The following is a 224,446-nucleotide window of genomic DNA, read 5'->3' as shown; positions in this document are numbered from 1 at the left end:
GAGCAGCAGCGAGGCGAACAGTTACTGCGGCCGCAGGCTTGCCGAATGTTCGGGACGTTGAAGGCCGGAGTTCAGCTATGATCCGCACCATATCGTTTGGAGCAATGGTCCTTACTGTATTGCTCGCGTTGGGAATGCCGGCTTCGGCTCAGGACCTCTCAATGTGCACGGCGAACTTTCCAGTTGCTTGCTGCAAAGAATCCTACGCGAAGCACGGGGCCTTTGGCACAGCGACAGGAGCCGCCAGGGACGCCCGCAACTTCGACATGCGGGTTTGCGTAGACCGACTCGCGAAAAAGAAGTCGCGCTAACCTCGACCGTCCACGAACCTAGCCCAGACGCGGCGTCACTCGCTCCCAGATCGCCGCGTCCTCTCCCGTCTCTCCTAGCGTCCCCCAGCCATGCTCATCGGCTGACCTGACGCAGATTTCCGTACGCCGCAAGGGTCGAGCCCTCGCGCAGGCGCGCCCTTCGGGTGCGGCGCCCGTCTCTCCGCGTCTCTCCGGTCGCCGGCACGGCCGGATGGCCGCAAACAAGGAGAGACGAGATGAGCAAGGAACGCTTCGATATTCATCAGCATCTGACCGACTGCATTGTCGCGGCGATTGAGGCCGGTGCAGGACAATGGCAGATGCCGTGGCATCGCGGCAGCGGCGGGCGCCATCCCGTCAACATAGCCTCGGGCAACAGGTACCGTGGCGTCAACGTCCTCGGTCTTTGGGTCGAAGCCCAGGTCAACGGCTACGGCTCGCACCTGTGGGGCACCTACCGCCAGTGGGCCGAGAAGGGGGCAGCCGTCCGTAAGGGCCAGAAGGCTTCCTACGTCGTTTTCTACAAGGAGATCGAGGTTGCGTCCGTCGAGGACGGTGAAAACGAACGTAAGAGCCGTCTGTTCGCGCGGGCAACACCCGTCTTCAATGGCGATCAGGTCGACGGCCTGAACGAGGCTCCGGTCGCTGCTCCGGTTCAGGAGCTGCAAGGCGTCGATGGCTTCATTGCCCGCGCGGAAGCGAAGATCATTCACGGCGGACACCGTGCCTGCTTCGTCCCCCAGCTGGACGAGATCCATATGCCACCGCGTGAACTCTTCACCGGGTCGGCGACGTCAAGTGCGACCGAGGCTTACTACTCCACGCTGCTCCATGAGCTGACCCACTGGACTGCCATGCCTCATCGTTGTGACCGCGACCTGTCCGGGCGCTTTGGTACCGAAGCCTACGCGATGGAGGAGCTGGTGGCCGAGCTGGGCGCCGCGTTCCTTTGCGCGGAGATGGGGATTGCGGTTGATCCGCGTGCTGATCATGCGCAGTATCTTGCGCATTGGCTGAACGTGCTGAAGGCCGACAAGCGCGCCATCCTCACTGCCGCGTCAAAGGCGGCCGAGGCGACGGCATTCCTCCGCGACAGGAGTCGCATAACCCGCCGCCTCATCGCCGCTCCTGTCCTTAATTAACTCCCTCAAACGTGCCCCAACTTTCCAATAGCCGCATTTTTCTCTTTCGAGTCGCAGCCAGATGAGTATCATGACGGTGTACTCAACGTGTAGCTGCGAGCGCAGCCCACGCTTCTTTTGCGCTTTGCCGCTATAGCAGTTTCTTGCAACATTTGATTTTTGAGAGAGGGGCATCATGAGAGCTTTTATCGCGCTTTGCACCTTGGCGACCATTGCTTCCCAATCCTCTGCCCGGGCCGATGACGGGCTGCCCATACAGGTCGGCTGCGACGTGTCAAACCGAGGGATGACCTACATGGCCGTAGGCTATGCCGCGGTGATCGCGAACGGTACAAACGGGCAGATCACCGTCAAATTCAAAAACCTGAACTTGGATCACGCAAACGCCGTTGTCGTACCAACCGGTTCCGCTTCCTTCGGCCTTCAAATCAGCTCGCTTACCGTCGACCCCATCGCGCGCGAGGGAGGCGATACAGATGTTGTCACCGTACGTTTCACCCCGTCCCAGGCCGTGGACGGAGCGCCCACCTTCGCTCAGGTCGCCTACACGATGGTTCTCACCAACAAATCGTCGGACTGCAAACCGACGGGTTAGCCCCCAGCAAGCGCGACCATATTCAATATTTTCTTGATAACCCGTGACAGGGACTTCGCGGCGACCAAACAAAGAGAGCGAAGATCATGGGAGTGACGCCATCGGTACTGTTGCTTATCGCAGCGGATATTCTTTTACCGCTTTGTCTGCCCTTCCTTGTTTGGACGCTGCGAAAGACTCACGCGCACGAAATCTATGTAACTTGGTACGCATTTTCATTTTCTTTCATCCTGTTCTCACTGTTGTACAGCTTTGCCGCAGCATCGGGAATCAAGGTTGAGGAAGTATTCGGGCCATCGAGGAAGGATCTCGTTCTTTCCATCCTCGGCTACATGCAGGATGCGAAGGCCGAATTGCTGATGGTCCTCGCAATCGTCGGCTTAGTTATCTTGCCTCAGTGGCTCACCTACATCCTTAGTGGCCTGACCGGATCGGCCTCGCAGCCCGTCTTCGTCTCGCAAATCAGCCGCTTTGCCATGTGGAGTCTAGTGAAGTTCACAGCTGCCTTGGCCGGGCTCCTGCTAGCGCAGCCGACCTCCGCATGGATCACCGGAGGGGATGTCGAGACCTTCGCCGCACTGTTTGCATTCGTCTTGTTAGCCATCGCGTTCTTGATCATATGGACGGATAAAATTGCGAGGAAAGGCATAGATCTGCTTCATCGGCAGCGATACCTGTCGTTCCTCGGGGCTATCGATAGCTTTTTCCTGAGACACAGCTGTCCGCTTTCGACACCGATACCAAAGGTCCCCTTGCGCCCGGGTGGCGTCGATCCTAAGCCGAATCCTGAAAGAGAAGTCTTTGCACCGTGACGACAGGATGAGCGGATCGCGGCTTGCCCGCACCGATGCGTACAGCGAGCGCCTTCCTAAGGCTGGCATGGAAGGGGCTTGAACTCGCGTTCAGCTTCACCATCAGGCTCTAGGAAAAGGAAAGGCCCCATTCGCGTGGGGCCCTCCTAGCTAACCAAGCTCGTGCGTTAGCGAGCAGGTCATTGATACCTCAAAGTCTACAAAACTTCAAGTTGTAGTTTATATTGATGTCTGTCTTAGACTTGTGAAGCTTGGCATCGCTGGTTTGTGCGCTTACCTCACGCCGCGTTTCTCCACCACGTTGCTATAGTGAACGACTTGGATAAGCTCGACCTGTTTCTCCGGTTTCCTGATAACGCGTACGTAGCTTAATATCTGTCTCTTTGAGATTGATCGCGAAGATTATTTTGGAGATATCAATGAACGGTACTAACGATCCAGAGAACGCATGGCGCCCCGGTATGCCGGACTATTTTGAGAATGTCTGGCGCTCATACCGAAGCGCGATTGATGCGGAGCAGTACTCGGTCGCAATCGATCGGGTGTTAGCCCTGTTTGAGAGCTATCGCTCTGCATCTCCGACAACATTCTCTGGAGAACATAAGGGAAGTCCCATGTACGTGCTGGGATATGCCGCTTATGCTTCTCATGATTACTCATCCGCAAGCTTGTTTTTTGATGCGGCCGTTGCCGAGGATCTTCGTGCGTTTGGAGCGAACGCCGACAAGCCTGCCTTGCTCTTCATGCGCCTTGAGAACAAAGATCAAGATGCTCTCGCGTCCAGGATACTTCGTGACCTGATTCAGGTGACTGAAGAACTCATCGCAAACTACGAGACGCGCCCCGGTCACGTAGCCATTGATCTTGACAGGGTGCGGACGCATTTTCTCAAACCGTTGATTGCTTCATCTGACGCACATAAACGCGCGCTTATCACAGCCTTCATTTCTTTCGTGGCGGAGTGGAAGTACCGGGGTCGGTTGATTGACTTAATCGAGAATGGCTCTCGCGAGCCGTTTTTCTTGCATCTCTTTCGTGGATGCCTGCTCTTTGAGAGTCTTCTCAAGGAATGCGGAAAGAGAACCAATCCGAACCTGCCCGTGTTGAGCCGGATGTTGAGACTTTATGAGGTCGAGCTTGGGATAAGTGGGAGTCCTATTGATCAGTCGTCAGTAGATATCGATAGGAAAATCGGGGCGGCCACTTCTGGAGCTGGCATACTTCAGGCTATCGAGATCACCGCTCAACTCCGTAATACGTTCGGCCACAACATCGTGTGGGAAGTACCTACTCTTAACGCAGGTACTTACAATGTGGTCGTTGAGAATATTGCCTCCGCCTGCCTGCATGCAATCTCCACCCTTTACCGTTAGCGGAGCGGTTGCTGGCTTGGTCGGAGGACTACGCTAGCGCCAGATTTCACCGCCCTTGACCTTGAAGCTGATAGCTGCCGCATAAGGTTGGATGACCTCGCTAGGGATGGCGTAGGTAATTGGCATCGATTGGCCCGCAGTCTCAAGCCCGCTCGTCACCATTCCTAGAACGGCGCCCGATGCTGGATCGCAAACTACACCGCCGCTTATTCCGCCCATCGAAATCGTGCTGAGCTGGATGAGGCGGGTCTCGGTTTCCTTGGTGGCCGGGATAATTGCGCTGACAATGCCGTCATAGAAGGTCGGTTGGACGATGCCTCGATTGGTCGAGAGAGCCAGGAACATATCCCTCCCCAACGGATAGCCGCCTATAAGCACCCGGTCGCCGACGCCCAGTTGCGTGGAGTCTCCCCAGGTCACGGGAGGCACGTCATAGGGGATCGCGTCATCGCCGACCGCCGTACTGATCAAGATTCCGATATCGACGTCAGGATTTCCCCTTTGAATACGGGGATCGATAAAACTGAACTGACTTTCAACGGGCCAATAGCCCTTGACCCATACGCCGTCCGCGCGCTGATACGTCGTTTGGATGTACGCGTGGCCCTCTTTTACGTTGAGAGCCTCACAGACGTGCCAGCACGTCACCAGTTTTCCGAGCCCAACCTGGAAAGCCGTGCCCTGAATGTCCATCAGGTACTTTTCGTAGTCTGGCTCGCCGAGGGCAACCAGGATTCCGGCGTCTCGCGATGGCAGCCGCCCCGGGAAATTGCCCACAGGCAGAATGGAACGGGCAAGAGTAGCCACAGGGTTCTGGCGCCCGAATGAGGACCAGGGGATCTTTGAAAATTGTTCTCGCAAAGTGGCCGTCATGCTGCAACCGCTGGCCCAGTATAGAGACGAGGAAACCAACGGTCGACGACAGCGAGCGGAAAGCCCAGCCGAACAGTTGAGCGTGAGGTCGGAGAAACCAGGAAGCCTTTTTCAATGAGAGAGTTGAGGACCGTTCTCGCCTGGCGTTCCTGATATCCGGTCAGTTCGGGCGCCTTGCCGCGAGAAAACTCGCCTGCAAGCAAGGCTTCGCGAAGCAGCGCCCAACTTCCCTTCGGAAGGCGCTCTGCACGGGTTTCCTCTTCGCACCAGATTTCCATGCGCCGTTGTAGCTCGGCGGGCTCGAACAGGGATTCCATAAAGACCACTTGATCGACGCAGCTCGACAGGAAGAACGTGCAGAATTCAACCAGACCGGCTAGAGAAAGGTTGCCTCGGCCGTCGAGGTCTCCACGACGAGGCTCATCGGCCGCTTGTAAAGCCGCCTTATACTTATCGACGGCTCGGGCAAGGCCGCGCGAGATCGACCAAAGACTTGAGCCAATCCCGAGTTCCTTGAGAAATGCGTGCGAATAAAGGCGCGTCACCCGACCATTGCCATCGGCAAACGGGTGAATCCACAGCAAGCGATGATGCGATGCTGCCACGCCGATAATGCGTTGGATCTTGGGCAGCTTCTCATTGCCGTAGGCGGAGGCGAAGCGGTTAAGCAAGGGCCCGAGATCATCGGGATCGGGGGCGATGTGGTGCCCGACTTTGACGTGTATCTTTCGCAACTCGCCTGGAAGGACGTTTTCTTCCTTCCCTGACTTCGGGTCTTTGACGATAAGAAGCTCGGGAGGCAGTTGTTGGCAGAACTCCTTATGGACCCAAAGGACGAACTCCTTCGATGTCGAGGGGGAGGGCGCTTGTCCAAGGTCGATCTTCCGCTGCACATCAATGTGCGCGCGGGCTTCAAGCTGAAGATTGCGCTTCTCAGGCTCGGTGCTGTAGTCCCCTGCCAAAGCGCGGTCGATGTCGATCGGGTGAGTATGATGCCCCTCGATGAGGTTGCTGTAGTAGCAGTTCATTGAACGGACGAGGTCGCCGATTCCCTGCTGGATGACGGGGTGCAGGCGGCCAGCCAGAGCGTTGCTCTTGGCAACCAGGTCGGTTGCAAGGTCCGAAAGAGCCTTGTGTTCTTCTGGGAAGAGAGGCTCCATAGTGGTAGGGGACGTCAATTTTGCCGCTTTCTTTGCCGGTTTTAATGCATAAAAATCAATAGCTTATGAAAAAATAAGTTCTTGAAATTGCCGGTTATTTTGCCGGTTATTTTGCTGGTTGGCAAGCTGAGGTGAAAATAAGGGGCGGGGATGTGACGTCTTTGCCCGACCATCGTCGCTGACGCCATGCTGTTGATCGAAGATGAATGAAATGGACACGTTCTCTCTGCTTTCCGCGGCAAACCTTAAGACGCTTGAGATTACGCCGATGCAGCACGTGAAATGAGCGTTGGCGAGCCCTCGGGGGGAGACGGGGCGCAAAATGCGATCGAATTGCTCGCGGCTGACCGAGAACTCAAAGGATAACGGTTTGAAGTGGCGTATAACGCGCAGCAGGCCACGTAGCTTCTCGTCTCTCGCTTGTGGTGTCCAGCCATCGAACTGCCCAACGAGGGCATTCGCTTCAGACATCTTGAGACATTGAATGGAAGGCGAGGCGGCTAGTTCCTCTTCCCAGGCTTTGTAGAAAAGCGTCCAGAGGTCGGTTCGATTAAGATAGCCAGCGAGAAAAAGCCTTCTATCCCCTTTTTCGGCAGCGGAGTCGTCGATGAACGCCTGGAGCAGCATTAGTATGTCGATACTATGGGACGAGAAGTTGGCTGAATAGGCCTCTCAACGCTGCATCATCGAAATGGTCAACACGTTCCATAGCTCTCAGCTTGGGCGCTGACTGAGAAACCTCTGAAGCTTTCTCACTAACTTCACCAATTCGATCGCTGACAGCGGAGACGGCCTTTCCTATCTGCGCTGCACTTAAAGAGGCTCTCTTACCAAGTTTCTCAATCGACGAAATGTAATCATCAAGCGTCGATTTCGAATCGATGTCAGAAATAGTCTGATCTATCGTGTTGATCTGCGCTCTTATCACTTCATCTAGCGCCGTGGTAATGCCGGTGCCGAAGGTTCTAGGCCAGTCGTCTACGACGTCCGCAAGTTTCTCAAGCTCATCAAGTGTCGGAAAGTCCTCGATCATCGAGATTGCTGCGACCTCTATGCGGTCCGCCAACTTCTCTGCGTCGTGGAGATTGTCGTAGTATCCACCATCTCGGAGCTTCCCGATCAGCTCTAGAGCTTTCTCTCCATCCCGCCAGGAATCCAAGCCGTCGACAGGACTCTCCGCCAGGTTCATTGCCGTGTTGAGAAATCGTTGGTCGGCGGTTTCGCTCCACCAATCCAGAAGAAGCGTAAGCCGTTCTGTGTTTGAGAGATCAACGGGGCGTCGGTACCTAATGTTGTTCTCAATGGTGTAGGCCCAGACAGGCATGTCCTTGAATGCGGCGCCAACGTCGAGAAATTGAAGCACAAGGTGCTTTCGCTCGCTCTCGGAGAGGTCCATCGCTTGAATGTGCTCCCACACGTTCATTGCCCACCTGGTCTGGTGCGACGCTTTTGCGCAAATTGCGATAATCAAAGCGTCTTGGAGATAGTTCGTCAGGTAGTCGCGAAGAGAAGGATTGACGAAGCTTACGCTCTGGTCAGAGATATGAACAAAGCCTCCCTCAAGTATCTTAAGCGATTCGTCGAAGTCTTTCGCGTCCCTCGTATCCCCGAAGGCAGAGCAGAGAAGGGGATGCAGAACTTCGTAAGCGCTTCTTAAGCTCGCTATCGAAACTCCATACTCTGAGCTGAAAAAAAGAGCATAAAGCAAGTGCTGGCAGGCCTTTGAAATATGGGTTCGGAACGCGATGTCCCATAGGCCCGATGGATTTGCCAACGCGGCCAAGAATGCTGCTGGATAGGATGCGGGATCACGATCCGCTAAGTGACTAGCATCGGTCATCCACTCGATGACCCGAGGGTTATAGTTTTTGTGATCCACGATCGCCTTCAGGTCCTCGCTGCTGACCAAGGCTGTGATGAACGGTTGTGGCGTCCCTGCGCCAAGTAAATGATTATAGAGGATTCGAGCTCTTATTCGCCGCGTATAGATTCCGACATCAAGCACATATTTGCTGACGTCCAAACGCTGGTCAGCGAGATGCTCTGATACACGTCGAGCTTCTTCGAAAATATATGGTGTCGTCAAAATGAATCGCGCATTCGACGATTTTCTCACGCGCTTCAAGAACAGAGCGAGATCGGAATCCTTATGTGCAAGCGCCTGGCGGTCGAGTGCAACCCGACCAAGAAAATCATCGAAGAAGAATACCTGCTTCTTGGTGTCGTCAATGAGCTTGAACCCATCCTCCAGGCTACGAATAGCGACGAGATCCCAGCCGTCCGCCATGTATGCGTAGGCCAATATTTCGGCGAGTGTGGTTTTGCCTACACCGGGAGGGCCGGACACAATGAGCACGTGAGTTGATTCTAGAATACGAAGGGCTTCGTCGAAACTCGGATTAGGCGCGAAAATGCGGATTTTTGTTTCGATCTCTGCCTTGCTCATCGCATTGAAGGTGTGGGCCGATGCATTGAGTATCCTCTCAAGCATCGCCGTGCCCGAAAGCCAAAGCTTGATATGGGACTTGGCAATTTCCGGAAAGTCACGGAGTAGCGCATTCAGATCGCCCGGACCTTTGATGTCTGAATCGGTCCTTAGCGACGGGCCGATGATGGTTCCGAGCTCCCTCTTGTTCGCGCTCGTAACTGGACAGGACGTCGCCAGAAGATATCTCGACGGCGCCAGCTTATCGATTGAAGTGCGTTCCTTGACCATCTGCTTCTTCAAGGCAGAGAACTGTGAGCGCGCATAGTGTTTGGCTTGGAGGACGATGGAATGGCCATCACTCGTGTGACGTCCGTCGGCCCCGCCGTCGGGGCCAGGGGCGAAGACTTCAAATCGTATACCTAGTTCTCGTCCCAGCAAATCCGCGGACAGCTCTTCGAAATCGGCAGGCGAGAGATTAAAGAACTCGTATGTCATAGCTTAAGGTAGCGTAGTGTTACGGAGGTTGCAGTACCTAAAGTAGTTTGAGCTCAGCGGGGTAGCCGGAGGCAGGGCTCGATTCTCACGGTGCGCCCTGCGCTCGGCGATCTCAGTCGCGGTGACTGGCTGCACTATGAGCCATAGGCCTCCGAATCATATATTCTCATTAGAATGAGCCAATGGAGCGCAGCTTCGTGCGGGTGACCACTGGTGATTTCGCGATTTCGAATAGTCCGATGCCGCCGTGGGCGTCTTACCCGGCCGTTGATCCCGGTTGGCTGTATATTCTCCGAAATGCGAGCCTTTTGAAGATAGGCAAGACCACAAGCCCGGAGAGGAGGCGGCGGGAGGCGAGAACCTGGCTGCCAACGGGCGAGGTGGTTGGAATCAAGCCATTCTGGTGCGTGCACGAGTTCGAAAGGACCCTACTCTGCGGAATTGCCAACTTCTGGTTTGAGGGTGAATGGCACGAATTCCCCGACGATAGTCGGGCCAGCTTTCTAACCGATGGTTTCAGGCAGTTCGACAACCACGACCGCAATCGAAACACAGTAGACTTTTCTTATTGGATCGGCGGCTCCGGCATGGGCGAGGTCATCCTGGAGCAGAATCGCAGGCGGGTATCGCTCCGTCGTTTCCAGCGCGAAGGATAAGCTGTCAGTCTCTAACGGACTTAAATTGTCGTGATCGGCGGCTTCTGGGAGGGCAGATAGGTCGCATGGACACTCTGCGAGGCAGCTCATGACCGATTTGAACCCGGAAATTCAACTTGAGAAGACGTCTCCAGCGATTTCAGACGAAGCTCTAGCTACCCTTGTCGCGGTCGGTGTGCTGGTGTTTGCCGTGGGAAGATCGTTGATCGCTTGGGCTGAAGGTCTAGATCGCCGATATCGCCGGGGGCAGCTTCTGGCGGCGTATCGCCGCCGGCATTCCTGGAAGAAGGCAGACATCCAGCGGCTCGATGCGTTGGACGTGAATCGCTATGCGAGGATACGGATGCAGCGGCTGACGGGCCGCGGCCGGCCGGTGGTGGCGGTACAAAAGCCGCTCGAAGAGGTCGTGGTTGAGAGGTGTAAAGCATGGGCCGTTCTTGCAGGACCGGAAGGGTCCCCTCAGGACCGCAAGCGAAGGTTCAAAGACTGGCCTTGGTGGAAACATCATGTCGAGGCGTACTACCGTGGTGAGCACGACCTCGCCAAGCGGCAGGGCATTAGGAGTCCTGCCATGGAGGCCGAACTCCGCGTCGGCGGCGCGTTGGGAATGTCTTCGTCTGCCGTGCATAACGTCTGTGCTGAGATCCGGCGTATGCGGCAAGAAGACGAGCTATCGGCCAACTTTCCTGCGGCGACGCTCGCCGACCACGAGCGCTGGATGATGCATGGCGCTCACGTATTCTTCTCCGATCGGAAAGGAGACTAGCGCCGCCGATTAGCGGGGCTGTTTCGCGGGGATTCGAAGAGGACGCGGGTCCAGCGGATAAGCTCGGTAGCGAGGCGATACCAGAGCTTCTCTCCCAGCTGGGGCGTGTTCAAGCAAGTTGCCTAATTGTGTGATGTATGTCACGTTTGGGTGGAGCAGATCGCTGATTTTAGCACAATTTCTAGCACAAAAATATTTCTAGAGATGAATTACTAAGTAATATCAGTCACTTGATTCTATTGCGCGGCGGCTCATAACCTGAAGGTCATAGGTTCAAATCCTATCCCCGCAACCAAGACAAAGCCCGGCTTCCCCGAGGGGATTGCCGGGCTTTTTCTTTTCCGCCGCGATCGTTTATCAAAGAGCCCAGACCACTCATCCTTCGATTGCCCCAAGGAAGCGGTGTCCTGATGTTGTTGCGATCAGTCATTTTCAGCACGCTTGCAATCGCGTTTCTCGGCATTGGCCCCGCATCGGCGGTGGATCCGAGCAAGCTGGAGCCGCCACGCCTGCTGGAGCAGCGGGAGTCGCTCTACAACAACATCTTCGTCTACAAGCGATCGCCCTATGTGATCCTGACGTTCGGGCACAACAAGCAGATCTACACCGAGAGCGTGTTCAACCCCGACGATGATCGCGATCTGCTGGTGCTCTACACCCAGTTCATGACCGTCGGGCTGATGTATCCTGCGAACGTGAAGTCGATCCTCGAGATCGGGACCGGCGGCGGACGCACCGCCTGGTATCTGCACCGTTTCCTGCCCGATGTTCGCGTGACCTCGGTCGAGCTCGACCCCGCGGTCGTCGAGCTCTCGCGGAAATATTTCGGGCTCAGGGACGAGCCGAACTTCCTTGTCGAGGCCAAGGACGGCCGCCTGTTCCTGGCGCAATCCAGGGATCGCTACGACATCATCATGATCGACGCCTATCGCGGGCCGTTCGTGCCGTTCCACTTGTTGACGAGGGAATTCTATCAGATCGTCAAGGAGCATCTCGCCGAGGGCGGCGTCGTGGTGCAGAACGTTGCATCCGATACCATGCTGTTCGACGCCGCCATGAAGACGATCGGATCGGTGTTTCCGCAGCTCGAGTTCTACAAGTCCGAAGACAATTTCGTCACCGTCGCCTATGACGGCCCGGCACGGAAGGCGGAAGACATCGCTGCGGTCGCAGCCGCGCGCGACAAGGCGCACGGGCTGCGCTACCCGCTCGCCGGCATGCTGGCGCTGCGCAAGCCCGTCGATCTCAACGACGTCCAGATGATCAGCCCCAAGGCCACGGTGCTGACCGACGATTTCGCGCCGGTCGAGGCGCTGAAAGGCATCGAGCGGCATAACAGGAAGCTGCCTTGACGCAGGCCCGCTCGCTCGCGCCGACCGTCTACGCCATCGCTTTCGTCTCCGGCGGCGTCCTGATGGGCTTCGAGATGCTGGGCAGCCGCTATCTCTTTCCCTATTTCGGCGGTGGCATCGGCACCTGGGCCAGCCTGATCTCGATCGTGCTCTGCGCGCTCGCCATCGGCTATTTCGCCGGCAGCGCCGTCGTCGACCGCTATCCGTCGCCGCGCGCCATCGGTGTGGCCATCCTGGTGGCTGCGTGCTGGCTCGCGCTGGTGCCGGCAACCGCCGACGCCGTCATGCGGGCCATCCTGGACCATATCGGCGTTGGGCCCGCCGCGACGCTGTCAGCCTCGACCGCTCTGCTGCTGGTGCCGCTGTCGCTGCTCGGCACGTTCTCGCCGATCGCCGTCAGCTTGCTGACCCGATCGGCCAAGGAGGCCGGCCGTGTGGCGGGACGCGTCTACGGCGTCTCCACCATCGGCAATGTCGCGGGCACCCTGCTGACGACGTTCATCCTGATTCCGTCGATCGGCTCACGGAACATCACGTATATTTTTGCGGTGATGCTTGCGGCCTGCGCCGCGTTGCTGTTCATGACGCCTGCACGGCAGCCAACCGAGTCCTGAACGATGTCGCAAAATTTCCGATCCCGGCTCCTCTTCGTCGCCGCACTGCTGGTTTTCCCGGCCGGGCTGCTTTTTGCCCAGGAGCTTTTTGCCCAAGAGAAGCCCGACCAGGTCAGGATCGAGTCCTGGGACGGTCAGCGTGCGCTCGCCGTCATCGTGGACCTGATGCGCTTCACGCCGCGTTCGATGGAGACGGCCGGACACCAGAAGACCATCGATTACCTCACGGCCGAGCTGAAGAAGACGAAGTTCGACACCATCGTGCTCCAGCGCTGGATCGCGCGCGAGGCCGGCCGCACCATGGCGATGACCAACATCATCGCCCGTTTCAACCCGGCCAATCCGCGCCGCGTCATCGTCGCCACGCATTACGACAGCATCATCAAGGCCTATCGCGATTCCAAGACTCCGGACGCGCCGATGCCGGGCGCCAACAATTCCGCCTCGGGCGTGGCCGTGTTGCTGGAGACCGCGCGCGTGCTGTCGGAATTGCCCGACGCGCCGCCGGTCGGGATCGACATGATCTTCTTCGACGGCGAGGAGGGCCCGCTCTCGCTGGGCGCGGGCGATCCGAACTTCCACTCGATCGGCTCGCCGCACTTCACCCAGCGCCTCGCCGAATTCTATCCGAACGCCAGGCCTGAGAAGATGCTCGACTTCGACATGGTCTGCGACCGCGACCTGCACCTGAAGGCCGAGCAATCCGGGCTCCGCTCGGCGGCGGTGGAAGTGAAGAAGTTCTGGGACATCGGGATGCAGATCGCGCCCGGCGCCTTCGAGCCGGTGCCGGCGCCCTATGCCATTCAGGACGACCACACCGCATTCCAGCTCGCGGGCATTCCGAGCTTCGTCGTGATCGATTTCGAATACGAGCCGTTCTACAACACCACCGAGGACACGCCCGACAAGTGTTCGGCGCAAAGCCTGGAAGCGGTGGGGCGGACGCTGGTGAGGTATCTGTACCTGCCGTGAGGCGACCGGATGGAGTGCGCCCGCCGTCAGTCCGGATAGCTCAGGATCATCTTGAGCAGCTTCGGAAACCGCGCGTTGATGTCGTCTTCCCGCAGGACGTTGCGGTGCTGCACGCCCTGCTTCGACGTCCGGATCAGGCCGGCTTCCCGCAGGATCCGAAAATGGTTCGACAGGGTCGACTTCGCCATCTCAGGGCAAGGCGCCGCCTCGGTGCATGACATGCAATCGTTCTGCGCGGCCAGGCTCTTGACGATGCGCAGCCGCATGGGATCCGCGAGCGCTCCAAGCACTCCGGCCAGCGTAATTTCGTCCCGCTGCGGGTGAACGAACTGCACCATGCCCAAAATATAGCCCGTCTCTTGAACTCATTCAATAGTTCACTAGTATTGAACTAGTGAATATCGGCGTCCTGCCGGTTCGTGGAGTTAAGCGATGACGAAGAGACTCGAAGGAAAAGTAGCGCTCGTGACCGGCGCATCCAAAGGCATCGGTGCCGAGATTGCCGTCCGGCTGGCGGCTGATGGCGCGGCGGTCGCCGTCAACTACAGCTCCAGCAAGGAAGCCGCCGACCGCGTCGTCGCCGCCATCACCGCCAAGGGCGGCAAGGCCGTCGCCGTTCACGGCAATCTGGCCGATGCCAAGCAAGTGAAGAGCGTGGTCGCAGACACCGTCAAGGCGTTCGGTCCGATCGACATCCTCGTCAACAACGCGGGCGTTTACGGGTTCGCGCCGCTCGAGGACATCACGCCCGAGCATTTCCACCGGCATTTCGACCTCAACGTGCTCGGCCTTCTCCTGATCTCGGGGGAAGCGGTGCGGCACTTCAACGCCAAGGGCGGCAGCATCATCAACATCTCTTCCGGTGTCTCGACCATCGCGCCGGCCAACACCGCCGTCTACACCGCGACGAAGGCCTCGGTGGATGCGATCTCCTCCGTGCTGTCGAAGGAGCTGGCGCCGCGCAAGATCCGCGTCAACGCCGTCAATCCGGGCATGATCGCCACCGAGGGCGTGGTGTCCGCCGGCCTGCACGAAGGCGACATGCGCAACTGGATCGAATCCACCACCCCGCTCGGCCGCATCGGCAAGGTCGAGGAGATCGCGGCCGCGGTCGCCTTCTTCGCGTCTGACGAGGCGTCCTACGTCACCGGCGAGACGCTCCACGTCACCGGCGGTCTGCGCTGACGGAGGGCGCGCTTCGGTGGGACGACGGCACCGAACGCCGTCGTCCCGGCAAGTGCCTCTCATCGTTCGTGTAGCGCCGACGCCGAGACCTCGACCAGGGGAGACAGGACATATTCGAGGACGCTTCGGGTCCCGGTCTTGATCTCCGCCGTCACGGCCATGCCCGACATCAAGCGCACGGCTCGGCCGTCCGCATCTACAGTCTGTTGATTCAGGCGCAGCGTGATTGGATAGACCAGATTCTGGACACGCTGTTCGCCTGCGGCCACGCCGGTCGATCGCATCATGCGCGGCTGTCCGCCTTCGGCAGCCTGTGCGTCGGGTAACGGCATTGCGTCGCTCGCAATATGGGTCACGGTGGCGGAGACGGTGCCGTAGCGGCTGAACGGCAATGTCTCGATCTTGATCGCCGCTTCCTGGTCGATTGTCAGGAAGCCTATGTCCTTGTTCTGGACATAGGCTTCGACCTCCAGCCGGGCGAGATCCGGCACCACGCGGGCGACCTCCTGACTGATCGTCACGACCTGTCCTACCGTCGTCACGGCCACGCCCTGGACGATCCCGTCGATCGGGCTCCGCAGGGTGAAGTTCTCCAGTCTGGCCGAGAGCTCGGATACCTTGTGCTCGAGCTCGTCGGCCTGCCGCTCGCGCTCGGCGAGCTTGCGGAGATTGTCGGCACGAAACTGCTCGATGGTCTGTGCGATCTGACTTTGAACGACCGAGATCTCCCCCTCCGTGCTGCCGAGCTGACCCGTCTGCGCCACGAGCGATGCCTGTTGCGTCTGCAGGGTCTCGGTGGCATCGATCAACGCGGCCTTGGAGCCGGTGTGGTTCGTGTAGAGCGTGGTCTTCATCGATACGCGCTCCGAGAGCGTCTCGACGAGAGCGGTTTGAGCCGCGACGCTGCCGCGGACACGCTCCAGATCCGCCGTTTTCTGTCGAACCTGGGCGCGCAAGTTTTCGATCGTCGCGTTCAACGCGGTCAGATCTCCCTCCGCATTGCGTTGCTCCCTTGCGAGAAGAACGCCGGGAATGTCGGCCGGCGAGGTGAGCGCCGGCGCCTGGTAGGCTGAATCCGCGCGCACCGCAACGACGCGGTCGGTCATGATGCGGCGCTCGATTTCGGCCCGTGCTGCTGCAAGTGAGCCGGAGGATGAGGCCAGCTCGGCCCGGATCTCCCTGGAATCCAGCGCCACGAGCACCTCTCCCCGGGACACGTGCTGTCCGTCGCGGACATTGATTTCGGAGGTCTTGCCGTTCTCCATCGATTGGATGGTCTTGACCTGGCCCTGCGGTCGGATCTTACCCTGCGCAGAAGCGATGATCTCGACCCGGCCAAAATGAGCCAGCAACAGGCCGAACACGGCCAGCCCGCAGATCGTCCACAGCAGCGCCAGGGCGACCGGCGAGGCCGGACGTTCCAGAATCTCCAGTGCCGCCGGCAGGAACTCGCGGTCTCTCCCGCCGTGTTTTCCGCGCTCCCTTCGCATCGCCAGGATCGGAACGCTCATGCCGCAACCTCTGCGCCGGACTGCATCGCCCACAGGCCCGCATAAAGTCCGCGGTCCCGCTTCAGCAGTTCCCGGTGCGTGCCGCTTTCCACGATCTTTCCATGCGACAGCCCGATGATGCGATCGCAGTCGCGAACCGCAGCCAGCCGATGCGCGATGATGATGACGGTCCGTCCCTTCGCGATCAGCCTCATGTTGCGTTGGATGAGCTGCTCGCTCTCGTAGTCGAGAGCACTGGTGGCCTCGTCGAAGATCAGGATGCGTGGGTTCGTCACGAGTGCGCGGGCAATCGCGATTCGTTGCCGCTGTCCGCCCGAGAGATTGGCGCCTCGCTCCTCGATGACGGTGTCGTACCCTTGCGGCAACGCCCGTATGAATTCGTCGGCACCTGCCAGCCTCGCTGCCTCGACGACGCGGCTGTGCGGAATCGCCGGATTGGCGAACGCTATATTGTCGTGGACGCTGCGGTTGAAGAGGACGTTCTCCTGGAGCACGACGCCGACGTTCCGCCTGACCCAGGATGGCGCGACCTGGGCGATGTCGTGTCCGTCCAGCAAGACATGGCCGTGCGTCGGTGCGTAGAGGCGCTGGATCAATTTCGCGATCGTCGACTTGCCGGAGCCGGAAGCGCCGATGATGCCCAGGGTCTCGCCGGGCCGTATCCTCAGCGAAAAAGCGTCGAGAATTCGGGCGCCGCCGGGCCGATAGGCGAATGACACGTCCCTAAGCTCGATGTCGCCCTGCGGCGGCGCCGGCACGTTCTGGGAATGACCGGCGGTTTCCATCGGCGTCTGGAGAATGTCGCCGATGCGTTCGATCGACACCTGCACCTGCTGAAAATCCTGCCAGAGCTGCGACAGGCGGAGAATCGGCTGCGCCACCTGTCCCGCGATCATGTTGAAGGCGACGAGCGCACCGACGGTCAAGCTGCCGTCCACGACGGCAACGGCGCCGAAATAGAGGATGAGGACCGTCGTCAGTTTGCTCACATACTGAATCGCGTTTTGTCCGGCGGCGCCGGCCAGGGTGGTCGTGAATGCTGCACGAATGTACGCGGCCAGGCGCTCCTCCCACTGGGCCTGCACGGATGGCTCGACTGCGGCGGCCTTGATCGTCTGGACACCGACCACCGTCTCGACGAGAAATTGCTGGGTTTCGGCGCCGCGGGTAAATTTCTCCTTCAGGCGCCTGCGAAGAATCGGACGAACGATCGCGACGATCAGGACATAGACTGGGATGCTTCCGAGAACGATGCATGCGAGCAGGGTGGAATAAGCGAACAGCACCGCGAACATCACGACGGTGAGGACGAGATCGATGGCGGCAAACAGGCCTTGCCCGGTCAGGAACGCCCGGATCGTGTCGAGCTCGCGCACCCTGGCGACGGTCTGGCCGACCGGCCTGCTCTCGAAATAGGACAGCGGCAGCCGCACCAGATGATGCATCAGCCGCTGGCCGAGCTCGACATCGATGCGGCTCGTTGTGTGAGCGAGCGCATATGTCCGCAGAAACTGCAACAGAACGTCGAAGATGCCCATGCCGGCCAGGGCGACGGCGACGACGAGCAGGGTAGCGAACCCCTTGTGAACCAGGACCTTGTCCATCACCACTTGAAAGCCGAGCGGCGTGACCAGCGCGAACAGCTGAATGAACAGCGATGCCACGAGCGCATGCGTCAGCGGCGACCGGTACCGCTTCACCGATCCGAAGAACCAGAGAAAGCCGGATGCCGTTGGATCGGATCCGGCGCCGAGCGGCCGACGCTGAATCAGGATCAGCAGGGGATCGAGCAGAGCGCGGATCTCGTCTTCGTCGGCGTCGAAGGCCGCGCCGGACCCGGGTTCGATCAACCGGTAGCGTGCGCCCCTGACCATGCCGGTATAGAGCCGATAGGCGCCCGATCGAAGCCGGACGATGGCCGGCACCGGGGCTCCCCTCAACCGGTTCGGACCGGGATCGCGCACGATGCGGGCGCGCAGTCCAAGTTTCTGCGCCGCCCGGGCCAGATCGGCCTCGTTGGCATCCGCCGCAATCGAGAGCTCGTTGCGGAGCACCTCGGGGTTTGACGGAATTCGATAGAACGTGGCGATGCGACAAAGTGCGGCCAGTCCGCCGTCGAAATCGTCAGTGCACTGCTCTGTCATCGCCATCCGGCTCCCGTTCGTGCCGAACGGGGAGGCCGACGGCGCTTACCGGCCGGCGACTTGCGCCGAGAACAGTGTCGCTGCCATTGCCGATGTATTCCGCGTTCGAGCGTCCTGTGCGTACTCGACGTCACCGCCGTACATATTGAGCATCTGCTGGATGCGCTGGTTGGCCAGCGATGGTCCATGCCCGTCCACCGCGAGGTCATTCGGCAAGGCCTCGCCGTTGGGCGTTACCATCAACCCGCTCTTGTAAAAGGTGGCGATGGTCTTGCCGTCCTTCTGTATGGTCGCATAGAGGTTCGATGGGTCGTTGTCGGCCGGCGTGGTGCTGGTGTCGGGCGACGCGGTTTCCGTGGGCCATGGTTCGCTTGCCTTCGTGACGGTCAGCTTGCTGAGATCGATGGCGGCGAGAGGCGTTGCGGCTGCACTTACGTTCATGGGTTCCTCCTTGTGAGGAGGGAATACGCAATCGCCGTGCCAAATAAACTTCTAGTTGCAGCAACGACTTATGCAGTTCCGCGACAGACTCACGCGGCAAATCATGCCGCTCGCTGGAAGAAATTGCCGAAAGCGGGTGGGTCGGTGCCGCGCGCTGGCACCGACCCGGGTCTTCAGACGATGCTCGACAGATCGAGCTGGTAGTTGTCAGCCGTGACGATGTACTCGATGCGGCTGTTGGTATTCGAGAAGAAGTTCTGCACCTGCACGCCGTCGCTGATGATGCCGTCGGCGGCATCGGCGACCGTTGTGACCCACAGCGTGTTCCCGGACTGGTACAGGCCGATATCGGCGGCGTTCGCGCCGTAGTACAGCGTATCGGTTCCGGAACCGAAACCCGGCGTGCCCGCCTCGTTCAGATCTTCTGCGATGGTGTCGACGCCGCTGCCCGCGGTGTGAACGTAGGAATCATTGCCGGCGTTTCCCGACATCACGTCGTTGCCGAGATCGCCCCAGATCGTGTCGTTTCCGGCGTCTCCGGTCAGATTGTCGTTGCCGTCGCCGCCGTGGATCTGATCAGCTCCGTTTCCTCCGATCAGGATGTCGCCACCCCCGTATCCGTAGAGCACGTCGTCGCCATCGCCTCCCGTGACGATGTCGGTGTAGGAGCTGCCGTAGAACGTGTCGTTTCCGCCCAGCAGCGATACCGAGTTTCCGGTTTCGCCGGGTCCGAGCGGAACTCCGATCAGGTTGATCGTATTCGCGTTGTTGTCACCAGTGTAGATGCCCATCACTAGCTCTCCTTGGTTCGACGGCTGCTGCACACGCAGGCCGTTCTGCTCTGCACGGATCTGACGATCCGCAGGCGCATCGTGACGTCGACCATGCACGTCGATCAATCCGTGAAGTTAGAGAGATTGACGAGAGCTGAAAGCTGTGAGTTCGTGCGTAATGCGCGGCATTCTAGCAAAATCGCTCGCACGGTCACAAAACGATCGTCTCATCCTCGACGAGCCTCGCGATCATTTGCGCGGTCGTCGCGCAACGCAATTTACGGCGCGCGGATTGAATGTAGAGACGAACGGTACTCTCGGTGATGCCGAGTTCGAGCGCCACGTTCTTTGGCTGGATGCCGCGAGCAAGCCGTGCGACGCAGTCCAGCTCGCGGCGCGAGAGCGTGGTTTTTTCCGGGACGGGACGAAACCCTGCAAGCTGGACGCTGCGATTGTGGAAATGGTAGGCGACAGCGAGCAGCTCGTGACCGAGATGCCGCTTCAGGCCCGGCCACTCGTCGTCGTTGGCGCTCGAGGCGAAGGACAGCAGCGCCCGTTCGCCGCCGTAGCCGCGGATCGGGATGGTCAGTCCGTGTCGGCGAACGTTGCCCTCGTCGGAAAAGAGAATTCCGCAAGACGGGCCGAACTCCGACAAATCCGTCCAATCGAAGGGTTCCGCTGCGATTCGCGCGTTGACGAATGCCCGGCCGATGTCCGGGCCTTCGCGACTGTCACGTTGCTGCTGTTGCTGCGGATCACAGGTGACGTAGGCAAGCTGTCGACTGACCGCCGCAGGACAGCCCGGAATCCGGACCGCGCAATAGACGAGATGGACGAACCCATACAGGTCCCGCAGCGAGGCAAGAGTATTTGGAAGGGTGTCGATTGTCGTGGCGCTGGTGATCAGATCGATCGCGCGCTCGAAGCGACCAGGTATTGCCATTGCGATGCATGCTCAGTGGGATGTGCCCGTCCGACGGCGCGGGGCCGAGGTTTTCCGGTGAGGGTTCCTGCTCCGTCCGTCTGTTGCGAGGGGGCTGCACGACTCCAGCCACGTCCATGTTGGCCGGCTTCGCAAGCCATTCTGGCATGTACGATCGATGCGGGCGCATGGAGGACGCTGGAGGCGCGATGATGGCGCCGGACATTTCATTTCTTGATCTTGCTGCACGGCTTCAGTTCCGCCGCGGAACTACCCTAGATTGTTATTGCGAGTATTGCATGCATAGGTAAAATGGCCAACGGAAAAATCGAGCGGTGCGGTGCGGGGAGTTGCAGAGGATTTTAAGAGACATCGCCGCTGTGCGCGGGAGTTGCGGAAGACCGTTCGCGGTCGCCATGTGCACCTTGTGCGGCAAGCGGCGAATCGGCCGCTGACGGCACCGCCGATGTCGGGCGCAAGTCGGCATGATGGCGGTGTCGCTTGATCCGGATCGTCGAATGCGCTGGCCGAAGGTCAGGACGACCTTCATGCGACAGCCTCATGACGCAGACCGAACATGCTGGCTGCGGGAGCCCGCATGACGCCGGCAGCCGAATTGGTGCGGGGATCGCGCAAACGACGGGCGTGCTGCCGGCGGGAGCGCAACAGCTGGCCCTCACCTGTGCGTGCGCGAAGCGAGCGCGCGGCGTCATCGGGGTTTTCGGGACCAGCGCGGGAGCCCCGCGCTGGTCCGGCTAAGCTCAGTCCCTGTGCGGGCAGACCATCGTCAGATTGAGCAGTGTCGGCGTCTTGTCCTCGCCTTTGCCGTACTCCCACTCCAGCCGGATCTCGTGCCGGTGGGCGTAGGCATCGCTCGGCGCGTGGACGATGATGTTGGTCTTCATCGGGATCGGCGGCTCGGAATTGAAGCACTTGCGGACGCAGGCATCGAGCAGGTCGCATCGCGTCAGCGGGATCACACCGGGCTCATCCTTGGACAGGGGGACGGTGTTCGGCTGCGTGCTGAGATCGACGCGAGCCCGGCCCTTCTCCTTGTGCCAGTGCTTGGCGCTTCCCTGCGGCCACTTCGAGGCCGGCGTCAGGATCAAATGGTACTGGCCGTATTCCAGAGTCGGAAGGTCGATGTTGTCCGACGCCTTGAGCTTTGCCACGCTCTTTTTCATATTCTCCAGAGGAAAGTAGTTGCTGTTCATCAAATCTCTGAAGGCTTTGCCGTTATATGTCCTTCCGCCCATCGCTTTGTCCTTTACGATCCAACCAATCAGGGAAACGTGCCGCCCAGCAAAGCTCGTTGGCCAGAACGAAAGCCTCAGCGCCCTCTAGAACGCGCGGCCCCATTTTTTCGCGCGACGATGACGCTACCACCCGAAAATGCATTTCGTCCAGAGAGCCACCTTTGTCGACACAGCTATGTTTCACTGCAAGTTCGATTGCCATGCAGGTCCTGATAGGTATTCTTGCGCCAAGCTCCCCGCGTGCATCGGCCTGCAGACAACGCCGTTGCGACTTTTGAAGGCACAGGAATGCATTGTGTCGCGTGTCAATCGACGATCGATCCAAGCGCTAGCTGGTGCCCGAAATGCGGGCTGGCGGTGCGACGATCCGATCCCGACAGCGAACGCCGGTTCGTCACGATCCTGCGCGCCGATGTCGTCGATTCGACCGGGCTGATAGCCGAGCTGGAGCCCGAGGAGGCCGTCTCGCGGCTGGAGCCGGCCCTGGCTGCGATGCGCGGCGCGGTGCGTCAGTTCGGGGGCATCGTCAGCAAGGAGCTGGGCGACGGAATCGCGGCGGTGTTCGGCGCTCCGATCGCGGATGACAACCATGCGCCGCTGGCCTGCCATGCCGCGCTTGAACTGGTCCGGCGGGTTGCAGGCCTCGGCGATTCCGGGCTTCAGGTTCGGGTCGGCCTCCATTCCGGCCACGTCATCGCCTACATGGTCGCCAGCGAGTTTTCCAAGGTCTACGAGATCGGTGGGGCCGCCCAGCACCTGGCCGCACGGCTGGAGTCGGCGGCGGAGGCGAATCAGATCTACGTGTCTGAAGCCTGTCAGGAGCTCGCCGAAGGGCACGTCCGATTCGAGTTTCTGGGCGGCAAGCCGCTGCGAGGCTTCAATCAGCCTGTGCCGGTCTATCGGATTGTCGGCGCGAGCGACCTGTCGAGCTGGCGGGTGCGACGGGCGCGCAGCGTCTCCCGGTTCGTCGATCGCACCACCGAGCGGGCGCTGCTCGGCCGCGCCGCGGAGGCCGTTGGTGCCGGCCGTCAGACCGTCTTGCTGCTCGGCGACGCCGGCATCGGAAAGTCGCGTCTGGCGCACGAGTTTGCCCAGGAGCTCAAGGCCGCCGGCTGGCGCCTGATCGACGCAGAGTGCAGCCCGAACCTGCAGGGCGCGCCGTTCAGCACGCTCAAGCGCTTGCTGCTCTCGCTGCTGGAGGCGACCGCGAAGGATTCCGACAGCCTCGGAGACCTGCGAAAGGATCGACCGCTGATCCAGCAATGTGCCCTCGACGCCGTGCTGGATCTGCCGATATCTGAGCCGCAGTGGAACGAATTGGAGCCTCACGCGCGGGGGCGGGCGATTTCCGACGCGTGCTGTGCAATCGTCGAGAGCGCGGCGCGGCGCCACCACACCATCCTGTTGCTCGAAGATCTGCACTGGATCGACCGTGCCAGCGATACGGTCATGGCCGCCATCGCTGCGCTTCAGGCGCCGGATCTTCTCGTGCTCCTGACCTCCAGGCCCAACGGCATGCCGGTCTGGATCGCGCGCTGCCACGCCGAGGTCGTCGCGATGCGGCCTCTCGACGACGATTCCGGGCTGGCCATGCTGGCCGACATGCTCGGTCCCTCCGCGGCGAACGACGATCTCAAGACCAGAATCATCTCGCATACCGCGAATGTGCCCTTGTTTATCGAGGAGGTGTGCCGCGGACTGAGGGACAGCGGAACGCTTCGCGGCCAGTGGGGCGATCTCTCGCTGATGCGCCCGATCGATGAGCTCGGCATTCCCAGCAGCATCCAGGGCGTGATCGCCTCGCGCCTCGATCGCGTGTCGCGGCAGGAACGCTCCGTCTTGCAGATCGCCGCGGCGCTTGGGCCGAGATCGAGCGTCGCCATGCTGCGCAAGCTCGTCGAGCTGCCCGAGAATGCCCTCCAGGATTGTCTTGCGGCGCTTGACCGCGCCGAGCTGCTCGTCAGGATCGACAGCGAGCTGGACGACGCGCTCGAGTTTCGGCACGAGATGGTCCGCCAGGTGACCTACGACGCGATGGTCGAAAAGGTGCGTGAGGACATCCATGCGCGCATTCTGGCGATCTTCGAGGGCGACGAAACGAGCGCCGATGAGCCCGATACGCTGTGCTATCACGCGCTGCGTGCGAAGAACTGGCTCAAGGCGTTCGCCCACGGCAGAAGCGCGGGACGCAAATGTCTGAGCCGGTCGGCCTTTGCGGACGCGGCCAATTATTTCGAGCTGGCGATGGGCTCGCTCGACAAGACGCCGCCGACGCCGTTGCGCGAGGCGGATGCCATCGATCTCCGAATGGAAGCACGGGCGGCGTTCATCGCCTCCGGTCAGCTCGCCGAATGGCTGGATCTGGGAAAAGAGGCCGAACGGCGAGCCGACGCGATCGACGATATCGGACGCAAGGTCGCCGCCATGACCGTCAGGTCGGGCGCACAGAATTTCTACGGTGCGCCGGTCGAGGCGGTCGCGATCGGCGAGGAAGTCGTTCGCCTCGCGGTGGAGTGGGGCAACAGGGGTTGGCTCAATCTCGCGCGATATGGACTGGGCCAGGCCTATTTCCTGGCCGGCCGCTACCGCGAAGCCGAGCGGACCGTGGCATTGGCACATGCTCAATTGGCAGGTCCGGATGCCAGTGCCCCGATTGGCACGACGCCGCGATACCTGCTCCTGCTCTGCTGCATGATGAAGAGCTTCACCCACACCGTCATGGGTGAGCTCGATCTTGCCGAGCAGCTGCAGCGGCAGGCTGACGCCATTGCCGAGGAGACAAACCGTCCCTACGACCGTGTCGCCGCCGCCTATAGCGGCGGCTGGCTGAAGCTCGGCCGAAACGATCCGGCGGCGGCCGCTTCCATTCTCGAAGATGGTTTTGTCCGCGCGCAGAAGCAGGGCGTCCGGCTGTTCGTGCCGGTGCTGGCCTGTCACCTCGGCATCGCCTATCTGGAGCAGGGGCTGTTCGAGCGGGCGCGCGGCATGCTGGCCGAGGCGCGCGAGGAGGCGAAGGCGGTCGGCTATACCTCGGCGGTGCTGCGCAGCTCGATCTACCTGGCATTGGCCACGCACCGGCTCGGCGATGTCGAGGCCGCGCAGAACATGCTGCGCGAGTCGCGCAACACCGCCCGCCAGCAGGGGTTTTCAGGCCTCGAGGCCGAGGCCCTGTTCGGCGAAGCCGTCGTCACGCCGGCCTCCAGCGACGAGAACAAGGCCGCGATCCTTGCCGCCTTGCGCGGGACGATCGCGATCGCCTCCGACAGCGGTGCGCTGCCGCTGAAGCAGAAGGCCGAGGCGATGCTGAACGAGGTGCTCGCCCGGGGCGGCGAGCTGACCTGATGTCTGCTGTTCGTTGGTTCGGCGTGCGATGGTCCCGTGGCGTCGATTTTCTCGCCCGACGGGTCGTTTTTATTTCGTAGATATTACAATGACTTAGCGTGTCGCCTCTACTGTGCATGGGGTTGTTTTCGCGGTTTTTGTGTTGGAGGCCGCCGCCTGGCGCTGGTCTCCGCCGTCGTGACGACGAAAGTCACTTGCGCGAACACAGAGGTCGGCTACCGTTGGCGGGCAGCTGGCCGCAGGGCCAGGTGACCTTTTGATTCACATTTTTTAGCATTCGATTTTGCCGGCGCCGCCATGGCGCGACGCCCACCGGAAGAGGCGGGGGCCATGATCACACGGGACCAGTCAGCACTCCTGGCGCCGGTCGAGCGCGACCTGCGGCTCGATCTGTTTCGCGGCATTGGGTTGTGGATGATCTTCCTCGACCACATCCCGCACGACGTCGTGGCCTGGCTGACGCTGCGCAATTACGGCTTCAGCGACGCCGCCGAGTTCTTCGTCTTCATCTCCGGCTATCTGGTCGGCTGGATCTATGGGCCGATCGTCGCGGGCGGCTGGTTCCTTGCCGCGCTGAAGCGGCTGTGGCGGCGCGCGGCGGAAATGTACGTCGCCCACATCATGCTGTTCCTTTTGTTCACGGCGCAGATCGCCCGCACCGCGCGCCGCTTCGACAATCCGATGTACGAGCACGAGTTCAACGTGTTCAACTTCCTGTCGCATCCGGACGAGCTGATCGGGCAGGCGATCCTGCTGAAATACAAGCCGGTCAATCTCGACGTGCTGCCGCTCTACATCACGCTGGTGTTCGCCTCGCCCTTCATCGTCTGGTGCCTGGTGCGGCGGCCGAACCTGACGCTGGCCACCTCCGTCGTGATCTATGTGCTGTCGCGCTGGTTCGACTGGAACATCGCCTCCTATCCGCCCGGCACGACCTGGTACTTCAACCCGTTCTGCTGGCAGCTGATGTTCGTGTTCGCCGCCTGGTGCGGCATCGGCCAGATCGAGAAGATCGCGAGATGGGTGTGGTCGAAGGCCGCCATGACGCTGGCGGCGGCGTGGCTGGCGTTCGCGCTGCTGATCGTGATGACATGGCATCTCCCTGCGCTCGAGGCCCTGATCCCGAAATGGATGATCAAGGCGATCTACCCGATCGACAAGACCGATCTCGATATGCTGCGCTTCACGCATTTCCTGGCGCTGGCGATCTGGGTCACCCATTTCATCTCGCGCAAATGGCGGTCGCTGCATACGGCGTGGCTGCGTCCGGTCATCCTCTGCGGCCAGCATTCGCTGCCGATCTTCTGCCTCGGGGTGTTCCTGTCGTTCTCCGCGCATTGGATCCTGACCCAGTACACCAAGGGCGTCTGGGAGCAGCTCGCGGTCTCTGCCGTCGGCATCGCCATCATGATCGGCGCCGCCTGGCTGCTCGATCGCGCCGAGCGCGTGCCGAACCTGTTCGTGAAGGTGACGGAGGTCGAGGAGGCCGACACCGCCCTGGACGGCAGGCCGGCAACGACCGGCGCCGCGGCGCCGGCCGGTCGTTGAGCAACGCCGGCCCGTATTTCACGGAGAGGTCCAACGGAGAGGCTTATGTCCAGACGCTTGTTGACGATCGCCGGCGCCCTCCTGTTCCTCATCTGCGGTGCCTCCGCACAAACACCGTCGCCGGAGGCGATGAGTGCGGCGCGCAAGCTGGTGGTCACCTTGAAGATCGCCGATCAGTACCGCGCATTGCTGCCGCAGCTTCTGCTCAAGCTTCGGCCGGTGGTCGCGCAGGACCGGCCGGAAATCGAGCGCGACTATGATTCAATGACGGCACCCGGCGCCGAGATCTACGCCCCGTACCTCGCGTCGATGACCGATCAGATCGCCGCGCTCTATGCCCAAAGCTTCACCGTCGATGAGCTGCGCCAGATCGAGGCGTTCTACGCCGGGACTGCGGGCCGAAAATTCCTGGAGAAATCGGATGCGCTGACGCAAGCGAGCGTGCAGATCGGCCAGGACGTTAGCCAGAAGGCCGCCGACGAGCTGAAGCAGCGCCTGATCGAGGCGCTCAGGCAGAAAGGGCACAAGCTCTGAGCATCCGGCCGCCGTCCATCGGCACTAATTGGTCACGCGAACGGGCGAGGCCTTGGTGAACAGTGTGGTGAACGCCGACTGGATCACCGCGGGGTCCGAGCTGCGGATGAAATAGGTGCCGGCGCATGCCGACAGCGCGATCGGAATGTCGTCGACCCGGGTCGCTCCGCCGAGGCTGCCCGGTTGGCCGAGCGTCGCGTTGTAGCCCCAGTCCCAGGTCATCGGATAGTAGGGCGTGTTGAGGATCGCGACGGTGACGTTCTTGTTCTTGAGCGTTGTGCAGAAGCTCGTGTTGAACACTTTCACCTGCGAGCGCAGCGAGGTCTGGCTGACCCATGCGCGCGTGGGATCGTTGACGCCGTCGGTTGCCAGGATCACCAGCTTCTGCGGACTGGAGAGCGAGCTTCCGTCGCCGCCATTGCCGACGATCGAGACGAAATTGTCGATCAGGCTGTCGAACGGCGTCGCGGCGGCCGCGTCGTTGCTCGCGAGTCCCGGCGCCGGGAAATTGTAGGACACCGAGGTGAAGTTTGAGGTCAAGGCGGACATCTGCGTCAGCGAGCTGTCGAATGACCACAGGCCGACCCGTACGTAGTTATTGAAGGTGGACTTGCTGTTCAAATAAGTCAGCAGGTTCTGCACGCCCTGGTTCACGACCTGGTAGCGAAGCTGGATGCCCTTGTTCAGGGCCCAACCGTAGGAGTCCGAGCCGTTGGTCTGATCATGGCAGGCGAGTGCGCAGCCGGTGCCGTTGATCATCTGCGTAATGCCGGCCTGCGTAGAGGGCAGAAGCATCGACGAGGAGATGTCGACCAGGAGATACACGTTCTGATAGGGCTGCGTCGAGGACGTGGTGTTCGATGCCACCGACAGCTGGAGGTTCGGGTATCCCATCAACCCGAGGAAGTTCGTGGTGATGGCCGTGCTCGCGCTGCCGGTCCCCGACAGCGTCAGCCCGTTCACGGTGAAGTTCGTGACGACCTGGGCGATGATGCCGGACGTGTTGCCGGTGAACAGATTGCTCGCGGCGGTGTTTGCCGCACTGATCGCCGTGCTTTGGCTTGCACCGGAATCGAGCGCCTGCTTGCCCGCGGCTGCACCGGCGAGCATCGCGAGGTCCAGCGCCTGCTGAAGCTTGGTGCGCTGCTTGTTGGCAAGCGCGTAGTCGGTCGCGGCGCCGATGAACCCGATGATCGGGACCAGCGCCAGCGCAAAGATGACGGCGATGTTGGCGCGATTGTCGCGACCGAAGGTACTTCGGACTCTGGAACGCAACGGCAATACTCACAGCGACATGAAAATGGCGCAGCGCTTGCGAGCAGAACGCACGTCAGCGGCAGCAGCTCAGATCTAGAGCTGTTGGGTTATCAGGTTCCGAACATGGAACTCCGTAGTACTCCGGTATGCGGAACGTTACCCGCAATGAGCGGGAATGGTGGCCGACGCCGTCAGCGATGATGTCCCTGACTGCGTCGATCGTCCGCACCTTACTTCACCAATGGACAACCGCCGTCCTTCAGGGGCCGAAACGCCTGGTCGGCAGGCACTTCGGCGAGCAGCTTGTAATAGTCCCACGGGCCCTTGGATTCTTCGGGCTTCTTCACCTGGAACAGGAACATGCTGTGCACCATGCGGCCGTCCTCGCGGAGTGTGCCGTTGTCGGTGAAGGCGTCCTTCACCGGCAGCTCGCGCATCTTCGCCATCACCGTCTTGGTGTCCCTTGTGCCCGCGGCATGCACCGCTTTGAGGTAATGCAGCGTCGCGCTGTAGGTCGCGGCCTGGTTCATCGTCGGCATGCGCTTGACGCGCTCCATGAAGCGCTTGCCGAAGGCGCGGGTCTTGTCGTTGAGGTCCCAGTAATAGGCCTCGGTGATGATCAGACCCTGCGCGAGCTTCAGCCCCAGGCTGTGCACGTCGGAGATGAACATCACGATCGCAGCCAGATTCTGTCCGCCGGCGACGATGCCGAACTCACCGGCCTGCTTGATCGCGTCGATGGTGTCGCCGCCGCCGTTCGCAAGCCCGATGATCTTGGCCTTGGAGGCCTGGGCTTGCAGCAGGAATGAGGAGAAGTCCGCGGTGTTGAGCGGATGCTTGACGCTGCCGAGCACTTTGCCACCGGCTGCCTTCACCACGTCGCCGGTGTCGCGCTCGACCGAATGGCCGAACACGTAGTCGGCGGTGAGGAAGAACCAGCTGTCGCCGCCGTTCTTGACGATGGCGCCGCCGACCGTGTGGGCGTTGGCATAGGTGTCGTAGGTCCAGTGCGCGGTGTAGGGCGAGCAGGATTTGCCGGTGATGTCGGAGCTCGCCGCGTCCGTCACGATCATGATCTTCTCATATTGCTTCGACAGCTCCATCACCGCGAGCGCGGTGGCCGAGGTCGGCAGGTCGATGATCATGTCGATGCCCTCGGTCTCCCACCATTTGCGGGCGATGGTGGAGGCGACGTCGGGCTTGTTGAGCACGTCGGCCGAAACCATGTCGATCGGCTTGCCGAACATCTGCCCGCCAAAGTCCTCGATGGCCATCTTGGTGGCTTCGACATTGCCCTGGCCGCCGATGTCGGAATAGACCGAGGAGAAGTCGGAGAGCACGCCGATCTTGAGCGGGGCTTGCTGGGCGGACGATGGATTGATGAAAGACGCAGACAGCAGCCCGGCCGCAAAGGCGGCACGCGCGATCCCATGCATGGCATTTCCCCCGATATTTATTGTTGGTGCACCAATCAAACTTGCTCCGGCGAAGCGGCAATTCTTGCGTCACGACGCCGCCGCGCAGGCAATTTGACGCGGCCGGCAGCGCCGACTACGCTTCGCGCAAATTGCAAATCCTGGGGAGTGGAAATGTCGAGCGATACTGCAGCCACCATCGCGAAAGCGCGCGAGCATTCCATCGGCGATCTCCTGCGCCGATCGGCCGGCCGCGAGCCGAACAAGCTCGCGGTGAGCTGCGGTAATGTCAGCTGGACCTTCGCCGAGATGGACGCCATCTGCAACCGGCTCGGCCGCGGCCTGCTCGGCCTCGGCGTCAGGAAAGGCGACCGCATCGCCGTGCTCTCGCGCAATTCGCATGCCTTCGCCGCGCTGCGCTTCGCCATCGCCCGGATCGGCGCCGTGCTGGTGCCGATCAACTTCATGCTCAACCCGGACGAGATCAATTTCATCCTGAAGAGTTCCGGCGCCAAGCTGCTCGCGACCGGTCCTGATTTCGTCGAGCCGGCGCGGGCGGCCAGCGCGAAGGACTGTGCGGTCGAGAAGATGATCTGGCTGCCGGGCGAGGATCCGGCATCCGCACCTGCGGGCCTCACCACCTTCGACGATCTCCTTCATCCGGACCGCTCGTTCCTGGAGGCCTCCGTCGACAGCCGCGATCTCGCGCAGATCGTCTACACCAGCGGCACTGAATCGCTGCCCAAGGGCGCGATGCTCACCCATGAAGCCGTGATGTGGCAATATGTCAGCTGCATCATCGATGGCGGGATGAGTGCGGACGACAAATTCCTGCACGCGCTGCCGCTCTATCACTGCGCCCAGCTCGACGTCTTTCTCGGGCCGCAGATCTATCTCGGCGCTTCCGGCGTGATCACGGGCAAGCCGGCCGCCGATAACATTCTGGCGCTCATCCAGGCGCACAAGATCACGTCGTTCTTCGCGCCGCCGACGATCTGGATCGCGATGTTGCGCTCGCCGAATTTCGACAAGACCGATCTCTCGACGCTGCAGAAGGGCTATTACGGCGCCTCGATCATGCCGGTGGAAGTCCTGCTCGAACTTCAGCGCCGCCTGCCCGCCGTAAAATTCTGGAATTTCTACGGCCAGACCGAGATCGCGCCGCTCGCGACCGTGCTGCGGCCGGAGGATCAGCTGCGCAAGGCCGGCTCGGCCGGCAAGCCCGTGGTCAATGTCGAGACCCGCGTGGTCAACACGGCGATGGAAGACGTGAAAGTCGGCGAGGTCGGCGAGATCGTGCATCGCTCGCCGCATCTGCTCTCCGGCTACTACAACGATCCCGTCAAGACTGCGGCGGCGTTCACCGGCGGCTGGTTTCACTCCGGCGATCTCGCCACGGTCGATGACGAGGGCCACATCACCGTGGTCGACCGCGTCAAGGACATGATCAAGACCGGCGGCGAGAATGTCGCGAGCCGTGAGGTCGAGGAGATGGTCTATCGCATTGCTGCGGTTTCCGAAGTTGCCGTCGTCGGCCTGCCCGATCCGCGCTGGATCGAGGCGGTGACTGCCATCGTCGTGGTCAAAACCGGGGAAACGCTCGACGAAGAATCCGTCATCAAGCACTGCGCCGGCCAGATGGCGCATTTCAAGGTGCCCAAGCGCGTCATCTTCGTCGATGCCCTGCCCAAGAACCCGAGCGGCAAACTGCTCAAGCGCGAGCTGCGCCAGCGCTTCGTCGGCGGCGAGACGCTCGACAAGGCGGTCCAGAAGAGCTTTGGGACGTGAGAGAATACGGTTATGACCCTCTGGACCTGCGAAACCTGCGGCGCGCAATTCCCGGATAGCGACAAGCCACCCGCATCCTGCCCGATCTGCGAGGACGAGCGGCAGTTCGTGAACTGGAAAGGGCAAGCCTTCCTCACGCGCGAGGCGTTGGCAGAACGTCACCGTGTGGTCTGGCGCGACGATCTCGGCCTGACCGGCATCGGGCTCGAGCCGGGCTTTGCCATCGGCCAGCGCGCCCTCCTGGTCCCGCTGGCGGAGGGCTGCGTGATGTGGGACTGCGTGCCGTTGGCGACGCCGGAGGGGATCGCGTATGTCCGCTCGCTCGGCGGGCTGAAGGCGATCGCGATCTCGCATCCGCATTTCTATGGCGCGCTCGCCGACTGGAGCGAGGCGTTCGGCGGTGTGCCGGTCTATCTGCATGCCGATGACCGCCAGTGGGTGATGCGGCCGCACTCTTCAATCGTGCACTGGACCGGCGATCACCATCGCATCGCCGACGATTTGCAGTTGCTGCGTACCGGCGGTCACTTCCCCGGGGCCACGATGCTGCATTGGTCACGCGGTGCTGGCGGCAGGGGCGCGCTGCTCACCGGCGATATCGCACAGGTGACGATGGACCGCTGCTTCGTCAGCTTCATGTATTCCTACCCGAACTACATGCCGCTCAATGCCGCCGCGGTGCGGCGGATCGCGGCTGCCGTCGAGCCGCTCGCGTTCGACCGCATCTACGGCGCCTGGTGGGGTCGCAACATCGCCGCAGGGGCCAAGGCTGCGTTCGCGGCGTCAGTGGAGCGATACATCGCGGCGATCGCCTGAGCGGATACGGACAGAATCCCGTTGCCCTGGTCGAATAAATGTACTACTAGTACAGTTATTAGGCGCGGCGCAACGTGGCGTTTGCCGGTCCGGCACGATCAATGCATCGTCGTTTCGGCGGGCGCGCTCTGCGGCCGCGTGAGCGGGAATTGGGTCCATGGCGGCGCAACGTGACCACGAGATCTTCGAGGCTGGTGACGTCACGCTTCAGTCCGGCACCGTCTTCCCGGCGATGAAGCTCGCTTACCAGACCTACGGTACGCTGAGCCCCGCCAAAGACAACGTCATTCTCTATCCGACCTCCTTCAGCGCCCAGCATGTCGACACCGAATGGCTGATCGGGCCCGACGGCGTGCTCGATCCCACGCGCTACTTCATCATCATCCCGAACCTGTTCGGCAACGGCCTGTCGTCCTCGCCGTCGAACACGGCCGGGCCGTTCCCTGAATTGACCTATCACGACGCCATCGCTGTCCAGCACCGGCTGCTCACCGAGCGCCTGGGCATCTCAAAGCTCGCGCTGGTTTATGGCTGGTCGATGGGCGGCGCGCAGGCCTATCACTGGGCGGCGCTGCACCCCGGTATGGTCGAGCGCGCAGCGGTCGTCTGCGGCAGCGCGCGCTGCGCGCCCTATAATTACGTCTTCCTCGAGAGCGTGAAGGCAGCTCTCACCGGCGACCCCGCCTTCCGCAACGGCCGTTTTGTCGAAAGGCCCGTTGCGGGCTATCGCGCCATGGGGCGCGTCTACGCCGGTTGGGCGATGTCGCACGGCTTCTATCGCGACGAACTCTGGCGCGAGGGTGGATTCACGTCGCTCGAAGATTACCTCGTCCGCGCCTGGGACGCGGCGTTTGCCCGACGCGACGCCAACGATCTCTTGACGCAGGTCGGCATCTGGCAGAACGGCGATATCAGCCGCTGCGCCGCGTTCGGCGGCGATCTCGATCGGGCGCTCGCCGCGATCAGGGCGCATATGCTGCTGATGCCCGGCGCGACCGATCGCTATTTCGACGTCCGCGACAACGAGGACGAGCTTCCCAAGCTGGTCAACGCGAAATCCGCCGTGCTGCATCCGATCCCGTCGCTGCACGGCCATCGCGCCGGCAATCCCGTCAGCATTCCGCGCGACCAGGCCTTCATCAAGGCCGAGATCGCAGAGCTCCTTCGCAAGTAAGACAGGCATCTGATCATGACTGACGCGACCGTTTCCGAGCCCGGCCACCGTCTGAAGCCGCTCACGCCGGCGATGCTGCGTGAATTGTCGGTGCGTTCCAATGTCCAGGGCGCCGCGCGCAGCCTGTGCCATTACGGCCTGGTCGTGCTGGTCGGCGCGCTGATCTGGAAGGTGACCGCGACCTACGGCGTGCTCTGGGCGCTGCCGCTGGTGGTGGTGCAAGGCTATTTCGTCGCCTTCCTGTTCATGGCGCTGCACGAGACCGCGCACAAGACCGCGTTCAAAAGCCGTCGTCTCAACCTCGCGGTCGGCTATCTCTCGGGCTTCATCATCGGATCGCCCTACGAATATTACTGCCTGTTCCACTGGGATCATCACCGCTACACCCAGGATCCGGAGAAAGACCCCGAGCTGGTCGTCGGCGTCAGGCCCCAGTCGGATGCGCAGCTCGCGCTCGCCTATAGCGGCCTGCTCCAGGTCGCCGGCCGCCTCCGGTTCATGCTCCGCCATGCTATCACCGGCAAGGTTGTCGTGCCCTGGATTCCCGAGAACAAGCGCGCCATCATCGTGACCGAGGCGCGCACCTATGCCACGCTCTATGCGCTGCTGCTCGGGCTCTCGCTGTGGTTCTCGTCAGCCCTGCTGCTCTGGGTCTGGATCGTGCCGCTGATGATCGGGCAATTCTTCCTGCGGCCCTATCTTTATGCGGAGCACATCGGCTGCGAGCGTACCCGCAGCGCGTTCCAAAACACCCGCACGACCTATACCAGTGCGATCGTCAAATGGTTCGCCTGGAACATGCCCTACCACGTCGAGCATCACGCTTATCCCTCGATCCCCTTTCACGCGCTGCCGAAGCTGAACGCAATCGTCGACGGCGAGATCGTGTATCGCGGCCGCGGCTACATCAGAACGACGCGCGAGACCTGGGCGTGGTTTCGCCAGCAGCGAACAGGCAGCTAGCGAGAGGTGCGCAAGTAGCGGCGCTTTCGAAGCCGGTGGTCGATTTGCCGGCTTCCGATAGGAAGCTTTACTGCGTGTTCATCCCACGTGCGGATCGGGTGGGCCACTCCGATACCGTCTCGCCGCCCGACTCCCGAGAGCGTAGAAACATCAATTGAAATCAATCGCTTGGTAGATGTCGAAACGTGACTAACGAATCCTTCCGGATCGGGAAAGTTTTAACGGTCTTGTATTCACGGCAAGGTGAGCCAGCTGCTCTAGCGTCAAAGGCATCAACGCCACAGACGTCAGGAGAGATTGGCAATGAGCGTGACGAGAAGCCGTCTTCTGGTGGTCGATGACGATCTGGTGCAGCGGGTTCTGATCGGAAAGATCGGGGCGAAGCTCGGCTACGACACCGTCGTCGCCCCATCCTTCGAGGCTGCAACCGAGCTTCTGGCGCGAGAAACCTTCGAAATCATGGCGCTGGACCTGTCGCTCGGCGAGCGGGACGGTGTGGAGCTGCTGCGTTACGTCGCCGAGCGAAACCTCCGCGCGATGTCGATCGTGATCATCAGTGGCTGCGACGATCGCATCATGAAGGCAACGCGACGGCTCGCGGGCGGATTGAAGCTGACGCTCGGTGGCTGCCTGACCAAGCCGCTCGATCTCAACCGTTTGCGCATCGCGCTCGAATTGCCGCGGCGGTCGCCGCTGGCCGCGACATCCGCATCGCCGTCGCTCCTGATCACGCCGGAGAGAATCGCACGCGGCCTCGCCGACGGCGAGTTCTTCGTCGAATTCCAGCCGAAGATCGCGCTTCAGACCGGAAGGGTCGTCGGCGCCGAGGCCCTCGCACGCTGGCGTACCGCCGAGTTCGGCATGGTCTCGCCGCTGGTCTTCATTCCGGTCGCCGAGAAAGCCGGTCTCATGCGCGAGGCGACCGACTGCATCCTGTCGTCGGCGATGTCGCAGGGGCGCAAGCTGATCGAGCGCAATCCCGGCTTCACCATCGCCGTCAATATCTCGGGTTCGCTGATGTCGGACCTGACATTGCCCGAGCGGATCGAGGAGACCCTGCGCCGCGAAGACGTCCCTCCATCGTCGCTGACGGTGGAGATCACCGAGACCACGGCGATGGCCGACGTCGATCGCGCCAACGACATTCTGGTACGGCTGCGGATCAAGAAGATCGGTACGGCCATCGATGATTTCGGCACCGGCTATTCGTCACTCGCGGCGCTGGTGCGACTACCCTTCAGTGAACTGAAGATCGATCAGTCGTTCATCAAGGGCTGTGAATCCGACGACGACATGATGAAGATCGTCGATGCCTCCGTTGCCTTGGCCAAAGCATTCAACATGAAGGTCGTAGCGGAGGGCGTCGAAAGTCAGGAAGCGCTCGATATCATCCGCCGGATCGGCTGCGACGTTGCGCAGGGCTTCTTTTTTGCCCCCTCGCTGCGGCGCTCGCGCGCCGAACGATGGATCTCGCAGCGCAATTCCCTCGCCGACGAGCAGGCCGCGTCGCCGCAACGCAACGTGGCAGGGGTGACGGCTCTGGCGAGCTGAGATGACGAACCCCGGTCGCGAGGCGACCGGGGTTGCGCCAGCCGATGCAGGCTGTTCAGTAGATCCCGTAGGCGCAGACATTCACGACGCGGACGCGCAGGCCGTGGCGGGTCTGGACGACGCGCTCCTGGTAGCAGTTGTTGACGCCGGTGTTGACGTAGATGCCGCCAAAGCCCCAGCCGGGACCCCAGTGATGGTGGAAGCCGTGGGCCGAAGCCGCGGTGGGCGCGAGAGCGGCAACGCCGAGCGAACCGGCAGCGATCAGACCAAGGGCAAGCTTACGAAACATTTTCATTCTCCAGTGTGGCGCGGGGGCCGTTGTTGTGTCCCTGCATCTCGGTCGAGCCGAAACGCGAATGCGTTCACACGGGATGAGGAGAATCGTGTTTCAGGATTGTTTCGTGGGCCGCGGTGAGATGCGCCGATATCAGGCCTGCCGCGCCGCGGCGCGATATCGCGCAGCCATCGCCTGCGTCATCTCGGCCATCTTCTCGCGGAGATCGGCGGGCTCCAGCACTTCGGCCTCGGAGCCAAGCCGCAGCAATTCGGACGCGGCGTGCCATGAGGTCTTGCCGGTCGGCACCCTGGCGATGCGCCAGCCGTCGGCGTCGGCCACGTCTTCGATCTGCGTGCGCGCCTTGACGTAAGGCTGGCTCAGCGCGTCCAGCAGTTTCACGCCGAACGGCGACAGCCGCACGACCGCGACATGGGGATGCATCTCGGCTTCGAGGCGAAACGTCGCGGCCTGCCAATAGGCGGCGAGATCGAAATCGGCGGGACGATCGAAGCCGTCGTCCAGCGCGGTGCAGTCGAGCACGCGCGCGATACGATAGGTGCGCACGCTGCCGTCGACTTGCCCGGCGAGATACCAGCTGCCGCCCTTCAGCACGAGGCCGAGCGGCGCGACGCGGCGCTGCTTCTCGGCGCGCCAGCTCTGGTAGCGGATCTTGATCAAGGTCCCACGCAAGGCCGCGCCGGCAATGGCGCGCAGATGTTTTGGCTCTTCCGCCTCGCCGAACCAGCCGGGGGCGTCGAGGTGAAAGCGCTCCTGCATCCGCCCGGCGTCTTCGCGCAAATTGGCGGGCAGCGCCGCCATCAGCTTGTTCTGCGCGGCAATCATCGCCGCATCGAGTCCGAGCGCGGCAGCGGGGCCGGGGAGGCCGGCGAGAAACAGCGCCTCCGCCTCGCTCTGCGACAGGCCGTTCAGCCGCACGCGATAGCCGTCGAGCAGGCGGTAGCCGCCCTCCGCGCCGCGATCCGCATAAACGGGAACGCCGGAGGCCGCGAGCGCGTCGATGTCGCGATAGATCGTGCGCACCGACACCTCGCAGGCTTCCGCCAGCTCGGGCGCTGTGACCTGCCCCCTGGCCTGGAGAGTGGTGAGGATCGACATCATCCGGCTCGCGCGCATGATCCCTTAAACCATACCTGACACAGGATGTCAGGTATGGTCCCGTACAAGACCGCCATCGCCAGCCGGCCAGATGGAGACCTGCCATGACCGATTCCCACCGCGTCACCCTGTATTATTCGCCGCAAAGCCGCGCCACCGGCACGCGGGTGCTGCTGGAGGAGCTCGGGGCTCCCTACGATCTCCAAATTCTCAACATGAAGGCGGGCGAGCAGCGCAAGCCCGCCTATCTCGCCATCAACCCGCTGGGCAAGGTGCCGGCGATCCGCCACGGCGAGGCGCTGGTGACCGAGCAGGTCGCGATCACCATTTATCTCGCCGATCTGTTTCCGCAGGCCCGGCTGACGCCCGCGCTGAATGATCCGCTGCGCGGCCCGTATCTGCGCTGGATCGCCTATTACGGCTCGTCGTTCGAGCCCGCGCTGATCGACAAGTTCATGCAGCGCGAGCCCGCGCCGATCACGCAATCGCCCTATGCCGATTACGACACCATGCTGGGGGCGCTGGAGACGCAATTGTCGAAGGGGCCGTATCTGCTCGGCGAGCGCATGACGGCCGCCGATGTGTTGTGGGGCGTTGCGTTCAGCTGGACCATGATGTTCGGCATCGTGCCGAAAAAGGATGTCTTTGTTCGTTATGCCGAGCGGATGACGTCGCGGCCGGCATTCCAGCGCATCAATGCAGCGGATGACGAGATGGCCGCAATGCATGCGGCCGCTGTTGGCAGCTAGGTCGGCGCCCTAAACCCAGCTGTCGTCCCGGGGCGCGCAAGGCGCGAACCCGGGACGACAGGGGAGTGTGGGGTGCGTCCTCGTATTCCCTGACGACGCCCTCAAAACCGCGGCGCCCTCTTCTCCCCAAAGGCCTTGATGCCTTCCTTGATCTCGTCACCGCGCATGCTGTCGCGGTGGCGCTGGTCGGCGGCCGCTTCGTCGAGCTCGCCGCGGGCGAATTCGTTGATGGCGCGCTTCATGCCGCGCATCGCCTGCGGCGCGTTGCCGGCGAGGATGCCAGCGAGCTTGTCGACTTCCTCATCGAGGAATTCCACCGCCACCATGGCGGTGAGATAGCCGATCCGCAGCATCTCCGGCGCGCTGATCTTCTGCGCGGTCAAAAACAGCTTTTTCGCATTGTCGACGCCAAGCCGCGTCACGTAGCGTTTGATGCCGCTGCGGTAATAATGCAGCCCGAGCCGGGCCGCCGGCATGAACATCTCGGCGGTGTCGACGCCGATGCGGAAATCGCAGGCGAGCGCGAGATCTGTCGAGCCGCCATAGACGCCGCCATTGAGCCGGCAGATCGTCGGCACGCCCAGATCCTCCAGCCGGTTGACGACGACCTCGAAGGCGGAGCCTGCGCTCTGTTGCTCGCTCGCGCTCACCGCGCGCTCGGCGACCGAGTTGAGGTCATAGCCTGCGGAGAAGGCGCGTCCGGTGCCGGTCAGCACCAGCACGCGGATGGCTGGATCAGCCTCGATCCGGTCGAACAGTTTTATCAGTTCGCCGAGATCTTCGGCCTGGAGCCGGTTGAGATGTTTGGGACGGTTGAGGCGAATGGTGGCGCGTGCGCCGGTGATTTCGAGCACGGGGCTGGATGCGGCGTCGGTGATGTCCGACATTCTTGTCTCCTGCTATTTGTTTTCGAGCGTGCGCCGTTTCGCCTCGGCGTCTATGGTCTCGGCGAGATCCGGGTGCCGCGCCATCAGCACGCGGAAATCGACGAGGTCGAGCACCAGCAGCCGCGACACTTTCGTGGTCGAGACATTGGCGCCGCGCATGTTGTTGCCGAGCAGCGCCATCTCGCCGAAGAAGGCGCCTTCGCCCAGCTGCACCTTCTTGCCGGGCAGGTCGACCTCGACCGCGCCGGCGGCGATGAAATACATGCAGTCGCCCTGGGCGCCCTTGCGGATGATCATGGTGCGCGCCGGCAACTCCATGGTGCGCAGCATGTGGGTGACGTCGGCGATGGCGGCAGGCCCGAGGGCTGCGAAGAACGGAACCTTGCTGACGGATTCCCAGGTCTTGAGGAAATTGTCGCGCCTTGTCTCCGCGGCAAAGCCGGTCGCCAAAATGCCGGTCCAGAGGCCGAACACGCCGAGGCCGGAGATCATCACCAGCGCCGCGACCATGCGGCCCACCGGCGTGACCGGCACGACGTCGCCATAGCCCGTCGTCGTCAGCGTGACGACGGCCCACCACAGCGCGGCGGGGACGCTGCCAAAGGTCTGCGGCTGCACGTCCCGCTCCAGAAAATATTCGGCGACGGAGGCGAGGAAGACCACCATCAGGAAGATCACGAGCACGCTGACCAGCGGCCCGGATTCCAGCACCAGCACCCGGCGGAGCTGGCGCAGGCCCGGAATGCCCGGCACCACCTTCAGCACCCAGAGCACGCTGAGCAGCCAGGCGGTCTTGGGCTCGATGCCAAGAACAAGCGCGACCGGTACGGCGAGGGCGCCGAGCGCATCGACGATGCCGGCGGAGGAGGACATGTAGAGCGCAAGCCGCCCGGTTCGCACCATGTGGCGCAGCCGGACCACCCATTCGAACACGAAGTAGAGGAGGCAGGCCCACAGCAGGGCATCGACCCAGCGATGCGCCGCCTCGTAGGCCGGGCCAATCGTCAGCAGCACCATGCTGAGCACGCCGACGCTGACCGCCACATAGGCCGCCTTGGTCATGTTGCGGCCGGCCGTGGCGGCCACGAACTGGGCCAGAGCGGAGATCAGCGGCTTGGACATGCGGGAAGGCGGCTCGGTGTTGGCTTTTGCGGTCCCGGCTGGAACCCCAATGCCAAAGTGCCCGGCCGGGCAAGGGCCGTCAACGACACGTGCCGGCCTTCGGTGCGGGTGGCTAATTCTGCCCCGGGCTGAGCTGCTATTTGAAGTGGGGCGGCTCGTCGTAGCCCCGACGGCTGCTCAAAAACAGTAGCATCATCAAGCCGATGCCGACGACCACGGAGAACCCCGCCCCCAGCGCCAGCGCCACATAACCTTCTGTCGGGAGCGGGTCGTCCTCGATCGACATGGCCGAGTAGGCGAAGTAACCAACCGCAACCAGCATTCCCAGCAAGACGATGAGAAGGAGCATACGCATGGCGCGTCCTCCGGTTGAGCTGAGGAAACCAACGGTTGCTGACGGGAAACGGTTCCGCACGTCGGGGGCGCGATTCGCCTAAAAGGAGAGCGCGCCCAGTCCTGAGGCAGGGATCGATAGGTCAGGCACTCTGAGCTGTCTTCACCACCACGACGTTGCTTTCGTCGGGCGCGGGGAGCGCTGCCGGGGCGGCGGCCTTTTCAAGCTCGCCGGCGTGGCGCTTGAGATAGTCCCGACGCATGCCGATCTCGTCGCGGACGAATTCGTAGCCGAGCTTGAACGTGTCGAGCCCGTCGGTACTGATCGTGCCGTCCCTGAGGCCGATGACCGCGCCGCGCAAGATGCCCTCCAGCTCGTCCTGGAGACATTCGAGCTGATCCAGCGAGTGGGCGTGCTCGATGCGCTCGCCGATGTCGAGGATGGCGGTGGAGAGCTCGCTGGCCTTCTCCGGTGCAATCCGGGTGATCTTGGCGTAGATCGCGGCGAAGATCGAGCCGATGACGCTGAGCGCGGCGGCGCCCAGATACATCAGGTCGCTGTACTTATCCATGAACGACTTGGTGTCGTCGTTGATGTAGTCGGCGGCCCCCTGATGCGCCATCACGTAGGCGTCCTTCTCCACCGAGGCCGGCTCGATTCTGGTGGCGAAGCCGCTATCGAGCCCGAGCGCGGATTTGTTCTCGTAGACGATGCGCGCCAGCTCGCCCGCCGTGGTCGCCGACATCCTGGATTGCGCGACCAGCAGCCATTCGAGCCCGATCGTTTCGAGATCGTCGTCGGGAATTTCAGGTGAGGCCGACAGCGTGCCTGCCGTCAGCGTCTCGTCGGAAATGCCGGGGAATTTGCGCGCCAGCGCCTTGGTCTCGTCGATCGCGTTCAAGGTGAAGCCGCCGCGTTTGGCGACCTGCTCATAGGCCTTGTCGCGCACCGCCTTCGAGGCATGGACGATGGCGATCACCGCGCCAAAGCCGTTCGTCGGCGCGAACAGCTTGTCGAGCGTTGCGCCCTGCGGCGCCATCTGGATCTTCGCGGTATCAGGACCGTCGGGGATGTCGAGGATGCTGCGGACGAAGGCGAGCGAGGAATCGTTCTCGGCGAGGACGGCGACCTTCTTCTTCTTGAGTTCGGCGAGCGACTTGATCTTCTTGTTGCCGGGACCGAGCAGCAGCACGAGATCGTGCTCGAGGATCGCAAGCGTGCGCGCCCGCAGCGGCACCTTGGCGTCGGTGCGCAGCACGGCGAGATCGGCCTGCTTGCGGTCGAATTGGGCAAGCGCCTTGGCATTGTCAGGGTTGTTGACGATCTTGATCCGGAAGCGCGAGGCGTTGTTCTTCAGGACGGTGGCGAGCTTGGCCGCGAACAGCGCCTCGTCGCTGTTGGCGCCGCCGACGGCAAAGGTCAGCGTCTCGGAATTGTGCACCAGCGTACGTCCGGCCCAGACGGTGGCAAGCGACAACAGCAAGGTCAGCACGACGTACAGAAAGACCTGTTGCTGATTGGTCTTGATCACTTTTTGGCGCCGGGGCGGCGGCTCGATCGGCGATGCGGCAGGGCCTTCAGTACTCATGTCAGTACTCATGGCAGCACTCTGGCCTTATTCTTGGGTGCGGGCGGCTCGCGGATGTGATCGCGGCAAGCGCCCTGCAATTCCTAAACGTCTGAAAAAAGAACGATATTCTCTGTCGTCAATGATAGCGCGAAGGTCACGGAATGCAAATTTCGAGCCGAGGGTAACCTTACTCAACGCGACCGCGGCGATTGGTCATCCTATCACCAGTTAGCCACAGTTGGCGATTTTCCGGTTCCCCCCGGCTGCATTCCGCCGCGGGAGATGTCATAAATCAGAAGCCCGGCGATTTGACCGGTCCAAGAAGAAGTTGCGCTGAACGCTCCAGTTTTTCTTGTCATGTCAATGAGGGCGTCAGCTTTGTCGTTTCCACCCATGTCATCGGCGGTTCCGGTCGAAGCGCTTATTGGCTGGATGTTGTTGCTTACGTTCAAGCACATCATCGCTGATTTCGTTCTCCAGACCGCCTGGATGGCGCATGGCAAGGACCAGAAGCACGGCTGGGCCCTGCCGCTCCTGGTGCATTGCCTGGTTCACCTTGCGGTTGCGCTGCCGCTGATCCTGATTGTCGCGCCCAAATTCTGGTTCGTGGCGCTGATCGATTTCATGATCCACATCACGGTCGACCGCGCCAAGGGGCTCGTCTCGGCCAATCTCGGCGTCAACCAGGAGCACCCCTGGTTCTGGACCCTGATCGGTGTCGACCAGGCCCTGCATCATCTCACCGGCTTCGGCCTCTCCATCTTCATGGCGGCGAACTAGGGCTGGCGATTGCTTCCCTGGCCCGGATGGAGCGCAGCGCAATCCGGGATTCGCTCCACGCGGGCGGCCGAGCGATGCGGTCGGTCCGGCCCCCCGGATGACGCTTGCGCTCCATCAGGGCTATGCTGTCGGGCCTGCATGGTTCGAGACGGCGCTTCGCGCCTCCTGAGCCAGGCCTCATCCTGAGGGCCCGCCGAAGGCGGGCGCCGCGAAGGCTGGCCACCGCGAAATCCCCTCCCGGCCCCTCCGATTCGCGGAATCCGTGCGACTACCCCCGGTGACTACCGGACACCGTGGTTAACCTTTCGTTAGAGAATTGCGCTGCATCTTCCCCGCACGAGGGAGAACTACAATGTTTTCAAGCCGCGACGCCTTTGAAAGCGATTTCTGCCCGGTCCGCGACGAGCTCCTTGGCGAGATGTATCGCGCCAGCGAGAGTGGCCTGCCGAGGCTGGTTGAGAGTGTTTCCCCTGACGTCCGCGCAATGCTGGCGTTGTTCTGCTATCGCCGCAGCCATCTGCATTCGCTGGCAGTCGCGATCGCAGGCAGCTGCAACGAACGTGATTTGATCGAGAGCGGGGGCCGTGTCGGCTCGACGCTCTACGCGCTGTCGCGCGAAGGCGCGGCCAAATCGTCGCCGTCGCTGTCGGGGGGCCGCAAGCCGATTACGCTGTCGACCAAGCCGCTCTCGGTGCTCGCACCGCTTGACGACGAGCTCGACGACGAGATCAGCGAAGCCGTTCCAGCCTAAACGGCCTCTATAATCGGCAGCCCAAACTTCCGCCGCGCCATCGCGCATTCGGCGTCGCCCGGCATGCAGGTGCGGCACACCTCCGGCCGCACGTCATAGATGCCGCAGGCGGTCTCTTTCCCGATCTCTCCACGCAACGCCGAACAGCGATCGCCTTCGCAGCGCATGCCGGATTGGCGCGCGTTGACGAGCGCTTCCGGGATCGCCGCAAGCTCCTCGTCGCTCTCGATCGAGAAGCGCGGCCAGTTCTCCGAATAGCCGCAGCAGGCACCGCAGCTTTGGCAAAGGCTCGACAGGTCGATGGGGGAGGTCTCGTCCATCGTCGTCACGTATCCTTCACGTATCCGTCACGTATCCTTGGGCGGGCCCCAGACCAGGCTCTGCCGCCATCGTGCGCGCAGCACGTCGCGCCTTTCAGGGTATTTCTCGTCGAGATAGGTCGCGTCCACCACGCGGTCAGTGCGGAAGCTGCGGAAGTCGCTGCGCAGCTCGCACCAGGCCGCGAGCAGGCGCACGGCTTCGAGATAGCCGACCGAGATCGGCCAGATCATGCGCTCGCTGGGGCGACCCTGCTCGTCGCGATAGCGTAGCATGATCTTCTTGCCTTCGTGGATCTGGGTACGCGTGCGCGCCATGTCGAGGCGGTCGGGCTCCCTGTTCCAGCTTGGCCGGGCACGGCTCGCGGGCTCCAGCACGAAGGGCCGCAGGCGTTCAGGCACCGTGTCGGCGATCTTGGCCATCAGATCTTCGGCGGCGCGCGCCAGCGTGGAGTCGGCATGGCCCGCGACCCATTGCGCGCCCAGCACCGCCGCCTCGATCTCGTCGGGTGTCAGCATTAGGGGCGGCAGGTCAAAACCCTTTTCCAGGATGTAGCCCATGCCGGCTTCGCCGCGGATCGGCACGCGCTGGCCGATCAGCGTTGCGATGTCGCGATAGATGGTGCGCTTCGAGGTCTCGAGCTCGGCCGCGATGGCGTCCGCCGTCAACGGCTTCCGCGTGCGCCGGAGCACCTGGATGATCTGAAACAGCCGGTCGGCGCGTCTCATGACAATTCTCTTTCCAAATTCCTGACCGCAGCCCGCTCAAGATCCGGCGCGTCGATGCTGACAGGATGTTGGCAGCAGGGGGGTTCTATACCGGGACAACACTTCGACTGAAGAGGATTTGTCCATGATCATCCCGACCCATTTCGGCCCGGCCGGTCCGCTGTGGCGGGCGCAGGCCACGCTGCACGCTTTGGCCTTCAGCCGCCTGATGTTTTTCGATTCCACTGCCGTCGATCTCCGCGTTGCGCTCGCGACCATGGTGACACGCTCGCTGATCCAGACCGCGGACGCGCTGGTCCGCCACATCATGGGCCGCGCCTGGCGAGGGGCCCGTTTCGCAGAAGATATCACGGCTGCTGCCACCATGGTGGCAGCAGCCCGTCGTTAGGTTCCGTCAACTTTCGCAGGTTCAGGAGAGCTCGCATGATCACGCTTTACGGCTTTGGCACCGGCTTCGGCCTGCCGGAAATCAGCCCCTTCGTCACCAAGACGGAGGTGCAGCTCAAGATGGCAGGATTGCCCTACCGGAAGGAGCGCGCGATGCCGCCGGCGTCGCCCAAGGGACAGCTGCCGTTCATCGACGATGGCGGCGAGGCGGTGGCCGATTCCACCTTCATCCGCGCCCATATCGAGCGCCGCTATGGCTTCGATTTCGACGCCGGCCTGTCATTGCAGGAGCGGGCGCAGGCCTGGGCCTTCGAGCGCATGATCGAGCATCATGTCTATTGGGCGCTGGTCGGCGCGCGCTGGGTCGAGCCGGTCAACTTCGCCAAGGGGCCGTCGCATTTCTTCGACGGCGCGCCAGAGCACAATCGCGAGAAGCTGCGCGAAGATGCGCAATTCCGCGTCGCCGAGAACTATCTGCTCTCCGGTCTCGGCCGCCACGCGCCTGATGACGACGTTGATCTCGCCGTGCGCTCGCTGTTCGCGCTCTCGGTGCAGCTTGGCGACAAGACGTATCTGATGGGCAACAAGCCCTGCGGCGTCGATGCCACGGCCTTCGGTGCGCTCGCCGGGATCCTGACGCCGTTCTTCGAATCCGGATTGCGGCAGCGGGCCGAGGGATTTGGCAATCTCACGGCGTATGTCGACCGCATGATGGACAATTACTATCCGGAGTTCGCCTGGACTCCGCTGCGGCAGGCGGCGTAGCGCCGGGCAACCGCGGGCTCGGTGTAACCTCTCCCGCTTGCGGGAGAGGTCGGCGCGAAGCGCCGGGTGAGGGTTTTCTCCTCTGGGGCGCCTTCTCGACAATGCGGAAGTCTATCCCACTGCGGAGATACCCTCTCCCCAACCCTCTCCCGCAAGCGGGAGAGGGAGCGCAGCGACACCAGAGCCGCAATCGGCTCTCATCGTCTCAGAACTGTCGCCGCGTCTACCTTACCAGCGTGTACTTGCCGTCCTTCACGGTGAGCAGGATGCGCGAGCGCTCGTCGAGGCCGTAGCGGTCCTTTTCGGTGAAGTTGTAGACGCCCTGGCTCGCGGCAAGCTCCTTCTCCGACAGCAGCGCCTGGCGGATCGCTTCGCGGAATTCCGGCGTACCGGGTTTTGCGGTTTTCAGCGCCGCCGGAATGATGCGCTTCAGGATCTCGAACGCATCGTAGGAATGGCCGGCGAACTGGCTGCGGCTGTTCGGGCCGTATTTGGCTTCATAGGCCGAGTTCAGTGCGAGGCCCGGCTTCTTGGTGGCGGCTTCGTCCGGCTGGTCCTCGGGGTCCATCACCGGGCCCGACGCCATCAGCACGCCTTCCGCCGCTTTGCCGGCGATGCGGATGAAGTCCATGCTGGCCGCGCCATGGGTCTGGTAGATCAGGCCCTGGTAGCCGCGCTCGCGCAGCTCGGTCTGCGGCAGCGCGGCCGCGGTGCCGGAGGCGCCGACCAGGATCGCATCGGGATTGGCGGCGACGAGCTTCAGCACCTGTCCGGTCACCGACGTGTCGGGACGGGCGAAGCGCTCCTCATCGGCGATGGTCATGCCCATCGGCACGCCCTGGGCCTTCAAATCGTTGAACCAGAGGTCGCCATAGGAGTCGGAATAGCCGATATAGCCGACGGTCTTCACGCCTTTCGACTTCATGTGATCGTACAGCACCTTGCCCACGATCGGGATCGGCTGCGGCATCGCCACCGACCACTTCATGCGTTCCGGCGTGATCGGGAACGGCGCGAGGCCGAAATGCGGAATGCCGGCTTCGTTGGCGACGTTCGAGACCGCGATGGTCGGCGGCGTCAGCGCCGAGCCCATGATGATGTCGGCCTTCGACTCCGTCACGAAGCGGCGGGCGTTGGTGGTCGCGGTGGTGGGATCGCCGCCGTCGTCGAGCACGATCACCTTCAGCGGCACGCCGCCGATCTCCTTTGGCACGAACTCCAGCGCGTTACGCTCGGGAATGCCGAGCGCGGCACCGGGGCCGGTCGTGGTGGTGGTGATGCCGATGGTGATTTCGGCGGTCTGGGCCAGTGCGGGCAGCGCCGGCAAAGCAAGCGTCGCCGCGGCAATGGCGGCGGTCAGGTAAAAGCGTTTCATCAATTATTCCTCCCTTGACGTGTTTTCTTTGAAAGCAGAAATCGGACGTGAATTCAGCCCCGTCTTTTGGCGATGCGGCGATTTAGCTACAGGCCTAGCTCCCCGTGAATTTGGCGACCATTTCCGCCGGAAACGGTGCCGATTTCAGCTTGTCGGGGTTGTCAGGGTCGCGGCCGACCAGGACGCGGGTCTCAAAACCTTCGATTGCCAGCGCCTCGCCCTTGTAGACGTTGTGCTTCACCTCGAAGCTCGAGCGCTTGATGCTCTCGATCCTGGTTTCGATGGTGATCCAGTCGCCATAGGTCGAGGGGATGTAGAACCTGGACCGCGTATCGACCATGGGGATGCCCACCAAGCCGTATTTGCGGACCAAATCCTGTTTGGAGAAGCCGGCGACCTCGAACAGGGTCGAGGTCGAATCGTCGAACATCGCGAAATAGCGCGGGTAATAGACGATGTTGGCGGGGTCGCAATCACCCCACTGGATCTGGACGTCGCGCCGGTTCACGAACATGCGCTGTGTGTCCTTACTTCGGCGCCATGCGCAGCGAGCCGTCGAGGCGCACCACTTCGCCGTTGAGATAGGAATTCTCGACCATGTGCAGCGCGAGCGCGGCGAATTCGTCGGCGTTTCCGAGCCGGCGCGGGAAGGGGATCGCGGCTGCGAGCGAGTCCTGGGCTTCCTGCGGCAGGTTGGCGAGCAGCGGGGTGAGGAACAGGCCGGGCGCAATCGTCAGCACGCGGACGCCGAACTGCGCCAGCTCGCGCGCGATCGGCAGTGTCATGCCGACGATGCCGCCCTTGGAGGCCGAATAGGCCGACTGGCCGATCTGGCCGTCATAGGCGGCAACCGAGGCGGTGTTGATGATGACACCGCGCTCGCCGGTCGCCTGCGGCTCGAGCTTGGACATCTCGGTCGCGGCGAGGCGCAGCATGTTGAAGGTGCCGATCAGATTGACCTTGATCACCTTGTCGAAATCGGCGAGCGCCATCGGGCCGTCGCGGCCGACGACGCGCTTGGCAACGCCGATGCCGGCGCAATTGACCAGCACGCGCGCGGGGCCATGGGCCTTGGTCGCCTGCGCGATCGCAGCTTCAGCGGAAGCGGCATCGGACACGTCGCAGGTCACGGCCACGCCCTTGATCTCGGCGGCAACGGTTTCAGCGAGCTTGGCATTGAGATCGCACACCGCGACCCTGGCGCCCTGTGCCGCCAGTTTTCGCGCGGTCGCCGCGCCAAGTCCCGATGCGCCGCCGGTGACGATGGCTGCCTGATCTTTCAACAACATGGCGTTCTCCTGATGCGATGGTTTCTTAGCCGACCGATATCACACGGTCCGATGGATTGGCAGCGTAGAGCTCCTCGATCAGCGCGCTGCGATGCTCCAGCACCGCGCGCTGGTTGATCGAGCCCTTGTCGGTGACCTCGCCCTTGTCGATCGAGAGCGGCGCATCCATCAGGATCGCGCGCGTGATCCGCGTCGAGGATCCGGTGGCCGAACCGAGGAAGTGCGTCAGGCGTTCACGAAACGCTTCGCGCACCAGCCGGTCGCGCGCGGTGACGGTGAGATTATCGGCCGGCAGCGTGGGATTGATCAGGCGGCAACCGTCGAGATCGAGCAGCACCAGCGCGGAGATTTCGTCGCGATTGATGCCGGCGATGACGACGTCGCGCACCAGCGGTGCGCAGGCCGCGACGAAGCGCGCGCGCAGGGGACCCACGCTGACCCAGGTGCCGCTGCCAAGCTTGAAATCCTCACCGATGCGGCCGTCGAAATCGAAGCCGGCGTTGAGATCATGGGGATCCGCAGGCTTGAGCGCATCGCCGAGCTTGTAAAATCCTTCCTCGTCGAAGGATTTTGCTGACATCTCGGGCTGGCGCCAGTAGCCGGGCATCACGTTCGGGCCCTTGGCGCGCACTTCCAGCTTGCCGTTGTTCGGCACCAGCTTGGCGTCATTGCCGGAAACCGGAAGCCCGACATGGCCGGAGCGGCTGGTGCGCGGATTGACCGACATGAAGAACGGCGCGGTCTCGGTGGCCCCCAAGCCCGTGAGCATCGGAACGCGATAGCCCTTCTCCTTCACCGCGAGCTCGTCGAGGCTGTTCCAGACAAAGGGCGAGAGCGCCGCTCCGGAGAAGAACATCGCGTGCAGCTTGTCGAAGAACTTTGCGCGCAGGCCCTGGTCGTCGCGCAAATAGGGCAGCAGCGATTCATAGCCCTTGGGTACGTTGAAATAGACCGTCGGCGAAATCTCCTGGAGATTGCGCACAGTCTCCTCGATACCACCCGGCATCGGCTTGCCGGCGTCCAGATACATCGAGCCGCCATTATAGAGCGTCAGCCCGATATTGTGGTTGCCGCCAAAGGTGTGGTTCCAGGGCAGCCAGTCGATGATCACAGGCGGCTCGTCCTTGAGGAAGGCGAGCGTCTCGCGCAGCATCACCTGATTGGCGCAGATCATGCGCTGGGTGTTGATGACGGCCTTGGGATTGCCTGTCGAGCCCGACGTCAGCAGGAATTTTGCGATCGTGTCGGGGCCGATCTTGCCGTGCACCGCGTCGAGATCGTCGCGAACCGGCGTCGCCATGAGGTCGGCGAGCAGCGTGATGTCGCGTCCGGGCACGTGGCCATAGGACGCCGCGATCTCGGTGCCGAGCGAGACATTGGCGGCGAGCGCATCCGCAAATTTGTCGGCATCCTCGGCAAAGACGAGGCCGGGGGTCAGCAGCTTCATCAGATAAGAGAGCTTGCCGTAGTCCTTCGACACCAGCGAATAGGCCGGCGACACCGGACAGAACGGCACGCCGGCATAGAACGCGCCGAACGCGAGCAATGCGTGGTCGATCGAATTGCCGGAGAGGATCACGACCGGCCGCTCAGCCGACAGGCCGCGCGCAATCAAAGCGGAGGCAATATGCCGGCTCGCGGTGAGCAACTCGGCATAGGTGATCTTGCGCCAGCCACGGCCGCCTTCGCGCTCGGCCATGAAGACGCGATCCGCCGTCGTCGTTGCCCAGTGATGCAGACGGTCGGTGATGCGAACGGGATAGTCGCCGAGCGGCTGCTTCGGCCGCAGGTAAATCGTACCGTCGTCGCGACGATCGATGTCGATGACGGGATCGCCGAACGAAATGGGTCGCAGCGGGGAAGTGCTCGCGCCGCGCTCCATGCTGGAAGAGGACGGCTGCGCGCTCATGATTTCGGCTTTACCTTCGCGGTCTTGTGCTCGAGGAACTCCCTGATGCGGCGTTTTGCTTCCTTGTCGCTCTGCGCAACGGTTGCCATCAGCGATTCCATCAGCAGGCCAGTCTGCGGATTGGCCTCCGCGATCATCGGCAGTGCCTGGAGCACGGCAAAATTCGTCAGCGGTGCGTTGGAGGCGATCTTGGTCGCAAGCTCCAGCGCCTTGCCGAGCCCGTTGTTGGTCTCGGTCAGATATTGCGCGAAGCCGTAGGAGGCGCCTTCGGTCGCGGTATAGACGCGGCCGGTCAGCATCATGTCCATCATCCTGGCAACGCCGATCAGGCGCGGCAGCCGCACCGAGCCGCCGCCACCGACGAAGATGCCGCGCTGCCCCTCCGGCAGCGCGAAATAGGTCGAGGGCTCGGCGACGCGGATATGCGCGGCGCAGGCAAGCTCGAGCCCGCCGCCGATCACGGCGCCCCTCAGCGCGGCGATCACGGGCACGTGGCTGTACTGGATGCGGTCGAACACCCGGTGCCACATCTGGGAATGGAGCAGGCCGCCGGTGGCGTCGTGATCCTGCAGTTCGGAGAGGTCGAGGCCGCTGGAGAAGTGGTCGCCGACGCCATGGATGACGACCGCGCCGATATCCTCGGGCAGGGACGCAAAACACTCACCGATCTCAAGGATGATGCCGTCATTGAGCGCATTGCGCTTGGCCGGCCGGTTCAGACCCACGGTCAGAACCCGGTCCGCCCTCTCGATCCGGAGCAGCCCGGAGGCACCCGCGTCAGCGGTTTCGGCGTTTCCCTGTGTCATTTGCGTCCTTATCAGAATAGTTATGTTGTATAACGAATTCTGGGGGAGTCAAGAAGGGGGATGATATCACCGGGGCGAGGATTGGGCTGCTTGGCGTCCGATTCGGTGGCCAGGGGCTTTGGGGGCGTTTTGATACGCTGTCGTTGCCACACCCTCCGTCATTGCGAGCGCAGCGAAGCAATCCAGAATCTTTCCGTGGAGGGACTCTGGATTGCTTCGCTGCGCTCGCAATGACGCGGTGAGAGGCTTTGTCACACCACCGGATGCACGTCGATCACGACGCGATCCGCATGTCGCGCGGCGGAGCCAACAAAGATGTGCTGCATCAGCCAGCGATACTTCTCATGCCCGGTCTCGAACCGCGGCACGGTGCGGAAGTAGATCAGCTTGGGATCGACAGGCTCGCCGCGCTTGAGCTTTTGCAGCAGCTCGACCGGGCCGAAGCGCATGCCCTTGTTCTCGACATAGACGGTGGCGCCGTCGTCGGTCTCGAAGGCGTATTTGGCTTCGAGATCGATCAGCTCGTTGGGCCGGATGGTCTGGAAGTCGGCGCCGAACGGCAGCACCTTGCCTGATATCGCGCCCTTCACCTCGCCGCCGAGGATCGGGATGATGCGGCGAACGCCGATGCCGGTCTCACCGGCGGTGACGACGTCGCCGATCTTCGCGGTGATGGTGAAGACGTATCTGGTTTCGAGGATCGGTGTCATCGCTTCACCTCGTCAATGCGCCATCATCCGTGTCGGCAGCCAGGTCGCCAGCAGTGGGAAGGCGATCAAAATGACCAGGCGCACGAGATCCGTCGCGACGAACGGGATCACGCCCTTGAAGATCGTGGAGAAGGACACATCCTTGACCACGCTCTTGATGACAAAGACGTTCATGCCGACAGGCGGATGGATCAGGCCGAGCTCGACCGTCATCACGATGATGACGCCGAACCAGATCGGGTCGAAGCCGAGATGGATGATGACCGGGAAGATGATCGGCACGGTGAGGATGATCATCGCCATGGCGTCCATCAGGCAGCCGAGCACCAGATACATGACCATGATCAGCGCCAGCACGCCGTAGGGACCGAGGCCGAGGCCGGTGAGGAATTCCGTCACCTTCTGCGGCGTCTGCGTCACCGTGAGGAAATAGCCGAAGATCAGCGCGCCGATCAGCACGGTGAAGACGGCCGCCGCGGTGCGCGTCGCCTGCAGCAGCGAAGCCAAAATCTTCTCGCGGTCGAGCCGCCCGGTGACAACGCCGATGATGAAGGCACCGGCGGCGCCGACACCGCCGGCTTCGGTCGGTGTGAAGCGCGGCAGGAAGGGCAGGCCGTAGAGGCCGCCGATGACGAACACGAACAGCAGCACCGGCGCCCAGATATCCTTCAAGCCGGCAAAGCGCTCGCGCCACGGCAGCACCTTGCCCTTGGGCAGGAAGTCGGGCCGGAAATAGCCGATCAGGAAGATCGTGATCATGTACATCGTCATCGCCAAGAGGCCCGGGATGATGCCGGCGATGAAGAGTTTTCCGATGTCCTGCTCGGTGATGATGCCGTAGACCGCGAGCACCGTGGAGGGCGGCAGCATCGCGCCCAGCGTGCCGCCCGCCGCGATCACCCCGGTGGCAAAGGACTGCGGATAGCCGAACCGGCGCATCTCGGGATAGGCGACGGCGGAGAAGGTCGCTGCGGTCGCGACCGACGAGCCGCAGATCGCGGCAAAGCCGCCGCAGGCGCCGACGGTGGCGATGCCGAGCCCGCCGCGCAGATGCCCGACGAAGCCGTTGGCGGCGCGGAACAGCTCGCGGCTCATGCCGGAATTGCTGACGAAGGAGCCCATCAGCAGGAACATCGGGATGACGCCAAAGGTGTAGTCGGTGACCGTGCGCATCGAGGTCTGGCCGACCAGCTTCAGCGCCGGCGTAGCGCCGACCAGATAGGAGAAGCCGGAGACGCCGACGAGCCCCATGGCCATGCCGACGGGCACGCGCAGCAGCATCAACGCGAACAGGGAAACGAAGCCGAGGACGGCGACGGCATCGGTGCTCATGATTACTCCGTCGCCTTCAGCTTGGGGTCGTGCATCTCTTCAGGATGGAAGATCAGCCGGTAAGTGCGGATCGCGATCAGCAGCACCGCGGAGACGTCGCCGATCCAGGCGATCGCAAAGAACGGCCAGGTCGGCATGTGCATATCAAAAGTCTGGACGTTGTCGTTGTAGGTGCCACGCACCTTGTCGAACAGCGTCCAGGTCTGCACGGTGACGACGAACAGCAGCACCAGCGTTGCGAACACGTCGATCCAGCGCTGATAGCGCGGCCCGACATTGCCCCAGACCAGGTCAACGGTGATGTGGGTGCCGCGATAGGAGGTCGCGGCGATGCCCCAGAAAATCAGGATACCGAGCAGCATGCGACCGATGTCGAAACTATCGGGGATCGAATAGTTCAGCGTGTTGCGCAGCAGCACCGACAGGAAGATGTCGAGCGCGACGATGCCGACAAAGCCGGCCGCGATCCATTCGATCGTGTCGATGACGCGGTCCATCCAGGAGCGCTTCATGGGTGTGTCCTGCATGATGTCATTAATCGGTCCTGATCCCCGCTGCGCCCTTCGCCTCTCCCCGCCTGCGGGGAGAGGCCGGAATTCGCGCGCAAGCGCGGATTCCGGGTGAGGGGGACTCTCCGCGAGTCCAACTGCCACCGCCCCCGCGGAGACTCCCCCTCACCCCAACCCTCTCCCCGCAGGCGGGGAGAGGGGGAGGAAACGTCGTGCGCTCCTCACATCTCCAACCCGCTTGCAGAGCAACGGCGGCGAGATGCCCCTCGCCGCCGTGCTCCGTTCGACGCGAGCTACTCCGCCAGCGCGTTGTACTTCTTCAGCGACGCCTTCAGCTCGCTAAGCGCCGCATCCGGATCGGCACCGGCCTTCTTGGCGCCATCACCCCAGGTCTTGACCAGCGGCTCGGCCGCCTTCTTCCAGGCGGCGGTCTGGTCGGGCGTCAGCTTGTAGACCTCGTGGTCCGACTCGGCCTTCACCTTGTCGACGCCGGCATCCTCGAACTTGCCCCAGTATTCGCCGACCACGCCCGCCATCTCGACCGAGCAGTTCTTGTCGATCGCGGCCTTCTGCTTGTCGGACATCGCGTTGTATTTGTCCTTGTTGATCACGAACACGAAGGTCGTGGTGTAGAGCGGCGCCTCCATGTCGTACTTGGTCACCTTGTCGATGCCGAACAGCACGAGGGAGCCCCAGGGGAAGGTGACGCCGTCGGCGACGCCGCGCTCGATGATGTCGCGGACCTCAGGCGCGGAGGACTGCACGTTGGTGCCGCCGAGCGAGGTGACGAAATTCGCCATGGTGGCGTGGGCGGGGCGGATCTTCAGGCCCTTCACGTCCTCCGGCATCACGATCTTCTTGGTCTTGGAGTGGAAGGAGGAGGGCGAGTGAACGAAGGCGAGGCAGTATTTGACGTCCTTCATCTCCTTCTCGGCATATTTGCGATACCAGGCGTCCAGCCCCATCGAGCCGCCCTTGGCATCCGAGATCAGGAACGGCAATTCGCCGGCGCCGATGATCGGGAAACGGCCGGGCTGGTAGCCGGGATTGACATAGGTGACGTCGGCGATGCCGTCGCGGGCCATGTCGTAATGGTCGAACGCCTTGCCGAGCTGCTGGGCCGGAAACACCTTGCCCGTGATGGTGCCACCGGAATCCTTGTTCACCGCGGCGACCCAGTCCTCCAGTGATTTTTGCAGCGGATGCGACGCCGGCACCCAGTGCGAGACCTTCAGGTCGAAAGTCTTGTCCTGCGCCAACGCAGGCGTCACGCTTGCTGCGAGCAGCAAAGCCAGACAGGCTCTTCTCATCACGCGTCTCTCCCTCTTTTGACGGCGGGCTTCGTTGGCCCGGTCTCATTAATTAACATGTTATCTAATTGGCCGGCGCGTTCAAGCCGGAACTGGCGCGACATCTACGTCAGCGATGTTGCATGGATTTGTCGCGCTGCAGCGACGCGCACTCCCTTTTGCCAGACCGTTATATGGTATAATTATCCTGCGCGACTTCGGGCGACGAGCGAGCCGCGACCAAAGCCTACAGGATCGGGAGGAGCAAGTATTGCGGACAAAAGTCGCAATCATCGGGGCCGGGCCGGCCGGATTGTTGCTTGGGCAACTGCTGCATCAATACGGCATCGACAACATCATCCTGGAGCGGCAGAGCCCTGATTACGTGCTTGGGCGCATCCGCGCCGGCCTCCTGGAGGAAGGAACCGTCGCGCTGCTCGACCAGATCGGCGCGGGCGGACGGGCACATGCCGAAGGCCTCGTGCACGAGGGCATCGAGCTTGCCTTTTCCGGCCGCCGTCACCGCATCGACATGAAGGCCGCGACCGGCAAGACGGTCATGATCTACGGCCAGACCGAGGTCACGCTCGACCTGATGAATGCGCGGAAAGCCGCCGGCCTGACCACCGTCTACGAGGCCAGGGACGTGCAGCCGCATGATTTCGACGGCAGTCACCCGCGCGTAACCTATGCGAAAGACGGTGTCACCCACACGCTCGATTGCGACTTCATCGCCGGCTGCGACGGCTTTCACGGCGTCAGCCGCGCCAGCGTCCCGGCCTCGGCGATCGAGGAGTTCGAGCGGGTCTATCCGTTCGGCTGGCTCGGCATTCTCTCGGAGACGCCGCCGGTCAGCCACGAGCTGATCTATTCCAACCACGCCAGAGGCTTTGCGCTCTGCACCATGCGCTCGATGAAGCGCAGCCGGCACTACGTGCAGTGTTCGCTCGACGACCATGTCGACCAATGGCCGGACGATCGCTTCTGGGACGAGCTGAAAAGCCGGCTCGACCAGGAGGCGGCCGACAGCCTGATCACGGGTCCGTCGATCGAGAAGAGCATCGCCCCCTTGCGCAGCTTCGTCGCCGAGCCGATGCGCTTCGGCAAGCTGTTCCTGTGCGGCGATGCCGCCCACATCGTGCCGCCGACCGGCGCCAAGGGGCTGAACCTCGCCGCCAGCGACGCGCATTATCTGTCGAGCGCGCTGCGTGAATTTTACGACGAGAAATCCAGCGCCGGGATCGACGCCTATTCCGCCAGGGCGCTCGCCCGCGTCTGGAAAGCCGTGCGCTTCTCCTGGTGGATGACTTCGATGCTGCACAAATTCCCCGACACCGGCACCATCGGCGCGCGCATCCAGCTTGCCGAGCTCGACTACGTCACGCAGTCGCAAGCCGCGATGACGTCGCTGTCGGAGAATTACGTAGGGCTGCCGTTTTAGGCACCGACCCCTACGGCATCGCGCTCTCTCCACACGTCATTGCGAGCGCAGCGAAGCAATCCAGACTGTCTCGGCGGAGGCAGTCTGGATTGCTTCGTCGCTTCGCTCCTCGCAATGACGGCGGAGCCCGTTTCAAACGCCCGCGCAAATCTCGTTTAAAACTTTGTAGGCGGTGAAACCGTCGTCCACATCGCGTTCAATGGCGGCGAGCCCACCAGCGACGCGAGATTGCCATGACCCGTACCGACATTCCCGAAGGCTTCGAGCCGCATTTCCGCGAGAGCCCGCTCACCGAGCCGTGGAAGCCGCTCTATGCGAAGAAGATCGACAAGGCCGTCATCATCGGCCTGCGGCTGGCAAAGCCGCACACCAACGGCCGTGGCCTGATCCACGGCGGCCTCATCGCCGCGCTCGCCGACAATGCCATGGGCTATAGCTGCGCGCAGGCGACGGGCTGGACCACGTCGTTCGTGACGATCTCGCTGTCGGTCGATTTCGTCGGCTCCGCCGAGATCGGCCAGTGGCTCGCAATCGAGAGCGACGTCATCAAGACCGGCAGCACGATCTGCTTTGCGCAGTGCCTGGCGAAGGCCGACGATGCCGTGATCGCGCGGGCAAGCGGTACGTTCCGGGTGGTGCCGAAAAGGGGGTAGCTGGTCTCGTGCCCCGGATGCAGCGCAGCAACGCTGCGCGTTGCAGCGCGTCCGGGACAGGACCTACCCAAAGCTCCACTCCGCCGTCCCCACCACGAGATCGATGAACGCGCGCACCTTGGCCGAGAGCAGGCGCGAGGTCGGGTAGACGATGTGGATCGGCAGCGCCGGCTGCTCGTATTTCGCCAGCACGATTTTCAAGTGCCCGCGCTTCAGTCCCTCGGCGGCCTGATAGGCCAGCACGCGCGTCACACCGCCGCCGGCCTCGGCATATTGCAGAGCGGCGTCGGCACTGTTGCTGGTGAAGCGCGGGTTCGGCGTCAACTCGATCTCCTGGCCGTCGCGCAGGAAGCGCCACGCGATCGAAGGCCCGAACAGAATAGTCTGATGGTCGAGCAGCGCCTCCGGCGTCTTCGGCTCGCCATGGCGTTTCAGATAACCCGGCGTTGCCACCGTGATGCGTCGCATCTCACCGACCTGGCGCGCGACGAGCGTGGAGTCGGCGAGATGGCCGATCCGCACCGCGACGTCGACGGCGTCTTCGACGAGATTGACGAGGTTGTCCGACAGCCTGAGCTCGCAGGCGACTTCAGGATAGCGCTTGAGATAGTCGGTCATGATCGGCCCGACATGCAGCCGGCCGAAGCCGACCGGCGCCGACACCACCAGACGTCCGCTCGGCCGGTTGCGCTCCTCCCGCGCCGAGCCGTCGGCCTCCTCGACATCGGCAAGGATTCGCCGCGCGCGCTCCAGATAGCGCGTGCCGACGTCGGTCAATCTCACCTGCCGCGTGGTCCGCTGCAATAGGCGCGCGCCGAGATGTTCTTCCAGCGCCGCGATCAGCCGCGTCACCGCCGAGGGCGACAGGTGCAGCTTGCGCGCCGCCGGTGCAAAACCGCGCAGATCGGCGACGGTGACGAAGACGTGCATGGCTTCCAGGCGGTCCATGTCTATTATTGCATATACCGCAATGATGAAGTGTCAAGTCGGCCGATTGTTTCGGCAGCCGAAAGGTCCATCTTAGACGGCGAGAGACGCAGGGATGCGCCGGGATTTTCAGGAGATGTTCCGATGACCGCAGTTCACACTTATGCCAGCGACGTGGCCTTCACGCCGGCGGTGAAGTCAATCCAGGCCCGCAAGGGTTCGCGCGAGGCGTATGCCCGTGCCGAGCAGCATGGCTGGCGGACCGAAGTCGACGAGAAGTTGGCCGGATTCCTCGCCGAGGCCAACAGCTTCTATTTCGCCACCGCCTCCGCAGAAGGCCGGCCTTACATCCAGCACCGCGGCGGGCCGAAAGGCTTCCTCAAGGTGCTGGACAAGCAGACGCTCGCCTTTGCCGATTACGCCGGCAATCAGCAGTTCATCACGCAAGGCAATCTGACGGAGAATCCCAACGCCTACATCTTCATCATGGACTACGCCCATCGCCGCCGGGTGAAGATCTGGGGCGAGGCGCGCGTGGTCGAGGATGACGAGGCGCTGACGACCTCGCTGATGCCGAAGGGCTACCGCGCGCGTCCGGAGCAGGTGATCCTGTTCAAGATCGCGGCGTGGGATACCAACTGCCCGCAGCACATTCCGCAGAAGTTTGACGCTGTGGATGTGGCGCAAGCGCTGGCGGTGAGGGATCAGCGGATCGCAGAGCTGGAGGCGGAAGTGGCAGCGTTGAAGGGGCAGGCTGCGACGAGCTAAACCGCAGCCACGATTGCGAACTGGCTGTCATCGTTCAGGCGGGTCAGCTCCATTTGCGAAGGAGCGTGCAGGCCGGCCAGGCGGCCGGCCTCGAGGCGATAGACGCGCTGTCCGCGGACTTCGGTGATGCGGCGTCCGGTGAGGCGCCGCAGCTTCTCTTCGATTTCCTCGATCGCGAAATGCCGAACATGGAACCGGAACGCGGCCTTGTTGAGGACAAAGGGCAGTCCGCTCTCGAGCGGAAACGACAGCAGGATCGGCCCCGTGGTGGCCGTGCCGACCTGCCGCAGGAATTCATCGCAATCGGCGACGTGCTCGATCGATTCGAAGCAGATGGCAAAGTCGGCGGCGGCCGTGGCGAGCTCGAACGGAAAGTAGGCCTGCGTGAAGACGACGCGATGATCGCCATAGGATGTTTCGGCCAGGGCGATCGCCGGCGCAGAGCCGTCAACGCCGATGATTCTTGCACCGCAGCGATCGGCGACGATTCTGGCCCCGTAGCCGTTGCCGCAGAACAGGTCCAAGCCGGTAACCGCATGGGCCGGGGTGACGTGCTGGCCGAGCCAGCGCGCGGCAAATTCGTAGCGGGCCGTGTGGTCCCGTCTGACGGCGTCCACGACAGGAGCGGTCTGGCGCTCACCGCTCTCGAGCGAGAGATCGTGGTCTTCGCGTTGGGCCGTCGGGTTCCGTACGAAGCGATCTCCAAGCGCGGCTCGAACCCCGGTCGCGCCGGGGTCCACGACGAGTGCGCGCCACAGGTCCGCCTCGGCCTCCTGCGTCAGCCCGATATTCGCCCTGGCGATCGAGCGCAGCAGCAGCGCCTCGATATTGGTCGGCTGGGCGCGCAGGGTCGCATCGAGGTGAGCGACCACATCCGTAAAGCGCTGTTCTTCCAAAAGCGACAGGACCGAGGCCCAGCTCCCGTGCATCACGCCACGACCTTGTCGATTGCGCCAAATCCCCAATCCGCATTGAGCGCGCGCCGCAGGCGATCCTTCTCCAGTCGGTGCGACGATTTGGGCAGGCTGTGGCCTTCATCCAGCAGAGAGCACCACGTCTGCGGCGCGTACCAGCCGGCATTCTGCGGGACCGCATCGCCGAAGCCGCCGGCCTCGCCGGGGGCGCCGGTGCCGAAGCAGTAGAGCGGCTGCTTCAGCGCGATCGTGTGCTTGCCGAACAGCTGTGCCTCGACGAGGCCGCTCGAATTCAGTGCGCAGACGGTCTCGATCTCCGGCTGCGCGAGGAGCTGGTAGAGGTTGAGGTCGGTCCAGCCGACCGAGCCCAGACTCTTGATGGCCTGGTGCGTCGCCGAGCGCGGCTGGTCATAGGGGTGTGGTTTGAACAGGACTGCCGAAGAGCGGACCGACAGCTCGATCAGGTCCGGGAGGTAGTCGCCCAGCTGAGCGAAGCCTCCGGTCTCGAGATCAAGCGACGCGCGGTCGTCCGCAACCTGCCCCAGGATGAGCGCGGTCCCGGGCCTGAGGTCCAACGGCTTCATGAAGCTCGCCTTGCTTCTGACGAAGCCGGCGCGGAGTGCGGCGTCGCGGAGATCGAGCATGTTGTGCAGCAGGATCCGATGGATCGAGGCCCGGTTGGTGCGCGCCGCGAAGACGACATCGTCGAGAAAGCGCACCGGATAGAGGATCAGGTCGATGACGGCAATTCCGGCCTGGTCCAGCAGCCTGCACATCAGATCCGGCAGTTCGTAGCCGACCACGGTGGTGCCGCGAAACGGTTCGGTCACGGCATGCGCGATCCCGGCGGGCAGCGTCTTGAGCGACAGGAGCTTGCCCCATCCTTCTGTTGTCAGCGGCAAGCCCGCCAGCTCGTACAGGTCGGGCGTATGAAAATAGTGATGGTCCCCGCGCAGCCGCGGATCCCAGGAGGCCGTGGTGACCTGCCATCCGCCGAGCCTCGCCGCGGTGCCGACAATGCCGTCGAGCCAGCGGACGTGCTTCCAGGTCCCGCTCTCCCAGGTCGTCCCGACCAGATAGGGCCGGAATAGATCGGCGGTCAGCGTCAATCGTGGAGTCGTCATCGAGCCTCGCATCCCCGAATAAACGTGCGAGGGACCTGATTCAGGCGCGATAGTTCGCGTGTGGGCGCATGAACGCGGCGGACACCGGCCCGGCGTGTCGCGTCGCCTCGAGCCTGCGGCCTAGATCACACTCGCGCCTTCGTGCTGGAAGCCGAGATAACTCGCCGCCACCCGCTCATTCGCCGCGATATCGCTCGCCTTGCCGCTCAGCACGAACTCGCCGAGTTCCATGACATAGGCGTGGTCCGCGATCTTCAGCGCCGCCTGCGCGTTCTGCTCGACCAGCAGCACCGAGACGCCGCTGGCACGCAGTTCGGTGACGATCCGGAAGATGTCCGCGACGATGATCGGGGCAAGGCCGAGGCTCGGCTCGTCCAGCATCAGCAGTTTTGGCTCGCCCATCAGCGCGCGGCCCATCGCGAGCATCTGCTGCTCGCCGCCGGAGAGCGTGCCGGCGAGCTGCTTGCGGCGCTCCTTCAGGCGCGGAAACAACGTGTAGACACGCTCCATCGAGGCCCTGGCCCTGTTCCGCTCGATGCGGAAAGCGCCCAGCTCGAGATTGTCCTCGACATTCATGGTCACGAACAATTCGCGGTGTTCGGGGACGAGGCCGAGCCCCATCGCGACGCGGTCCTCGATGTCGAGCCGGGCGAGGTCTTGCCCTGCAAAGGCGACGCGGCCCTTCAGCGGAAAAATGCCCATGATGGCAGACAGGAGCGTGGTCTTGCCGGCGCCGTTGGCGCCGACGATGGTGACGATCTGGTTCTGGCCGACTTCAAGCGAGACCGAACGCACCGCCTCGACTTTGCCATAGGCGACATGCGCGTCGGTGACGGACAACAGCACGCTCATGCCGCCACTCCGAGATAGGCCTTGATCACTTCGGGATTGGTCTTGATCGTGGCGGGCGTGCCTTCCGCGATCTTGGTGCCGAAATCGAGCACCACGATGCGGTCGGCGAGGTTCATCACAAAGCCCATGTCGTGCTCGACCAGCAGCACGCTCATGCCGCCGTCGCGCAGCTCACGCAGCAGCGCTGCAAGCCGCTGCTTCTCCATGTGGCGCAGGCCCGCGGCCGGCTCGTCGAGCAGCAGCAGCATCGGATCGACGCAGAGCGCGCGGGCGATCTCGACGATACGCTGCTGGCCCAGCGACAGCGAGCCTGCGAGCTGATGCATCTGCTCGGCAAGTCCGACGCGCTCGATCTGGCGGGCGGCTTCCGCGAGCAGCTTGGCCTCGTCGGCGCGGTCGAGCCGCAGCATCGAGGAGATCGGGCCGGAATGGCCGCGCAGATGCGCGCCGATCGCGACGTTCTCCAGAACGGTCATGTCGGGCACCAGCTTCACATGCTGGAAGGTCCTGCTGATGCCGAGCTTGACGATCTCCTGTGGCGGCGCGTTGTCGACTTTCTTGCCGAGCACGGAGATCGACCCTGATGTCGCCGACAGCACGCCGGTGATCAGGTTGAACGTCGTGCTCTTGCCGGCGCCGTTCGGCCCGATCAGCGCGACGATCTCGCGGGCCTGGACGTCAAAGGAGACGTTGTTGACCGCGATCACGCCGCCGAATTGTTTGCGCGCCTTCTCGACCTGGAGCAGGACGCTGGCCTCGCCGCGCGAGCGGATGCGCTGCTCCAGCTTCAATGAGGTATCAGGCTTCTTGCCACTGCTGCGCTCCGGCAGGAACGACATCAGCCACGGCCAGAGGCCGCCGGGCGCGAGCTGAAGCAGCGCCACCAGCATGATGCCGAACACGATGGTCTCGACCTGGCCGGAGCCGGGCAGGATCAGCGGCAGATAGCTTTGCAGCACCTCTTTCAGCACCACGACGATCGCCGCGCCCAGCACGCCGCCCCAGACATAGCCGGCGCCGCCGACCACGGCGATGAAGAGATATTCGATGCCGGCCTGCGCACCGAACGGCGTCGGGTTCACCGCGCGCTGCAGATGCGCGTAGAGCCAGCCGGACAGGCCGGCGAGCACCGCGGCGTGGATGAACACCAGTAGCTTGGCGCGCGGCGTGTGCACGCCGAACGCTTCGGCCGCAACGTGGCCGCGGCGGAGCGCGCGGATGGCGCGGCCGGTGCGGGAGTCCAGCAGGTTCATCGTGAGCAGGGCCGAGAGTATCACGGCGACCCAGATCGCGTAGTAGATCGAGCCCGGCGAGAGCATCTTGAACGCGCCGATCGACAGCGGCGGGATCGCCGAGATGCCGTCGTTTCTCCCCAAAAATTCCAGCTTGCTGAAGAGATAGAACAGGCCGAGCCCCCAGGCGAGCGTGCCGAGCGGCAGATAGTGGCCGGAGAGACGGACCGTGACCAGGCCGAGCAGCACCGCGAGCAGGCCGCTGACCAGCAGCGACAGCGGCAGCGTCAGCCACGGCGACAGGCCGTAGGCCGTCGACAGCACCGCGGTGGTGTAGGCGCCGAAGCCGACGAAAGCTGCTTGACCAAAAGAGGTCAGGCCGCCGACGCCGGTGAGCAGCACGAGGCCCATCGCAACCAGGGCGGTCAGGCCGATATTGTCGAGCAGCACGATCCAGAACGGCGGCATGCCCGGAACGAACGGGATCGCCGCCATCACGAGCGCGAAAATGAGGATGGGAAGCCGGCTCTGCATGCGCCTCAGTCCTTCTCTTCCTCGACCGCGGGCGCGGCGAGCGAGCGCAGCAGCAGCACGGGGATCAGCAGCATGAAGACGATCACTTCCTTGTAGTTGGAGGCATAGAAGGACGAGAACGCCTCGACGATGCCGACGACCAGCGCCGCGACAGCGGTGAGAGGATAGCTGACGAGACCGCCGATGATCGCGGCGACAAAGCCCTTCAGGCCGATCAGGAAGCCCGAGTCGTAATAGAGCGTCGTGATCGGCACGATCATGATGCCCGACAGCGCGCCGATGACGGAGGCCAGCAGGAAGGCGATCTGCCCCGAGAGGGTGGTGCGGATGCCGGCAAGCCGCGCGCCGAGCCGGTTCACGGCGGTTGCGCGCAGCGCCTTGCCGTAGAGCGTCAGGCCGAAGAACAGCCAGAGCCCGACGATGAAGGCGACGGTGATGGCATAGACGGTGATGCTCTGCCCGGTGAAGCGCAGCGCGCCGGCGGTGAAAGAGCCTGACAGCACGGCAGGTCCGCGCTGGCCCTCGGCGCCGAAGAACAAGAGGCCAAGCCCCTGCAGCGCCAGATGCACGCCCACCGATGCGATCAGCAGCACCAGCACGGAGGTGTGCGCCAGCGGCTGGAACGCGATGCGATAGAGATACAGGCCGATCATCGCCACGATCACCAGCGACAGCGCGATGCAGACCGCGACCGGCGGCTTCTGGGCGGCGAAGGTGATTGTCAGCGCCAGCACGATGGCCGGTAGCACGATGTTGGTGACGAAGCTGCGCGCGACCAGGCGGCCATGCAGCGCCTTGCGGGCCACGAACAGGTCGAAGCCGAAGGCGCCGATGCCGAGGGCCAGCGCGAGCTTTGCCGTGCCCGGCATCTGGCCCGCGGCCAGCGAGGCATAGGTCAGCGCGCCATAGGTGACGAATTCGCCCTGGGGAATCAGGATGACGCGGGTGACGGCGAACACCAGCACCAGCGCCAGGCCGAGCAGCGCATAGATCGCGCCATTGGTGATGCCGTCCTGCAGCAGGAACAGCATGATGGTGGTGTTCAAGACCGGACGCTCCCCCTTAGATCAAGGGCCGGTCTCCGCAATTGCGGTGGACGGTCCCCTCACAGCCATTGAAATACGCTGACGATATTTGATATGGTCCATAACAATTATCAAATATAACTTCAAGGGTGGTGGGCGACCCGTCCCGAATTTAGCGGGATTACGAGCACGAGGCGATGACCGTTTCCAAAACCGCTGAAAAACCCGCTGACGCGGCCAAGGGCCGCAAGGACGCGTCCGAGCCGCAGGCCGAGGCGCTCCAGCTCGGCGAGCTCTCCGAGCAGCTCGGCTACGTCCTGAAACGGGCGCAGCTCAAGGTGTTCGAGAATTTCCTGCGCTGCATGGCCTCGCTCCAGCTCACGCCGGCGCAGTTCTCCGTGCTGCTGCTGGTCGAGAAGAACCCGGGCCGTAACCAGACCGAGATCGCCTCCACCCTCGGCATCCTGCGTCCGAATTTCGTGGCCTTGCTCGACAATCTCGAGAGCCGCGACCTCTGCGCGCGGATCCGCTCCACCAACGACCGCCGCTCGCACATCCTGGTGCTGACCGACAAGGGCAAGGCGGTGCTGGCCCGCGCCAAAAAGCTCGTCGCCACCAAGCACGAATCGCGGCTGAACGAACTGTTGGGGCAAGCCAACCGCGAAGCGCTGCTTCAGATGCTCGCGAAGATCGCCAACGAGTTTTAAGGCCCGGCCGCCACCGTTGGAGGAACTGGCAGGCCTCTCAATCCACCAAAATCACCCGGATATCATTCACGTTGGTCAGCGTCGGGCCGGGCTGCAGCAGGTCGCCGGTGGCCTCGAAGAACGTGGTCGCGTCGTTGTTGTCGAGATAGGCCTGCGGCTGAAGTCCCTGCGCCTTCATCTTGGCGAAGGTCGCAGCATCAATCAGGGCGCCGGCGGGGTCGGTGGGGTGACCGGCGCCGCCGTCGGCGCCGTCGGTGTCGCCGGCGAGCGCCGAGATGTCAGGCGTGTCCTTCAACAGCGCAGCCAGCGCCAGCGCGTATTCCTGGTTCGGGCCGCCGCGGCCATTGCCGCGCACGGTGACGGTGAGCTCGCCGCCGGACAGGATCGCGATGCGCTTGCCCTGGCTACGTGCCTGCAGCGCGAGCTTCGCGTGGTCAGCGGCAACCTCGCGCGCCTCGCCTTCGAGATCGGCACCGAGATCGATGGTCTCGTAGCCGGCGTCTTTTGCGAGCTTCACTGCGGCGTCGAGCGATTGCTTGGGCCGTGCGATCAATTCGAAATGCGCGCGGGCAAAGGCGGTATCGCCGGGCTTGGCGCTCTCATTGGCGGGATCGTCGAGCGCGCGGCGGACGGCGTCGTCGATGGCGAGCTTGTATCTGGCGACGATCGCGCGTGCGTCTGCAAGCGTGGTCGGATCGGGCACAGTGGGGCCGGAGGCGATCGCGGACGGATCGTCATGCGGCACGTCGGAGATCGCGAGCGTGACGATCTCGGCGGCGTTCCCGCCAGCACGTGCGAGCCGGCCGCCCTTGATGCGCGACAGGTGCTTGCGCACGACGTTCATCTCGCCGATCGGCGCGCCCGAGCGCAGCAGCGCCTTGTTGACCGCCTGCTTCTGCGCAAAGCTGATGCCGTCCACCGGCGCGATCCAGTTGGCCGAGCCGCCGCCGGTGAGCAGCACCAGCAGCAGATCGTCAGGACCAGCCTCGCCTGCGAGCGCGAGCGTGTCGGCCGCCCCCCTCAAGCCGGCTTCGTCAGGTACGGGATGACCGGCCTCGACCACGCGGATGCGGCGCGTCGGCACGCCGTAGCCATGGCGGGTGGTGGCGATGCCGGCGAGGCGCTCCGGCGCAAGCCCCAGCGTGTCGAGATAATGCCGCTCGGCGGCGGCAGCCATTGCGCCGGCGCCCTTGCCGGCGGCAAGGCAGATCACGCGTCCCCTGGGCGCGGGGCGCAGATGCGGCGCCAGAATCGTGCTCGGATGGGCGGCGGCAACGGCGGCGTCGTAGAGCGCGCGGAGCAGGGGACGTCGGTCGGTCATGACGAAAAGCCTTCGGCGGACTATAGCAACGACATGCCTACCGCATCGGGCGCGAAAGCGTAAGCGGGCTTTACCATCATTCGATTGTGCAATCGCGTCATCATAATCAGGTCAGCAAAAACTCCCTGCGATCATCTCGCAGGGAGTTTGTCGTTATCGCATATTCGGCAAAAGCGTTTTCGAGCGAAGTGGATACCGGTTCGCGTAAAGAAAACGCGCCCAAATAAGAATCTAGCCGCCGACGTCGGCGCTGATCACGTCTCCGAACAGCTCGAATTTCTCGCCCTTGAATTTCTCGAGTTGAAGCTGGCTGATCGGCGCGAAATCGGTCGGCGAGGTGTTGACCTTCACGCCGGGCAGCAGCGCCTCGGTGCGGAAGTCCTTCAGGTTCGCCGCTTGCTTCATGACGTTTTCGCGCGTGAGATCGTCACCACACTGCTTCAAGACCTGGACCAGCGTCTGGGCCACCGCATAGCCGACGATGGTGCCCTTATCGAGCTTGTCGCCCTCGGGGAAGTATTTGGTCATGAACGCCAAAAACTCCTTCATGCCGGGATCGTTGGTCCATGCGGGATCCGACACGTCCTTGAGGTAGTCGGCCGAGATGATGTCCTGGCCGTTCTCGAAGCCGGCGGGCTTCATCACGCTGCCGACGGAGGCCGACACGTTGTTGAGGAAGTGCAGCGGCTTCCAGCCGATCTCGGCATTCTTCTTGATCGCTTGCGCGGCGAATTTCGGCGTCGTGATGTTCATGAAGACATCGGCGCCGGTCGACTTCAGCTTGACGATGTGGTTGTCAATGGTCGGCTCGGAGGTCTCATAGCTCTCCTCCATCACGATCATCGCGGCGGCCTTGGCACCGAGCCCGTCCTTGAGGCCTTTCAGATAGTCCTTGCCGTAATCGTCGTTCTGGTAGAGCACCGCGATCTTGGCGTCCGGCTTGTTCTTCAAGAGCCACTTCGCATAGATCTGCGTCTCGCTCTGGTAGTTGGGCTGCCACCCCATGGTCCAGGGGAAGTTCTGCGGATCGTTCCACTTGGTGGCGCCGGTCGCGACGAACAGTTGCGGCACCTTCTTCGAGTTCATGTATTTCTGGATCGCCGAGTTCGGCGGTGTGCCGAGCGAGTTGAAGATGAACAGCACCTCGTCGCTCTCGACCAGCTTGCGCGCCTGCTCCACCGTCTTCGGCGGCGAATAGGCGTCGTCATAGCTGATGTAGTTGATCTTGCGGCCGTTGATGCCGCCCTCGTCGTTGATCTTCTTGAAATAGGCGGCTTCGGTCCGCCCGATGATGCCGTAGGCGGAGGCCGGTCCGCTGTAGGGCATGATGTTGCCGATCTTGATCTCGGTGTCGGTCGCGCCGGTATCGTATTTCTTCTGGGCCGATGCGGTGGAGGTCGCGGCTGCAATGAGCGCGAGCGCCAGTGACGCAGCGGCAAGCTTGCCGGTGACAGCGGGCATTCCTATCTCCCTATTTTCTTGGTGTGTGCGCGTCCCTTTTCTTGTGTTGCTTGTTTTTGGCGACGCGGCCGCAATTCAATACGATTTGCCTGATGCCTTCAACAGAAAGCCCCTGCGATGAGGTCGCAGGGGCTGCTTCTTTAGTAGTCAAAGGCGGGCGCGGCGTCGTGTGCGCTGCGAGAGGTCGCGACGTCCGCTAGTTGTTTACTTTCAAAACAGCGATTTTGAGTTGATGGACCTCAGTGGCCCATATCGCTCGAGATGATCTCGCCGAACAGCTCCCATTTCCTGCCCTTGAACCGCATCATCTGGAGCTGCTCGATCGGGGCGAAATTGTCGGCTGCGGTGTTGATCTTGATGCCGGGCAAGAGCGTGTCCGGCTCGAAATCCTTCAGGCTTGCGGCCTGCTTCATGACGTTCTCGCGGGTGAGGTCGTCGCCGCACATGTGCAGCACCTTCACCATGGTCTGGGCTGCGGCATAGCCGAACACCACGCCGGCATCGAGCTTGTTGGCCTTGGGATCGTATTGCGCGAGGAAGTTATAGAACTTCTTCATGCCGTCATCGGCATTCCATTGCGGGTCCGAGCCGTCCTTGGTGTAGCTCGCCGACAGGATGCCTTGCGAGATCTCGATGCCTGCCGGCTCCAGCACGCCGCCGACCGAGGCCGAGACGTTGGAGATGATGTGGATCGGATGCCAGTTGATCTCGGCCGCCTTCTTGATCGCCTGGGCTGCGAACTTCGGCGTGGTGATGCTGATGAAGACGTTGGCGCCGGAGGCCTTCAATTTCACGACGTGCTCGTCGATGGCGGGCTCCGAGGTGTCGTAGCCGTCTTCCATTGCGATCATCGAGGCCTTGGCCCCGAGACCATCCTTCAGCCCCTTCAGATAGTCCTTGCCGAAATCGTCGTTCTGGAAGAGCACGCCGATCTTCGCGTCCGGCTTCTCCTTCATGATGTATTTGGCGTAGATCCGCGCCTCGCTGGCGTAGCTCGGCTGCCAGCCCATGGTCCACGGATATTGCTTGGGGTCGTTCCACTTCGAGGCGCCGCTCGCCACGAACAATTGCGGCACCATCTTTTCGTTCATGTATTTGCGGATGGCGCCGTTGGTGGAGGTGCCGAGCGAGCCGAAGATCAAGAGCACCCCGTCGCTCTCGACCAGCTTGCGCGCCTGCTCCACCGTCTTCGGCGGCGAATAGCCGTCGTCATAGGAGATGAACTTGATCTTGCGGCCGTTGATGCCGCCCTCGGCGTTGACCTTGTTGAAATAGGCCTCCTCGGTCCTGCCGATCGCGGCATAGGCGGAGGCCGGCCCGCTATAGGGCATGATGTTGCCGATTCTGATCTCGGTATCGGACGCGCCGCTGTCGTATTTCTTCTGCGCCAGGGCCGGGCTGCTCATCGCAGTGCACAAAGCGAGCGCGGCCGAAAGGCTCGCAACCTGAAATCGAACGGCAGTCATCATTCTCCCACCCCGGCTGGATCGGAGCTGCATTGAACAAGAATGAAGCCCGACGTCAACAAAAAGCCCCCGCGGTTGCCCGCGGGGACTTTGTCGGTTTGAACCCGGACTTGGACTATGGCGTCAGCGTCACTCGGAGGCGACGTCGCCGCTGATGATCTCGCCGAACAGTTCCCACTTCTCGCCCTTGAAGCGCTGCATCTGAAGCTGCGAGATCGGGGCGAAGTCGGTGGCGCTGGTGTTGATCTTGACGCCGGGCAGCAGGGTGTCCGGAGCAAAATCCTTCAGGGAAGCGGCCTGCTTCATCAGGTTGGCGCGGGTGAGGTCGTCACCGCACATTTCCAGCGTCTTGACCAGGGTCGACGCCGCGCCATAGCCGTAGACCATGCCGGTGTCGGTCTTGTCGGCGCCGGGCATGTACTTGTCGACGAACTCGTTCCACTTCTTCATGCCGGGGTCGTTGTTCCACTGCGGATCGGTGGAGTCCTTGGCATAGGCCGCCGACAGCACGTCCTGCGAGGCCTCGAAGCCGGCCGGCTTCATCACGCTGCCGACCGAGATCGACACGTTGGTGAGGATCTGGAGCGGTTTCCAGCTCAGCTCGGCGGTCTTCTTGATGGTCTGGGCCGCGAACTTCGGCGTCGCGTAGATCAGCAGCACGTCGGGATTGGCGGCCTTGATCTTGACGATGTGGCCGTCGATCGACGGCTCGGAGACTTCATAGCTCTCTTCCATGACGATCATGGACGCGCCCTTGGCGCCGAGACCGTCCTTGGTGCCCTTGAGGTAGTCTTTGCCGAAATCGTCGTTCTGGTAGAGGATCGCGACCTTGGCGTTCGGCTTTTCCTTCATCAGCCATTTCGCGTAGATCTGCGCTTCGCTCTGGTAGGAGGGCTGCCAGCCGATGGTCCAGGGGAAGTTCTTCGGATCGTTCCACTTGGTGGCGCCGGTGGCGACGAAGAGCTGCGGAATCTTCTTGGCGTTCAGGTACTTCTGGATCGCCGTGTTCGAGGGCGTGCCGAGCGGATTGTACACGGCCAGGACCTCGTCGCTCTCGACGAGCTTGCGGACCTGCTCGACGGCCTTCGGCGGCGAATAGGCGTCGTCATAGCTGACGAAGGTGATCTTGCGGCCGTTGATGCCGCCCTTGTCGTTGATCATCTTGAAATAGGCCTCTTCGGTCTTGCCGATGATGCCATAGGCCGACGCCGGACCGCTGTACGGCATGATGTTGCCGATCTTGATCTCGGTATCGGACGCGCCGGTGTCGTACTTCTTCTGGGCAAGTGCTGCGCCGGAGGTGAGGGTCGCGACCGCCGTTACGAGTGCGGTGGTTCGCAGTATTCTTTCGAGAAACAAATGAAGTCTCCTTCCTTGGTGATATTTTTCAGTTTTTCCTGAGCTTACCGGCGAGTTGTTGGCCCAGGATTGCGACTTGCCTTGCGCCGTGCGGCACGAGGTAGATGACGGCGAACAGGAGCACGCCGAACACGGCGCCGGAGAGGCCCTTGGAGATGCCCTCCGCGATGTTCGGCACGAAGATGATGAAGGCGGCACCGACGATCGAGCCGGGCAGCCAGCCGACGCCGCCGACGACCATGCCGAGGAACAGCGAGATCGCGAGCGTGATGGTGTAGCTGTCGGGCGCGACGAACTGCACCGCAATGGCGCCGAGCGATCCGGCGATGCCGGTGATGGCGGCCGAGACGCCGAACGCCAGCGTCTTGTACAGCGCGACATCGACGCCCATGGCGGACGCCGCGATCTCGTTGTCGCGGATCGCCATGAAGGCGCGGCCCGAACGGGAGCGCAGCAGGTTCACCGACAAGATGTAGATCGCGAGCACGACGGCGAGCGAGAAGTAGTAGAGCCACATGTCCTGCGACATCGGCAGGCCGAACGGCGCGTCCGGCTTGGTGACGACGAGGCCCTGCACGCCGCCGGTCCAGTGCTCGAGGAAATTCAGCTTCAAGAGCTGCGGCATGGCGGTGGCGAGCGCGAAGGTCGCGAGCGCGAGGTAAACGCCGGAGAGCCGCAGCGCCGGCTGCCCGAACAGGAAGCCGAAGCCGAAACAGACGATGCCTGCGATCGGCAACGTCAGCGCGTAGTTGACGTTGAAATGCTCCATCAGCACCGCGGTCGTGTAGGCACCGACGGCGTAGAAGGCGCTCTGGCCGAGCGAGAACTGGCCCGAGCCGCCGGTCAGGATGTTCAGCGCCAGCACCGCGAGCCCGTAGATCAAGAGCATCGTCATCTGGAAGATGATGAAGTTCTTGACGAAGACGGGCATGATGATCAGCGCGGCGAGCACCACCAGCGAGGTGCCGGTGCCCAGCGTCATGGCCCGCTTCGGAACCGCCTCGACCGCCTCGTGGCCCTCTGCAACGACTTCTTCTGCAGCGCTCATGATCAAACTCGCTTGACGATGTGCCGGCCGAACAGGCCAGCGGGTTTGACGACCAGGACGGAGATGATCAGCGCGAGCGCGATCGGGAGCTTCAGCTCGTTGCCGACGCCGGGAATGTAGGTGCCGGCGAGGTTCTCGAAGATGCCGACCAGGAAGCCGCCGACCACGGCGCCGAACGGGCTGGTCAGCCCGCCGAGGACCGCGGCGGCGAAGCCGTAGATCAGCACGCCGCCCATCATGTTGGGCTCGAGGAACACGACCGGGGCGATCAGCATGCCGGCGATCGAGCCGATCGCAGTGGCCATGCCCCAGCCGAGCGCGATCATCCAGCTCGTGTTGATGCCGACGAGGCGAGCCGATTCAGGCACGGACGCGGCCGCGCGCATGGCAAGGCCAATGCGGGTGTACTGGAAGAAGAAGTAGAGGCCGAGCAGCAGCAGCACGGTGACGCCGATCATGCCGGCCTGGTGGGTGGAGATCAGCTGGCTGCCCAGGAACGGCGAGGAGCCGAACGGGGTCGGATACTGCTTGATGGTGAAGTCCCAGAGCAGGCCGGCCGAGGAGTTGATGATCGCGTACAGCGCGATGAAGCCGGCGACATTGGTCAGCACCGGCGCCTTCGTCAGCGGCTTGAACAGGATGCGCTCGATTGCGATGCCGGCGATGAAGGAGAAGATCAGCGTGATGACGAAGGCGGCCCAGTAGGGCACGCCCCATTGCATCAGCTGCCAGGAGATGAAGGTCGAGAACATCGCCATCTCGCCCTGCGCGAAGTTGAGATGGTCGATGGCCTGGTAGATCATGACCACGGCGAGCGCCATGCAGGCATAGATCGCGCCCGTGGCGATGCCGGCCAGCACTTGATTGGTGAAAAGCTCCATCGTGCCGGCTCCTCAGTAACCCAGATAGGATTTGCGGATTTCTTCGTTGTTCGCGATGTCCTTGGCATTGCCCGACATCACGATGCGGCCGGTCTCGATCACATAGGCCTGGTCGGCGAGCTCGAGCGCGAGCTGGGCGTTCTGCTCGACCACCAGGATCGACACCTTGTCCTCGCGGTTGATCTTGCCGAGGATGCCGAACAGGTCGCGCACCACCAGCGGCGCGAGGCCAAAGGACGGCTCGTCCAGCAGCATCAGGCGCGGCCGCAGCATCAGGGCGCGCGCGACCGCGAGCATCTGCTGCTCGCCGCCGGACAGCGTGCCGGCCTGCTGGGTGTGCCGCTGCTTCAAGACCGGGAAATGCGCATACATGCGCTCGATGTCGGAGACGATGCCGGCGCTGTCCTTGCGGGTGATGGCCCCTAGCTGGAGGTTCTCCTCCACCGTCATGGTGGTGAAGGTGCCGCGGCCCTGCGGTACATGGGCGATGCCGAACCGGACGATGCTTTCGGTCGAGCGGTTGTTCAGCGCCTTGCCGTCGAACTCGATGCCGCCGGTGGAGCGCACCATGTTGCAGATCGCGCGCAGCGTCGTGGTCTTGCCGGCGCCGTTGGCGCCCAGCAGCGTCGTCAGCGATCCCTCGTTGAGCGAGAAGGACAGGCCATGGAGCGCCTGGACCTGGCCGTAATAGGCGCGCAGGTCCTTGACGTTGAGCAGAACAGTCATTGGTCCTTGCTCCCGAGATAGGCCTTGATGACGTCGGGGTCCACCTGCACCTGGGCGGGGGTGCCTTCGGCGAGCTTCTTGCCGAAATTGAGCGCAACGACGTGATCGGCGATCGACATCACGAGGCCCATGTGATGCTCGACCAGCAGCACGGTCATGTGGCGTTCGTCGCGGATGCGGCGGATGAGGTCGCCGAGCAAATAGACTTCCTCATGGTTGAGGCCGCCGGCGGGCTCGTCGAGCAGCAGGATCTTCGGATCGGCCGCGAGCGCGCGCGCCAGCTCGACGCGCTTCTGCGTACCGAAGGGCAGGCCGGACACCACGGTGTGGGCGACGTCCTCGAGGTCGAGATAGGCGAGGATCTCGTGCACCTTCTTGTTGACGTCGGTCTCGCTGCGGCGAATCCAGGCGAGGCGCAGCGAGTCGCTGATGATGTCGCTGGAGGTGCGGGCATGGGTGCCGACGCGGACATTGTCCATCACCGACAGGTTCGGAAACAGCGCCACGTTCTGGAAGGTGCGGCCGATACCGATCTCGGCGATCCGGTGCGGCGGCCGCGACAGGATGCTCGCGCCTTCCATCAGGATGTCGCCGGAAGACGGCTGGTAGAGGCGGGAGAGGCAGTTGAAGAGCGTGGTCTTGCCGGCGCCGTTGGGGCCGATCAATCCAAGGATCTGGCCCTTGTGCATGTCGAACGACACGCCGTTGAGCGCGACGATGCCGCCGAACACGACGCTGACGTCGCGAACCGCGAGCAGGGGCGATGTTCCCTGCGCGAGCTGTGCCTGCGTCATCTCGTCTCGCCCACAAATTTCAGCGGGCGACGGGGCGATGCGAACCGCACCCGATCATGACAAAGGCTATCTGAACCCCTCGGCCACACGCGCAACTTTTCCTCCTGATTTCAGCTTTTTGCTGACGTCTTTTTTGGATTGCGGCATCAGTCCCCCGAGTGCCGCTTCGATGTTCCTTACCATCGCAAGCAGACGCGGTCCAATGTCGTTGATCAAACGCTCTTCCGTGAAGCGGAATGCGGGCGCGCCGCAATTGAATGCGTAAGGTCCGGTTCCGTCGTTGAGCTTGAGTGCGACGCCGGCGGCGCCGATGTCGTCGTGCCAGTCGCCGACGGAAATTGCAAAGCCGTATTTCGCGACGGTCTCGCCGGAACGTTCCAGTCCATCGCGCATCTTGGGCCAGCGGCTGCCGTAATGTTCGCGCAGGATGCGGGACAGTTCAGCGCGATTGTCTTCGTCGAGTGCCCAGAAATAGGCACGGCCCATCGCGCTGGTTGCAATCGGCACGCGGGAGCCGACGTCCAGTTGAACGCCAACGGTCTCGCTGCCACGGCTTTGCCCGAAATAGATCATGCTGTGGCGGTCGCGGCCGCCGATGGCGACGGCTCCTCCCGTCGCGCGCATCATGTCCTCGCGAAACGGTTCGGACAAATGCCGAACACCGAGATTGGCCAGCGCCGCGTAGCCGAGCGCCATTGCGGCGGGGGCGAGCTGATATTTCTCGAAGCGGGGAACCGGTGTCAGATAACCGAGCTTGGTCAACGTGTAGGTCAGGCGCGAAACCGTCGGCTTGGGCAGATTGGTGCGGGCCGCGATTTCCTGGTTGCCGAGAAGGCCGTCGTTGGGGTGGAATGCGCGCAATACATCAAGTCCGCGGGAAAGCGCGACGACGAAATTCCGATCGGTCGCAGTCTTCTTTCCTGTACGCTTCATCCCTGATCTGCTTCTTGCGCGGAGTCGTTGACAACGTCCGTGCTTCAAAATAACCCTGCCGTCAAGATGCGGAATTAAATTCCGCACTGCGAAATCGAACAAAAGTAAATCCCCACCAAGGAGGGACACCGTGAGCGAAGTGGTCAAGCTTGAGCGTCATGACGAAGTCGGGATCGTCACGGTCAACAGCCCTCCGGTCAATGCGCTGAGTGCCGCGGTCCGCGGCGGCATCTTGGAATGCATCAAGGCTGCGATCGCCGATCCCGCGATCAAGGGCATCGTGCTGACCTGCGCCGGCCGTACCTTCATCGCCGGCGCCGACATCACCGAATTCGGCAAGCCGCCGAAGCCGCCCGGCCTCAACGAAGTGCTGGCCGAGATGGAGAATTCGCCGAAGCCGATCGTGGCCGCGATCCACGGCACTGCGCTTGGCGGCGGCCTCGAGGTCGCGCTCGCCTGTCATTATCGCGTGGCTGTGAAAGAGGCAAAGCTCGGCCTGCCCGAGGTGAAGCTCGGCCTGCTGCCGGGCGCCGGCGGCACCCAGCGGCTGCCGCGCGCGGTCGGCCCCGAGCTCGCAGTCAAGATGATCGTCGGCGGTGATCCGATCGGTGCGGCCGAAGCGCTGAAGAACGGCCTGATCGAGGAGATTGTCGAGGGTCCGGCTTCCGGCGGCGAGGCTTTCGTCCGCAAGCTGATCGCCGAGAAGCGTCCGCTGCGCCGCCTGCGCGATGACGATTCCAAGATTGCGGCGGCCAAGGCCGACCGCTCGATCTTCACCAATGCCGTTGCTGCCATGACCAAGAAGTCCAGGGGGCTGGAAGCGCCGTTCGCGGCCGCCGACGCGGTCGGCTATGCCATCGATTTTCCGTTTGACGAGGGTTTGAAGAAGGAGCGCGAGGGCTTCCTCAAGCTCGTCGCCAGCGACCAGTCCAAGGCGCAGCGCTACGCTTTCTTCGCCGAGCGCGAGGCCGCCAAGATCGCCGGCGTGCCCGAGGGCACCAAGTCGCGCCCCGTTAACCGTGTCGCCATTCTCGGCGCCGGCACCATGGGCGGCGGCATCGCGATGTCGTTTGCAAACGCCGGCGTTCCCGTCACCCTGATCGAGACCGGCGAGGAGCAGCTCAAGCGCGGCATGGGCATCATGCAGAAGAACTGGGAAGCGACCGCCGCGCGCGGCGGCATTCCCGCTGACGCGCCGGCCAAGCGCATGGCGCTGATCAACGGCGTCGTCGGCATCGAGAATGTCGGTGATGCTGACCTGGTGATCGAAGCCGTGTTCGAGACCATGGCGGTGAAGAAGGAAGTGTTCGGCAAGCTCGACCAGTACGTCAAGCCGGGCGCGGTGCTCGCCTCCAACACCTCGTATCTGAACATCGACGAGATCGCGAAATCGACCAAGCGTCCGCAGGACGTGCTCGGCATGCACTTCTTCTCGCCGGCCAACGTCATGAAGCTGTGCGAGATCGTCCGCGCCGACAAGACCGCGCCGGATGCGCTGGTGACAGCCGTCACGATCGCGCGCAAGATCGCGAAGGTGCCGGCCGTGGTCGGTGTCTGCGACGGCTTCGTCGGCAACCGCATGCTGGCCCAGCGCGGCAAGCAGTCGGAGAAGCTGCTGTTCGAAGGCGCCTTGCCGCAGCAGGTCGACGCTGTCGTCACCAAGTTCGGCATGCCGATGGGGCCATTCGCGATGGGCGACCTCGCTGGCCTCGACATCGGCTGGCGTTCGCGCAAGGACCGCGGCATCAAGTCGGAGATTGCGGATGCGCTCTGCGAAGCCGGCCGCTTCGGCCAGAAGACCGGCAAGGGGTACTACAAGTACGAAGCCGGCTCGCGCTCGGCGCTGCCCGATCCTGATGTCGAGAAGCTGATCGACGAGACGCTGCTGCGCCTCGGCCGCAAGAAGCGCGTCGTCAGCGACGATGAGATCCTCGAGCGCATGATGTACCCGATGATCAACGAGGGCGCGAAGATCCTCGAAGAGGGCATCGCCGCGCGTCCCTCCGACATCGACGTGGTCTGGCTCTACGGCTATGGCTGGCCGATCTATCGCGGTGGCCCGATGTTCTGGGCCGACAGCGTCGGCCTCAAGCACATCGCCGATCGCCTGGCCTTCTACGCCAAGGAGACCAACGATCCCAGCCTCGAGCCCGCGCCCTTGCTGAAGAAGCTCGCAGCGGAAGGCAAGACGTTCGCCTCGCTGGCCGCGGCGTCGAAAGCGGCTTGATGGAGCTTTGCGCTCCAACTCTCAGTCATTCCGGGGCGCCCGCAGGGCGAACTATGGTGCGCAATTGCGCGCCTGAGAATCTCGAGATTCCGGGTTCGGCTCTTCGAGCCGCCCCGGAATGACGGTCTGTGTGGTTTAAGGAAGCAATGACCCATCCCGGCGAACAGTTTTATCCCGAGGGCGTGCGCTGGGACGACACCATCGTCCAGGGCTCGCTGCCTGACCTCTTGTCGAACGCCGCCGCGAATTATGGCCCGCGCACCGCGCTGGAGTTCCGCGATCGTCCGATCAGCTACACCGAGCTCGCAGCTCAGGCCGAGCGGGCGGCGGCGGCGTTCCTGCGCGCCGGGTGCGGCAAGAACAGCTCCGTCGCGCTGTTCCTCGGCAACACGCCCGATCACCCCGTCAATTTCTTCGGCGCGCTGAAGGCAGGTGCCCGCGTCGCGCACCTCTCCCCACTCGACGGCGAGATCGCGCTGACGCACAAGGTGTCCGATTCAGGCTCGCGCTTGCTCGTCACCTCGAATCTCCAGGCATTGCTGCCGACCGCGCTGAAATTTCTGGAGAAGGGCTTGATCGACCGCCTCGTCGTCTGCGAGGACGACAATTGGGGCAAGGTCGGCACGCCGCAGGCCGCGATTCCCGATGATCCCCGCATCGTCACCTTCAAGGCCTTTGTCGAAGGCGCCACCGCGCCGGCAATTTGGCCGGTGGTCACAGCCGATGACGTCGCGCTGCTGCAATATACCGGCGGCACCACCGGCCTGCCCAAGGGGGCGATGCTCACGCACGGCAACCTCACTTCCGCCGTGTCGATCTACGACGTCTGGGGCAAGCCGTCGCGGGCTGCGCGCGGCGACGTGGTCGAGCGCGTGATCTGCGTGCTGCCGCTATTCCACATCTATGCGCTGACCGTCGTGCTGCTGTCCTCGCTCAGCCGCGGCTATCTGATCTCCATCCATCAGCGCTTCGACGTCGAAGCGGTGATGCGCGACATCGAGGTCAGGCGCGCGACGTACTTCCCGGGCGTGCCGACGATGTGGATCGCCATCGCGGCACTTCCCGATCTCGACAAGCGCGACTTCTCCTCGCTCGCCACCATCGGCTCCGGCGGCGCGCCGCTGCCTGTCGAGATCGCGAACTTCTTCGAGCGCAAGGTCGGCAAGAAGCTGCGCAGCGGCTGGGGCATGACCGAGACCTGCTCGCCCGGCACCGGCCATCCGCCCGTCGGCCCCGACAAGCCCGGCTCGATCGGCCTGATGCTGCCCGGCATCGAGCTGGATGTGGTGTCGCTGGAGAATCCGACCAAGGTGCTGCCGCCAGGCGAAGTCGGCGAGATCCGCATCAAGGGCCCGAACGTCACCAGGGGCTACTGGAACAAGCCGGAGGGATCCGCGGAGGCCTTCGTCGACGGCCGCTTCCTCACCGGCGACATCGGCTATGTCGACACCGACGGCTATTTCTTCCTGGTCGATCGCAAGAAGGACATGATCATCTCCGGCGGCTTCAACGTCTATCCGCAGATGATCGAGCAGGCGATCTACACCATCCCAGGCGTGCACGAGGTGATCGTGCTTGGCATTCCCGACCAGTATCGCGGCGAGGCCGCCAAGGCCTTCATCAAGCTGAGGCCCGACGCCAAGCCGTTCACGCTCGATGAGCTGCGCGCGCGGCTCGCCGGCAAGGTCGGCAAGCACGAATTGCCTGTCGAGGTCGAGTTCGTCGACGATCTGCCGCGCACGCCGGTCGGAAAACTGTCGCGCCACGAATTGCGCCAGCAGCAGAAACCGGCACAATCCACGAAACTCGTATCGACGATAAGATAGGAACAGGTTCACAGGAGGATCCGATGGATCTCGCATTCACGAAAGAAGAGCAGGCGTTTCGCGAGGAAGTGCGATCATTCTTCCGCGACAACGTGCCGCCGGATACGCGGCGCAAGCTGGTCGAGGGCCGCCACCTCTCGAAGGACGAGATGGTGAACTGGTGGCGCATCCTCAACAAGAAGGGCTGGGGCGTCAGCCATTGGCCGAAGCAATATGGCGGCACCGGCTGGACCTCCGTGCAGCACTACATCTTCAACGAGGAGCTGCAGTCCTATCCGGCGCCGCAGCCACTCGCCTTCGGCGTCAGCATGGTCGGCCCCGTCATCTACACCTTCGGCAATGAAGAGCAGAAGAAGCAGTATCTGCCGCGCATCGCCAATGTCGACGACTGGTGGTGCCAGGGTTTCTCCGAGCCCGGCTCCGGCTCCGACCTCGCCTCGCTCAAGACCAAGGCCGAGCGCAAGGGCGACAAGTGGATCATCAACGGCCAGAAGACCTGGACCACGCTGGCCCAGCACGCCGACATGATCTTCTGCCTCTGCCGCACCGACGCGACCGCCAAGAAGCAGATGGGCATCTCCTTCATCGTGTTCTCGATGAAGTCGAAGGGCGTCACCGTGCGCCCGATCCAGACCATCGACGGCGGCGTCGAGGTCAACGAAGTGTTCTTCGACGACGTCGAGGTGCCCTACGAGAACCTGATCGGCGAGGAGAACAAGGGCTGGGATTACGCAAAATTCCTGCTCGGCAATGAGCGCACCGGCATCGCGCGGGTCGGCGTCTCCAAGGAGCGGCTGCGCCGCATCCGCGATCTCGCTTCCAAGGTTGAATCAGGCGGCAAGCCGATCATTCAGGACGCCGCCTTCCGCGAGAAGCTGGCGGCCTGCGAGATCGAGCTGAAGGCGCTCGAGCTCACGCAGCTCCGCGTCGTCGCGGATGAGGGCAAGCACGGCAAGGGCAAACCCAATCCGGCGTCCTCGGTGCTGAAGATCAAGGGCTCCGAGATCCAGCAGACCACCACCGAGCTCTTGATGGAAGTGATCGGCCCGTTCGCAGCGCCCTACGACGTGCACGGCGACGACGGCTCCAACGAAGCCATGGAGTGGACCGCCCAGATCGCGCCGAGCTATTTCAACAACCGCAAGGTCTCGATCTACGGCGGCTCCAACGAGATCCAGCGCAACATCATCGCCAAGGCGGTGCTGGGGCTGTGATTCTTTCTTCTCCCTCGCCCCGCTCTTGCGGGGAGAGGGCGGGGTGAGGGGCTTCTCTCCGAGCAAAGATCGTCGAGAGAGCGGTACCCCCTCACCCGGATCGCAAGTGCGATCCGACCTCTCCCCGCAGGCGGGGAGAGGTGAAGAGGGAGCCCCGCGCAACGCACACACTGGTTACTTGAGGAAACAGACATGGATTTTGACCTGAACGAGGAGCAGCGGCTCCTGAAGGACAGCATCGACGGCCTGCTGACCGATTCCTACGATTTCGAGAGCCGCAAGAAATACATGAAGGAGAAGGGCGGCTGGAGCAAAGCCGTCTGGGCCAAGCTCGCCGAGCAGGGCCTGCTCGGCCTGCCCTTCAGCGAGGCCGATGGCGGCTTCGGCGGCGGCGGCGTCGAGACCATGATCGTGATGGAGGCGCTCGGCAAGGCGCTGGTGCTCGAGCCTTATCTGGCAACGGTCGTGATCGGCGGCGGCTTCCTGCGCCACGCCGGCTCCGATGCGCAGAAGGCGGCGCATGTGCCTGGGATCATCGACGGCAGCAAGACGCTCGCGTTCGCCCAGCTCGAGAAGAACTCGCGCTACGATCTGTTCGACGTCGCGACGACGGCGAAGAAGAAGGGCGAGGCTTACGTCATCGACGGCGAAAAATTCGTCGTGCTCAACGGCGAGAATGCCGACACGCTGATCGTGACGGCACGGACCAAGGGCGACCGCCGCGACAAGAGCGGCATCGGTGTGTTCCTGGTGCCGGCGAGCGCCAAGGGCGTGACGAAGAAGTCATACCCGACGCAGGACGGCCTGCACGCCGCCGACATCACCTTCACGGGTGTTGAAGTCGGTGCGGATGCCGCGATCGGGAATCCCGACGACGCACTCGCGTTGATCGAGCGGGTGGTCGACGAAGCCCGCGTCGCGCTCTGCGCCGAAGCGGTCGGCTTGATGGATGAATCGCTGAAGACGACCGTCGAGTACATCAAGACGCGAAAGCAGTTCGGCGTCGCGATCGGCTCGTTCCAGTCGCTCCAGCACCGCGCCTCCGACATGTTCGTCGCCGCCGAGCAGGCCCGCTCGATGTCGATGTTCGCGACCATGGCGGGTGATTTCGAGGACGCCAAGGAGCGCGCCAACGCGATCGCCGCCGCCAAGGTCCAGATCGGCAAGTCGCTGAAGTTCGTGGGCCAGCAGGCGATCCAGCTCCACGGCGGCATCGGCATGACCATGGAGGCCAAGATCGGCCACTACTTCAAGCGTCTCACCATGATCGAGAACTCGTTCGGCGACACCGACTACCATCAGCGCCGCGTCGCGGATGGTGGTGGGTTGATCTAGGTCTCTCCTTCGTCATTGCGAGCGAAGCGAAGCAATCCAGTGTCTTTCCGTTGAGACACTCTGGATTGCTTCGTCGCTTCGCTCCTCGCAATGACGGAGGTCGTTGAATCAGCGGAGCAACAACAATGAAGAACACCCCGTTCGATCTCACCGGCAAGGTCGCAATCGTGACCGGCTCCAGCCGCGGCATCGGCCGTTCCTCCGCCGAACTGCTTGCAAAGCTCGGCGCCAAGGTCGTGGTCTCATCGCGGAAAGCGGAAGCCTGCAAGGACGTCGCCGCCGGCATCATCGCTGCCGGCGGTGACGCCACCGTCATCCCCTGCAACATCGCGCGCAAGGCCGAGGTCGAGGCGCTGATCTCCGGCACGATCAAGCATTACGGCAAGATCGACATCCTCGTCTGCAACGCCGCGGTGAACCCGTATTACGGCCCGCTGCTCGACATCACCGATGAAGCCTTCGACAAGATCATGGGCTCGAACGTCAAGAGCAATATCTGGCTGTCCGCGCTCGCGATCCCTGGGATGGCCGCGCGCGGCAACGGCTCCGTGATCATCATCTCCTCGATCGGCGGCCTGCGCGGCTCCACCGTGATCGGCGCCTACGGTATCTCCAAGGCCGCCGACTTCGCGCTGTGCCGCTCGCTCGCCGGCGAATGGGGCCCGAAAGGCGTCCGCGTCAACTGTATCGCCCCCGGCCTCGTCAAGACCGACTTCGCCCGCGCGCTGTGGGAGGACGAAGCCAACCTCAAGCGCCGCACCGCCACCACGCCGCTCCGCCGCATCGGCGAGCCCGACGAAATCGCGGGCGCGGTCGCGTATCTCGCCTCGGACGCCTCGAGCTTCATGACGGGGCAGACGATCGTGATCGACGGCGGCGTGACCACGGCGGCGGTGTAGGCGGTCTACTCCCTCGCCCCGCTCTTGCGGGGAGAGGGTTGGGGTGAGGGGCTGTCTCCACGCATACGGCTGGCGATGAGTTCGCGGAGAGTCCCCCTCACCCGGAATTCAAGCTGCGCTTGAATTCCGACCTCTCCCCGCAAGCGGGGCGAGGTGAACGGAGGCGGCTCCGCCAGCCTTGACCTTCCGCCTCCAATCCGCTCCCTTTGGCGCGACGTAACGACCCGTCACCGGGATAACGCCAGGGCAAGTTTCCATGTCTTTCATCCTCGCCATCGACCAGGGCACCACCTCATCGCGCGCGATCGTGTTCCGCAGCGACATCTCGATCGCCGCAAAAGCGCAGCAGGAGTTTCCGCAGCATTTTCCGGCTTCGGGCTGGGTCGAGCACGAGCCGGAAGACATCTGGACCTCGACGGTGATGGTCTGCCGCGACGCGATCGAGCAGGCCGGCATCACCGCAAAGGACATCGCGGCAATCGGCATCACCAACCAGCGCGAGACCACCGTGGTGTGGGACCGCGCCACCGGGCAGGCCGTGCACCGTGCCATCGTCTGGCAGGACCGCCGCACCGCCGACATCTGCGCGAAACTGAAAGCGGACGGCCGCGAGGGCGTGATCTCGCAGAAGACCGGCCTGATCATCGATCCCTATTTCTCCGGCACCAAGGTCGCCTGGATACTCGATCACGTCCCCGGCGCGCGAGGCCGTGCCGCGCGCGGCGAGCTGATGTTCGGCACCATCGATTGCTATCTGCTCTGGCGCCTCACCGGCGGCAAGGTCCACGCCACCGACGCCACCAACGCCTCGCGCACGCTCCTGTTCAACATCCACACCGGACAGTGGGATGACGAGCTGCTGGAGATCATCGGCGTGCCGCGCTCGATGCTGCCCGAGGTGAGGGATTCCTCCGCCCGTTTCGGCGAGAGCGTGCCCGAGCTGTTCGGCGGCGCCATCGCGATATCAGGCATCGCCGGCGACCAGCAGGCCGCGACCATCGGCCAGGCCTGCTTCCGCCCGGGCATGATGAAATCCACCTACGGCACCGGCTGTTTTGCGCTGCTCAACACCGGCACGACGCCGGTGGTGTCGAAGAACAAGCTGCTCACCACCGTCGCCTACCAGCTCGACGGCAAACGCACCTACGCGCTCGAAGGCTCGATCTTCGTCGCAGGCAGCGCGGTGCAATGGCTGCGCGACGGCCTCGGTATCATCAAGCACGCCGCCGAGACCGGACCGCTCGCTGATCAGTCCGACTCCATGCAGAGCGTCTATCTGGTGCCGGCCTTCGTCGGCATGGGCGCACCCTACTGGAATCCGCGCGTGCGCGGCGCGCTGTTCGGCCTCACCCGCAACACCGGCCCGGCCGAGCTTGCCCACGCCGCGCTCGAAAGCGTCTGCTATCAGACTTTTGATCTCTGGGCCGCGATGCGCGCGGACTGGCCGAGCTCGGAAACCGCCAGCGTCGTGCTCCGCGTCGACGGCGGCATGACCGCGTCGGACTGGACCATGCAGCGCCTCGCCGACCTGCTCGACGCGCCGGTCGATCGTCCCGTGATCCAGGAGACCACGGCGCTGGGTGCGGCCTATCTCGCCGGCCTTGCGGCCGGCGTCTATCCCGAGCCGACGAAGTTCGCCGACAATTGGCGCCTCGAGCACCGCTTCAAGCCGAACATGAGCCAAGCGACGCGCGAGCGGAAGCTCGCAGGATGGGCGCGCGCGGTGAAGGGCGTGCTCGCGAGCGACGAAGGCGAGGGGTAGGGAATTTTTGTAGCCCGGATGGAGCGCAGCGTAATCCGGGATTGGTGCCACAAGCGACAGTGGCCCCGGATTACGCTGCGCTCCATCCGGGCTACCCCGGCTGTCTCTCCACCGTCATTGCGAGGAGCGCAGCGACGAAGCAATCCAGACTGCGTCCGCGGAAAGACTCTGGATTGCTTCGCTACGCTCGCAATGACGGGGTCAAAGTCTCGCATGAAACGGAGCAACAAAGAATGATCCTCTCCGACGGCTATTCCGATGTGCCCAACGGCAAGATCGCCGCCGTCGTCACCCATCTCGAGATGACCGCGCCTCCCGCGCGCCGTGACGATCCGCCCGGAGCGTGGGCCCTGCGCAAGGCCGACGCGCCCGCGCTTGATTGGTATCGCGATCTTCATCGTCGCGTCGGCGAGGAATGGCTGTGGTTTTCGCGGCCGCGCATGGACGACGCGGAGCTCGCCGCAATCATCCACGCGCCTGATGTCGAGGTCTATGCCCTGGTCGTGGACGGCCGCGACGAAGGCCTGCTGGAACTGGATTTCCGCGAGGCCGGCCAGTGCGAGCTGGTCTATTTCGGCGTCATCGCCGGATTGATCGGGACGGGCGCCGCCCGCTTCCTGATGAACCGCGCGCTCGAGCGTGCATGGTCACGCGAGCTGCGCCGTGTCTGGGTGCACACCTGCACTTTCGACCATCCCTCCGCCGTCGCATTCTACCAGCGCTCCGGCTTCCGCCCGTTCCGCCGCCAGATCGAGGTGGCCGACGATCCGCGCCTCGACGGAACGGCGCCGCGGACGGCGGCGAGACACATACCGATTATCGAATAGTACGCGGTTGTCTCCACACCGTCATTGCGAGCGCAGCGAAGCAATCCAGGCTGCCTCCGCGGAGGGATACTGGATTGCTTCGCTGTGCTCGCAATGACAGGAGCGTGGGTGGCTTTGTTGCGCTTCATGGAGGCTACGTCCACATCCACTCAAAACACCCTCTGCTCCGCCCTTGCCAGCGAGAACCCGCGCTGCATCGCATTGAAGCAGGTCAGCCCCGTCTGCTCCGACCGGCAGGTGAATCCTGCGCGCTGCCACACTTCGCCGTAGGGCAATACCGGCAATGACGGATCCATGATGGTGTCGCCGGCGCAGATGCGCCCCGCGGCTCCCTTTGCGCTCATCTCGAAGGCGTTGCCCCATTCCAACTCGCAATCGGCGGGCCGGCGCGGGCGTGTCTCCATGTTCATGATGTCGCAGCGGAGCACGCCCTGGCCGTTGTCGGTGAAGAACTGGCAGGCGATGTTCTTCGACGGCGTCTGGAATCCGATCGGGCGGTCCTGCGCGTGGGCGGGGCTTGCGGCGGCGAGCAGGGCAAGCACGGTGAACGAGCGCAGATACATGGCAAGACTCCCGGCTGGTCGGCTGCACATTGATTCCGTTTTGTTGCGGAAAGCGCAATGCTCTCCTTCCAAGATAATTGTTGCGGCGGGCTCGCGTTGGCGATGAAGTAAATGGCCCCCGCCGCGTCCAACGACCGGAGAGCGAGCAAAAGCCATGTTCCTGATCGGCCAATACGACTCCCCCTTCGTTCGCCGCGTCGCGATTGCGCTGCGGCTTTACGGGCTCGCCTTCGAGCACAGGCCGTGGTCGACCTTCGGCGACGCCGACAAGATTGTGCCCTATAATCCGCTGCGTCGCGTGCCGACGCTGGTGCTCGACGACGGCCAGGCGCTGATCGAGAGCACGATCATCCTCGATTATCTCGATGAGCTTGTCGGGCCTGAGAAGGCGATGCTGCCGCGTAGCGGCGCCGAGCGGCGGCGGCATTTGCGCATCTGCGCGCTCGCCTCCGGCCTCGGCGACAAGGCGGTGAGCCTGCTCTATGAACGCGTGCTGCGGAAGGAGCAGCTCGCGCTGTGGGTCGAGCGCTGCCAGGCCCAGATCGGCGACGTGTTGAAGGTGCTTGAAGCCGAGCGCGCCAGGGTGACGACGCCGTACTGGCTGGGGAACCGCATCGGCCATGCCGACATCGTGGTGGCCTGCGTCGTCCGCTTCACCCGCGAGGCGCATCCGCAATTGTTCGACACGGTGCGCTATCCGGTGCTCAGCGCACATGCCGAGCGCTGCGAGGCGCTCGCGCCGTTCCCGGAGATCGTGCAGCCGCTGGCGCCGCCGAAAGGGTGAGGTGCCGTAGCCCGGATGGAGCGGAAGCGAAATCCGGGGGCGGTGTTCCCGCATTCTGCTTCCGCCTTCGCTCTGCGAGCTTCGGCGGACAAGGCGCTCGATGCCGGCTACGAACCCGGCTCTATTTCCGCGCACACGGCTTGATCTCGCCCGTCGCGGTCTTCAGGACGATCGGATTTGGCGACAGCCTGATGCCGAAGAACAATTGAGAGCCCGACACCTTGTCGTCGCCGCCCTGGTGCGCCTCCAGGTCGAGCTTTGCCGCGATCTCGGATGTCAGCTTGGCCTTCTCCTCCATCGAAATCTTGTCGTGATATTTGATCTCGTAGACGACATCGGCCTCGAGCACGGACCGCGTCTGGCACACGACACCGCCGCTCGAAATGTTCTGGGTGACCGCATCCTCGCATTCGGCCTTGAGCAATGCGTTCCGGGTCGAGATCAGCGACTCGTCGGAAATCAGCAGGATGTTGGCGTTTTCGAGCTTGAGGTGGATCGAGTCGACCTGCTGCATCCCGGCGACGGCTGACAGCTTGTCCCTGACCTGCGCGGACACGTCGAGATTCTTCTCGAGCGACTGCTTCAGGTCGCGGTCCACGGTCGGCGATTTCTGGATCTTGCCGGTCAGGATCGCAGGATCGACATCGCAGGTCGGATGCAATTCCAGCCGGCCGTTGCTTAAGTATTCGATCGTGTTGATCGTGCCGGGACCGCCGAACGTGCTGGGCGGGACAACTTCGAAATACCCTGTTTCAGAGAGGATGGCCGTGATCGTCTGCTTCTTGCGCGGGAATCCGATCCAGGCGGCAACCATCACCAGGCCGATCGCGACGAACACCCCACTGCCAAGCCAAAGCCATTTGCGGCTGGCTACCTGCCTGGGCAGCACAACTGATTTCGCTCGCCGCATGGCACGTAGCCTTTCGGACAGTCCGCCGCGGCAATCGCAGGCAGCACGACGAGCGTGATCGCGGCGACGAACAGTGCAATGAACTGCTTCATAGGCTCGATCCCAAGCAAACCGTCGGTTCGATGGTAGTAGGCCGAGAGAGTAACGAACGAAGGTTGAGGGGACAAGTGATCGAGTTCACAAGTGGCGAGTTCCCGCGAGAGAAAAGCTGCGCGGTGAGTGGTGAGACGGTTTCGCTTCCGCGGCGGTTGTACGTCTGATCTGCTGTGGCCCCGACAAGTTGCTCATGCGGGCCTACAGCTGAAACCGCTCTCGTGCCCCGGACGCAGCGCAGCGCTTCTTAGCGGTGCGCTGCAGAGCCGGGGCCCATGTCACCGCATCCTCGGCTGTTGTCTGCTGGGTCCCGGCTCTGCGGAGCGGCACTTCGCGCCGCACCGCGTCCGGGACACGAGATTGGAGCATGCAGCATCGGACGACGTGCCAAACCCGCACAGCAGGCGATGATGGAATATTACAGGTGTTTTGCCCGACGGAGCAAGCCGATTTCGGCAAGACCGAAATTACCCAAGCTTTTCAACCCCATCTCTACTGTGCATGGGGTTGTTTTCTTATTTTTGTCTGGAGGCCGGTCTACCCCGCCCCGGCGCGCTTCTTCTGCCAGACCAGATGGACCGCGCAGGTGCAGCCGGGCGGATGCGAGGCGAGATCCGCTGGGGTCTCGTCGTTCGCCGGCGTCGCCGCGAAAGCCTTGTCGGTCTGCTGCGACGGGATGTAGTTCAGCACCGGTGCCAGCCAGCGCTCGGTCTCGGCCACACTCATGCCCTTGCGTGCCGCATAGTCCTCGACCTGGTCGCGCTCGATCTTGCCGACGCCGAAATAATAGCTCTCGGGGTTCGCGAAATAGAGCCCCGATACGGAGGAGCCCGGCCACATCGCAAAGCTCTCGGTCAGCTTCACGCCGGCGGAGGCTTCCGCATCGAGCAGCTCGAACAGCGTCGCCTTCTCGGTGTGATCGGGCTGCGCGGGATAGCCGGGCGCGGGGCGGATCCCAACGTACTTCTCCAGGATCAGATCGTCGGTCGACAGCGCCTCGTCCGGCGCATAGGCCCAGAACTCGCGGCGCACGCGGGCATGCATCCGCTCGGCGAAGGCTTCGGCAAGACGATCGGCCAGCGCCTTGCACAGGATCGATGAGTAGTCGTCATTGGCCATCTTGAAGCGGTCGGCGATCACGTCCTCGCCGATGCCGGCGGTGACGACGAAGCCGCCGATATAGTCGGGCACGCCAGTGCCCGCAGGCGCGATGAAGTCGGCGAGCGCCGCGTTGAAGCGGCCTTCGCGCTTCTCGAGCTGCTGACGCAGCGTGTGCAGCGTCGCGATGCTCTTGGTTCGGCTCTCGTCGGCATAGAGCACGATGTCGTCGCCTTGCGCATTGGCCGGCCAGAAGCCGACCGTGGCGCGCGCCCGGAACCATTTTTCCTTGACGATCAGGTCCAGCATTTTTCGCGCGTCATCGTAGAGCGAGCGCGCGACCTCGCCGACCTTGGCGTCGTCGAGGATGGCGGGGAAGCGTCCCGCGAGCTCCCAGGTCTGGAAGAACGGCGTCCAGTCGATATAGGGCACGAGCTCGGCAAGGTCGTATTCGTCAAAGCTGCGGGTGCCGAGGAAGGTCGGCTTCACCGGCTTGTTCGCGGCAAAGTCGACCGGCACGCGGTTCTTGCGGGCCACATCCAGCTTCAGCCGCTTCTTGTCGGCCTGCGCGCGGAGATGCGCATCGGAGATCTTGGCGTATTCGGCGCGCACGTCGGCGGCGTAGGCCACGCGCTTCTCCGGAGACAGCAGCGACGAGGCGACGCCAACGGCGCGGCTGGCATCGTTGACGTGCACGACGGGGCCGGCGCGATAGTTCGGGTCGATCTTGACGGCGGTATGCACGCGGCTCGTCGTCGCGCCGCCGATCAGCAGCGGCAGCTTGAGGCCTTCGCGCTGCAATTCGCCGGCGAAGAACGCCATCTCGTCGAGCGAGGGCGTGATCAGGCCGGAGAGACCGACGATGTCTGCCTTCTCCGCCTTCACGGTCTCGACGATCTTGGCCGCCGGCACCATCACGCCGAGGTCGATGACCTCGAAGTTGTTGCACTGGAGCACGATGCCGACGATGTTCTTGCCGATGTCGTGGACGTCACCCTTCACCGTCGCGAGCACGATCTTGCCGGCGGACGAGGAGCCCTCCGTGCCGATGCCGTTGGCGAGGTTGCGCGCCTTCTCTTCCTCCATGAACGGCATCAGCCAGGCCACGGCCTGCTTCATCACGCGGGCGGATTTCACCACCTGGGGCAAAAACATTTTGCCGTCGCCGAAGAGGTCGCCGACCACGTTCATGCCGGCCATCAGCGGCCCCTCGATGACGTCGAGCGGGCGCTTCGACTCCTTGCGGGCCTCTTCGGTGTCCACTTCGATGAACTCGGTGATCCCGTGCACCAGCGAATGCGACAGACGCTTTGCCACCGGCCATTCGCGCCAGGCGAGATCGGCTTCCTTGGTCTGGGTCTTGTTGCCGCGGAATTTTTCGGCGAGCGCCAGCAGGCGTTCGGAGGCGCCGGGATCGCGATTGAGGATGACGTCCTCGCACACCTGGCGCAATTCGGCATCGATGTCGTCGTAGACGATCATCTGCCCGGCATTGACGATGCCCATGTCCATGCCGGCCTTGATGGCGTGATACAGGAACACCGAGTGCATGGCCTCGCGCACCGGCTCGTTGCCGCGGAACGAGAACGAGAGGTTGGACACACCACCCGAGATGTGCGCGCCCGGCAGGTTTTTGCGGATCCAGCGCGTCGCCTCGATGAAGTCGACGCCGTAATTGTTGTGCTCCTCGATGCCGGTCGCGATCGCAAAAATATTGGGATCGAAGATGATGTCCTCAGGCGGGAAACCGACGCGGTCCACCAGGATGTCGTAGGCGCGCTTGCAGATCTCGGTCTTGCGCGCGAACGTATCGGCCTGGCCGGCCTCGTCGAACGCCATCACCACCACGGCGGCACCATGGCGTCGCGCGATGTTGGCCTCGTGGATGAACTTCTCCTCGCCCTCTTTCATCGAGATCGAGTTGACGACCGGCTTGCCCTGCACGCATTTCAGGCCGGCCTCGATCACCGAGAATTTCGAGCTGTCGACCATCACGGGGACGCGGGCGATGTCGGGCTCGGCGGCGACGAGGTTGAGGAAGGTCACCATTGCCGCTTCGGAATCGAGCAGGCCTTCGTCCATGTTGACGTCGATGATCTGCGCGCCGTTCTCGACCTGGTCGCGCGCGACTTGCAGCGCGGCGGTGTAGTCGCCGGCGGTGATCAGCTTGCGGAAGCGGGCCGAGCCGGTGACGTTGGTGCGCTCGCCGACGTTCACGAAGGGGATCGCGTCCGTCAGGATGAACGGCTCAAGGCCGGAGAGCCGCAGGCGAGGCTCGATCTCCGGGACGATGCGCGGCTTGTGCGGGGCAACGGCGGCGGCAATCGCTGCGATATGCTCCGGCGTGGTGCCGCAGCAGCCACCGACGATGTTGACGAGGCCGGACGCCGCGAATTCGCCGACCAGGCGTGCCATGTATTCCGGCGTCTCGTCATACTGGCCGAATTCGTTGGGCAGACCGGCATTCGGGTAAGCACAAACGAGAGTGTCGGCGACGCGGCCGATGTCGGCGATATGTGCGCGCAGGTCCTCGGCGCCGAGCGCGCAGTTGAAGCCGATGGTGACGGGTTTCGCGTGCCGTATCGAATTCCAGAACGCTTCCGGCATCTGGCCGGAAAGGAGACGGCCGGACTTGTCGGTGATGGTGCCCGACACCATCACGGGCACGTCGATGCCGCGCGCTTCCGTGATCTCGGCGATCGCGTAGAGCGCCGCCTTGGCGTTCAGTGTGTCGAAGATGGTCTCGACCAGCAGCAGGTCGACGCCGCCGTCGAGCATGCCGTTGATCTGCTCGCCATAGGATTTGCGTAAGTCGTCGAAGGTGACGGCGCGGTAGCCGGGGTTGGAGACGTCGGGCGAGATCGAGGCGGTGCGGTTGGTCGGACCGATGGCGCCGGCGACGAAGCGCGGCTTGCCGTCTTCGGCCTCGACGCGGCGGGCGGCATTGCCAGCGAGGCGGGCGCCTTCGCGCGCCATCTCGTAGACGATGTCGGTGAGGTCGTAATCGGCCTGCGCGATCGAGGTGGTAGAGAACGTGTTGGTCGCGACGATGTCGGCGCCGGCGCGCAAATACGCGGCGTGGATGTCCTCGATCGCCTGCGGCTGGGTCAGGATCAACAGGTCGTTGTTGCCGCGCAGGTCGCGGTGGAAATCCTTGAAGCGCTCGCCGCGGAAGGCGGCCTCGTCGAACTGGAGGTTCTGGATCATCGTGCCCATGGCGCCGTCGAGCACCAGGATGCGCTCGCGCGCGGCATTGAGCAGGGCAGTTCGCTTGGGAGAGGGAGTTACGGTCATTGTGTCTTAAGCCGCCTTCTGCGCGCTCTTGGCGCGGATGCCGAGCAAATGGCTGATCGCGAACACGAGATCGGCGCGGTTCATGGTGTAGAAATGGAAGGTGTCGACGCCGCGCTTGGCGAGCTTCTGCACCTGGCCGGCGGCAACGGTCGCGGCCACCAGCTTGCGGGTCTCGGCGTCGTCGTCGAGGCCGTCGAATTTCACCGCAAGCCAGTCCGGCACGGATGTGCCGGCGCGCGTGACGAAATTGCGGGCCTGCTTGAAATTGTGCATGGGCATGATGCCCGGCACGATCGGGATGTTGATCCCACGCGCGCGGACGCGGTCGAGATAGCGGAAGTAGAGGTCGTTATCGAAGAACACCTGCGTGATCGCGCGGGTCGCGCCGGCATCGACCTTGGCCTTCAGCGTATCGATGTCGGCGTCGAAGTCGCGCGCTTCGGGGTGCTTCTCGGGGTAAGCCGAGACCGAGACCTCGATATCGCCGTGTCGCTTCTTGATCCCCGCGACGAGGTCAGCAGAGCTCTGGTAACCGTCGGGATGGCTGGAATAGGGCGTCCCGATGCCGCCGACGGGATCCCCGCGCAAGGCCACGATGTGGCGGACGCCGACCTCGTGATAGCGGTCGACGATCTCGTCGATCTCGCCGCGCGAAGCACCGACGCAGGTCAGATGCGCGGCCGGCAGCAGCGCGGTCTCTTTCAGGATGCGGGCGATCGTGGAATGGGTGCGCTCGCGGGTCGAGCCGCCGGCGCCGTAGGTCACCGAGACGAATTTCGGGTCGAGCGGCGCCAGCCGGTTGATGGTCTCCCAGAGGTTCCGCTCCATATCTTCCGTCTTGGGCGGAAAGAACTCGAACGAGATCGCAGGCCGCTTCAGGTGCCCGTCTTGCCCGTCGGCTTGGGCAGGCGTCGTAAACTCGGTCATGGCACCACTCATTCCAGATAGATTTTGGCGGCCGGCGGTCAGGTCTAGATTGGAAGAGGCTAAGATAGGGCAAAGACAGGTTTCTCGACAGCCCATCGATCGTGGGAAATAGCCCACTAAACGATTAAAATGGCTAAATATTGCGCCGTTTCGGCTTGTAGTGGGAATTTGTTGAATTGATCTTTAAGTTATAAAATTCAGTTAGTTATATAAATTAAGGTGATTAGAGATGGCGAAAAGCGACGGTGGGCAAAATGAATCTCGTATCATGATAGAATTCTTGTCCCAACGCTCTGACACCGCCGGGCAAGCCGGCTCGCGGCCCGCACACGCCAGACCTGCGCTGTCGGCCCATTGCCGGCGCGCAGCCCTCCACTACGTTAGCCCGCCATGATCCCGCTCTCAGTCCTCGACCTCTCCGTCGTCACCACAGGCACGAAGCCCGCCGCGGCGCTGCGCAACAGCATCGATCTGGCGCGCCATGTCGATGGGCTCGGCTATGTCCGCTACTGGCTCGCCGAACATCACAACCTCGCCTCGGTCGCGAGCCCCGCGCCCGACGTCATGATCGGGCAGATCGCGGCGGTGACGAAACACATCCGCGTCGGCTCTGGCGGCGTGATGCTGCCCAACCACGCCCCGCTGGTCGTGGCTGAACGCTTCAAGATGCTGGAGGCGCTGTTTCCCGGCCGCATTGATCTCGGCCTCGGCCGCGCGCCCGGCACCGACGGCGCTACCGCTTACGCGCTGCGCAGCCGGCTCGACCGCCGCGAGGGCGACGATTTTCTGGAGCGGCTGCACGAACTGATCCTGTGGCAGACTCGCGAATTTCCATCTGGGCACCCCTACAACAACGTCGTCGCGATGCCCGACGATACGCCGCTGCCGCCGATCTGGCTGCTCGGCTCCAGCGACTATTCCTCGGAATTGGCTGCGCAAGTGGGCATGGGCTTCGCCTTCGCCCATCATTTTGCGTCCCATGACGCGATCGATGCGATGGTGCATTACCGCAACCGCTTCCAGCCCTCGGCCTGGAGCGCGAGCCCGCGCGCGATCCTCGCAGTCGCCGCTATCGCTGCCGACACCGATGAAGAGGCAGAAAGGCTCGCGAGTTCTTTCGACCTCAACCGCCTGCGCCGTGACCGCGGCCAGTATCTGCCGCTGCCGAGTGTCGAGGAAGCGCTGGCCTATCCCTATACGGACTCCGAGCGGACCTCGATTGTCCGCAACCGCTCGCGCCTGTTCGTCGGCAATCCGGCGACGGTGCAGAAAAAACTTCAGCCGCTGATCGACGCGAGCAAGCCGGACGAACTGATGGTGATTACCGCGGTCTATGACCACGACGCGCGGAAAAAGTCGTATTCGCTGCTGGCGGATGCGTTCGGGCTGAGAGCAGCCGCGTAAACACTCTCATGCCCCGGACGCAGCGCCACTTGGCGGTGCGCTGCTGAGCCGGGGCCCATGTCACTGCGCCTTCCCGTGCTGCTTTCTGTGTCCCGGCTCGCGCTTCGCGCGTCCGGGACACGAGATCAATCCTGCTGCGTCTCGCTGAACGTCGCTCGGAACGGATGGCCCGGATACACGCCGACGATGCGGAATTCGCGCGAGAAGAATTTAAGCTCCTCGATCGCGAAGGCGAGGCCCTTGTCTTCGGGATGGCCGTCGACGTCGGCATAAAACTGCGTGGCGAAGAAATTGCCGTCGACCATGTAGCTCTCGAGCTTGGTCATGTTGACGCCGTTGGTGGCAAAGCCGCCGAGCGCCTTGTAGAGCGCGGCCGGCAAATTGCGTACCCGGAATACAAAAGTCGTGACCAGCGGACCCGAGCCCTGCGCTGCCCATTTCGGCTCGCGCGCCAGCACCACGAAGCGGGTGGTGTTGTGCGCTTCGTCCTCGATATCCTCGGCGAGGATGTCGAGACCGTAGATCTTTGCGGCGAGGCGCGAGGCGATCGCGGCAACGGTCTTGTCCTTGCGCTCGGAGATGTCGCGGGCGCTGCCGGCGGTGTCGGCGTGCACGATCGGCTTGATGCCGAGCTTGCGGATGATGCGCCGGCACTGGCCGAGCGCGTGGACATGGCTCTCGACGCTCTTGATGTCCTCGAGCTTGGTGCCCTTCACCGCCATCAACTGATGCCGGACCGGCAGAAACCATTCGCCGATGATGAAGAGGCCGGAGGCCGGCAGCAGATGATGGATATCGGCGACACGGCCGGCGACCGAATTCTCGATCGGGATCATGCCAAGGTCGGCCTCGCCCGACGAGATCGCGGATAGCGCGTCTTCAAAGGTGGCGCAGGGCATCGGCTCGGCGTCGGGATAGGCCTCGACGATGGCGATGTGGGAATTGGCTCCGGGTTCGCCCTGGAATGCGATCTTCATCTTGCTCATGACGGGCCTTGTAACAGCGGCTCAGGATTTGGAAAGGATGCTGCGGGCGGTTTCGAGGTCGGGCGGCGTGTCGACGCCGCGGGGCACGCTGTCGACGATCATGATGTCGATGCGCATGCCGGCCTCCATGGCGCGCAGCTGCTCCAGACTCTCCTGGCGCTCCAACGGCGAGGGCGGCAGGGACACGAACCGCTCCAACGCGGCGCGGCGGTAAGCGTACACGCCGATATGGTGGTAGCGCGGTCCGTTGCCATAAGGGGCGGTGGCGCGGGTGAAATAGAGCGCCCGCAGCCGCCTGGGGCCGATGTGGGTGCCGACGGCCTTCACGACGCTGGGAGCGAGGTCTTCCTCCTCGGTGTGGATCTGCGAGGCCAGCGTCACGATGTCGACCTCGGGATCGACGAAGGGCGGAAGCACCTCGCGCAGGCTCTCGGGCGCAATCGTCGGGAAATCGCCCTGGAGATTGACCACAATCTCGGCCTTCCCATCGGGATCGAGCTTCTGCATGGCCTCGTGGATGCGGTCCGAACCGGAGGGGTGCTCGGCGCGCGTCATCACGGCCTCGCCGCCATGGGCAGTCACGACGGACGCAATCTCGGCTGTATCGGTTGCCACCGCGACCCGGCCAATGCCGGCGGCCTCGGCGCGCCGCATCACATGCACGATCATCGGCAGGCCCGCGATATCGGCGAGCGGCTTGCCGGGCAGACGGGTGGCGGCCATGCGGGCCGGGATCAGCACCAGGATGCGGGGATCGGTCATTGGTTCAAGGAGCTTGGGTTCAAGGAGCTGGGGTTCAAGGGCCTGGAAACGGCGCGTTTTCCGCGCCGAGAAATGGGGTGGGGACGGGTTCGAAGCCGGGTCGCTTATACGGGTTGCCAGACCCCGGGCAAACCGATATCTCAATGGCAAAACTCGGGGAAACAACAAGGAACGTTTTGATTCTCCCGAGGCTCGTCCTGGCGGCCCCCCGGCCGCTATTTCCTTACTGTGGTGTGGGGCCTGGCCGGAAATGGACTCGTTTGAACTGAACAAGATTCTCGGTGCCGTGCTCGGCACCTGCCTCATTCTGCTGGTGACGAGCTTCACCGCCCAGGCGTTGTTCTCGCCCAAGATGCCGGAAAAGCCGGGCTTCGAGATCGCCGTGAAGGAAGATGCCGGCCACGGCAAGGAAGGTGGCGCTGCCGCCGCGGCCTCCGAGCCGATCGAGAAGCTGCTTCAGACGGCCTCCGTCGAGAAAGGCGCTTCCGCCGCCAAGAAGTGCGGCGCCTGCCACACCTTCGAGAAGGGCGGCCCGAATCGCGTCGGCCCGAACCTCTTTGGCGTCGTCGGCGACCATGTCGGCGAAGGCCGTGGCGGCTTCAATTTCTCGGCCGCGATGAAGGGCAAGGGCGGTACCTGGGACTTCGAGGCGCTCAACAAGTTCATTGCCAATCCCAAGGCGGCTGTCCCCGGCACCGCGATGGGCTTTGCCGGCATCCCGAAGGATAGCGAGCGCGCCGACGTCATCGCCTATCTGAACAGCCTCTCCGACAGCCCGAAGCCGCTGCCGACCGCGTCGAAGTAAGGGCGTCAAAAACCTGTCTTGGACTATGCGGCCAGGCTGAAAAGCCTGGCCGTTTCGTTATCCGGGCCTCGCGGCGTTGTTATCGGGGCGTTTGGCCGCATCCGACAGGCCATCCGGCCTTCCAAGATGAGGAAAAAGCAACATATTCGGTCGAAACCTCGCCTATATTGAGCACTTAAAGGGGTAACCTCCTTCAAGACCAGGAATGTTGATTTGGCCATTACCCGACGCGATCTCCTGCTCACCGGCACCGCTGCTGTAGCGCTGCCCGCCCTTGGTTCCGCTGGGGGTGTTCCCGTCATCGGCGCGGCGGCGGCGCAATCCGCCGGTGACCAGCTGCCCTGGCGGCATGCCTTGTCGCTATTCGGCGACATCAAGTACCCCGCCGACTTCAAGCGCTTCGATTACGTCAATCCGGACGCGCCAAAGGGCGGTGTTGCGCGCCTGATCTCGATCGGCACCTTCGACAATTTCAACCTCGCGGTCGCCGGCATCAAGGGCTCGCTCGCGCCGGCCGCGGCGATGGTCTACGAACAGCTGATGACACGCGCCCAGGACGAGGTCGCCACCGAATACGGCGAACTCGCCGAATCGGCCCAGCATCCGGACGATTTTTCCTGGGTGGTCTATCGTCTGCGCAGGGAAGCGCGCTGGCACGATGGCAAGCCGGTGACGCCGGAGGACGTGATCTTCTCTCTGGAGACGCTGAAGAAGCAGTCGCCAATGTACGCGTCCTACTACCGTCACGTCGTCAAGGCCGAGAAGAGCGGCGAGCGCGATGTCAAGTTCACTTTCGACGCACCGGGCAATCGCGAATTGCCGACCATCGTTGGAGAGCTCACGGTGCTGCCGAAGCATTGGTGGGAAGGCACCGATGCGCAGGGCCGCAAGCGCGACGTCGGCGCCACCACGCTGGAGCCGCCGCTCGGCTCCGGTGCCTACAAGATCAAGGAATTCCAGGCCGGCCGCTCGATCAAGCTGGAGCGCGTGAAGGACTATTGGGCCGCCAACGTCCCGAGCCAGATCGGCACCAACAATTTCGACGAGCTGCGCTTCGAATTCTTCCGTGACAACCTGGTTGCACTGGAGGCGTTCAAGGCCGATCAGGCCGACTGGATCGCGGAAAACTCCGCCAAGCAATGGGCGACCGCCTACGACTTCCCGGCGGTGGCCGAGAAGCGTGTGATCAAGGAAGAGTTTCCGATCAACGATTCCGGCCGCATGCAGGCCTTCATCTTCAACATCCGACGCGATCAGTTCAAGGACGCCCGGCTTCGCCGCGCCTTCAACTACGCCTTCGATTTCGAGGAGATGAACAAGCAGCTCTTCTACGGGCAGTACAAGCGCATCAATAGCTATTTCGAAGGGACCGATCTTGCATCCTCCGGCCTACCGCAGGGCGAGGAATTGCAGATCCTGGAGACCGTGAGGGACAAGGTGCCTCCGGAGGTCTTCACCACGGCGTACCAGAATCCGGTCGGCGGCAATCCGGAAGCCGTGCGCGCCAATCTCCGCGAGGCGGCGAAGCTGCTCAAGGAGGCCGGCTTCGAGGTCAAGGACCACAAGCTGGTCGACAGCTCCGGCAAGCCGCTCACGGTCGAGATCCTGGTGCAGGATCCGTCGTCCGAGCGTATCGCGCTGTTCTACAAGCCGTCGCTGGAGCGCATCGGCGTCAGCACCTCGATCCGCGTCGTCGACGATGCGCAATACCAGAACCGGCTGCGCAGCTTCGACTTCGACGTGATCATCGACCAATGGGGCGAGTCGCTCTCGCCCGGCAACGAGCAGCGCGAGTTCTGGGGCTCGCAGGCCGCCGACACTTCCGGCGCACGCAACACCATCGGGATCAAGAACCCCGCGGTCGATACGCTGATCGAGAAGTTGATCTACGCCAAGAACCGCGGCGAGCTGGTCGCGGCGACACACGCGCTCGACCGCGTGCTGTTGTGGAATTTCTATCTCGTGCCGCAATTCACCTACGGCTTTGCGCGCTATGCCCGCTGGGACCGCTTTGGCCATGCCGAGCCGATGCCGAAATACGGCCGGTCCGGTCTGCCGACATTGTGGTGGTACGACGCGGACAAGGCCGCGCGCATTGGAAAACGCTCTTGAGGAAGCAATTGCGCATGGCGCAGCTTTCACGCCGGCATGTGCTGGCCTTAGGGGCCGGCGGCGCACTCAGCGCCGCCCTGTCGCGCGGCGCGGCGGCGTCGGAACTGCAGGCCGAGGTGCACGGCATCTCGGCGTTCGGCGATCTCAAATATCCCGCCGACTTCCACCATTTCGATTACGTCAATCTGGACGCGCCGAAGGGAGGAACATTCTCTCTCATCCCGTCGGTGCGCGCCTACAACCAGTCCTACCAGACCTTCAACTCGCTCAACGCCTTCATCATGAAGGGTGACGGTGCGCAAGGCATGGACATGACGTTCGCGCCGCTGATGGTGCGCGCCAATGACGAACCGGACGCGATGTACGGGCTTGCCGCCAAATCCGTTCAGATATCGCCGGACAGACTGGTGTACCGCTTCACGATGCGGCCGGAGGCGAAATTCCATGACGGCACGAAGCTCACGGCGCATGATGCCGCGTTTTCGCTGACGGCGCTGAAGTCCAAGGGGCATCCGCTGATCGTCGTGCAGATGCGTGACATGGTCAGCGCTGAAGCTCTCGACGATGCGACATTGGTCGTCACCTTCGCGAAGGGGCGGGCGCGCGACGTGCCGCTTTATGTCGCGAGCCTGCCGATCTTCTCGAAAACGTTCTATGCGTCTCGCGCCTTCGATGAAACGTCGCTCGATATTCCGCTCGGCTCTGGCCCGTACAAGGTCGGCAAGTTCGAGGTCAACCGCTATATCGAATATGAGCGCATCAAGGACTGGTGGGCTGCCGACCTGCCGGTTTGCCGCGGTAGCTACAATTTCGATGTCGTGCGCTATGAATTCTATCGCGACCGCGATGTCGCGTTCGAGGGTTTCACCGGCAAGAACTATCTCTATCGGGAGGAATTCACCTCGCGCATTTGGGCGACGCGCTACGACTTTCCCGCAGTCAAAGACGGGCGCGTCAAGATGGAAGTCGTTCCAGACGACACGCCGTCCGGCGCGCAAGGCTGGTTCATCAACACGCGGCGCGACAAGTTCAGGGATCCGCGCGTGCGCGAGGCCTTGATCAATGCCTTCGACTTCGAATGGACCAACAAGACCATCATGTACGGCGCCTATGCTCGCACGGTGTCGCCGTTCCAGAACTCGGACCTCATGGCAAGCAATGGGCCGCCGTCGCCGGAGGAGCTGAAGCTGCTGGAGCCGTTTCGCGGCCAGGTTCCCGACGACGTGTTCGCCGTACCGTTTACGCCTCCGACGTCGGACGGCTCCGGGCAGGACCGCAACCTGTTGCGCAAGGCGCAGCAATTGTTGACCGAGGCCGGCGTGCCCATCAAGGACGGCAAGCGGGTGCTGCCGAATGGCGACGTCTTCAGGATCGAGTTCCTGCTGGACGAGCCTTCGTTTCAGCCGCACCACGCGCCCTACATCAAGAACCTGGGCACGCTCGGCATCGAAGCGAGCGTGCGTCTCGTCGACGCCGTGCAATACAAGGCGCGCCAGGAAGATTTCGACTTCGACATGACGATCCAGCGGTTCAGCATGTCGGCGACGCCAGGCGATGCCATGCGCTCGTTCTTCTCCTCGCAGGTCGCGGCAACCAAGGGTTCGTACAATCTTGCGGGCGTCGCCAGCCCGGCGATCGATGCCATGATCGAGAAGATCATGGCGGCCGACAACCGCGAAGATTTGACCTTCGCCTGCCGCGCCTTCGACCGGCTGTTCCGCGCCGGCCGTTACTGGGTGCCGCAATGGTACAACAAGACGCATCGGCTTGCTTATTGGGACCAGTTCGCTCATCTGCAGAAGCTGCCACGTTATGCCAACGGCGTCGGCGCTCCCGAAATCTGGTGGCATGATAGCGCCAAGGCGGCCAAGCTCGAGCAGGCGAAATAAACATGAGCGCCTATATCGCCCGCCGCATTCTCTTGATGATCCCGACCTTGCTCGGAATCCTCTTCGTCTCCTTCGTCGTCGTGCAGTTCGCGCCGGGCGGTCCGGTCGAGCGCGTCATCGCACAGCTTTCGGGTGCCGACACCGGTGGCAGCTCGCGAATTTCCGGCGGCGGTGACTTTGCACAGCGCGCGCCCGGTCAGCTGGGTGCCGGTGGCGACGCCATCAACTCGAAATATCGCGGCGCGCAGGGGCTGGACCCCGATTTCATCAAGAAGCTGGAGGTGCAGTTCGGCTTCGACAAGCCGGCGCCGGAACGCTTCGCGCTGATGGTCTGGAACTTCGCCCGCTTCGATTTCGGCAAGAGCTACTTTCGCGATGTCAGCGTGCTGCAGCTGGTCAAGGAGAAGCTGCCGGTCTCGATCTCGCTGGGCATCTGGCTGACGCTCCTGACCTACCTGATCTCGATTCCGCTCGGTATCCGCAAGGCGGTCAAGGACGGATCGCGCCTCGACACCTGGACGTCGACCGTGCTCGTGCTCGGTTACGCCATACCCGGCTTCCTGTTCGCGATCCTCCTGATCATCCTGTTTGCGGGCGGCTCGTTCTTCAACTGGTTTCCGCTGCGCGGGCTGACGTCAGACGGCTGGTCGCAGTTTCCCTGGTATTGGAAGATCATCGATTACTTCTGGCATTTGACGCTGCCGCTGATCGCGATGGGGCTCGGCGCGTTCACCACCATGACGTTCCTGACCAAGAACTCGTTTCTGGACGAAATCCGCAAGCAGTACGTGATGACTGCCCGCGCGAAGGGCTGCAGCGAAAACCGGGTGCTCTATGGCCACGTCTTTCGCAACGCGATGTTGATCGTCATCGCGGGCTTTCCCAGCACCTTCATTCACGCGTTCTTCTCGGGCTCGCTTCTGATCGAGACCATCTTCTCGCTGGACGGGCTCGGACTTCTCAGTTTCGAGAGCGTTCTCAATCGCGACTACCCCGTGGTGTTCGGCACGCTCTTCATCTTTTCGCTCGTCGGCCTCGTGGTCAACCTCATCTCCGACCTGACCTATATGTGGATCGATCCGCGGATCGATTTCGAGGCGCGAGAGGTCTGATGACGCTGGCCGCCCCAACCCCGATCGAAACCACCGCAAAGTCGCCGCTCGGCGATGCCGTGCCGATCACGCGCAAGCCGTTTGTGCCATCGCCGCTCAACAGGCGGCGTTGGCAGAATTTTAGGGCCAACCGGCGTGGTTACTGGTCGCTCTGGATCTTCCTGGTCCTTTTCGTGCTGTCGCTGTTCGCCGAGCTGATCGCCAACGACCGGCCATTCCTGGTCAAGTTTGACGGTCATCTCTACTGGCCGGCCTTCGTCACCTATTCCGAGACGACTTTCGGCGGTGATTTCGAAACCGCAGCCGACTATCGCGATCCCTATTTGCAGAAGCTGATCAAGGACAAGGGCGGCAGCATCGTCTGGCCGCTGATCCGCTACTCCTACGACACCCATAACCTCGATCTGCCGACGCCGGCCCCGTCGCCGCCGACCTGGATGCTGACGGAAGCGCAATGCAAATCCGTCGTCGAGAAGAAGGGGCTGAAGAGCTGCCGCGATCTCGAATACAACTGGCTCGGCACCGACGATCAGGGCCGCGACGTGGTGGCGCGGATGATCTACGGTTTCCGCATCTCGGTGCTGTTCGGCCTCTGCCTGACCATCGTCTCCTCGCTCATCGGCATCGCAGCCGGCGCGGTGCAGGGCTATTTCGGCGGTTGGGTCGACCTGTTGTTCCAGCGCTTCATCGAGATATGGACGGCGATTCCAGCGCTCTATCTGCTCCTGATCCTCTCGTCGGTGCTGGTTCCCGGCTTCTTCGTGCTGCTCGGCATCCTGCTGCTGTTTTCCTGGGTGTCGCTGGTCGGACTCGTGCGCGCGGAGTTCCTGCGCGGGCGCAATTTCGAGTACATCCAGGCGGCACGGGCGCTTGGGGTGTCGAACGCCGTGATCATGTTCAAGCATTTGCTGCCGAATGCGATGGTCGCGACCATGACGTTCCTGCCGTTCATCGTTTCCTCGTCGGTGATGACGCTCACGGCCCTGGACTTCCTCGGCTTCGGGCTGCCACCCGGCTCGCCGTCGCTCGGCGAGCTGCTGTCGCAGGGCAAGTCCAACGTGCAGGCGCCTTGGCTCGGTTTCTCCGGCTTCTTCTCGGTCGCGATCATGCTGTCGCTGCTGATCTTCATCGGCGAAGCCGTGCGCGACGCCTTCGATCCGCGCAAGACGTTCAAGTGAGGGCGTGATGGACGCGATCAACCAGCCCCTGCTTGCCGTGCGCGACCTTTCGGTGGCTTTCCACCAGGGCGGTGCCACCACGCTCGCGGTCGACAAGGTGTCGTTCCAGATCAAGCGCGGCGAATGCGTGGCGCTGGTCGGCGAGTCCGGGTCCGGCAAGTCGGTCAGCGCGCTCTCGATCCTCAAGCTGCTGCCGTACCCGAACGCTTCGCATCCCTCGGGCAGCATCCGGTTCAAGGGGCAGGAGCTGATCGACCAGTCGGAGCAGCAGATGCGGGCGATTCGCGGCAGCGACATCTCCATCATCTTCCAGGAGCCGATGACCTCGCTCAATCCGCTGCACACGATCGAGGCGCAGATCGGCGAGATCATCCAGCTGCACAATCCGACCAGCAATGCCGAGGCCCGCAAGCGGACGCTGGAATTGTTGACCCAGGTCGGCATTCCCGAGCCCGAAACACGGCTGAACAGCTATCCGCACCAGCTCTCCGGCGGCCAGCGCCAGCGCGTGATGATCGCGATGGCGCTCGCCAACGAGCCGGATCTGTTGATCGCGGACGAGCCGACCACGGCGCTCGACGTCACCGTGCAGGCGCAGATCCTGGCGCTGCTTGCCGAGATTCGTTCTCGGCTCGGCATGAGCCTGCTTTTCATCACCCACGATCTCGGCATCGTGCGCCGCATCGCCGACACCGTCTGTGTCATGAAGGGCGGCCTGATCGTCGAGCAGGGTCCGGTCGAGCAGGTCTTCAAGACCCCGAAGCATCCCTATACGCGCGACCTGCTCGCGGCCGAACCGAAACCGGATCCGGCGCCGCCGCAGCCGGATGCGCAGATCGTGATGTCGGCCAATGATCTGAAGGTGTGGTTTCCGATCAAGCGCGGCCTGATGCGCAAGACGGTCGGCCACATCAAGGCGGTCGACGGCGTCAGCATCGCCGTGCGCAAAGGCGAAACGCTCGGTGTCGTCGGCGAGTCCGGCTCGGGCAAGACCACGCTGGGGCTCGCGCTGCTGCGGCTGATCTCCTCGAACGGGCGCATCGTGTTTTTGGGCAAGGACATCCAGGGTCTGCGCTTCAAGGAGATGCGGCCGTTCCGGCGTGACATGCAGATCGTGTTCCAGGATCCATTCGGCTCGCTCAGCCCGCGCATGTCGGTTGCCGACATCATCGCCGAGGGCCTCACCGTGCATCAGCCGAAGCTGTCGCGCGAGGAGCGCGAGGAGCGCGTCGTCAAGGCGCTGGAGGACGTCGGGTTGAAGCCGGACACGCGTTATCGCTATCCGCATGAATTCTCCGGCGGCCAGCGTCAGCGCATCAGCATCGCGCGTGCGGTGGTGCTGGAGCCGGATTTCGTCGTGCTGGACGAGCCGACCAGCGCGCTCGACATGCTGATCCAGGCGCAGATGGTCGACCTCTTGCGTGAACTCCAGCGCAGGCGCGACCTTACCTACATGTTCATCTCGCACGATCTGCGCGTCGTTGCCTCGCTCGCCAGCCACCTCATCGTGATGCGCGGCGGCAAGGTGGTCGAGGAAGGCCAGGCCGCCGAGCTGTTCAAGAATCCGAAGACGGATTACACACGGGCGCTATTCGCGGCTGCGTTCCGGCTCGAGACGGCAGGCAATGGGTCGGTGGCGACGTAGGTCGCGTCAGAGCCGCTTGATCGCGACGATCTCGCTGCCCGCCTGCCTGATCCGCGCGAGCGCCGGCTCGATCGGCTCGATCACCGTCGCCATATGGTGCGCGTTGGCATGAACCATGGTGCCGGCGTCGCGGACGATGGCGACATGGCCCTTCCAGAAGATCAGATCGCCGCGCCGCAAGCTGCCTCGCTCATGCGTCTCCAGCGCGCGGCCGAGGCCCGCCTGCTGCATGTCGCTGTCGCGCGGACAACCGATGCCGGCGGCGGTCAGCGACACCTGGACGAGGCCCGAACAGTCGATGCCAAGGCTGCTCTTGCCGCCCCAGAGATAGGGCGTGCCGACGAAACGCTCGGCGACGGCGACGAAATCCGGCTCGTGATGATCGAGCGAGGCGAGATGCGCCTTCGGCAGGAAGGTTCCTTCGCGCGTCGCGGCGAAGCTGCCGTCCTCGCGCGACACCGCGATCTTCGAGCCCAGCACGAGCGTGTCGGCCGGCGGCAGCTTGATCGAAGGACCGGGGAAGGCAAAGGTTCGGAGCGCGCTCACCTTATGTGTCGGCGCAGAAGCCGGCTTCATCAGCGCCGCATCGGGCAGCCAGCCGACATAGCCATCGCCATTGAGCTGTCCCCAGGCCCAGCCTTCGCCGTTGCGATCGTAGACCGTGACGCGCTCGCCGCGCAGCGCTTCCGTCATCAGCATCGCGTTCGATGAGGGTTGCTCGCGCACGGCCGCGATCGGCGCGACCACCTCGAATTCCTCGCCGGTGACGAAGCGATCCGCCTCGACCTTGCCTTCGAGATATTTCGCGGCGAGGTCGCCCCGCGCCGGCGTCAGCCGTGGATCGTGTCTTGGATCACGCATAACGCTCGCTCAGCAATGCGTAGATGGCGCGCGCGGCCTGGCATTCGCCGCCTTCGGGGCGTGCGGGTTTTGCCGAGGGCGTCCAGCCATAGATGTCGACATGCAGCCAGCTCTTGGCCTGCTCGACGAAGCGCTGCAAAAACAGCGCGCAGGTGATCGAGCCGGCAAAGCCGCCTGATGGTGCGTTGGTGATGGTCGCCGTCTTGGAGTCCAGCCACGCATCATAAGGCGGCCACAGCGGCATGCGCCACAACGGATCGTTCTCCTTCGCCGCGCAGCGCGCGACGTCGGCGGCAAGTGTCTCATCATTGGTGTAAAAGGGCGGTAAATCCGGTCCCAGTGCGACGCGTGCGGCACCGGTCAATGTGCCGAGGTCGATCAGCAGGTCGGGCTTCTCCTCGTCGGCGAGCGCCAGCGCGTCGGCGAGCACCAGGCGCCCTTCCGCATCGGTGTTGCCGATCTCGACCGTGATGCCCTTGCGCGAGGTGAAAATGTCGAGAGGCCGGAAGGCATTGCCGGCGACCGCATTCTCGGCGGCCGGGATCAGTACGCGCAGCCGGACCTTCAGCTTCGCGTCCATCACCATGCGCGCCAGCGCCAGCACATTGGCAGCGCCGCCCATGTCCTTCTTCATGATCAGCATGCCGCTCGATGGCTTGAGGTCGAGCCCGCCGGTGTCGAAGCAGACGCCCTTGCCGACCAGTGTCACCTTGGGATGAGCGGGATCGCCCCAGGCGATGTCGATCAGCCGCGGCGCGCGGTCCGAGGCCATGCCGACGGCGTGGATCAGCGGAAAATTCTTCTCCAGGTCTTCGCCGACGGTGCAGGCGAAGCTTGCACCGAATTCGGCGGCGAGCTCTTGCGCGGCCGCGGCGAGCTCCTCCGGACCCATGTCGTTGGACGGCGTGTTGATGAGGTCGCGCGCCAGCATCGCGGCGTCCGCAATGCGATTGATCTCGGCGGCATCGACGCTGTCAGGCGGTACCAGGCGGACATCGGGCCGGTCGGCCCTGCGGTAACGGGCGAAGCGATAGCACCCCAGTGCAAAGGCCAGCGCCGCCAGTCGTGCATCGTGCGGTGCATTGGCAAAGCGATAAATGCCCGGCGGCAGCAGGCCGGGCAGGGCGCCCGGCCGGAACAGGTCGCGCGATCTTGCGTCTTCGTCCTCGATACCGAACAGCACGTGTGCGATCGCGCCGTCGGGCGCGGGCAGCGCCAGATAGCCGCCGGGCTTGGCAGCAAAGCCGTTCGCGGTGGCGAACTGGCGTTGCGGCGGCAGCAGCGTCTCGGCGACCTGATCCCAGCTCGACTTGGTGACGAAGGTGATCGGGATGGCGTTGGGCGAGGTCTCGAAGACAGAAGGCATTGGCGGGTCCGGGTCGTCAGATCAAGCAGGTTAAGCGAATGGACCAGACTTCGCAGAGTTTTGCCGTGCCCGCAATCGGCTTTGCTGTCACCGTTCAGCGAGCCGCTACTCGCAGCAAGGGGGCCATGCTAGGTTCCGGCAACGGCCGCCGGATCGATACCGGGAAAAGTGCACAGAGATCGCCGACGGCCGAAGGCGAAGCGTGCCGGGAGGAAATGCAATGGAATTTGTGTGGAGCGTGGTCACATTCATTGGCCAGGCCGTCGAGGCGATTTTCGGCTATGTCGAGCATCACCATTGGATCTTCGCGTTCCTCGCCGGTGGTTACGTCTTCTATCTCCACGACCGCTCAGTCCACGCGCGCTTCGATGCGCTCGACAGACGCATCGACGAAATCCGCAAGCGGCTCGCCATCGAATATTGATCGGCCTCGAACTCGGTCTTGGCGGGGAGGTGCCGCCGCAGACGCGGCCGTGAGGCACCCCGCGTTAACCGACCATTAGGGTTAACAGTCTATTGCTGGCGCGTTCGGCTCGATCCATCCGCTCGAGAGTTAAGGCGTCATGCGTCAACGGTTCAGTCCTGCCCGGCTTCTCGCGTCCGCCTCGCTCATCGCGCTGGTGGCCACGAGCCTCGGCGGCTGCACGGCCATGTCAAAGCTCTCCGACGTCACCGGCTCGATCGGCTCGAAGGCGGAGGCCGCCCCCACTGCTCCCACCGACCCCGCGCGCGCCGTCGAAGTCTATGGCGAGCGCTACCGTGCCAATCCCAAGGACGCCGAGGCCGCGCTTGGCTATGGCCAGGCCCTGCGCGCCAACGGCCAGCGCGCCCAGGCCGCCGCCGTGCTCGAGCAGGCGACCATCGCCAATCCCGGCAACAAGGCGCTGCTCGCCCAATACGGCCGTGCGCTCGCCGACAACGGCAATTTCCAGCAGGCTTTCGACGTATTGTCGAAAGCGCATTCGCCCGACAATCCGGATTGGCGCCTGCTCTCTGTGCAGGGCACGGCGCTCGATCAGATGGGTCGCCACGAGGAGGCGCGCTCCTATTATGCAAGCGCGCTGAAGATCGCGCCGGGCGATCCCGGTGTGCTCTCCAATCTCGGCCTGTCCTACATGCTCTCGAAGGATCTGCCCAAAGCCGAAGAGGCGCTGCGGCAGGCCTACGCTTCGCCGCGCGCGAGCAGCCGGGTGCGGCAGAATCTCGGTCTCGTCGTCGGTCTCCAAGGCCGCTTCGCCGAAGCCGAGACCATTGTGAAGGCGGACCTGCCGCCGGACCAGGCCGCGGCCAATGTCGCGTATCTCAAGGAGATGTTGAGCCGCAGCGACGCTCCGCGCGGCGCACCGAAGCGGACGCCGGTCGCCGCGCTCAGCCAGCCCGACTGATCAGACCTGATCTTGCAATCGCGCAGCCGCCCGTGGACCGCGCGCGGTTCACGTCCGGTTTTTCGTTCAGTGCAGCTCGGTGATCTTGATGCCGGTCGGCCCGAGAATGACGACGAACAGCACCGGCAGGAAGAACAGGATCATCGGCACCGTCAGCTTCGGCGGCAGCGCGGCGGCCTTTTTCTCGGCCTCGTTCATGCGCATGTCGCGGTTTTCCTGCGCCATGACGCGCAGGGAATGCCCGAGCGGGGTGCCGTAGCGTTCCGCCTGCTGAAGCGCAAGGCACACCGACTTGACGCCCTCGAGCCCGGTGCGCTTTGCCAGGTTCTCATAGGCGACCTTGCGGTCCTGCAAATAGGACAGCTCGGCCGTGGTCAGCGTGAACTCCTCCGATAGTGCGATCGACTGGCCGACGATTTCGGTGGCGACCTTCCGGAATGCCATTTCCACCGACATGCCGGATTCGATACAGATCAGCAGAAGGTCGAGCGCATCGGGAAAGGCGCGCTTGATCGAGAGCTGGCGCTTCGAGATCGCATTCCTGAGGAACAGCATCGGTGCCTGAAGGCCGAGATAGGCGGCACCGACGCAGATGCCGATCTTGATTGGCATCGACTGTTCCATACGCGCGATCAGGAAAACGTAGATGACCGAGCCGATGAACAGCACGATCGGAGCGACCATGCGTGCAAACAGGAAGGTGATGTAGGGCGCCTGGCCGCGATAGCCGGCCATGATCAGCTTGTCCCGCGCAGCCTCCTGCGCGAGCCATTTGGTGAGATTGAAATCCTCGACCACCTTGGAGACGAGCTGCTTCGGGGTCTGACGCAGCGAGACCTTCTCGCTCTTGTGGAGGCGGTCCCGCTCGCGCTGCCGGATGCGCTCACGCTCGCTCGCCACCGCCTTCATGCGCTTGGAGAGTCCCTCGCCGGCGAACAGCGGCATCACCAGCGTATAGACGGTGGCACTGGCGGCAATGGCCGCCAGCAGCATGGTCATGAAGTGGACGTCATGTAGTTTTGTGACGAGAAACTCGACCATACGGCACCATCAGAAATCGAAATTGATCATCTTCTTCATCACCATGATGCCGACCGACATCCAGATGACGCAGGCGACCAGCATGAGCTGGCCGGTAGGATGGGTCCACAGCAGCGAGATGTAGCCGGGCGTGGTGAGATAGACGAGGAACATCACGATCGGAGGCAGCGAGCCGATGATGCCGGCCGAGGCCTTGGCTTCCATCGACATCGCCTGGATCTTTTCCTTCATCTTCTTGCGGTCGCGGAGCACCTTGGAGAGGTTGCCGAGCGCTTCGGAGAGGTTACCGCCCGACTTCTGCTGGATCGACACTACGATGCCGAAGAAATTGGCTTCCGGCAGCGGCATGCGTTCGTAGAGGCGCGAGCAGGCTTCGCCGAGCGGCATGCCGATCGCCTGCGTCTCGATGATGGCCAGGAACTCGCTGCGCAGCGGCTCGGACGAGTCGGCGGCGACCACCTTGATCGATTCGAACAGCGGCAGGCCGGCCTTGATGCCGCGGACGATCACGTCGACGGCGTCCGGCAGTGCGGCCAGGAACTTGTTTTCGCGACGCTTCTTCAGAAAACCCAGGGCCCAGCGCGGCAGGCCGAAACCGCCGGCAAAGGCAAGGCCCGTAGCGCCGAGCAGGCCGCCGCCGGCCAACAGGGCGCCCGCGAAAAATACACCCGCCACGACGGCGGACACGATCCAGAATTTCTGCGTCGTCCAGTCGAGGCCCGCTTGCGACAGGCGGACGGAGAGCGGAGCGCTCCTTTCCTGCAAGCGGCGCGCCTCGAGATCCTTGAGCGTGGTCTCGACCTGCTCGCGGCGCGAGCGCTGGGTCTTCTCGGCCGCACGGGCCGTCGGCGCCTCGGCGCGCGCGATCGAGGCGCGGCGGCTTTCCGCCTTCCGCTCCCCGGACAGCAGTGGGTAGACGAAAACCCAGGCGATGCCGCCGACGGCGGCGGTGGCGAGGAAGGCGAGGGCGAGGACCTGTATGTTCATGGCGCTGTCCTGCTCACGTCTGCGGCGCCACTTCCGCGGCGTCGAGCGCGGCGGCAAGGCGCTTCTCGTCGCCGTAGTAGCGCGCACGTTCCCAGAACCTCGGACGGCCGATGCCGGTCGAGCGATGCCGGCCGATGATCTTGCCGTTGGCGTCCTCGCCGACCATGTCGTAGAGGAAGATGTCCTGGGTGATGATGGTGTCGCCTTCCATGCCCATCACCTCGGTGATGTGCGTGATGCGGCGCGAGCCGTCGCGCAGGCGCGCGGCCTGGACGATGACGTCGATCGAGGCGCAGATCATCTCGCGAATTGTTCGCGACGGAAGCGAAAAGCCGCCCATCGTGATCATGGATTCGCAGCGTGACAGGGCCTCGCGCGGGTTGTTGGCATGCAGCGTGCCCATCGAGCCGTCATGGCCGGTATTCATGGCCTGGAGGAGGTCGAACGCCTCGGGTCCGCGGACCTCGCCGACGATGATGCGCTCGGGGCGCATACGCAGGCAGTTGCGCACCAATTCGCGCATGGTGACCTGGCCCTCGCCCTCGATGTTGGGCGGGCGGGTTTCCAGCCGGACCACGTGGGGCTGCTGGAGCTGGAGCTCGGCGGCGTCTTCGCAGGTGATGACGCGTTCGTCGTGCTCGATGTAGTTGGTGAGGCAGTTGAGCAGCGTGGTCTTGCCCGAGCCGGTACCGCCGGAGATCAGCACGTTGCAGCGGACGCGGCCGATGATCTGGAGGATCTCGGCGCCCTCGGGCGAGATCGCCCCGAACTTGACCAGCTGATCCAGCGTCAGCTTGTCCTTCTTGAATTTGCGGATGGTGAGCGCGGGTCCGTCGATCGACAACGGCGGCACGATGGCGTTGACGCGGGAGCCGTCGGCGAGGCGGGCGTCGCAGATCGGCGAGGATTCGTCGACGCGCCGGCCGACCTGGCTGACGATGCGCTGGCAGATGTTGAGGAGCTGCTGGTTGTCGCGGAAGCGGATGCCGGTGCGCTGGATCTTGCCGTTGACTTCGATAAAGACCGTGTTGGCGCCGTTGACCATGATGTCGGCGATGTCGTCGCGCGACAGCAGCGGCTCCAGCGGACCGTAACCGAGCACGTCGTTGCAGATGTCGTCGAGCAGTTCCTCCTGCTCGGCGATCGACATCACGATGTTCTTGATCGCGATGATCTCGTTGACGATGTCGCGGATTTCCTCGCGGGCCGATTCCGAATCGAGCTTGGCAAGCTGGGCGAGGTCGATGGCCTCGATCAGCGCGCCGAAGATCGTCGCCTTGACCTCGTAATAATTGTCGGAGCGGCGGGCCTCCATGGTCGGCGCAGGCTTCGCCGGGGCGAGCGGCGGCGAGGCGACGGCCGGCGGGGGCGGTGCGCGCGACACCGTCGGCGCCGGAGCCGGGGCAGGCTCTGGCGACACGGCGCCGGGCTTGGGAGCCCGAGTATCGGTGTCTGTTCCGCTACGCTTACCGAACACTTAACAACTCCATGCGGCGGCTTATTTTCCCCGTAACTTCTCAATCAGGGGTGAAAGCAAGGACGACTTTTGTTTCTTCGTCTCGCTGCGGCCGGTCAGGCGCTGGGCGATCTGGAGGAACATCTCGATCGATTTGTGGTTGGCGGAGATCTCCGCGATCATCTGACCGTTGTTGGCCGCCGAGCCGAAGATCTGCGGCTCGAACGGGATCGAGACGACAGGCTGGCTCTCGATCGCCTTGGCGAACTCCGTGGCGGCGATTTCAGGGCGTTTCGGGATGCCGACCTGGTTCAGGCAGTAGAGCGGCGGCCGGTCGTTGGGCCGAGCGGCCTTCAGCAGGTCGAACAGGTTCTTGGTATTGCGCAAATTGGCGAGATCGGGCGCGGCCACGATCAGGATGTCGTCCGCGCCGATCAGGGCCCGCTTGGTCCAGCCCGACCATTGGTGCGGGACGTCGAGCACGATGCAGGGCATGGTGGAGCGCAGCGTGTCGAACACGGCATCGAAGGCATCGGTGCCGAAATCATAGACCCGGTCGAGCGTCGCCGGCGCCGCCAGCAGGCTGAGATGATCGGTGCATTTCGACAGCAGGCGGTCGATGAAGGCGGTATCGACGCGATCGGGCGAGAACACGGCGTCGGCAATGCCCTGTGGCGGGTCCTGGTTGTAGTCGAGCCCGGCAGTGCCGAAGGCGAGGTCGAGATCGGCGACGACCGCGTCCATTGCGAGATCGCGCGCAATCGCCCAGGCGACGTTGTGGGAGATGGTGGACGCGCCGACGCCGCCCTTGGCGCCGACCACGGCGATGATGCGGCCGACCGCCTTGGCTTCCGGCGCCGAGAACAGGTTGCAGATCGAACGCACGACGTCGATCGCGCCGACCGGCGCAAGCACGTAGTCGCTGACGCCGCGGCGCACCAGCTCGCGATAGAGTGTGACGTCGTTGATGCGGCCGATCACGACCACGCGGGTCCCGGCGTCGCACACCGTGGCGAGCTGGTCGAGCCCGCCCAGGATGTCGCTGCGGCCGTCGCTCTCGAGCACGATCACGTTCGGCGTCGGAGCCGAACGATAGGCTTCGATCGCGGCCGCCATGCCGCCCATCTGGATCTTCAGATGGGCCTTGCCGAGACGGCGATCCTCGCCAGCCGATTGCACGGCGGCGGCGGTCTCCACCGTCTCGCAGAAGGCCTGGACGGAAACGCGCGGCGCGGGGGCGATATGCTCCTCGACCGGCGGGACAAGGGCCTCCGGCTGCTCTTCGTGTGTCTGGCGAGCGTAGCTGATCATTTGCCGGTGTCGCTGAGTTTGGCCTTGTCGGCCTCAGGATAGGTAACCGCGGTCGGACTTCCCTTGCGATATTTCTCGAAGGCGGCGGTGCGCCGGGTCGTGTAGGCCGGCGTTTCGGAGCGGGGTTGCTCGAGGTCCGCCGGATTGTCGATCATGGCCGCCATGTTGCGCTGATAGGCGCAGCCGTAATTGTAGTAGTCCTTGTTCTCGAACCAGCTCTTGTTCTTCATCGAGGGGCCGAGGTCCTCCGGCCACAGGCCGCATGGACCGGCGACAGCGGCGATCTTGGAATAAGTCAGCCGGATCGGCGGCAGGAAGCGCTTGTCTTCCGGCTGGTACGGGCGAGCGATGACGCCGCGCGGCGGAATGCCGGCGGCTGACAGCATCGCCTGGATTTCACGCATCGTTTCCGCGACCGGGCGCGCGTTGGGCGTGCCGGACGGCGCATCGATATGAATCGCGCCGGTGCCCTCATGCAGCCACGTCGATGCCAGGCCCATCACGTCGGCGCGTTGGGCGGCGGTCAATCCGCCACGGGCGTGGCCCACGAAGACGACGATCGAGCGGTTTTGCTCCTCGATTGCGATCGGATGACGCTGCTTGTAGTCGTCGGGAATGGAGGCGGTCGCCACCTCGTCGTGCTGGCAGCCGCCGAGCGCAAGCGCGATGCCGACGAGCGCGCCACCGAGGCCGATGGCGCGTTTGCGAAGCTGGGGTGGTTTGATGGTCATAACGAAGTCCCCGTTCCGCTTCAGTCGGTGATGAAACCGTAGGTGCCGCGGTAGTTGCGAGCCGGCTCGGTCTTACCGGGCACGCCGTAGATGCGGTTGATGTTGCCGATCAGCTCGGCCTGCGGATCGGCGGGGGCGGAGAAGCCGTCATCCGGCCGCGACAGGTCCTTCGGCGCCGCTGCGCGCACGATATAGGGCGTCACGATCACGACCAGCTCGGTCGCGTTGTTGACGAAATCGCGGCTGCGGAACAGTGAGCCGAGCACCGGGAGCTGCATCAGTCCCGGCAAACCGCTCACCGCCTGCTTGGTCTGCTGCTGGATCAGGCCGGCCATCGCCATCGCGCCGCCGGAGGGAATCTCCAGCGACGTCTCGGCGCGACGGGTCCTGATCGAGGGCACCGTCAGCGAGTTCACCGAGGTCGACGTCACGGCCTGAGACAGGGTGATCGCATTTTCGTTCGACAGTTCCGAGACCTCGGTCATCACCCGCAGGCTGATCTTGCCTTCGGTCAGGACGACGGGGGTGAAGTTGAGCGAGATGCCGAACTTCTTGAAGCTGATCTGGGTGGTACAGACATGCGTGGTCGGGTCGCACGCGTAGCCTGCCGGCACCGGGAATTCGCCGCCTGCGATGAAGGTCGCGGACTCACCGGAGATCGCGGTCAGATTCGGCTCGGCGAGCGTCCGGATCACGCCTGCGCTTTCCATCGCACGCAAAGTGGCCTGCACCGATGGGGTCGCGCCGAACTTCGTGGTCAAATTGTTGCCGTCGACGAGGTTGCGGCCGAGAGCAGTGAACGGGTTGGAGTTGGTGAAGCTCACCACCGAGGTGCCGTAGTTCAGGTTCGCCGACAGGTCGATGCCGAGCTGCTTGACGATGTTGCGCTGGACCTCGGCCACCGTCACCTTCAGCATGACCTGGTCGCGGCCGCGGACCACGATCGAGTTCACCACCTTGTCGGCGCCGCCGGTGAGGCGCGCGGCGAGCTCGTTGGCTTGCTGCGCCTCCATCGGGTTCGCTGCCGTGCCGGTCAGGATGATGCCGTCGCCGAGCCCGTCGATCTGGATGTCGGAATTGGGCAGGATCTGCTTCAGCGCAGCCCGCGCGCCGTTGAGGTCGCGCTTGACTGCGATGTCATAGGCCGCGATTTGCTGGCCGGCGGAATCGAAGAACACGATGTTGGTCTGGCCGACCGATGCGCCGATGATGTAGGCACGCTGCGACGAGCGCACCACCGCATTGGCGATCTTGGGATCGGCGACGAGCACGTCCTTGATGTCGCGCGGCAGGTCGATCACGATCGACTTGCCGATGCCGAGCGAGAGGAAGCGCGCGTTCATCTGGCCGTCCGCCGCGACCGGTGCCGCGGGGCGGTAGTCCGCAGCGAGCACGGGGGTGAGCACGGGGTCAAGCGTCAGCGCGAAGGCGGCCGAAAACGACAGGGCGCGGACCACAGAGGTGCGCATCGTCGCCAAATTCGCCCTGCATTTCATATCGACAGTCCTCATCGTGCCTTCGCCGTCGAGCTTGGGATGCCGTAGCGAATGATCGAAATGCCATCGCGCTTCTGCGCGGAGTCTTCGAGCGTGATCTCGCTCAGCTTGACGTCGACGATGCTGCGCAACGCCAGCGAGAGCGTGCCGCTCTGACGGGCGGCGGACAGCGTCGCCGTCTGCGTGGGATTGAGTTCGAGGGTGACGGTCTTGCCGACCACCGCGTTCTGGCCGTCCTTCTCCTTCGGCGCCTGGTCGATCGCCAGCACGCGGACATTGGCCAGGATGATTTCGGACGAGACGACGTCCTGGGCACCGGTGCTCTGGTCCTGGTTCTTGAGCCGGCGCGTCAGAAGCACGTCGACGCGGTCGTTGGGCAGGATGAAGCCGCCCGCGCCGGTCTCCGGCGAGATTTCGGTCGAGATCGCGCGCATGCCGGTGGGCAGGATCGCGGCCATGAAGCCGGAGCCTTCGGCCTTGACCAGCTTCTGGTCGCGGATCGGCTCACCCTGGATGAAGGGGGCGCGCGCGATCGAACCGGTCACCTGGGTTGCGCCCTCGGGACGTTCGTTGCGGCGGATGAAGGTGGCGCTGGCGGTCGCGGCCGGCCAGGTCTGCCATTGCACGTCTTCCGGCTTGACGGTCTGGCCGAGGCCGATGTCGTTCTTGGCCACCAGCACATCGACGGTCGGAAGCGCGACCGGAGTCGCCGGAGGCGGCGCAGAATTGTCCGAGCCGCTCGCCAGGTACGCGGCGACGCCGCCGGCGCAGATGGCGACCGTCAGGACGACTATGCGTGCCCTATTCATACGCTTCACTTTCCACAAAACGCCGCGACGCAGCCGCCGCCGTAATCGGCAGTTGACCAGCTATTCGTCAAAGCATGGTTAATGAGGCGTATCTAAATCGCCTTAACGCCGGGTTTACCCGGTGTGTTCAGCGCAGTGCGAGGTGAGCGAGGTCGATCGCCTTCACCCATTCGGTCTCCGGGTAGATCATCAGCGCGCCAAGCGTGAGCGCGATGCCATACGGGATGCCGCTCTCCTTGTCGTGCAGCCGTGCCAGCCAAGCCTGGCCTGCCAGCCCGTAAGGCAACGGCCATTGCCGGAACTGGAGCAGGAGCAGCGTCAGCGCTCCGCCGAACAGCGAGGCGTAGAGCAGGAAATCCATCAATTGTGCGAAACCGAACCAGAGCGCGACCGAAGCCGCGACCTTGGCGTCGCCACCGCCCATCCAGCCCATCGCAAAGCAGCCGAAGGTGACGACCAGGAGCAGCGCGCCGGCGCCGACATGGCTCAGCATCTCGTAAGGTGCCATGCCACCGGCGAGGGCGAGTGCGAAGAAGCCGGCGACCAGCGCCAGCGACACGCGGTTGGAGATCGTCATCGTGAAGAGATCGCTCGCGGCGGCGAACGCCATCAGGGCCGGGAACAGCAGAAGGCGCGCAAGGTCGAGGATCATGGGCTGCGTCTTGAGGCCTGGGTTCGTCGCGGGATCTGGCGCCGGCATGCTAGCCGCCAGTGCTAAATAAACCGACAACGGCGGCAGCGGTCGCAACAGGCGGTCCTCGCCGCCGGCGTGCTCACCAGAGGCTGGCAATCCGCGCGGCGAGCGCAACCGTCGCAAGCAGCAGGGCAAGGCAGACCCAATAGGCCGGCGAGCCGGTCGGCATCGCCTCGGTTCTTCTCGCCGCAACCGCGGCCTCGGTTCTGTACTCGCGCAACGCCACTGGGATTCGCCGTACTCGGAAAAACAAAGGCCCCGGATGTCCGGGGCTTTTGCCGTCGCTATGCGGTTGCTTACTTCAGCGAGGAGCTGATCGAGCCGAACTTGGTGTTCAGCGTGCCGCCGAGCTGATTGACGACAGTGATGATGGCCAGCGCGATGCCAGCGGCGATCAGACCGTATTCGATGGCGGTGGCGCCGGATTCATCTTTGGCGAAACGCGCAATCAGGTTCTTCATGAACAAAACTCCATCTGGGTTGGATCGCCTCGTTCGGCGCTGTCCTTGACGCGGTGACCATGAGAGCCGAGCTCTTTCGGCACAGTTAATTCGATCGTGAAAACCCGATTCCTGCGCGATGCTTGTGGCCAGAGTGAATTTCGCCTTAAGGCGCCCGCTGTAACTCGTTGCGGTTCCGGATGTGCCGCAAGCCGGTCACCGGCTTCATCCTCCCTTAAATTTCAAGGAGTAGGCCTAAGACGAACCAGCTATCCGGAAGAGAGGCGACAATGTCGAGCCTGCCCATGGAAGTCGCCCTGATGCTCGGCGAGACCATCGCGAAGGTGGTCCCCGTGACCTTCGTGCTCGCGCTGATCTTCACGGTGCTCGAGCATTTCTGGGCCTGCAATCCCGGCGTGCCGTGGTGGCGCAAGCGGGAGATCATCACCGACATCTGTTACTGGTTCTTCGTTCCGGTGTTTGCCCGCACCATGCGGATCGGGCTCCTGATCGTCGGCGCGAGCCTTCTCTTCAACATCCATGACGCCGACGGTCTCATCGCCTTCTACGACAACGGCCATGGCCCGCTGGCGCAATTGCCGCTGTGGGCCCAGGCCGCGCTGTTCCTGGTCCTGTCCGATTTCATGCTGTACTGGCTGCATCGGCTGTTCCATGGCGGTGAGTTCTGGAAGTATCACGCCATCCATCATTCCTCGGAGGAGATCAGCTGGATCTCGGCGGCCCGCTTCCATCCCGTCAATCTCGTGCTCGGTACGATCGGGGTCGACGTCGTGCTGCTGATGGCCGGCATCTCGCCGAACGCCATGGTCTGGCTTGCCCCGTTCACGACCTTTCATTCGGCCTTCGTGCACGCCAACCTGAACTGGACCTTCGGGCCGTTCAAATATGTGCTGGCGTCGCCGGTGTTCCACCGCTGGCACCACACCGCGCTCGAAGAAGGCGGTGACACCAATTTCGCCGGCACGTTCCCGATCTGGGATGTGCTGTTCGGCACCTTCCGTATGCCGGAGGGGATGCTCCCGCAGGATTACGGCAAGGACGAAGCGACCATGCCGAAGGAGATCGGCGGCCAGCTCGCCTATCCGTTCCGCCGCTAGAGAATGATCCCGAAAACGCCAGTCCATTCAAACAATAGTCGGCGAATTTGCGGAACGTTCACGAATTGAGGGCAGGTTAGCGGGGTCGGGCACCGGCTCCGCTGTATCTCATCGCTTCTGCCGGTTTGTGACGTCCCGGGGGTAAGAGTATGCGTAAAGAATTGCTGCGCCGTCATGTGCGCGTCTGTCTTCTGGTCGCGGCTGCGGTGCTGGCATCGCCGGCGGCCGGCCTTGCCGAGTCCACCGCCGATACCATCGCGGTCAATGTCGACCAGGCCAAGCTGGTGCGGTTGCCGGGCAAGGTGGCGACCATCGTGGTCGGCAATCCCCTGATCGCCGACGTCACGCTTCAGCCCGGCGGCATGCTCGTCGTGACCGGGAAGGGCTACGGCGCCACCAATTTCATCGCGCTCGACCGGGGCGGCGAGATCCTGGTGGACCGCCAGATCCAGGTCGAAGGCCCGAGCGACCGGCTCGTCACCGTCTATCGCGGGGTTGAGCGCGAGTCCTATAGCTGCGTGCCGCAGTGCCAGCGCCGCGTGACGCTGGGCGACAGCGACAATTTCTTCAACACCACGATGAGCCAGGCCGGGTCTCTGAGCGGCACTGCCAGCGGTAACGCGGGCGCGGGCGCCAAATCCAACTAGCCGGACTGATCGGCGCGAATTGCCCGGCTGGAGCGCATGCTCCGGTCCGGGTTCGCGCATGTGCGGGAGAGGCTTCCCTTCTGCGCGCCTTGCTCCGTTGGCTCCCGGGTCGCTCGTGGTTAACGCATCCTTGACGGCGCGGTCCGCGGGGTGCCGATCGCCTGAAACACTTAAACAATCAGTTTCCGCTATTGAACGGGGCAGATGATTGCCGCTGCCGGGGGAATTTGACGCGATGCCATCGCCCGCACCTACGAGATTCACGCTCCGGACCGCGCTGCGCCGGTTTCGCGGCAATCGCCGCGGCTCCGCAGCCGTCGAGTTCGCGCTGGTCGCCCCGGTCTTCTTCGCGCTGCTGTTCGCCATCATCGAGACGGCGATCATGTTCTTCGCGAGCCAGGTGCTCGAGACCATCACGCAGACGTCCGCACGCGTGGTGCTGACCGGCCAGGCGCAATCGGGATCGGTGACGGCCTGCGCAGTGTCCGGCGTGAGCACGCCCTGCACGCAGACGACGTTCAAGACCTACGTCTGCAACCAGATCCCGGCGCTGTTCGACTGCAACAGTCTCTATGTCGACGTCACGAGCTTCTCGTCCTTCTCGGCGCTGACGCTGCCGAGCCACATCAATGCCTCCGGAAATTTCGACACGACCATGAGCTACAGCCCCGGCAATGCGGGCGACATCGTGGTGGTGCGGCTGTTCTACCAGTGGCCGCTGTTCGTCACCGGGCTCGGCTACAACATCTCCAATCTCACGGGCAACAAGCGGCTGCTGGTGGCTACGGCCGCGTTCAAGAACGAGCCTTACTAGAGCCTGATCCGGAAAAGTGCATAGCGGTTTTCCGAATAGATCATGCTCAGACAATAGGACAAGGGATCGGGCAGAGCGATGCAGGCGATTGCGAAATTCCGGCGGGCCACGCGTCTCACCGCGTGTGAATTCCTTGCCGACCGTAAAGGTCTGGCGGCCACCGAATTCGCGGTGATCGTGCCGCTGATGCTGGTGATGTTCTTCGGCACGGTCGAGTTCTCGTCGGCGGTGGCGATCGACCGCAAGGTGACGCTGATGGCGCGGACGTTGTCTGACCTCACCTCGCAGTCGACCTCGGTCAGCGACACCGACATGACCAATTTCTTCGCAGCCTCCACCGGCATCATGACGCCCTATGCCACCACGACGGTGTCGGCGACGATCACCGAGCTCTATGTCGATCCCTCGACCTCGCAGGCGCACGTGCAATGGAGCAAGGGCTCGGTGCCGCGAACGCAGAAATCCGCAGTCACGATTCCCACGACGCTTGCGATCGGCGGTACCTATCTGATCCTCAGCGAGGTCAGCTACACCTACACGCCGTCGGTCGGCTACGTGCTGAAGAACGCGATCACGCTGAGCGACGTCGCCTATACCCGTCCGCGCCAGTCCAGCTGCGTCTATTACAGCCCGGATACGGCCTGCACGACCTACTGAGCGCCGCTTCTTCGCGCATGAAAAAAGGCCGTGCGTTGCGCACGGCCTTTTCTGTTTCCTTGGCTAGCTCGATCGCGCCGATCCGGGCCAATGCCCGGGCAGGCTCAACCGGCGGAGCGCAGATTGTCCGCAGCCGACTTGCCGGAACGGCGGTCAGCCACGATCTCGTAGGAGAGCTTCTGGCCTTCACGCAGCGTGCCGAGGCCGGCGCGCTCGACGGCGCTGATGTGGACGAACACGTCCTGTCCGCCGTCGTCGGGCTGGATGAAGCCAAAGCCCTTGGTCGCGTTAAACCACTTCACGGTTCCCATGCTCACGGGGTAGTTCCTTCTCAGATCACACAATGTAAGAGCCCGCTCGCGCAGGCAGGTTAGATCGAATTTCTGGAAGGGTCGTCAGCGTGTCTGAACCGGCTGTACCGGTGGATGCCAATGTCGTCCGGCCGAAAATCGATTAGCTTATTTTATTGGAAATAGAGTCCCGAAACAATCCTGACATGCACGATTTTTTGATCCGCCGCGCCGTGCGCGGCGGATCAGCATACAGGTCGGAATTTTAATTCCGCAACTGACGGTGCCGAACGCGGATCAACGGCGGCGGAACTGGCCGCCACGCTGTCCGGGACGGGGAGGTCCACCGACGCCACTGGGACGTTCGTCCTTGTGGCGGAAAATCAACCGGCCCTTCTCGAGATCGTAGGGCGACATCTCCACCGTCACGCGGTCGCCCGCGAGCGTCTTGATGCGGTTCTTCTTCATCTTGCCGGCGGTGTAGGCAACGATCTCGTGTCCGGCGTCGAGCTGCACGCGGTAGCGTGCATCGGGGAGGATTTCGGTGACCAGTCCTTCGAACTGGATCAGCTCTTCCTTAGCCATGAATTTCTCCAGGTCGTGGACGGCTAGTGCGAATGGGGTTTGCGGTTCGGTTGGCCGTTCGGCCGACTCTCACGGCGCAAAAAGGCAACGCCTTGTATCCCATCAGGCGCCCCTGCGCTATGCGCGGAACGCTGTTCCGGACGGTCGGTTGGCGAAGAATGCATCTTGCCACCGGAGCGGCGGCGACGAGCGCCCTTCGAGGCCTTGGGGCCGTTGCCGGGCCTTCCTTCAACATGCCTTCCGTCACCATGGCGCGGGTCGCCATGCCGGCCTTCGCCGGGCCGTCCATCGCCCTGCTTGCCAGCGCTATGGTGGCGTCCGTCGGCATGCCTTTCGTCGGCGCGCCGTCCATCACCGTGGCGTCCCTCACCATGCCTTGCGCCTTGCGGACGCTGGCCCGGGCGGCCCGGCCGGCCCTGTCGTTGCTGCGGCGGGGGAGGACCTGCATCGCGGCGACCGGCATCGGTGCGGAGGTCTTCGCGCGGCAGCGCCACCTTGATCAGCCGCTCGATGTCGCGGAGATAGGCGAGCTCCTCGCCGCCTGCGACCAGCGAGATCGCGGTGCCTTCGGCGCCGGCGCGCGCGGTGCGGCCGATGCGGTGCACATAGGTCTCGGGCACGTTGGGCAGGTCGAAATTGATGACGTGGGTGATGCCGTCGACATCGATGCCGCGGGCGGCGATGTCGGTGGCGACCAGCGTGCGGATATCACCGGAGCGGAACTGCGCCAGCGTGCGCTCGCGATGGTTCTGCGACTTGTTGCCGTGGATGGCGCTGGCGGCAATGCCGGCCTTCTCAAGCGTTTTCACCACCTTGTCGGCGCCGTGCTTGGTGCGGGTAAAGACCAGCGCGCGGTTGACCGGCTCCTGCTTCAACAGCTGGGCGAGGAACGCCGGCTTGGCGGAGAAGTCGACCTGGATGATGCGCTGCTGGATCCGCTCCACGGTCGAGGAGACCGGGGTCACCGCGACGCGGGCGGGGTCACGCAGCATGGAGTCGGCGAGCTCGGCGATGTCCTTCGGCATGGTGGCCGAGAAGAACAGTGTCTGCCGCTTGATCGGCAGCTTGGCGACGATTTTGCGGATGTCGTTGATGAAGCCCATGTCGAGCATCCGGTCGGCCTCGTCGAGCACGAGGAATTCGACGCTTCCAAGCTTCAGCCCGTTGCTCTGCACGAGGTCGAGCAGGCGGCCGGGCGTGGCGACCAGCACGTCGACGCCCTGCATCAGCGAGCGGACCTGACGACCCATCGGCACGCCGCCAATGGCGAGCGTCGAGGACAGGCGGATGTGGCGGCCATAGGCGTTGAAGCTGTCGAGGATCTGGCCGGACAGTTCGCGGGTGGGCGACAGCACCAGGACGCGGCAGGTCTTCGGCTGCGGCTTGATGCGGTTCTCGAGCAGGCGGTGCAGGATCGGCAGCGCAAAGGACGCGGTCTTGCCGGTTCCCGTCTGGGCGATGCCGACGACGTCGCGGCCGGTCAGTGCCGTGGGAATGGTCTGGGCCTGGATGGGGGTGGGGGTGACGTAGTTCTCTTCGGAGAGAGCGCGTGCGATCGGTTCGGCGAGGCCGAAGTCCTGAAACGAAGTCAAAAGATGGGTTCTTTCCATGTCAAAAGCGGGCGCCCGGCGCATTCGGCGCGGCGCGCGCAAAAGGGTGTCTAGAAGACACCTGCGTGTTTGGGGTGTCGGATGGCTTGGGAGATATGGGGCAAGCCAGACGCCCGGAGGGGCTTAAGAACACGCGGCTCGCAACGACCCCTTGATTCGCAAGAGGTCTCGGGTGGTCATATGGAACATCGAGCGGGCGCTTTCAAGGCAAGTCCGCACCAAATCGCGATTGCGGTGCAGAAATAGTTGTGCCGGAAATTTAGACAGAGGCACAATTTTGCTCAAAAAATAAACTGTCTGCCGCATTAGCATACATTTTATTCGCCCAAGTTTTGAGCAAATAGACTGCGGCGAAACTTTGATTTCTGCCGAATTTTCAAGTGAAACCAATGACTTGTTACATGCCGCGTCCATGGCATGGTTCTTGCGATTCCGTTAATCGCAGGCGGCCGTGGGGCCGTTTCGCAGCGTCTATTTCACGTCTGCGTCAGGGAGATGATACACAAATGGTTACCAAATCCACTCACGATATAGCGGCGTCATTTAGCCGCCGCGGCGTGCTCGCCGCGACCGCCGGACTGATGCTCGGTCTGGCCTCATTGACCAGCGCCAAGGCCGCGGACGACACCATCAAGGTCGGCGTCCTTCATTCTCTCTCCGGCACCATGGCCATCAGCGAAACCACGCTGAAGGACACCATCCTCTTCCTGATCGACGAGCAGAACAAGAAGGGCGGCGTGCTCGGCAAGAAGCTCGAGGCCGTCGTCGTCGATCCCGCTTCGGACTGGCCGTTGTTCGCCGAAAAGGCGCGCGAGCTGATCACCAAGAACAAGGTCTCGGTCGTGTTCGGCTGCTGGACCTCGGTGTCGCGCAAGTCGGTGCTCCCGGTGTTCAAGGAGCTCAACAACATCCTGTTCTACCCCGTGCAGTACGAGGGCGAAGAGTCCGAGCGCAACGTGTTCTACACGGGTGCGGCCCCGAACCAGCAGGCGATCCCCGCCGTCGACTATCTGATGAAGGACGAGAAGGTGAAGCGCTGGGTGCTTGCGGGCACCGACTACGTCTATCCGCGCACCACCAACAAGATCCTGGAAGCCTATCTGAAGTCGAAGGGTGTCGCCCAGGAAGACATCATGATCAACTACACGCCGTTCGGACATTCCGACTGGCAGACGATCGTGGCCGATATCAAGAAGTTCGGCTCGGCCGGCAAGAAGACCGCGGTGGTCTCGACCATCAACGGCGATGCCAACGTCCCCTTCTACAAGGAGCTCGGCAACCAGGGTATCAAGGCGAAGGACATCCCGGTCGTCGCGTTCTCGGTGGGTGAGGAAGAGCTCGCCGGCATCGACACCAAGCCGCTGCTCGGCCATCTCGCCGCCTGGAACTACTTCCAGTCGATCAAGTCGCCGGAGAACGAGAAGTTCATCAAGGCGTGGCAGGCCTACACCAAGAATCCGAAGCGCGTGACCAACGATCCGATGGAAGCGCATGTGATCGGCTTCGACATGTGGGTCAAGGCGGTCGAGAAGGTGAAGTCGACCGATCCGGACAAGGTGATCGACGCTCTCCCGGGCATCGAAGCCAAGAACCTGACCGGCGGCACCTCCAAGATGCTTCCGAACCACCACATCACCAAGCCGGTGTTCATCGGCGAGATCAAGGCGAACGGTCAGTTCGACGTGGTCTGGAAGACGCCTGGCCTCGTTGCTGGCGACGCCTGGTCGAAGGAGCTCGACGGCTCCAAGGACCTGATCGGCGACTGGGTCGGCAAGAAGTGCGGCAACTTCAACACCAAGACCAACAAGTGCCTCGGCTCGGGCTCCTGATCCCGATCTGAAAGCTCATTGAACGACGGGAGGAGGCGGCTATTCCGCCGCCTTCTCCCCACTTCTGCCGGGGTGATTCACAGTGCCAGCCAATTTGTCCGCCCGTCTCTGTTCGTTCGTTCTCTCGCTTTTCCTGATCGCGTTCGCGCTGCCGGCCTTCGCCGGTCCGTTCGAGGATGCGGTCGCCAAATTCGCCAATGATGATTATTCCGATACGGAAGAAGCGATCGGCGTGGTCGCGAGCAGCGGCAACAAGCTGGCTTTCCCGATCATCAGCGCGCTCCAGGACGGCCGCCTCATGGCCGATCCTGACAGCAAGAAGGTTTACGTCACCGGTGCCGACGGCAAGTCGATCGATGCCGCGACCGGCGAGCCCGTCGCCAGCGTGCCCGACAGTGCGAGCGCGGTCCGTCTCAACAACCGCCTGCGCCGCAGTGTCGATGCCGCGATCGGCAGTCTGACACTGCAGTCGCCGGATATCGGGACGCGCCTCCAGGCCGCGCAATCCGTCTTCAAGTCGCATGAGGAGACCGCGCTCGAGGCGGTCGATGGCGCGCTCGCCAAGGAAACCAACAAATCCGTCAAGGCCGCACTGGGCGATGCGCGTGCGGCCATCCTGCTGTTCAAGTCCGATGCCACCGAAGTCGAGAAGCTTGAGGCCGTCGCCACCCTCAAGGCGCGCGGCGACCAGGAGGCGCTGGCGCTGTTCACCGGCATGGGTGACCAGCCGGCTTCGGTGACCAAGGCCGCCGCGAGTGCGATCGGCTCGATCCAGAGCTCGCTTGCGGTCTGGTCCACGGTGCAGAATGCCTGGTACGGCCTCTCGCTTGGCTCGGTGCTGCTGCTCGCCGCGATCGGGCTCGCCATCACCTTCGGCGTGATGGGCGTCATCAACATGGCCCATGGCGAGATGGTGATGATCGGCGCCTACACCACCTTCGTGGTGCAGGAGGTGATCCGCACCCGCTATCCCGCCCTGTTCGACTATTCACTGCTGATCGCCGTGCCGCTCGCCTTCCTCGTCGCGGGCGCTATCGGCGTGCTGATCGAGCGCAGCATCATCCGCTTCCTCTATGGCCGCCCGCTGGAAACGCTGCTCGCGACCTGGGGCCTGTCGCTGGTGCTCCAGCAGGCGGTGCGCACCATGTTCGGCCCGACCAACCGCGAGGTCGGCAATCCCTCCTGGATGAGCGGCGCCTTCGAGCTCGGCCAGATCACCATCACCTATAACCGGCTCTGGATCCTCGTCTTCACGTTCGCGGTGTTCGCGATCCTGCTTGCGATGCTGCGCTACACCGCGCTCGGGCTCGAGATGCGCGCGGTGACTCAGAACCGGCGCATGGCGGCCTCGATGGGCATTGCCACCTCGCGCGTCGACGCGCTCACCTTCGGGCTCGGTTCGGGCATTGCCGGCATCGCCGGTGTGGCGCTGTCGCAGATCGACAATGTCAGCCCCAATCTCGGCCAAAGCTACATCATCGACAGCTTCATGGTCGTGGTGTTCGGCGGCGTCGGCAATCTCTGGGGCACGCTGGTCGGCGCCTTCACGCTCGGCATCGCCAACAAGTTTCTGGAGCCGGTCGCCGGCGCCGTGCTCGGCAAGATCGCGATCCTCGTTCTCATCATCCTGTTCATTCAAAAACGGCCGCGCGGCCTGTTCGCGCTCAAGGGCCGTGCGGTGGAAGCATGACCCCTCACATGCTGACGCGATCGCTGGACCGCGGCGCGACGATCTTCCTGTTGGTCGTCGCCGCGCTGGGTGTGCTGATCCCGCTGTCCAACCTGCTGCTGCCCGCCGGCTCGTTCCTGCATGTGCCGACTTATCTCGTCGCGCTCTGGGGCAAATATGTCTGCTACGCCATCCTGGCCCTCTCGATCGACCTGATCTGGGGCTATTGCGGCATCCTCTCGCTCGGTCACGGCGCCTTCTTCGCGCTCGGCGGCTACGCCATGGGCATGTACCTGATGCGGCAGATCGGCACTCGCGGCGTCTACGGCAATCCGATCCTGCCGGACTTCATGGTGTTCCTGAATTATTCGAAGCTGCCCTGGTACTGGTACGGCTTCGACATGTTCTGGTTCGCGGCGTTGATGGTGCTGGTCGTGCCGGGCCTGCTCGCCTTCTGCTTCGGCTGGCTCGCGTTCCGCTCCCGCGTCACCGGCGTCTATCTGTCGATCATCACGCAGGCGATGACCTATGCGCTGCTGCTCGCCTTCTTCCGCAATGACTTTGGCTTCGGCGGCAATAACGGCCTGACCGACTTCAAGGACCTCCTCGGCTTCAACGTGCAGGCCGAGGGCACCCGCGCCGCGCTGTTTGCGCTGAGCTGCCTGGCGCTGATTGTCGCCTTCCTGATCTGCCGCTCCGTCGTGTCCTCCAAGCTCGGCAAGGTGCTGATCGCGATCCGCGATGCGGAATCGCGCAGCCGCTTCCTCGGCTATCGCGTCGAATCCTACAAGCTGTTCGTGTTCACGCTCTCGGCCTGCATGGCCGGTGTGGCCGGCGCGCTCTACGTGCCGCAGGTCGGCATCATCAATCCATCCGAATTCGCGCCGGGTAATTCGATCGACGCGGTGATCTGGGTCGCGGTCGGTGGCCGCGGTACGCTGGTCGGCGCGGCACTCGGCGCCGTCGTGGTCAGCTATGCAAAAACGTTCTTCACCTCGGGCGTGCTGGCGCCGTACTGGCTCTTCATGCTGGGCGCGCTGTTCATCCTGGTGACGCTGCTGCTGCCGAAGGGCATCGTCGGCACATTCAACGCCTGGTGGGACCAGTCGAAGGAAAAGCGCTCCGCTGCGACCGTTGTGAGCGCGGCGGCGGAAGATGGCGTCACCGAACCCAAGATGGCGGAGTAGCGGTCATGAATGTCATGGACACCCGCGCAACCTCCGCAATGCTCTATCTCGACGGCGTGCACGTCTCCTTCGACGGCTTCCACGCCATCAACAATCTGTCGTTGACGCTCGCGCCCGGCGAGATGCGCGCCATCATCGGCCCGAATGGCGCCGGCAAGACCACCATGATGGACATCATCACCGGCAAGACCAAGCCGGATGAGGGCACGGTGCTGTTCGACGGCGTCACCGATTTGACGCGGCTCGACGAGACCCGCATTGCCGAGCTCGGCATCGGCCGCAAGTTCCAGAAGCCGACCGTGTTCGAGAGCCAGACCGTGCAGGATAATCTGCTGCTGGCGCTCAATGTCGATCACAGTGTCAGGGGCACGCTGTTCTGGCGCGGCAGCAAGCCGGAATCGGAGCGCATCGACAAGGTGCTGGAGACGATCCGTCTCACCGACGCCCGCAATCGCCTCGCCGGCAGCCTCAGCCACGGCCAGAAGCAGTGGCTGGAGATCGGCATGTTGCTGGCGCAGGATCCGAAACTGCTGCTGGTGGACGAGCCCGTCGCCGGGATGACCGACGTCGAGACGCATCTCACCGCCGAGCTGCTTAAGGAAATCAACAAGACCCACACCGTGATGGTGGTCGAGCACGACATGACGTTCGTGCGCGAGCTCGGCGTCAAGGTGACCTGTCTGCACGAAGGCACGGTGCTCGCGGAAGGGACCATCGACCAGGTCTCGTCCAACGAGCGGGTCATCGAAGTCTATCTGGGGCGCTGAGCCATGCTTGAGGTCAAGGACATCAACCTGTTCTACGGCGCGGCGCAGGCACTGCGTGGCGTCTCCATCGCCGCAGAGCCCGGCAAGGTCACCTGCGTGCTCGGACGCAACGGGGTCGGCAAGACCTCGCTGCTCCGCGCCATGGTCGGGCAGTATCCGATCTCCTCGGGTGCGATCGTGTTCGACGGCAGCGACATCACGGGCCTCAAGCCCTATGAGCGGGCCCGCAAGGGCATCGGCTTCGTGCCGCAGGGCCGCGAGATTTTCCCGCTCTTGACGGTCGAGGAGAATCTCAAGACCGGCTTCGGCCCGCTCAAGCGCGAGGACAGGAATATCCCGGACGACGTGTTCTCGCTGTTTCCGGTGCTGCAATCCATGCTCGGCCGGCGCGGCGGCGACCTCTCCGGCGGTCAGCAGCAGCAGCTCGCGATCGGCCGCGCGCTGGTGATGCGGCCGAAGCTTCTCCTGCTCGACGAGCCGACCGAGGGCATCCAGCCTTCGATCATCAAGGACATCGGCCGCGCCATCTCGTACCTGCGCAACCTCGGCAACATCGCCATCGTGCTGGTCGAACAATATCTCGACTTTGCCTGCGAACTCGGCGACAGTTTCGCGGTGATGGATCGTGGCGCGGTGAAGTTCTCCTGCGACCGCACCAATCTCGACCCGGCCGAAATCAGCCGCCAGATGGCGCTGTAAGTCATTCTGCCGCGACCGGCTGGGGAGACGGATGCGCAGCGACGCTTTGGCGACATCTTCGGTGTTCGAGGCCAACCGTGCCCGCGGCGCTGTCAGGTTCGATGTGCACGCCCGCGACGGCGTGACGCGGCGCGGCGTCTCGCATGAATCCGGTTCGCTCCGTGTCCGCTTTCCCTCGCCGGAAGACGAGGGCCTCTCCGGCGTCTTCGTCAATACGGCCGGGGGCGTTGCCGGCGGCGATCGCTTCGATATCGAAATCTCGGCGACGGACAGCTCGCGGCTGACACTGACGACGGCGGCCGCGGAGAAAGTCTATCGCGCGCCGGGCGCGGCGGCGGAACTCAACATTGCCTTGAAGGTGGGCGCGGGCTCGCATCTGTCCTGGCTGCCGCAGGAGACGATCCTGTTCGATCGCGCCCGGGTCCATCGTCGCTTCGACATCGATCTCGATGATGCGGCCTCGCTCCTGCTCTGCGAGATCGTCGTGTTCGGCCGGACCGCCATGGGCGAGCGAATGGAGCAGGGCGAGTTCGTCGACCGCTGGCGCCTGCGCCGCGGCGGCCGGCTGGTGTTCGCCGAGACCGTCCGGCTCGACGGCAATATCGGCGCAAAGCTCGCGCGATCGGCCGTCGCCAAAGGCGGCGCGGCGATCGGCACGGCCCTGATCGTGCCCGGCGACGAGGCACTGGTCGAGCGCATCCGCGAGGCCTCGGAGTCCTTCTCCGGCGAGGTCGGGATATCCGCCTGGAATGGCTTTGCAATGGCGCGGTTCTGTGCCCAAGATGCGGCGCGCTTGCGCGCCGACATGATGGCCGTGCTGGCGCGCACCGGGGCGGCGCTGCCGCGACTCTGGCTGAACTGATGACTGGCTGAATTGACGTGTTGAACGGAAGAGATTTCGCATGAACCTGTCTCCTCGCGAAAAGGACAAGCTTCTGATCTCGATGGCGGCCATCGTGGCGCGCCGCAGGCTGGACCGCGGCGTCAAGCTCAACCACCCCGAGGCGATCGCGATCATCTCCGACTTCATCCTCGAAGGCGCACGCGACGGCCGCACCGTGGCCGAGCTGATGCAATCCGGTGCGCAGGTGCTGACCCGCGACCAGGTGATGCCGGGGATTCCCGAGATGATCCATGACATCCAGGTCGAGGCGACCTTTCCGGACGGCACCAAGCTCGTCACCGTGCACGAGCCGATCAGGTAGGAGCGCAAACATGATCCCCGGCGAACTCTTCATCCAGGACGGCGAGATCGAGCTCAATGCCGGCCGCAAGACCGTGACGCTGACGGTGGCCAACACCGGCGACCGCCCGATCCAGGTCGGCTCGCACTACCATTTCTTCGAGACCAACCCCGCGCTGAAATTCGACCGCAAGAAAGCCCGTGGCATGCGCCTCGACATCGCCGCCGGCACCGCCGTCCGTTTCGAACCCGGCCAAACCCGCGACATCCAGCTCGTCGCACTCGCCGGCAAGAAGACGATCTACGGCTTCCGTGGCGACGTGATGGGGAAGCTGTGAGGCATGCTGCCTGCCATCCGCCTCATCTCCGAAGCTGCCGAGCTGGCCGCGCGCCGGCATAATGGTATGGCGCGCAAGGGGCGGGGGAACGAGCCTTACGTCAACCACCTTGCCGAGGTCGCGAATCTGCTTGCAGTCGCGACTGACGGCGCCGACGCCGAGTTGGTCGCGGCCGGCTGGCTGCATGATGTGATCGAAGACACCGATACCACGCGTGAAGAGCTCGCACAAAAGTTCTCCGACCGCGTTGCCTCCCTCGTCGTCGAATGCACCGACGACATGAGCCTGCCGAAGGCCGAGCGGAGGCGCCGGCAGGTGATCGATGCGCCGAAGAAATCGGCGAGCGCCAGGCTGATCAAGATCGCCGACAAGATCAGCAATGTCGGCGCGCGCATCCATTCCGATCCGACCACCGAGGAGCGCGACGACCTCGCTGATTACGCCGGCTGGGCAGAGCAGGTCGTCGCAGGCTGTCGCGGCGGCAACGCCTGGCTCGATACAAAATTCGACGACATGGTGCTAACGGCGAGGGCCTCGCTGTGAGCGAAACTTTCAAACGCAAACGGGGCTTGTGATGTCCGTCAAGATAAAACGTTCCGTCTATGCCGACATGTTCGGCCCGACCACCGGCGACAAGGTGCGGCTGGCCGACACCGACCTCATCATCGAGGTCGAGAAGGATTTCACCACCTATGGTGAAGAGGTGAAGTTCGGCGGCGGCAAGGTGATCCGCGACGGCATGGGGCAGTCGCAGGTCACCAACAAGCAGGGCGCGGCCGACACCGTCATTACCAATGCGCTGATCGTCGATCACTGGGGTATCGTGAAGGCCGACGTCGCCATCAAGGACGGCATGATCTCCGCGATCGGCAAGGCCGGTAATCCCGACATCCAGCCGGGCGTCACCATTATCATCGGCCCCGGCACCGACGTGATCGCGGGCGAAGGCAAAATCCTCACCGCCGGCGGCTTCGACAGCCACATCCATTTCATCTGCCCGCAACAGATTGAGCACGCGCTGATGTCGGGCGTCACCTCGATGTTAGGGGGCGGCACCGGTCCGTCGCACGGCACCTTCGCCACCACCTGCACGCCGGGGCCGTGGCACATGGGGCGGATGATCCAGTCGTTCGACGCCTTCCCGGTTAATCTCGGTATCTCCGGCAAGGGTAACGCCTCGCGGCCCGCAGCCCTGGTCGAGATGATCAAGGGCGGTGCATGCGCATTGAAGCTGCACGAGGATTGGGGCACGACGCCGGCCGCGATCGACAACTGCCTGTCGGTGGCCGATGACTACGACATCCAGGTCATGCTGCATTCCGACACGCTGAACGAATCCGGCTTCGTCGAGGACACCATCAAGGCGTTCAAGGGCCGCACCATCCACGCCTTCCACACCGAAGGCGCCGGCGGCGGTCATGCCCCTGATATCATCAAGGTCGCAGGGCTCAAGAACGTGCTGCCGTCCTCGACCAATCCGACGCGCCCCTTCACGCGCAACACCATCGACGAGCATCTGGACATGCTGATGGTGTGCCACCACCTCGATCCCTCGATCGCGGAAGATCTGGCGTTTGCCGAGAGCCGTATCCGCAAGGAGACCATCGCGGCCGAGGACATCCTGCACGATCTCGGCGCGCTCTCGATGATGTCCTCGGATTCCCAGGCCATGGGCCGCCTCGGCGAGGTCATCATCCGGACCTGGCAGACCGCCGACAAGATGAAGAAGCAGCGCGGCTCGCTGCCGCAGGACAAGGGCAAGGACAACGACAATTTCCGGGTCAAGCGCTACATCGCCAAATACACCATCAATCCCGCGATCGCGCACGGCGTGTCGAAGCTGATCGGCTCGGTCGAGAAGGGCAAGCTCGCCGACCTCGTGCTGTGGTCGCCGACCTTCTTCGGCGTCAAGCCGGACTGCATCGTCAAGGGCGGCATGATCGTTGCTGCCCCCATGGGCGATCCGAACGCCTCGATCCCGACGCCGCAGCCGGTGCACTATCAGCCGATGTTCGGTGCCTTCGGCAAGGCGCGCACGGCGTCCTCCGTCGTGTTCACCTCGAAGGCGGCCATCACCGGCGGTCTCGCGCGAAAACTTGGCATCGAGAAGAAGCTCTATGCGGTCCAGAATACCCGCAGCAAGATCTCGAAGAAGAGCATGATCCACAACGACGCCACGCCCAATATCGAGGTTGATCCGGAGACCTATGAGGTGCGCGCCGACGGCGAACTGCTCACTTGCGCCCCGGCCGAAGTGCTGCCGATGGCGCAGCGATATTTCATGTACTGAAATAGCGCCTCAACACATGTCCAAGAGTATGCCCCCGGCGCAGGTCCGGGGGCGGCTTTTCCGGTTTTGCGTTCGACCCCGCCTGGTCTAATGTCCCGCCCGGTATCGTAACCCAGAAGAAAAGCCGGGAGGATTTCTCGTGATCTACGTCGTTGCCACCTTGACCATCAAGCCAGAGACGCGCGCCGAATTCATTGCAGCCGCCACCGCCTGCATCAGGGAGACGCGGAAGGAGCCCGGCAATATCGCCTATGATTTGCATGAGAGCGTCACCGATCCCAGCAAGATGGTATTTGTCGAGCAGTGGGAGAATGCCGAGGCGCTGGTGCCGCACCGCGGCCAGGAGCACATGAAGACGTTCGGCCGCGTCGCGGTGAAGTGCTTCACGGCGCCGCCGAAGATCGAAGTGATCACGCCCGAGAAGGTCGAGACACGGTAACAGGGTAAAAGCGCATGATCCGGGCGACGCAGGTTAAGGGACAGCACCGTTTCGCGGAGACGCCGGCCGATACGGTCGTGCTCGATTTCGACGATCGGCACCGCCGCCGCATGGCGATGACGGGGACGCGGGGTCTCGAGTTCCTGCTCGACCTGGAGAACGCCGTTGCGCTGCGCGGCGGCGATGCGCTGGTGCTGGAGGACGGCCGACTGGTCGAGGTGGTTGCGGCGGCCGAGCCGCTGCTGGAGATCCGCGGCCGCGATCCGCATCATCTCATCCGCGTCGGCTGGCACCTCGGCAACCGCCATCTGCCGACGCAGATCATGGCCAAGGCCTTGCGCATCCGCCGCGACCACGTCATCGAGGCCATGGTGAAGGGTCTTGGCGCGCGTGTCGTCGAGATCGAGGCGCCGTTCGATCCCGAAGGCGGCGCCTATGCCGATGCCGGTCACGCGCACGGACACGATGACCATGCGCATCATGATCACGGACATCACGATCATGGTCACGATCACCATGATCATCATGGGCACGATCATCACGGCCACGAGCATCATGATCATGCCGCGCATGACCACGGCCACCATCACCACGACGAGCATTGCGACCACCCCGACCATGACCATGGCCACAAGCATGCTCATGACCACAAATGAGCCTGTCGGCGCCGGTGACCTTGGCGGGCGCGAGGCGGCGGCGCTGTACCGGCTGATGACCTGGCTGTCGCCGGCGTTTCCCGTCGGTGGCTTCTCCTACTCCAGCGGCATCGAATGGGCGGTCGAGGCGGGCGATATCCCTGATATCGCGACGCTTGCCGATTGGCTCGACGCGATGCTCGGCGACGGCTCCGGCTTTTGCGATGCGACCTTCCTGGTCCACGCCTATCGTGCCGCCGAGGCCGGCGAGGAGAGCGCTTTAAGCGATATCGCCGAGCTCGCCGCCGCCTTCGTGCCGTCGCGCGAGCGGCAGCTCGAGACGACCTCGCAGGGACGCGCTTTCATCGAGATCGCGCGTGCGGCGTGGGATGCGGACGGCCTGGATGCCATGGTCGCGGCGTGCCGCACGCCACTGGTCTATCCCGTCGCCGTCGGCGTAGTCGCCGCGATGCATGGCGTGCCGCTGGCACCGACGCTGCACGCCTTCCTGCATGCGGTGGTCTCGAACTGGATCTCGGCGGCCAGCCGCCTCATTCCGCTCGGCCAAACCGACAGCCAGCGTGTGCTGGTGGGGCTGGAAGCCGCCGTCGCCGCCACGGCCCATCGTGCGCTCAATGCGGCACTGGACGATCTCGGCAGCGCGACGTTTCGCGCCGATCTCGCCAGCCTGCGGCACGAGACGCAGTATACGCGGCTGTTCCGGTCGTGAGCGGCCGGCCTTCAACCCATCAAGAGAGAGCAAGTCACATGTCGAAATCTCACGGTCCCCTGCGTGTCGGCGTCGGCGGCCCCGTTGGTTCGGGCAAGACCGCGCTGATGGACCTGCTCTGCAAGACCATGCGCGAGCGCTATGACATCGCCGCGATCACCAACGACATCTACACCAAATGGGATGCGGAATTCCTGGTCCGTTCGGGCTCCCTGACGCCGGATCGCATCGCCGGCGTCGAGACCGGCGGCTGCCCGCACACCGCGATCCGCGAGGATGCCTCGATGAACCTCGCCGCGGTTGCGGACATGCGCGCGAAGTTCCCCGGCCTCGACCTCGTGCTGATCGAATCCGGCGGCGACAATCTCGCTGCCACTTTTTCCCCTGAGTTGGCCGACCTCACCATCTACGTCATCGACGTGGCCGCCGGCGACAAGATCCCGTCCAAAGGCGGCCCCGGCATCACCCGCTCCGACCTTCTGGTCATCAACAAGATCGATCTTGCGCCCCATGTTGGCGCATCCCTCGAAAAGATGGAGACGGACGCCAGGCGCATGCGCGGCGCGCGTCCTTTCGTCATGACCAACCTGAAGAAGAGCGACGGGCTCGACCGCATCGTCGGCTTCATCGAGGCCAAAGGCGGACTGAAACCCGCGGCCTGAAACGGGCGGCTGACCGACGCGACGACTTGGCGCAGGCGTTTTGCCGTTAACGCCTGGGGCGAGGCCGCACCTTGCGGAACAAATTTCGGACACGGCGATTAACTACTTTCGGCGCCCGGGGCAAATCCGCCTTGTAGGTCAATTTGGCCGGACGATCGGCCGGGCAGATTAAGCTTTTCAGGCGACCCAAGTTGCGTACCGATGCCTCCTCCTCCATTATCCTCGCCACTGGGGTTCACCCTGTTTCGGCACATAGCCGTTCGAGCGGCGTTCAGATGCTCCGTGTTTATTGCCGACCTCCTGCTTCCGCCTGAGTAGTCGCGTGGTCCGGCTGGGATTCATCATCGGTTTCATCGCTCTGCTCGGAGTCTTGCTCTCCGGGCTGGCGGCCTATCGTGTCCATGACCAGGAGTTGGCGCTGGACCGGATCGCGCTGGCGCGTGCAATCGACGTCCATGCGAGCCTGGTCCAGGACCGGCTCACCGAGCGCGAGCTGCTCGCGCGTGTCGCCTCAGGCCTGTTCCGCGCGCCGTCGGTGCTCAAGCCCAACATGCTGGAGCCGCTGCGTTCGGCGATCTACGCCTTCAAGACCGATTTCGTGGTGGCCGGTTGGGTCGCCAGGCTGCAGCCGAACGAGCTCGCGGCAGCACAGGCTGCGATCGCGGCCGCCGGCTTTCCGAAGCCTGAGATCCGCGACTACAGCGACAAGCCGATCGCGCCGGCAAGCCTCACCCAGCCGATCGACGTGCTGATGGACCTCGAGCCACGCAGCGACGAGACCAAGGCGCTGCCCGGCCGCAGTTATGACCAGGACCCGGTGCGCAGCGCGATGCTTGCCCGGGCCCGGATCGAGAAGAGGTCGGTTGCCTCCGACCCGGTGCCGCTGCTGCGCGCGAACGGGGCGGTCGGTGTCATCGTCGCCGCCCCCGTCATTCCCGAGGGCGCAACTGAGCCCGTCGGCTTCATCACATTCTCCTATGAGCTGGCCTCGCTGCTGCTGACCAACGACGACATGTCGTTGTTCGCTGTCGCGCTGAAGGATCCGCGCAAGGACGGCGGCGAACTCGTCGCCAACGACCAGGGGATTGTCTCCACGCGCATGACCGCGGTCGACGGACCGACGCCCTCGGCGACGCGCACGGTGAGCTTCGGTGGGCGTGACTGGCAGCTCAGCTATTACGCAAAGTCCAATTCGGCGCGGCGTGCCGAGCAGACCGCGATCATCGTTGCGGCGATCGGCTTTGCCATCACCGCGATGGTGTGTGGCCTGTTCGGCTATGTCGCCTACAACAATCTGAGGCTCAGCCGGGAAATCCAGGTGCGGATCGGCTTCGAGCGTCGCCTGACCGCGGTCATCGACGAGTTGAATCATCGCGTGAAGAATATCCTGGCGGTGATCCAGTCGATCGTGACGCGGACCCTGCGCCACGGTGCGGACATCGACGTCGCGCGCGAGCTGTTGATCGGTCGGATCCATGCCATGTCCAACGTGGTCTCGCTGCTCAGCGAGAGCCAGTGGCAGGGCGTCAAGCTGAAGGGCCTGTTCGAGGCGCGCGCCATCCCGCATGCGGACCGCATCGCCGTCACGGGTCCCGACATCGCGGTCAGCGCGCGCGCGGCGCAGAGCCTGTCGCTGTTGTTCTTCGAGCTCGCCTCGCATTCCGATGAGGGCCTGTCGCTGGTCGGCAAGCATCCGCACATCACCGCCAACTGGACGGTGACGGGCGAGGCGGGCGAGGAGGTCTTCCATTTCCGCTGGGAGGAGTTCAACACCAGCGAGGCGACGCGTCGTCCCGATTCGGATTTCGGCCTGATCCTGCTCGATCGCGTTGCGCCCGAGGCGCTCGGCGGCACCGCCAAGCGTTACTTCACCGACGTCTCCTACGTCTATGAATTGACCGCGCCTATGGAGACGGTGGTCGACATGACCGAGCGTGACCGCACGGAAAAGCTCTCGCAGCCGGTGAAACCGGTACGATAGATGGCGCGCTTCTAGCCTTTCGGCCGCAACACCAGATCAACAAGGTTGCGTGCGTAGGCCGGCGTGATCGGCGCGATGCCGAAGACGTAACGGTAGAACAGGCTGCCATAGATCGCGTCGTAGAGATCCTCGGGCGCCCCCTCGGCCAGAACGCTGCCGTCCTTCTGGCCCGCGGCGATCATCTCGACCAGCGCGTCGCGGCGGAATTGCAGATAGCGCGCGTAGAACAGCTCTGCCGAGCCGGTCCTGGAGATGCATTCGGAGATGACGGCGAGTTGCACCTTGCCGAACTCGCCCTGGAGCGCCTCGGCATAGGCCGCGGCATGGCGGCGTGCGCGCGCCGCAGCGGTGCCGGAACTCACTGGCGGCAGTGGCAGCATCTGCGCGGCATGGTGCAGGAAGGCGTCGATCAGCAATGCCTCGCGCGACGGCCACCATTTGTAGATCGTCATCTTTGAGACGCTGGAGTGGCGCGCAACCGCGTCGATGGTCGTGGTCGCAAGGCCAGTGGCGGCCATCAGCGCATAGGCGCTTTCGAGAATGGCGTTGGTGGTCTCGATCGATCGCGGCCGCCCGCGCCGGGGCGCGCTGACAGCCTCGTCACCCCCACCTTTTGCCATTGCCAAGCCCGGTCTCCTCACGCAGAGCCCCGGCATAGCGCAGCCGCTCCTTTCGGCCTAGCAGAATCGCACGATTATTATGCGGTCAGGCCTGCTGCCGGAGCGCCGCAGGCAGATCCTGCCGTTTCGACCAGGTGATGTAATAGGCGACCGCGGTCATCGCGGCGAAGCCAACGATGCTCACCGCGATCTGCATCACCACCAGGTTGGGTCCGGTGATCAGGATGAGATGGCCGGCGAAGGAGAGGAACACGGCGACGCAGAACACCGCGAGCCATTCTTCGCCGCATGTGATGACGGCCTGAAGCGGCCGCCATTTCAGGCCGGGGTGGTCGGCCGGAATCAGATGCGTCGCGATGAAGGCGAGGGCGAGGAAGTGGATCACGCGATAGGGCGCAAGGTTCTCCTTGTCGGTCGGCGCGACGCTGTTGAGGAGCAGATCCGGCAGATAGGCGGACAACGCCGGCGAATGGCGCATCAGGGTGACGGCCATCGCCAGGACGAGATAGGCGCCCGCGAGGATCCGCAGCCAGGACATGCGGTGCAGCGCGTGACCCGAGTTGCCCGTCACGGCGAACCAGCCGCCCAGCACCATCAGCATCTGCCAGCACAGCGGATTGAAGGTCCAGTCCTGGTCCGGATAGACCCGGAAATTCCAGTCGAACCAGCGCGCCGCGACGTACAGCGCGACCGATGCCGCCAGCGTCAGGTTCGGTCGCCGCAACAGGCCCCACAATGCGAACGGAAAGAACGCCATCAGCGGGATCATCAGCTGCAGCAGGTCGAGGTTCAGCGGCTCCTCCTGGAGCACGAGGCCACGGACCAGGATGCGCAGCGGGTGCTCGAGAATGCCTGAGATGTTGTATTCGTGGATGATCTCCGGCGCCATCGATTGCGAGGCGACATAGGCGATGGTGTCGATGTAGATGACGAACAGAACGACATAGGCGGCGTAGAGCCGCCAGACCCGACGAAAGATCCGCGTCGCCGCGACGACATAGCCGCGCTCCAGCGCCATCCGGCCGTGGATGATGGCGACGCCATAGCCCACCACGAACACGAACAAATCGGCGGCGCCGCTGAAGCCAAAATTGCGCAGCGTCAGCAAATTGACGACGTTGTTCGGGATGTGGTCGACGAACACCGACCAATTGGCGATGCCGAGCGTCAGGTACAGCCTGGCGTCGTGATGGAATGCGGCGAGGTTCGCCTTGACGGACGGTTTCATCGCGGAAAATGGCTTTTGGAATCAGGGGCGCTGCTTTTAGCTGCAACCATCTGCCTATCCGAGTAGCGTTTGCGTGAGAAGGGGCCGGTTTTGTCCCGGCTGATGAAAAATTGCGCAAGGCGCGCCGGCGCATTCGCACATGCCCGCTTGACCTGCCTGGGACGCAACTTTTGCAAAGGACATCTGTGCGGCGGTCGCAGCGGCGCGACCATCGCAGTCGCTACGTTTGAGTGCTCGGTCACCGGCGGATGGGCTCTGTCGTGGCCGGCGCTGCTCGCTGTCCTGGGTGTGTTCGGCCTGCTCGCGGCCTTGATCGGTCAGACCGGGATATGGCGCCGCTGTCCTGGGGCGCGCTGACCATTCCACTCGCGGTGGCCGCGATCTGTATCGTTCGCAGCCGAGACTGACTCACTCGGCGGGTTCAGCCGATGCTTCGTCGGATGTGCCGGCGCGGCTTGCCATGATGCCGAGTGCGACGCCGCCGATCGCCAGGATAGGCAGCAGCCGCTTGATTCCGATGGCACGAACGATCTGGAGCCCCGTCGCGACCAGCATGGGGTCGGCAAGCATGCTCGAGGCTGCCGACTTCGCGGCGCGCTCGGCGGCGATCCGGGCGCGCTTCCTCACCTCGCGCTTGTAGCCCCAATAGGCCCCCGCAGCAGTGAGCGTCAGCAGGAAGAAGATGCCGGCCCCGGCGAGGCAGGCCTGCACCGGTCCATACGTCTGAAGGACCGAGATGAAGGCGGCGGCGCAAAGGAAGCATGTCGTGACGAACAGCGCGAATGCGGCGCCTGCAGCGAGGGAGGTCAGCCTGACTGTCGTGCCGGTCGATGCGGTGATGCCGTCAATGATGCGTTGAAACATGGACTTGCTCCTCAAATCCCCACAAGCCAATAGCGGCGGCGCCGCAGCGCCGCCGTAACCTCACGATCCACGCGCGCTAGCGGCGCCAGACCGCGCCGATCAGGAAGCCGATGCCGAGCGCGATCCCGACGGTCGCAAGCGGCCGCTGCGTGATCGCGTCTTCCAGCGATTCCTCGATCGAGCCATAGGCGTCCTGCGCCGCACCCATCATCGCGCTGCCGCGCTCGGACATGTCGTCGAACGTTGAATCCATGTTCTCGCGTGCCTGCTTGTAACCGCGCCGGGCCTGCTTGCCTGTTGCGTTGGCAAAGGTGTTGAGTGCGTCGGTGATCTGGTCGGTGAGGGCGGCGATATCGTTTTTCACGGCTGCTACATCCTTCTCGAGGCGTTCTGCGGTGGCTTTGTCGGTCCAGTCTCTCATCCTGGCTTCGCCGTCGGTGATTGACATTACGAACTCCGAACTGTTGGCGGTGAGATGGGCGGAAAACGTTTCGTTGTGCGGTAAGTTCCGTTCGCGGAGGTCCGTCATCCCTGCGGAAGCTGCGGTGAATTCACCGGCATCAGATGCTCCTTCAGGATCAGCCCGACGATCAGGAGCGGCGAGGACAGGAACGCGCCCATCGGTCCCCACAGCCAGGTCCAGAACGCCAGCGCGATGAAGACGGCGAGTGCGTTCAGCGACAGCTTGCGGCCGATGATGGTCGGCGTGACGAAATGTCCTTCCAGGAAGGTGATGCCGCCAAAGGCGAGTGCCGCCATCAGGCCGCCGCCAATGGTCGGGAATGCGACCAGCCCGACCACGGCCAGTACCACGAACATCGCGACCGGCCCGATGATCGGGATGAAGTTGAGTGCAGCCGCGAGCGCGCCGAGCCCGGCCGGATTGGGCATGCCGGTGGCCGCACAGACGATGCCGGTGGCGATCCCGACGCCGACATTGATGACGGTGACGGTCAGCAGGTAGTTGCCGAGGTGTACCTCGATCTCGTTGAGGATTCGCAGCGTGCGCAGGCGTGCGTCGCGATCGCCGAAATTCATGATCATCGCGCGCCGCAAATCGCGCCAGCTCGCGATGAACAGGATCAGGGTGGCGAAGAACAGCAGGAATTCGGCGAAGGTCGGCGACAGGAATTCCAGCGTCGGCTGCACCCACTCGGCTTTCGGCAGTGGAAGGCTCGGCAGCCCGTCGGAGCCGCCGACCATGGTCTGCAGCTCCTTCCAAAGCGCCAGCGGCCGGTCGAAGACGTGCATCTTCTCCTTCAACTGCGCGCCGAGCTCCGGCAGGCGCGAGCTCCAGTCCATGGCGGGCACGGCGATCAGTGCGATGACGAAGGCGACCACCGTCGTCACCGCGACCACGATCAGCACGGCGCCGAGCGCGCGCGGCACGTGTCGCCGTTCCAGAAAGCTTGCGGCCGGCGATAACATGGTACCGGCGACGACAGCCATCACAACTGGAAGGAAGAACGCCTTGGCGAGATAGAGCACCGCGACTATGGCGATCAGGAGCAGCCCGGCAAGCGCGTAGGCAACGAACTCGGTGCGGCGAATGACCGGCGGCAACTCGCCGCGGCTGTCGGGAAGCGGGGTACCTTCGTTGTCGCCGGAAAGCAGACGTTCACTGGGAAGGACGCGCACAATATCTCTCCCGCACGGAGGTCTCCGGGCGCCCATTGGTGAGAAGGGAACGCCCGAGTTGGCATTGCGGTTCCATCGCGGCTTCGTGAAGTGGTGCTCGCTTGACTGTGACGTCGATGCCGCAGACGGCGATGGAACTTGAGTCGGCTTTGCTGCGTTTGTTGGGAAGCCGCATCACAGAGATGCACCATCCTACGGGGCAGCACATGACAAAGTCGTCTTCAGTCCGTCGCCGCTTCTCGCCGCGCGCCGTCACCGCTTTTGCCTTCGCGACAGCATTGCTGACCGTGCCCTTCGCGGCACAGGCCCAGACGCTCGGCTATGCGCCGATGCAGCAATATCCGCAGGACCCGGCCTATTCGCAGGGCTACACAAGCGAGCAGCCGCAGGCCGCCGACGAGGATGCTGCGCTGCCCGATCGGCTGCGCCGGCAGATCGTCAGCTTCGACCGCAATGAGCCGGCCGGCACCATCGTGATCGATACTGCCAACACTTATCTCTACTACGTTCTCGGAAACGGGCGGGCCATGCGCTACGGCGTCGGCGTCGGTCGTGAAGGCTTTACGTGGTCGGGGGTGCAGAGCGTGACGCGCAAGGCGGAATGGCCGGATTGGCATCCGCCGGCCGAGATGATCGCGCGCCAGCCCTATCTGCCGCGCTTCGTCGCCGGCGGCCCCGGCAATCCGCTCGGCGCCCGTGCGATGTATCTCGGCTCCAGCGAATACCGCATCCACGGCACCAATGATCCCACCACGATCGGCAAATTCGTCTCCTCGGGCTGCATTCGCCTGACCAATGAGGACGTCAGCGACCTGTTCAGCCGCGTCAATGTCGGCACCAAGGTCGTGGTGCTGCCGAAGAATGCGCCGATCATGGCAAGGGGCGGCGACAAGGGGAGCGATTCCTGGCGCAAGCGTCCAGCCGTGACGACGCTGCCTTCGGGCCGGCAGGCGCTGAACATTTCGACGTCGGCCGTGAACTGAGAGTTGAGTGAGGTCACATGAACAGACGTTCGATCGGCAAACTGGCCGGTAGCACGGCGGCGGTCTTCGCCGTCGCCTCCTTCGGCCTCGCGCTGACGCCGTCGGCGCATGCGGAGGATTTTTTCTCGGCGCTGTTCGGCGGTTTTGGCAGGCGACCGCCGCCGCAAATCCAGATGCCCTTCGCGAATGACGACATGTCGCGCTATGACGCGCCGCGCCAGCGTGCCGCCTATGGCGGCGGCACGGCCTATTGCGTGCGTGGCTGCGATGGCCGCTACTTCCCGGCGCAGGGAAATGACGCCGAAAGCAAGGCGCAATCCTGCAAGAGCTTCTGCCCGGCTTCGGAAACATCGCTGGTCTATGGCAGCAATATCGATAATGCGACGACGGACAACGGCAAGTCCTATTCCGACTTGCCGAATGCTTTCCGCTACCGCAACGAGATCGTGGCAGGCTGCACCTGCAACGGCAAGGATCCGGTCGGCCTCTCCCAGATCAAGGCCGAGGCCGATCCCACCTTGCGCAAAGGCGATATCGTTGCAGGTGCCGACGGCCTCGTCGTCGCCAGCCGCAACGCCAATGACCGTCGCGGCGTCGCGATGAATTTTTCGCCGCTGCCGGATTCGGTGCGGGCGAGATTCCGTCAGGTGCCGGTGGTGGCGAAGGAATAGGGCGGGGTTCCCTAGCGCCGTCCCGACTTTCGCCGGGACCACGCAGAGGGAACTCGCAGCCTTATGCGGCTCGGATCTTGCCCAGAAAGTCGCTGACCTGCTGGCCGAGCTGACGGCTCTGAGTCTCCAGTGTTTCCGAGGCCTGCTTGACGTTCTCCGCCGCGCCGGCCGCTGTGTCGGCGTCGGCCTTCACGCCGGTGATGTTGTCCGAGACGTTCTTGGTGCCCTGCGCCGCAAACTGCGTGCTGCGGGTGATCTCCTGGGTCGCCGCGCCCTGCTCCTGCACGGCGGCGGCGATGGCGGTGGCGACTTCGTTGACCTCGCCGATGATGCCGCCGATCGCCTGGATCGCGTTGATGGCATCGCCCGCGACCTTCTGAATGTCGGCGATCTGCTCCGAAATCTCTTCGGTCGCCTTCGCGGTCTGGCTCGCCAGAGACTTAACTTCCGAAGCGACCACGGCAAAGCCGCGGCCGGCCTCGCCGGCGCGTGCCGCCTCGATCGTGGCGTTGAGCGCAAGCAGGTTGGTCTGCGCCGCAATGGTGTTGATCAGGCCAACGACCTCACCGATGCGACCCGCGGATTGCGCCAGACCCTGCACGGTGCTGTCGGTCTGGCGCGCCTGGTTGACCGCGCGGCTGGCGATGCCCGCCGCATGCGCGGCCTGCTGGCTGATGTCGTTGATCGAGGCCGAGAGCTCCTCGGCGGCTGCCGCGACGCTGTCGACGCTGGTCGAGGCATCGTTCGAGGCCTTACCGGCGATCTCGACGCGTTCATTGGTCTGTCGCGACACCGCGGACAGGTCGCCCGAGGTCTTGCGCATCTCGCCGGAGGCCTCGCTCAATTCGCCCAGCGACTTGCGGACCACGCCCTCGAACTCGCCGACATAGGTCTCCATCGCGCGCTGGCGCGCGGCAGCGCCGGCGTTGCGCTCCCGCTCCTGTTCCTCGATCTTGAGCTTGTCGGTGGCCTGCTGCTTGAACGTCTCCAGTGCACCGGCCAGCGAGCCGATCTCGTCGTGACGGTCGAGATAGCCGCTGTCGACGCCGAGATCGCCGCCGGCGACCTTGAGCATGGCGTCGCGGATCCGGTGCAGCGGCGTGATCACGCGGCGGCTGACCGCCATCATCGCGGCACCGGTCAGGACGATCGCGGTGACGAGCAGCGCCATCTGGAAAATGAGCGATTGCACCGCGGTCGCGCGCTGCGCCGCGGAGTGATCCTTGGCGGCCTGCAGGGCGGCGTCGGCGAGCTTCACGGCGGTCATCATCCGGGGCACCGAATACGGGCTCCACTGGTTCGCGGTCATCGACGGCTTCTCGCCCTTGGCGATCGTCGCGATGATACCGTCGCGCGTGGCGGCGTATTGCGGGTCGAAATAGACCGATTTGGTTTCCGCCATGGCCGCGGTAAGCGCCGGCGGCAATTGCATGCCCGACGCGGCAAGCTCGATCGCAGTCCAGGCGGCCTCCGTGCCGCCGATGTATTTGGTGTAGGCAAGCTGCACATCCGGAGCGATCTTGCCGCTGTTGAGCGTGTTGCCGACGATCTGCGAGGATTCGCCCGCGGTGTTGCGGAGCAGCCAGGCCATCTGCTTGATGGTCAGGAGCTGGTCGATCGTCGCGCTCTGATGGTTGACGCTCGCCGCGAGAGCGCCGGAGAGCTTGTCGAGCAACGCCATCAGCGTGTCCTCGGTCGCGACATATTCCTTGGCAAGGCCTGCGCGGCGCTCGGCCCTGGGCTTGACGACCTCGGTCCAGAATTCGGCCTGGAGTGCGAGCAATGTCTTGTTCAACGCGCCAAGGTCGGTCAGCAATGTGTCGCGCTGGGCGAAATCGGTCGTGGGCAGGAGCTCGAGCGTGCGGGTGATGGCGGGCATCAGGGCGTCGCGGACCTCGCGAATGTACTTCTCGATGTCCTTGTCCATGGCGACGTCGGAGGTGAGCTGGCGGTTGCTGGTCGATCGGTCGGCCCGGATGTTGGCCATCCCTTTGAACACTTCGGCCGAGGCCGCCGAGACCGCGACGATCCGGTTGGCCTCCTGAAGCCGGGTCCAGGAGCTCCATGCGCTGAATGAGAATCCGATGACGACGACAAGCGCGGTGGACAGAATCACTGCCTTCAGCAGCGCAGATACGGTCAAACGATTCAGCATCGGACACCCCGGTACGCATTTTCGAAATTCGTGGACCCGAAACGGCAGCCCCCTACGAACTTCGAAAACCAAAGGGATGCACGCAATGCGCGCTTGCCCGAGGCAGGCGCCGTCGCATTTGGCCCGAAAAGAGTAAAAACTTAGGCAGTGGCCCTGCCGTAAAACTACGGGCGCCAGGAGATGCGGTGCTCACGCGTCCTCGCGCGGCGTTTGAGGCCTTCGCGGGGACGACACTGAGGTGTGGCTGGCGCTCTGCCTGCAATCCGGCCTTACGCCGCGCGGATCTTGCCGAGGAAACCGGTGACTTCCTCGCCGAGCTGGCGGCTCTGGCTCTCCAGGATCTCGGAGGCGTGCTTCACATTGTCCGCGGCCGCAGCGGCGGCATCCGCATCCGCTTTCACGCCGGTGATGTTGTCCGAGACGTTCTTGGTGCCCTGCGCCGCGAATTGCGTGCTGCGGGTGATCTCCTGCGTCGCCGCACCCTGCTCCTGCACGGCGGCCGCGATCGCGGTCGCCACCTCGTTCACCTCGCCGATGATGCCGCCGATGGTCTGGATCGCGTTGATGGCGTCGGTTGCGACCCTCTGAATGTCGGCGATCTGGCCGGAGATTTCCTCGGTGGCCTTTGCGGTCTGGCTTGCCAGCGATTTCACCTCGGAGGCGACTACCGCAAAACCACGCCCGGCTTCGCCGGCACGCGCGGCTTCGATGGTGGCGTTGAGCGCGAGCAGATTGGTCTGCGCCGCGATGGTGTTGATCAATCCGACGACCTCGCCGATGCGTCCCGCGGACTGTGCCAGTCCCTGCACGGTGCCGTCGGTCTCGCGGGCCTGGTTGACGGCGCGGCTGGCGATGCCCGCGGCATGGGCGGCCTGCTGGCTGATGTCGTTGATCGAGGCCGAGAGTTCCTCGGCGGCGGCGGCCACGCTGTCGACGCTCATGGAGGCGTCATTGGAGGCCTTGCCCGCGACCTGCACGCGGTCGTTGGTCTGGCGCGACACGGCGGACAGATCGCCCGAGGTCTTGCGCATCTCGCCGGAGGCCTCGGTCAATTCCCCGAGCGTCTTGCGCACCGCGCCTTCGAACTCGCCGACATAGGTCTCGATGGCGCGTTGGCGCGCGGAGGCGCCGACATTGCGCTCGCGCTCCTGCTCCTCGATCTTGAGCTTGTCGGTGGCTTGCTGCTTGAAGGTCTCCAGCGCGCCGGCGAGCGCGCCGATCTCGTCGTTGCGGTCGAGATAGCCGCTTTCTACGGCAAGGTCGCCGCCGGCGACCTTGAGCATGGCGTCACGGATGGTGTTGAGCGGATGGATGACGCGGCGGCTGACCAGCATGATGGCGCCGACGGCGAGGGAGATGGCGAGCGCCAGCAGTGCGAGCTGCACGATAAGTGCGCGCTGAGCTGAGCTGCGCTGGTCCAGCGTATGGCTCTTGGCGGCATCGAGTGCCGTCTCGGCGACGGCAACCGCGCTGGCCAGACGGCCCACCGTGACCGGTGTCCACTGGTTCGCGCTCATCTCGGCCTTTTCGCCGTTGGCGAGCGTATTGGCCAGGCGATCGCGGAGCGCCAGATATTGCGGGTCGAAATAGGCGGTCTTGGCCGCAGCCATGGCGGACGACAGCGCCGGCGGCAATTGCATGCCCGACGTCGATAATTCCAGCGCCTGCCACATCGCCGCCGTGCCGCCGACGTACTGGGTATAGGCGAGGCGGGCCTCCGGCGTGATGCGGCCGGCGTTGAGCCCGGTCGAGATGACCAGCGACGCTTCGCCCGCAGTGTTGCGGAGCAGCCAGGCGCTTTGCTTGATTGCGAGGAGCTGGTCGATCGCAGCGTCCTGGTGGTTGACGGTGGCGGCCAGAACGTTCGAGAGCTTGTCCAGCGTCTCGAGCAGGCCCTGCGTCGTCTGCATGTATTCCTTCGGCAGGTCCGGGCGGCGCTGACCCTTCGGCTTGGCGACGTCTTCCCAGAATTGCTTCTGCTGCTCGCTTGCCGATTTGTACAAGCGTGCGAGCTCCGGCACCAGCGCGCCGGACTGCGGAAACTCCATGGTGGGCAACAGCTCCAGCGCGCGTGCCATCGCCGGCATCTCGGCGTCCCGGATCGCGCGCAGATATTTCTCGATCTCGGGGTCCATCGGCTCGGTCGAGTTGAGGAGCCGGTTGGTGGTCGAGCGGTCGGTGCGCAGATTGTGCATCGCCTTGAACAGGTCGGCGGAGGCATCGGCGATCTGCGAGATGCGGTTGGCGGTCTTGAGGCGATCCCAGGACTCGTAGGCGGTGAGCGAGAGTGCGATCACCACGCAGATCGACGTGATCGCAATCACCGCCTTCAGCAGCGCGGACACGGTCAGACGATTGAGCATCGGAAGTCCCCCCAAATTCCCATTTCAAAGTTCGTGAAGGCGCCCGGCAACATCGACAAACGGAGGCGCGGCAGATCAGCAATCGCATGCCGTTTTCGGCTCGCGGCCCAAACGGTTTCTGCATCTGAAAGGAAAAGGGTAAAGTTTTAGGCAGGGGGCCGACAGGTAGAAATACGCATTTACCAGAAGTTGTAAGGGGTTGCCGAAATGGAACCGGCGCGAGAGACGTGCGTTAGGACACCGTTAGCAATTTGCCTGAAGGGGGTTCTTCAATGCTGGTCGGCGTCCTCGTCACCTTTCTCGTCATCATCCTCGTGCTCTATCTCATCAACATGCTGCCGATGGACGGCCGCGCCAAGTAGATCGCGCGCGTCGTCGTCATCATCATCGGCATCGTGTCGCTGCTGAAATATCTCGCGGTGTTTTAGCGCGGTGCCGTAGCCCGGATGGAGCGAAGCGCAATCCGGGGATTGCCCCAAGCCGCGCCGTCCCGGATTACGCTTCGCTCCATCCGGGCTACTGAAAGCAAAAAAGCCCCGGCATGAGCCGGGGCTTTTGGTGTTCGAATGACCGGGCCTCAGCCAGCCGCTTTCGCCTCGCGGCGGCGCGCGGTGAGGATGTATTCGGTGTAGCCGTTCGGCTGCTCGCGGCCCTTGAAGATCAAGTCGCAGGCGGCCTTGAAGGCGACGCCGTCGAACGCGGGCGCCATCGGCTTGTAGATCGCGTCCCCCGCGTTCTGCTTGTCGACGACGACAGCCATGCGCTTGAGCGATTCCATCACCTGCGCCTCGGTGATGACACCCTGGTGCAGCCAGTTGGCGAGATGCTGGCTGGAGATGCGCAAGGTGGCACGGTCTTCCATCAGGCCGACATCGTGGATGTCGGGCACCTTGGAGCAGCCGACGCCCTGGTCGATCCAGCGCACGACATAGCCCAGAATGCCCTGGCAGTTGTTGTCGATCTCCTGCTTGACGTCGTCGGGCGCCCAGTTCGACTTCGACACCGGAATGGTGAGGATGTCCGAGAGCTTTGCGCGCGGCCCGCCCTTGGTCAGCTCCTGCTGGCGCGCGATGACGTTGACCTGGTGGTAGTGCAGCGCGTGCAGCGTGGCGGCGGTCGGCGAGGGCACCCACGCCGTGGTGGCGCCGGCCTGCGGATGGGCGAGCTTCTGTTGCAGCATGTCCGCCATCTTGTCCGGCGCGGCCCACATGCCCTTGCCGATCTGGGCATGGCCGGGCAGCCCGTCGATCAGGCCCATGTCGACGTTCCAGTCCTCATAGGCCTTGATCCAGGCCTGCGCCTTCATCTCGTTCTTGCGGATCATCGGACCCGCTTCCATCGAGGTGTGGATCTCGTCGCCGGTGCGGTCGAGGAAGCCAGTGTTGATGAACATGATGCGCTTGGAGGCGCGCTGGATGCAGGCCTTGAGGTTGACGGTGGTGCGCCGCTCCTCGTCCATGATGCCGACCTTGAGCGTGTTCTCGGGCAGGCCCAGCATCTTCTCGACGCGGTCAAAAATCTCGCAGGTGAACGACACCTCGTCCGGGCCGTGCATCTTCGGCTTGACGATATAGGCCGATCCCGTGCGGCTGTTCTTGACCTTGGAGTTGCCCTTCAAGTCATGAATGGCAAGAAGCCCGGAGACGGCGGCATCGAGCAGACCCTCGGGGACTTCCTCGCCGGCCTCGTCCAGCACCGCGTCGGTGAACATGTGGTGACCGCAATTGCGCATCAGCAGCAGGCTGCGGCCGTGCAGCTTGACCTCGCCCTTGCCATCCGGCGTCTTGTAGCTGCGGTCGGCGTTGAGCGAACGGGTCAGCGTCTTGCCGCCCTTCTCGAAATCGGCCGACAGCGTGCCGTTCATCAGGCCGATCGTGTTGCGGTAGACCAGCACCTTGTCCTCGGCATCGACGGCGGCGACCGAGTCTTCCATGTCGAGAATGGTCGAGACGGCGGATTCCATGATCATGTCGGCGACGCCGGCGGGGTCGTCCTTGCCGATCGTGCTGCTGCGGTCGATCTTGACCTCGACATGCATGCCGTTGTTGACGAGCAGCACCGCGCTCGGCGCAGCCGCATCGCCCTGGAAGCCCGCGAACTGATCCGCGTTCTTCAGCGCCGTCGCATTGCCGCTCTTCAGCTTCACCGCGAGCTGGCCCGCGACGACGCTATAGGCGGTGACGTCGGTGTGGCTGCCGGTCGCGAGCGGCACGGCCGCGTCGAGGAAGGCCTTGGCCTTGGCGATCACCTTGTCGCCGCGCGCCTTGTTGTAACCCTTGCCGCTCTCGGACGGATCGTGCGGGATCGCGTCGGTGCCGTAGAAGGCGTCGTAGAGCGAGCCCCAGCGCGCATTCGCCGCGTTCAGCGCATAGCGCGCATTGGTGAGCGGGACGACGAGCTGCGGGCCGCAGATCTTGCCGATCTCCTCGTCGACATCAGTGGTCTCGACCTTCTGCGTCGCCGGCTCCGGAACGAGATAGCCGATCTCCTTCAGGAAGGCGGTGTAGGCGTCGAGGTCGAACGCCTTGCCCTTGCTGGCGCGGTGCCAGTCGTCGATCTTGGCCTGCAGCGTGTCGCGCACCGCCAGCAGCGCCCGGTTCTTCGGCCCCAACTCCTTGATGATGCCTGCAACCCCGGCCCAGAACGCGTCCGGCGCGATCCCCGTTTTCGGGGCCGCTTCCTTGGCAATGAAATCGAACAGGACGGGGGCGATCTTCAATCCGTGGGCGTCGACGCGTTTCATGATGGTCTTTCTTGTTGGAAATGGCTGTTTTTGGCTGCTTTTGACCCGACAGCAGCAAAATGCGCCCACAGGGAGCGGCTTTCAGGGCCTTATTAGCCCCAAAATCGGGGCCGTGAGAAGGCCCCTAAAGGTCTGTCAAAATGTCAAGCGAGGGGCGGCAGGCTGGCTGTCATCGCCCGGCCATGCCGGGCTCCTCAGATGCGGCGGCAGGTGGATGGCCGGGTCAAGCCCGGCCATGACGTAGGAGGCTGCGCCTCAAATATTCGCAGCGAGGTCCACGAGTTCGTCGAACAGCACGCCTGATGTCTTCAGCATCTGCTCGATCTCGTCAGCGGCATCCGCAACCGTTCGCGTCGAGGTGTCGATCACGAGCTCGGCGGACTGCGGCACCTCGTAGTCTTTGCCGATGCCCGTAAAGGAGGCAAGCGCTCCCGCACGGGCCTTCTTGTAGTGGCCCTTGGGATCGCGCTCCTCGCAGACGCCGGCCGGTGTCGCGACATGGATCTCGCGGAACGCGGTGTCGGCGATGCGACGCGCCGTGGCGCGGTCCTCGCGGGCGGGCGAGACGGCGGCGACGATGGCGATGTGCCCGTTGCGGGCAAGATGCGTCGCGACCTCGGCGAGACGACGGATGTTTTCGCTGCGGTCGGCGGCGGAGAAGCCGAGATCACTGTTGAGGCCTGCACGCAACGTGTCGCCGTCGAGCAGGATCGGCGAGCCGCCGTTGGTGAACAGCCGTCGCTCCAGCGCTTTTGCAAGAGTCGACTTGCCGGAGGCCGGCAGGCCGGTGAGCCAGACCACGGCGCCGTTGTGGCGGTAGCGCGCGGAGCGCTCGTCGAGGCGCAGCGCCGATTCCACCGGCACGATATCAACGGGTACGGCGCGCTGGCCGGCATCGACCGACAGCACCAGGCCGCCGCCGGCGATACGCCCGGAGACCTCGATCACCAGGCGCCCGGTGCGCGGATTTTCGGTGTAGGGATCGGTTGCGATCGGGTTCGAAAGAGAGATGTCGATCTCGCCGACATGGTTGCGGCCGATCGCCTTGTTCTCGACGCTCGACAATTCGCCGGGATCGACCGCCTTCTCGATGGCGACGACGGTGGCGCGGCTCTCCTTCGGCCCGCAGCGCACCAGCAGCTGGTCACCCTTGGCGAGCGGCTTGTCGTGGAGCCAGAAGATGCGCGCGCGCAGCCGCCGCGTCTCGCGCGGGGCGGCGTCGGCATGCGCGATGATATCGCCGCGCTCAAGGAACAATTCGCGGTCCAGCGTGATGCCGACCGAGCGGCCGGCACCCTGGCGTCCCGCCACCGGCGTCACCGGCCAGCTCTCGACCGTCTTGATCCTGGCGATCTTGCCGGCCGGCATGATCACGATCTCGTCGCCCGCGATGAGGCTGCCGGATTCGATCCGGCCCGCGACGATGCGGCGATCATCGAATTTGTAGATCGCCTGCACAGGCAGGCGCAGCGCCAGCGCTTCCAGCGGCCGGGCCGGCTCGAGCCTATCAAGCGCCTCGACCACGGTCGGTCCCTTGTACCAGCCAATGCGATCGGTGCGCTCGGCGACACCGTCGCCATCGCGCGCGGAGATCGGGATCACGGCGGTCGGCTTCACGCCGAGGCCTTGCAGATGCGCGGATATCTCGTCGCTGATCTCCTTGAAACGTTCGGCGGAGAAGTCGACGCGGTCCATCTTGTTGACGACGACCGCGACCTGCTTCACGCCGAGCAGATGCAGGAGATAGCCGTGCCGCCTTGTCTGGTCGCGCACGCCCTCCAGCGCGTCGATGATCAACACCGCGCCGTCGGCCTGGGAAGCGCCGGTGATCATGTTGCGCAGGAATTCGGCATGGCCGGGCGCGTCGATCAGGACGATGTCGCGCGAATTGGTGCGGAAGCGGATCTGCGTGGTGTCGATGGTGATGCCCTGGTCGCGCTCGGTCTGGAGCGCGTCGAGCAGGAACGACCATTCGAACGGCATGCCACGCCGCGCGCTGACGGCCTTGAGCATTTCGAGCTTGCCGTCGGGCAGGCTGCCGGTCTCATGCAGCAGGCGGCCGACCAGCGTCGACTTGCCGTGATCGACATGGCCGACGATGACGATACGCACTTGCGGACGCGTGGTGCCGTTCGGGGTCGCAGGCGAAGCGGGGGTGACGATCATGTTCATATCGCGCTCGCGTCCTTGATCAGAGATAGCCGGCGACGCGGAGGCGCTCGAAAGCGTCCTCGGTCTCGTGGTCGAGCGCACGGCCGGCGCGCTCCGGCACCTTGGTCTGCTCGAGCTCGGCCAGGATCTCGTCGATGTTCGACGCGGTCGAATTCACGGGGTTGGTGATGTCCTGGTCGCCCAGCGAGCGATAGCGCTTGCCGTTCTGCGACAGGTACAGCGGGATGATCGGGATATTCTCGCGCTTGGTGTAGGCCCAGATGTCGGCCTCGGTCCAATGCAGGATCGGGTGGATCCGCAAATGCGCGCCCTGCGGCGGCGAGGCGTTGAAATGATCCCAGAATTCCGGCGGCTGGTCGCGCACGTCCCAATTGCCCTCCAGGCCGCGCGGCGAGAACACGCGCTCCTTGGCGCGGGTCGCCTCCTCGTCGCGGCGGATGCCGGCGATCAGGCCGTCAAAACCGTATTTGCCGAGCGCCATCTTGAGGCCCTCGGTCTTGCGCGCGGCGGAACGCGCGGCCGGCGGCAGCGTTGGGTCGACGGCATCGATGGGCGGGCAGGGCTCGACGCGCAGGTCGAGATCCCACTCCTTGCCGTAATGATCGCGGAAGCGATACATCTCCGGAAACTTCTTGCCGGTGTCGACATGGAGGGCGGGGAACGGCAGGCGGCCGAAGAAGGCCTTGCGCGCCAGCCAGATCATGACGTTGGAGTCCTTGCCGAGCGACCACAGCAGGGCGATCTTCTTCAAACGGCCAAAAGCCTCGCGGAAGATGTAGATGCTCTGCGCCTCGAGCTGGTCGAGATGGTCCATGCCGGGGGCGGTCAGCCCGACGGAAATTTGCTCGGAAACGGGGGGGCGGGAGTCCCGTCCATCTGCACCGGAATCGGTCCTGAGAAGATGCATCTCTGCCACTTTGTGTTTGGAGGCGAAAATTCTATAGTTGCGGTGCGGAAGAGAAGAAAAAATTTTCTCTTTGCGCACTCGAAACGACACATATATAGAAAATAATTCCAGTCAACCCCGGATGTGGGGGAAGCGAGTATCGCATGCGGTTCTTGCCAGTGTTCCTCGATCTCAAGGCCGGTCCGGTGGTCCTCATCGGCGCCGGTGAGCTTTTGCGCGCCAAGCTGCGCGTGCTCGCCGCTGCCGGCGCGCGCATCCGCGTGCATGCGATCGACGGCAATCACGATCTGGGTCTCGGCTCCGATGACGCGGCGCGCATAGAGGTCGCGGCCGGCGATCCGCTCACCGCCGATCTCGCCGGGGTCATCGCCATCGTCTGCGCGGGGGCGGGAGATGTCGGCGTTGCGATGTCGGTCCGCGCCAAGTCGCTCGGTCTGCCCGTCAACGTCATGGACGATCTCGAGCATTCCAGCTTCATCTTCCCCGCCATCGTCGATCGCGGCGATGTCGTGGTCGCGGTCGGCACCGGCGGCACCTCGCCGGTGGTGGCACGGCGCGTGCGCGAGAAGATCGAGGCGTTGCTGCCCGCCCGTATCGGCGAACTCGCCGAGTTCATCGGCGGCTTCCGCAAATCCATCAACGAGCGCATTGCCGAGTTTCCGCTGCGTCGCCGCTTCTGGGAGCGCGTCATCGACGGGCCGATCGGCGCCGCCGTGCTGGCTGGCCGCAAGGGCGAGGCAGACGCGGCGCTCACGGCGATCTCCGATCCCTCCGCTTTCGCGCGTGCCGACAAGCCGGAAGGCTCGGTTGCGTTGGTCGGCGCCGGCCCCGGCGATCCTGATCTTCTCACCATCAAGGCGCTGCGCGCGCTCCAGGACGCCGACATCGTCTTCCACGACGAGCTGGTCTCGGGCGAAATTCTCGACCGGATCCGCCGCGACACCACGCGCGTTGCGGTCGGCCGCCGCGTCGGCAAGCCCGGCATCGGCCAGGACGCCATCAACAAGCGGATGATCGAGGCCGCGCAATCCGGCCAGCGCGTGGTGCGGCTCAAGGGCGGCGATCCCTTCGTGTTCGGCCGCGGCGGCGAAGAGGTCGAAGCGCTGCGCGCCGCCGGCGTCGCCTATTCGATCATTCCCGGCATCACCGCTGGGCTCGGCGGCGCCGCTGATTTCGAGGTGCCGCTGACCTACCGCCATGAAGCGACCCGCATCACCTTCCTCACCGCGCACAAGGCGCGCGATGCCGAGAACGTGGACTGGTCGACGCTGACCGACACCAAGATGACGGTCGTGGTTTACATGGGCATGACCGCGGCGCCCGCGATACGCGCAGGCCTGTTCGCCGCCGGCCGTTCGCCGGAGACGCCGGTCGGCGTGTTCGTCCGCGTCACGCGTCCAGACGCGCAAGGCGTGATCGGCACGCTGCGTGATTTGCCCGAACTCGTGCGGCGGACCAACGGTGGTCCTGCCATCCTCATCATCGGCGACGTGGTCCGGCATGCCGGTTCGCTTCGCCGCGAAACACCCAAACAAATCATCTCTGACCTGCTGGATGCTGCCGAATGACCTCTCCTCTGCAACAGAAACTCAAGATCAACGGTTCCTCCGTGGTGACCGCGAACCGCACCTGGGACGGCGTTGTCGTCTACCGCACCGCTGCCAAGGGTTGGTCGGCTGATCTGGCGGAGGCCGCGATCGTGCGAAACTCCGACGAAGCGAAGGCGTTGCTCGCCGAGGCTGTGGCCGATGACGTCGGTGCGATCGGTCCCTATATCGCTCCGGTCCAGATCGGCGAGGACGGCAAGATCCTGCCGGGCAATCTGCGCGAGCAGATCCGCCGCGACGGCGTGACAATCGACCTGCCGGTCTGATCGCAGGTCGAGCTGCAAGTCGAGTTTTAAGGCACTTCAATCATGTACGCTTACGACGAAATCGATCGCACGCTGGTCAACGAGCGCGTCTCGGAATTCCGTGACCAGGTGCAGCGCCGCCTCTCTGGCGAGCTCACCGAAGACGAATTCAAGATGCTGCGCCTGCAGAACGGCGTCTATCTGCAGCTGCACGCCTATATGTTCCGCGTCGCGATTCCCTATGGAACGCTGGCGTCGAACCAGCTGCGGCGGCTTGCCCATGTCGCGCGCAAATACGACCGCGGCTACGGCCATTTCACCACGCGCCAGAACATCCAGTTCAACTGGATCAAGCTGTCGGACCTGCCGGATGCGCTGGCCGATCTCGCCGAGGTCGGCATCCACGCGATGCAGACCTCCGGCAACAACATGCGCAACGTCACCTCGGACCAGTGGGCCGGCGTCGCGCCGGGCGAGATCGAAGATCCCCGCATCTGGTCGGAGTTGATCCGCCAGCACACCACGCTGCATCCGGAATTCTCGTTCCTGCCGCGCAAGTTCAAGATCGCGATCATCGCGTCGGACCACGACCGCGCCGCGATCAAGGTGCACGATATCGGCTTGCGTCTGATCAAGAACGAAAAGGGCGAAACCGGCTTCGAGGTGCTGGTCGGCGGCGGTCTCGGCCGCACGCCGTTCATCGGCAAAACCATCAAGCACTTCGTTCATGGCCGCGATCTCCTCAGCTATATCGAGGCGATCCTGCGCGTCTACAATCAGTACGGACGCCGCGACAACATCTACAAGGCGCGCATCAAGATCCTGGTGCACGAGCTCGGCATCGAGAAGTTCTCCCGCGAGGTCGAGGAAGAGTGGCAGCATATCCGCAACTCCTCGCTCCAGATCGACGACGAGGTGATCGAGGACATCCGCTCCCGCTTCATCTATCCGGCCTACGAAAAGCTGCCGCACAATCCGGACGAGCTGCGGCAGGCCGCGGCCGATCCCGATTTCGAGGCGTGGCGCAAGAACTCGGTCGCCGCGCACAAGAACCAGGGCTATTCCATCGTCACGATCTCGCTGAAACCGATCGGCGCGCCTCCCGGCGATGCCACCGCCGAGCAGATGGATGCGCTGGCCGATCTCGCCGACAAATATTCCTTCGGTGAGATCCGCGTCGGCCACGAGCAGAACCTGGCACTGCCGCATGTCGCCAAGCGCGATCTGCCGGCGCTGTGGAAGGCGCTCGACAAGCTTGGCCTCGCGACCCCGAACGTCAACCTGATCACCGACATCATCGCCTGTCCGGGGCTGGATTACTGTTCGCTCGCGAATGCGCGCTCGATCCCGATCGCGCAGGAGCTGACGCGGCGCTTCGCCAACCACGAGCTGGCCAATCTGATCGGCCGTCTCCACATCAACATCTCCGGCTGCATCAACGCCTGCGGCCATCACCATGTCGGCCATATCGGCATTCTCGGCGTCGAGAAGAACGGCGAGGAGGTCTACCAGATCACCATCGGCGGCCGTGCCGACGAGAGTGCCGCGCTCGGCAATCTGATCGGCCCGGGCGTCAAGTTCGACGAGGTCGCCGACGTCGTCGAGGACATCGTGGAAGCCTATCTCGCGTTGCGCGAGCGGCCCGAAGAGCTGTTCGTCGACACCGTGAAGCGCCTCGGCGTCGAACCCTTCAAGGAGCGCGTCTATGCCACTCGTTAACGGCGGAAAAATCGCCGACGACAGTTTTGCCAAGCTGGCCGTCGACACGCCGCTGCCCGCGAGCGGTGACATCCTGGTGCCGGCGGAGCGCTTCTTGGCCGACGCGGACGCGTTGCTCAAGCGCGGCGGCAAGGTCGGCGTGATCTGGCCGAACAACCGCGACATCGCCGAGCTCGTGCCCCATCTCGGCAAGATCGCTGTCGTCGCCTTGGTGTTCCCGAGCTTCCGCGATGGACGCGCCTACAGCCAGGCGCGGCTGCTGCGCGAGCGTTACAATTATCGCGGCGAGCTGCGGGCCACGGGCCAGGTGCTGCGCGACCAGTTCGTGTTCATGCTGCGGGCCGGCTTCGATTCCTTCGAGGTCAAGAAGCAGGCCGATGCGGAAGCCTTCATGCAGACCGCAAAACGCTATTCGGTGTTCTACCAGCCGACCGGTGATGGCCGCATCACGGCGCTGCACCGGCGCATGCAGCTGCGTCACTCCGAAGGTGTCGGCACGTGAACGCAATCGCGCTTCAGGCTTCGTCAACGCCGATCTCTGTGCGGCCGTCAGTGGAGGAGCTCGATCGCGCCTTGCGCGATGCCTCGCCCGCGGAGATCATCGGGGCGGCCCTGAAGGCGGTTGGTCGTGAAAAACTTGCGCTGGTGTCGTCCTTCGGGGCGGAATCGGCGACGCTGCTCAAGGTCATGGCGGATGTCGATCCGGCAATCCCCGTGATTTTTCTCGATACCGGCTGGCTGTTCGAGGAGACGCTGGCCTATCGCGATACGCTGATCGCGACGCTCGGCCTCAAGGACGTCCGCTCGATCAAGCCGACGGAGGAGTCCTTGTCGCGCGAGGATCCCGAGCGCGATCTCTGGTTCTCCGATCCCGATGCCTGCTGTCGCATCCGCAAGGTCGAGCCGCTGTCGCGCGCGCTAAAGCCGTTCGATGCCTGGCTCAACGGCCGCAAGCGCTTTCAGGGCAATGCGCGCACCGACATTCCGGTCGTCGAGGACGACGGCGCGCGGCTGAAATTCAACCCCTTTGCCAATGTCTCGCGCGAGGAACTCGAGGCGATCTTCGTCCGCGCCAAATTGCCGCGTCATCCGCTGGCCGCCTCCGGTTTTCTGTCGGTTGGGTGTATGCCTTGCACGAGCAGAACGACTGAGGGCGAGGATGCACGCGCCGGTCGCTGGCGCGGCCGGGCGAAGACAGAATGCGGCATCCATACGATGAAGGCTTTGTAGCACAGTCAGGCTGCGAGCCTTCAAACAAGAAAATCCGGTTCCGTTGACTTAAGAGCGTTTCGCCCCGAGTTATGCCCGCATGCCATCGACGGCGCCGATGCCGTCGAGGTGAATGGAGATGGACATGATGCGCCGTATCGTTCCGCTCGCGGCAGGGCTGCTCGTGACAGGGTTCTTGGCAAGCTCGGCCCTCGCCGCTGACATCAATCTTTTGAACGTGTCGTACGATCCGACGCGCGAGCTCTATGTCGAGTTCAACAAGGCGTTCGCGACCGCCTTTCAGAAAGAGACCGGCAAGAGCGTCGAGATCAAGCAGTCGCATGGCGGCAGCGGTTCGCAGGCGCGCGCGGTGATCGACGGATTGCAGGCCGACGTGGTGACGCTGGCGCTTGCCTATGACATCGATGCCATCGCCGGCAAGGGACTGACTGCCACCGACTGGCAGAAGCGTCTGCCGCAGAATTCATCACCCTACACCTCGACCATCGTGTTCCTGGTGCGCAAGGGCAATCCCAAGGGCATCAAGGACTGGGACGATCTGCTCAAGTCGGGCGTTGCCGTGATCACGCCGAACCCGAAGACCTCGGGCGGTGCGCGCTGGAATTATCTTGCGGCCTGGGGCTTTGCGCAGAAGAAGTACGGCTCGGCCGACAAGGCCAAGGAGTTCGTCGGAAAGCTGTTCCAGCAGGTGCCGGTGCTCGACACCGGCGCGCGGGGCGCCACCGTGACCTTCGTCGAGCGCGGCGTTGGCGATGTGCTGCTCGCCTGGGAGAACGAGGCCTATCTCGCGCTGAAGGAGTTCGGCCCGGAAAAATTCGAGATCGTGGCGCCGCCGCTGTCGATCCTGGCGGAGCCGCCGGTCGCGATCGTGGACAAGGTTGCCGACAAGAAGGGCACCCGCAACGCCGCCGATGCCTACCTTCAATACTGGTACACCAAGGAGGGGCAGGAGATCGCCGCGCGGAACTTCTATCGTCCGCGCGATGCCGAGATCGCTAAAAAGTATGAAAACTCCTTCGCAAAGGTCGAGCTGTTCACGATCGACGAATTTTTTGGCGGCTGGACCAAGGCGCAGAAGGAACATTTTGCCGACGGCGGCGTCTTTGATCAGATCTACAAGAACTGATCGGGCGCTGTCTTAGGAGGCTTTAGCAGGGGGCCTGGTGAGCGCAGTTGCAGCACGACGACGGACATTGCCGGGCTTCGGTCTCACGATGGGACTGACGCTTTCCTGGTTGTCCGTGATCATCCTGATTCCGCTCGCCGGCCTGTTCCTGAAATCGCTCGAGCTGAGCCCCGAGCAGTTCTGGAACATCCTCTCCAGCCGCCGCACCCTGAACGCGCTCCGCGTGTCGTTTGGACTCGCCTTCGCAGCGGCCTGCGTCAATCTGGTGATGGGCAGCATCATCGTCTGGGCGCTGGTGCGTTATCGCTTTCCCGGCCGGCGCATCTTCGACGCCATCGTCGACGTGCCCTTTGCGCTGCCGACGGCGGTTGCCGGCGTCGCACTGACGGCGCTGTTTGCCGAGAAGGGCTGGCTGGGTGCGCCGCTCACGGCGCTCGGCATCAAGGTGGCGTTCACGCCGGTCGGCATCTTCGTCGCCATGATCTTCATCGGGATTCCCTTCGTGGTGCGTACGGTGCAGCCGGTGCTCCAGGATCTCGACCCCGAGATCGAGGAGGCCGCGGGCAGCCTTGGCGCCAGCCGCTGGCAGACCATCATTCGCGTGATCCTGCCCTCGCTCGCGCCGGCGCTGCTCACCGGCCTCGCGCTCGCCTTCGCCCGCGCCGTCGGCGAATACGGCTCGGTGATCTTCATCGCCGGCAATCTGCCGAATGTCTCCGAGATCGCGCCATTGCTGATCGTGATCCGTCTCTCCGAATTCCGCTACGCCGACGCGACTGCGATTGCGGTCGTCATGCTCGTCGTCTCCTTCGTCATCATCTTCGCCGTCAACCGACTCCAGCGCTGGGCGCAGAGCCGGATCCCGGCGCGCTGAGGGCGGATATGATGACGATGCAGATTGCAGATTCCGTGTCGCTCTCGGCCTCCGACGCCAAGGCACGTGCACATGCGGCGGCCGCGCGGAATAATCTCCGCACCGAACCGCGCGCGGTCCGCATCACCATCATCGCGCTGGCGATGATCTTCCTCTCCGTCTTCGTCGTGCTGCCGCTTGTCCTGGTGTTCGCGCAGGCCTTCTCGAAGGGCATCCTGGCCTATCTGTCCGCGCTGGCCGACCCGGAGGCGTTGTCCGCGATCAAGCTGACGTTGATCGTCGCGGCGATCTCGGTCGGCCTCAATCTCGTCTTTGGTCTCGTCGCCGCCTGGGCGATTGCGAAATTCGAATTCCCGGGCAAGACCTTGCTGATCACCCTGATCGACCTGCCGTTCTCGGTGAGCCCGGTGATCTCGGGCCTCGTCTTCGTGCTGCTGTTCGGCGCGCAGGGCTATTTCGGCGGCTGGCTCAGGGATCACGACATCCAGATCCTGTTCGCGGTGCCCGGCATCGCGCTCGCGACGACCTTCGTGACCTTCCCCTTCGTGGCGCGCGCGCTGATCCCCTTGATGCAGGAGCAGGGCACGCAGGAGGAGGAGGCCGCGATCTCGCTCGGTGCCTCCGGCCTGCAAACCTTCTTCCGCGTCACGCTGCCGAACATCAAATGGGGCGTGCTCTACGGCGTGCTGCTCTGCAACGCCCGCGCGATGGGCGAGTTCGGCGCGGTCTCCGTCGTCTCCGGCCATATCCGCGGCGAGACCAACACGATGCCGCTGCTGGTCGAGATCCTCTACAATGAATACCAGTTCGTCGCCGCCTTCGCGATCGCCTCGCTGCTGGCGATGCTGGCGCTGATCACGCTGATCGCCAAGACCGTTCTCGAAGGTCATCTGGACGAAGGACAGGACGCAAGTGACCATTGAAGTCAGGAATCTCGTCAAGAAGTTCGGCAGCTTTGCCGCCCTCGACGGCGTCGACCTCAAGGTCGACAATGGCGAGTTGCTGGCGCTGCTCGGTCCGTCCGGCTCCGGCAAGACCACGCTGCTGCGGATCATCGCCGGGCTCGACTGGCCGGATTCCGGCGAGGTCGCCTTCAACGGCGAGGATGCGCTGGCGCAGGGCGCGCGCGAACGCCACGTCGGCTTCGTGTTCCAGCACTACGCGCTGTTCCGCCATATGACGGTGTTCGAGAACGTCGCTTTCGGCCTGCGCGTGCAGCCGCGCGCGGTGCGAAAGGACGAGGCCGCGATCCGTGCGCGGGTGAAGGAGCTGCTTGATCTCGTGCAGCTTGATTGGCTCGCCGATCGCTATCCGAGCCAGCTCTCCGGCGGCCAGCGCCAGCGCATCGCGCTTGCCCGCGCGCTCGCGATCGAACCCCGCATCCTCTTGCTTGACGAGCCCTTCGGCGCGCTCGATGCCAAGGTGCGCAAGGAGCTGCGCAAATGGCTGCGCTCCCTGCACCACGAGATCAACGTCACCTCGATCTTCGTCACCCACGACCAGGAGGAGGCGCTGGAAGTCGCCAACCGCGTCGTGGTGATGGACAAGGGCAGGATCGAGCAGATCGGTTCGCCCGACGACGTCTACGAGACCCCGGCGACCGCCTTCGTCCACGGCTTCATCGGCGAGTCCATCGAGCTGCCGGTCCAGGTCGAGGGCGGCGTGATCAGGCTCGGCGAGCAGTCGCTCCGCCTGGCGGCGGACGGGCTTGCGCCTGGCGCGTCAAAACTGTTCGTGCGGCGACATGACATGCTGGTCGGCCCGCCCGGCAGCGGCGCCTTCGAGGGCGCGGTTCAGCATGTCCGCAATTTCGGCCCGGTGCAGCGGGCGGAGGTTGCACTATCGGGCGGCCAGACCATCGAGATCGACGCCCCCCGCGGCAGGGAACTGCGCGCCGGCGACACCATTGGCCTCGAGCCGCGCCGCTACCGGATATTTGCGGGCTGAGCCCCCCGTCATTCCGGGGCGCGCGCCAGCGCGAACCCGGAATCCCGAGGTTGTCGCGCGAGATTCCGGGTTCAGCGCTGCGCGCTGCCCCGGGATGACAGCTACGATTTTCCTCAAAATTCACCTTTCAGCCACGGTTGGTATGCAACAACGGCCCCTTCCTTTGGGGGCTCCGATTCATGCGCGCTGCGGCCGCAATTCTCATCACTTTGCTTCTCGCCGGCTGTGCCGGCAACGAAGCGCCGGTCCAGCAGCCGTCGATGTATGCCGATATGGCGGTCCCGGGCTCCAAGCTCGATGCCCAGGCGGCCGCGATCATGATCTCGCAATACCGCCAGAACAACGCCCTCGGCACCGTCGTCATCGACCCTGATCTGATGCGGCTCGCCGAATCCCAGTCCAATGCCATGGCCGCGGCCAACAAGATGGACCATGACGTCCGCGCCCCCCTCGCCAAGCGCCTCGCCGCCGGCGGCTATCCCGCGACCGTGGCGGTCGAGAACATCTCGGCCGGCTATCATACGCTGGCGGAAGCGTTTTCCGGCTGGCGCGACTCGCCTCCCCACCGCGCCAACATGCTCAAGGGCGGTGTCACAAAATTGGGCATAGCGGCGAGCTATGCTCCGGGCACCAAATACAAGGTGTTCTGGACCATGATCCTGGCCTCAACGGACTCCCGATAAGCCAGACTTGATCCCGGGATGCATTGACGCCGCGGCGATCTGTCGCCACGGTCGCCCGTCATCTGCTATTGTTCCCGCATGACCGATCACACCAGTACGGAATCCGCCAGCGTCCCCGCGAATGCGCAACGCGTCCTGGTCTTGCAGGGCGGCGGTGCGCTCGGCTCGTATCAGGCCGGCGCCTATCAGGCGCTGTGCGGCTACGGCTTCGAGCCGGAATGGGTCGCGGGCATCTCGATCGGTGCGGTCAACGCCGCCATCATCGCCGGCAACGAGGGCCATACCCGCGTCAAGCGCCTGAAAGAGTTCTGGGAGATGGTCTCGGCGCCGGTGCCGTGGAAGCCGATCGGCAAGAGCGACCACAGCCGCGAGCTCTTCAATTCGACCAGCGCGGCGCTGATTGCGACCTTCGGCGTGCCGGGCTTCTTCGTCCCGCGCGTGCCGCCCGCGCCGATGTGGCCACCCGGCAGCCCGCAGGCCGAGAGCTATTACGACACCGCGCCGCTGAAGAAGACGCTGGAGCGGCTGGTCGATTTCGACCGCATCAACGACCTTAAGACGCGCTTCTCCGTCGGCGCAGTCGGCGTCACCTCGGGCAACTTCAAATATTTCGACAATTACGAGTTCAAGAAGCTCGGCAAGAAGATCGGCCCCGAACACATCATGGCCTCCGGCGCGCTGCCGCCGGGCTTTCCGTCCGTGGTCATCGACGGCGAGCATTATTGGGACGGCGGCATCGCCTCCAACACGCCGCTCGACTACGTGCTCGATGCCGAGGTCGATCGCGACATGCTGATCTTCCAGGTCGACCTGTTCAGCGCCCGCGGCGATTTGCCGAATTCGCTGCTCGAGGCCACCGAGCGCGAGAAGGACATCCGCTTCTCCAGCCGCACGCGGATGAACACCGACAAGAACAAGCAGATCCACAATGCCCGCCGGGCGGTGCGCGACCTGATTTCCAAATTGCCCGATTATCTCAAGAACGACCCTTCCGTCGAATTCCTCGCGAAGGCATCTCGTGAGAGCACCGTCACCGTGGTGCACCTGATCTATCGCAGCAAGAACTACGAATCCTCGTCCAAGGACTATGATTTCTCGCATGTCGCCATGGTCGAGCATTGGGAAGCTGGCGTGCGCGACGTGCATCTGTCGATGCGCCACAAGGATTGGCTCGACAAGCCGCAGTCCGGCGAGACCATGATGACCTACGATCTCACGGGGGACGTCACCGTGCCCCCGCCAAAAAGGAGCGAATAATATGGGTAGTCTGTCAGGCAAGAACGCCGTCGTGACCGGTTCGACCAGCGGCATCGGGCTCGCTTATGCGCGCGCCTTCGCGGCCGCCGGCGCCAATGTCGTCATCAACGGCTTCGGCTCCCCTGAGGATATCGAGAAGGAGCGCGCCAAGATCGAGTCCGATTTCGGCGTCAAGGCGGTCTATTCACCCGCCGACATGACCAAGCCTGCCGAGATCGCCGGGATGATCGCCCTCGGCGAGAGCTCGTTCGGCTCGGTCGACATTCTCGTCAACAATGCCGGCATCCAGTTCGTCTCGCCGATCGAGGAATTCCCGGTCGAGAAGTGGGACCAGATCATCGCGATCAATTTGTCCTCGGCCTTCCATGCCATCCGCGCCGCGGTGCCCGGCATGAAGAAGAAGGGCTGGGGCCGCATCATCAACACGGCCTCGGCGCACTCGCTGGTCGCCTCGCCCTTCAAGTCGGCCTACGTCTCGGCCAAGCACGGCATTGCCGGTCTCACCAAGACCGTGGCGCTGGAGGTTGCGACCCACAAGATCACCTGCAACTGCATCAGCCCCGGCTATGTCTGGACGCCGCTGGTGGAGAAGCAGATCCCGGATACGATGAAGGCCCGCAACCTCACGCGCGAGCAGGTCATCAACGACGTGCTGCTCGACGCGCAGCCGACCAAGGAGTTCGTCACCTCCGAGCAGGTCGCAGCCCTGGCGCTGTTCCTGTGTGGCGACGATGCCGCGCAGATCACCGGCACGAATCTGTCAATCGATGGTGGCTGGACCGCGGAGTAAGCAGCGTCAACCTAACAACTTTCGGTCATGCCCCGCGAAGGCGGGGCATCCAGCACTCCGCAGCTTCTCGGCTAATCACAGCCGTCACGGAGTACTGGATCGCCCGCCTTCGCGGGCGATGACAGCGAGAGTGGGGCGTGGTCCTTGGGCCTCAATGCGTCCACGCCAGAGCCGTCACGAACGCGGACGACAGGTTCAGCTCCGCGAACATGATCTTGCCGGCGACCACGAACAGCACGCTGGCAAGCGTCAGGCGCAGCACCGTCTCGGGAACGCGCGTCGCGCTGAAGCTGCCGACGATGATGCCGGGCAGCGAGCCCAGCAGCAGCACGCCCATCAGCGCCCAATCGACGTCGCCAAGCGCCCAGTGCCCGATGCCCGCGACCAGCGTCAGCGGCACCGCATGGGCGATGTCGGAGCCGACGATGGTTGCCATCGGCAGGCGCGGGTAGAGCAGCAGCAGCACGGTGACGCCGACCGCGCCGGCGCCAACCGACGAAATCGAGACCAGCACGCCGAGCACGATGCCGGTGACGACGGTCGCGATCGCCGTGGTGCGTTCATCGACCTGCTCGAGGCGCTTCCGGTAACGCTCCATGATCGCCTTGCGGAAGATCAGGGACGTGGCGGTCAGGAGAAGGGCAAAGCAGAGCACGAGATTGACGAGGCTGCGCTCGGAATCGCTCTTGAGATCGAGTTGCCACAGCACGAGCAGGGTCAGGGCGCTCGCCGGAATGCTGCCGCAGGCGAGCCGCAGCACCGCCGGCCAGTGCACGCTGCGCGACCAGCCATGCACCACGCTGCCGCCGGTCTTGGTGGCGGCGGCATAAAGCAGGTCGGTCCCGACGGCCGTCGATGGATGGACACCGAACAGCAGGATCAGGAGCGGCGTCATCAACGACCCGCCTCCCACGCCGGTCATCCCGACAAGCAGGCCGACGCCGAATCCGGAGGCGACGTAGAGTGGATCAATCATGCGGCGGGAATCTTAGGTTTATCTCGTCGGTTGGGCAATACGACGTAGAATAAAGTTTCCCTTTGGCGCAACCTGCTGGACCAAATAAGAAAAATCTTGCCACTGCACGGCGCCGGGCAGTCGTTTCGCCCAAATCAGCGCCGTTTTGCGAAACAGCCGTTCGCGGCGGTCACGCGCCGACGCCGAGGAAATCCCGCGCCAGGTCCGGGTTGGCGGTCAGCTGGGCGGAGGTACCCTCGAACACCACGTGGCCGTTGTTGAGGCCGTAGACGCGGGTGGCGAAGCTGAGCGCGGCGGCGACGTTCTGCTCCACCACGATCATGGTGCGGCCTTCGCGCGCGAGGCCGGCGGCGACGTTGACGAGGTCGCGCACGATCAGCGGCGCCAGGCCCTCGAACGGCTCGTCCAGCAGGATGATGCGGGCGTCGCGGATCAGCGCGCGCGCAATCGACAGCATCTGCTGCTCGCCGCCGGACAGCGTACGTCCCAGGGACCTGCGCCGCTGCTTGAGGCGCGGAAACACGTCGTAGATGCGCTCGAACGACCACGCGTTCGGCGCCGTCAGTGCGGCGATGCGCAGGTTCTCTTCTACCGTCAACCCGCCGAAGATCGCGCGTTCCTCGGGCACAAGCTGCACGCCCATGTTGGCGATGGTGGACGGGGCGAGGCCACTGATCGGCTTGCCGTCGAGCCGGATCTCGCCGCTCCTCGGCGCCAGCACGCCCATGATCGAGCGCAACGTCGTGGTCTTGCCGGCGCCGTTGCGGCCGAGCAGCGCCACGACCTCGCCTTCCTCGACCCGGATCGAAAGGTCGAACAGCACGTGGGAATCGCCGTAGAGCGTGTTGATGCGATCGACTTCAAGCAGGCTCATGCGCGTGAAGCCCTCCGAGATATGCGTCCTGAACCTGCTGGTTGCCGCGAATCTCGTCGGCGGTGCCGTCGGCCAGCAGCCGGCCCTCGTAGAGCACGGTGATGCGCTCGGCGAGGCCGAAGATCGCGTCGAGGTCGTGCTCGACGATGACGATGGTGCAGGTCCGCGCGATGTCGCGGATCAGCGCGCAGGTCGCGGTTCGCTCCGACGGGCTCATGCCGGCGAGCGGCTCGTCGAGCAGCAGCACTTTCGGGCTGGTGGCGAGCGCCATGCCGATCTCGAGCCGCCGCTTCTCGCCATAGGCGAGGATATGCGTTGGCGTATCGGCGCGGGCAGTCAGGTCGAGCAGGGTCATGATTGCGTCGATCTGCGCTTCCACGTCCGGCAGGCTGTCGGCGGTGCGCAGCAAGTCGATGCGCAGCGGCCCGCGGCGGCGCGCCAGCGCGGCGATGCGTAAATTCTTTCGCACCGAGAGGTTGGGGAACAGCTGGTTCAACTGGTTGGATTTGGCGATGCCGAACTGCGCGGCGCGGCTGACGCCGTGGCCGGTCACCTGCGATCCGAACAGCAGCACATGGCCCGAGGTCGGGCTGACCTCGTCCAGCAGCATCTTGAACAGCGTGCTCTTGCCAGCGCCGTTCGGTCCGATCACCGCGTGAATGGAGCCGCGGCGTACCTTGAACGAGACACCGTCAACGGCTTTCAGCCCGCCATAGTGCCGCGCCAGCGCGCGGGCTTCCAGTGCAATGGCGCTGTCGCCGGTGACGGGCGATGGCAGCGGCAGGGTGGCGTCGCGCGTGCGGATCGATGCCGCTTTCGCCGCATTCCCGCTCGCTTCGATCGCCTCGGTCGCGGCTTCAGCGGCCTGCCGCGCGGCGAGAGTCCGGCGTTCGGTCCACCAATGGATGATCTCGCCGCAGATGCCGCGGCGCAGGCCGATGACCAGGACGATGAAGGCGATGCCGAGCACCAGCTTCCACAGCGTGGTGAGGCCGGGGATGAGCTGGAGATTGTCGCGCAGCCACAGCCAGACCGCGGCGCCGACCAGCGGGCCGACCAGGGTGTTGGCACCCCCGACGATGGTCTGGACCACGAGCTGGCCGGAGGTCTCCAGCGAGAACGCATCGGGCGGCATGTAGCTCTGGAACGAGCCGAGCAGGCCGCCGGCAAGCCCCGCATAGAGCGCCGCGATGACGAAGGCGGCGAGCTTGTAGGCCGGCACATTGTGGCCGAGCATCGCGACGCGCGCGGTGTTCTCCTTGATCGCGAGCAGGATCGCACCGACCGGCGAGCGGACGATGCGGCGTGCCAGCACGTAAGCGCCGAAGAAGATCACCGCGAACAGCACGTACATCGGCCAGCCCGCACTGACGCGGATGGCGTGCTCGCCGAACCCGAGCACGGGCACCGGCACGCCGGGAATGCCGTTCTCGCCGCCGGTATAGTGCGACAGCGGCGAGTTCTCGATGAAATAGGCCATCTGGCCGAAGGCGAGCGTAATCATCGTGAAGTAGATGCCGATGCGGCGCACCGCGAGCCAGCCGACGACGAGCCCGAACGCGCCGGCCGATATCGTGCCGGCGGCGAGCGCCAGCCACACGCTGCTCAGCGCGCCGGAAACCAGCAGATACGCCGTGACGAAGCCGCCGACGCCGTAGAACGCGGCCTGGCCGAATGACAGGAGGCCGGCAAGGCCAAACAGGATGTCGAAGCCGAGCCCGATCAGGCCCCAGTTCAGGATCCGCGTCAGCAGGTCGATCGAGAAGCCGAGATGCGGCAGCACGAGGGGCGCCGCAACCAGCGTGACGAGAATTGCGAGCTCCGGAATGTGGCTCCGCAGCCCGCCCGATCGCGCGTTGCTCATACCCGTCCTTCCGACCCGAACAGGCCCTGCGGACGCAGCACCAGCAGCAGCGCCATCAGCGCGTAGAGCATCACTTCCGAATAGGTGGAGTTGAACGCGCTGGTGAGGCTGACGATCTCGCCCGCGATCAGCCCTCCGACCACGGCGCCGGGGAACGATCCGAGGCCGCCGAGCACGATGACGACGAAGGACTGCGCCATGAAGTTCGCGCCCATGTCCGGAGTCACCGCCACGACCGGCGCGTACAGCATGCCGGCAAGACCAACCGCGACGACGCCGATCGCGAACACCAGCAGGAAGGTGCGCCGCAGGTTGATGCCGAGAATGCCGACCATGCCGGGGTTCTCGATTCCGGCCCGAACCACCAGGCCCATCGAGGTGCGGTAGAGCACGAGATAAAGTCCGACCAGCAGCGTTGCGATGATGGCGATGAGCTGGAGCCGGTAGGTCGGGTAGATCAGGAAGCCGAGCTGCGTGGCGCCTTGTCCCCATGACGGCGTCGGCACGCGCTGCGCATTGCCGCCGAAGGTCGCCCGCACGCACTCGACGAGCACGATCCCGATGCCATAGGTCACCAGGATCTGGTCTTCATGCGGCCGGGCGTAGAAGAAGCGGATGACCAGGCGCTCGAGCAGGAAGCCGAGCACCAGCATGAAGCCGCAGCCGACTGCGATCGCAAGCAGGAACGACTGCGTATATTGCAGCATGACGAAGGCGGCATAGGCGCCGACGGCGAACAATGCGCCATGTGCGAAGTTCAGCACGCCGAGCGTGCCGAGGATGATGGTCAGGCCGCTGCTGACGAGCGCCAGCAGCGAACCGAGGGCCAGGCCGTTGAAAGCCTGTGAGGCGAGGGCGGGCCAGCTCGGCATCGTCGCGGCTCAGATATAGGGGCCGAGCTTGCAGCCGAACTGGTCCGGCGGGTTCATCACACTCTCGCCTTCGGCGACGTCGACGATCTCGTAATAGTCTTCCGGGCCCTTCATCTCGGCCGGCGCCTTGCCGCGCAGGATCGGGATCGGACGCACCATCTGGTGATCCTCGGCGCGGAAATAGACCTTGCCGATCGTGGTCTCGTAAGGAGCTTCCTTCGAGGCCTCCATGGCCTTGATGATCTCGACCGGATTGAAGCTCTTCACGCGCTCCACCGTCAGCGCCCAGAGATAGGTCTGCATGTAGCCGATATGGGCGCCCCAGCGCGGGTGATATTTGTTCTGGGCGACGAAGGCGTCGACGAAACCTTTCGCCAGCGGATAACGGTCCGACAGCGTCCACCAGAAGTCGCAGCTGCCATAGACGCCCTGCATGATCTCGGCGCCAAGCTCCTTGTCCTGGAACGAGGACAAATTGGGCACCACCAGCTTCATCTTCTTCAGCACGCCGAACTGCTCGGCCTGCTTGGTGGAGGCGACCGCGTCGGCGCCGAAGGCGATGTTGACGAACACGTCGGCGCCGCTGTTGGCGATGTTGAGCAGCGCCGAGGAATAGTCGGTGGTGCCGAGCGGGACCACCTCCTTCGCAACCTGCTGCCAGCCCTGCTCCTTCGAGAACTTCGCGAAGCTGTCATACACCGTATGACCATAGGTGTAATCGGGCACCAGGAAGGCGGTCTTCATGTTCTTGCCGAGCGCCTTGGCGACGACCGGCGCGAGCGCCTTGGCCGCCATGTAGGCGTTCTGCTGCGAGCGGAAGCCGTAGCGCTGGCAGTTCTTGCCGGTGATGTCGTTGGAGCCGGCGATGCCGACCATGTAGAGCACCTTCTCGCGCGAGCCGAGCTCTTCGAGCGCGATGGCGCTGGCGCTCGACACCGAGCCGGACACCATGATCGCCTTGTCGCGCTGGATGAACTGCGTGGCGCTCTGCACGTCGAGATTGGGCTTTCCTTCGGTGTCCGACACCTTGTAGCGGATCTGGCGGCCCAGCACGCCCTTGCCCTGCAATCCCCATGTCTTCGCGGCGTCGCTGCCCGCATTGATCTGCGCGATCGCGAGCTCGTAGCCGAGCTTGAGGTCGCCGCCGTCGCCGGAGAACACGCCGGTGAGCGGAATGGTCAATCCGACGAATACCGAGTCCGCGGTGACGCCGTCCGGGAAGGTGCCGATGCTCGCCGGCGTCTGGGCCCAGGCTGCGCTGGCTGGAAGCATCAGGCCGGCGGCGGCGCCGGCGCTTCCGAGCAGGATCTGACGACGGTCAAACTTCATGACTCACCTTCCGTGGTTCATCACCGCCAGCTCGGCCGGTGGATTGCGGTTGAAACAGATCCGGGCTCACGCTCCGGCATCGATATGATCGCTCGTCGCGTCCGGTGGCGTCGCGGGCCCCCCGACAAAGGACACCGGATTGAGCCGGCGGCGGTCGACACGGAGGTCGAAAATGTCAAAGCGGTTGTAGTAGCCGACCACGTCGTGGAACTGCTTTGGCTCGACGCAGCGGTTGAGGTCGATCTCGGCGTAGAGGATGCCTTCGTCGTCGCGGAGCGCCTCGCCGATCTGCTCTCCGGTCGGGTCGAGGAAGAAGGTTTCCGCGCGCGGCGTTGCGTCGAGCACGGCGGCGGCGGCGGCATCGCGCGCCACCAGCATGTCGCGCGCTGCCTTGTCGAGCACACCGGCGGTGACGAGGCCGAACACCTTGGCCTCGAAGCAATGCGCGCTCGCCCGGATCCGGGTCGCTGCGGCGATGTGGTAATTGCCGCCGCCGGCCGGCCGGCGGGTCGGCCAGACCGGCGGCCAGCTCGAGATGTGCAGTTGCTCACCCTGCGCCATCAGCGAATAGCGTGCCAACGGATTGGTGTTCTCGCCGCAGATCAGTTGCCCGATCCTGCCGATCCTGGTGTCGACGACGCGCAGGCCCGCGCCGTCGCCGCTGCTCCAGATCAGCTTCTCGTAGAAGGTCGGCACCAGCTTGCGGTGATGGTTGAGGATCTCGCCGTCCTCGCCGATCAACAGGTTGGTATTCCAGATGGCACCGACGCTCGCCGGCGACTTCTCGCTGATGCCGATCGACACCACGACGCCGAGCGCACGCGCTTCGTCGCGGATCGCCTTGATCTCGGGGCCGTCGACCAGCACCGACTGGTCGGCCATGCGCACGAACAGGTCGTGATTGTCGATGGGAGCCCAGAGCGCAGCCCATACCGGGAATGCGGGAATGAAGGTCTCGGAAAATGCCACGATTTCGGCGCCGGCGGCGGCTGCCTCACGGATGAGCGAGATTGCCTTTTTTGTGGTCGCCGAGCGGTCGAGAAACACCGGCGCGGCGTGCACCGCAGCGGCCTTGAAGCGGGGAAGCATGGCTCTGTCCTTGGTTCAGGACAGGCTAGTGGGGTCCCCGACACCTCGATACAGACAATCCTGCAAGACGGCTTGCAGGGGGCGACAATCCGTCCCACCGTACGGCGCTGGCACAACGCTTGCTGTTTGGAGGGGGCATGCAAGAGTTCAACTCACTCGACTGGGACGACCTCAAGGTATTCCTTCACGCGGCCCGCGGCGGCAGCCTGGGCAGCGCGGCGAAGCGGCTGCGGGTCGATCAGTCCACCGTCAGCCGCCGGATCGCGCATCTCGAATGCACGCTCGGCGCGACGCTGTTCGAGCGTTCGCCGCAGGGCTTGCGCGTCAACGAGGCCGGTGAGCGCCTGCTCTGCCACGCCGAGCGGATCGAAAGCGCCGTTATTGCGATGCATCAGGACGTGCAGCGCGGTGGCAGCCGGATGGCGGGCCGGGTCCGGCTCGCCACGATGGAGGGCATCGCCTCGCTCTATCTCGCGTTCCGCTTCGCACCATTGCGGCAGCGTTATCCCGACCTCACCGTCGAGCTCCTGACCTCGCCACAGGCGGTCTCGGTCAATCGCCGCGAGGCCGATCTCTTTCTGAGCTTCTTCCGTCCGCCGGGACAGGGCATGGTGTCCGAGCGACTCGGCAGCTTTCAGCTCGGCCTCTACGGCTCACAGGATTATCTCGCACGCGAGGGCATGCCCGAACGGCCGGCGGACCTCGCGCGCCACAGCTTTGTCACCTACATCGACGATCTGATCCAGCTCGACTCGGTGCGCTGGCTCGACGACATCATCCGCAATCCGCCGGTCAGCTTTCACTCCAACAGCATGATCGCGCAGATGAACGCCGCCGCCGGCGGCATCGGCCTCGTGCTGCTGCCGAGCTTCGCGGTGGCCGGCCGCAGCGATCTTGTTCCGGTGCTGCACGAAAAGATGTCGACGACGCGGGACGTCTGGATCAACGTCCACAGCGATCTCCAGTTCGTGCCGCGCATCCGCGCCGTCTCGAGCTATCTCAAGGCGATGTTCAAGTCCGACCCGCTGATGCAGGCGGATGCGTCGGGCCGCAAGATGCTCGATGCGCTGCTGGTGGCGGATGCCGCGGTCGTCGCATTTCAAAGCGGCTGAGGGCGCGGCGGCTTAAGCCGTGCGCTGTCCGAACGCCAGCACGTGCAGCCCCAGCCGCTGCCGCACGATCCAGAACAGCAGCACCGTCTCGAAGCTGAGCGAGATCGAGGTCGCCGCCGCGGCGCCGTGGCCGCCGAAGCGCGGTACCAGGATGATGCAGAGCACCACGTTCATTACGAAGGCCAGCGCATAGGCCAGCGCGCAGATCTTCTGCTGCCCGAGCATGTTGAGCAGCCGCTCCACGGGACCGATCGCAGAGCGCACCACGAGCCCGATCGCGGCGACGAACATGATGTCGTAGCCGACCGTGAATTGCGGTCCGAACAGCCACAGCAGCGGCTTGCCGAGCGCGAGCAGCACGATTGTCGCCGCCAGCGACGGCCAGAACGTCCAGCTGATGGCATGCGCGACATAGGCCGACAGCCGCGTCTTGTCGCCGCTGGCGTTGTATTCGGCAAAGCGGTGCGCCGTGGTCGCCGACATCGCGTAGTGGATGAAGGACACCAGCGCCAGCGTCTTCACGACCGCGAAATACACACCGACCTCGTCGGACGGCCGGAACTGCTGCAGCACCAGCACGTCGGTGTAGGACAGCAGCAGGTAAAAGCTCTCGACCAGCAGGATCGGCAACGAGACGGCGAGCCAGCCGCCGATGTCGTAGGCCTTGGGGCCGGGCTCGATGTGATCGGCGAGCTTGCGGTTCAGCACCAGCATCTGCCCGGTCATTGCAATCCACACCGCGCCCGCGCTCGCGACCATCGCGGCGACCGCGCCGAGATGATAGCCGAGCAGGAAGGCGCCAGCCGTGATGCCGATGATCAGCGCCTGGCGGATGATGAATTGCGGCATCAGGCCGAGCTGCATCCAGTCATGCGAGCGCGCGATGCCGTCCTGGGTGTTGGCGACGACGAAGGCGGGGAGCGTCATGCAGCCGATATAGAGCGGCAGCACTTCCGCAGGATCGATCCAGGGCGACAGCAGTTTGACGATGCCGGCAAGCCCGAGCGACACCAGCGTGGAGACGGCAAAGGTCAGCCAGCGGCTACCGGAGAGAAAGCCACGCAGCAGCGCCTGCTCGCCGCTGGTGCGGTACTCCGGAATGATTTTTTGCGCCGACGCCGAAATGCCAAAATCCATCATGCTGCCGAGCAGCAGCACCCAGGTCCAGACATAGACATAGATGCCGTAGTCGGAGGTGCCCATCCAGCGCGCCAGCAGCACCTGCGAGAAATAGGCAAGGCCGGCGCTGATCACGCGGATGACGAAGATGGTGCCCGCCAGCCGCCGCGTCAGCGATGCCTCGCTCGATCCGCCGGTGAGCTTAGCCCGCAGCCGCGCGATCAGCCCGGCCGGTCCGGTCGTTGCGGGTTCTGCATCCATCACGGTCACGTCGACGAATCCCCAGGGCGCAGGCGCATGCTGCGGCAGGCTTGATCTGAAGCCCTGGCACTTAGCAACTATTCGTTAAGAATCGGTTGGATGGGCCCTGTGGCCCCAGCGTCGCGCGCGGGACCAGGGATGACGGCTATTCCAAATTCGTATTGAACTCGTACGACTTCTCCGGCCCGACCAGCGTGAATTTCAGCGCGGCACCGTCAGGCTTGGCGCCCGGCGGCAGCCCGTCGAGCTCGAACGTAAATCGCTTCACGCCGGCCGGGCTGTCTTTGACCGGCTCCGGGATCGGCAGCGACCATTCGAGTGTCGGCCCTTCCACATACAGGTTGACGTTGCGGCTGTCGGGCACGACGACGTCGACCACCACGTTCTTCGGTCCGTCACGCTTGACGTCGCGGATGGTGAGCGGATTGGGGTCACCGACATTGGCAGGCTTGGGCACGGTGTCGAGCGCGGCACGCAAGTTTGCATCCTCGGTCGAGGCGACGCTGTTGAAGCCGAGCTCAGTGCTGGCCTCGACGGGAATGCAGAGCTTTTCGCACACCGCGTAATTGATCTCGGCGCGCAGGGTCACCGGCTTGTCGGCGGCCTTGGCGACGATACGCAAGGGCAGCACGATCTGGTCGTGATAGCCGATCGAATGGCCGCCCGCGCCGTCGTCGAATTTCAGCGGCGCCGGCCACATGATCGTCACCGCCTCGACATTGTCCGACTTCGAGAAGTCGAACCGCGGCGGCACGCCGGAATCGCCGGGCGTGCGCCAATACGTCTTCCAGCCGGGCTGGAGCTGGAAGGCGATACCGCCGAGCAGCACCGCGCCGCTGCGCGATCCCGCCAGTAGCCGCACCGCGGAATGTCCGTCGCGCTGCCAGGGTGAGGCATCGTCGGCGCGGGCTGCGAGGGCCAGTGACGACGCAAGCAGGGTTGTCGCGACGCCGATCGCCGCACGCAGGGGAACTTGTGTAAGCATGGCACGTCTTTACAGGGTCAGCCCGGGGCAAACCATTGAATTGCCTGTGATGGATGCATTCGAATCAAGTCTCTGCAAGCCTTGATTTGACAGCGGCCCGGCCCGACATCAGGATAGGAATTGAAACCGGAGTGCTTTACCGATGGCTCCCACAGGCAAGAGGACGGGCGAGAGCACCCGCAGTGCGGGCCACGCGCTTCCCAATTCGGCCGGCTATCTCGACGGCCGGCTCCTGATTGCGATGCCGGTGATGGGCGATGCGCGCTTCGAGCGCTCGGTGATCTATCTCTGCGCCCATTCCGCCGAAGGCGCCATGGGCATCATCGTCAACCACCCGGCCGGCAGCATCGACTTCCCCGAGCTCCTGCAGCAGCTCGGCATCATCAAGAAGGGCGAGCACATCAAGCTGCCCGAGAATGCCGAAAGCATGAAGGTGCTGCGCGGCGGGCCGGTCGACACCGGCCGCGGCTTCGTGCTGCATTCCAGCGACTTCTACATCGAGAATGCGACGCTCCGGATCGACGACGGCGTCTGCCTTACCGCGACCGTCGACATCCTGCGCGCGATTGCCAACGGCTCCGGCCCCAAGCACGCCATCCTCGCGCTCGGCTATGCCGGCTGGGCGCCGGGCCAGCTCGAGACCGAGATCCAGAGCAATGGCTGGCTGCATTGCGATGCGGATGCGGATTTGATTTTCGGCGACGACGTCGACGAGAAGTACGGCCGCGCGCTCCGCAAGATCGGTATCGATCCCGGCATGCTCTCGAACGAGGCCGGGCACGCGTAGCTTGGTGGCGGGTGAAGTGACGCTCTAACAGCCGTCATTGCGAGGAGCGAAGCGACGAAGCAATCCAGACTGCCTCCGCTGAGAGATTCTGGATTGCTTCGCTTCGCTCGCAATAACGGAGTTTGTTGAGGCGGTCGCATTCACGTCGTCGGCATTCTCCCTGTAGCCCCGGCCTTTGCCGGGACCACCTACTCCGCCGCCTGCTGCTGCACCGTCGGCTCGGTCCCCGCCACCGTTGCCCTTCGCATGTCGCGGGGCTGGGACTGGTCGTAGCGGCGGACGCGATGCATGGTCTGGCGATTGTCCCACATCACGAGGTCATGCAGCTTCCATTTGTGGACGTAGACGAACTCAGGCTGCGTCGCATGCTCGTTCAGATCCCGCAGCAGCAAGCGTCCCTCGGGCACGCTCATGCTGACGATCTTGCCGGCATGCGATGACAGATACAGCGACTTGCGGCGATGCACGGGGTGGGTGCGCACCAGCCGTTGCAGCACCGGCTTGAACATCTGCTTCTCGTCGTCGGTATATTCGGTGAAGCCAAGCGATCCCCGCGAATACATCAGAGAATGCTCGCAGACGAGATCCTCGATCTCCGCCTTGGTGTCGTCGTCGAGCGCGTCATAGGCGGCGCGCATGTCGGCGAATTCGGTGTTGCCGCCCTTCGGGTTCACCAGACGCGCCGACAGCAGCGAGAATTTTGCCGGGATCGGGCGGAACGAGCTGTCGGAATGCCACAGGCAGTTGCCGAGATTGAACAGATGCGTGCGGCTGTCCTTGGCCAGCGGCTTGCCGTCCTTGCCGAGATTGCTGACATCGTTGAGGCCAGACTGGAGCCGGTAGTCTTTCTCCTTGGTCACGGTGCCGCCGCGCGCGTCCTCGCGCTGGCCGAAATTCAGCGCGAACGCCATCTGCTGCTCGTCCGTGATGTCCTGGTCGTGAAAGACGAGCACCGCATATTTGTCCATGGCGGCCTCGACCTCGCGCGCCTCATCCGGTGTGAGGGGCTTTCGCAGATCGAGGCCCGAAACCTCGCCGACAAAATGTTTTTGAAGCTGCCGGATGGCGATCGTCATGGCGTTTTCTCCCGCGGACCGCGAGCGGTTGCTCCCGCTCTGTTGCTGAAAAAGTTACTCCCGTAACAGACGTTGTCAACGCTAGCTGCGCATGGCTGCCCGTAGCCCGGATGGAGCGCAGCGTAATCCGGGATTCTCACCCCGCGGAAAGACCGTCCCGGATTGCGCTGCGCTCCATCCGGGCTACGCACCTTTGATGCCTCTCACGCGTTGCGCGCCATCAGGCCGCCATCGACCGGGATCACCGCGCCGGTGAGGAAGGATGCGGCCGGCAGGCACAGGCTCAGCGTCATGTGTGCGACCTCCTCGGGATCACCGTAGCGGCCGAGTGCGGTGCGGCGCTTGGCGTAGATCGTCTTGTGCTCCTCGGAAATGCGGTCGGTGATCCCTGTGCGGATCGGTCCTGGACAGATGCAGTTGACGGTGATGCCCTCGCGGCCAAGCTCTACAGCGAGCGAGCGGGTGAGGCTCGCGACGCCGCCCTTTGCCGCCGAATAGGGGCTGTGCAATGCAGTGGCGCCGAGCGCTTCAGTGGAGGCGATGTTGACGATGCGCGGGCTCTTCGACTTGCGCAGATGCGGCAGCGCGGCGCGGATGATGCGCGGATGCGCCGTCAGCATCACGGCGATCCCCTTCGCCCAGGCGTCCTCGTAAGCCTCGTCGTCGATCGCGACGCGCACGGAGATGCCGGCATTGTTGACGATGATGTCGAGCCCGCCGAAATGCGCGGCAGCATCATTGACCACGCGCTTGATCTCGCCGCCGTCGGCGACGTCGAGCTTCCATGCCTTCGCCGGTCCGCCGCTTGCCGCGACCTCTGTCGCGACGGATAGCGCGCCTTGCTCGTCATAATCGGTGACGGCGACGTTTGCGCCTTCGCTCGCGAACACGCGCGCAGTCGCGCGCCCCATGCCACTGGCAGCACCCGTGACGAGAACGGTCAGGCCCTTCACGGACCGGCTGAGCTCCTTGAACTCGGACATGCTGTTTCCTCGCGGCGTGCTTGTTTTTTGTTATGAGATTGACGAGGCTGGCATCGATCCGCAGACAGGTCAAACAAGCAAAACAAAAGGGGAGGCCGCGATGGCGAACGAGCTGGATTTTTCGGGCAAGCAAGTGCTGGTCGTCGGCGGTTCCAGCGGCATCGGCAACGGCATCGCGCAGGCCTTTCGCGCGAGGGGCGCAGCTGTCGCGGTTTGCGGCACGCGTGCCCAGCCCATGGAATATTCGGCGGAGGAAGGCTCTGATCTCGCGGGTCTTGCTTATGCACAGCTCGACGTCAGCAATCCCAGTGCGATCGAAGCGTTCAAGCCGTCCTTCGACCGGCTCGATATTTTGGTGCTCGCGCAGGGCGCGGTGATCTATCGCCGCGGCGAATTCGAGATGAGCGGTTTCCGCAAGGTCGTCGAGGTCAATCTGATGAGCCTGATGGCGTGCGCGACGCGGTTTCATTCCATGTTGCGGGATTCCAAGGGCGCGCTGATCATGGTGTCCTCGACCGCGGCCTATCATTCGACCATGGGCAATCCCGCCTACAACGCCTCGAAGACCGGCGCGGTCGGATTGACGCGCACGCTGGGCGAGGCCTGGGCGGAGGACGGCATCCGCGTCAATGGCATCGCGCCCGGCCTCGTCGACACCAAGATGACGAAGGTGACGACCGACAATCCCAAGCGGCTTGAAGGCGCATTGTCGCGCATTCCCCTGCGGCGATTGGGCACGCCGGCCGACATGGCGGGCGCGGCGCTGTTTCTGGCCTCGCCACTGTCGTCCTACATCATCGGCCAGACGCTGGTCGTGGACGGCGGGCTTATTCTCTAGGCGATTGCTCTCGGCTTTTGGAACTGCGCCGCTCCTGATCGGTTACTCCGGCTGACCCCCGAGGAGGACTGTCATGGACAAGGATCGAATTGTCGGATCTGCCAAGGAATTCGCCGGACGCGCCGAAGGCGCCGTCGGTGATCTCGCTGGCGATGCGCAGACACAGGCGTCTGGCAAGGCGCGCGAAGCCGCCGGCACCGTGCAAAATCTCTACGGCCAGGCCAAGGATGCCGTGCGTGACGCCACGGACACCGCGGCAAGCTACGCCAAGGACGCGTATGACAAGCCGGCCGAAACCCTGCGCGACGGCTCGCAGGCGATTGCCCAGAAGGTGCAGGACAATCCGCTCGGCTCGCTCCTGATCGCCGGCGGGATCGGCTTCGCACTCGCGCTTCTGATGTCGCGCCCTGCGCGTCGCCCGCCGCCGCGCTGGCGCTATTACGGCTAATAGCCGCAAACACGCACTCTCGTGCCCCGGACGCAATGCAGCGTGAAACGCTGCTTTGCTGAGCCGGGGCCCATTCTTTTTTGTGAATGTTGGAAGAAGCTGGGTCCCGGCTCTGCGTCGCATCACCAAGAGGTGCTGCGACGCGTCCGGGACACGAGATCGATTACCGCACCACTTCCGCGGATCGTCCGACGTTGCCCGGCGGACGCGGAATTCCCGGGTTCGGATTGGGATTGCGCGGGCCCGGCGCGGGCGCCAATTGACGCGGTGCCGGAGCTGGCTGCGGAGAGCCGAAGCCGAAGAAATCGCGAATTGATGGCTGGGCCTGTGCCGGTTGCTGCACCACCGGCGGCTTCTTCGGTGCGAGCTTTGGCGGCGCGATCGCAGCGGCCGCCCCCGGCGTGCCGGGAGCCGCAGCGCCGCCGTCAGGCGTCGTCGCGGCCATCGGCGTATCGCCTTTGGCCTGCTCGCGGCCGACTTCGCGGCGCGGCCAGGCATAATCATCGGCACGGCCGGCCGGTGCGCTCAGCGGCTCACCCTTCACCATCGTCTTGGCGGCGAGCGCATCGACGGCGGCGGGACGCGACCCCGGGCCACCCAGCAATTGATCGGTCGAGATCGAGGCCGCAATCAGCGGCACGATCGGGCCGGCCAGCGGCCGCGGCGCGGGTTTGCCGGGCTCGACGCTGGTGTCGGGCGTCGCCGGCTCGCTCGGCAGCGCGATCGGGCCGGAGCGGCCCGCGAGCAGGCGCGTGATCTCGCGCTCGACATAATGCGCGAGCTTGCGCGCGCCGGGCTTGGTGAAATAGACGCCGTCATAGCTGCGGAGCTGACGGATCTGGCCTTCGAAGTCCGGGCCCTTCTGGAGGAAACGGCCGGCTTCGTCGACAAAGCCGTCCCAGACATCGACATAGGTGATCCCGGCCTTGGCCGCGCCTTCGCGATAGAGCGAATCCAGGAACAGCATGTCCGCGGTGCCCTTCGGGCCGCGGATCGCGGGCAGGCCGACCCAGAGCACCGGCACGCCCTTGGCCTTGAGGACGCCCGCGAGCTCCTCGATCTTCTTGCCGTAGAGCTCGACCCAGCGCTCGTCACGGAATTCGTAGAGGCCGTTCGGATTGCGCGCGGTCTTCTCAGGCGTGGCCGCAGGCGTATCGGCGTTGTCGGCATCATCCTGCGGCAGGTCGGTGTCGGCGGGCTTGTCGTCCGGCTTGGCGGCCGTATCGGGCTTGGCATCGCCGGGCTTTCCCTGCGGCTTGGCGCGCGCGCCCTTGTCGTTCTTCTTGTCCTTGTCCGAGGCCTTGTCGGATTTCTCGGCCACTGGCTCGCGGATCGCGATGCGGTCGTTGAGGCCGAGCATGACGACGATGACGTCGGGCTTCTCGGTCTCGAGGATGCCCTTGGCCGCAGCCGTCCAGTCCGAGGGCTCGCCCTTCGGCTGGTACTTGATCAGGCCGGACGTGGTCTTGTGCTTGCGGATCACGCCCATGTCGGGCTGCTCGCTGTAGGCGTCTTCCAGACCATAGGCGAGCCAGTCGGCCATGGCGTCGCCGATCACCAGCACGTTCTTGTCGGGAATGGTGTCGCGCTTGCCAGGTGCCGGCGCGCGCGAAAAATCCTGACGCGGCGCCTGCGGCTGTTGCTGCTGGAACGGCGCGAAGAAGTCGCCGCCGAACCATCCGCCGTCACGTCCGCCGCCTCGTTGTTGTGGGGCCGAGCGCTGCGGCGGACCGCCGAAGCCGGGGAAGTTGAAGAACTGCGCCGAGGCAGGTCCCGCAATGGAGACCAATATCGCAAGCGCCGTCCCCAGCGCGATCAACGGGCCGGTCTCGGTCAGCGCCTTGAACAGGGACTTCTTCGACATGCGATCTCGGGCACGCGCAATGGGGATCGGAGGTAGCTCAATATAATAACGGAATCAGGCGCCAAACGGGCAGTTTCCGTTGCAGATTTTCCTGCAAATTCTTCCGCAGATTTGTGGGCCATACACCGGGGAACAGCCATCCCCGTCAAGGCCATCGGGCAAAATCCCTGTTCAGGGTTACTTTCGGGGCGATTTTACCGCCCGCGGAGGCGATCCAGCACGTCGGAAGAGGCAAATCCGTCGGCGGGGACCCCGATCGAGGCCTGGAAGTTACGCAGCGCCTCCCGGGTCTGGCCGCCGAACTGACCGTCCGGGGTGCCCTTGTAGAAGCCGCGCTGGGCCAGCAGCTGCTGGAGTTCCAGCCGCTCGGTGCGCGACAGCTCCCGTTCCTGCCGCGGCCAGGGCTGCACGAAGGGCTGCCCCCCGCGCAGTCGGTCGGCAAAATGGCCGATCGCCAGCGCGTAGGCCTCGGCCGGGTTGTACTTCATGATGACGCGGTAGTTCTGGAGCATCAGGAAGCCGGGGCCTTGCGCGCCCGCCGGCGCCAGCAGGTAGGCTTTTTCAGCCGGATGCGGGAAGGGCTGGCCCGTCGGACGCTTGAGCCCGAGCTTCTCCCACTGCGTGATCGCCATCGCCTTGGCGCGATCGGCCAGCATGTAGTTGAAGCCCTGGGGCACCACGACCTCAAAGCCCCAGGTCTGGCCGGCTTGCCAGCCGTCCTTCTTCAGATTGTTGGCGGTGGAGGCGATCAGATCGGTGGGATTGTCGACGACGTCGCGCCGTCCATCACCGTCGCCGTCCACGGCAAAGCGCTTGAATGCGGTCGGCATGAACTGGGTCGGCCCGAAGGCGCCGGCCCAGGAGCCGCGCATCTGCTCGGGCCTGAGATCGCCGCGGTTGAGGATCTCCAGCGCCGAGAGGAACTCGTCCTTGAAATAAGCCTGGCGGCGGCCGACGCAGGCGAGCGTCGCGGTCGATTGCAGCACGCTGCGGTCGCCCATCTGCGTCGAGTAATTGGACTCGATGCCCCAGATCGAGGCGATGATGTAGCGATCGACGCCATAGGCCTTTTCGGTAGCGTCGAACTGCGCCTTGTATTTGGCAAGCACCTCGCGGCCCTTGGCGAGGCGGTTGTCGTTCACGAGGATGTCCAGATAGTCCCAGATCGATTTGGTGAACTCCGGCTGCGAGTCCATCAGGTCCATGATGCGCAAATCGGGTGAGAGCCCGGCCGTGAAGCGCTGGAAATTTTCCTGGGTGATGTTGCGGCGTGCGGCATCGGGCCACATGCCCGCAACGCAATTGTCAAAATTGCCGGCCGCCTCGCGGATCGCTGAGGCCGTCATCAGCGGATGGCCGGAAGCGCCGTCCTCGCCGGTCCAGGGCAGGGCGCCACCGGGGCCGGGCGTGGCCTGCGCGGGCGCCGGATTGGAGCCGGAGAAAATACCGCCGAACAGGTTCGACAGGCCGTTCTGCGCCTGCGCGTGCGCGCCGACGGGCAGCAGCAAGGCGGCCGCAAGCATCGTCCCGCCCGTCACTAATCCAGCACGTTTTGCCAGCGCCGCCACTGATTGCATCATACCCTGCCTGTCCGGCTGAAAATCCGCCCTCAGGAGGCCCTGTTACGGTTGCCAATAGCTTAACAAAGGTGAAATTTTGTTGGCTGATTTTTTCTTAACTCTGTGAGCGCGAGGCCCCACATCCGCCTTTGTTGGCGGCTGCAAACAAGGTAGCAAGAAGCCATTGCTCCGTTCACGTCCTCAGGCATTCGATCCACCCATGAAAATTCGCAAAGCCGTATTCCCCGTCGCCGGCCTCGGTACCCGCGTCCTGCCCGCCACCAAGGCGATGCCGAAGGAAATGCTGACCATCGTCGACAAGCCGCTGATCCAGTACGTCTATGACGAGGCGAGGGAAGCCGGCATCGAGCATTTCATCTTCGTCACCGGCCGCAACAAGAGTGTCATCGAAGACCATTTCGACCGGATGTTCGAGCTCGACGCCACGCTGGCCGCGCGCGGCAAGAAGGCCGAGCAGGAGATTTTGACGCAGAACCAGCCGGAAGCCGGCGCGGTCAGCTTCACCCGCCAGCAGGCGCCGCTCGGCCTCGGACACGCGGTCTGGTGCGCGCGCGACATCGTCGGCAACGAGCCGTTCGCAGTCGTGCTCCCGGACGAGCTCGTGCTCAACACGCCGGGCTGCCTGAAGCAGATGATCGAGACCGCCAGCAAGCTCGGCGAGAAGTCCAACGTCATCGCGGTCGAGGCGGTGCCCGACCATCTCACCCATCAATACGGCATCTGCGGCGTCGGCAAGCGCACTGGCAAGATGTTCGAGGTCGACGGCATGGTCGAGAAGCCGGCCAAGGGCACCGCGCCCTCCAACCTCTCCATCACCGGCCGCTACATCCTTCAGCCTGAAATCTTCAAGATACTGGAGACCCAGGAGCGCGGCGCCGGCGGCGAGATCCAGCTCACCGACGCCATGATCGGCCTCGCCAAGTCGCAAAAATTCTACGGCGTCGAGTTCGAGGGCGAGCGCCATGATTGCGGCTCCAAGCCCGGCTTCCTCCGCGCCAACATCGCCTACGGCCTGCAGCGGCCGGAGCTGCGCGATGGCTTGATTGCGGAGATGAAGAAGTATCTGGGGCAGTAGCTCCACTCGTCATTGCGAGGAGCGAAGCGACGAAGCAATCCAGGCTGTCTCCGCGGAGACAGTCTGGATTGCTTCGCTGCGCTCGCAATGACGGGGAGAGCGTCCCTCACGCCGCCAGCGACAGCTTCGGCAAGCTCGCCACCACCGACTGGTTGCGCCCACCCGCCTTCGCCGCGTAGAGCGCCTTGTCGGCGGCAGCGACCAGGATCGCCCAGTCCATGCCGGCGGCGGGAACGAGGCTGGCGATGCCGCAGGACACAGTCGAGGCAGCCTGGTGGTCGGACCAGCCCTGCACCTTGCCGCGGATCGTCTCGGCGACCCTGAACGCGTCTGTCGCCGAAATGTTCGGCAGCAGCACCGCGAATTCCTCGCCGCCATAGCGCGCGGCGCAATCGCCGGCTCGCTGCACCGAATCGGAAATGCAGATGGCGATGCCGACCAGCACCTGGTCGCCGGCCTGGTGGCCGAACGTGTCATTGTAGGCCTTGAAGTGATCGGCATCGATCATCAGCAGCGCGACCGGCGTCTTCTGGCGCATCGCGCGCCGCCATTCGACGTCGATGACCTGGTCGAACTTGCGGCGGTTCTTCAGGCCGGTGAGCGCGTCCGTCGTCGCCATCTCCTCGAGCTTGCTTTCGGCCTCGGCGCGCCGGCCGATCTCGCGCGCGAGCACGATCGCCGATCCCAGCAGGAACAGCGCGAGCAGCAGGACGACGGCGCCGATGCGAAGCGCCTCCCGTTGCCACAGCGCGAACACCGCGCGCAGCGGTTTGCCGGCCACCACAAACAGCGGATTGGGACCGCTGCTGCGGACATAGAGCCGCGGGGTCGTGTCGACCGGGCCCTGGCCCGCATAGGAGCCTCCGACCTGGAGGTTTTCCGACTTCCAGTCCGACCGCGTGCCCAGGTTCCTGCCGATGATGTCGAGATCGAACGGCCGCCGCATCATGATGGTGCGGTCGCGCTTGAGCACGGTGATGGTGTCGTCAGGGTCGAGGCTCAGACGCTCGAACAATTCGTGGAAATAGCTGAAGCGGATCGAGCCGGCGACGACGCCGAGGAAGCCGCCGTCGGTGTCGCTGATGCGCCGGCTCAGCACGATCGAATAGGCGCCGCGGAACAGCATCGGGCGGCTGATGAAGAGGTCGGCGCCGGGGTTGTCCCGGTGAACCCTGAAATAGTCCTCGTCGGAGCGGTTTTCGGGGCGCGGATCGAGCGTGGATGCGTCGATGGTCAGCTTGCCGTCCGCGTCGTAGGCCTGGATGGCGCCGAAATGCCGCGCCGTGGTCGCATGATCGAACAGGATCAGGTGCCGCACCGGCTTCGAGACCGTGGCGAGCTCGGGCAGCAGCATGTTGCTCGCGACCGCCTTCAGCGACAAATCGTAGATCTCGATGTTGCGGCTGATGTCGGATTCGATGGTCGTGGCCAGATTTTCCAGCGTCTGGCGGGCGAGCGCCTCCTCGCCCCGGCGCATGTCCAGCAAGACGTTGACGCAAATCGCGGAAAAGCCGATCACCGTCACCACGGACGAGATGATCAGCAATTTCGCCGAAATGCGCCACGGCCGGCGGGCCGTGGCTTCGCGCCATCGAGACAGCATCGTTTGCTCCCGATCTTAGTGGATGCGCTCGAAAGCTTGAGTAGTGTTTAAGGCAGGACGACGCTGCCGCAATCAGTTAAGAATCGGTTTATGCAGCTAACGGTTTTAGGCAGGCCTCGATCGGGCAGATCGGGGCTCCGGACGAGAGGACGATTGTGAACGACTACGACGCGTTGCGTGACTATCTGCTGCGGCAGAAGCAGGCTGAATTCGTGCTGACCTTCGAGCAGATCGAGGAGATCATCGGCGCAGCCCTGCCGCGCGCGGCGAATCGCGCCTCATGGTGGGACAGCCTGCGCAGCCCCGACATCCAGATGCCGCAGCGCGAAGCCTGCCTCGCTGCGGGTTTCAAGGCAGTGCGGATGCCGGATGGGAAGAGCGTGCGGTTCACGAAACAGAAGAGCGACCGGCGGCGTTAGCAAGATTCTTCCCTTCTCCCCTTGTGGGAGAAGGTGGCGCGAAGCGCCGGATGAGGGGTTGGTTCGGCATATTCAACTGAGAGATTTTGACTCGCGGAGACATACCCCTCACCCCCGCCCGCTGCGCGGGCGGACCCTCTCCCACAAGGGGAGAGGGAAGAAAGCTCAGCTCGCCGCTTCCAGCCGCACTTCCGTCAGCAGGCGCATCGCTGCGTCCGCGTCCATCGGCTCGCCGAAGGCAAAGCCCTGGGCGTACTCGCAGCCCATCTGGTAGAGCTCGACCGCGTCGGAATCGGTCTCGGCGCCTTCGGCGACCACGTCCATGCCGAGATCGTGCGCGAGCGCGATGATCGACTTCAGGATCACCGGCCGCGTGCCGCGGTTGGTGGTGCGCACGAAGGACTGGTCGATCTTGATGGTGTCGAACGGGAAGCGCTGGAGATAGGCCAGCGAGGAATGGCCGGTGCCGAAATCGTCGAGCGACAGGCCGGTGCCGAGCTCGCGGATCCGCGTCAGCATTTGCGCCGCGTGCTCCGGATTCTCCATCACCAGCGATTCCGTCAGCTCCAGCTTCAGCGTGCCGCGCGCCACCGAGGAGCGCGACAGCACGGTGCGGATGTCGTGGATCAGATCATGGCGCAGCAATTGCCGCGACGACACGTTGACCGATGCGAAGATCGGCTCGCGCGAGCGCATCGCGCGCTGCCAGATCGAAAGCTGCTTGGCGGTCTGGTCGAGCACGAACATGCCGAGGTCGACGATCAGCCCGGTCTCCTCCGCAATGCTGATGAATTCCGACGGCGCCATGCGCCCGAGCTTTGGGTGATCCCAGCGCACCAGCGCCTCGAAGCCGGCGACCGAACGATCCTCCAGTCGCACGATCGGCTGGTACAGGGTCGTGAGCTCCTGCCGCTCGATGGCGCGGCGCAGCTCGCTCTCCAGCGTCAGCCGGTCGGTCTTTCGCGCGCGCATCGCAGGCTTGTAGACGTCGATGCGGTCGCCGCCGATGCGCTTGGAATGATACATCGCAAGCTCGGCGTCCTTGATGATCTCGTCCGTCAGTTGGACTTGCGGATCAGACAGCGCGAGGCCGATCGAGGCGGTGAGGAAAATCTCGCGCTCGTTGAAGGCGATCGGCGCGCGGATGGTCTTGCGGATGGTTTCCGCAAAGGCGGTGATTCGGGCGGGGTCCTGCTCGGAGAGCAGGATCAGGCCGAACTGGTCGCCGGCGAGACGCGCTAGCGTGTCCTGCGGCTTCAGGATGCGGGTGAGGCGGCGGGCCAGCGTCAGCAGGATGGAATCGCCGACCGCGATGCCGACGGAATCGTTGACCTGCTTGAAGCGGTCGAGGTCGATCACCATCAGCGTCGGCCGCAGCGTCGGCATGGTCTTGGCGAAATGCGCGACCGCACCGAGCCGGTCCATGAACAGCTTGCGGTTGGGCAGGCCGGTGAGGTTGTCATGCACGGAATCGTGCAGCAGGCGCTCCTCGGCGTTGCGCAGCTCGGTGACGTCGGTGAGGGTGCCGACCACGCGCGAAACCTCGCCGTCCGAGCCGACCACCGGGCGCGCCTTGAGCGCGAACCACATGAAGTGGCCGTCCGGCGTGCGCAGGCGGAAATCCTGCACCAGGCGGCCGCGGCGCTGGTCGAGCACGCTGTCGAGCGCGGCGCGGAAGCGATCCTGGTCGAGCGGATGCAGCACTTCGAGCCAGGAGGCGGCCGGGCCTTCCAGCGTACCGCGCTTGAGGCCGAGCAGGGCCTCGGTCTCGGGGCTGGTGAAGACCTTGTCGGCGGAGACGTCCCAGTCCCAGATCAGATCGCCGGAGCCGGCCAGCGCCAAGGCCCGCCGCTCGATGTCGGAGACGACGCCGGTGGTGGCACCGCCGCCGGCAAAGGCGTGCTGCATCACCGTGAAGCCGATCAGCATCACGATCAGCACGAGGCCGCCGAGCAGGGCAGGGCCGACGATGTCGTTGGTGACGGAGCCCGCCACCGTCATGCCGGCCGCGACCACCCAGACCACCAGGAGGAACCAGGTCGGGATCAGCAGCACCGCGCGGTCGAAGCCGTGGGTGGAGAGATAGACGATCAGCGCAAAGCCGGCGAAAGCGATCAGCACCAGGGAGATGCGCGCGATGCCGGAGGCGACAGCCGGATCGAACAGAGCGAGCGCAACGAGCGAGCCTAGGAAGGCGAGCCAGCCCACCGTGATGTGCGAATAGCGCACATGCCATCGACTGAGATTGAGATAGGCGAACAGGAACACCAGCAGCGTTGCCGCCAATATCGCCTCACCCGCCGCGCGCCAGATGCGCTCGGCGTTGTTCGACATGTCGAGCACCTTGCCCCAGAAGCCGAAATCGACGCCGATATAGACCAGCACCGCCCAGGCCAGCGCCGCGGCGGCCGGGAACATGATGCTGCCCTTGACCACGAACAAGATGGTGAGCACGAGGGCAAGAAGCCCGGAGATGCCGATCACGATGCCCTGGTAGAGCGTGAACGAGTTGACCTTGTCCTTGTAGGCTTCCGGCTCCCACAGATAGAGCTGCGGCAGCTTGTCGGTGCGCAGTTCCGCGACGAAGGTGATGACGGCGCCTGGATCGAGCGTGACGCGGAACACGTCGGCGGTCGGGCTTTCCTGCCGCTCGGGCCGGTCGCCGGTCGAGGGCGTGATGGTGGCGATGCGCGACAGCCCGAGGTCGGGCCACAGCAGTCCCGAGGACACGATGCGGTAATGCGGAGCGACGATCAGGCGGTCGAGCTGGTCGTCGGTGTTGTTGGCGAGCGCGAACACCACCCAGTTCTGGCCGCCTTCGCGGGCGCGCACCTCGATGCGGCGGACGATGCCGTCGGTGCCGGGCGCGGTCGAGACCTGGATACGATCGGCGTCGCTGCGCTGATGCTCGAGCACACCGGTGAGGTCGATCGCGGGCGCGTCACCGCGGACGCTGACGGCGTCGAGCGCGCGCGCGGGATGCGCGGCGACGAGAATCATGAGGCCCAGCGCGATGGGCGCGAGGCACCTGATCAGACGCAAGGTCAGCTCTCCGCGTTCGACGCAAACTTTGGGTGCAAGGCTGGCTTTGTGTGCAAGGCTGGCACGTAAAGACGATTTCAGACCGGACGGAAGTGGTTCGGTGCGTCGCGATAGATGCCACGAAAGCGAGGAAAATCAAAGGGTTTCCGGCGTCCTTGGTGGGTCGCTGGCCTAGACCTCCAACACAATTTTGCCAATATGTGCGGAGGTCTCCATGCGCCGGTGGGCGTCGGATGCCTTTTCCAGCGGGAAAGAGCTGTCCATCAGCGGTTTGACACGGCCTTCGCGCAAAAGCGGCATCACTTTCGCCTCGATCGCGGCCACCATCGCCGCCTTGTCCGCATTACTACGGGGGCGCAGGGTCGAGCCGGTATGGGTCAGGCGCTTGACCATCACCTTGGCGATGTTGACGCTGATCTTGGGGCCGTTGAGGGTCGCGATCTGCACAATGCGGCCGTCGACCGCGGCGGCGTCATAGTTGCGGTCGACATAGTCGCCGGCGACCATGTCGAGGATCAGATTGACGCCGGCCTTGTTCGTCTCCGCCTTGACCACCTCGACGAAGTCTTCGGTCTTGTAATTGATGGCGCGGTCGGCACCGAGCTTGAGGCAGGCGTCGATCTTGTCCTGCGACCCCACGGTGACGAACACTTTTGCGCCGAACGCTTTCGCAAGCTGGATCGCCATGGTGCCGATGCCGGAGGAGCCGCCATGGATCAGCAGCGTCTCGCCGGCCTTCAGGCCGCCGCGCTCGAACACATTGTGCCAGACCGTCATCAGGGTTTCCGGCAGCGCGCCGGCTTCCTTGATCGACAGCGACGGCGGCACGCTCATCGCCTGGCCGTCCTGGGCGATGCAGTACTGCGCATAGCCGCCGCCGGCGACCAGCGACATCACCTTATCGCCGATCTTGTGCCGCTTGGCGTTGCTGCCGACGGCCACCACTTCGCCGGCGATCTCGAGGCCGGGCAGGTCGCTGGCGCCGGGCGGCGGCGGATAGGCGCCGGAGCGCTGCGCCACGTCGGGCCGGTTGACGCCGGCGGCCTGCACCCTGACCAGGATCTCGTCCGGGCCGGGCTGCGGAAGGCTGCGTTGTTCCGGCACCAGCACCTCCGGTCCGCCGGGCTTGGAGATGGCGACCACGGTCATTTGCGCGGGCAGCTTGTCCATGATGTGTCCTTGAGCAAAGGTGCGGGAGGAAACGAGGCCTTTGCTTAGCCAGCGCGGTCCAAGCTGGCAACCGCCTCAGCCGCTTGTGATGCGAACGCAGGAGGAACGACAATGCCGACGGAGGACGACGACAAGCCGCGCAAGAAGATCAGCCATGAGATCGGACAGGATCTCTCACTGTTGTCCGTGGAGGAACTGACCGAGCGCGTCGCCCTGCTCAAGACCGAGATCACAAGGCTGGAAGAAGCCGCCACCAAAAAGCGCGCCTCCCGCGATGCGGCGAACAGTATTTTCAAGTCGTAGGCTCCGAACTCTCGTCTCGTGTCCCGGGCGCGCTGCGGCGCGTAGCGCTGCTGCGCCGAACCGGGACCCATGCCTCTCCAAACTCCTCGGAAGAACTGGGCCCCGGCTCAGCAGTGCCGCACTGCGTCCGGCGCACGAGACCCGGGCTCGGCCTCTGACCGACATGGCTAACGAACCCTCAAAAAAATCGCTCGTTTACTCCCGATTAAGCTTTCGGCTTTATGACTTGGAACTGTCCTCGTTTTGGACACCGAGTGGCTCCTGTCCACTCTGTTTGACGCCTCCCTGTTATCAACTTTCAAAGCCGCCGGTGTTCCGGCGGCTCTTTTTTTGGTCCAGAGCGTTTTCGAGCGCAGCAGATACCGGTTCGCGTCAAGAAAACGCGTCTCACCCCGGTTGAATTCCGAGGAATGACCCGCGGAAACCATATCCGTGCTTGTCGCTGGACTCCCGGTCCGGCCCGCGCAATGATTTGTTCATCATAAGCCGGCGTCTAAGCCGGGTGGGTAAACAGTTGCGTAAGGGGCGTTAACCATGGAACGTTTGCAAGCCGACGGCGCTCTCGTTCAACTCAGCGAGCGGTTCACCAATTCTGCGGCGTTTGGCGTCCTGTTCCGTGAGGGCATGGACCTGGTCGAAGAGACCGCCGCCTATCTCGACGGCGCCGGCCGCACCGAGGCCAAGGCGCTCGACCGCGCCGTCAGCCTGACCTATGCGACCGAGAGCATGCGCCTCACCACCCGCCTGATGCAGCTCGCCTCGTGGCTGCTGCTGCACCGCGCGGTGAAGGAAGGCGAGATGACGCTGGTCCAGGCGAGCCGCGAGAAGACCAAGGTCAAGCTCTCGGCGGCTGACCCCGGCCCCTCCGACACCATCGACAAGCTGCCCCCTCAGCTCCAGGAGCTGATCCATCGCTCGATGAGCCTGCAGACCCGCGTCCGCCGGCTCGACACCACCATCCACGCCCCGCCGGCCGAACACATCGCCATCGGCAACCCGCTGGTGCCGCACCTCAACGCGCTGAAGGCGGCGTTCGAGCGGTAAGGCTCTAAGGTGCCTCAACCCTGATTTCGACGCCGTCGCGCTCGTAATAAGGTCTCGTGCCCCGGACGCAGCGCAGCGTCCCTTTGACGGTGCGCTGCAGAGCCGGGGCCCACGCAGCAGTGAACTGTGCGGCCTTCTGGGTCCCGGCTCTGCGCAGCAACGCAAGAGCGTTGCAGCGCGTCCGGGACACGGCCCCAAAAACAAAAACGCCCCCGGTCTCCCGGGGGCGTTTTTCGTCTCCAGCCTTGCGGGCCGGATCAATCCTTTTTGAGGAAGCCCGAAAACTTCTTCTGGAAGCGCGAGACGCGGCCGCCGCGGTCGAGCATCTGGGCGTTGCCGCCGGTCCAGGCCGGGTGCGACTTCGGGTCGATGTCGAGGTTCAGCGTGTCGCCTTCCTTGCCCCAAGTGGAGCGGGTCAGGTACTCGGTTCCGTCGGTCATCACGACCTTAATCGTATGATAATCCGGATGAATTTCGGCTTTCATGGCAATTCCTAGGGCGACCGGCGCCGCTCGCTTGAGTGATAATCGATGACGGATTTGGGCGCTCTATACCCCACGATCCCCCCTAAAACAAGCCATTGTGGGGACAGGAGAACCGGGCCGTCCCCTAAGGGACATCCCGGATTTGCCACGCCCGCTTCCGCGGCCTATCTGGAGCGGACTCCTCTTTTTGGTCGGATCTCATGAGCGCAGTAGAACGGCTTGAAACCGGGCCCGCAGAAGCCCCGTCGATCGAAGCCGACCTGATCGAGGCGCCGGCGAAGAGCCGCGCCAAGCTGCGGCCGCTGCTGGCGCTTGCGCCTTATGTAGCCCGCTATCGCGGCCGCGCGGCGCTCGCCTTCGTCTCGCTGACTGTCGCCGCGCTGACGACGCTGCTGGTGCCGGTCGCGGTGCGCCGGATGATCGATTTCGGCCTGACGCCGGAAGGCATCGCGCTGATCAACAGCTACTTCTCGGTGATGATCGCGGTCGTCGCCGTGCTCGCCCTCGCAAGTGCCTCGCGTTACTACCTCGTGATGACGATCGGCGAACGCATCGTCGCCGACCTCAGGCGCGACGTCTTCGCCCATCTGTTGTCGCTGTCGCCGTCCTTCTTCGATTCCGCGCGCAGCGGCGAACTGGTGTCGCGGCTCACCGCCGACACCACGCAGATCAAATCCGCCGTCGGCGCTTCGGTCTCGATCGCGCTGCGCAACCTGATGATGTTCTTCGGCGCCGCCGCGATGATGGTGATCACCAGCCCGCGCCTCTCCGGTTTCGTGCTGCTCGCCATTCCCCTGATCGTGCTGCCGCTGGTCGCCTTCGGGCGCTGGGTGCGGCGGCTGTCGCGCAACGCGCAGGATACGCTCGCCGATGCCTCCGCCTATGCCGGCGAGCTGATCGGCGCGATCCGCACCGTGCAGGCCTATACCAGCGAAGGGCTGGCCGCGAAGCGTTTTGGCGGCGAGGTCGAGCAGGCCTATGAGGCCGCGCGCACGTCGACGCAGGCGCGTGCCGTGCTCACCGCCATCATCATCTTCATCGTGTTCGCAAGCGTGGTCGCGATCCTCTGGATCGGCTCACACGACGTGCTGATCGGCACGATCACGCCGGGCCGGCTCGGCCAGTTCGTGCTCTATGCGGCCTTCGCCGCGGCGGGCCTCGGACAGCTCAGCGAGGTCTGGGGCGAGGTGTCGGCGGCGTCCGGCGCGGCGGAGCGCCTGTTCGAGATCCTGCATGTGCAGCCCCAGATCGCAGCACCCGCGTCGCCACGCGCGCTGCCGGTGCCGGCACGCGGCGAGGTCGGCTTCGACCATGTCAGCTTCTCTTATCCCGCGCGTCCCGACGTCAACGTGCTCGACGCGGTATCCTTCACGGTGCGACCCGGCGAGAAGGTCGCGATCGTAGGTCCCTCCGGCGCCGGCAAGAGCACGATCTTCCATCTGCTGCTGCGCTTCTACGATCCGCGTGGTGGTTCGATCTCGCTCGACGGCGTGCCGGTGCGGTCCGCCGATCCCCGTGATTTCCGGACTCGCATCGCGCTGGTGCCGCAGGAATCCAACGTGTTCGCCGCCAGCGCCCGCGAGAACATCCGCTTCGGCCGGCCCGATGCGACTGATGCCGAAGTCGAGCGCGCCGCCGAGCTCGCGCATGCCGCCGAATTCATCCGCCGCCTGCCGGAAGGCTTCGAGACCCCGCTCGGCGAGCGCGGCGTGACGCTCTCAGGCGGCCAGCGCCAGCGCATCGCGATCGCCCGCGCGATCCTGCGCGATGCGCCGCTGCTGCTGCTGGATGAGGCCACCTCCGCGCTCGACGCCGAAAGCGAGACGCTGGTGCAGACCGCACTCGAAGAGCTGATGCGTCATCGCACCACGCTGGTGATCGCCCATCGCCTCGCCACCGTGCTCTCCTGCGACCGCATCCTGGTGATGGACCAGGGCAAGATCGTCGAGCAGGGCACGCATGCCGAGCTCGTGGCCGTGAACGGGCTCTATGCGCGGCTCGCGAGGTTGCAGTTCGAGGGAGCGTGAGGGCGCTGCGATTGCCGCCAGACTCGCGATAGCGAGAGTGTTGCGAGCGCGTTCCACAATCTCGTCATTGCGAGCGAAGCGAAGCAATCCAGAATCTTTCCGGGGAGGGATTCTGGATTGCTTCGTCGCAAGAGCTCCTCGCAACGACGTGGTGATAGCTTTGCGCCAAAACAGCTCCCGATATTATTTGCACTTCGGCGAGAGTGTCGGCACGTTCGGCCACGGCCAGTTTTTCCAGCTCCCGTCCTCACCGACGCAGGCCGATGAGGCAGGGCCGTTCGTTGACGCAGGAGCGCTCGCCGTCTTGATCGGCGTTGCAAAGCGCTGGTCGACATAGGTCGTGGACAGATAGCCGGCGACGATGACGCCCAGAAAGACCGAAGACCCCTTGGTCAGGTCGCTCATTCGCATCGATCGTCTCCATTCGTTTGCCATCACTGGGACAACGAATAACTGACGCCAAGGGATCCCTGCGTGACCGGCGTCACGCCCGCCAGATCATCTTCAGCACCGGCCGGCCCGAGGTCGGGTTCACATCCTCGCCGGCATGGGCAAAGCCGTTGCGCTCGTAGAAACGGATGGCGCGGGAATTGTCCTTGTTGACGAGCAGCGTGATGCCTGACGGTGACAGCCGTTTGGCCTCGTCCACCAGCAGCCGGGCCGCATCCGAGCCCCAGCGGTCCGGATCGACCACGAGCTGGTCGAGATAGCCATCGCCGTCGATGGTCACGAAGCCGGTGAGGGCACCGTCCTGTTCGGCGACGACAATGGATGCCTTCGGCACCAGATCCTTCCGCCAGCGCTCGCGCCACCAGTCCAGCCGCGCGGCAAAATCGATCTGCGGATAGGCCTGCTGCCAGGTGCGATGCCAGAGGTCGATCGAGGCGGCTTCGTCCTCGGGTCGGTAGGGACGGAGGTGGAGGGCGCTCATTGATACACACCGTCGTTCCGGGGCGCGCGAAGCGCGAACCTGGAACCTCGAGATTCCGGGTTCGATGCTTCGCATCGCCCCGGAATGACTGCCTCGAGGAACACCACTACCGCTCCGTCAGCTTCAGCTCGATGCGGCGGTTGCGCTTGTAGGCTTCCTCCGTGTTGGCGGTGTCGAGCGGCTGGAATTCGCCGAAGCCGGCAGCGACGAGGCGCTGGGCGGGGACGCCGAGCGAGACCAGGTACTGCACCACCGAGATCGAGCGCGCCGCCGACAGGTCCCAGTTCGACTTGAAGTTCGCGCCGCTCACCGGCCGCACGTCGGTATGGCCGTCGACGCGCAGCACCCAGGGAATGTCGCTCGGGATCTTCTTGTCGAGCTCGATCAGCGCGGTCGCCAAGGTGTCGAGCTCGGCGCGGCCTTCAGGGAGCAGCACCGCCTGTCCGGTGTCGAAGAACACTTCGGACTGGAACACGAAGCGGTCGCCGACGATGCGGATGTCAGGGCGGTTGCCGAGGATGGCGCGCAGGCGGCCGAAGAATTCCGAGCGGTAGCGCGACAATTCCTGCACGCGCTGCGCCAGCGCCACGTTCAAACGCGAGCCGAGATCGGCGATGCGGTTCTGCGATTCCTTGTCGCGCTTCTCGGATGCATCGAGTGCCTCTTCCAGCGCCGCCAATTGCCGGCGCAGCGCGCTGATCTGCTGGTTCAGCACCTCGATCTGCGCCAGCGCCCGTGCCGAGACCGCCTTCTCCGAATCCAGCGCCTTGCCGAGCTCGCTGGACTTGCCCTGTGCGTCGTTGCCGGCGGCGGCGAGGCCGTCATAGAGGCCCTTGATGCGGTCGCGCTCGCTCTCCGCCGAGGCGAGGCCGGCTTTCAGGGACGAGACCTGGTCGTCGAGCGTGAGCTTGCCGAGCTTCTCCAGCGACAAGAGCTCGTTGAGCTGCGCGATCTTGGCGTTGAGCTGCTCCAGCGCCTTGTCCTTGCCGGTGACTTCCTGCGACAGGAAGAACTGCACGACCAGGAACACCGACAGCAGGAACACGATCGACAGCACCAGCGTCGACAGCGCGTCGACGAAGCCGGGCCAGTAGTTGAAGGAGGTATCGCCGCGGCGGCCGCGCGCCAGAGCCATGTTTAATCTCTCCGTTCTTTCGTGTCCCGGACGCGGTGCAGCGTGCAACGCTGCTCCGCAGAGCCGGGACCCATGTCTCACCTGGCACTGGGCCCCGGCTCAGCAGCGCACCGCTTCGCGCTGCGCTGCGTCCGGGGCACGAGAGCGCCTAACTCTTCTCGGGCTGACGCGCGATGCGCTCCAGCAGGCGCCGGATTTCGCGGTTCTGCTCGCCCTGGCCGTCGGCCCATTCGCGGATCATCTGCTGCTCGGTCCGCATGTGCGAGACCAGCGCCTGGATCGCTTCGGCAAGGCTCGCCATCGCCGCCGTGGTGCCGCGGCTGGCGCTGCCTTCCTCGAGCACGGAGCGTAAGCGCTCCACGGCGGCCTGAAGCTCGCCGCTGGCCACACCGCCGCCGCCGGAGGCAACCGCCACCTCGCCATGGCCATATTCGCGCACAGTGGTGGCGAGCCAGTCTTCGAGGTCGGTGTAGAAACGATTCTGCGCCTGGCTCGATTGCAGATCGAGGAAGCCGAGGATCAGCGAGCCGGCGAGGCCGAACAGAGAGCTCGAGAACGAGATGCCCATGCCGCCGAGCGGGGCGGCGAGGCCCTCCTTCAGCGTGTCGAACAGGGCCCCGGAATCGCCGCCGACCTTGAGCCCGTCGATCACCTTGCCGACCGAGCCGACCGTCTCGATCAGGCCCCAGAAGGTGCCGAGCAGGCCGAGGAAGACCAGGAGGCCGGTCATGTAGCGGGAGATGTCGCGGGCTTCATCCAGGCGGGTCGCGATCGAATCGAGCAGATGCCGCATCGTGGTCTGGGTGATCGTCATCCGCCCGGTGCGCTCGCCGCCCAGGATCATCGCCATCGGCGCCAGCAGCTTCGGGTGCCGGGCCGGCGCCAGGCCGGGATCGGCGATGCGGAAATTGTTGACCCAGGACACTTCAGGATAGAGCCGGATGACCTGCCGGAACGCCAGCACGATGCCGATGAACAGCACCGCCCCGATCAGGGCGTTAAGGCCCGGATTGGCGAAAAAGGCCTGGATGATCTGCTTGTAGAGCACCACGCCCACCAGCGCACAGAGCACCAGAAAGACCAGCATCCGCACCAGGAAGACGCTGGGCGAGGACAGTTTTGTGTATTCGATGTCCATGGGGGAGCGGGGCGAAGTGCCAGACGGCATGGCCGGTATCATCCGTTACGAACGTGATTGCGGTGCGCACTATGGCACAGCGCCAGCCCAAAAAAAGCGCCGGATGCGCCGATTTCGGGGGGAGATGCGGAACCGAAAGCTGAAACCGCGCTTTGATACCTGCGTATCCTGCAGAACTTCGGTATTCCACAGGCTTAGCCGGATTTTCGCTTCCCTGCCGCCAGAGACGGAGTGGCCGCATGAGCGTCGTTTCCGCGATCATCGGGACTGCCGAACGCGTGCCGCTGCCGGATGTGGTGATCCGTGCCGCGATCCAGCGCCTGTGCTCGCGGACGGCGACCCGCCTGTCCGCCCTGGGCGCGGACGACGAGGCCGCCTTCGCCGGGCGGATGATGCTGCGGCCGATCGCCGAGGATGCCGATGCCGGCAATGCCGGGCATGACGAGGTGCCCGCGTCCTTCTTCGCCCAGGTGCTCGGCCCGAACCGCAAATACTCATCCTGCTTCTACAAGACCGATGCGACCACCTTGCAGGAGGCGGAGGAGGAGGCGCTGCGCCAGACCGTCGAGCATGCCGGTCTCGCCGACGGCCAGACCATTCTCGAGCTCGGCTGCGGCTGGGGCTCGCTGTCGCTCCGGATGGCGCGGCAATTCCCGCACGCGAAGATCACGGCGGTGGCGAATTCACAAGGCCAGCGCGCTTATGTCGAAGAGGAGGCGCGGCTGCGCGGGCTCCTGAACCTCCGAATCGTCACCGCCGACATGAACGTGTTCGCGCCCGACGGCCAGTTCGACCGCATCGTCTCGGTCGAGATGTTCGAGCAGATGATGAACTGGCGCAAGCTGATGACGCGCGTGCGGTCGTGGCTCGCGCCCGAGGGGCGCCTCTTCATGCACATCGTCACCCATCGCTCCGGCTCCCATCTGTTCAACCGGGCCAATCGCGAGGACTGGATCGCGCAGCACGTCTTCACCGGCGGGCTGATGCCGAGCCATCACCTCGTCAGGCAGTTCGACGACATCTTCGCGGTCGAGAAGGAATGGTGCTGGAGCGGCGCGCATTATCAGCGCACCGCCAATGACTGGCTCGCCAATTTCGACGCGCATCGCGACGCGATCGAAGCTTCCTTGCGCAACGTCTATGGCGAGGAGACTCATCTGTGGACGCGGCGCTGGCGCTGGTTCTTGCTCGCGACAGCAGGACTGTTCGGCTACGCCGATGGAACGGAGTGGGGCATCAGCCACTATCGGATGAAGGCGGCGGATCAAGGCGCCGGGCATCAAGACGCCGTATGAGCCCGCGCGGTTTCTAGACCGGCAAATTGTCGGTCATTCCGGGCGGCACCTCGCCCTGCTCGGACCGTTCGGCCACAAGCTCCTTTTCGGCCTCATACCAGTAGGTATCCATTTTGCCGTTGGGTTCGCCCGCAGCTTTCCAGAGCTCATAAGCGCGTCCGCGGATGTCCTCTTCGCTCAGACCTGCCATGCCTCGACGCTCCCTTACTCATCGTTCTTATCGTTGGGCTCAAGCCGCGAATGGCCGGAGAGTTCCTCTGCGGAGGGGCTGTCGCAGCCAATCGCGCGTGGCCGTCGCCGAAAAAGGACGAGACGCCCGGGCTCAACTAGACGTGGCGTCGTCGCGCCCGGTTCGACGGCCGGGCCGACCCGTCCGCCGATGGTGAAACGTTCCGTTGCGATCTTCTGTCGCAGCACGCCGCGATGGAACCCGGATAACAATCCGGTGAGAGGCGGAAAGCGCCCTGAACTCAGCACGATAAGCCGTGTGACATTGAGCCGCCCGCACCACGCGTTGCGTCGCAGCAACTCCGTTCTATTTTGACGGCATCAGTCGCGCGGAATCGCCCAGAACGGGCTCACGCGATGCGTGATCAGTTTCAACAACATCGGGGCACTCAATTTCATGTCAGGACTTCGCGCGCGAACGGCATGCGTTGCAATGATGCTCGCGGCCTTTACGCCGCTGCTCGGGGCTTGCGACGAATCCGTCTCTGCGGTTTCCGCGGCTCAGCCCGCCGATCCTGATGTCAGCATCGTCATCGTGAAGCCGCAAGCCCGCGCCGTGGTGCGCGAGCTGCCGGGCCGCATCGCGCCGACGCGCGTCTCGGACGTGCGGCCGCGCATCTCCGGCATCGTGGTCGAGCGCCTGTTCCGCCAGGGCAGCGAGGTCAAGGCCGGCGATGCGCTTTACCGCATCGACCCGCGTCCGTTCGAGGTCGAGGTGATGGCCAACGACGCGGCGGTCGCCAAGGCCGAGGCTGCGTTGATGCAGGCCAGGCAGCAGGCGCACCGCATCGCCACGCTCACCAGCCAGCGCGCCGCGCCCGAGGCCGAGAACGAGAAGGCGGTTGCCGCCGAGCGCCAGGCCTATGCCGAAGTCGAAGGACGCAAGGCGGACCTCGCGCGCGCAAAACTCAATCTCGACTATGCCACCGTGCGCGCGCCGATCGACGGCGTGGTCGGTGCCGCCCTCGTCAGCGAGGGCGCGCTGGTCGTGCAGAACGAAACCAATCTCGCCACCGTACAGCAGCTCGATCCGATCTATGCCGACTTCACCCAGTCGGTGAACGAGCTCAACCAGCTTCGCCGCGCCTTCGAGAGCGGCGATCTCGATCGCATCGAGGCTGACGCCGTCAAGGTGCGCCTCGTGCTCGACGACAATACGGTCTATTCACTCGACGGCAAGCTCTTGTTCTCTGAAGCCAAGGTCGATGCCCATACCGGCCAGGTGACGCTGCGTGGCGAGTTCCGCAATCCCAAGCGCGAGCTGTTGCCGGGCATGTATGTCCGCGTCCGCCTCGACCAGGGCCTCGACTCCGATGCTATCGCCGTGCCGCAGCAGGCGATCCAGCGCAATGGCGGCGGCGGCAGCGAGGTGTTCGTCGTCAAGGACGACAACCGCATCGCGGTGCAGCCGGTGCGGACAGGTTCAGCGCAGGACGGCGTCTGGTTCGTCACCGAAGGCCTGAAGGCCGGCGACAAGGTCGTGGTCGAAGGTTTCCAGAAGTTCGCCGCCGGCGACAAGGTCAAGCCGCAATCCTGGTCGGAGGCGGATGCGACCGCGGACAACCGCCACGCCCAGAAGCTGACGCGGTAACGCACCATGGCCAGCTTCTTCATTGACAGGCCGATCTTCGCCTGGGTCGTCGCGCTGTTCATCTGTCTGATCGGTGCGATCGCGGTCCCGCTGCTGCCGATCGCGCAATATCCGATCATCGCGCCGCCCTCGATCTCGATCTCGACCAGCTATCCCGGCGCCTCGCCTGAAAACCTCTACAACAGCGTCACGCGCCTGATCGAGGAAGAGCTCAACGGCGCCTCCGGCATCCTCAATTTCGAATCGACCAGCGACTCGCTCGGCCAGGTCGAGATCATCGCCAATTTCCAGCCGGGCACCGACACCAGCGCGGCCTCGGTCGAGGTGCAGAACCGCATCAAGCGCGTCGAGGCGCGCCTGCCGCGCGCGGTGATCCAGCAGGGCATTCTGATCGAGGAAGCCTCCAGCGCCGTGCTCCAGATCATCACGCTGAATTCGACCGACGGCAGCCTTGATGAAGTCGGCCTCGGCGACTTCATGATTCGCAACGTGCTCGGCGAGATCCGCCGCATCCCCGGCGTCGGCCGCGCCACGCTCTATTCGACCGAGCGTAGCTTGCGCGTCTGGGTCGATCCGGCCAAGCTCGTCGGCTATGGCCTGACCGCCGACGACGTCAACAAGGCGATATCGGCGCAGAACGCGCAGGTGGCCTCGGGCAGCATCGGCGCCGAGCCGTCGACATCGACCCAGCGCACCTCCGCGCTGGTGCTGGTCAAGGGCCAGCTGTCCTCGCCGGACGAATTCGGCACCATCATCCTGCGCGCCAACGCAGACGGCTCGACGGTGCGCCTGCGCGACGTTGCGCGCATCGAGGTCGGCGGCCTCAGCTACCAGTTCAACACCCGTCTCGACGGCAAGCCGACCGCGGGCCTGTCCGTGCTGATGTCGCCGACCGGCAACGCGCTGGCGACCGCGAGCGCGGTCGAGGAGAAGATGAAGGAGCTGTCGCGCTTCTTCCCCGCCAACATCGCCTACGAGATCCCCTACAACATCACGCCCGTGGTCGAGGCCTCGATCAAGAAGGTGCTGACCACGCTGCTGGAGGCCGTGGTGCTGGTGTTCGTGGTGATGTTCCTGTTCCTGCAGAACATCCGCTACACCATCATTCCGACCATCGTGGTGCCGGTGGCGCTGCTGGGGGCCTGCACCATTCTGCTGCTCGCCGGCTACTCCATCAACATGCTCTCGATGTTCGGCATGGTGCTCGCGGTCGGCATCCTCGTCGACGACGCCATCGTCGTGGTCGAGAATGTCGAGCGCATCATGGCCGAGGAAGGCCTGCCGCCGAAGGAGGCGACGCGCAAGGCGATGTCGCAGATCACCGGCGCCATCATCGGCATCACGCTGGTGCTGATGGCCGTGTTCGTGCCGATGGCGTTCTTCCCGGGTTCGGTCGGCATCATCTACCGCCAGTTCTCCGTGACCATGGTGGCCGCGATCGGCTTCTCCGCCTTCCTGGCGTTGTCGCTGACGCCGGCGCTGTGCGCCACGCTGCTCAAGCCCATTGCCAAGGGGCACGGCCATTCGACCAATTTCGTGTTCATCCGGTTTAATCATTGGCTCGAGGCCTGCCGGTTTCGCTACGCGCGCACCGTCGGCCTCTCGCTGAAGCGCACCGGCCGCCTGATGCTGGTCTATGTCGCGCTGCTCGCCGGCCTGTCCTGGGCCTTCGTCAACCTGCCCGGCGGCTTCCTGCCCGTCGACGACCAGGGCTTCGTCACCACCGACGTGCAGACGCCGTCCGACTCGTCCTACGGCCGCACCGAGGCCGTGATCGAGAAGGTGGAGAAATATCTGGCGCAGCGGCCCGGTGTGGACAACGTCACCTTCCTCACCGGTTTCAGCTTCTCCGGCCAGGGCATGAACACCGCGCAGGCCTTCATCACGCTGAAGGACTGGTCGGAGCGCGGGCCGAAGGACTCGGCCGCCGCTGTTGTCGCCGACATCAACCGCGATCTCGGCGCGTCGATCCGCGACGCCAAGATCTCCGCGCTGCAGCCGCCGCCGATCGACAATCTCGGCAACTCCTCGGGCTTCTCGTTCCGTCTCCAGGATCGTGGCCAGAAGGGCTATCCGGCCCTGATGCGCGCCGCCGACCAGCTGATCGCGGAGGCCAATGCGAGCCCGGTGCTGCAGAAGGTCTATGTCGAGGGCCTGCCCGAGGCCGGCGTGGTCAATCTCGTGATCGACCGCGAGAAGGCCGGCGCCTTCGGCGTCACCTTCGAGGACATCAACAACACGATCTCGACCAATCTCGGCTCGAACTACATCAACGACTTCCCGAACCGCGGCCGCATGCAGCGCGTCGTGGTGCAGGCCGATGCCCGCGACCGCATGCGCACCGAGGACATCCTCAATTACAACGTCAAGAACAGCCGCGGCCAGCTGGTGCCGTTCTCGTCCTTCGCCACCGTCGAATGGGCGCGCGGCCCGACCCAGATCGCCGGCTTCAATTATTATCCGGCGGTGCGCATCTCCGGCGAAGCCAGGCCCGGCTTCACCTCGGGCGACGCCATCGCCGAGATGGAGCGGCTCGCGGGCAAGCTGCCGCGCGGCTTCGGCTATGAATGGACCGGGCAATCGCTGCAGGAAAAGCTGTCGGGCTCGCAGGCGCCGTTCCTGCTGGCGCTGTCGGTGTTCGTGGTGTTCCTGTGTCTGGCCGCCCTCTACGAGAGCTGGACCATTCCGCTCGCGGTGCTGCTCACCGTGCCGCTCGGCATCGTCGGCGCCGTGATCGCGGCGATGCTGCGGGGGCTACCCAACGACGTCTATTTCACCGTCGGCCTGATCACCATCATTGGTCTCGCCGCCAAGGATGCGATCCTGATCATCGAGTTCGCCAAGGATCTGCGCAAGGAAGGCAAGCCGCTGGTGGAAGCCACCATCGAGGCCTGCCGCCTGCGCTTCCGCCCGATCCTGATGACCGGCCTTGCCTTCATCTGCGGCGTGCTGCCGATGGCCATCGCCCACGGCGCCGGCGGCGCCAGCCAGCAGGCGCTGGGCAGCATCGTGATGGGCGGCATGATCGCGGTGGTGATTTTGGCGCTGCTGATGGTGCCGGTGTTCTTCGTCTCGGTGCAGCGCGTGCTGGCGGGGGATCGGGAGCCGAAGGCGGCGAAGGATGGCGAGGCGTATGGGCCGCCGGCGCAGGTGAAGCCATAGGGCACATCGTCATGCCCCGCGCAGGCGGGGCATCCAGTACACCGCGGCCTCTCCGTATCCAACTGATGTCTCTGGAATACTGGATCATCCGCCTTCGCGGATGATGACAGCGGAGCGTGCGGCGGCCGTTTCGCCAGCCTGCTCAGCACAATCGCCGGCGCTGGCGAGAGTCGGCCACGGAACGCCAAATTGGCCGGCTTGCCTTCCCGGGTTCGTCGATCCAAACTACATCTCTGGATTGAAAGGGCGTGTCGCTGCCAGGCGTGGCAAATGCACAGCCCGCCAATTGAGAGCCTGTGATGCGTCTGACCGACATTGCGATCACCAACTATCGCTCCATCCGGCGGCTCTCCATTCCCATCCACCCTCTGTCTGTGTTTGTCGGTGAGAATGGTGTCGGCAAATCCAATCTCTACAAGTCCCTGTCGCTGTTGCGCGACGCGGCAACCGGGCAGATCACGCGGACGATCGCCGATGAAGGCGGCTTGAATTCGGTCTGCTGGTCAGGCATCCGCAAACGCGGCGAGGATGGCCGGCTGCAATTATCGGCCAGATTCGATCGGCTGAGATATTCCATCGAGATCGGGTTTCCCATTCCGGCATCGGCGGCGTTCGCCGGCGAGCCGATGATCAAGGAAGAAAGCATCGAGGCGATTCAGGGCAAGCGAACGGTTCGCCTGATGGAGCGGAAGAATTCGCTCGTTAGCATCCGCGACGACCGCGGCGCATGGGTCAACCACAAGGATGCGGTGCTGCCGTCCGAGCCGGCGCTGGCGGGCTTCTACAACGGCAAGGAATGCCCCGAGATCGATCTGATCAGAAACGCGATGCTGGGCTGGCGCTTCTATCACGATTTCCGCACCGATCCGGCCTCACTGATCCGAAAGCCTTGTCTCGCGATCACGACGCCCTCGCTCAGTGCCGACGGAAGCGATTTGGCTGCCGCCCTGGCGACACTCTATACCATTCGGGAAGACGCCACCGATCTGCAGGACGCAATCCAGGATGCATTCCCGGGCGCCGATCTCCGCGCTTGGGAAGAGGGCGGCCGGTGCGAATTCGCTCTGCAACTGGAGGACATGCCGCGGCCGTTCAGGGCTCATGAACTTTCCGACGGGACGCTGAAATACATCTGCCTGCTCGCGGTGTTCATGGGCTATCGCCTGCCGCCGTTCATCGCGCTGAACGAACCCGAGACCAGCCTGCATCCGTCGCTGCTGTCGCCCTTGGCCCGGCTGATCGCCAAGGCATCGAGCCGCGCCGACATCTGGATCGTCACCCATTCGGAACAGTTGATGGAAGCATTGCGAAGCGAGAGCGCGGTCCCGCTCCGCCGCGTGATCAAGTCCAAAGGCGCCACGAACATCGAGGGCCTGACTCTCGGCGGCGAATATCGCGAGGAGGAGCCGGAGGATGACGACTCTTAGGCCGGGTGCTCATAACCTATTGGCGATGTCCGCTTGCGCCGATAACGAAAACCTTGGTGCAGCCACAGCAAATGACGCGATGGGCCAATTGCAGACTTAAACGGTCTGCAAACCCTATTCTTTGGAGAGCCGCTAGCTGAGAGGGCTTTGTGCTAACCCTAGGGGCGGCTCTTAGAACAAGCTCTGCGGAGGCCGCGTTGTATACGAATTATGCCGATATCCGTAGCCGCATAAGCGAGGAGCCCTCGTGGTTCGATGAGTCTGCAGTTCCGCGCTATGGACCTTTCAAACCAGACGCGGTTGCGAATTTTTATGCGCGTGAGGCCGTTCTGGTTCTCGCCGCATGTCAATGCTGTGGGCATCAGTTTCGATTGGCGATTTCACGGCCCTACTTTAAGGAAGATCCGGATGTGGCAACTGCCATCTGCCACCGAGGTCTGCACTACGGTGATCCCCCTAACATCGGTTGCTGTGAGGCCGGGCCATCGACGACCGTCGTTGAACTCGAAGTCTTGGAGTACTGGTGGCGCAGATCGGGCTATGACTGGAAACGAGAGGCTTCATTTGAGGTCGGCGTCGTTTCCGAGGTAATGAGCGACGACTACCGGTACGAGGCCTACTACGATGTGGATCGTAACCCCGAATTTCCGTTGTCGTTTGGCTCCATACCGAGGGAACCAGAGGGCGCGCATTTTGAGGAGCTTGTGACGGAATTGTTGACACGCTATCCAGCGGCGCCCCGCGAAGCAGTCGAAGCTGCCCTGCGCTCCGTCTGGACGGAGCGTATGTTTTCAAGACGATGTTTTCAACTTGCTGAAGACGCGCTTGCAGGGTTTCAGTGGTCAACTGCTAGTCCAGACCGAGGCGGCACTTAAAGGTCCGCTATGGGTCACTTTCGACTGTTTCGGCGGGGATCGTCGGCAGGTTGATGTCTGCTCCTGTCCGTGAGCGTCGGGAAGGAACGCGGCGCTCGACTTGCAGGAAGCCTGCTGTCTCGCCTCAAATCTGGTCTGGGCTGCTATAACACCGACTGGCTCACAGAGCTCGCCATGACAAAGTGCGCCTGGGCCAACATGCGGCCGAAAAGCAATCGTCGCGCTCCGCGCGATGTGAGAATGGAGGGCGCCATTTTGCGGCCTCCATTCTTTCGCTCTCACGCAAGGGTGTGCAGTTCAGGAACGAAGTAAGGAAGGGCCTCCTCCTACTTCCTCAACACCTTCACCAATTCCCCGTGCACAAACTCATTCCCGCACACGACATGCCCGGTCACCACCGGGTCGCCCGGCGTGTCGATGTCGGTCACCGTGCCACCGGCTTCGCGCACCATGATCAGGCCGGCGGCGACGTCCCAGGACTGGAGGTTGCGCTCCCAATAGCCGTCGAGGCGGCCGGCGGCGACGAAGGCTAAGTCGAGGGAGGCGGCGCCGAAGCGGCGCAGGCCTGCGACGCGGTCCTGGATCGCGGTCATCTCGCGGCGGAATTCCTCGTGGTCGCCGCGGCCGATATGGGGCAGGCCGCAGGCCACCACGCATTCGTTGAGCTGGCGGCGGCCGGCCACGCGCAGGCGCTGGTCGTTGAGGAAGGCGCCCTTGCCGCGCTCGGCGATGTAGAGCTCGTCATTGGCGGGATTGTAGATCACGCCGGCAATGATGGTGCCCTCGCGCGAAAGGCCGATCGAGATCGCGAATTGCGGGATGCCGTGCAGGAAGTTCGTGGTGCCGTCGAGCGGATCGACGATCCAGGTGTGGCTCTTGTCGGAGCCTTCCCGCGTGCCGCCCTCTTCGCCGATGAAGCCGTAGCCGGGGCGGGCCTTGGCGAGGTCCTGGTAGAGGATCTCCTCGGCGCGCTTGTCGGCGAGCGAGACGAAATTGGCCGGCCCCTTCAGCGAGACTTGCAAATGCTCGATCTCGCCGAGATCGCGCTTGAGGCTGCGGCCGGCGCGGCGCGCGGCCTTGACCATGACGTTGATAGTTGCGGAATACAGCATGTGCTCTAGATCTTGATCGGGGGAAATGGCGCGAAATCGCGCCTGTTTGAGGGATGGGGTGCCCTGCGGGGGGCCTGACGTCAAGTCATTGGGTCAAGTCATTTGGTCCCGAGCCATTTCCGGGCCGCGGCCTCCGCCTTGGACCGGTCGTCGGGGGGCAGGTCGGAGAACTGCTTGTCGAGCTCCGGATCGCCCTTGCCGGCGGTCTTGGCCACCAGATGCCATTTGAAGCCCTCGACCTTGTCCACCGACGTTCCCATGCCGTTGATCAGGACCCAGGCCAGCCGGTTCTGCGCGATCGCGCTGCCCTGGCGGGACGCCTTGCGGAGCAATGCGACAGCCGCCGGCTGGTTCTTCGGCGTGCCGGTGCCGTTGAACAGCGCGATGGCATATTCGACCTCGGCGTCGACATTGTCGGCGAGCGTGGCGGCCTGGAGCAGCCGCACCGCGCGTTCCGGGTCCTTGGGCACGCCGGTGCCCTCCTTGTAGAAGGTCGCGAGCGCGTATTGCGCCTCGGGCAGGCCGGCGTCCGCCGCCTGGCGCAGCAGCTCGGCCGAGCGCTTGACGTCCTGCGGCAAGGTCTGGCCGTCCAGATAGAGCAAAGCAAGATTATAGGCGGCCTTGGGCTCGCCGAGCTTGGCGGCGGAGGCCATCAGCTTGACCGCCTCGCTCTTGTCGACCGGGCTGCCGCGGCCGGACATGCGCAGCATGGCGAGCGCGAACATCGCCTCGCGGTCGCCGGCGTCGGAGGCGCGCTTGTACCATTGCAGCGCCTTGGCGTAGTCGCGGCGGATGCCCATGGCGTTGGAATAGAGCTCGCCCAGCATGGTCATGGCCTTGGCATCGCCGGTCGCGGCGCGGGCGGTGGCGAGATCCAACGCCGTCTTGTACTGGCCGCGCTGGTAGGCGCCGAACACCAGATCGACGCCGGGCGTATCGGTCGCCGGCGCCGGGATCACGGTCGCGGGCAGCGCCGGCTTGGGGGAGGCGGCGGGCTTGGGCGAGGCCGAAGGTTTTGGCGCCGGTGCGGCCTCCTTCTTCTTGGCGGGCGGAGGCGGCTTGGGCTTCTGCTTCTCGGCCGGCGGGGGCGGCGTCGCCGCCGGCGGCGTGATCTGGAGTTGCGCAGCCGCGGGCGCTGTCAGCAGCAGCGTGGCCAGAATGGTGAGGCGCGGGAGCTTCATGTCGGGCGCTAGCCGTGCTCCTGGCCTTCAGAATCCTGGCTCGCAAGCGCAGCCGCAAAGCCCTTCTTGATCGCGGCGTCGGCGTCGATCAGCGCCGCCTTGGGCCCGCGCGGATCGGCCCAGATGAAGTCGCCGACCAGCACGAAATCGGCGCCGCTGGCGGCGAAATCGTGGGCCTCTTCCAGCGAAATGGCAAAGCCGACGCAGGGCGGCTCGAACAGCTCGGCCCACCAGTCCAGCCGCTCGGCAATCGCCTGGGACGACGGCCGCTGGCCCTTCAAGTCGGGCTCGCCGAACAGCACATAATCCGCGCCGATCTCGCCCGCATCCATGGAATGGTGCCGCGTCGTCAGCCCGCCGACACCGGCGATGCGATCGGGCTTGAGCGATGGCAGCGCCTCTTTCAGCGCGGCGATGCCGGGCAGGTGCGCGCCATCGGCGCCGCCGCGCGCGACCAGTTCGGCATGGCCCTCGATCAGCAGCGCAGCGCCCGCCTTCTGCACCGGCGGCGCCAGCGCCTTGATGCACGAGATCATGGTGCGCTGGTCGGCCTCCTTCAGCCGCAGCAGCACGGCCGCGACATCGGCGGCGGCGAGCAGGCCCGGCAGTTCGGCGCCGAGCGCAGCGGGATCATCAACAATGGGGGTCGCGAGATAGAGGCGCGGCGCCGGGCGCGGTGGAGGCGATTTGTTCGACAAGATCTAGGCTGCTTTCTTTTCCAGGCTGCTTTGCCATTCGCCTTTGGAAGCGAGGCCATTCATGCGGGCGCGATGGCTGAATGCATTTTGCCCGGCTGTGACGTTCTCGGCCTTGCCGGACCAGGCCTTCTGCGGCGCGGCTTGCAGCGCGCGGCCGTAGGAGAAGGTCAGGCCCCAGGGCAGCGGGCCGAGCTTGTGCATGGCGTTGAGATGCGCGGTCGCCTCCTCGTCGGACTGGCCGCCGGAGAGGAAGGCGATGCCGGGCACCGCCGCCGGCACACACGCCTTCAGCAGCCGGATCGTCTTCTCCGCGACCTCTTCGACGGAGGCCTGCTTCGGTGATGTCTTACCAGAGATCGCCATGTTCGGCTTCAGCACCATGCCTTCGAGCGCGACGCGCTGCACGCGCAGCTCCTGAAAGGTCTTGTTGAGCACGCGCTGGGTGACCTCATAGCAGCGGTCGATGTCGTGGTCGCCGTCCATCAGCACCTCCGGCTCGACGATCGGCACGATCTGTGCGGCCTGGCACAGCGCGGCGTAGCGCGCCAGCGCATGGGCGTTGACGCTGATCGCGGTCATCGAGGGGATCCCGCCGCCGATGTCGATCACCGCGCGCCATTTCGCGAAGCGCGCGCCGCGCTCGTAGTATGTCTTCAGCCGCTCGGCGAGCTTGTCGAGCCCGACGGTGATCGTTTCACCCGGGCACATCGGCAAGGCTTGCGTGCCTTCGTCGACCTTGATGCCGGGAATGGCGCCGCTCTGCTCGATCAGCTTCACCAGCGGTGTGCCGTCCCTGGCATCCTGCCAGATCGTCTCGTCATAGAGGATCACGCCGGAGATGTACTGGCTCATGGCGTCCTTCGAACGGAACAGCATCTCGCGATAGTCGCGGCGATTGCCTTCTGTCGATTCCACGCCGATCGCGTCAAAACGCTTCTTGATGGTGCCGGAGGATTCGTCGGCGGCAAGGATGCCCTTGCCTGGGGTGACCATGGCGGTCGCGATCCTGTTGAGCTCAGTCAGATTCATCGAGAGGTCCTCCCAAAACGATTCTGCCCTTGCCTGTGAAAATAGACGGTTCTCGGGCAATTGCCGAGTTAACGTTGGTCGCAGGGGTAAGGGGGGCGGGAGGTCAGGGTTGTTCGCCTCTCCCCGCTTGCGGGGAGAGGCCGGAATGCGCGCGATCAGCGCAGATTCCGGGTGAGGGGGACTCTCCGCGAGTCCAACTGCCAGCGTCCCCGGGGAGACTCCCCCTCACCCCAACCCTCTCCCCGCAAGCGGGGAGAGGGGGAGGATAGAGCAGCATCACGCCACCACGCGATCGCTTACGCGACCTTCGGATCCAGCTCGCCCTTGGCGTAGCGCTTGGCCATGTCCGCCGGGGTCAGGACCTTCTTGAACTTGGAGGCCTGGCCTGCGGTGTTGAACTCCTGCAGCCGCTGCTTGCACAGCTTGGTCATCGCCTCCATCGCGGGCTTCAGGTACTTGCGCGGGTCGAACTCTTCCGGGTGCTCCTTGAACACCTTGCGGATCTGGCCGGTCATGGCCATGCGGTTGTCGGTGTCGATGTTGATCTTGCGCACGCCGTGCTTGATGCCGCGCTGGATCTCGGACACAGGCACGCCCCAGGTCGGCTTCATCTTGCCGCCGAACTCGTTGATGATGTCCTGGAGGTCCTGCGGCACCGACGAGGAGCCGTGCATGACCAGATGCGTGTTCGGCAGCTTGCGATGGATCTCCTCGATCACGTTCATGGCGAGGATGTCGCCGTCGGGCTTGCGGGTGAACTTGTAGGCGCCGTGCGACGTCCCCATCGCGATCGCGAGCGCGTCGACCTTGGTCTCCTGGACGAACTTCACGGCTTCGTCCGGATTGGTCAGGAGCTGGTCGTGGGAGAGCTTGCCTTCGGCGCCGTGGCCGTCTTCCTTGTCGCCCATGCCGGTTTCGAGCGAGCCGAGCACGCCGAGCTCACCCTCGACCGAGATGCCGCCGAGGTGGGCCATGTCGGTCACCGTCTTGGTGACGCCGACATTGTAGGTCCAGTCGGCCGGGCTCTTGCCGTCGGCTTTGAGCGAGCCGTCCATCATGACGGAGGTGAAGCCGGCCTGGATCGCGGTCATGCAGGTCGCGGCTTCGTTGCCGTGGTCGAGATGCACGCAGACCGGAATGTGCGGATAGATCTCGGTCACCGCGTCCATCATGTGCTTGAGCATGATGTCGTTGGCGTAGGAGCGCGCGCCGCGCGAGGCCTGGATGATGACGGGCGCGTCGACACTGTTGGCGGCGTCCATGATCGCCAGCGCCTGCTCCATGTTGTTGATGTTGAAGGCCGGTACGCCGTAATCGTGTTCCGCCGCATGGTCGAGCAATTGACGTAACGTGATCCGAGCCATCTGTGTTTTTCTCCCGTTTGGGCCTTCAGGGCCCGCTAGCTACCTGTCGACTGATTACTTGATGCGCAGAACTTCGACGCCGGGCAGGGGCTTGCCTTCCATCCATTCAAGAAATGCGCCACCGGCGGTCGAGACATAGGTGAAGTCACCGGCCACATGGGCCTGGTTGAGGGCCGCAACCGTGTCGCCGCCGCCCGCGATCGAGATCAGCTTCTTGGCCTTGGTGCGCTCCGCGGCATGCTTGGCCGCCGCGACGGTGCCGCGGTCGAACGGCTGCAGCTCGAAGGCGCCCAGCGGTCCATTCCAGACCAGCGTCGCCGCGTCGTCGATCGCCGCATGGACGCGCGCGATCGATTGCGGGCCGACGTCGAGGATCATGCCGTCGGCCGGGATCGCGTCGAGCCCATAGGCATGCGAGGGCGCGTTCGCCGCGAAATGATAGGCGACGGTGGCGTCGACCGGCAGGATGATGGCGCAGTTGGCGGCTTCCGCCTTCTCCATGATGCGCAGCGCAGTCGCGGCGAGATCCTTCTCGGCCAGCGACTTGCCGATGCCGACGCCCTGGGCATGCAGGAAGGTGTTGGCCATGCCGCCGCCGATCACGAGCGCATCGACCTTGGTGACGAGGTTTTCCAAGAGGTCGATTTTGGTCGAGACTTTTGCGCCGCCGATGATCGCGATGACAGGCTTGGTCGGCGAACCCAGCGCCTTCTCCAGCGCGATGAGCTCGGCCTGCATGGTGCGGCCGGCATAGGCCGGCAGCTTGTGGCCGAGACCTTCGGTCGAGGCGTGGGCGCGGTGCGCCGCCGAGAACGCGTCATTGACCCAGATGTCGCCGAGTTTTGCGAGCTCCGCGACGAAGGCGGGATCGTTCTTTTCCTCTTCCTTGTGGAAGCGGGTGTTTTCCAGACAGAGGATGTCGCCATCCTTCAGCGCCGCCACGGCCTTGGCCGCGGGCTCACCGATGCAGTCGTCGGCAAACGCGACGGGCTTCTTCACGACCTTCGCCAGCGCTTCGGCCACGGGCTTGAGCGAGTCCTTGGCATCGCGCCCCTTCGGCCGGCCGAAATGCGCGAGCAGGATCACCTTGCCGCCCTTGTCCGAGATTTCGCTGATCGTCGGCGCGACGCGCTCGAGCCGGGTGGCGTCGCTGACGCGGCCGTTGTCCATGGGCACGTTGAGGTCGACGCGCAGCAGCACGCGCTTGCCCTTCAATTCGACGTCGTCGAGGGTGCGGAATTTGTTGGTCATCGGATGGCCCTTGTCCCGGGCGCACTGCGGCGCGCAGTGCCGCTGTGCAGAACCGGGACCCACATTGCAGCGAGTCCCGTGGTGAAATGGGTCCCGGCTCTGCGGAGCAGCGCTTGCGCGCTGCACCGCGTCCGGGACGCGAGACCCTGCTTAGATCACCTTCGCGAACGCGACGGCGGTGTCCGCCATGCGGTTCGAGAAACCCCACTCGTTGTCGTACCAGGACATCACGCGCACCAGCGTGCCGTTCTGCACCTTGGTCTGGTCCTCGTGGAAGGTCGAGGAGTGCGGATCGTGGTTGAAGTCGATCGAGACGTTCGGCGCGCTGGTGTAGCCGAGAATGCCCTTGAGCTGCTGCTCGCTGGCGCGCTTCATCGCCGCGTTGATTTCCTTCACGTCGGTGGCGCGCTTGGCGATGATCTTGAGGTCGACGACCGAGACGTTCGGGGTCGGCACGCGGATCGCGACGCCGTCGAGCTTGCCCTTCAGCTCGGGCAGCACCAGGCCGATCGCCTTCGCCGCGCCGGTCGAGGTCGGGATCATCGACATCGCAGCCGCACGGCCGCGGTAGAGATCCTTGTGCATGGTGTCGAGCGTCGGCTGGTCGCCGGTATAGGCGTGGATCGTGGTCATGAAGCCGGTCTCGATGCCGACGAGGTCGTTCAGCACCTTGGCGACCGGCGCGAGGCAATTGGTGGTGCAGGAGCCGTTGGAGACGACCAGATGATCCCTGGTCAGCGTGTCGTGGTTGACGCCGTAGACGATGGTGGCGTCGGCGCCATCGGCGGGCGCGGAGACCAGCACGCGCTTGGCGCCGGCGGTCAGATGCGCGGAGGCCTTGTCCTTCGAGGTGAAGATGCCGGTGCACTCCATCGCGATGTCGATGCCGAGATCCTTCCAGGGCAGCTTCGAGGGATCGCGCTCGGCGGTCACCTTGATCTTGGCGCCACCGAGGCTGATGGAGTCGCCATCGACGGTGACGGTGCCGGGGAAACGGCCATGGACGCTGTCGAAGCGGAGGAGATGGGCATTGGTCTCGACCGGGCCGAGGTCGTTGATGCCGACGACCTCGATGTCCTTGCGGCCGGACTCGGCGATAGCCCGCAGGATGTTACGGCCAATGCGGCCAAAACCGTTAATTCCGACGCGGACTGCCATGTTTCATCTCCTTATGACCGTTCAATGACGGGTTCGATAACGCCTATTGATCCCGCACAACGCGCCATACGCGCCTGCGAGGGTTTTTTAGGGGCGGACGCCCGGTTCGGCCGGGCGGTGCTTGATCATATGAGACGTTAGGTAGTCCTTTTTTTTGGCAAGCTCAACTCTCAGGAAACGCGCTTCAGCACAGCGTTAACCGCAGCCTCGGCGGTAATACCGAAATGCTTGTAAAGATCCTTCGCCGGCGCGCTCGCGCCGAAGGAATGCATGCCCACGAATTCGCCATCCTGGCCGATCACGGCATCCCAGCCCCAGCGCACCGCGGCCTCGATCGCGACCTTCACGGGCGCGTTTCCGATGATGGCGGCACGCTTGGCTTCTGGTTGCGCTAACAAAAGCTCGAGCGAGGGCACCGACACCACCCGCGACGGGATGCCGCGCTCGGCAAGCTGCTTCTGGGCGGCAACCGCGATCTCGACCTCGGAGCCGGAGGCGAACAGCGTCGCCTTGGCTTCACCCTGGGCTGCGACCAGCTCGTAGCCGCCTTGTTGGCAGGAGGGTTCATTCGGCGCAGTGGTGCGCAGCTGCGGCAGGTTCTGCCGCGTCAGCGCCAGCACGGTCGGGCCGTCAATGCGGTTGAGCGCAAGCTCCCAGCACTCGGCGACCTCGATGGCGTCGCAGGGGCGGAACACACGCATGTTCGGAATGGCGCGGAGTGCGGCGAGGTGCTCGACCGGCTGATGGGTCGGGCCGTCTTCGCCCAGACCGATGGAGTCGTGCGTCATCACATAGACGACGCCGGCGCCCATCAGCGCGGCCAGGCGCATCGCGGGGCGCGCATAGTCCGTGAAGACGAGGAAGGTCGCGCCGTTCGGCGCGAAGCCGCCGTGCAGGAAGATGCCGTTCATCGCCGCCGCCATGCCGTGCTCGCGGATGCCGTAATGGATGAAGCGGCCCTTCGGCGTCTTGGCGGAGAAAGCTGTCGCCGACTTCGCCTTGTTGTTGTTGGAGCCGGTGAGGTCGGCCGAGCCGGCAAGGAATTCCATCGGCATCGCGCCGGCGATCACTTCGATCACGGCTTCCGAGGATTTGCGGGTCGCCGCATTCATCGGCTTTTCCAGCAGCTCCTTCTTGTAGGCGCGCACCGCCTTGGCCAGCGAAGCCGGACGCTCGTGGCGCAGGCGGCGCTCGAACTCGGCGCGCTTGCGGCTGCCGAGCTCACCGAGCCGTGCCTCCCATTCCTGCCGAGCCGAAGCGCCGCGGCTGCCGGCTGCGCGCCAGGCCTTCAGCACGTCGTCAGGCACAGAGAACGGCTCGAGCGAGATGCCGAGATTTTCCTTGGCGGCCTTGAGCTCGTCGGCGCCGAGCGCCTCGCCATGCGCCTTCGACGTGCCGGCCTTGTGCGGCGCGCCGAAGCCGATGGTGGTGCGGCAGGCGATCAGCGTCGGCTTGCTGGATTTCTTGGCGCGGGTGATGGCGGCGGCGATCGCAGCCTGGTCGTGGCCGTCGATCTTCTCGGCAGCCCAGCCCGCCGACTTGAAGCGCTTCACCTGGTCGACGGAATCGGAAATCGAGGTCGGGCCGTCGATCGAGATGCCGTTGTCGTCGTAGAGCACGATCATCTTGTTGAGCTTCCAGTGCCCTGCCATCGCGATCGCTTCCTGCGACACGCCTTCCATCAGGTCGCCGTCGGAAGCGAGCACATAGGTGTGGTGGTCGACGATCTTCTTGCCGAACTCGGCGGCGAGCATCTTCTCGGCGAGCGCCATGCCGACCGCGGTCGAGATACCCTGGCCGAGCGGACCGGTGGTGGTCTCGATGCCCTTGGTGTGGAAGTTCTCGGGATGCCCTGGGGTCAAGCCGCCGAGCTGGCGGAACTGCTTGATCTGGTCGAGCGTCATGTCGGCATTGCCGGTCAGGTACAGCAGCGAATAGAGCAGCATCGAGCCGTGGCCGGCCGAGAGCACGAAGCGGTCGCGGTCGGGCCAGTCGGTCGAGGCCGCGTCGAATTTCAGGAATTGCGTGAACAGCACCGTGGCGATGTCGGCGGCACCCATAGGCAAGCCGGGATGGCCCGATTTCGCCTTCTCGACAGCGTCCATCGAGAGGCCACGGATCGCGTTGGCCATGCGGTTGTGGTCGACTTGCGTCATGTCTGAAATCCGTCTGAAATGAGGCGCTTGGCGGTGTGCGGGCCGCGCGAGAGGAGCCTGGCGGCCACGGAAGATCGGGCTGGGATAGCACCTCAGTTCCGGGAGTCCAAGGCGGTCAAACGTCGGTTTGGCCGTAAAAGTTGCTTAGCAGTGCATAGTTTCGTGGCGGCGTTGCGCTTCGCTAGCTTGCCACGTAAATTTCTGCTTCTAACCGCTTGCCGAACCGAGTCTTTTGCCGGACGGCAGGCTCCCAGGTTGAGGCCACAGGTTCCGCCGCTGACTGCATGAACGATCGCGTGTCCAACAGCTCTGCCATGACGGAGTCCTCCGCCGTCGAGATCGAGATCGCGACCCGCAGGCTCATGGCGGCGCTCGACGCGCTTGAGAGCGCGGTCGAGCGGCGGCGCGATGCCGATCGCGACGAGAACGAGCTTGCGGCGCGAATCCAGGCGCTCGGCGCCGACCGCTCGCGGCTTGCCGACGAGCTCGACGGCGCGCTGGTGAAGGCGCGCAAGCTCGAGCGCACCAATCGCGAGATCTCCGACCGGCTGGATTCCGCAATCGTCACGATACGCTCGGTGCTCGATACCGGAGAGGATGGATGAGCCACATCAACGTCACCATCAATGGCCGGCAATACCGCATGGCCTGCGAGGAGGGGCAGGAGGTGCGGCTGCTCAAGCTCGCCGAAAGCCTGGAAACACGGATTCAGTCGTTGCGCGGAAAATTCGGCGAGATCGGCGATGCGCGCCTGACCGTGATGGCGGCGCTGACCGTCTGTGACGAGCTGGTCGACGCCGGCAACCGCGTCCGCACCATGGAGCAGGAATTGACCGAGCTGCGGGATTTCCGCAATGCCGCCGTCGAGCGCGCCCGGTTGACCCAGACCGCAGTGGTGAATGCGCTTAACGCGGCCGCCGAACGCATCGAGAAGTCGACCCAGGTCCTGAACCGGACGGTGGGGAATGGGATTGCGATCGGGTAGCGACTGCTGCCATGCGGGCGGTGCGCTCCCTCCCTCGCTTGCGGGAGAGGGAGTCCACCGGTGAAGCTGGCGAGCAACTGGCCACCACTCACCGGGCTGGCGATTCGTCAGTATCGTTGTTACATTGCGTGAGCGAGGCTGCGACGCGCGTCCGGAGCCATATATCCCCGGGGCCTTATCGATCCTTTAGGGAACTGTCCCTGGCCGGGCCCGTGGGCCCGGACATATGGTGCCCACCTACTTTCGTAGGGAACTCCGGGATCGAGCGCTTCAACGGCGTTTGCGGCTTCGCACTTTTGTTTGCTGGCAATGCGTACTTGTCGAATAGCCGTCCACGACGAACCGGCAGTGTCATGCCCCGCCTAGTGCGCAATTGCGCACGGGAGCGGGGCATCCAGTACGCCGCGGCGTCGATGTTCGATCACTGGCGTCTCTGGAATACTGGATCACCCGCTTTCGCGGGGGATGACGGCGGAGCAAGGCTCGGCCTTCGGAGCAAACGCAGATGACCAACACCAAATCCGAACTCCGCGCCAAAGCCCTGGCGGCGCGCGACGCGCTCGGCGAGAAGAAGCGCACCGCCGCCGCCGCAAAGCTCGCCAAGCGCGGGCTGCCGTTCGATCTCCTGCCTGGCAGCATCGTCTCCGGCTATTCGCCGATCCGCAGCGAGATCGATCCGATGCCGCTGATGAGGAAGCTCGCCGAGGAGGGCGCGAAGCTGGCGCTGCCTTGCGTCACCGCGCGCGGCCAGTCGCTGGTGTTCCGCATCTTCCATCCGAACGACCGCCTGATGCTCGGCCCGCTCGGCATTCCCGAGCCGTCGCCGGCCGCGGCCGAGATCATCCCCGACATCATGCTGACGCCGCTCGCCGCGTTCGACCGCCTCGGCCATCGCATCGGCTATGGTGCGGGGCATTACGATTTCACCTTCGCTCACTTACGCAAGACCAAGAATATCGTCGGCATCGGGCTTGCTTTTGCAGCGCAGGAGATCAAGGCGGTTCCGGCACTATCCCACGACGTCGCGCTGGATTATGTGCTAACGGAATCCGACGTGTTTGATTTCCGGAGTTCTGAAGTTGCGCATTCTGTTCGTGGGTGATGTCGTCGGCCGGAGCGGCCGCAACGCCATCGCCGAATACCTGCCCGGCATGGTCAAGGACTGGTCGCTCGATTTCGTCGTCGTCAACGGCGAGAATTCCGCCGGCGGCTTCGGCATCACGGAAGCGATCTACCAGGAATTTCTCGATGCCGGCGCCGATGCGGTGACGCTCGGCAACCACTCCTGGGACCAGCGCGAAGCCTTGGTGTTCATCGAGCGTGCCGAGCGCCTGGTGCGTCCGGCCAACTATCCGCGCGGCACGCCCGGCCGCGGCGCCGCCTTGGTCGAGACCAAGAACGGCAAGCATGCGCTCGTCGTCAATGCTTTGGGCCGCGTCTTCATGACCCCGTTCGACGATCCCTTCGCAGCCCTGGAGCGTGAGTTAGGGGCCTGTCCGCTCGGCGTTGCCGCCGATGCCATCGTCGTCGACTTCCATTGCGAGGCCAGCAGCGAGAAGCAGGGCATCGGCTTCTTCTGCGACGGCCGCGCCAGCCTCGTGGTCGGCACGCATACCCATGTGCCGACCGCCGATCACCAGATCCTGTCAGGCGGCACCGCCTACATGACCGACGCGGGCATGACCGGCGATTACGACTCCATCATCGGCATGCAGAAGGAAGAGCCGCTGCGCCGGTTCACGTCGGGGATTCCGTCGGGCCGGTTCGAGCCCGCGGCGGGGGCTGCGACGCTCAGCGGCGTCGCGGTGGAGACCGATGATGCAACGGGGCTCGCGCTGCGGGTCGCGCCAGTGCGTGTCGGCGGCAGGCTGGAGCCGACGACGCCGAAGTTCTGGTTGAGCTGAATTTTCGTGCGGCGTTGACGGTGCACCCTCGCCCCTTGTGGGAGAGGGTGGCTCGCCGCGCAGCGGCGAGACGGGTGAGGGGTTCTCTCCGCACGCCAGTCTCTTACGTTTGAATCTGCGGAGACAACCCCTCATCCGGCGCTTCGCGCCACCTTCTCCCACAAGGGGGAGAAGGGACAGTGGTGTTCGCGGCGATACCTACTCCGCCGTCTGCTCCCGCAACCCCGCCACATCCTTCGCCGTCAGCTTCGAGCCCTTGGTCCCGAACCGCGCCGTCACGTAATTCGCCACCGCCGCGATCTCGTCATCGGTGTACGCATTGCCAAACGCCGGCATCGACAGCGCGCCATCAGGCGTATGCCGCTTGGTGCCGGAGATCACGATCTGCGCGACGTTGGTGGCGGCGGGATCGTTGACGGCCCAGGTGCCGGTGAGTGTTGCCATTGGCGACACCGGGCTTTCGCCGCTCCAGCCGTGGCAACTGGCGCAGGCGCTGGCGAACACTTTCTTGCCGCGCGCGTCCGCCGTGACGCCGTCCTTGTGCGAGACGGGCGCGACCGGCGCCGTGGTCGCCGGCAGGTCTGGCGAAGGCACCGGCGGCACGCTGCGCAGATAAGCAACGATGCTGCTGATGTCTTCGGGGGCGAACTGGCTGAAGCTGTGGTCGACGGCTTCACCCATCGGGCCCGAGGCCGAGCCGTGGCCCGGTGCATGGCCGAGCGACAGATACGAGACGAGGTCCGCATCGCTCCAATTGCCGAGGCCGGTCGCCTTGTCGGAGGAGATGTTGAAGGCACGCCAGCCGGCGGTCAGAGCGCCTGCGAATTTCTTGCGGTTGTCGAGCGCGAAGCCGAGATTGCGCGGCGTGTGGCACTCGCCGCAATGCGCCAGCGCTTCCGCCAGATACGCACCGCGATTCCACTCCGGGCTCTTCGACGTGTCAGGCGTAAAGCGCGTGTCCGGATTGAACACGGCTGACCAAAAAATCATCGCCCAGCGCTGGTTGAACGGGAATGACAGCGTGTTGTCGGGCGCTTTCGCACGCACCGCCGGCAGGCTGAACAGATAGGCCTTCACCGCCAGCACGTCCTCGTCGGTCATGAAGGTGTAGGACGTATACGGCATCGCCGGATAGAGCCGGGCGCCGTCACGGCGCTTGCCGTGCTGGACCGCGCCCAGAAAATCCTGGTCGCTGTAATTGCCGATGCCGGTGTCCTTGTCCGGCGTGATGTTGGTGGAATAGAGCGTGCCGAACGGCAGCTTGAAGGCGAGCCCGCCGGAATAGTCCTTCTCGCCGGGCTTGGTGTGGCAGACCATGCAGTCGGCCGCCTTCGCCAGATATTCGCCGCGCTCGACCAGGCTGGCTTTCTCCAGCTTGGCCGGCACGCCGGTCGGTTTGCCGGCGCGGTAATCCGCCAGCACCACTTTGGTGCCACCGGCAAAATCGAGCGGGCCGGGCCCGCGGATGATCCAGACGCCGAGGCCTGCTGCGACGACGCCGATGACAACGACGCTTGTGAGGATACGCATCTTGCCGCTCATGCCTTTTTCCCCGCAGCCAGCAGTTTCCGGTCGATCGGCAGGCGCCGCAGCGCCACGCCGGTTGCCGCGTAAATCGCATTGCGCAACGCCGGCGGTCCGGCCGTGGTGCCGGTCTCGCCGATGCCGCCGGGGGCCTCGCCGCTCTTGACGAGGTGAACCTCGATCTTCGGCGTCTGGTTGATCCGCAACATCCGGTAGTCGTTGAAGTTGGATTGCTGGACGCGCCCCTTCTCGATGGTGATCTCGCCGTAGAGCGCGGCGGTCAGGCCGAAGATCAGCCCGCCCTCGACCTGGGCCACGATCGTGTCAGGATTGACGGCGATGCCGGTATCCACCACCGAGGTCGCACGGCGCAGATTGATCTCGCCTTGCTCGTCGACCTCAGCCTCCACGACGGTTGCAATGAAGCTCCCGAACGACGGCTGCAGGCACACGCCGCGCCCGACGCGCGCCGGCAATTGTTGACCCCAATTGGCTTTCTCTGCCGCAAGATTGAGGACCGACAGGAAGCGCGGCTGATTGGCCAGCATGCCCCGGCGAAACGCGACCGGGTCCATGCCCGCCTTGCGCGCCAGTTCGTCGATGAAGCATTCGACCGCAAACACATTGTTGTTGGGGCCGACCCCGCGCCAGAACCCGGTCGGTATCCCCGGCGGTTCGGCCCTGACATATTCGACGTGAACATTCGGGATCTCGTAGGGCACGTCGGTGGCGCTGTCGATCGCGTCGATGTCGATGCCCTTCTGGAACGCCGGCGGCAGCCAGCGCGCGATGATCGCTGCACCCGCGATCTTGTATTTCCAGCTGGCGATCTTGCCGCCCGACAAAGTCGCTGCGATCGTGTCGCGATAGACGGGGCGATAGACGTCGTGCTGAATGTCTTCCTCGCGGGTCCACACCACCTTGACCGGCCCGTCGACCTGCTTGGCGATGCGAACCGCCGCGACCACCATGTCCGGCTCGAGCTTGCGGCCGAAGCCGCCGCCCAGCAGGTGCTGGTTGACGGTGACCTTCTCGACCGGCAGCCCGGCGGCCTTGGCCGCCTCCGACTGCACGCGCGCCATGATCTGCGTGCCGGTCCAGATCTCGCAGGAATCCGGCTTGCAGTGCACCGTGGCGTTCAATGGCTCCATCGTTGCGTGGGCGAGGAACGGCAGCTCGAACGAAGCTTCGAATTTTTCGCCTGTTGCGAGGCCCTTGGCGATGTCGCCGGTGGATCTGGCGACCACGCCGTCCTTGGCGCTGGCGGCGCGTAGATCGTCCCAGATCGCTTTCGAATCGATCTTTGCGTTCGGTCCCTCGTCCCACGCGATATTGAGCGCATCCAGGCCTTTCTTCGCGGCCCACATGTGGTCGCCGACGACGGCGACGAGATCGTCGAGCACGACGATCTGCCGCACGCCCGGAATTGTCTTCGCGGCGCGGTCATCGACCTTGCCGACCTTGCCGCCGAACACCGGGCACTGCGCCAGCGTCGCGAACTTCATGCCCGGCACGATGGCGTCGATGCCGTAGACCGCCTTGCCGTTGACCTTGTCAGGGGTGTCGAGCCGCTTGAACGGCTGGCCGATATAGACGAAATCCTTGGGGTCCTTGAGCGGGACGTCCTTCGGCGGCGTCTGGCTGCTTGCGGCTGCCGCAAGCGCGCCATAGGCCAGCGTCCGGCCGCTCGCCTTGTGGGTCACCGCACCCTTCGAGGTCGTGCAGCTGGCGGGCTCGACGCCCCATTGCGCGGCTGCGGCCTGCACCAGCATGGCACGCGCGCTGGCACCGGCGTCGCGCAGCGGTTTCCAGAACGCCCGCACCGACGTGGAGCCTCCGGTCGCCTGAATGATGAAAATGGGATTGCCGTAGAGCTTCTCGTTGGCCGGAGCGTGCAGCAGTTGGACTTTCGACCAATCCGCGTCGAGCTCTTCCGCCAGGATCATCGAGACCGCGGTATAGATTCCCTGTCCCATCTCGACCTGCGGCATCACCAGCGTGGTCAGACCTTCAGGATCGATGCGGATGAAGGCATTCGGCGCGAACTTGCCGTCGGTTTTGTCCTCCGGCTGCACCGGCTCGTTGGGGGCGGCGCGCAGCGGTAGATGGAAGGCAAGCAGGAAGCCGGTGGCGAGGCCGCCGGTCAGAAGCGTGCGGCGGGAAACGTTGTTGTGTGCATTCATGGCGGACCTCAGGACTGACGGCCGTTGGCGGCGTGCTTGATGGCCTCGCGGATGCGGACATAGGTGCCGCAGCGGCAGATGTTGCCGGCCATCGCGGCGTCGATGTCGGAATCGTCGGGGTTGGGCGTTGCCGCCAGAAGTGCTGCGGCCGCCATGATCTGGCCGGACTGGCAGTAGCCGCACTGGATCACTTCGGCCTCCAGCCAGGCCTTCTGCACCTTCGCGCCCGCAGGCGTGCTGCCGACATGCTCGATGGTGGTGATGGCGCGGTTGGCGACGGAGCTCACCGGCAGCACGCAGGAGCGCACCGCCTTGCCGTCGACATGCACCGTGCAGGCGCCGCATTGCGCGATGCCGCAGCCGAACTTCGTGCCGGTCATCCCGAGAATGTCGCGCAGCACCCACAGCAGCGGCATGTCCGGCGGCGCGTCGAACGATTTGGTTTCGCCGTTGATGGTGAGTGTTGTTGCCATATGCATCCCCTTGCTCGACGATCGCTTGCGGCGATCAGGTCGACGAATTCGCGCGACCATAATCATAACGACGCGAAACCATGAAGCGCCGAAATTTCTCGCAATGCATATTTGCGCAGGTGAGGCGTCAGGCCATGACGTTCACGAATTTGTGCGGCGATCGCTGCAACGGTTTTGAGCTAATTGATATGATCAGCGTCATGTTTTGACGTGTTTTCGACGCGTGCATCATCAATCGCCGCGGATGATCGTGCGAACGCGTAAAATCATGCGATGACGAAAGTCGTGCGATTGGGAAATTTCTGCGGGGAGCACGCCGACAATTGTTGTGCCCTCTCCCCTTGTGGGAGAGGGCGGCGACGCCAGTAGACGCAGACTCGCTCGGGTGAGGGGTCTGTCTCCACGTATGATCCTCTCTCATTCCGAAGCAGCTTTGTCCGCCGATAGAGACCCCTCATCCGGCGCCATAGCCGAAGCTTCGCTTCGGCGTTCTTAAGAACGGCGGCCGAAGGCCGCCTATGCCACCTTCTCCCACAAGGGGAGAAGGGAAGAGGAGGGAGTGCATTTTCGGCAGACGCCTTGTGTCAGGTGACCGCGCCCCGCGCCGCGACCGGCCAAAGCGCCTCCACGCGGGCGTCCGGTTTATTGAAGCCGCGCACGCCGACATACCAGTCGTAGAGATTGACGGTCGGGTCGCAATGACCCGGGATGAGCATCACCCTGTCGCCAATCGCCAGCCGTGACGACGCGCTGTCGAAGCCGAGCAGGCCGTGCTCGTCGGAGGGCCGATGATAGCGCAGGTCGGGCCGGCCCAGCACAAGGGGAAATCCGCTGTCGTTCGACAGGGCCTTGTGGCCGGCATCGATGACCGCGCGTTCGCCGGAGCCGGTGCTCATCACGGT

Annotated in this window: 205 protein-coding genes, 1 other RNA gene and 1 pseudogene (1 of these 207 cut by a window edge); 97 read left to right on the top strand and 110 right to left on the bottom strand. The window is 64.0% G+C overall.

What is annotated here, in order from left to right; translation table 11 throughout:
* The first annotated feature begins 547 nt into the window (after positions 1 to 547).
* The 4 genes from AC1RR3_RS04265 (at position 548) to AC1RR3_RS04250 (ending at position 4,233) form a co-directional block, all read left to right on the top strand.
* The gene (locus AC1RR3_RS04265; RefSeq protein WP_492819608.1) at positions 548 to 1,453 is read left to right on the top strand and encodes an ArdC family protein; all 906 of its coding nucleotides are present in this window, start codon (positions 548 to 550) and stop codon (positions 1,451 to 1,453) included.
* 175 nt (positions 1,454 to 1,628) lie between these two features.
* Entirely contained in the window at positions 1,629 to 2,048 is a 420-nt protein-coding gene (locus tag AC1RR3_RS04260; protein ID WP_492819606.1) for a hypothetical protein, read from the top strand.
* 86 nt (positions 2,049 to 2,134) lie between these two features.
* Positions 2,135 to 2,860, top strand: coding sequence for a hypothetical protein (locus AC1RR3_RS04255; protein WP_492819604.1), 726 nt, complete (start codon positions 2,135 to 2,137; stop codon positions 2,858 to 2,860).
* A gap of 419 nt (positions 2,861 to 3,279) precedes the next feature.
* Positions 3,280 to 4,233 (top strand): hypothetical protein, encoded by a 954-nt coding sequence (locus AC1RR3_RS04250; protein ID WP_492819602.1) that lies wholly within the window; start codon positions 3,280 to 3,282, stop codon positions 4,231 to 4,233.
* A 33-nt stretch (positions 4,234 to 4,266) separates the two neighbouring features.
* Here the strand turns inward: AC1RR3_RS04250 and AC1RR3_RS04245 are convergent, their stop codons facing one another.
* The 4 genes from AC1RR3_RS04245 to AC1RR3_RS04230 all read right to left on the bottom strand — a co-directional run bounded on the left by AC1RR3_RS04245 (position 4,267) and on the right by AC1RR3_RS04230 (position 9,189).
* Positions 4,267 to 5,106, bottom strand: coding sequence for a trypsin-like peptidase domain-containing protein (locus AC1RR3_RS04245; protein WP_492819600.1), 840 nt, complete (start codon positions 5,104 to 5,106; stop codon positions 4,267 to 4,269).
* Positions 5,103 to 6,266 carry a Fic family protein gene (locus tag AC1RR3_RS04240; protein ID WP_492819598.1) on the bottom strand — a complete coding sequence of 388 codons (1,164 nt, stop codon included), beginning with the start codon at positions 6,264 to 6,266 and terminating at the stop codon, positions 5,103 to 5,105. The genes AC1RR3_RS04245 and AC1RR3_RS04240 overlap by 4 nt, the downstream gene beginning before the upstream one ends.
* 63 nt (positions 6,267 to 6,329) lie before the next feature.
* On the bottom strand, positions 6,330 to 6,893 hold the full coding sequence (locus AC1RR3_RS04235; RefSeq protein WP_492819596.1) for a hypothetical protein: 564 nt from the start codon (positions 6,891 to 6,893) through the stop codon (positions 6,330 to 6,332).
* Positions 6,894 to 6,906: 13 nt separating this feature from the next.
* Positions 6,907 to 9,189, bottom strand: coding sequence for an nSTAND3 domain-containing NTPase (locus AC1RR3_RS04230; RefSeq protein WP_492819594.1), 2,283 nt, complete (start codon positions 9,187 to 9,189; stop codon positions 6,907 to 6,909).
* Between the two features lie 182 nt (positions 9,190 to 9,371).
* Between AC1RR3_RS04230 and AC1RR3_RS04225 the strand changes: the two genes are divergently transcribed.
* The 5 genes from AC1RR3_RS04225 (at position 9,372) to AC1RR3_RS04205 (ending at position 13,549) form a co-directional block, all read left to right on the top strand.
* Positions 9,372 to 9,845, top strand: coding sequence for a hypothetical protein (locus tag AC1RR3_RS04225; protein ID WP_492819592.1), 474 nt, complete (start codon positions 9,372 to 9,374; stop codon positions 9,843 to 9,845).
* 88 nt (positions 9,846 to 9,933) lie between these two features.
* The gene (locus AC1RR3_RS04220) at positions 9,934 to 10,611 is read left to right on the top strand and encodes a hypothetical protein (RefSeq protein WP_492819590.1); all 678 of its coding nucleotides are present in this window, start codon (positions 9,934 to 9,936) and stop codon (positions 10,609 to 10,611) included.
* A 410-nt stretch (positions 10,612 to 11,021) separates the two neighbouring features.
* The gene (locus AC1RR3_RS04215) at positions 11,022 to 11,963 is read left to right on the top strand and encodes a spermidine synthase (RefSeq protein WP_492819588.1); all 942 of its coding nucleotides are present in this window, start codon (positions 11,022 to 11,024) and stop codon (positions 11,961 to 11,963) included.
* The gene (locus tag AC1RR3_RS04210) at positions 11,960 to 12,577 is read left to right on the top strand and encodes a fused MFS/spermidine synthase (RefSeq protein WP_492819586.1); all 618 of its coding nucleotides are present in this window, start codon (positions 11,960 to 11,962) and stop codon (positions 12,575 to 12,577) included. The genes AC1RR3_RS04215 and AC1RR3_RS04210 overlap by 4 nt, the downstream gene beginning before the upstream one ends.
* A 3-nt stretch (positions 12,578 to 12,580) precedes the next feature.
* Positions 12,581 to 13,549, top strand: coding sequence for a M28 family peptidase (locus AC1RR3_RS04205; protein ID WP_492819584.1), 969 nt, complete (start codon positions 12,581 to 12,583; stop codon positions 13,547 to 13,549).
* Positions 13,550 to 13,575: 26 nt separating this feature from the next.
* Here AC1RR3_RS04205 and AC1RR3_RS04200 read toward each other — a convergent pair whose 3' ends face one another.
* A complete protein-coding gene (locus AC1RR3_RS04200) occupies positions 13,576 to 13,887 on the bottom strand; it encodes an ArsR/SmtB family transcription factor (protein WP_492819582.1) in 312 nt (103 codons plus the stop codon).
* A gap of 94 nt (positions 13,888 to 13,981) precedes the next feature.
* On the opposite strand from AC1RR3_RS04200, the gene AC1RR3_RS04195 reads away from it, so the two are divergent.
* A complete protein-coding gene (locus AC1RR3_RS04195; RefSeq protein ID WP_492819580.1) occupies positions 13,982 to 14,734 on the top strand; it encodes an SDR family NAD(P)-dependent oxidoreductase in 753 nt (250 codons plus the stop codon).
* 59 nt (positions 14,735 to 14,793) lie between these two features.
* Here AC1RR3_RS04195 and AC1RR3_RS04190 read toward each other — a convergent pair whose 3' ends face one another.
* The 6 genes from AC1RR3_RS04190 to AC1RR3_RS04165 all read right to left on the bottom strand — a co-directional run bounded on the left by AC1RR3_RS04190 (position 14,794) and on the right by AC1RR3_RS04165 (position 21,781).
* Positions 14,794 to 16,245 carry an HlyD family type I secretion periplasmic adaptor subunit gene (locus tag AC1RR3_RS04190; protein WP_492819578.1) on the bottom strand — a complete coding sequence of 484 codons (1,452 nt, stop codon included), beginning with the start codon at positions 16,243 to 16,245 and terminating at the stop codon, positions 14,794 to 14,796.
* Positions 16,242 to 18,389, bottom strand: coding sequence for a type I secretion system permease/ATPase (locus AC1RR3_RS04185; protein ID WP_492819808.1), 2,148 nt, complete (start codon positions 18,387 to 18,389; stop codon positions 16,242 to 16,244). The genes AC1RR3_RS04190 and AC1RR3_RS04185 overlap by 4 nt, the downstream gene beginning before the upstream one ends.
* A 45-nt stretch (positions 18,390 to 18,434) precedes the next feature.
* The gene (locus AC1RR3_RS04180) at positions 18,435 to 18,830 is read right to left on the bottom strand and encodes a hypothetical protein (protein ID WP_492819576.1); all 396 of its coding nucleotides are present in this window, start codon (positions 18,828 to 18,830) and stop codon (positions 18,435 to 18,437) included.
* A 173-nt stretch (positions 18,831 to 19,003) separates the two neighbouring features.
* Positions 19,004 to 19,720: a calcium-binding protein gene (locus AC1RR3_RS04175; protein WP_492819806.1), complete on the bottom strand. Its 717-nt coding sequence runs from the start codon at positions 19,718 to 19,720 to the stop codon at positions 19,004 to 19,006.
* Between the two features lie 94 nt (positions 19,721 to 19,814).
* Positions 19,815 to 20,546: a helix-turn-helix transcriptional regulator gene (locus tag AC1RR3_RS04170; protein WP_492819574.1), complete on the bottom strand. Its 732-nt coding sequence runs from the start codon at positions 20,544 to 20,546 to the stop codon at positions 19,815 to 19,817.
* A gap of 740 nt (positions 20,547 to 21,286) precedes the next feature.
* Complete coding sequence (locus AC1RR3_RS04165) at positions 21,287 to 21,781, bottom strand: hypothetical protein (protein WP_492819572.1); 495 nt, start codon at positions 21,779 to 21,781, stop codon at positions 21,287 to 21,289.
* A 288-nt stretch (positions 21,782 to 22,069) separates the two neighbouring features.
* Here AC1RR3_RS04165 and AC1RR3_RS04160 point away from each other — a divergent pair, with 288 nt between their 5' ends.
* The 3 genes from AC1RR3_RS04160 to AC1RR3_RS04150 all read left to right on the top strand — a co-directional run bounded on the left by AC1RR3_RS04160 (position 22,070) and on the right by AC1RR3_RS04150 (position 27,205).
* Positions 22,070 to 25,123 carry an ATP-binding protein gene (locus AC1RR3_RS04160; protein ID WP_492819570.1) on the top strand — a complete coding sequence of 1,018 codons (3,054 nt, stop codon included), beginning with the start codon at positions 22,070 to 22,072 and terminating at the stop codon, positions 25,121 to 25,123.
* Positions 25,124 to 25,453: 330 nt separating this feature from the next.
* The gene (locus tag AC1RR3_RS04155; RefSeq protein WP_492819568.1) at positions 25,454 to 26,671 is read left to right on the top strand and encodes an OpgC domain-containing protein; all 1,218 of its coding nucleotides are present in this window, start codon (positions 25,454 to 25,456) and stop codon (positions 26,669 to 26,671) included.
* Between the two features lie 45 nt (positions 26,672 to 26,716).
* Positions 26,717 to 27,205: a DUF2059 domain-containing protein gene (locus tag AC1RR3_RS04150; RefSeq protein ID WP_492819566.1), complete on the top strand. Its 489-nt coding sequence runs from the start codon at positions 26,717 to 26,719 to the stop codon at positions 27,203 to 27,205.
* A 24-nt stretch (positions 27,206 to 27,229) separates the two neighbouring features.
* Here AC1RR3_RS04150 and AC1RR3_RS04145 read toward each other — a convergent pair whose 3' ends face one another.
* The gene (locus AC1RR3_RS04145; RefSeq protein ID WP_492819564.1) at positions 27,230 to 28,480 is read right to left on the bottom strand and encodes a TadE/TadG family type IV pilus assembly protein; all 1,251 of its coding nucleotides are present in this window, start codon (positions 28,478 to 28,480) and stop codon (positions 27,230 to 27,232) included.
* Positions 28,481 to 28,692: 212 nt separating this feature from the next.
* On the bottom strand, positions 28,693 to 29,898 hold the full coding sequence (locus tag AC1RR3_RS04140; protein ID WP_492819562.1) for an ABC transporter substrate-binding protein: 1,206 nt from the start codon (positions 29,896 to 29,898) through the stop codon (positions 28,693 to 28,695).
* 153 nt (positions 29,899 to 30,051) lie between these two features.
* On the opposite strand from AC1RR3_RS04140, the gene AC1RR3_RS04135 reads away from it, so the two are divergent.
* The 5 genes from AC1RR3_RS04135 to AC1RR3_RS04115 all read left to right on the top strand — a co-directional run bounded on the left by AC1RR3_RS04135 (position 30,052) and on the right by AC1RR3_RS04115 (position 36,169).
* On the top strand, positions 30,052 to 31,665 hold the full coding sequence (locus AC1RR3_RS04135) for an acyl-CoA synthetase (RefSeq protein ID WP_492819560.1): 1,614 nt from the start codon (positions 30,052 to 30,054) through the stop codon (positions 31,663 to 31,665).
* A 12-nt stretch (positions 31,666 to 31,677) separates the two neighbouring features.
* Positions 31,678 to 32,481 carry an MBL fold metallo-hydrolase gene (locus AC1RR3_RS04130; protein WP_492819558.1) on the top strand — a complete coding sequence of 268 codons (804 nt, stop codon included), beginning with the start codon at positions 31,678 to 31,680 and terminating at the stop codon, positions 32,479 to 32,481.
* 157 nt (positions 32,482 to 32,638) lie between these two features.
* The gene (locus AC1RR3_RS04125; RefSeq protein ID WP_492819556.1) at positions 32,639 to 33,655 is read left to right on the top strand and encodes an alpha/beta fold hydrolase; all 1,017 of its coding nucleotides are present in this window, start codon (positions 32,639 to 32,641) and stop codon (positions 33,653 to 33,655) included.
* A 15-nt stretch (positions 33,656 to 33,670) separates the two neighbouring features.
* Positions 33,671 to 34,618, top strand: coding sequence for a fatty acid desaturase (locus AC1RR3_RS04120; RefSeq protein WP_492819554.1), 948 nt, complete (start codon positions 33,671 to 33,673; stop codon positions 34,616 to 34,618).
* Positions 34,619 to 34,921: 303 nt separating this feature from the next.
* On the top strand, positions 34,922 to 36,169 hold the full coding sequence (locus AC1RR3_RS04115; RefSeq protein ID WP_492819553.1) for an EAL domain-containing protein: 1,248 nt from the start codon (positions 34,922 to 34,924) through the stop codon (positions 36,167 to 36,169).
* A 55-nt stretch (positions 36,170 to 36,224) separates the two neighbouring features.
* Here the strand turns inward: AC1RR3_RS04115 and AC1RR3_RS04110 are convergent, their stop codons facing one another.
* Positions 36,225 to 36,458, bottom strand: a complete 234-nt coding sequence (locus tag AC1RR3_RS04110) for a hypothetical protein (protein WP_027543365.1) — start codon at positions 36,456 to 36,458, stop codon at positions 36,225 to 36,227.
* A gap of 138 nt (positions 36,459 to 36,596) precedes the next feature.
* A complete protein-coding gene (locus AC1RR3_RS04105; RefSeq protein ID WP_492819552.1) occupies positions 36,597 to 37,580 on the bottom strand; it encodes a helix-turn-helix transcriptional regulator in 984 nt (327 codons plus the stop codon).
* An 86-nt stretch (positions 37,581 to 37,666) separates the two neighbouring features.
* Between AC1RR3_RS04105 and AC1RR3_RS04100 the strand changes: the two genes are divergently transcribed.
* On the top strand, positions 37,667 to 38,311 hold the full coding sequence (locus AC1RR3_RS04100; RefSeq protein ID WP_492819551.1) for a glutathione S-transferase family protein: 645 nt from the start codon (positions 37,667 to 37,669) through the stop codon (positions 38,309 to 38,311).
* Between the two features lie 101 nt (positions 38,312 to 38,412).
* On the opposite strand, the gene AC1RR3_RS04095 is transcribed toward AC1RR3_RS04100, so the two are convergent.
* The 4 genes from AC1RR3_RS04095 to AC1RR3_RS04080 all read right to left on the bottom strand — a co-directional run bounded on the left by AC1RR3_RS04095 (position 38,413) and on the right by AC1RR3_RS04080 (position 42,242).
* On the bottom strand, positions 38,413 to 39,198 hold the full coding sequence (locus tag AC1RR3_RS04095; RefSeq protein ID WP_492819550.1) for an enoyl-CoA hydratase/isomerase family protein: 786 nt from the start codon (positions 39,196 to 39,198) through the stop codon (positions 38,413 to 38,415).
* A gap of 12 nt (positions 39,199 to 39,210) precedes the next feature.
* Positions 39,211 to 40,320 (bottom strand): cyclic nucleotide-gated ion channel, encoded by a 1,110-nt coding sequence (locus AC1RR3_RS04090; RefSeq protein ID WP_492819548.1) that lies wholly within the window; start codon positions 40,318 to 40,320, stop codon positions 39,211 to 39,213.
* 136 nt (positions 40,321 to 40,456) lie between these two features.
* On the bottom strand, positions 40,457 to 40,675 hold the full coding sequence (locus AC1RR3_RS04085; RefSeq protein WP_492819547.1) for a hypothetical protein: 219 nt from the start codon (positions 40,673 to 40,675) through the stop codon (positions 40,457 to 40,459).
* A gap of 121 nt (positions 40,676 to 40,796) precedes the next feature.
* Complete coding sequence (locus AC1RR3_RS04080; protein ID WP_492819546.1) at positions 40,797 to 42,242, bottom strand: TAXI family TRAP transporter solute-binding subunit; 1,446 nt, start codon at positions 42,240 to 42,242, stop codon at positions 40,797 to 40,799.
* 414 nt (positions 42,243 to 42,656) lie between these two features.
* On the opposite strand from AC1RR3_RS04080, the gene AC1RR3_RS04075 reads away from it, so the two are divergent.
* Together AC1RR3_RS04075 and AC1RR3_RS04070 are read left to right on the top strand one after the other, a co-directional pair.
* On the top strand, positions 42,657 to 43,004 hold the full coding sequence (locus tag AC1RR3_RS04075) for a DUF3307 domain-containing protein (protein WP_492819804.1): 348 nt from the start codon (positions 42,657 to 42,659) through the stop codon (positions 43,002 to 43,004).
* A gap of 352 nt (positions 43,005 to 43,356) precedes the next feature.
* Positions 43,357 to 43,755: a hypothetical protein gene (locus AC1RR3_RS04070; protein ID WP_492819544.1), complete on the top strand. Its 399-nt coding sequence runs from the start codon at positions 43,357 to 43,359 to the stop codon at positions 43,753 to 43,755.
* Here the strand turns inward: AC1RR3_RS04070 and AC1RR3_RS04065 are convergent.
* Together AC1RR3_RS04065 and AC1RR3_RS04060 are read right to left on the bottom strand one after the other, a co-directional pair.
* Positions 43,752 to 44,075 carry a YkgJ family cysteine cluster protein gene (locus AC1RR3_RS04065; protein WP_492819542.1) on the bottom strand — a complete coding sequence of 108 codons (324 nt, stop codon included), beginning with the start codon at positions 44,073 to 44,075 and terminating at the stop codon, positions 43,752 to 43,754. The genes AC1RR3_RS04070 and AC1RR3_RS04065 overlap by 4 nt on opposite strands.
* Positions 44,076 to 44,102: 27 nt before the next feature.
* Entirely contained in the window at positions 44,103 to 44,801 is a 699-nt protein-coding gene (locus AC1RR3_RS04060; protein ID WP_092187331.1) for a helix-turn-helix transcriptional regulator, read from the bottom strand.
* 124 nt (positions 44,802 to 44,925) lie between these two features.
* Between AC1RR3_RS04060 and AC1RR3_RS04055 the strand changes: the two genes are divergently transcribed.
* Positions 44,926 to 45,189, top strand: coding sequence for a hypothetical protein (locus AC1RR3_RS04055; RefSeq protein ID WP_492819539.1), 264 nt, complete (start codon positions 44,926 to 44,928; stop codon positions 45,187 to 45,189).
* Positions 45,190 to 45,224: 35 nt separating this feature from the next.
* Positions 45,225 to 45,953 carry a glutathione S-transferase family protein gene (locus AC1RR3_RS04050; RefSeq protein ID WP_492819537.1) on the top strand — a complete coding sequence of 243 codons (729 nt, stop codon included), beginning with the start codon at positions 45,225 to 45,227 and terminating at the stop codon, positions 45,951 to 45,953.
* A gap of 223 nt (positions 45,954 to 46,176) precedes the next feature.
* Here AC1RR3_RS04050 and AC1RR3_RS04045 read toward each other — a convergent pair whose 3' ends face one another.
* From AC1RR3_RS04045 to AC1RR3_RS04005, 9 genes are all read right to left on the bottom strand, one after another.
* The gene (locus tag AC1RR3_RS04045; RefSeq protein WP_492819535.1) at positions 46,177 to 47,328 is read right to left on the bottom strand and encodes an ABC transporter substrate-binding protein; all 1,152 of its coding nucleotides are present in this window, start codon (positions 47,326 to 47,328) and stop codon (positions 46,177 to 46,179) included.
* A gap of 94 nt (positions 47,329 to 47,422) precedes the next feature.
* Positions 47,423 to 47,842 (bottom strand): acyl-CoA thioesterase, encoded by a 420-nt coding sequence (locus tag AC1RR3_RS04040; protein ID WP_492819533.1) that lies wholly within the window; start codon positions 47,840 to 47,842, stop codon positions 47,423 to 47,425.
* A 13-nt stretch (positions 47,843 to 47,855) separates the two neighbouring features.
* A complete protein-coding gene (locus tag AC1RR3_RS04035; RefSeq protein WP_492819531.1) occupies positions 47,856 to 48,617 on the bottom strand; it encodes an SDR family NAD(P)-dependent oxidoreductase in 762 nt (253 codons plus the stop codon).
* 25 nt (positions 48,618 to 48,642) lie between these two features.
* Positions 48,643 to 50,526: a feruloyl-CoA synthase gene (locus AC1RR3_RS04030; RefSeq protein ID WP_492819529.1), complete on the bottom strand. Its 1,884-nt coding sequence runs from the start codon at positions 50,524 to 50,526 to the stop codon at positions 48,643 to 48,645.
* The gene (locus tag AC1RR3_RS04025) at positions 50,523 to 51,332 is read right to left on the bottom strand and encodes a crotonase/enoyl-CoA hydratase family protein (protein WP_492819527.1); all 810 of its coding nucleotides are present in this window, start codon (positions 51,330 to 51,332) and stop codon (positions 50,523 to 50,525) included. The genes AC1RR3_RS04030 and AC1RR3_RS04025 overlap by 4 nt, the downstream gene beginning before the upstream one ends.
* Before the next feature lie 251 nt (positions 51,333 to 51,583).
* Positions 51,584 to 52,042, bottom strand: a complete 459-nt coding sequence (locus tag AC1RR3_RS04020) for a DUF3237 domain-containing protein (protein ID WP_492819525.1) — start codon at positions 52,040 to 52,042, stop codon at positions 51,584 to 51,586.
* Positions 52,043 to 52,054: 12 nt separating this feature from the next.
* A complete protein-coding gene (locus AC1RR3_RS04015) occupies positions 52,055 to 53,374 on the bottom strand; it encodes a TRAP transporter large permease (RefSeq protein ID WP_492819523.1) in 1,320 nt (439 codons plus the stop codon).
* A 2-nt stretch (positions 53,375 to 53,376) separates the two neighbouring features.
* A complete protein-coding gene (locus tag AC1RR3_RS04010) occupies positions 53,377 to 53,886 on the bottom strand; it encodes a TRAP transporter small permease (protein WP_492819521.1) in 510 nt (169 codons plus the stop codon).
* A gap of 290 nt (positions 53,887 to 54,176) precedes the next feature.
* Positions 54,177 to 55,193 (bottom strand): TRAP transporter substrate-binding protein, encoded by a 1,017-nt coding sequence (locus AC1RR3_RS04005; protein WP_492819519.1) that lies wholly within the window; start codon positions 55,191 to 55,193, stop codon positions 54,177 to 54,179.
* 250 nt (positions 55,194 to 55,443) lie between these two features.
* Between AC1RR3_RS04005 and pobA the strand changes: the two genes are divergently transcribed.
* Complete coding sequence (gene pobA / locus AC1RR3_RS04000; protein WP_492819517.1) at positions 55,444 to 56,613, top strand: 4-hydroxybenzoate 3-monooxygenase; 1,170 nt, start codon at positions 55,444 to 55,446, stop codon at positions 56,611 to 56,613.
* Positions 56,614 to 56,846: 233 nt separating this feature from the next.
* Positions 56,847 to 57,266, top strand: a complete 420-nt coding sequence (locus AC1RR3_RS03995; protein WP_492819515.1) for a PaaI family thioesterase — start codon at positions 56,847 to 56,849, stop codon at positions 57,264 to 57,266.
* Between the two features lie 63 nt (positions 57,267 to 57,329).
* Here AC1RR3_RS03995 and AC1RR3_RS03990 read toward each other — a convergent pair whose 3' ends face one another.
* Positions 57,330 to 58,214 carry a LysR family transcriptional regulator gene (locus AC1RR3_RS03990; protein ID WP_492819513.1) on the bottom strand — a complete coding sequence of 295 codons (885 nt, stop codon included), beginning with the start codon at positions 58,212 to 58,214 and terminating at the stop codon, positions 57,330 to 57,332.
* A gap of 123 nt (positions 58,215 to 58,337) precedes the next feature.
* On the opposite strand from AC1RR3_RS03990, the gene AC1RR3_RS03985 reads away from it, so the two are divergent.
* Positions 58,338 to 58,961, top strand: coding sequence for a pyridoxamine 5'-phosphate oxidase family protein (locus AC1RR3_RS03985; RefSeq protein ID WP_492819511.1), 624 nt, complete (start codon positions 58,338 to 58,340; stop codon positions 58,959 to 58,961).
* Here the strand turns inward: AC1RR3_RS03985 and AC1RR3_RS03980 are convergent.
* The 5 genes from AC1RR3_RS03980 to AC1RR3_RS03960 form a co-directional block, all read right to left on the bottom strand.
* The gene (locus tag AC1RR3_RS03980; RefSeq protein ID WP_492819509.1) at positions 58,958 to 59,857 is read right to left on the bottom strand and encodes a methyltransferase domain-containing protein; all 900 of its coding nucleotides are present in this window, start codon (positions 59,855 to 59,857) and stop codon (positions 58,958 to 58,960) included. The genes AC1RR3_RS03985 and AC1RR3_RS03980 overlap by 4 nt on opposite strands.
* 32 nt (positions 59,858 to 59,889) lie before the next feature.
* The gene (locus AC1RR3_RS03975) at positions 59,890 to 60,999 is read right to left on the bottom strand and encodes a hypothetical protein (RefSeq protein WP_492819507.1); all 1,110 of its coding nucleotides are present in this window, start codon (positions 60,997 to 60,999) and stop codon (positions 59,890 to 59,892) included.
* A 120-nt stretch (positions 61,000 to 61,119) separates the two neighbouring features.
* Positions 61,120 to 61,851, bottom strand: coding sequence for an ABC transporter ATP-binding protein (locus AC1RR3_RS03970; protein WP_492819505.1), 732 nt, complete (start codon positions 61,849 to 61,851; stop codon positions 61,120 to 61,122).
* Positions 61,848 to 63,617, bottom strand: a complete 1,770-nt coding sequence (locus tag AC1RR3_RS03965) for a branched-chain amino acid ABC transporter ATP-binding protein/permease (RefSeq protein WP_492819503.1) — start codon at positions 63,615 to 63,617, stop codon at positions 61,848 to 61,850. The genes AC1RR3_RS03970 and AC1RR3_RS03965 overlap by 4 nt, the downstream gene beginning before the upstream one ends.
* A gap of 5 nt (positions 63,618 to 63,622) precedes the next feature.
* The gene (locus tag AC1RR3_RS03960) at positions 63,623 to 64,663 is read right to left on the bottom strand and encodes a branched-chain amino acid ABC transporter permease (protein WP_492819501.1); all 1,041 of its coding nucleotides are present in this window, start codon (positions 64,661 to 64,663) and stop codon (positions 63,623 to 63,625) included.
* Positions 64,664 to 64,839: 176 nt separating this feature from the next.
* Between AC1RR3_RS03960 and AC1RR3_RS03955 the strand changes: the two genes are divergently transcribed.
* The gene (locus AC1RR3_RS03955) at positions 64,840 to 65,349 is read left to right on the top strand and encodes a MarR family winged helix-turn-helix transcriptional regulator (RefSeq protein ID WP_492819499.1); all 510 of its coding nucleotides are present in this window, start codon (positions 64,840 to 64,842) and stop codon (positions 65,347 to 65,349) included.
* 37 nt (positions 65,350 to 65,386) lie between these two features.
* Here the strand turns inward: AC1RR3_RS03955 and AC1RR3_RS03950 are convergent, their stop codons facing one another.
* The 9 genes from AC1RR3_RS03950 to AC1RR3_RS03910 form a co-directional block, all read right to left on the bottom strand.
* The gene (locus AC1RR3_RS03950) at positions 65,387 to 66,670 is read right to left on the bottom strand and encodes a glycerate kinase type-2 family protein (RefSeq protein ID WP_492819497.1); all 1,284 of its coding nucleotides are present in this window, start codon (positions 66,668 to 66,670) and stop codon (positions 65,387 to 65,389) included.
* A gap of 231 nt (positions 66,671 to 66,901) precedes the next feature.
* Positions 66,902 to 68,131, bottom strand: a complete 1,230-nt coding sequence (locus AC1RR3_RS03945) for an ABC transporter substrate-binding protein (RefSeq protein WP_492819495.1) — start codon at positions 68,129 to 68,131, stop codon at positions 66,902 to 66,904.
* Between the two features lie 239 nt (positions 68,132 to 68,370).
* On the bottom strand, positions 68,371 to 69,597 hold the full coding sequence (locus tag AC1RR3_RS03940) for an ABC transporter substrate-binding protein (protein WP_492819493.1): 1,227 nt from the start codon (positions 69,595 to 69,597) through the stop codon (positions 68,371 to 68,373).
* A gap of 129 nt (positions 69,598 to 69,726) precedes the next feature.
* A complete protein-coding gene (locus AC1RR3_RS03935) occupies positions 69,727 to 70,956 on the bottom strand; it encodes an ABC transporter substrate-binding protein (protein ID WP_492819491.1) in 1,230 nt (409 codons plus the stop codon).
* 28 nt (positions 70,957 to 70,984) lie between these two features.
* The gene (locus AC1RR3_RS03930) at positions 70,985 to 72,004 is read right to left on the bottom strand and encodes a branched-chain amino acid ABC transporter permease (RefSeq protein WP_492819489.1); all 1,020 of its coding nucleotides are present in this window, start codon (positions 72,002 to 72,004) and stop codon (positions 70,985 to 70,987) included.
* A gap of 2 nt (positions 72,005 to 72,006) precedes the next feature.
* A complete protein-coding gene (locus AC1RR3_RS03925) occupies positions 72,007 to 72,885 on the bottom strand; it encodes a branched-chain amino acid ABC transporter permease (RefSeq protein ID WP_492819487.1) in 879 nt (292 codons plus the stop codon).
* A 12-nt stretch (positions 72,886 to 72,897) separates the two neighbouring features.
* Positions 72,898 to 73,611: an ABC transporter ATP-binding protein gene (locus tag AC1RR3_RS03920; RefSeq protein WP_492819485.1), complete on the bottom strand. Its 714-nt coding sequence runs from the start codon at positions 73,609 to 73,611 to the stop codon at positions 72,898 to 72,900.
* Positions 73,608 to 74,405 carry an ABC transporter ATP-binding protein gene (locus AC1RR3_RS03915; protein ID WP_492819483.1) on the bottom strand — a complete coding sequence of 266 codons (798 nt, stop codon included), beginning with the start codon at positions 74,403 to 74,405 and terminating at the stop codon, positions 73,608 to 73,610. The genes AC1RR3_RS03920 and AC1RR3_RS03915 overlap by 4 nt, the downstream gene beginning before the upstream one ends.
* A 66-nt stretch (positions 74,406 to 74,471) precedes the next feature.
* Entirely contained in the window at positions 74,472 to 75,338 is an 867-nt protein-coding gene (locus tag AC1RR3_RS03910) for an IclR family transcriptional regulator (RefSeq protein ID WP_492819802.1), read from the bottom strand.
* A 130-nt stretch (positions 75,339 to 75,468) separates the two neighbouring features.
* Between AC1RR3_RS03910 and AC1RR3_RS03905 the strand changes: the two genes are divergently transcribed.
* The 7 genes from AC1RR3_RS03905 (at position 75,469) to AC1RR3_RS03875 (ending at position 85,428) form a co-directional block, all read left to right on the top strand.
* Entirely contained in the window at positions 75,469 to 77,565 is a 2,097-nt protein-coding gene (locus AC1RR3_RS03905) for a 3-hydroxyacyl-CoA dehydrogenase NAD-binding domain-containing protein (RefSeq protein WP_492819481.1), read from the top strand.
* A gap of 146 nt (positions 77,566 to 77,711) precedes the next feature.
* Positions 77,712 to 79,391: a dicarboxylate--CoA ligase PimA gene (gene pimA, locus AC1RR3_RS03900; protein ID WP_492819479.1), complete on the top strand. Its 1,680-nt coding sequence runs from the start codon at positions 77,712 to 77,714 to the stop codon at positions 79,389 to 79,391.
* A gap of 23 nt (positions 79,392 to 79,414) precedes the next feature.
* Positions 79,415 to 80,605 (top strand): pimeloyl-CoA dehydrogenase large subunit, encoded by a 1,191-nt coding sequence (gene pimC, locus AC1RR3_RS03895; protein WP_492819477.1) that lies wholly within the window; start codon positions 79,415 to 79,417, stop codon positions 80,603 to 80,605.
* A 192-nt stretch (positions 80,606 to 80,797) separates the two neighbouring features.
* A complete protein-coding gene (gene pimD, locus AC1RR3_RS03890; protein WP_492819475.1) occupies positions 80,798 to 81,940 on the top strand; it encodes a pimeloyl-CoA dehydrogenase small subunit in 1,143 nt (380 codons plus the stop codon).
* 125 nt (positions 81,941 to 82,065) lie between these two features.
* Entirely contained in the window at positions 82,066 to 82,839 is a 774-nt protein-coding gene (locus AC1RR3_RS03885) for an SDR family NAD(P)-dependent oxidoreductase (protein ID WP_492819473.1), read from the top strand.
* Positions 82,840 to 83,095: 256 nt separating this feature from the next.
* Positions 83,096 to 84,601, top strand: coding sequence for a glycerol kinase GlpK (gene glpK, locus AC1RR3_RS03880; protein ID WP_492819471.1), 1,506 nt, complete (start codon positions 83,096 to 83,098; stop codon positions 84,599 to 84,601).
* A 233-nt stretch (positions 84,602 to 84,834) separates the two neighbouring features.
* Positions 84,835 to 85,428 (top strand): GNAT family N-acetyltransferase, encoded by a 594-nt coding sequence (locus AC1RR3_RS03875; RefSeq protein ID WP_492819469.1) that lies wholly within the window; start codon positions 84,835 to 84,837, stop codon positions 85,426 to 85,428.
* Positions 85,429 to 85,577: 149 nt separating this feature from the next.
* Here the strand turns inward: AC1RR3_RS03875 and AC1RR3_RS03870 are convergent, their stop codons facing one another.
* Positions 85,578 to 85,991 carry a DUF6636 domain-containing protein gene (locus tag AC1RR3_RS03870; RefSeq protein ID WP_492819467.1) on the bottom strand — a complete coding sequence of 138 codons (414 nt, stop codon included), beginning with the start codon at positions 85,989 to 85,991 and terminating at the stop codon, positions 85,578 to 85,580.
* Positions 85,992 to 86,145: 154 nt separating this feature from the next.
* Between AC1RR3_RS03870 and AC1RR3_RS03865 the strand changes: the two genes are divergently transcribed.
* Positions 86,146 to 86,775 (top strand): glutathione S-transferase family protein, encoded by a 630-nt coding sequence (locus AC1RR3_RS03865; RefSeq protein WP_492819465.1) that lies wholly within the window; start codon positions 86,146 to 86,148, stop codon positions 86,773 to 86,775.
* Positions 86,776 to 86,896: 121 nt separating this feature from the next.
* Here AC1RR3_RS03865 and AC1RR3_RS03860 read toward each other — a convergent pair whose 3' ends face one another.
* From AC1RR3_RS03860 to metF, 4 genes are all read right to left on the bottom strand, one after another.
* Positions 86,897 to 87,664 carry a hypothetical protein gene (locus AC1RR3_RS03860; RefSeq protein ID WP_492819463.1) on the bottom strand — a complete coding sequence of 256 codons (768 nt, stop codon included), beginning with the start codon at positions 87,662 to 87,664 and terminating at the stop codon, positions 86,897 to 86,899.
* Positions 87,646 to 87,777, bottom strand: a complete 132-nt coding sequence (locus tag AC1RR3_RS03855) for a hypothetical protein (protein WP_492819461.1) — start codon at positions 87,775 to 87,777, stop codon at positions 87,646 to 87,648. The genes AC1RR3_RS03860 and AC1RR3_RS03855 overlap by 19 nt, the downstream gene beginning before the upstream one ends.
* Positions 87,778 to 88,315: 538 nt before the next feature.
* Positions 88,316 to 92,170, bottom strand: coding sequence for a methionine synthase (gene metH, locus AC1RR3_RS03850; protein ID WP_492819459.1), 3,855 nt, complete (start codon positions 92,168 to 92,170; stop codon positions 88,316 to 88,318).
* Positions 92,171 to 92,176: 6 nt separating this feature from the next.
* Positions 92,177 to 93,097, bottom strand: coding sequence for a methylenetetrahydrofolate reductase [NAD(P)H] (gene metF / locus AC1RR3_RS03845; RefSeq protein ID WP_492819457.1), 921 nt, complete (start codon positions 93,095 to 93,097; stop codon positions 92,177 to 92,179).
* 390 nt (positions 93,098 to 93,487) lie between these two features.
* Here metF and AC1RR3_RS03840 point away from each other — a divergent pair, with 390 nt between their 5' ends.
* Positions 93,488 to 94,501 (top strand): LLM class flavin-dependent oxidoreductase, encoded by a 1,014-nt coding sequence (locus tag AC1RR3_RS03840; protein WP_492819455.1) that lies wholly within the window; start codon positions 93,488 to 93,490, stop codon positions 94,499 to 94,501.
* Between the two features lie 125 nt (positions 94,502 to 94,626).
* Here the strand turns inward: AC1RR3_RS03840 and AC1RR3_RS03835 are convergent, their stop codons facing one another.
* Together AC1RR3_RS03835 and AC1RR3_RS03830 are read right to left on the bottom strand one after the other, a co-directional pair.
* Positions 94,627 to 95,487: a prephenate dehydratase gene (locus AC1RR3_RS03835; RefSeq protein ID WP_492819453.1), complete on the bottom strand. Its 861-nt coding sequence runs from the start codon at positions 95,485 to 95,487 to the stop codon at positions 94,627 to 94,629.
* A gap of 21 nt (positions 95,488 to 95,508) precedes the next feature.
* Positions 95,509 to 96,249, bottom strand: a complete 741-nt coding sequence (locus AC1RR3_RS03830) for a 3-deoxy-manno-octulosonate cytidylyltransferase (RefSeq protein WP_492819451.1) — start codon at positions 96,247 to 96,249, stop codon at positions 95,509 to 95,511.
* Between the two features lie 250 nt (positions 96,250 to 96,499).
* Here AC1RR3_RS03830 and AC1RR3_RS03825 point away from each other — a divergent pair, with 250 nt between their 5' ends.
* The 6 genes from AC1RR3_RS03825 to AC1RR3_RS03800 all read left to right on the top strand — a co-directional run bounded on the left by AC1RR3_RS03825 (position 96,500) and on the right by AC1RR3_RS03800 (position 104,990).
* Complete coding sequence (locus AC1RR3_RS03825; RefSeq protein ID WP_492819449.1) at positions 96,500 to 97,054, top strand: c-type cytochrome; 555 nt, start codon at positions 96,500 to 96,502, stop codon at positions 97,052 to 97,054.
* Between the two features lie 213 nt (positions 97,055 to 97,267).
* Positions 97,268 to 99,166, top strand: coding sequence for an extracellular solute-binding protein (locus tag AC1RR3_RS03820; protein WP_492819447.1), 1,899 nt, complete (start codon positions 97,268 to 97,270; stop codon positions 99,164 to 99,166).
* A 14-nt stretch (positions 99,167 to 99,180) separates the two neighbouring features.
* Positions 99,181 to 101,055, top strand: coding sequence for an extracellular solute-binding protein (locus AC1RR3_RS03815; protein ID WP_492819445.1), 1,875 nt, complete (start codon positions 99,181 to 99,183; stop codon positions 101,053 to 101,055).
* 2 nt (positions 101,056 to 101,057) lie between these two features.
* Positions 101,058 to 102,167, top strand: a complete 1,110-nt coding sequence (locus AC1RR3_RS03810) for a microcin C ABC transporter permease YejB (protein WP_492819443.1) — start codon at positions 101,058 to 101,060, stop codon at positions 102,165 to 102,167.
* On the top strand, positions 102,167 to 103,345 hold the full coding sequence (locus tag AC1RR3_RS03805) for an ABC transporter permease (RefSeq protein WP_492819441.1): 1,179 nt from the start codon (positions 102,167 to 102,169) through the stop codon (positions 103,343 to 103,345). The genes AC1RR3_RS03810 and AC1RR3_RS03805 overlap by 1 nt, the downstream gene beginning before the upstream one ends.
* A 7-nt stretch (positions 103,346 to 103,352) precedes the next feature.
* A complete protein-coding gene (locus AC1RR3_RS03800; RefSeq protein ID WP_492819439.1) occupies positions 103,353 to 104,990 on the top strand; it encodes an ABC transporter ATP-binding protein in 1,638 nt (545 codons plus the stop codon).
* 6 nt (positions 104,991 to 104,996) lie between these two features.
* Here the strand turns inward: AC1RR3_RS03800 and AC1RR3_RS03795 are convergent, their stop codons facing one another.
* Positions 104,997 to 105,851 (bottom strand): C40 family peptidase, encoded by an 855-nt coding sequence (locus AC1RR3_RS03795; RefSeq protein ID WP_492819437.1) that lies wholly within the window; start codon positions 105,849 to 105,851, stop codon positions 104,997 to 104,999.
* Positions 105,844 to 107,217 (bottom strand): leucyl aminopeptidase family protein, encoded by a 1,374-nt coding sequence (locus AC1RR3_RS03790; RefSeq protein ID WP_492819435.1) that lies wholly within the window; start codon positions 107,215 to 107,217, stop codon positions 105,844 to 105,846. Before AC1RR3_RS03790 ends, AC1RR3_RS03795 begins: the two co-directional genes overlap by 8 nt.
* Positions 107,218 to 107,437: 220 nt before the next feature.
* Here AC1RR3_RS03790 and AC1RR3_RS03785 point away from each other — a divergent pair, with 220 nt between their 5' ends.
* Together AC1RR3_RS03785 and AC1RR3_RS03780 are read left to right on the top strand one after the other, a co-directional pair.
* Positions 107,438 to 107,641: a hypothetical protein gene (locus AC1RR3_RS03785; protein WP_008132239.1), complete on the top strand. Its 204-nt coding sequence runs from the start codon at positions 107,438 to 107,440 to the stop codon at positions 107,639 to 107,641.
* A 139-nt stretch (positions 107,642 to 107,780) separates the two neighbouring features.
* Positions 107,781 to 108,602: a tetratricopeptide repeat protein gene (locus AC1RR3_RS03780; RefSeq protein WP_492819433.1), complete on the top strand. Its 822-nt coding sequence runs from the start codon at positions 107,781 to 107,783 to the stop codon at positions 108,600 to 108,602.
* Positions 108,603 to 108,668: 66 nt separating this feature from the next.
* On the opposite strand, the gene AC1RR3_RS03775 is transcribed toward AC1RR3_RS03780, so the two are convergent.
* The 10 genes from AC1RR3_RS03775 to AC1RR3_RS03730 all read right to left on the bottom strand — a co-directional run bounded on the left by AC1RR3_RS03775 (position 108,669) and on the right by AC1RR3_RS03730 (position 117,588).
* Entirely contained in the window at positions 108,669 to 109,643 is a 975-nt protein-coding gene (locus AC1RR3_RS03775; RefSeq protein ID WP_492819431.1) for a type II secretion system F family protein, read from the bottom strand.
* 9 nt (positions 109,644 to 109,652) lie between these two features.
* Entirely contained in the window at positions 109,653 to 110,630 is a 978-nt protein-coding gene (locus AC1RR3_RS03770) for a type II secretion system F family protein (protein ID WP_492819429.1), read from the bottom strand.
* Between the two features lie 13 nt (positions 110,631 to 110,643).
* Positions 110,644 to 112,107: a TadA family conjugal transfer-associated ATPase gene (locus AC1RR3_RS03765; protein WP_492819427.1), complete on the bottom strand. Its 1,464-nt coding sequence runs from the start codon at positions 112,105 to 112,107 to the stop codon at positions 110,644 to 110,646.
* A 21-nt stretch (positions 112,108 to 112,128) separates the two neighbouring features.
* Entirely contained in the window at positions 112,129 to 113,397 is a 1,269-nt protein-coding gene (locus AC1RR3_RS03760) for a CpaE/TadZ family protein (RefSeq protein ID WP_492819425.1), read from the bottom strand.
* The gene (locus tag AC1RR3_RS03755; protein ID WP_492819423.1) at positions 113,394 to 114,128 is read right to left on the bottom strand and encodes a CpaD family pilus assembly protein; all 735 of its coding nucleotides are present in this window, start codon (positions 114,126 to 114,128) and stop codon (positions 113,394 to 113,396) included. Before AC1RR3_RS03755 ends, AC1RR3_RS03760 begins: the two co-directional genes overlap by 4 nt.
* 20 nt (positions 114,129 to 114,148) lie before the next feature.
* Complete coding sequence (locus AC1RR3_RS03750) at positions 114,149 to 115,624, bottom strand: type II and III secretion system protein family protein (RefSeq protein WP_492819421.1); 1,476 nt, start codon at positions 115,622 to 115,624, stop codon at positions 114,149 to 114,151.
* An 11-nt stretch (positions 115,625 to 115,635) separates the two neighbouring features.
* On the bottom strand, positions 115,636 to 116,433 hold the full coding sequence (gene cpaB, locus AC1RR3_RS03745; protein WP_492819419.1) for a Flp pilus assembly protein CpaB: 798 nt from the start codon (positions 116,431 to 116,433) through the stop codon (positions 115,636 to 115,638).
* A 127-nt stretch (positions 116,434 to 116,560) separates the two neighbouring features.
* Complete coding sequence (locus AC1RR3_RS03740; RefSeq protein WP_492819417.1) at positions 116,561 to 117,085, bottom strand: A24 family peptidase; 525 nt, start codon at positions 117,083 to 117,085, stop codon at positions 116,561 to 116,563.
* A gap of 121 nt (positions 117,086 to 117,206) precedes the next feature.
* On the bottom strand, positions 117,207 to 117,353 hold the full coding sequence (locus AC1RR3_RS03735; RefSeq protein WP_492819415.1) for a hypothetical protein: 147 nt from the start codon (positions 117,351 to 117,353) through the stop codon (positions 117,207 to 117,209).
* Between the two features lie 70 nt (positions 117,354 to 117,423).
* The gene (locus AC1RR3_RS03730) at positions 117,424 to 117,588 is read right to left on the bottom strand and encodes a Flp family type IVb pilin (protein WP_492819413.1); all 165 of its coding nucleotides are present in this window, start codon (positions 117,586 to 117,588) and stop codon (positions 117,424 to 117,426) included.
* Positions 117,589 to 117,857: 269 nt separating this feature from the next.
* Between AC1RR3_RS03730 and AC1RR3_RS03725 the strand changes: the two genes are divergently transcribed.
* From AC1RR3_RS03725 to AC1RR3_RS03710, 4 genes are all read left to right on the top strand, one after another.
* Entirely contained in the window at positions 117,858 to 118,685 is an 828-nt protein-coding gene (locus AC1RR3_RS03725; RefSeq protein ID WP_492819411.1) for a sterol desaturase family protein, read from the top strand.
* Positions 118,686 to 118,834: 149 nt separating this feature from the next.
* The gene (locus AC1RR3_RS03720) at positions 118,835 to 119,332 is read left to right on the top strand and encodes a pilus assembly protein N-terminal domain-containing protein (protein WP_492819409.1); all 498 of its coding nucleotides are present in this window, start codon (positions 118,835 to 118,837) and stop codon (positions 119,330 to 119,332) included.
* A 235-nt stretch (positions 119,333 to 119,567) separates the two neighbouring features.
* Positions 119,568 to 120,146 (top strand): TadE/TadG family type IV pilus assembly protein, encoded by a 579-nt coding sequence (locus AC1RR3_RS03715; protein WP_492819407.1) that lies wholly within the window; start codon positions 119,568 to 119,570, stop codon positions 120,144 to 120,146.
* A gap of 78 nt (positions 120,147 to 120,224) precedes the next feature.
* Complete coding sequence (locus AC1RR3_RS03710) at positions 120,225 to 120,803, top strand: TadE/TadG family type IV pilus assembly protein (RefSeq protein ID WP_492819405.1); 579 nt, start codon at positions 120,225 to 120,227, stop codon at positions 120,801 to 120,803.
* A 104-nt stretch (positions 120,804 to 120,907) separates the two neighbouring features.
* On the opposite strand, the gene AC1RR3_RS03705 is transcribed toward AC1RR3_RS03710, so the two are convergent.
* From AC1RR3_RS03705 to AC1RR3_RS03695, 3 genes are all read right to left on the bottom strand, one after another.
* Complete coding sequence (locus tag AC1RR3_RS03705) at positions 120,908 to 121,120, bottom strand: cold-shock protein (protein ID WP_008131892.1); 213 nt, start codon at positions 121,118 to 121,120, stop codon at positions 120,908 to 120,910.
* Positions 121,121 to 121,390: 270 nt separating this feature from the next.
* Entirely contained in the window at positions 121,391 to 121,678 is a 288-nt protein-coding gene (gene infA, locus AC1RR3_RS03700) for a translation initiation factor IF-1 (RefSeq protein WP_008131890.1), read from the bottom strand.
* Between the two features lie 23 nt (positions 121,679 to 121,701).
* Complete coding sequence (locus AC1RR3_RS03695) at positions 121,702 to 123,312, bottom strand: DEAD/DEAH box helicase (protein WP_492819402.1); 1,611 nt, start codon at positions 123,310 to 123,312, stop codon at positions 121,702 to 121,704.
* A gap of 482 nt (positions 123,313 to 123,794) precedes the next feature.
* Here AC1RR3_RS03695 and urtA point away from each other — a divergent pair, with 482 nt between their 5' ends.
* The 15 genes from urtA (at position 123,795) to AC1RR3_RS03620 (ending at position 137,697) form a co-directional block, all read left to right on the top strand.
* Entirely contained in the window at positions 123,795 to 125,117 is a 1,323-nt protein-coding gene (urtA, locus tag AC1RR3_RS03690) for an urea ABC transporter substrate-binding protein (RefSeq protein ID WP_492819400.1), read from the top strand.
* 82 nt (positions 125,118 to 125,199) lie between these two features.
* The gene (gene urtB / locus AC1RR3_RS03685) at positions 125,200 to 126,807 is read left to right on the top strand and encodes an urea ABC transporter permease subunit UrtB (protein ID WP_492819398.1); all 1,608 of its coding nucleotides are present in this window, start codon (positions 125,200 to 125,202) and stop codon (positions 126,805 to 126,807) included.
* Positions 126,804 to 127,973: an urea ABC transporter permease subunit UrtC gene (urtC, locus tag AC1RR3_RS03680; RefSeq protein ID WP_492819396.1), complete on the top strand. Its 1,170-nt coding sequence runs from the start codon at positions 126,804 to 126,806 to the stop codon at positions 127,971 to 127,973. The genes urtB and urtC overlap by 4 nt, the downstream gene beginning before the upstream one ends.
* A gap of 5 nt (positions 127,974 to 127,978) precedes the next feature.
* Positions 127,979 to 128,740 (top strand): urea ABC transporter ATP-binding protein UrtD, encoded by a 762-nt coding sequence (gene urtD / locus AC1RR3_RS03675; protein WP_492819394.1) that lies wholly within the window; start codon positions 127,979 to 127,981, stop codon positions 128,738 to 128,740.
* 3 nt (positions 128,741 to 128,743) lie between these two features.
* Entirely contained in the window at positions 128,744 to 129,439 is a 696-nt protein-coding gene (gene urtE, locus AC1RR3_RS03670; RefSeq protein WP_492819392.1) for an urea ABC transporter ATP-binding subunit UrtE, read from the top strand.
* 31 nt (positions 129,440 to 129,470) lie between these two features.
* Complete coding sequence (locus tag AC1RR3_RS03665; protein ID WP_492819390.1) at positions 129,471 to 130,301, top strand: urease accessory protein UreD; 831 nt, start codon at positions 129,471 to 129,473, stop codon at positions 130,299 to 130,301.
* Positions 130,302 to 130,341: 40 nt separating this feature from the next.
* Positions 130,342 to 130,644: an urease subunit gamma gene (locus AC1RR3_RS03660; protein WP_007605424.1), complete on the top strand. Its 303-nt coding sequence runs from the start codon at positions 130,342 to 130,344 to the stop codon at positions 130,642 to 130,644.
* Positions 130,645 to 130,654: 10 nt separating this feature from the next.
* A complete protein-coding gene (locus tag AC1RR3_RS03655) occupies positions 130,655 to 130,960 on the top strand; it encodes an urease subunit beta (protein ID WP_008131873.1) in 306 nt (101 codons plus the stop codon).
* Positions 130,961 to 130,963: 3 nt separating this feature from the next.
* On the top strand, positions 130,964 to 131,503 hold the full coding sequence (locus tag AC1RR3_RS03650) for an HD domain-containing protein (protein WP_492819384.1): 540 nt from the start codon (positions 130,964 to 130,966) through the stop codon (positions 131,501 to 131,503).
* 31 nt (positions 131,504 to 131,534) lie between these two features.
* Positions 131,535 to 133,250 carry an urease subunit alpha gene (gene ureC / locus AC1RR3_RS03645; RefSeq protein ID WP_492819382.1) on the top strand — a complete coding sequence of 572 codons (1,716 nt, stop codon included), beginning with the start codon at positions 131,535 to 131,537 and terminating at the stop codon, positions 133,248 to 133,250.
* 139 nt (positions 133,251 to 133,389) lie between these two features.
* Positions 133,390 to 133,689 (top strand): putative quinol monooxygenase, encoded by a 300-nt coding sequence (locus AC1RR3_RS03640; RefSeq protein ID WP_492819380.1) that lies wholly within the window; start codon positions 133,390 to 133,392, stop codon positions 133,687 to 133,689.
* Positions 133,690 to 133,703: 14 nt separating this feature from the next.
* Positions 133,704 to 134,345, top strand: coding sequence for an urease accessory protein UreE (gene ureE / locus AC1RR3_RS03635; protein WP_492819378.1), 642 nt, complete (start codon positions 133,704 to 133,706; stop codon positions 134,343 to 134,345).
* The gene (locus tag AC1RR3_RS03630; protein ID WP_492819800.1) at positions 134,326 to 135,054 is read left to right on the top strand and encodes an urease accessory protein UreF; all 729 of its coding nucleotides are present in this window, start codon (positions 134,326 to 134,328) and stop codon (positions 135,052 to 135,054) included. Before ureE ends, AC1RR3_RS03630 begins: the two co-directional genes overlap by 20 nt.
* 38 nt (positions 135,055 to 135,092) lie before the next feature.
* The gene (ureG, locus tag AC1RR3_RS03625; protein ID WP_492819376.1) at positions 135,093 to 135,716 is read left to right on the top strand and encodes an urease accessory protein UreG; all 624 of its coding nucleotides are present in this window, start codon (positions 135,093 to 135,095) and stop codon (positions 135,714 to 135,716) included.
* Between the two features lie 322 nt (positions 135,717 to 136,038).
* Entirely contained in the window at positions 136,039 to 137,697 is a 1,659-nt protein-coding gene (locus tag AC1RR3_RS03620; protein WP_492819374.1) for a CHASE domain-containing protein, read from the top strand.
* Between the two features lie 11 nt (positions 137,698 to 137,708).
* On the opposite strand, the gene AC1RR3_RS03615 is transcribed toward AC1RR3_RS03620, so the two are convergent.
* The 5 genes from AC1RR3_RS03615 to AC1RR3_RS03595 all read right to left on the bottom strand — a co-directional run bounded on the left by AC1RR3_RS03615 (position 137,709) and on the right by AC1RR3_RS03595 (position 142,047).
* Positions 137,709 to 138,317, bottom strand: a complete 609-nt coding sequence (locus tag AC1RR3_RS03615; RefSeq protein WP_492819798.1) for a TetR/AcrR family transcriptional regulator — start codon at positions 138,315 to 138,317, stop codon at positions 137,709 to 137,711.
* An 85-nt stretch (positions 138,318 to 138,402) separates the two neighbouring features.
* Positions 138,403 to 139,545, bottom strand: a complete 1,143-nt coding sequence (locus tag AC1RR3_RS03610; protein ID WP_492819372.1) for an OpgC domain-containing protein — start codon at positions 139,543 to 139,545, stop codon at positions 138,403 to 138,405.
* Positions 139,546 to 139,953: 408 nt separating this feature from the next.
* Positions 139,954 to 140,409, bottom strand: coding sequence for a hypothetical protein (locus AC1RR3_RS03605; protein WP_492819370.1), 456 nt, complete (start codon positions 140,407 to 140,409; stop codon positions 139,954 to 139,956).
* 76 nt (positions 140,410 to 140,485) lie between these two features.
* Entirely contained in the window at positions 140,486 to 140,857 is a 372-nt protein-coding gene (locus tag AC1RR3_RS03600) for an ElaB/YgaM/YqjD family protein (protein ID WP_008145279.1), read from the bottom strand.
* 77 nt (positions 140,858 to 140,934) lie between these two features.
* Positions 140,935 to 142,047: an AI-2E family transporter gene (locus AC1RR3_RS03595; RefSeq protein WP_492819368.1), complete on the bottom strand. Its 1,113-nt coding sequence runs from the start codon at positions 142,045 to 142,047 to the stop codon at positions 140,935 to 140,937.
* Between the two features lie 206 nt (positions 142,048 to 142,253).
* Between AC1RR3_RS03595 and AC1RR3_RS03590 the strand changes: the two genes are divergently transcribed.
* Positions 142,254 to 143,030, top strand: a complete 777-nt coding sequence (locus AC1RR3_RS03590; protein WP_492819366.1) for a L,D-transpeptidase — start codon at positions 142,254 to 142,256, stop codon at positions 143,028 to 143,030.
* 17 nt (positions 143,031 to 143,047) lie between these two features.
* The gene (locus tag AC1RR3_RS03585; RefSeq protein WP_492819364.1) at positions 143,048 to 143,701 is read left to right on the top strand and encodes a DUF2865 domain-containing protein; all 654 of its coding nucleotides are present in this window, start codon (positions 143,048 to 143,050) and stop codon (positions 143,699 to 143,701) included.
* Between the two features lie 61 nt (positions 143,702 to 143,762).
* Here the strand turns inward: AC1RR3_RS03585 and AC1RR3_RS03580 are convergent, their stop codons facing one another.
* Together AC1RR3_RS03580 and AC1RR3_RS03575 are read right to left on the bottom strand one after the other, a co-directional pair.
* Positions 143,763 to 145,856 (bottom strand): methyl-accepting chemotaxis protein, encoded by a 2,094-nt coding sequence (locus tag AC1RR3_RS03580; RefSeq protein WP_492819362.1) that lies wholly within the window; start codon positions 145,854 to 145,856, stop codon positions 143,763 to 143,765.
* 269 nt (positions 145,857 to 146,125) lie between these two features.
* Entirely contained in the window at positions 146,126 to 148,219 is a 2,094-nt protein-coding gene (locus tag AC1RR3_RS03575) for a methyl-accepting chemotaxis protein (RefSeq protein ID WP_492819360.1), read from the bottom strand.
* A 272-nt stretch (positions 148,220 to 148,491) separates the two neighbouring features.
* Here AC1RR3_RS03575 and AC1RR3_RS03570 point away from each other — a divergent pair.
* Positions 148,492 to 148,647 (top strand): annotated as a pseudogene (locus tag AC1RR3_RS03570) (Thivi_2564 family membrane protein).
* 149 nt (positions 148,648 to 148,796) lie between these two features.
* Here the strand turns inward: AC1RR3_RS03570 and AC1RR3_RS03565 are convergent.
* From AC1RR3_RS03565 to cysD, 3 genes are all read right to left on the bottom strand, one after another.
* Positions 148,797 to 150,962 carry a malate synthase G gene (locus AC1RR3_RS03565; RefSeq protein WP_492819358.1) on the bottom strand — a complete coding sequence of 722 codons (2,166 nt, stop codon included), beginning with the start codon at positions 150,960 to 150,962 and terminating at the stop codon, positions 148,797 to 148,799.
* 255 nt (positions 150,963 to 151,217) lie between these two features.
* Positions 151,218 to 153,134 (bottom strand): adenylyl-sulfate kinase, encoded by a 1,917-nt coding sequence (cysC, locus tag AC1RR3_RS03560; RefSeq protein WP_492819356.1) that lies wholly within the window; start codon positions 153,132 to 153,134, stop codon positions 151,218 to 151,220.
* Between the two features lie 19 nt (positions 153,135 to 153,153).
* A complete protein-coding gene (gene cysD, locus AC1RR3_RS03555; RefSeq protein ID WP_035966115.1) occupies positions 153,154 to 153,948 on the bottom strand; it encodes a sulfate adenylyltransferase subunit CysD in 795 nt (264 codons plus the stop codon).
* Between the two features lie 236 nt (positions 153,949 to 154,184).
* On the opposite strand from cysD, the gene cysG reads away from it, so the two are divergent.
* The 12 genes from cysG (at position 154,185) to AC1RR3_RS03495 (ending at position 165,519) form a co-directional block, all read left to right on the top strand.
* Positions 154,185 to 155,609 (top strand): siroheme synthase CysG, encoded by a 1,425-nt coding sequence (gene cysG, locus AC1RR3_RS03550; protein WP_492819354.1) that lies wholly within the window; start codon positions 154,185 to 154,187, stop codon positions 155,607 to 155,609.
* Positions 155,606 to 155,914, top strand: coding sequence for a DUF2849 domain-containing protein (locus tag AC1RR3_RS03545; RefSeq protein WP_492819352.1), 309 nt, complete (start codon positions 155,606 to 155,608; stop codon positions 155,912 to 155,914). Before cysG ends, AC1RR3_RS03545 begins: the two co-directional genes overlap by 4 nt.
* Before the next feature lie 42 nt (positions 155,915 to 155,956).
* A complete protein-coding gene (locus tag AC1RR3_RS03540) occupies positions 155,957 to 157,612 on the top strand; it encodes a nitrite/sulfite reductase (protein ID WP_492819350.1) in 1,656 nt (551 codons plus the stop codon).
* Positions 157,599 to 158,114 (top strand): DUF934 domain-containing protein, encoded by a 516-nt coding sequence (locus AC1RR3_RS03535; RefSeq protein WP_492819348.1) that lies wholly within the window; start codon positions 157,599 to 157,601, stop codon positions 158,112 to 158,114. Before AC1RR3_RS03540 ends, AC1RR3_RS03535 begins: the two co-directional genes overlap by 14 nt.
* Entirely contained in the window at positions 158,111 to 158,842 is a 732-nt protein-coding gene (locus AC1RR3_RS03530; RefSeq protein ID WP_492819346.1) for a phosphoadenylyl-sulfate reductase, read from the top strand. The genes AC1RR3_RS03535 and AC1RR3_RS03530 overlap by 4 nt, the downstream gene beginning before the upstream one ends.
* A gap of 112 nt (positions 158,843 to 158,954) precedes the next feature.
* Positions 158,955 to 159,968 (top strand): sulfate ABC transporter substrate-binding protein, encoded by a 1,014-nt coding sequence (locus AC1RR3_RS03525; RefSeq protein ID WP_492819344.1) that lies wholly within the window; start codon positions 158,955 to 158,957, stop codon positions 159,966 to 159,968.
* Between the two features lie 37 nt (positions 159,969 to 160,005).
* Positions 160,006 to 160,842, top strand: a complete 837-nt coding sequence (cysT, locus tag AC1RR3_RS03520) for a sulfate ABC transporter permease subunit CysT (protein WP_492819342.1) — start codon at positions 160,006 to 160,008, stop codon at positions 160,840 to 160,842.
* 11 nt (positions 160,843 to 160,853) lie between these two features.
* On the top strand, positions 160,854 to 161,765 hold the full coding sequence (cysW, locus tag AC1RR3_RS03515) for a sulfate ABC transporter permease subunit CysW (protein ID WP_492819796.1): 912 nt from the start codon (positions 160,854 to 160,856) through the stop codon (positions 161,763 to 161,765).
* Entirely contained in the window at positions 161,755 to 162,789 is a 1,035-nt protein-coding gene (locus AC1RR3_RS03510) for a sulfate/molybdate ABC transporter ATP-binding protein (RefSeq protein ID WP_492819340.1), read from the top strand. Before cysW ends, AC1RR3_RS03510 begins: the two co-directional genes overlap by 11 nt.
* 179 nt (positions 162,790 to 162,968) lie before the next feature.
* Entirely contained in the window at positions 162,969 to 163,472 is a 504-nt protein-coding gene (locus AC1RR3_RS03505) for a CAP domain-containing protein (protein WP_492819338.1), read from the top strand.
* Positions 163,473 to 163,550: 78 nt separating this feature from the next.
* Entirely contained in the window at positions 163,551 to 164,729 is a 1,179-nt protein-coding gene (locus AC1RR3_RS03500) for a DUF3734 domain-containing protein (RefSeq protein ID WP_492819336.1), read from the top strand.
* A gap of 1 nt (position 164,730) precedes the next feature.
* A complete protein-coding gene (locus AC1RR3_RS03495; protein WP_492819334.1) occupies positions 164,731 to 165,519 on the top strand; it encodes a 3-hydroxybutyrate dehydrogenase in 789 nt (262 codons plus the stop codon).
* A gap of 151 nt (positions 165,520 to 165,670) precedes the next feature.
* Here the strand turns inward: AC1RR3_RS03495 and AC1RR3_RS03490 are convergent, their stop codons facing one another.
* The 6 genes from AC1RR3_RS03490 to AC1RR3_RS03465 form a co-directional block, all read right to left on the bottom strand.
* The gene (locus tag AC1RR3_RS03490; RefSeq protein WP_492819332.1) at positions 165,671 to 166,495 is read right to left on the bottom strand and encodes a sulfite exporter TauE/SafE family protein; all 825 of its coding nucleotides are present in this window, start codon (positions 166,493 to 166,495) and stop codon (positions 165,671 to 165,673) included.
* A gap of 169 nt (positions 166,496 to 166,664) precedes the next feature.
* A complete protein-coding gene (locus AC1RR3_RS03485; RefSeq protein WP_492819330.1) occupies positions 166,665 to 167,369 on the bottom strand; it encodes an ABC transporter ATP-binding protein in 705 nt (234 codons plus the stop codon).
* Positions 167,356 to 169,233: a branched-chain amino acid ABC transporter ATP-binding protein/permease gene (locus AC1RR3_RS03480; protein ID WP_492819328.1), complete on the bottom strand. Its 1,878-nt coding sequence runs from the start codon at positions 169,231 to 169,233 to the stop codon at positions 167,356 to 167,358. Before AC1RR3_RS03480 ends, AC1RR3_RS03485 begins: the two co-directional genes overlap by 14 nt.
* Positions 169,230 to 170,105, bottom strand: a complete 876-nt coding sequence (locus AC1RR3_RS03475; protein ID WP_492819326.1) for a branched-chain amino acid ABC transporter permease — start codon at positions 170,103 to 170,105, stop codon at positions 169,230 to 169,232. Before AC1RR3_RS03475 ends, AC1RR3_RS03480 begins: the two co-directional genes overlap by 4 nt.
* A 9-nt stretch (positions 170,106 to 170,114) precedes the next feature.
* Complete coding sequence (locus AC1RR3_RS03470) at positions 170,115 to 171,434, bottom strand: ABC transporter substrate-binding protein (RefSeq protein WP_492819324.1); 1,320 nt, start codon at positions 171,432 to 171,434, stop codon at positions 170,115 to 170,117.
* Between the two features lie 66 nt (positions 171,435 to 171,500).
* A complete protein-coding gene (locus tag AC1RR3_RS03465) occupies positions 171,501 to 172,523 on the bottom strand; it encodes a carbon-nitrogen hydrolase family protein (RefSeq protein WP_492819322.1) in 1,023 nt (340 codons plus the stop codon).
* A 137-nt stretch (positions 172,524 to 172,660) separates the two neighbouring features.
* Between AC1RR3_RS03465 and AC1RR3_RS03460 the strand changes: the two genes are divergently transcribed.
* On the top strand, positions 172,661 to 173,635 hold the full coding sequence (locus AC1RR3_RS03460; protein ID WP_492819320.1) for a LysR family transcriptional regulator: 975 nt from the start codon (positions 172,661 to 172,663) through the stop codon (positions 173,633 to 173,635).
* 12 nt (positions 173,636 to 173,647) lie between these two features.
* Here AC1RR3_RS03460 and AC1RR3_RS03455 read toward each other — a convergent pair whose 3' ends face one another.
* Entirely contained in the window at positions 173,648 to 175,024 is a 1,377-nt protein-coding gene (locus AC1RR3_RS03455) for a flippase (RefSeq protein WP_492819318.1), read from the bottom strand.
* Positions 175,025 to 175,160: 136 nt separating this feature from the next.
* Positions 175,161 to 176,000 carry a protein-disulfide reductase DsbD domain-containing protein gene (locus AC1RR3_RS03450; RefSeq protein WP_492819316.1) on the bottom strand — a complete coding sequence of 280 codons (840 nt, stop codon included), beginning with the start codon at positions 175,998 to 176,000 and terminating at the stop codon, positions 175,161 to 175,163.
* A gap of 142 nt (positions 176,001 to 176,142) precedes the next feature.
* Here AC1RR3_RS03450 and AC1RR3_RS03445 point away from each other — a divergent pair, with 142 nt between their 5' ends.
* Positions 176,143 to 176,787 (top strand): YqgE/AlgH family protein, encoded by a 645-nt coding sequence (locus AC1RR3_RS03445; protein WP_492819314.1) that lies wholly within the window; start codon positions 176,143 to 176,145, stop codon positions 176,785 to 176,787.
* Positions 176,788 to 176,975: 188 nt separating this feature from the next.
* On the opposite strand, the gene AC1RR3_RS03440 is transcribed toward AC1RR3_RS03445, so the two are convergent.
* Both AC1RR3_RS03440 and AC1RR3_RS03435 read right to left on the bottom strand, forming a co-directional pair.
* Complete coding sequence (locus AC1RR3_RS03440; protein ID WP_492819313.1) at positions 176,976 to 177,863, bottom strand: TauD/TfdA dioxygenase family protein; 888 nt, start codon at positions 177,861 to 177,863, stop codon at positions 176,976 to 176,978.
* Between the two features lie 203 nt (positions 177,864 to 178,066).
* Positions 178,067 to 178,846, bottom strand: a complete 780-nt coding sequence (locus tag AC1RR3_RS03435) for an SDR family NAD(P)-dependent oxidoreductase (protein WP_492819312.1) — start codon at positions 178,844 to 178,846, stop codon at positions 178,067 to 178,069.
* A 100-nt stretch (positions 178,847 to 178,946) separates the two neighbouring features.
* On the opposite strand from AC1RR3_RS03435, the gene AC1RR3_RS03430 reads away from it, so the two are divergent.
* Both AC1RR3_RS03430 and AC1RR3_RS03425 read left to right on the top strand, forming a co-directional pair.
* Positions 178,947 to 179,684, top strand: coding sequence for an SDR family NAD(P)-dependent oxidoreductase (locus AC1RR3_RS03430; protein ID WP_492819311.1), 738 nt, complete (start codon positions 178,947 to 178,949; stop codon positions 179,682 to 179,684).
* 73 nt (positions 179,685 to 179,757) lie between these two features.
* Positions 179,758 to 180,132 (top strand): CsbD family protein, encoded by a 375-nt coding sequence (locus tag AC1RR3_RS03425; protein ID WP_492819310.1) that lies wholly within the window; start codon positions 179,758 to 179,760, stop codon positions 180,130 to 180,132.
* Between the two features lie 163 nt (positions 180,133 to 180,295).
* Here the strand turns inward: AC1RR3_RS03425 and AC1RR3_RS03420 are convergent, their stop codons facing one another.
* Positions 180,296 to 181,996, bottom strand: a complete 1,701-nt coding sequence (locus AC1RR3_RS03420) for an SGNH/GDSL hydrolase family protein (protein WP_492819309.1) — start codon at positions 181,994 to 181,996, stop codon at positions 180,296 to 180,298.
* Between the two features lie 194 nt (positions 181,997 to 182,190).
* Entirely contained in the window at positions 182,191 to 183,573 is a 1,383-nt protein-coding gene (locus tag AC1RR3_RS03415; protein WP_492819794.1) for a lytic murein transglycosylase, read from the bottom strand.
* Positions 183,574 to 183,775: 202 nt separating this feature from the next.
* Here AC1RR3_RS03415 and galU point away from each other — a divergent pair, with 202 nt between their 5' ends.
* Entirely contained in the window at positions 183,776 to 184,651 is an 876-nt protein-coding gene (gene galU, locus AC1RR3_RS03410) for a UTP--glucose-1-phosphate uridylyltransferase GalU (protein ID WP_492819308.1), read from the top strand.
* Positions 184,652 to 184,757: 106 nt separating this feature from the next.
* On the opposite strand, the gene AC1RR3_RS03405 is transcribed toward galU, so the two are convergent.
* A complete protein-coding gene (locus AC1RR3_RS03405; RefSeq protein ID WP_492819307.1) occupies positions 184,758 to 186,254 on the bottom strand; it encodes a sensor domain-containing diguanylate cyclase in 1,497 nt (498 codons plus the stop codon).
* A 155-nt stretch (positions 186,255 to 186,409) separates the two neighbouring features.
* On the opposite strand from AC1RR3_RS03405, the gene AC1RR3_RS03400 reads away from it, so the two are divergent.
* Complete coding sequence (locus AC1RR3_RS03400) at positions 186,410 to 186,673, top strand: DUF7662 domain-containing protein (RefSeq protein WP_492819306.1); 264 nt, start codon at positions 186,410 to 186,412, stop codon at positions 186,671 to 186,673.
* A gap of 165 nt (positions 186,674 to 186,838) precedes the next feature.
* On the opposite strand, the gene AC1RR3_RS03395 is transcribed toward AC1RR3_RS03400, so the two are convergent.
* Positions 186,839 to 189,715: an EAL domain-containing protein gene (locus AC1RR3_RS03395; RefSeq protein WP_492819305.1), complete on the bottom strand. Its 2,877-nt coding sequence runs from the start codon at positions 189,713 to 189,715 to the stop codon at positions 186,839 to 186,841.
* Positions 189,716 to 189,886: 171 nt separating this feature from the next.
* Positions 189,887 to 190,885 (bottom strand): NAD(P)H-quinone oxidoreductase, encoded by a 999-nt coding sequence (locus tag AC1RR3_RS03390; protein ID WP_492819304.1) that lies wholly within the window; start codon positions 190,883 to 190,885, stop codon positions 189,887 to 189,889.
* Positions 190,886 to 190,996: 111 nt separating this feature from the next.
* On the opposite strand from AC1RR3_RS03390, the gene AC1RR3_RS03385 reads away from it, so the two are divergent.
* The gene (locus tag AC1RR3_RS03385; RefSeq protein WP_492819303.1) at positions 190,997 to 191,188 is read left to right on the top strand and encodes a DUF1192 domain-containing protein; all 192 of its coding nucleotides are present in this window, start codon (positions 190,997 to 190,999) and stop codon (positions 191,186 to 191,188) included.
* 534 nt (positions 191,189 to 191,722) lie between these two features.
* A complete protein-coding gene (rcdA, locus tag AC1RR3_RS03380) occupies positions 191,723 to 192,232 on the top strand; it encodes a protease adaptor protein RcdA (RefSeq protein ID WP_492819302.1) in 510 nt (169 codons plus the stop codon).
* 257 nt (positions 192,233 to 192,489) lie between these two features.
* Here rcdA and rpmE read toward each other — a convergent pair whose 3' ends face one another.
* Positions 192,490 to 192,717, bottom strand: coding sequence for a 50S ribosomal protein L31 (rpmE, locus tag AC1RR3_RS03375; protein ID WP_014439698.1), 228 nt, complete (start codon positions 192,715 to 192,717; stop codon positions 192,490 to 192,492).
* A gap of 200 nt (positions 192,718 to 192,917) precedes the next feature.
* Here rpmE and AC1RR3_RS03370 point away from each other — a divergent pair, with 200 nt between their 5' ends.
* Complete coding sequence (locus AC1RR3_RS03370) at positions 192,918 to 194,744, top strand: ABC transporter ATP-binding protein/permease (RefSeq protein WP_492819301.1); 1,827 nt, start codon at positions 192,918 to 192,920, stop codon at positions 194,742 to 194,744.
* Positions 194,745 to 194,927: 183 nt separating this feature from the next.
* Here the strand turns inward: AC1RR3_RS03370 and AC1RR3_RS03365 are convergent, their stop codons facing one another.
* The 4 genes from AC1RR3_RS03365 to AC1RR3_RS03350 all read right to left on the bottom strand — a co-directional run bounded on the left by AC1RR3_RS03365 (position 194,928) and on the right by AC1RR3_RS03350 (position 197,978).
* Positions 194,928 to 195,155, bottom strand: coding sequence for a hypothetical protein (locus AC1RR3_RS03365; protein WP_492819300.1), 228 nt, complete (start codon positions 195,153 to 195,155; stop codon positions 194,928 to 194,930).
* Positions 195,156 to 195,228: 73 nt separating this feature from the next.
* Positions 195,229 to 195,675: a GNAT family N-acetyltransferase gene (locus tag AC1RR3_RS03360; RefSeq protein ID WP_492819299.1), complete on the bottom strand. Its 447-nt coding sequence runs from the start codon at positions 195,673 to 195,675 to the stop codon at positions 195,229 to 195,231.
* Between the two features lie 106 nt (positions 195,676 to 195,781).
* On the bottom strand, positions 195,782 to 196,810 hold the full coding sequence (locus tag AC1RR3_RS03355) for a peptidoglycan -binding protein (protein ID WP_492819298.1): 1,029 nt from the start codon (positions 196,808 to 196,810) through the stop codon (positions 195,782 to 195,784).
* A gap of 148 nt (positions 196,811 to 196,958) precedes the next feature.
* Entirely contained in the window at positions 196,959 to 197,978 is a 1,020-nt protein-coding gene (locus AC1RR3_RS03350; protein WP_492819297.1) for a flagellar motor protein MotA, read from the bottom strand.
* A gap of 209 nt (positions 197,979 to 198,187) precedes the next feature.
* Here AC1RR3_RS03350 and AC1RR3_RS03345 point away from each other — a divergent pair, with 209 nt between their 5' ends.
* Entirely contained in the window at positions 198,188 to 199,243 is a 1,056-nt protein-coding gene (locus AC1RR3_RS03345; RefSeq protein ID WP_492819296.1) for an SAM-dependent methyltransferase, read from the top strand.
* A gap of 13 nt (positions 199,244 to 199,256) precedes the next feature.
* Here AC1RR3_RS03345 and AC1RR3_RS03340 read toward each other — a convergent pair whose 3' ends face one another.
* A complete protein-coding gene (locus tag AC1RR3_RS03340; RefSeq protein ID WP_492819295.1) occupies positions 199,257 to 199,433 on the bottom strand; it encodes a DUF2934 domain-containing protein in 177 nt (58 codons plus the stop codon).
* Between the two features lie 435 nt (positions 199,434 to 199,868).
* On the opposite strand from AC1RR3_RS03340, the gene AC1RR3_RS03335 reads away from it, so the two are divergent.
* The 4 genes from AC1RR3_RS03335 to AC1RR3_RS03320 all read left to right on the top strand — a co-directional run bounded on the left by AC1RR3_RS03335 (position 199,869) and on the right by AC1RR3_RS03320 (position 206,526).
* The gene (locus AC1RR3_RS03335) at positions 199,869 to 201,062 is read left to right on the top strand and encodes an efflux RND transporter periplasmic adaptor subunit (RefSeq protein ID WP_492819293.1); all 1,194 of its coding nucleotides are present in this window, start codon (positions 199,869 to 199,871) and stop codon (positions 201,060 to 201,062) included.
* Positions 201,063 to 201,068: 6 nt separating this feature from the next.
* Positions 201,069 to 204,224: a multidrug efflux RND transporter permease subunit gene (locus AC1RR3_RS03330; RefSeq protein WP_492819291.1), complete on the top strand. Its 3,156-nt coding sequence runs from the start codon at positions 201,069 to 201,071 to the stop codon at positions 204,222 to 204,224.
* A 299-nt stretch (positions 204,225 to 204,523) separates the two neighbouring features.
* Positions 204,524 to 205,651, top strand: a complete 1,128-nt coding sequence (locus tag AC1RR3_RS03325) for an AAA family ATPase (protein ID WP_492819289.1) — start codon at positions 204,524 to 204,526, stop codon at positions 205,649 to 205,651.
* A 197-nt stretch (positions 205,652 to 205,848) separates the two neighbouring features.
* Positions 205,849 to 206,526, top strand: coding sequence for a hypothetical protein (locus AC1RR3_RS03320; protein WP_492819287.1), 678 nt, complete (start codon positions 205,849 to 205,851; stop codon positions 206,524 to 206,526).
* 326 nt (positions 206,527 to 206,852) lie between these two features.
* Here AC1RR3_RS03320 and AC1RR3_RS03315 read toward each other — a convergent pair whose 3' ends face one another.
* From AC1RR3_RS03315 to tkt, 8 genes are all read right to left on the bottom strand, one after another.
* On the bottom strand, positions 206,853 to 207,638 hold the full coding sequence (locus AC1RR3_RS03315) for an inositol monophosphatase family protein (protein WP_492819285.1): 786 nt from the start codon (positions 207,636 to 207,638) through the stop codon (positions 206,853 to 206,855).
* A 98-nt stretch (positions 207,639 to 207,736) separates the two neighbouring features.
* A complete protein-coding gene (locus tag AC1RR3_RS03310; RefSeq protein ID WP_492819283.1) occupies positions 207,737 to 208,819 on the bottom strand; it encodes a tetratricopeptide repeat protein in 1,083 nt (360 codons plus the stop codon).
* An 8-nt stretch (positions 208,820 to 208,827) separates the two neighbouring features.
* Positions 208,828 to 209,517 (bottom strand): thiamine phosphate synthase, encoded by a 690-nt coding sequence (locus AC1RR3_RS03305; RefSeq protein ID WP_492819281.1) that lies wholly within the window; start codon positions 209,515 to 209,517, stop codon positions 208,828 to 208,830.
* A gap of 3 nt (positions 209,518 to 209,520) precedes the next feature.
* On the bottom strand, positions 209,521 to 210,546 hold the full coding sequence (locus AC1RR3_RS03300) for a class I fructose-bisphosphate aldolase (RefSeq protein ID WP_492819279.1): 1,026 nt from the start codon (positions 210,544 to 210,546) through the stop codon (positions 209,521 to 209,523).
* Between the two features lie 296 nt (positions 210,547 to 210,842).
* The gene (gene fba, locus AC1RR3_RS03295) at positions 210,843 to 211,910 is read right to left on the bottom strand and encodes a class II fructose-bisphosphate aldolase (RefSeq protein ID WP_492819277.1); all 1,068 of its coding nucleotides are present in this window, start codon (positions 211,908 to 211,910) and stop codon (positions 210,843 to 210,845) included.
* Positions 211,911 to 211,964: 54 nt separating this feature from the next.
* Entirely contained in the window at positions 211,965 to 213,161 is a 1,197-nt protein-coding gene (locus AC1RR3_RS03290) for a phosphoglycerate kinase (RefSeq protein ID WP_492819275.1), read from the bottom strand.
* A gap of 150 nt (positions 213,162 to 213,311) precedes the next feature.
* Positions 213,312 to 214,319 (bottom strand): type I glyceraldehyde-3-phosphate dehydrogenase, encoded by a 1,008-nt coding sequence (gene gap / locus AC1RR3_RS03285; protein WP_492819273.1) that lies wholly within the window; start codon positions 214,317 to 214,319, stop codon positions 213,312 to 213,314.
* Between the two features lie 170 nt (positions 214,320 to 214,489).
* Positions 214,490 to 216,475: a transketolase gene (gene tkt / locus AC1RR3_RS03280; RefSeq protein ID WP_492819271.1), complete on the bottom strand. Its 1,986-nt coding sequence runs from the start codon at positions 216,473 to 216,475 to the stop codon at positions 214,490 to 214,492.
* Positions 216,476 to 216,759: 284 nt separating this feature from the next.
* Between tkt and AC1RR3_RS03275 the strand changes: the two genes are divergently transcribed.
* The 5 genes from AC1RR3_RS03275 to AC1RR3_RS03255 all read left to right on the top strand — a co-directional run bounded on the left by AC1RR3_RS03275 (position 216,760) and on the right by AC1RR3_RS03255 (position 219,364).
* Complete coding sequence (locus AC1RR3_RS03275) at positions 216,760 to 217,080, top strand: DUF4164 domain-containing protein (protein ID WP_020608063.1); 321 nt, start codon at positions 216,760 to 216,762, stop codon at positions 217,078 to 217,080.
* Positions 217,077 to 217,460 carry a cell division protein ZapA gene (locus AC1RR3_RS03270; RefSeq protein WP_028138455.1) on the top strand — a complete coding sequence of 128 codons (384 nt, stop codon included), beginning with the start codon at positions 217,077 to 217,079 and terminating at the stop codon, positions 217,458 to 217,460. Before AC1RR3_RS03275 ends, AC1RR3_RS03270 begins: the two co-directional genes overlap by 4 nt.
* Positions 217,461 to 217,592: 132 nt before the next feature.
* Positions 217,593 to 217,753, top strand: a non-coding RNA gene (ssrS, locus tag AC1RR3_RS03265) — 6S RNA.
* A 212-nt stretch (positions 217,754 to 217,965) separates the two neighbouring features.
* The gene (locus AC1RR3_RS03260; protein WP_492819268.1) at positions 217,966 to 218,562 is read left to right on the top strand and encodes a 5-formyltetrahydrofolate cyclo-ligase; all 597 of its coding nucleotides are present in this window, start codon (positions 217,966 to 217,968) and stop codon (positions 218,560 to 218,562) included.
* On the top strand, positions 218,540 to 219,364 hold the full coding sequence (locus tag AC1RR3_RS03255) for a TIGR00282 family metallophosphoesterase (RefSeq protein ID WP_492819266.1): 825 nt from the start codon (positions 218,540 to 218,542) through the stop codon (positions 219,362 to 219,364). The genes AC1RR3_RS03260 and AC1RR3_RS03255 overlap by 23 nt, the downstream gene beginning before the upstream one ends.
* A gap of 198 nt (positions 219,365 to 219,562) precedes the next feature.
* Here AC1RR3_RS03255 and AC1RR3_RS03250 read toward each other — a convergent pair whose 3' ends face one another.
* From AC1RR3_RS03250 to AC1RR3_RS03235, 4 genes are all read right to left on the bottom strand, one after another.
* Positions 219,563 to 220,906, bottom strand: a complete 1,344-nt coding sequence (locus AC1RR3_RS03250; protein WP_492819264.1) for a c-type cytochrome — start codon at positions 220,904 to 220,906, stop codon at positions 219,563 to 219,565.
* A complete protein-coding gene (locus AC1RR3_RS03245; RefSeq protein ID WP_492819262.1) occupies positions 220,903 to 223,071 on the bottom strand; it encodes a xanthine dehydrogenase family protein molybdopterin-binding subunit in 2,169 nt (722 codons plus the stop codon). The genes AC1RR3_RS03250 and AC1RR3_RS03245 overlap by 4 nt, the downstream gene beginning before the upstream one ends.
* Positions 223,072 to 223,079: 8 nt before the next feature.
* A complete protein-coding gene (locus tag AC1RR3_RS03240) occupies positions 223,080 to 223,544 on the bottom strand; it encodes a (2Fe-2S)-binding protein (RefSeq protein WP_492819260.1) in 465 nt (154 codons plus the stop codon).
* Between the two features lie 584 nt (positions 223,545 to 224,128).
* Positions 224,129 to 224,446, bottom strand: the 3' end of a protein-coding gene (locus tag AC1RR3_RS03235) for a DSD1 family PLP-dependent enzyme (RefSeq protein ID WP_492819792.1). The gene runs 819 nt beyond the window's last position; only the last 318 of its 1,137 coding nucleotides appear in the window; the start codon falls outside the window, past its right edge; its stop codon occupies positions 224,129 to 224,131.

It is taken from the genome of Bradyrhizobium sp. GW821-FHT13H05 (assembly GCF_058804065.1).
Note: the sequence above shows the minus strand (reverse complement) of the source record. Positions and strands in the feature narration are given on the sequence as shown.

What these genes read in the sequence shown, in the direction of transcription:
- AC1RR3_RS04265 (WP_492819608.1), top strand. Translation starts at nt 548, where the DNA reads ATGAGCAAGGAACGCTTCGATATTCATCAGCATCTGACCGACTGCATT.
- AC1RR3_RS04260 (WP_492819606.1), top strand. Translation starts at nt 1,629, where the DNA reads ATGAGAGCTTTTATCGCGCTTTGCACCTTGGCGACCATTGCTTCCCAA.
- AC1RR3_RS04255 (WP_492819604.1), top strand. Translation starts at nt 2,135, where the DNA reads ATGGGAGTGACGCCATCGGTACTGTTGCTTATCGCAGCGGATATTCTT.
- AC1RR3_RS04250 (WP_492819602.1), top strand. Translation starts at nt 3,280, where the DNA reads ATGAACGGTACTAACGATCCAGAGAACGCATGGCGCCCCGGTATGCCG.
- AC1RR3_RS04245 (WP_492819600.1), bottom strand. Translation starts at nt 5,106, where the DNA reads ATGACGGCCACTTTGCGAGAACAATTTTCAAAGATCCCCTGGTCCTCA.
- AC1RR3_RS04240 (WP_492819598.1), bottom strand. Translation starts at nt 6,266, where the DNA reads ATGGAGCCTCTCTTCCCAGAAGAACACAAGGCTCTTTCGGACCTTGCA.
- AC1RR3_RS04235 (WP_492819596.1), bottom strand. Translation starts at nt 6,893, where the DNA reads ATGCTGCTCCAGGCGTTCATCGACGACTCCGCTGCCGAAAAAGGGGAT.
- AC1RR3_RS04230 (WP_492819594.1), bottom strand. Translation starts at nt 9,189, where the DNA reads ATGACATACGAGTTCTTTAATCTCTCGCCTGCCGATTTCGAAGAGCTG.
- AC1RR3_RS04225 (WP_492819592.1), top strand. Translation starts at nt 9,372, where the DNA reads ATGGAGCGCAGCTTCGTGCGGGTGACCACTGGTGATTTCGCGATTTCG.
- AC1RR3_RS04220 (WP_492819590.1), top strand. Translation starts at nt 9,934, where the DNA reads ATGACCGATTTGAACCCGGAAATTCAACTTGAGAAGACGTCTCCAGCG.
- AC1RR3_RS04215 (WP_492819588.1), top strand. Translation starts at nt 11,022, where the DNA reads ATGTTGTTGCGATCAGTCATTTTCAGCACGCTTGCAATCGCGTTTCTC.
- AC1RR3_RS04205 (WP_492819584.1), top strand. Translation starts at nt 12,581, where the DNA reads ATGTCGCAAAATTTCCGATCCCGGCTCCTCTTCGTCGCCGCACTGCTG.
- AC1RR3_RS04200 (WP_492819582.1), bottom strand. Translation starts at nt 13,887, where the DNA reads ATGGTGCAGTTCGTTCACCCGCAGCGGGACGAAATTACGCTGGCCGGA.
- AC1RR3_RS04195 (WP_492819580.1), top strand. Translation starts at nt 13,982, where the DNA reads ATGACGAAGAGACTCGAAGGAAAAGTAGCGCTCGTGACCGGCGCATCC.
- AC1RR3_RS04190 (WP_492819578.1), bottom strand. Translation starts at nt 16,245, where the DNA reads ATGAGCGTTCCGATCCTGGCGATGCGAAGGGAGCGCGGAAAACACGGC.
- AC1RR3_RS04185 (WP_492819808.1), bottom strand. Translation starts at nt 18,389, where the DNA reads ATGACAGAGCAGTGCACTGACGATTTCGACGGCGGACTGGCCGCACTT.
- AC1RR3_RS04180 (WP_492819576.1), bottom strand. Translation starts at nt 18,830, where the DNA reads ATGAACGTAAGTGCAGCCGCAACGCCTCTCGCCGCCATCGATCTCAGC.
- AC1RR3_RS04170 (WP_492819574.1), bottom strand. Translation starts at nt 20,546, where the DNA reads ATGGCAATACCTGGTCGCTTCGAGCGCGCGATCGATCTGATCACCAGC.
- AC1RR3_RS04165 (WP_492819572.1), bottom strand. Translation starts at nt 21,781, where the DNA reads ATGGGCGGAAGGACATATAACGGCAAAGCCTTCAGAGATTTGATGAAC.
- AC1RR3_RS04160 (WP_492819570.1), top strand. Translation starts at nt 22,070, where the DNA reads ATGCATTGTGTCGCGTGTCAATCGACGATCGATCCAAGCGCTAGCTGG.
- AC1RR3_RS04155 (WP_492819568.1), top strand. Translation starts at nt 25,454, where the DNA reads ATGATCACACGGGACCAGTCAGCACTCCTGGCGCCGGTCGAGCGCGAC.
- AC1RR3_RS04150 (WP_492819566.1), top strand. Translation starts at nt 26,717, where the DNA reads ATGTCCAGACGCTTGTTGACGATCGCCGGCGCCCTCCTGTTCCTCATC.
- AC1RR3_RS04140 (WP_492819562.1), bottom strand. Translation starts at nt 29,898, where the DNA reads ATGCATGGGATCGCGCGTGCCGCCTTTGCGGCCGGGCTGCTGTCTGCG.
- AC1RR3_RS04135 (WP_492819560.1), top strand. Translation starts at nt 30,052, where the DNA reads ATGTCGAGCGATACTGCAGCCACCATCGCGAAAGCGCGCGAGCATTCC.
- AC1RR3_RS04130 (WP_492819558.1), top strand. Translation starts at nt 31,678, where the DNA reads ATGACCCTCTGGACCTGCGAAACCTGCGGCGCGCAATTCCCGGATAGC.
- AC1RR3_RS04125 (WP_492819556.1), top strand. Translation starts at nt 32,639, where the DNA reads ATGGCGGCGCAACGTGACCACGAGATCTTCGAGGCTGGTGACGTCACG.
- AC1RR3_RS04120 (WP_492819554.1), top strand. Translation starts at nt 33,671, where the DNA reads ATGACTGACGCGACCGTTTCCGAGCCCGGCCACCGTCTGAAGCCGCTC.
- AC1RR3_RS04115 (WP_492819553.1), top strand. Translation starts at nt 34,922, where the DNA reads ATGAGCGTGACGAGAAGCCGTCTTCTGGTGGTCGATGACGATCTGGTG.
- AC1RR3_RS04110 (WP_027543365.1), bottom strand. Translation starts at nt 36,458, where the DNA reads ATGTTTCGTAAGCTTGCCCTTGGTCTGATCGCTGCCGGTTCGCTCGGC.
- AC1RR3_RS04105 (WP_492819552.1), bottom strand. Translation starts at nt 37,580, where the DNA reads ATGCGCGCGAGCCGGATGATGTCGATCCTCACCACTCTCCAGGCCAGG.
- AC1RR3_RS04100 (WP_492819551.1), top strand. Translation starts at nt 37,667, where the DNA reads ATGACCGATTCCCACCGCGTCACCCTGTATTATTCGCCGCAAAGCCGC.
- AC1RR3_RS04095 (WP_492819550.1), bottom strand. Translation starts at nt 39,198, where the DNA reads ATGTCGGACATCACCGACGCCGCATCCAGCCCCGTGCTCGAAATCACC.
- AC1RR3_RS04090 (WP_492819548.1), bottom strand. Translation starts at nt 40,320, where the DNA reads ATGTCCAAGCCGCTGATCTCCGCTCTGGCCCAGTTCGTGGCCGCCACG.
- AC1RR3_RS04085 (WP_492819547.1), bottom strand. Translation starts at nt 40,675, where the DNA reads ATGCGTATGCTCCTTCTCATCGTCTTGCTGGGAATGCTGGTTGCGGTT.
- AC1RR3_RS04080 (WP_492819546.1), bottom strand. Translation starts at nt 42,242, where the DNA reads ATGAGTACTGAAGGCCCTGCCGCATCGCCGATCGAGCCGCCGCCCCGG.
- AC1RR3_RS04075 (WP_492819804.1), top strand. Translation starts at nt 42,657, where the DNA reads ATGTTGTTGCTTACGTTCAAGCACATCATCGCTGATTTCGTTCTCCAG.
- AC1RR3_RS04070 (WP_492819544.1), top strand. Translation starts at nt 43,357, where the DNA reads ATGTTTTCAAGCCGCGACGCCTTTGAAAGCGATTTCTGCCCGGTCCGC.
- AC1RR3_RS04065 (WP_492819542.1), bottom strand. Translation starts at nt 44,075, where the DNA reads ATGGACGAGACCTCCCCCATCGACCTGTCGAGCCTTTGCCAAAGCTGC.
- AC1RR3_RS04060 (WP_092187331.1), bottom strand. Translation starts at nt 44,801, where the DNA reads ATGAGACGCGCCGACCGGCTGTTTCAGATCATCCAGGTGCTCCGGCGC.
- AC1RR3_RS04055 (WP_492819539.1), top strand. Translation starts at nt 44,926, where the DNA reads ATGATCATCCCGACCCATTTCGGCCCGGCCGGTCCGCTGTGGCGGGCG.
- AC1RR3_RS04050 (WP_492819537.1), top strand. Translation starts at nt 45,225, where the DNA reads ATGATCACGCTTTACGGCTTTGGCACCGGCTTCGGCCTGCCGGAAATC.
- AC1RR3_RS04045 (WP_492819535.1), bottom strand. Translation starts at nt 47,328, where the DNA reads ATGAAACGCTTTTACCTGACCGCCGCCATTGCCGCGGCGACGCTTGCT.
- AC1RR3_RS04040 (WP_492819533.1), bottom strand. Translation starts at nt 47,842, where the DNA reads ATGTTCGTGAACCGGCGCGACGTCCAGATCCAGTGGGGTGATTGCGAC.
- AC1RR3_RS04035 (WP_492819531.1), bottom strand. Translation starts at nt 48,617, where the DNA reads ATGTTGTTGAAAGATCAGGCAGCCATCGTCACCGGCGGCGCATCGGGA.
- AC1RR3_RS04030 (WP_492819529.1), bottom strand. Translation starts at nt 50,526, where the DNA reads ATGAGCGCGCAGCCGTCCTCTTCCAGCATGGAGCGCGGCGCGAGCACT.
- AC1RR3_RS04025 (WP_492819527.1), bottom strand. Translation starts at nt 51,332, where the DNA reads ATGACACAGGGAAACGCCGAAACCGCTGACGCGGGTGCCTCCGGGCTG.
- AC1RR3_RS04020 (WP_492819525.1), bottom strand. Translation starts at nt 52,042, where the DNA reads ATGACACCGATCCTCGAAACCAGATACGTCTTCACCATCACCGCGAAG.
- AC1RR3_RS04015 (WP_492819523.1), bottom strand. Translation starts at nt 53,374, where the DNA reads ATGAGCACCGATGCCGTCGCCGTCCTCGGCTTCGTTTCCCTGTTCGCG.
- AC1RR3_RS04010 (WP_492819521.1), bottom strand. Translation starts at nt 53,886, where the DNA reads ATGAAGCGCTCCTGGATGGACCGCGTCATCGACACGATCGAATGGATC.
- AC1RR3_RS04005 (WP_492819519.1), bottom strand. Translation starts at nt 55,193, where the DNA reads ATGAGAAGAGCCTGTCTGGCTTTGCTGCTCGCAGCAAGCGTGACGCCT.
- AC1RR3_RS03995 (WP_492819515.1), top strand. Translation starts at nt 56,847, where the DNA reads ATGACCCGTACCGACATTCCCGAAGGCTTCGAGCCGCATTTCCGCGAG.
- AC1RR3_RS03990 (WP_492819513.1), bottom strand. Translation starts at nt 58,214, where the DNA reads ATGGACCGCCTGGAAGCCATGCACGTCTTCGTCACCGTCGCCGATCTG.
- AC1RR3_RS03985 (WP_492819511.1), top strand. Translation starts at nt 58,338, where the DNA reads ATGACCGCAGTTCACACTTATGCCAGCGACGTGGCCTTCACGCCGGCG.
- AC1RR3_RS03975 (WP_492819507.1), bottom strand. Translation starts at nt 60,999, where the DNA reads ATGACGACTCCACGATTGACGCTGACCGCCGATCTATTCCGGCCCTAT.
- AC1RR3_RS03970 (WP_492819505.1), bottom strand. Translation starts at nt 61,851, where the DNA reads ATGAGCGTGCTGTTGTCCGTCACCGACGCGCATGTCGCCTATGGCAAA.
- AC1RR3_RS03965 (WP_492819503.1), bottom strand. Translation starts at nt 63,617, where the DNA reads ATGCAGAGCCGGCTTCCCATCCTCATTTTCGCGCTCGTGATGGCGGCG.
- AC1RR3_RS03955 (WP_492819499.1), top strand. Translation starts at nt 64,840, where the DNA reads ATGACCGTTTCCAAAACCGCTGAAAAACCCGCTGACGCGGCCAAGGGC.
- AC1RR3_RS03950 (WP_492819497.1), bottom strand. Translation starts at nt 66,670, where the DNA reads ATGACCGACCGACGTCCCCTGCTCCGCGCGCTCTACGACGCCGCCGTT.
- AC1RR3_RS03945 (WP_492819495.1), bottom strand. Translation starts at nt 68,131, where the DNA reads ATGCCCGCTGTCACCGGCAAGCTTGCCGCTGCGTCACTGGCGCTCGCG.
- AC1RR3_RS03940 (WP_492819493.1), bottom strand. Translation starts at nt 69,597, where the DNA reads ATGACTGCCGTTCGATTTCAGGTTGCGAGCCTTTCGGCCGCGCTCGCT.
- AC1RR3_RS03930 (WP_492819489.1), bottom strand. Translation starts at nt 72,004, where the DNA reads ATGAGCGCTGCAGAAGAAGTCGTTGCAGAGGGCCACGAGGCGGTCGAG.
- AC1RR3_RS03925 (WP_492819487.1), bottom strand. Translation starts at nt 72,885, where the DNA reads ATGGAGCTTTTCACCAATCAAGTGCTGGCCGGCATCGCCACGGGCGCG.
- AC1RR3_RS03920 (WP_492819485.1), bottom strand. Translation starts at nt 73,611, where the DNA reads ATGACTGTTCTGCTCAACGTCAAGGACCTGCGCGCCTATTACGGCCAG.
- AC1RR3_RS03915 (WP_492819483.1), bottom strand. Translation starts at nt 74,405, where the DNA reads ATGACGCAGGCACAGCTCGCGCAGGGAACATCGCCCCTGCTCGCGGTT.
- AC1RR3_RS03910 (WP_492819802.1), bottom strand. Translation starts at nt 75,338, where the DNA reads ATGAAGCGTACAGGAAAGAAGACTGCGACCGATCGGAATTTCGTCGTC.
- pimA (WP_492819479.1), top strand. Translation starts at nt 77,712, where the DNA reads ATGACCCATCCCGGCGAACAGTTTTATCCCGAGGGCGTGCGCTGGGAC.
- pimC (WP_492819477.1), top strand. Translation starts at nt 79,415, where the DNA reads ATGGATCTCGCATTCACGAAAGAAGAGCAGGCGTTTCGCGAGGAAGTG.
- pimD (WP_492819475.1), top strand. Translation starts at nt 80,798, where the DNA reads ATGGATTTTGACCTGAACGAGGAGCAGCGGCTCCTGAAGGACAGCATC.
- AC1RR3_RS03885 (WP_492819473.1), top strand. Translation starts at nt 82,066, where the DNA reads ATGAAGAACACCCCGTTCGATCTCACCGGCAAGGTCGCAATCGTGACC.
- glpK (WP_492819471.1), top strand. Translation starts at nt 83,096, where the DNA reads ATGTCTTTCATCCTCGCCATCGACCAGGGCACCACCTCATCGCGCGCG.
- AC1RR3_RS03875 (WP_492819469.1), top strand. Translation starts at nt 84,835, where the DNA reads ATGATCCTCTCCGACGGCTATTCCGATGTGCCCAACGGCAAGATCGCC.
- AC1RR3_RS03870 (WP_492819467.1), bottom strand. Translation starts at nt 85,991, where the DNA reads ATGTATCTGCGCTCGTTCACCGTGCTTGCCCTGCTCGCCGCCGCAAGC.
- AC1RR3_RS03865 (WP_492819465.1), top strand. Translation starts at nt 86,146, where the DNA reads ATGTTCCTGATCGGCCAATACGACTCCCCCTTCGTTCGCCGCGTCGCG.
- AC1RR3_RS03855 (WP_492819461.1), bottom strand. Translation starts at nt 87,777, where the DNA reads ATGAAGCAGTTCATTGCACTGTTCGTCGCCGCGATCACGCTCGTCGTG.
- metH (WP_492819459.1), bottom strand. Translation starts at nt 92,170, where the DNA reads ATGACCGTAACTCCCTCTCCCAAGCGAACTGCCCTGCTCAATGCCGCG.
- metF (WP_492819457.1), bottom strand. Translation starts at nt 93,097, where the DNA reads ATGACCGAGTTTACGACGCCTGCCCAAGCCGACGGGCAAGACGGGCAC.
- AC1RR3_RS03840 (WP_492819455.1), top strand. Translation starts at nt 93,488, where the DNA reads ATGATCCCGCTCTCAGTCCTCGACCTCTCCGTCGTCACCACAGGCACG.
- AC1RR3_RS03835 (WP_492819453.1), bottom strand. Translation starts at nt 95,487, where the DNA reads ATGAGCAAGATGAAGATCGCATTCCAGGGCGAACCCGGAGCCAATTCC.
- AC1RR3_RS03830 (WP_492819451.1), bottom strand. Translation starts at nt 96,249, where the DNA reads ATGACCGATCCCCGCATCCTGGTGCTGATCCCGGCCCGCATGGCCGCC.
- AC1RR3_RS03825 (WP_492819449.1), top strand. Translation starts at nt 96,500, where the DNA reads ATGGACTCGTTTGAACTGAACAAGATTCTCGGTGCCGTGCTCGGCACC.
- AC1RR3_RS03815 (WP_492819445.1), top strand. Translation starts at nt 99,181, where the DNA reads ATGGCGCAGCTTTCACGCCGGCATGTGCTGGCCTTAGGGGCCGGCGGC.
- AC1RR3_RS03810 (WP_492819443.1), top strand. Translation starts at nt 101,058, where the DNA reads ATGAGCGCCTATATCGCCCGCCGCATTCTCTTGATGATCCCGACCTTG.
- AC1RR3_RS03805 (WP_492819441.1), top strand. Translation starts at nt 102,167, where the DNA reads ATGACGCTGGCCGCCCCAACCCCGATCGAAACCACCGCAAAGTCGCCG.
- AC1RR3_RS03800 (WP_492819439.1), top strand. Translation starts at nt 103,353, where the DNA reads ATGGACGCGATCAACCAGCCCCTGCTTGCCGTGCGCGACCTTTCGGTG.
- AC1RR3_RS03795 (WP_492819437.1), bottom strand. Translation starts at nt 105,851, where the DNA reads ATGCGTGATCCAAGACACGATCCACGGCTGACGCCGGCGCGGGGCGAC.
- AC1RR3_RS03790 (WP_492819435.1), bottom strand. Translation starts at nt 107,217, where the DNA reads ATGCCTTCTGTCTTCGAGACCTCGCCCAACGCCATCCCGATCACCTTC.
- AC1RR3_RS03785 (WP_008132239.1), top strand. Translation starts at nt 107,438, where the DNA reads ATGGAATTTGTGTGGAGCGTGGTCACATTCATTGGCCAGGCCGTCGAG.
- AC1RR3_RS03780 (WP_492819433.1), top strand. Translation starts at nt 107,781, where the DNA reads ATGCGTCAACGGTTCAGTCCTGCCCGGCTTCTCGCGTCCGCCTCGCTC.
- AC1RR3_RS03775 (WP_492819431.1), bottom strand. Translation starts at nt 109,643, where the DNA reads ATGGTCGAGTTTCTCGTCACAAAACTACATGACGTCCACTTCATGACC.
- AC1RR3_RS03770 (WP_492819429.1), bottom strand. Translation starts at nt 110,630, where the DNA reads ATGAACATACAGGTCCTCGCCCTCGCCTTCCTCGCCACCGCCGCCGTC.
- AC1RR3_RS03760 (WP_492819425.1), bottom strand. Translation starts at nt 113,397, where the DNA reads ATGATCAGCTACGCTCGCCAGACACACGAAGAGCAGCCGGAGGCCCTT.
- AC1RR3_RS03755 (WP_492819423.1), bottom strand. Translation starts at nt 114,128, where the DNA reads ATGACCATCAAACCACCCCAGCTTCGCAAACGCGCCATCGGCCTCGGT.
- AC1RR3_RS03750 (WP_492819421.1), bottom strand. Translation starts at nt 115,624, where the DNA reads ATGAAATGCAGGGCGAATTTGGCGACGATGCGCACCTCTGTGGTCCGC.
- cpaB (WP_492819419.1), bottom strand. Translation starts at nt 116,433, where the DNA reads ATGAATAGGGCACGCATAGTCGTCCTGACGGTCGCCATCTGCGCCGGC.
- AC1RR3_RS03740 (WP_492819417.1), bottom strand. Translation starts at nt 117,085, where the DNA reads ATGATCCTCGACCTTGCGCGCCTTCTGCTGTTCCCGGCCCTGATGGCG.
- AC1RR3_RS03730 (WP_492819413.1), bottom strand. Translation starts at nt 117,588, where the DNA reads ATGAAGAACCTGATTGCGCGTTTCGCCAAAGATGAATCCGGCGCCACC.
- AC1RR3_RS03725 (WP_492819411.1), top strand. Translation starts at nt 117,858, where the DNA reads ATGTCGAGCCTGCCCATGGAAGTCGCCCTGATGCTCGGCGAGACCATC.
- AC1RR3_RS03720 (WP_492819409.1), top strand. Translation starts at nt 118,835, where the DNA reads ATGCGTAAAGAATTGCTGCGCCGTCATGTGCGCGTCTGTCTTCTGGTC.
- AC1RR3_RS03715 (WP_492819407.1), top strand. Translation starts at nt 119,568, where the DNA reads ATGCCATCGCCCGCACCTACGAGATTCACGCTCCGGACCGCGCTGCGC.
- AC1RR3_RS03710 (WP_492819405.1), top strand. Translation starts at nt 120,225, where the DNA reads ATGCAGGCGATTGCGAAATTCCGGCGGGCCACGCGTCTCACCGCGTGT.
- infA (WP_008131890.1), bottom strand. Translation starts at nt 121,678, where the DNA reads ATGGCTAAGGAAGAGCTGATCCAGTTCGAAGGACTGGTCACCGAAATC.
- AC1RR3_RS03695 (WP_492819402.1), bottom strand. Translation starts at nt 123,312, where the DNA reads ATGCGCCGGGCGCCCGCTTTTGACATGGAAAGAACCCATCTTTTGACT.
- urtA (WP_492819400.1), top strand. Translation starts at nt 123,795, where the DNA reads ATGGTTACCAAATCCACTCACGATATAGCGGCGTCATTTAGCCGCCGC.
- urtC (WP_492819396.1), top strand. Translation starts at nt 126,804, where the DNA reads ATGACCCCTCACATGCTGACGCGATCGCTGGACCGCGGCGCGACGATC.
- urtD (WP_492819394.1), top strand. Translation starts at nt 127,979, where the DNA reads ATGAATGTCATGGACACCCGCGCAACCTCCGCAATGCTCTATCTCGAC.
- urtE (WP_492819392.1), top strand. Translation starts at nt 128,744, where the DNA reads ATGCTTGAGGTCAAGGACATCAACCTGTTCTACGGCGCGGCGCAGGCA.
- AC1RR3_RS03665 (WP_492819390.1), top strand. Translation starts at nt 129,471, where the DNA reads ATGCGCAGCGACGCTTTGGCGACATCTTCGGTGTTCGAGGCCAACCGT.
- AC1RR3_RS03660 (WP_007605424.1), top strand. Translation starts at nt 130,342, where the DNA reads ATGAACCTGTCTCCTCGCGAAAAGGACAAGCTTCTGATCTCGATGGCG.
- AC1RR3_RS03655 (WP_008131873.1), top strand. Translation starts at nt 130,655, where the DNA reads ATGATCCCCGGCGAACTCTTCATCCAGGACGGCGAGATCGAGCTCAAT.
- AC1RR3_RS03650 (WP_492819384.1), top strand. Translation starts at nt 130,964, where the DNA reads ATGCTGCCTGCCATCCGCCTCATCTCCGAAGCTGCCGAGCTGGCCGCG.
- ureC (WP_492819382.1), top strand. Translation starts at nt 131,535, where the DNA reads ATGTCCGTCAAGATAAAACGTTCCGTCTATGCCGACATGTTCGGCCCG.
- ureE (WP_492819378.1), top strand. Translation starts at nt 133,704, where the DNA reads ATGATCCGGGCGACGCAGGTTAAGGGACAGCACCGTTTCGCGGAGACG.
- AC1RR3_RS03630 (WP_492819800.1), top strand. Translation starts at nt 134,326, where the DNA reads ATGCTCATGACCACAAATGAGCCTGTCGGCGCCGGTGACCTTGGCGGG.
- ureG (WP_492819376.1), top strand. Translation starts at nt 135,093, where the DNA reads ATGTCGAAATCTCACGGTCCCCTGCGTGTCGGCGTCGGCGGCCCCGTT.
- AC1RR3_RS03615 (WP_492819798.1), bottom strand. Translation starts at nt 138,317, where the DNA reads ATGGCAAAAGGTGGGGGTGACGAGGCTGTCAGCGCGCCCCGGCGCGGG.
- AC1RR3_RS03610 (WP_492819372.1), bottom strand. Translation starts at nt 139,545, where the DNA reads ATGAAACCGTCCGTCAAGGCGAACCTCGCCGCATTCCATCACGACGCC.
- AC1RR3_RS03605 (WP_492819370.1), bottom strand. Translation starts at nt 140,409, where the DNA reads ATGTTTCAACGCATCATTGACGGCATCACCGCATCGACCGGCACGACA.
- AC1RR3_RS03600 (WP_008145279.1), bottom strand. Translation starts at nt 140,857, where the DNA reads ATGTCAATCACCGACGGCGAAGCCAGGATGAGAGACTGGACCGACAAA.
- AC1RR3_RS03590 (WP_492819366.1), top strand. Translation starts at nt 142,254, where the DNA reads ATGACAAAGTCGTCTTCAGTCCGTCGCCGCTTCTCGCCGCGCGCCGTC.
- AC1RR3_RS03585 (WP_492819364.1), top strand. Translation starts at nt 143,048, where the DNA reads ATGAACAGACGTTCGATCGGCAAACTGGCCGGTAGCACGGCGGCGGTC.
- AC1RR3_RS03580 (WP_492819362.1), bottom strand. Translation starts at nt 145,856, where the DNA reads ATGCTGAATCGTTTGACCGTATCTGCGCTGCTGAAGGCAGTGATTCTG.
- AC1RR3_RS03575 (WP_492819360.1), bottom strand. Translation starts at nt 148,219, where the DNA reads ATGCTCAATCGTCTGACCGTGTCCGCGCTGCTGAAGGCGGTGATTGCG.
- AC1RR3_RS03565 (WP_492819358.1), bottom strand. Translation starts at nt 150,962, where the DNA reads ATGAAACGCGTCGACGCCCACGGATTGAAGATCGCCCCCGTCCTGTTC.
- cysC (WP_492819356.1), bottom strand. Translation starts at nt 153,134, where the DNA reads ATGAACATGATCGTCACCCCCGCTTCGCCTGCGACCCCGAACGGCACC.
- cysD (WP_035966115.1), bottom strand. Translation starts at nt 153,948, where the DNA reads ATGGACCATCTCGACCAGCTCGAGGCGCAGAGCATCTACATCTTCCGC.
- cysG (WP_492819354.1), top strand. Translation starts at nt 154,185, where the DNA reads ATGCGGTTCTTGCCAGTGTTCCTCGATCTCAAGGCCGGTCCGGTGGTC.
- AC1RR3_RS03545 (WP_492819352.1), top strand. Translation starts at nt 155,606, where the DNA reads ATGACCTCTCCTCTGCAACAGAAACTCAAGATCAACGGTTCCTCCGTG.
- AC1RR3_RS03540 (WP_492819350.1), top strand. Translation starts at nt 155,957, where the DNA reads ATGTACGCTTACGACGAAATCGATCGCACGCTGGTCAACGAGCGCGTC.
- AC1RR3_RS03535 (WP_492819348.1), top strand. Translation starts at nt 157,599, where the DNA reads ATGCCACTCGTTAACGGCGGAAAAATCGCCGACGACAGTTTTGCCAAG.
- AC1RR3_RS03525 (WP_492819344.1), top strand. Translation starts at nt 158,955, where the DNA reads ATGGAGATGGACATGATGCGCCGTATCGTTCCGCTCGCGGCAGGGCTG.
- cysW (WP_492819796.1), top strand. Translation starts at nt 160,854, where the DNA reads ATGACGATGCAGATTGCAGATTCCGTGTCGCTCTCGGCCTCCGACGCC.
- AC1RR3_RS03505 (WP_492819338.1), top strand. Translation starts at nt 162,969, where the DNA reads ATGCGCGCTGCGGCCGCAATTCTCATCACTTTGCTTCTCGCCGGCTGT.
- AC1RR3_RS03500 (WP_492819336.1), top strand. Translation starts at nt 163,551, where the DNA reads ATGACCGATCACACCAGTACGGAATCCGCCAGCGTCCCCGCGAATGCG.
- AC1RR3_RS03495 (WP_492819334.1), top strand. Translation starts at nt 164,731, where the DNA reads ATGGGTAGTCTGTCAGGCAAGAACGCCGTCGTGACCGGTTCGACCAGC.
- AC1RR3_RS03490 (WP_492819332.1), bottom strand. Translation starts at nt 166,495, where the DNA reads ATGATTGATCCACTCTACGTCGCCTCCGGATTCGGCGTCGGCCTGCTT.
- AC1RR3_RS03485 (WP_492819330.1), bottom strand. Translation starts at nt 167,369, where the DNA reads ATGAGCCTGCTTGAAGTCGATCGCATCAACACGCTCTACGGCGATTCC.
- AC1RR3_RS03480 (WP_492819328.1), bottom strand. Translation starts at nt 169,233, where the DNA reads ATGAGCAACGCGCGATCGGGCGGGCTGCGGAGCCACATTCCGGAGCTC.
- AC1RR3_RS03475 (WP_492819326.1), bottom strand. Translation starts at nt 170,105, where the DNA reads ATGCCGAGCTGGCCCGCCCTCGCCTCACAGGCTTTCAACGGCCTGGCC.
- AC1RR3_RS03470 (WP_492819324.1), bottom strand. Translation starts at nt 171,434, where the DNA reads ATGAAGTTTGACCGTCGTCAGATCCTGCTCGGAAGCGCCGGCGCCGCC.
- AC1RR3_RS03465 (WP_492819322.1), bottom strand. Translation starts at nt 172,523, where the DNA reads ATGCTTCCCCGCTTCAAGGCCGCTGCGGTGCACGCCGCGCCGGTGTTT.
- AC1RR3_RS03460 (WP_492819320.1), top strand. Translation starts at nt 172,661, where the DNA reads ATGCAAGAGTTCAACTCACTCGACTGGGACGACCTCAAGGTATTCCTT.
- AC1RR3_RS03450 (WP_492819316.1), bottom strand. Translation starts at nt 176,000, where the DNA reads ATGCTTACACAAGTTCCCCTGCGTGCGGCGATCGGCGTCGCGACAACC.
- AC1RR3_RS03445 (WP_492819314.1), top strand. Translation starts at nt 176,143, where the DNA reads ATGGCTCCCACAGGCAAGAGGACGGGCGAGAGCACCCGCAGTGCGGGC.
- AC1RR3_RS03440 (WP_492819313.1), bottom strand. Translation starts at nt 177,863, where the DNA reads ATGACGATCGCCATCCGGCAGCTTCAAAAACATTTTGTCGGCGAGGTT.
- AC1RR3_RS03435 (WP_492819312.1), bottom strand. Translation starts at nt 178,846, where the DNA reads ATGTCCGAGTTCAAGGAGCTCAGCCGGTCCGTGAAGGGCCTGACCGTT.
- AC1RR3_RS03430 (WP_492819311.1), top strand. Translation starts at nt 178,947, where the DNA reads ATGGCGAACGAGCTGGATTTTTCGGGCAAGCAAGTGCTGGTCGTCGGC.
- AC1RR3_RS03425 (WP_492819310.1), top strand. Translation starts at nt 179,758, where the DNA reads ATGGACAAGGATCGAATTGTCGGATCTGCCAAGGAATTCGCCGGACGC.
- AC1RR3_RS03420 (WP_492819309.1), bottom strand. Translation starts at nt 181,996, where the DNA reads ATGTCGAAGAAGTCCCTGTTCAAGGCGCTGACCGAGACCGGCCCGTTG.
- AC1RR3_RS03415 (WP_492819794.1), bottom strand. Translation starts at nt 183,573, where the DNA reads ATGCAATCAGTGGCGGCGCTGGCAAAACGTGCTGGATTAGTGACGGGC.
- galU (WP_492819308.1), top strand. Translation starts at nt 183,776, where the DNA reads ATGAAAATTCGCAAAGCCGTATTCCCCGTCGCCGGCCTCGGTACCCGC.
- AC1RR3_RS03405 (WP_492819307.1), bottom strand. Translation starts at nt 186,254, where the DNA reads ATGCTGTCTCGATGGCGCGAAGCCACGGCCCGCCGGCCGTGGCGCATT.
- AC1RR3_RS03390 (WP_492819304.1), bottom strand. Translation starts at nt 190,885, where the DNA reads ATGGACAAGCTGCCCGCGCAAATGACCGTGGTCGCCATCTCCAAGCCC.
- AC1RR3_RS03385 (WP_492819303.1), top strand. Translation starts at nt 190,997, where the DNA reads ATGCCGACGGAGGACGACGACAAGCCGCGCAAGAAGATCAGCCATGAG.
- rcdA (WP_492819302.1), top strand. Translation starts at nt 191,723, where the DNA reads ATGGAACGTTTGCAAGCCGACGGCGCTCTCGTTCAACTCAGCGAGCGG.
- rpmE (WP_014439698.1), bottom strand. Translation starts at nt 192,717, where the DNA reads ATGAAAGCCGAAATTCATCCGGATTATCATACGATTAAGGTCGTGATG.
- AC1RR3_RS03370 (WP_492819301.1), top strand. Translation starts at nt 192,918, where the DNA reads ATGAGCGCAGTAGAACGGCTTGAAACCGGGCCCGCAGAAGCCCCGTCG.
- AC1RR3_RS03365 (WP_492819300.1), bottom strand. Translation starts at nt 195,155, where the DNA reads ATGCGAATGAGCGACCTGACCAAGGGGTCTTCGGTCTTTCTGGGCGTC.
- AC1RR3_RS03360 (WP_492819299.1), bottom strand. Translation starts at nt 195,675, where the DNA reads ATGAGCGCCCTCCACCTCCGTCCCTACCGACCCGAGGACGAAGCCGCC.
- AC1RR3_RS03355 (WP_492819298.1), bottom strand. Translation starts at nt 196,810, where the DNA reads ATGGCTCTGGCGCGCGGCCGCCGCGGCGATACCTCCTTCAACTACTGG.
- AC1RR3_RS03350 (WP_492819297.1), bottom strand. Translation starts at nt 197,978, where the DNA reads ATGCCGTCTGGCACTTCGCCCCGCTCCCCCATGGACATCGAATACACA.
- AC1RR3_RS03345 (WP_492819296.1), top strand. Translation starts at nt 198,188, where the DNA reads ATGAGCGTCGTTTCCGCGATCATCGGGACTGCCGAACGCGTGCCGCTG.
- AC1RR3_RS03340 (WP_492819295.1), bottom strand. Translation starts at nt 199,433, where the DNA reads ATGGCAGGTCTGAGCGAAGAGGACATCCGCGGACGCGCTTATGAGCTC.
- AC1RR3_RS03335 (WP_492819293.1), top strand. Translation starts at nt 199,869, where the DNA reads ATGTCAGGACTTCGCGCGCGAACGGCATGCGTTGCAATGATGCTCGCG.
- AC1RR3_RS03330 (WP_492819291.1), top strand. Translation starts at nt 201,069, where the DNA reads ATGGCCAGCTTCTTCATTGACAGGCCGATCTTCGCCTGGGTCGTCGCG.
- AC1RR3_RS03325 (WP_492819289.1), top strand. Translation starts at nt 204,524, where the DNA reads ATGCGTCTGACCGACATTGCGATCACCAACTATCGCTCCATCCGGCGG.
- AC1RR3_RS03315 (WP_492819285.1), bottom strand. Translation starts at nt 207,638, where the DNA reads ATGCTGTATTCCGCAACTATCAACGTCATGGTCAAGGCCGCGCGCCGC.
- AC1RR3_RS03310 (WP_492819283.1), bottom strand. Translation starts at nt 208,819, where the DNA reads ATGAAGCTCCCGCGCCTCACCATTCTGGCCACGCTGCTGCTGACAGCG.
- AC1RR3_RS03300 (WP_492819279.1), bottom strand. Translation starts at nt 210,546, where the DNA reads ATGAATCTGACTGAGCTCAACAGGATCGCGACCGCCATGGTCACCCCA.
- fba (WP_492819277.1), bottom strand. Translation starts at nt 211,910, where the DNA reads ATGGCTCGGATCACGTTACGTCAATTGCTCGACCATGCGGCGGAACAC.
- AC1RR3_RS03290 (WP_492819275.1), bottom strand. Translation starts at nt 213,161, where the DNA reads ATGACCAACAAATTCCGCACCCTCGACGACGTCGAATTGAAGGGCAAG.
- gap (WP_492819273.1), bottom strand. Translation starts at nt 214,319, where the DNA reads ATGGCAGTCCGCGTCGGAATTAACGGTTTTGGCCGCATTGGCCGTAAC.
- tkt (WP_492819271.1), bottom strand. Translation starts at nt 216,475, where the DNA reads ATGACGCAAGTCGACCACAACCGCATGGCCAACGCGATCCGTGGCCTC.
- AC1RR3_RS03275 (WP_020608063.1), top strand. Translation starts at nt 216,760, where the DNA reads ATGAACGATCGCGTGTCCAACAGCTCTGCCATGACGGAGTCCTCCGCC.
- AC1RR3_RS03270 (WP_028138455.1), top strand. Translation starts at nt 217,077, where the DNA reads ATGAGCCACATCAACGTCACCATCAATGGCCGGCAATACCGCATGGCC.
- AC1RR3_RS03260 (WP_492819268.1), top strand. Translation starts at nt 217,966, where the DNA reads ATGACCAACACCAAATCCGAACTCCGCGCCAAAGCCCTGGCGGCGCGC.
- AC1RR3_RS03250 (WP_492819264.1), bottom strand. Translation starts at nt 220,906, where the DNA reads ATGAGCGGCAAGATGCGTATCCTCACAAGCGTCGTTGTCATCGGCGTC.
- AC1RR3_RS03245 (WP_492819262.1), bottom strand. Translation starts at nt 223,071, where the DNA reads ATGAATGCACACAACAACGTTTCCCGCCGCACGCTTCTGACCGGCGGC.
- AC1RR3_RS03240 (WP_492819260.1), bottom strand. Translation starts at nt 223,544, where the DNA reads ATGGCAACAACACTCACCATCAACGGCGAAACCAAATCGTTCGACGCG.